Source organism: Amycolatopsis sp. NBC_01480 (assembly GCF_036227205.1).
Classification (GTDB): domain Bacteria; phylum Actinomycetota; class Actinomycetes; order Mycobacteriales; family Pseudonocardiaceae; genus Amycolatopsis.
Genome location: NZ_CP109442.1, coordinates 4,132,941 through 4,358,296 on the forward strand (window position 1 = coordinate 4,132,941; position 225,356 = coordinate 4,358,296).

Below are 225,356 nucleotides of genomic sequence, written 5' to 3' on the forward strand. Positions count from 1 at the left end.
CACGCCCACGGCGACCAGTACAAGGCCACCGACTTCAAGGTCCCCGGCCCGGGCACCGTCACCATGACGTACACGCCTGACGATGGCTCCGCGCCGATGGAGTTCGAGGTCGCGAAGTACCCCGAGGGCGGCGGCGTCGCCATGGGTATGTACAACTACCGCCAGTCGATCGAGGACTTCGCGCGCGCGTCGCTGCAGTACGGCCTCGACCGCGGCTACCCGGTGTACCTCTCCACCAAGAACACGATCCTCAAGGCCTACGACGGCATGTTCAAGGACGTGTTCCAGGAGATCTTCGAGGCCGAGTACAAGGCCGACTTCGACGCCAAGGGCCTGACCTACGAGCACCGGCTGATCGACGACATGGTCGCCGCGGCGCTCAAGTGGGAGGGCGGCTACGTCTGGGCCACCAAGAACTACGACGGTGACGTCCAGTCCGACACGGTCGCGCAGGGCTTCGGCTCGCTCGGCCTGATGACGTCGGTGCTCCGCACGCCGGACGGCAAGACCGTGGAGGCCGAGGCCGCGCACGGCACGGTGACCCGGCACTACCGCCAGCACCAGCAGGGCAAGCCGACCTCGACCAACCCGATCGCGTCGATCTACGCGTGGACCCGGGGCCTCGAGCACCGCGGCAAGCTGGACTCCAACTCGGAGCTGGTCGGCTTCGCGAACAAGCTGGAGCAGGTTGTCATCGACACCGTCGAGGGCGGCAAGATGACCAAGGACCTGGCGATGCTGATCGGCAAGGACCAGCCGTTCCAGACCACCGAGGAGTTCCTCGCGACGCTGGACGAGAACCTGGCCAAGAAGATCGCGCAGGGCTGATCTTCGGCGCTTTTCCGCAAGGGCACCTCGGAGGAGTCTTCCGAGGTGCCCTTGTTTTTTCACGCAGAGTGACGCCGCGGTGACGCGGTTGGCGCCTCCGGGTGGTCTGGGGTCCGAGCCCTGTCCGCCGTACCCACTCACTGTCTACCCTGGTCCAGCACACTTTTTCGCGACGGAGGAGCGGCCGGCATGCTGGGCTTGTCGAAGAAGACGCTGATCATCCTCGCTGCTATCGCCGCCGTGGTGATCATCTACGTGCTGAACCAGAAGGGCCAAGCCGACGCCCAGGGCTCCACGACCGGGTGCAAAGTCTCGGTGACCGCCGACGTCCTCAACGCCCGCGAAACCCCGGACGGCAACGGCAAAGTCGTCGGCAAATACCTCAACGGCGCCGAATTCGACGCGCTGCCGGTGGTACAGAACGGTTTCCGCAAGGTCGCCGAGGGCAAATGGGTGGCGGGGGACTTTGTGAAGCCGTTGGCTGGGTCGAAGTGCTGACTGTGGCTGGATTTGCTCTGCTGACAGTGGTTTGTTCCCAGCCCTGACGGTGACTGCTTCCTGGTTCTGACGCCGGCCGGGTTGGCTCTGGCGACGGTGGCTGCTCTCGTGGCCTGACGATGACCGGTTCGTGGTGCTGACGGTGGTGTTGACGGCGGTCGGTTTCAGGGCAGGCCGCGGGGCTCATGGGTGGCTGGGTTCCTGGTGTCGACTGTGGCTGGTCCCGGTCCTGGCCGTGGTCGGTTTCCCAGCGCAAGCAGGTCGGGCCGCGGGTTTGCGGGTTTTGTCGGTGCCAGGTGGTAAACCTGGTGCATCACAGAGTGAGGGTCAGTCCCTCGTCCGCCACGAGCACGTCGCCGGCGAATTCCGCGCGTGCCTCGGCCACTGACACCGCCCGGTCCGTCCCGGGCCAGAAATGCGTGAGGAGAAGTGTGCTTACTTTCGCTTCGGCCGCTGTCCGCCCGGCCTCGGCCGCCGTCATCAACTGCCGTGGTTCGTCCGCGGGAGGCGCACCCTGGAGGGTCGCCTCACAGATCAGCAGATCCGCATCCCGAGCCAGCTCGACCAGAAGCCGCGACGGTCCACAGTCGCCCGAATAGACCACATTCAGCCCCGGCGCGCTCAGCCGCACGCCGTGGTTCGGCACATGGTGGGGCAACAGAACGGAGGTGAGCCGAAACGGTCCGACGTCCCATCCCGAAGGGTGTCCTTGCGCTGCACCGAGTTCCAATGCTGCTCTGAGTCCTTGCGCTGGACCATGTTCGGGCGCTGCTCTGAGTCCTTGTGCCGCACCGTGTTCGGGCGCTGGGCTTGGTCTTTGTGCGGGATCGTGTTCGGGCGCTGCGCTGGGTTGCGCTGGATCGTGTTCTTGCTCTGGGAGCAGCTGCGGCTCCGAACGGAATTCGCGCGTCGCACCGTGCTCCACATCTGAGCCAGACCGCCCACCCGAGTCGAGGTCTCGCACGTCGAAGATCGTCGTGGGGTGGGGGCGGGGCTCTGTGGCTTCGAGTCGTCGGAGGGTTCCGGGGGTGCAGAACAGCGGCAACCGCGGTGGGTGCTCGGGGACTTGTGCACGGGGCGCGCTTTCGTCCGGACCGGGCGAGGCGGGCGGTGCCTGGACCGTGTAGTGCCAGGCGCGCCCGAGGGCGCTCAGGTCTGCCATGTGGTCGGGGTGTTCGTGGGTGATCACCACGGCGTCGACGTCCCGGGCGGTGGTGTGGGTCAGCAGTCGGCTCATGGTGCCGTAGCCGAGGTCGATGACCACATTAAAACCGTTGTGGGACAACAGGAAACCGGTGCAGGCGCGGTCTGGCTCAGGCCAGGCACCGCAGCTGCCCAGGACGGTGAGCCGGGTCATGGGGGCAGTCTTGCAGAAGGTTTCGCAGAAGGCTCCCGGACGGTTTGGCACAAGGACGCGGGGAGGGGCTGGCAGAAGGTTTCGGAGAAGTGCCGGCGGAAGGCTGCGCGCAGAACGTTTCGCAGGAGGCCTGCCGGAAGGTTGCGCGCGGAAGGTTCGCAGAAGGGCTGCCGGAAGGTTGCGCGCGGAAGGCGTGGCACACGGTTGCGCGGAAGGGCTGGCCGTAGGTCGTGCGGAAGGGCTGGCGGAAGGTTCCGCGTCGGTCGTGCGGAGGGGCTGGCAGAAGGTCTCGCGGAAGGTCTCGCCGGGGATTGTCGGACCCGGGAGGTAGCGTTCGCGGGGTGCTGACCGTCTCCACCGTGAATGTCAACGGCCTTCGAGCCGCCGTGAAGAAGGGCTTCGTCGAGTGGCTTGCCACTACGAAGGCCGACGTTGTCGCTTGTCAGGAGGTGCGGGCTGAGGCTGGGCAATTGCCGGCGTCTGTTGTGGCGCCCGAGGGGTGGTTTGCTGTGCACGCGCCCTCCTCGGTGAAGGGGCGTAGTGGCGTCGCGCTTTATAGCCGCGTTGAGCCGGAAGAGGTGCGCATCGGATTTGGCGAGGCCGAGTTCGAGGACAGCGGGCGGTACCTCGAGATGCACCTGCCCGGGGTGGTCGTCGCGAGTCTTTACCTGCCCAGCGGGGACGTCGGCACCGAGCGGCAGGACGAAAAGGAACGCTTCATGGCGGCCTTCCTGCCTTACCTCGTCGAGTTGCGCGCGAAGTCCGCCGCGGCCGGGCGCGAGGTTGTGGTGGTCGGCGACTGGAACATCGCCTACGACACCGTCGACCTCAAGAACTGGCGCGGCAACCGGAAAGCCTCCGGCTTCCTCCCCGAGGAGCGCGAGTGGCTCGGCCGCGTCTACACCGAGGCCGGCTACACGGACGTCCAACGGCGCCTCGACCCCGAAGGCCCCGGCCCGTACACCTGGTGGTCCTACCGCGGCCAGGCCTTCGACAACGACTCCGGCTGGCGCATCGACTGCCAGCTCGCCACCCCGGGGCTGGCCGAGAAGGTCACCTCGGTGGTCGTCGAGCGCGCGGCGAGCTACGACCAGCGGTGGTCCGACCACGCGCCCGTCACCGCCGTTTACGACTACCCGTTCACCCGCTGATTTCCTTGCCACACAAGTGAAAATGTCCCCTCGGCATCGCGCCGAGGGGACCTTTTCATTCAGGGTCAGCAGCTCAGGTTCGCACCCGGGTCGACGCCCAGGATGCCGGTGATCTTCGTGTAGGCGTCGATCCGGCTCTGCACCTGGGCGGGGTTGCCGCCGTTGCACTCGATGGAGCCGTTGATGCTGCGGATCGTCTCGCCGAAACCGCGCTGGTTGACCATCGCGTCGTGCGGGGTCATGGTGCCGGGGCCGGTCTGGGTGTTCCAGTACCAGAGCCCGGTCTTCCACGAGACGGCCGCGTCCTGCTCGACCAGGTACGGGTTGTTCAGCAGGTCGATGCCGAGCGCGTCGCCCGCGGCCTTGTAGTTGAAGTTCCAGCTCAGCTGGATCGGGCCGCGGCCGTAGTACGCGGCCGTGCCCGCCGGGCAGCCGTAGGACTGGCTCGTGTCGCAGTAATGCGGGTAGTTCGAAGTGTTCTGCTCGACGATGTAGACGAGCCCGCCGGTCTCGTGGCTGACGTTGGCCAGGAACGCCGCCGCCTCCTGCTTCTTCACCGTGTCGCTGCCGGTATTGGCGAAACCGGGGTACGCGTCGAGCGCGGCCGTCAGCCCACCGTAGGTATAAAAGGAATTCCGGCCCGGGAAGATCTGGTTGAACTGGTCCTCACTGACGATAAAGCTGGCGGCCGGCGAGGAAACGGTGGCGCTTCTGGTGAGTGCCGCGGTGGCCGTCGAAGCCGGGATTACCGCCGCCGCAGTGGCGACGAACGCGGCGGCCGTGATTCCGACGGCCTGCAAAATCCTTCGTAGAGACATCGTCAGCTCCCTTGGTCGGGCCCCCTGAAGTGGTCTACACCAGAGAGGTATAGACCAATAACGGTCAGGTGACCAGAGCCGGAAACCGGACATCGGAAAGAAAGCCGCGATAAGACCAGTGAACTTGGTGAAAAATTCGCGGAGGGTAACCCGGTACGGCCATGTGGGTGAAGATCCCTGGAGGCTCTCGTCGGCCGAGGGGCGGCTACCGGGTTCGTCCGGACGGTGTCGGCGGCCTTCGTGCGTTCGGCCGCGGCCTTCGTGCGCCGTCGCCGGTTGGTCACGCAGTGCTGACCACCTACAACACTCAGGCGTTGGGGGTGCTCATTCGGCAGCCACAGATGGGCGCTAGTCTCGGCGCCCGAGTTGATCAAAACCCCCAGGTCTTGACACGCTCGGTAGTTTTCTCACCAGTAGCTCATCCTTACGGGTGAGCGTTCTCGCCAGGCACAGTCACTTCGCGGGAGGCACTCCGGTGCGTTACCCAGGTCATCTCCTGATGCGGTACACCCTGCGCTCGGCCCGGACGGCGACGCTGGTCGCCCTCCCGGCGGCACTGCTCCTCGCCGGCAGCAGCGTCGCCTTCGCCGACGACGGGGTCGCCCGCGCGGAGACGAACTCCACGGGTTTCGGCATGCTCGGGCCGGTCGGCCTGGCGGCCGTGGCCCTCGGCATCGTCGGCATGACGCTCGGCGTCCTGCGCCAGCGCCGCAAGGCCCGCGCGGCCGCCGCACCGGCCCGGCCCGTCGAGGCCCGGGTGGACAGCGAGGACCCGACTCGCCCGCTTTCCCCGCTCCGCCAGCCCTGACGCCGCCGAGAGCGCCGCTTCGCGCTCTTTCAGCTCCGACGGGCCGTCCGCCCCAGGGCCACCGCGTGAGGCACGCTCCGCCGACAGGAAACCGAGCGGGCCGTTCGCTCCAGCGCCGCCGCGTGAGGCACGCTCCGCGGACAGCAAGTCCAGCAGGCCGTTCGATCGAGGGCCACTGCTGAGACGGACAGGGACCCCAGCGCGCCATTCGCGCGAGGACCGCCGCTGTGGCGGGCAGAAACCCAGCATGCCGCTCGTGCCGAGAACCAGCGCTCGCAGCGACAAAAACCAGCACACCCGACCTGACCTGCCAGTTTCCCTTGCCCAGCGCGAAATCGTGATAGCTCTCCGTGAACCGCCGCTCCGTCGAGTAGCCGGCGAGCAGTCGAAGAGCAGGCATCGAGCAGGCGAAGGGCCGCCGGGGGAGACCTCCGTGTGACCCGCCCCGGCCGGGCCTGAAAGAATCCACCCGTGTCCGACGAACAGACCGGGCGCCTGCGGGTGCTTTCCGGGATCCAGCCGACTGCCGACTCGTTCCACCTCGGCAACTACCTCGGCGCGCTGCGCCAGTGGGTGCGGCTGCAGGACACGCACGAGACGTTCTACTGCGTGGTCGACCTGCACGCGATCACCGTCGAGCAGGATCCGAAGGTGCTGCTCGAGCGGACGCGGCGGTCGGCGGCCCAGTTGCTGGCCATCGGTGTGGACCCGCAGCGGAGTGCGCTTTTCGTGCAGAGCCACGTGGCCGAACACGCACAGCTGAGCTGGGTGCTGGAGTGCCAGACCGGCTTCGGCGAGGCCAGCCGGATGACGCAGTTCAAGGACAAGTCCGCCAAACAGGGCACGGACCGCGCCAGCGTCGGGCTCTTCACGTACCCGATCCTGCAGGCCGCGGACATCCTGCTCTACCAGGCGAACGCCGTGCCCGTCGGCGAGGACCAGCGCCAGCACCTCGAGCTGACGCGCAACCTCGCGCAGCGCTTCAACAACCGGCTCGGCAAGACGTTCACCGTGCCGGAGCCCCACATCGTCAAGGACACCGCGAAGATCTTCGACCTGCAGGACCCGACGGCGAAGATGAGCAAGTCCGCGTCCGCCGCGAACGGCCTGGTCGAGCTGCTCGAAGACCCGAAGCGCTCGGCGAAGAAGATCCGCTCCGCCGTCACCGACACCGGCCGCGAGGTCCGCTTCGACGCCGAGAACAAGGCCGGCGTCTCGAACCTGCTCACCATCTACTCCGCCCTCACCGACCGCACGATCGCGGACCTCGAGGCGGCCTACGACGGCAAGGGTTACGGCGACCTCAAGAAGGACCTCGCCGACGTGCTGGTGGAGTGGGTGACGCCGCTGCAGGAGCGCGTCCAGTCCTATTTGGACGATGTCGCCGAGCTGGACAAGGTCCTGGCCGCCGGGGCGCAGCGCGCCCGTGAGGTCGCGGCCGCCACCCTCGCGACGGTGTACGAGCGCATCGGCTTCCTGCCGGCGGCCCGCTGAGCCCGCGGCTGATCGTTCTCAACGGCCCGCCCGCCGTCGGCAAGTCGACGCTGGCGGGCCGTTATGCCGACGAGCACCCGCCGGCGCTGGCCCTGGACATCGACAAGGTGCGCGCGCTGATCGGCGGCTGGCGGGAGAACCCGTCCGCGGCCGGTCTCGCCGCTCGAGAGCTGGCGATCGCCGCCGCCCGCGCGCATCTCGAGGCGGGCCTCGACGTCGTCATCCCGCAGCTGCTCGGGAGATGGGAATTCCTGGACCGGCTGGCCGCGCTGGCGCAAGAGACCGGCGCGAGCTTCCACGAGATCGTCCTGTGGGACAGCAAGGACGAGATCCTCCGCCGGTTCGCCGAGCGGACGCCGGCGCCCGAGCACCCCGACACCACGCCCGCCGAAATCGCCGCGCTCTACGACCGGCTCGCGTCACGCCTGGAGACCCGTTCCCGCGCAGACGTGGTGCCCGTGTCCGCCGGACGGGTGGACGACGCCTACCGTGCGTTCCTGTCCCGGCTCGACTGACCCACTCGTACCCGCTCGCGTTGCGGGGTGACACCCGCGTAGTTAGCGTCTACCAGTGGCGAAAGAGACCGGTGAGAAGGAAAAGCTGCTGCCCCGGCTGCGGCGGAAGTACCAGTGGCTGGATCACCTGATCCGTGCCAACGACTCTTTCAACGAGCACTACGGCAATCACTACGCCGCGGCGATCACCTATTTCAGCGTGCTGTCGGTGATCCCGATCCTGATGGTCGCGTTCGCGGTGGTGGGCAAGGTCGTCGGCGGCGACCAGGCGGTGATCGACCAGATCACCCACGGGATCAACAACTCCGTGCCCGAAGGCCTCCGAGGCCTGGTCAAGACCATCACCGACGCGGCGATCAGCTCCGGCAGCGGCATCGGGATCTTCGGCCTGCTGCTCGCGCTGTACTCCGGCATCGGCTGGATGGCGAACCTGCGCGACGCGCTGACCGCCCAGTGGGGCCAGGAAAAGAAACAACAGCCGTTGGTCACCACCACGCTCAAGGACCTGCTGTCGCTGCTCGGGCTCGCGCTCGCGCTGGTCGTTTCGTTCGCGCTCACGGCCGCGGGCAGCGGCGTCGGCCGGCTGCTGCTGCAACTGGTCGGCCTGCAAGACCAGGCCTGGGCCAGGTTCCTGCTGACGGCCGCGACGATCGTGCTGGGCCTGATCGCGAACACGCTGGTGTTCCTGTGGGTCATCGCGCGGCTGCCGCGTGAGCGCGTCGCGCTGCGCAGCGCCGTGAAGGGCGCGATCTTCGCCGCCGTGGGATTCGTGATCCTGCAACAGGTGGCGACGGTCTACCTGACCAGCGTGACAAAATCACCGTCGTTCGCGATCTTCGGACCGGTGATCGGGCTGCTGGTGTTCGCGAACCTCGTCTCGCGCTTCCTGCTGCTCGTCACCGCGTGGACGGCGACGGCGCGGGAGAACCAGCGCCGCGTGGTGAAACCACCGCCGCCGGTGCGGCTGGAGCCGCAGGTGACTGTCCAACGTGGACTGGGCCTGGGCGCGGCCGCGGGCGCCTTCAGCGCCGGTGCGCTGCTCGGCTGGCTGGGCCGGCGCCGGCCTTAAGCGCTGCGCTGCTTGCGGAGCCGGTGCCGGAGGGTGAACCCGGCCGCGATGATCACGGCGACCACCAGGGTCAGGATCCAGCCGGTGGTGCCGAACGGGTCCGGCTTCGCGGCGGGGGCCGACTTCGCCGCGGCGGGCGCGACGTTGAGCGGCGGCGCGCCGGGCGGGGCGGTGGCGACGAGCGCCTCGTACGCGATCCGCCCGACCGGCGCCGCGTGCTTGTCCTCCAGCGCGAAGCCGTAGTCGAGCAGCTTGCCCGCCTGCGCGACGACGAGGGTGGGCCGCTGCTCGGCGCGCATCATCACCACGGCCAGGCGGTGCCCGTCGCGCTCGGCGGCGCCGACGTAGGTGTGCCGGGCGTCGTCGGTGAAGCCGGTCTTGCCGCCGAGGAAACCGGGGTAGGCGCCGAGCAGCTTGTTGTCGTTGTAGACCGGGATCGCGGGCTTCCCGCCGGACGCCGGGATCGTGTACGCCTTGGTCCCGACGGCCTGCGCGAACTCCTGCTGCTTCATCGCGTAGTGGAAGATCACGCTCAGGTCGTAGGCCGAGGTCGACATGCCCGGCCCGTCGAGGCCCGACGGCGTGGCCGCGCGGGTGTCGGTGGCGCCGATGCGCGCGGCCAGCCGGTTCATCTTGCCGACGGTCACGTCCACGCCGCCGAGCGCGGTGGCGAACGCGTGCGCGACGTCGTTGCCCGAGTGCATCAGCAGGCCGTGCAGCAGCTGGTCGACGGTGTACGGCGCGCCGGCGGAGATGCCGACGCAGGTGCACTCCTGCTTGGCGTCCTCCTCGGTCGGCACCACGATCTTGTCCGGCTTCAGCTCGGTGACGACCACCAGCGCCAGCAGTGTTTTGATCAGCGACGCGGGCCGCTCGCGCGCGTGCGGGTTCTTGGCGGCGATGACGTCGCCGGTGTCGAGGTCCTGCACGACCCACGACGCGGCGGTGTCGCCGGCGGGCAGCGGCGGTGCGCCGGGCGGGAGGATCGTGGTGCAGCTGCCGAGCAGCGGGCCGCCGACCGGCTCGGCCGGGACCGGCAGCGGCGGCGGCACGGTCTGGCCGGGGGCCGGCTTCTCGGACGTGTCCACCGGGGCCGGCGGCGCGGCGGCGGTGGCGCACGACGGTGCCTGCGTGAGCGCGCCGGTCTGGGGGGCCGCGCCCGCCACCGGTGGTACGACGACGGACAGGACGCCGACGGCGAGCGACGCGACGAGGAGCCGGGGTGACCGGGAGGAGGCGCTGAACACCCACGCAATCTAGCCCGGAGGGCCCGGCGGCATACTCAGGACATGCGCATCTCCCGTGGTACCGCGTGGTTCCTGCTGGCCTTCGGCATCTGGTCCTGGATCATCTGGATCACCTTCGCGAAGAACCTGTGGGCCAGTGATCAGTCCTGGTCAGCGGACGGTTCGCCGACCGCGTACTTCATCGTGCACGCGGTGCTGACGGTCGTTTCGTTCGTGCTCGGCACGATCATCGGCGTGCTGGGGTGGCGCGCGGTCCGGTCGACCGCGAAGGACCGGGAAGCCGAGAAGACGTCGGCCACCTGATCGTGTGACGGTCCTTTGGTCGGTGGCGGGCGGCGCACCGGCTGCCTAACGTTCTCGCCACCAACCCCGGAGGTGGGAATGTCCCGTTTACGCCAATTGCTCGTGCCCACGGCGCTGGTGTCCGTCGTCGCCGGTGGGCTGGCTGCGCCGGCCTCGGCCGCAGCTACCCCGGCAGTCGCCTGTGACACCACGAGCACGCCGTTCAGCTACGTGGTGCTGTACCAGCCGGGTTCGCCGCAGTTCGTGGTCGACGCGGAGCTTCGGGCCAAGTGCGGGGCGAAGGTGGCGTACTACCCGGAGATCGGCGTCGCCGTGGCGAGTTCGCGCAATGCGGACTTCGCGCAGCGGATCGGCGTCAACCGGGCTTATTCGGGCGGGAAGGACGTGGCCTCGCAGGCGGCTCGGGTCTCGGCGCGCTCGGCCGTCCGGGAGCTGGAGGCGACGCGGCGCGTGGCCGGTGACGGGGACCTTTCGGCCCAGCAGTGGGACATGCGCGCGATCCACGCGCCCGAGGCGAACCGGGTGGACCAGGGCTCGCGGTCGGTCACCGTCGGCGTGCTGGACTCGGGCATCGACGCCAAGCACCCGGCGCTGGCGAAGGCCGTCGACGCGGGTTCGTCAGCGGGCTGCGTGACGGGCGCGCCGGACCGCACCCCGGCGTCGTGGGCCCCGACGAACTCCGACCACGGCACGCATGTCGCTGGCACCATCGCGGGCAAGGACGCGGCGCGCGGCTTCACGGGCATCGCCCCGGGCGTGCGGCTGGCGTCGGTGAAGGTCGTGAACGACGACGGCTACATCTTCCCGGAGGCCGCCGTCTGCGGCTTCGTTTGGGCGGCGCAGCACGGTTTCCGCGTGACGAACAACAGCTACTACATCGACCCGGGCATGTTCTACTGCTCGCGCGAGCCGGGTGATTCGGCCGCGTACGAGGCCGTCCGGCGCGCGGTGGTGTACTCGACCCGCCGCGGCGTGCTGAACGTGGCGGCGGCGGGCAACAGCGGCTTCGACGTCACGAAGCAGACGACGGACCCCAACCGCCCCCACCCGGTCGACTCCTCGTGCGGCATCCTCCCGAAGGCGATCGACGGCGTCGTGACGGCCTCGTCGGTCGGCTACGCGGGCACAAAGTCCTCCTTCTCGAACTTCGGTGCCATCTCGGTCACGGCCCCAGGCGGCGACTTCACGCAACTCCCGCCCACGGGCTCCGGGGAGGGCTGCCCGCTGTCGACGATCTTCGACGGCGGGTACGGCACGAAGTGCGGGACTTCGATGGCCTCGCCGCATGTGGCCGGTGTGGCGGCTTTGCTGGCTTCGCGCCATCCGTTCGCTTCGCCGCGGATCTTGACGGGGTTGTTGGAGGGACAGGCGGATCCGGTGGCTTGTGATGCGGCGGAGTGCTCGGGGCCGGCGCGGGACAACTCGTATTACGGACACGGGTTGGTCAACGCCCTCGACGCGGTCCGGTAGCCGGCAAAAGACCGTCAAGGCCTCCTTACCCGCGTGGGACGCAGGTAAGGAGGCCTTGACGGACAACGTCAGGTGGCGTCCTCGGCGCGGCGGATTAGTGGGCGAGGGCGTGCACTTGCCGCACGGTAAGCAGCGTCGAGTTCGGCGAGGATCCCTGCTGGGTCGGCGGACAGCCGATCTGGCAGCGTCTGGACCACTGTGATTCCGGCCCCCGCGTACCGAGTGTTTCGCGCGAGCGTCCGTGCGTAGTCCTGTCGTGAGAAATGAAATGCGTAGGAGTCGATTTCCCAGGCCAGCCCGACGTCGTCCCACCAGGCATCTGGACGTCCGACGTAGCGTCCAGCGGCATCGCAGAGCGCCACGTTCCAGTGACTGGGCGGGCTTGTCAGCTGCATGCTGAGCCGTCTCGCTGTGGACTCGGCGATGGACCGGATATCGGTCCACTTAGACAGGAGACGACGGGGCAACGCGGTCCCCCGCGGCGCGCCCTGGTTGAGCTCGCTCAGGAGCGATTCAGGCCGACAACGTCCTCTTTGAATTGCTTCGATCAGTAGCTCTTCGCAGGCTTTCGTCTCGCACATCCGGCGAGCCGTATCGGTTGTTGCCCGCACCAGCGGCGCGAGTGGAACCCCGTCTTGCAGGATTGGTGACGGCAGGCGGTGTGTCCGCTCGACCGTCACGAATTCCGCACTGCGCATCTTGCGATGATGGGGAATCAGGATCTGAAGATCCGCGGACGGTGGTAGAGCGGCCGCTCTCAGGCCGTACCGACGGCAGGCAGCACTGCCACTGAGCACGGTATCCGGGCCCGCGTAGAGCAAAGCCGCCGCGATGCGCTGGTCCTCGGTCGGCTCCGTGTCGTGGAGCAGGATGATGCCGGGTAACAGACGTCGCCATGGACCTCCGGGCAGGCACCTGGCATAGACGGTTTTGCTGTGCATCTCCAACGATTGAAGGTCTGCCGCCCGAGCGACACCTAGTTTGCTTCGTTCGGCGAGCAATTCCGGCTGGCTCGCCCATCGTCCTCGCTTTGCCACCTCATGATGGTCGGTGCCCGTCGCGGGAGGTGGCAGACCTCGCCCGCACTCCTGTGGACAACTGGGATGCTGTGGATAAGTCCCCGAAATGCCGTCAAGGCCTCCTTACCCGCGTGCGACGCGGGTAAGGAGGCCTTGACGGACAATGTGCCGGGAAAACCTCAGACGCGCTTGAACAGCAGTGCGCGCTTCACTTCCTGGATCGCCTTCGTGACCTGGATGCCACGCGGGCAGGCGTCGGTGCAGTTGAAGGTGGTGCGGCAGCGCCAGACGCCTTCGCCGTCGTTCAGGATGTCGAGGCGTTCTTCGGCTCCGTCGTCGCGGGAGTCGAAGATGAAGCGGTGCGCGTTGACGATCGCGGCGGGGCCGAAGTACGAGCCGTCGTTCCAGTAGACCGGGCAGGACGACGTGCAGCAGGCGCAGAGGATGCACTTGGTGGTGTCGTCGAAGCGGTCGCGGTCGGCCTGGGACTGGATGCGCTCGCGGGACGGCTCGTTGCCGTAGGTGATCAGGTACGGCTTGATCGCGCGGTAGGCCTCGAAGAACGGGTCCATGTCGACATAGAGGTCCTTCAGGGTGGTCAGGCCCTTGATCGGCGCGATCGAGATGACGGTCTTCTTGCCGTCCTTCTCGAGCAGGTCCTTCATCAGCACCTTGCAGGCCAGCCGGTTGATGCCGTTGATCTGCATGGCGTCCGAGCCGCACACGCCGTGGGCGCACGAGCGGCGGAAGGAGAACGTGCCGTCGATGTAGTCCTTGACGTAGAACAGCAGGTTCAGCAGCCGGTCCGTGCGCTGCGCCGGGACGTCGTAGGACTCCCAGTGCGGCTCCGAGTCGACCTCCGGGTTGAACCGCAGGATCTTCAGCGTGACCGTGATCGGCGTGTGCTCTTCGGAGGCCTCGGACGAGGGGGCCTCGGGGGTTGCCGTCGTCATCAGTACTTCCGCTCCATCGGTTCGTAGCGGGTGAAGGTCACCGGCTTGTAGTCGAGCCGGATGTCGGCCGAGAGGCCCTCGCCCTGCTTGTAGGCCATGGTGTGCCGCATGAAGTTCGTGTCGTCGCGGGTCGGGTAGTCCTCGCGGGCGTGGCCGCCGCGGGACTCCTTGCGGGCGATCGCGCCGACGATCAGGACCTCCGCCAGCTCCAGCAGGAAGCCCAGCTCGACGGCCTCGAGCAGGTCGGTGTTGTACCGCTTGCCCTTGTCCGACACGGTGATCCGGGTGTACCGCTCCTTGAGCGCCTGGATGTCGGTCAGCGCCTGCTTGAGCGTGTCCTCGGTGCGGTACACCGAAGCGTGCGAGTCCATCGTCTGCTGCATCGCCTTGCGGATGTCGGCGACGCGCTCGTCACCGTGCTCCGACAGCAGCAGCTCCAGCTGGTCCTCGACCAGCTTGGTCGGGATCTCCGGCAGCTCTACGTGCTCGTGGGCCACCGCGTACTCCGCCGCCGCGATGCCCGCCCGGCGGCCGAACACGTTGATGTCCAGCAGCGAGTTGGTGCCCAGGCGGTTCGAGCCGTGCACCGAGACGCACGCGACCTCGCCGGCCGCGTACAGGCCAGGGATCACGTTTTCGTTGTCCCGCAACGCTTCGCCGTGGATGTTGGTCGGGATGCCGCCCATCACGTAGTGACAGGTCGGGAACACCGGCACCGGTTCCTTCACCGGGTCGACGCCCAGGTAGGTGCGCGAGAACTCGGTGATGTCCGGGAGCTTGGTCTCCAGCACCTCGACCGGCAGGTGCGTGACGTCGAGGACCACATAGTCCTTGTTCGGCCCGCAACCGCGGCCCTGCAGCACCTCCTGGACCATCGAGCGGGCGACGATGTCGCGCGGCGCGAGGTCCTTGATGGTCGGCGCGTAACGCTCCATGAAGCGCTCGCCGTCGGCGTTGCGGAGGATGCCGCCCTCGCCGCGGACCGCCTCGGAAATAAGGATGCCGAGGCCCGCGAGGCCGGTCGGGTGGAACTGGAAGAACTCCATGTCCTCCAGCGGCAGGCCCTTGCGGAAGATGATGCCGAGGCCGTCACCGGTCAGGGTGTGCGCGTTCGACGTCGTCTTGAAGATCTTGCCCGCGCCGCCGGTGGCGAACACGATCGACTTGGCCTGGAACACGTGCAGCTCGCCGGTGGCCAGCTCGTAGGCCACGACGCCGCAGGCGACCGGGTTGCCGTTCTCGTCCTCGTTGGTCACCAGGTCGAGCACGTAGAACTCGTTGAAGAACTCGGTGCCGTACTTGACGCAGTTTTGGTACAGCGTCTGCAGGATCATGTGGCCGGTGCGGTCCGCGGCGTAACAGGCGCGGCGGACGGCGGCCTTGCCGTGGTCGCGGGTGTGCCCGCCGAACCGGCGCTGGTCGATCTTGCCCTCGGGCGTCCGGTTGAACGGCAGGCCCATCTTCTCCAGGTCGAGGACCGCGTCGATGGCCTCCTTGGCCATGATCTCGGCCGCGTCCTGGTCGACCAGGTAGTCACCGCCCTTGACGGTGTCGAAGGTGTGCCACTCCCAGTTGTCCTCTTCGACGTTCGCCAGCGCGGCGCACATGCCGCCCTGGGCCGCGCCGGTGTGGGACCGGGTCGGGTACAGCTTCGTGAGGACCGCGGTGCGGGCGCGCTGGCCGGATTCGATGGCCGCGCGCATGCCGGCGCCACCGGCGCCGACGATCACCACGTCGTACTTGTGGAACTGCATGGGAAAGACTCCGCTTGTTCTCGGATGTGCGCTGTGGTGGGTGCGCCGTCAGCTGGCGGGCATCTCGGGGTCGAACGTGAAGATCACCATGGTGCCGACGGCCAGGATCAGCGCCATCGAGACGTACAGCAGGATCTTCAGCCAGAACCGCGTCGAGTCCTTGCGGGCGTAGTCGTCGATGATCGTGCGCAGGCCGTTGCCGCCGTGGATCTCCGCGAGCCACAGCATCGCCAGGTCCCAGAACTGCCAGAACGGCGAGGCCCAGCGGCCGGCGACGAAGCCCCAGTTGATCCGGTGCACCCCGCCGTCGAGGATGTTCATGATCAGCAGGTGGCCGAGCACCAGGATGATCAGCGCGAGGCCGGAGATCCGCATGAACAGCCAGCTGTACAGCTCGAAGTTGCTGCGGCGGGCGGCCGGGCGCTTGGGCGCGCGCGGCTTCTCGATGATGAGCGAGTCGGCCATCGTCAGTTACCCCCGAAGAGCGTCTCGACCGTGCGCTTGAGCATGAAGAACGCACCGGGAATCATCACGACGACCCAGACGACGCCGATCACCCACAGCATCGTCTTCTGGAACTTCGGGCCCTTCGCCCAGAAGTCGACCAGCATGACCCGGATGCCGTTGAGCGCGTGGAAGAGCACCGCGCCGACGAGGCCGACCTCCAGCAGGTTCACCAGCGGGGTCTTGTACGTCTCGATCACCTGGTCGTACGTGTTCGGCGACACGCGCACCAGCGCGGTGTCGAGCACGTGGACGAACAGGAAGAAGAATGTCAGCACGCCGGTGATGCGGTGCAGCACCCAGGACCACATGCCCGGGTCGCCCCGGTAGAAGGATCCCTGACGGCGTGAGGCACCCGCCCGATCGCTCGCTCCCGCCTCTGTGGCAGGGCTCGCCGTGGTGGACATCGGTGAACGGCCTCCAACGTCATCTGTCGTGCCCGGGTGACCGGTGAGGTCCGCACTCGCCTCCGGGGTCGGTCCACTGGGGACAACTCCGGCAACGGTGCCGAGATCAGGGGCCATCGAGCGTGGATGAATGGATGCTAGACCCGCTATCCGGGCCCGGCTCACCTCCGGGTTCGTCTCTGTGATGGACCAGACACCGGGAGCGTCCTGCTCCACTCGGGCGTGTGGTGTGGAGCACGTGGCGGTGCCGCTTCGCCGTCGGAGGGCTTCCGTCCGGGGGCCTGGGGTGACCACAATGGACACCGAACGTGCCGGTCGGGCGGCCCGAGCCACCCCGGCGGTTCCGCTGATCAGGTGAGACCGGTCAGTCGACCCTGCGGAGGGTGTCCGACGTGATCACCGTAAGTACACGAATGGTCGCGCATCGGGCCGCTGAGTAAACGTTTGTGTTACGTAGCGTGCCTTTCCTATGGCGTCTTCCTGGCCGTTGGGTACGGTCTGGCGGTCGAACCCGGCGCCAAAGGCCGGGTCGTTCTCGGATCATCCGCTGGATCAGCGGGGAGGGAGACACACGTTGCGTCGCATGCGTGGAACCGCGCTGGCCGCCGTGACCATGGCCGGGGTGCTGACCCTGGCCGGTTGCGCGAAGGACACCGGGAACAGCAGTAACAACGCCTCGGGCTCGACCGGCAACTCCGGCTCGAGCTGCGTGACCGCGCCGAAGCCGCCCGTCGCCCCCGCGGCGGCGACGAGCAGCAGCGCCTCGGAAGGGAAGGTCGACGCGAGCAAGCTCAAGATCGGCCTGGCCTTCGACGTCGGCGGCCGTGGTGACGCCTCGTTCAACGACGCGGCCGCGGCCGGCACCGACAAGGCGAAGGCCGACCTCGGCGTGACGCAGGTCAGCGAGAGCACGGCCAGCGCCAGCGAGGCCGAATCCGCGAAGCAGCAGCGTCTCGAGCAGATGGCCGCGGACGGCCTGAACCCGATTATCGCGGTCGGGTTCGCGTACGCCCCCTCCGTCGCCGCTGTCGCGCCGAAGCACCCGGGCACCAAGTTCGCGATCGTCGACGACGACTCGATCAACCAGCCGAACGTGACCCCGCTGGTCTTCGCCGAGGAGCAGGGTTCGTTCCTGGCCGGCGTCGCCGCGGTCTACAAGAGCAAGAGCTGCCACATCGGTTTCGTCGGCGGCGTCAACACCCCGCTGATCCAGAAGTTCGAGGCCGGCTACATCCAGGGCGCGAAGGCCGTTTCGGACAAGGTCAAGATCGAGGACGAGTACCTGTCCCCGGCCGGTGACTTCTCCGGGTTCCAGGACCCGGCCAAGGGCAACGTGAAGGCCGCGGCCGAGATCGCCAAGGGCGCGGACGTCGTCTACCACGCCGCCGGCGCCTCCGGTAAGGGCGTGTTCGACGCCGCCAAGGCGGGCAACGCGCTGGCCATCGGCGTCGACTCCGACCAGTACAACCAGAAGACCGTCGCCGCGGACAAGGACATCATCATCACCTCGATGATCAAGCGCGTCGACGTCGCCGTCTTCAACTACATCCAGGCGGTCGCCAAGGGTGACCTGAGCGTGCTGCCGAAGCGTTTCGACCTGAAGGTCGACGGCGTCGGCTACGCCACCTCGGGCGGCAAGATCGACGACATCAAGGACGTGCTCGACGGGTACAAGGCCCAGATCATCGACGGCACGATCAAGGTTTCGGACAAACCGGCTAAGTAGCTCACCGACGCGCCAGGGCTCGGAAGGATCTTCCTTCCGAGCCCTCACGCGTTTCGACAGAACTGGATGCCTTCCTCCATGAGCACCGCAGAGGCCGAAGCCGTCCCGGACCGGGGCGTGGCGGCCGTCCAGCTGACCGGGATCACCAAGCGCTTCCCGGGTGTGGTCGCGAACTCCGACGTCAACCTGACCGTGGCACCGGGCGAGGTCCACGCCCTGTGCGGTGAGAACGGCGCCGGCAAGTCGACCCTGATGAAGATCCTCTACGGGATGCAGCAGCCCGACGAGGGCACCATCGCGATCAACGGCACCGAGGTGAAGCTGCGCAACCCGCAGGACGCCATCGAGGCCGGGATCGGCATGGTGCACCAGCACTTCATGCTGGCCGACAACCTCACCGTCGGCGAGAACGTGTTCCTCGGCGCCGAGTCCCTGCACGGCATCGGCCGTGCGGCCCGGGCCCGGCTGGCGAAGCTGGCCGAGCAGACCGGCCTGCACGCCAAGCCCGAGACGCTGCTGGAGGAGCTCGGCGTCGCCGACCGCCAGCGCGTCGAGATCGTGAAGGTGCTCTACCGCGGCGCGAAGATCATCATCCTCGACGAGCCGACCGCCGTGCTCGTGCCGCAGGAGGTGGACGCGCTGTTCGCCACCGTCCGCGGGATGCAGGCTGACGGCTACACCTTCCTGTTCATCTCGCACAAGCTCGACGAGGTGCGCGCGATCGCCGACACCGTCACGGTGATCCGGCGCGGCACCACGGTCGGCACGGCCGATCCGAAGACCATCACCAGCCGCCAGCTGGCGGAGATGATGGTCGGCTCGGAGCTGCCCAGCCCGGAGACCCGCGAGTCGACGGTGACCGATCGCGACATCCTGCGCCTGCGCGGACTGCGGCTCGCCGCGGAGGGCTCCGAGCGGAACCTGCTGGACGACATCTCCTTCACCGTGCACGCGGGTGAGGTGCTCGGCATCGCCGGCGTCGAGGGCAACGGCCAGACTGAGCTCGTCGAGACGATCATGGGGATGCGCAAGGCCAACGGCGGGCACATCGAGCTGGTGTCGGCCGACGGCGAGGCCCGCGACCTGGTGAAGGCCGGCACGCTGGCGCGGCGCGAGGCGGGCATCGGCTACATCGCCGAGGACCGCACGCGGCACAGCCTGCTGCTCACGCAACCGTTGTGGGTCAACCGGATCCTCGGCTACCAGACGCGCAAGCCGGTCTCGAACGGGCAGCTGCTCGACATCGCCGGCGCGCGCGCCGACACCGAGCGCATCGTGCGCGAGTACGACGTGCGCACGCCCGGCATCGACGTGCCGGCCGCCGCGCTTTCGGGCGGCAACCAGCAGAAGCTGATCGTCGGCCGGGAGCTGTCCGGCAATCCCGTGCTGCTGATCGCTTCGCACCCGACGCGCGGTGTTGACGTCGGCGCGCAGGCGATGATCTGGGAGCAGATCCGCCAGGCCCGCGCCGACGGGCTCGCGGTGCTGCTGATCTCCGCGGACCTCGACGAGCTGATCGGGCTGTCCGACACCATCCGCGTCATGCTGCGCGGCCGTCTGGTGAGCGAGGCGAACCCCGCCACCGTGACCCCGCAGGAACTCGGCTCCGCCATGACCGGCGCCGAAGAAGGTGAAGAAGAGCTATGAGTTCGTGGCGCACGCGGCTGCTGCCGCCTCTGCTGGCGATCGTCTTCGCCCTGCTGCTCTCGGCGATCGCGCTCATCATTTCCGGCGCCGACCCGCTCGAGGCGTACGGCACGATGGTCAGCCAGCTGTTCAAGGGCTCCACCGCCGTCGACACGGTCAACCTGGCCACGGTCTACTACCTGTCCGGGCTCGCGGTGGCCATCGGCTTCCAGATGAACCTGTTCAACATCGGCGTCGAGGGCCAGTACCGGTTCGCGGCGGTGGTCGCGGCGATCATCGGCGGCGCGCTGCAGCTGCCGCCGGTCATCCACACCATCGTGATCCTGCTGGTGGCCATCGTGTCCGGCGCGCTGTACGCGGCGGTGCCGGCGGTGCTGAAGGTGACCCGCGGGGTCAGCGAGGTCATCTCGACGATCATGCTGAACTCGATCGTCGCCGGGATCATCGCCTTCCTGATCAACGCCGACCAGTTCGGCGTGCAGACCGGCAACAACATCGGCACCCGCGTGATCCCGCCGTCGGGCCGGATCCCGGGCATCCCGCTCGGCTCGGGGACGCTGTTCGGCTTCGTGATCATCGCGGCGGTCATCGGCGTCGCGTACTGGTTCATGCTCAACCGGACGCGGTTCGGCTTCGAGCTCAAGGCCAGCGGCGAGTCCACGACCGCGGCGGCCGCGGGCGGCGTCAACGCGAAGAAGATGACGCTGATCGCGATGATCCTCTCCGGCGCGGTGGCCGGGCTGGTCGCCATGCCGGAGCTGCTCGGCCGGGACTACAGCTACGGCATCACGTCCACGCAGATGTACGGCTTCACGGGCATCGCGGTGGCGCTGCTCGGCCGCAACAACCCGGGCGGGATCGCGCTCGGCGCGCTGCTCTGGGCGTTCCTCGACACCTCGGCGGTTTCGCTGGAGCAGATCAACGTGTCCAAGGAGATCGCGACCATCATGCAGGGCATCATCGTGCTGTCGGTCGTCGTGGCGTACGAGGTCGTGCGGCGCGCGGACCTGGCCGCCGAGCAACGCCGGGTGGGCCGGGCGCTGGCCGGCAACGGGCGCAAGGGTTCCTCGGTCGCGGAAGGCGGTGCGGTGTGACCGCCACGACGGAGTTCTCCCGCCCCGAGCCCGAATCCGGCACCCCGATGCCGACGCGCCGCCGCATTCCCCGGATTCCCGGCTGGGCGCGGGGCGTGATCTGGGCGGTCGTCGCGATCGTGGTCATGTCGACCGCGTCGTACTCGACCGGGGTCGCGGCGCTGACGTCCAGCAACACGGCGTCGACCGCGTTGCGGCTCGCGCTGCCGATCCTGCTGTGCGCGCTGGGCGGGCTGTGGGCCGAGCGCGCGGGCGTGGTCAACATCGGTCTCGAGGGCATGATGATCCTCGGCACCTGGGGTGCGGCCTGGGGCGCGTACAACGGCGGTGTGTGGGCCGGCCTGCTCGCGGCGATCGCGTTCGGCGCGCTCGGCGGCCTGCTGCACGCGGTGGCGACGGTGACGTTCAACGTCAACCACATCGTCTCCGGCGTCGCGATCAACCTGCTCGGCCTCGGCGTCGCGAAGTACCTGGCGAACCTGATCTTCGCGCCGATCTCCGGCAACCCCCGGCAGTCGCCGCCGGTGCCGAAGTTCGACACCTACTCGGCGTCGGGCCTGTCCGACTGGCTGGGCTCACTGGAGAACGAGCAACGCGTCGGGATCTCCGACGTCGCGGGCATCCTGCGCGGCCTGGTCACCGGCGTCGCGCCGCTGACCATGATCGCGATCCTGCTGGTGCCGATCAGCTACTACCTGCTCTGGCGCACGCGGTTCGGCCTGCGGCTGCGCTCCTGCGGGGAGAACCCGGTCGCGGCCGAGTCGCTGGGCGTGAACGTCTACCGGCACAAGTACGTCGCGATGCTGATCTCGGGCGGTTTCGCCGGCATGGGCGGCGCTTCGCTGGTGCTGCTCAAGGGCGGCGCGGACTACCTGGAGAACCAGACCAACGGCCGCGGTTACATCGGCCTGGCCGCGATGATCTTCGGCAACTGGCGGCCCGGCGGGCTGCTCGGCGGCGCCGCGCTGTTCGGTTACGCCGACGGCCTGCAGCTGGCCGGTGGCGGCGAAGCGGTGCTCGCGCTGCTGTACGGCTCGGTGATCCTGCTGGGCGTCATCGTGGTGGTGCAGTTGTTCCGGCGGCGCTGGCTGGCGGCCGGGCTCGGCGTCGTCGGCGCCGGGATCCTGTACGCGATCTACTGGACGAACGACACGCTGCCCAGCGACCTGATCCCGTACACGGCGCACTTCGTGACGCTGATCGTGCTGGCCGTGGCCTCGCAACGACTACGGCCGCCGAAGGCCGACGGGCAGCCGTACCGGCGGGGTGAAGGCGACTGATGACTGTGTCTACTGTGGACTGGGACGCGCTGCGGGCCGCAGCGGTTTCCGCTGCCGGGCACGCGTACGCGCCGTACTCGGGCCTGCACGTCGGCGTCGCGGGCATCGTGGACGACGGCCGCCAGGTGACCGGCTGCAACGTCGAGAACGCCTCGTACGGTCTCGGCCTGTGCGCGGAGTGCACGATGGCGGGCCAGCTGCGGCTCTCGGGCGGCGGCCGGCTCGTGGCCGTCGCGTGCCGCAGCGGCGAGGGCGAGCTGCTGATGCCGTGCGGCCGCTGCCGGCAGATCCTGTTCGAGCTGGGCGGTTCGACGTGCCTGGTGGACACCCCGCGGGGTGTGCTGCCGATGTCGGAGGTCTTGCCGGACGCCTTCGGACCGGACGACCTGCCATGACGTTTGCGGCGGTGGACGTCATCCGCACCAAGCGTGACGGCGGGCGGCTGAGCGACGAGCAGATCGACTGGGTTGTCGACGGCTACACGCACGGGGTCGTCGCGGAGGAGCAGATGGCCGCGCTGGCCATGGCGATCTTCTTGCGCGGCATGGACTCCGGCGAGATCTCGCGCTGGACCGGCGCGATGATCGAGTCGGGCTCGCGGCTGTCGCTGGACGTCTCGCGCCCGACCGTGGACAAGCATTCGACGGGCGGGGTCGGCGACAAGATCACGCTGCCGCTGGCGCCGCTGGTCGCCGCGTGCGGGGCCGCGGTACCGCAGCTGTCCGGCCGCGGCCTCGGCCACACCGGCGGGACGCTGGACAAGCTGGAGTCGATCCCGGGCTGGCGGGCCGCGCTGTCGCTGGACGAGATCGCGGCGCAGCTCGACTCCGTCGGCGCGGTGGTCTGCGCGGCGACCGAAGGGCTCGCGCCGGCGGACAAGAAGCTGTACGCGCTGCGGGACGTGACGAGCACCGTCGAGTCCATCCCGTTGATCGCCAGCTCGATCATGAGCAAGAAGATCGCCGAGGGCGCGTCCGGGCTGGTCCTGGACGTCAAGGCGGGCTCCGGGGCGTTCATGAAGACGGTCGGCGACGCCCGGGCGCTGGCCCGGACGCTGGTGGACATCGGCACCGCGCACGGCGTCGCCACGGTCGCGCTGATCACGGACATGAACGTGCCGCTGGGCCGCGCGGTCGGCAACGCGGTCGAGGTGGCCGAGGCGGTCGAGGTGCTCAAGGGCGGCGGCCCGGCCGACGTCGTCTCGCTGACGGTTTCGCTGGCCCGCGAGATGCTCGCGCTGGCCGGGCTGTCCTCAGTGGACCCGGCGGCGGTGCTCGCCTCGGGTGCGGCGTACGAGACGTGGTGCCGGATGATCGCGGCCCAGGGCGGCGACCCGTCGGCGGCGCTGCCCGAGCCTTCGCACGTTCACGTGGTCAAGGCGCCTTCTTCAGGCGTGCTGGCCTCGCTGGACGCGTACGCGGTCGGAGTGGCGGCCTGGCGCCTCGGCGCGGGACGGGCGCGCAAGGAGGACCCGGTCCAGGCGAGCGCGGGCATCCTGTGCCTGGCCAAGCCGGGCGAGCGGGTCTCGGCCGGCGACCCGTTGCTGGAACTGCACACCGACACGCCCGACGCGGTTCCGTCCGCGCTGGCGGCGCTGGAAGGCGCGTACACGGTGGCCGACTCGGCGCCCGGTGCCGGGCCCATCGTGCTGGACACGGTTCGTCCCTGAACCACTCGTGAGTGTTCAGGACGGTTAGAACCGTCATAGCCACTCACGAGCCCTTCAACGCCGAAACGCCGTCAAGGCCTCCTTACCCGCGTAGGACGCGGGTAAGGAGGCCTTGACGGCAGTTGAGCGGGGCCGGGCTACTCCGAGGAGGAGTCCTCGCTGTCGGAGCCGTTGTTCGACTTCGCGTCGGCCGCGGCCTTGGGGGAGCGGCCGTTGCGCGAGCTGCGACGCGGCTGCCGCGGCGCGGGCGGCGGCGGGGAGATCTGCTGCACGGCCGGGCCGCCGCCGAGCATCAGCTCCGCGAAGGTGGCCATGGCCTCGTCCAGCTGACCGCCGATGCGGCGCACGGACTCGTCGTTGCTGCGGCGCACCAGAGAGTCCACCGAGTCGGTGTCCGGCTGCTTCGCCAGCGTGCCCTCGACCTTGGACAGGCCGCTCTTGAGCGCGCCGTCGAGGTCGCCGAGCTGCGAGACGAAGCCGTCCTCCACCTTGTCCAGGCGGTTGCCGAGGTCGTCGAGGCGCTGGGTGACGGTCTCGAGCCGGTTGCCCAGGTTCTCCAGCCGGTCCGAGGAGTCGATCATCTCGCCGGTCTCGGTCAGCGCGGTCTTGAGCGCCTCGGTGCCGGCGCCGATCCGCTCCTTGGTGGCGCGGTCCAGCTCGTCGACGCGCGAGCGCAGCTCGTGGTCGGCGGTGTCGATGCGCTCGCGCAGCGCGGCCTCGGCCGACTCGACGCGCTCGCGCACCGGGCCGAGCACCGACTGCGGGATCGACTCGAGCTTGGCGTCCTGCTTGTCCAGGTGCCCGCCCAGCTCGTCGATCCGGCGGTGGATGTTCTGCAGCTTGTCCTCGAGCCCGTCCATCCGGCCCGCGACGCCCTCGAACCGGGCCGCGACGCCGTCCAGGCGGCCGTCGAGCTGGGCGAACGGCTTCGCCAGCTTGTCGACGATGCTCTCCACCGCGTGCGTGATCGCCGCGATGGCGTTGTCCTGGGCCTCGAGGCGGGTCATGGCCTCGTCGAGGCGCTCGGCGAGCACGCCGACCTCGGTGCGGTCGGGCATCTCCGACAGCCGCTTGCGGACCGCGCCCAGCGAGTCGACCGGGGCGAGCCGGGCGTAGATGTCGTCCAGCGCGTCGAAGATCTGCTGCTGCTCGCTCTCACGCACTTCGGCCGCGCGCACCAGCATGTTGCGCATCCGGTCGAAGGACGGAGCGGCAATCTGGTTGTCAGTGGTCACTGCGGTGTCCTTCGTCGGCGGGGAAATGGAAGGGACGTGGGACGAAGCTTATCGATAAGAAAATTGCGCTGCGTGTGGCCCCCGTGAACGTGGGATAACACCCGCGCTACCCGGATGGCCGATTCGATCCTTGATCGACAAAGCTGAGGGTTGCCTCGGGGTGGGAAGTTAGGGCCATGTAGGGGAATGACAACGAGGTTACCGTTGAGGCATGTCAGATGTAACCCCGCTCGGCGCGGAAACCCTGCGCCGGGCCCCCAAGGTCCTGCTGCACGACCACCTGGACGGCGGCCTGCGGCCCGCCACCGTGGTCGAACTCGCCGAAGCGACCGGGTACGCCGGCCTGCCGACGACCGACGCCGGCGCGCTCGGCCGCTGGTTCCGTGAGGCGGCCGACTCGGGCTCGCTGGTGTCCTACCTGGAGACGTTCGCCCACACCTGCGGGGTGATGCAGACCGAGGACGCGCTGGTCAGGGTGGCGGCCGAGGCGGTCGAGGACCTGGCCGCCGACGGCGTGGCCTACACCGAGGTGCGGTACGCGCCGGAGCTGTTCGTCGAACGCGGCCTGTCACTCGATGCGGTGGTTGAGGCTGTGCAGGAGGGGTTCGCCGAGGGAACACGGCGCGTGGCCGCCGCGGGGGGCCGGATCGTCGTCCGGACGTTGCTCTGCGCGATGCGCCAGCACGCCCGCTCGCTCGAGATCGCCGAGCTGGCGGTGCGCTACCGCGACGCCGGCGTGGCGGGCTTCGACATCGCCGGGCCGGAGGACGGATTCCCGCCGACCCGCAATCTGGACGCATTCGAGTATTTGCGCCAGAACAATGCGCATTTCACTATTCATGCCGGCGAAGCGTTCGGCCTGCCCTCCATTTGGGAGGCGATCCAGCACTGCGGCGCGGAACGGCTCGGGCACGGCGTGCGGATCGTCGAGGACATCAAGACCGATTCGGACGGAACGGTCCACCTTGGACGGTTGGCGAGCTACGTGCGGGACCGCCGGATACCGCTGGAGATCTGCCCGACGTCGAACGTCCAGACGGGCACCGTGCCCTCGCTGCCCGAGCACCCGATCGGGCAACTGGCCCGGCTGCACTTCCGGGTCACCGTGAACACCGACAACCGGCTGATGAGCGGGTGCACGATGACCAGTGAATTCGAGGCGCTGACCTCCACGTTCGGGTTCGGCCTCGACGATCTGCGCTGGTTCACGATCAATGCGATGAAATCCGCGTTCCTCGATTTCGACTCCCGGCTCGCGCTGATCAACGACGTGATCAAGCCCGGGTACGCCGCGCTGGGCTGAGTTCTGCTGCTCCCGGACGTGATCGCCAGAACGGCGGTTGCGTCCTTTAGCATGGCCAACTAATGTTCACGATGTAGGAATTGATTCCCATATTTTGAGACGGTGACGAACATGGCGCAGGTCGCGGCAGGTGACACGGTACGAGAAAAGCCCAGTTCTCGGCGGTGGCTCATCCTCGCGCTCGGCCTCGCCGCGCAGACCGCGAGCTGCTCGTTCCTCTATGGACTGCCGTTCCTGGTGCCCGCGATGCGCGCGGCCGACGGGCTGTCGCTCGCCGAGGCGGGCACGGTCGTCGCGGCGCCGAGCATCGGGCTCCTGCTGACCCTGATCGCGTGGGGCGCGGCTGCGGACCGTTACGGAGAGCGGCTGATCATGGCACTCGGGCTGGGGGTTTCGGGATTACTCCTGGTGTACGCCGCTGTGTGGCATCACCCGGTTGGCCTACTCTTTGGGGTCTTTCTTGTAGCCGGAGCGTGCACGGCCTCGGTGAACGCGGCGAGCGGCCGGGTCGTGATGGGCTGGTTCGCGAAGTCCGAGCGCGGCGTCGCGATGGGCATCCGGCAGACGGCGCAGCCGCTCGGCGTGGGCGTGGCCGCGCTGGGGCTGCCGCCGATCGCCGCGCACTGGGGCTTCCAGGCCGCGATGCTGCTGCCGGCGGTGCTGGCGATCCTGGTCGCGCTGCTGGTCGCCGCGCTGGTGGTCGACCCGCCGCGCCCGCCGCGCGCGGCCGCGGGGGAGAAGCCGCCTTCGCCGTACCGCAAGCCTTGGCTGTGGCGGGTGCACGGGGCGAGCGCGCTGCTGGTGGTGCCGCAGTTCGCGGTGTCCGCGTTCGCGCCGGTGTACCTGGTCTCGCAACAGCATTGGAGCCCGTCGGGGGCCGGTGTTTTCCTCGCGGTGGCCCAGGTGCTGGGCGCGGCGGGACGACTGGGCTCGGGTTACTGGTCGGACCGCGTCGGCAGCCGGCTGCGGCCGATGCGCCAGCTCGCCGTCGCGAGTGTGCTGGTGATGCTGCTGGTCGCGGTCGGCGACGTGAGCTGGCTGTGGCTCGTGCTGCTCGCATTGGTCCTCGCCGCGGTGATCACGGTCGCCGACAACGGCCTCGGCTTCACCGCGTCGGCCGAGCTGGCGGGCGTCGCGTGGTCGGGCCGGGCGATGGGCACGCAGAACACCGCGCAGAACATCGCGGCCTCGCTCACCCCGCCGCTGCTGGGCCTGGTCATCGGGGACAGCCGGTACGCGCTGGCCTTCTGCGTCGCGGCGATCTTCCCGGCGGTGGCCATCGCCGTGGTCCCGGTCCGCGCGGAGTCCGAAACGGACTGACGGCTCAGCGGGCCCGGGCGGCGGAAGCCCTGAGCCCGTCGAGGAAAAACGCCAGGTGCCGGCGCCAGGCGTCCGGAGTGGTGCTGATCGATTCGTGGATCAGCTGGGACATCGCGGTGGCCAGTGCGGCCAGATCGGACGGCTCGAAGTCGAGGCGCAGCTCACCGGCGGCCTTCGCGCGGGTGAGGATGCGCTCGGCGTGCTGGAAGCCCAGACGGCAGGCATCGAGGACGGCGGGGCTGAGCGGGAGCCTCCGGGCGAGCGCGTCGTTCAGGCCGTGGTCCTTGGCCTGGGTGGAAAACAGGCCCTCGACGAACCGGACGAAGCCCACCCACGGGTCCGGCTCGGCCCAAGCCTGGGTGGCGATCGCGTCCAACGCGGCCAGCTGCGCGGGCAGGATCGCGTCGTACAGGGCCTCGCGGGTGGGGAAGTGGGCGTACAGCGTGCCGATGCTGACGCCGGCGGCGCGCGCGATCGGCTCCAGCGGCGCGTCGAGCCCGTGCTCGGCGAACGCCTGGGTCGCGGCGGCGAGCAGCTTGTCACGGTTGCGCGCGGCGTCTACCCGCAGCGGCTTGGATCCGGCGGCCATGTGGCCATCCTACAAGTCGAGGACACCCTCGGGTTTCGTGATAGCGTCGGCCGGGAAATCGAGGTGACCCTCGACTTACTGGGAAGGAATTCGCCATGGCTGAAGCGAGCCGTCCGACCGCCGTTGTCCTCGGGGCCGGTCCCGGGCTCGGGTTGTCCGTCGCCCACCGGTTCGGGCGGGCGGGTTACGACGTCGCGCTCGTCTCGCGCACTGACACCCGCCACGCCGATTACCTCGTTTCCCTGGCCGACGCCGGGATCACCGCCGAGGCCTTCACCGGCGACGTCCGGGCCGACGTGCTGACCGTCCTCGACACGATCACCGAGCGGTTCGGCACCATCGACTTCGTCTACTACGGGCCCGCGTCGACCGACCCGGACAGCTTTCCCGGGCCCATCACCGAGGCCGATTCCGCCGCCGTCGCGCGGGCGATGAGCTGGGTGTACCCGGCGGTCGACGTGGTCGGCCGGGTGCTGCCCGGCATGCGCGAGCGCGGGCGCGGCGGGCTGCTGTTCGCCGGCGGGCTCAGCTCGGTCCGGCCGATGCCCGCGCTCGGCGCCCTCGCCCTTTCGTCGGCAGCGCTGCGGAACTACGCCGTGACCCTCCACGCGGGACTCGAGGGCACCGGCGTGTACGCGGGGAGCCTGACCATCGGGGGTGTGATTGAGCGCGGTGACATCCACCGGCTGGTGGCCGCCCAGCCGGCGGAGTTCGGCGACCTCGGCGGGCGCACCCTCGATCCGGACACCATCGCGGACGCGGCGTGGCGGATGTACTCGGACGGCCGCGAAGCCGAGGTCGTTTTCAGCGTTTTCGACTGAGCAGTACCAAAAAGCCGGAGGCCGTCCCCGGGATCGGGGACGGCCTCCGGCCGGGGAAAACCTCAGGTTCAGACCACCGTGAGGCGGTTCTCGAACGACTCCACCAGCTTGCGCCAGGCGCTCTGCTCCGCGTCGAACGGCGCGCTCGGCTCGAGGCGCGTCGGGTCCGGGCGCAGCACGAAGGAGACCAGCCAGCCGAGGCTTTCGTTCGCGGCCAGCGCTTCCTCGACGGTGTCGTCGCCCGCCCAGTCGGCGGCGTCGGTGATCAGCTCGACCGCCAGCTCCAGCTGGGTCGCGTCGATCGACTCGGGGCCCTCGGCGATGTCGGCGTCGAGGCCGCCCAGCACGTACGTGTTCTCGGTGTCGACCTCGACCTCGAGCTCGCCGGCGGTGGCCTTGGCGACCACCTCGTCCCAAGTGGACACCTCGGCGATGTCGGTGTCGGCCAGGTCCGTGCCGCCCTTGATGGCCTTGAGCAGCGCCTTCTCGGAGGTGAACACGTCGATCTCGCCGTCGCTGCCCAGGAACAGCGGCTTGTCGTCGAGGTAGCAGCGCAGCGTGTAGTACTCCGTGCCGGAGGTGACGATCTTGATCGGGTCGATCCCGACCTCGCCCCAGAAGCCGACCGGCTCGTCGTCTTCCTCGTCGGAGTCGGAGTCGGGCGCGTCGACGGCCTCGAGGTCCTCGGGCTGCGCGGCTTCGGCCTCGGCCGACTCCTCGTGGAACGCGGCCAGCTCCTCGGCCGTCTGCTCCAGCACCGCGGCGTCGACGTCCGGCGTCGTGACCAGGTTGTCGATCGCGTCGAGCACGATGTCCCACTTCTCGGACACGGCCTTCGACAGGTCGTTCCAGAGCGCCTCGCCCTCACGCCCGGTGAACGGCAGCCGGCCCTGCTCCAGCAGCGAGAAGCCCTCGTACGCGTCGAGGACCTCGTGCACCTCCTCCAGCTCGCACACGTCGGCGAGCGAGCGGACGATGCCGACGATCTCGGCCAGCTCCGCGATGGTCCACGAGTCCGGCTCCTCGGCGACCAGCTCGGGCACGCCGACCAGGTCGTAGGAGTGGTCGTCGTCCGGGATCAGCTCGGGCACGTTCAGCGCCGGCACCGCGTCCCACGCCGGGTGGTCCAGCAGGTCGTGCTGCTCGGACGTCCGCACGAAGGCGGCCAGGTGGGCGGCGTCGGGGAAGGCGTACAGGTCGTCCTCGTCGCCGAGGAACGCTTCCCACTCCTCGCCGTCCTCCCGCCACCGGGGCGCCCACAGGGTGACCACGTCGCCCTGCGGCAGTCCGAGCTCGATCGGGATGATGTCCTGTGCCATTCTGCGAACCCTCCGGCAGTTCCGCCCGTGTACGCGCTCGTCCGAAAGTATCCCCCGGTCGGTGCGCGGTACCGCGAAGCCTACGGGTTTGGGCAAGCAGCCGCGATCGCCCCTCGCCAAGACCCGGCGAAGGGATGGCACGATGGGTCCCGCGATGACACTCACAGACCTCCTGCCTGCGGATCCTGATCCCGACGCCCTGTTCGAAGCCTTCTCCGCGTGGACGGCCGAGCGGGGCATCCAGCTGTACCCGGCGCAGGAGGAGGCGCTGATCGAGGTCGTCTCCGGCGCGAACGTGATCCTCTCGACGCCCACCGGCTCCGGGAAGAGCCTGGTGGCCGTCGGCGCCCACTTCACCGCGCTGGCCCACGGCCGCCGCAGCTTCTACACCGCGCCGATCAAGGCGCTGGTCTCGGAGAAGTTCTTCCAGCTCATCGAGATCTTCGGCGCGGACAGCGTCGGGATGATGACGGGCGACTCCTCGGTCAACGCCGACGCGCCGATCATCTGCTGCACGGCGGAAATCCTGGCGAACATGGCGTTAAGGCTCGGTGCCGACGCGCCCGTGGGCCAGGTCGTGGCCGACGAGTTCCACTTCTACTCCGAGCCGGACCGCGGCTGGGCCTGGCAGGTCCCGCTGATCGAACTGGACTCCGCGCAGTTCGTCCTGATGTCGGCGACCCTCGGCGATGTGTCCTTCTTCCAGAAGGACCTCACCCGCCGCACCGGCCGGACCACGGCGGTGGTCACCTCGGCGGAGCGGCCGGTGCCGCTGACCTTCCGCTACGCCCTGACCCCGGTGCACGAGACGATGTCCGAGCTGCTCCACGGCGGGCAGGCGCCGGTGTACGTGGTGCATTTCTCGCAGGCGGCGGCGATCGAGCGCGCGCAGACGCTGATGAGCATCAACGTGACCACCAAGGCGGAGAAGGACGCGATCGCCGAGCTGATCGGCGACTTCCGGTTCTCCGCGGGCTTCGGCAAGACGCTGTCGCGGCTGGTCCGCCACGGCATCGGCGTGCACCACGCCGGCATGCTGCCGAAGTACCGGCGGCTGGTCGAGACGCTGGCGCAGTCCGGGCTGCTCAAGGTGATCTGCGGGACCGACACCCTCGGCGTCGGCATCAACGTGCCGATCCGCACGGTGGTGTTCTCGGCGCTGACCAAGTACGACGGCGTGCGGCAGCGGCACCTCAAGGCGCGCGAGTTCCACCAGATCGCCGGCCGCGCGGGCCGCGCCGGGTACGACACCGACGGGTACGTGGTGGTGCAGGCGCCTGACCACGTCGTGGAGAACGCCAAAGCACTGGAGAAGGCGGGCGACGACCCGAAGAAGAAAAAGAAGATCGTCCGGAAGAAGGCGCCCGAGGGCTTCGTCAACTGGACCGAGAGCACGTTCGACCGGCTGATCGCGGCCGAGCCCGAGCCGCTCACGTCGAGCTTCCGGGTCAGCCACTCGATGCTGCTGAACGTGATCTCGCGGCCCGGCAACGCGTTCGAGCACATGCGGCACCTGCTGGAGGACAACCACTCCGACCGCCCGGCGCAGCGCAAGCTGATCCTGCGCGCCATCGCGATCTACCGCGCGCTGCTGACCGCGGGCGTGGTCGAGCGGCTGCCCGAGCCGGACTCGGACGGCCGGATCGTGCGGCTCACCGTCGACCTGCAGTTCGACTTCGCGCTGAACCAGCCGCTCTCGCCGTTCGCGCTGGCGGCGGTGGAACTGCTGGACCTGGAGTCGCCGTCGTACGCGCTGGACGTGGTGTCCGTTGTGGAATCCACTGTGGACAATCCGCGGCCGGTCCTTTCGCAGCAGCAGTTCAAGGCCCGCGGCGAGGCCGTGCAGGCGATGAAGGCCGAGGGCATCGAGTACGACGAGCGGATGGAGCTGCTCGAGAACGTCACGTACCCGAAGCCGCTGGAGGAACTGCTCACCGCCGCCTACGAGTCCTACCGCCAGGGCCACCCGTGGGTGGCGGACTACGAGCTCTCGCCGAAGTCCGTGGTCCGCGACATGTACGAGCGGGCGATGAACTTCGTCGAGTACGTGGGGTTCTACCAGCTCGCCCGGTCCGAGGGCCTGGTGCTGCGCTACCTCGCGGACACCTACGACGCGCTGCGCCACACCGTCCCGGACGAGGCGAAAACCGAGGCGCTGCAAGACCTCATCGAGTGGCTGGGCGAGCTGGTCCGCCAGGTCGACTCCAGCCTGCTCGACGAGTGGGAGGCCCTGCGACACCCGGGCGAGGAGGGCCCCGTCTCGCAGCGTCCGCCGTCCGAGCCGCCCGGGGTCACGCGCAACGAGCGCGCGTTCCGGGTGCTGGTGCGCAACGAGTTGTTCCGCCGCGTGGAGCTGGCCGCCCGCCGCAACTTCTACGCGCTCGGCGAGCTGGACGCCGAGGCCGGCTGGGACGCGGACGCGTGGGAAGACGCCATCGAGGACTACTTCGACGAGCACGAGACCCTCGGCATCGGCCCGGACGCCCGCGGCCCGGCGCTGCTGCTCATCGAGACCGAGCCCGACCTCTGGCGCGTCCGCCAGATCTTCGACGACCCGGCCGGCGACCACGACTGGGGCATCAGCGCCGAGGTCGACCTGCGGGCCTCGGACGAGGTGGGCGCCGCGGTGGTGCGGATCGTGGACGTGAACCAGCTCTAGGCGGGGGCGAGGATCGCCTGGCTCTATGGCTGCTGGGTGCAGCGGATGACGCTTTCCTGCACTGAGTGCGGTTAAGCGTCATCCGCTGCGACCGCTGAGACCGCTGATGCTGGCCAGGAACAGTGCAGCGAAAGCTCCCTTTCCTGCGCTCAGCGCGGCGGAAGCGTCATTCACCACGCCGAGTCAGCCCACCCACACCGCCTATGCGGGGACGCGGTTCTGGCGGCCCAGGCAGCCGCGGACTCGTGAGTGTTTATGACGGTTCTAACCGTCATAAACACTCACGAGACCTGAATTACCTAGGCATGGCCCGCGGCTACGTGGCCGGCGGTGCCGGGAGCGGGGTCTTCGCCACCAGGTCCAGCAGGGGCACCGCCGCCGCGGCGTCCGTGACGAGGGTGGAGACCATGCCCGAGCGCAGGACGGCGTCCACGGCGGCGGCCTTGGGCTCGCTGTAACCGATGGCGATCACCTCCGGGACGGCGCGCAGGTCTTCGGTGCTGATCGCCAGGACGTGGTGCGCCAGCCCGGTCGACACGGCGTTGCCGGAGGCGTCGAACAGCCGCGCGGCCACCTCGGCGGTCGCGCCGCGGGCGGCGATCGCGGCGCGCTCGGCTTCGTCCAGCGCGTCGTAGACGGTGGACTCGCCCGGCTGCCAGGCGCCGATGCTCACCACCGCCTTGGTCAGGTTCTTGAACTGGCCGAAGGTCTCCGCGATGCCCGGCTGACGGCGCAGCGTCTCGGCCGTCCGGCGGTCCGGCAGCACCAGCGGGCCGAAGATCGGGTACGCGTCGCCGCCGGACACCGCGGTCACGCGGCTGACCGTCTCGACCGACCGGCCCCGCATGTCCATCCCGGCCTGCACCCCGCACAGCTGCACGATCGGGCAGCGCGGCAGCGTCCGGATGGACTCGGTCATGGCGTTGACCGACCGGGCCCAGGAGAGGCCGACCACGTCCTTCGAGCTGACGATCTCTTCGAGCAGATGAGCGGCCAGCGCGCCGACCTTCTTGCGCACCAGCTCCTTGGGCTCCTTCGCCGCCGTGCGTTCGAGCACCAGCACGCGGTCCAGCCCGTACGCCAGCCGCAGCTCGTCGGACAGCTCCACGTCGACCGGCGCCGGCAGGTCGAACTCGACGCGCACCAGCCCGCTCTCCCGGGCCGTGTCCAGCATGCGGGCGACCTTGAACCGGCTGATGGCGAACTCGTCCGCGATCTCGAGCTTCGAGCGGCCCTGCACGTAGAAGCGCCGGGCCATGGTGGCCAGCTCCAGCGTCTCGGTCAGGCGGGGTTGCCCTTTCTTTCTGCTCATATGAGCACTATAACCTGAAAAACACCTGAAGAGGTTGACGTAACTCCCTAGAAACACCTCTAATGCTCTACACATGTCAGTTGAGCCATAGATCACAGTCGCTCAGATGAGCGAACAGGAAGGGGATGAGGCATGCGCGCCGCGATCGTGGACCGGCCCGGCGAAATCCGGGTCGGAGACGTTCCCGATCCGAAGCCCGGGGAGCGCCAGGTCGTCGTGAAGGTGGGTGCCTGCGGGATCTGCGGGACCGACCTGCACATCGCCGACGGGCACTTCCCGCCGACCCCGTATCCCATCGTCCCCGGGCACGAGTTCGCCGGGGAGATCGTCGAGCTCGGCGCGGACGTGCCGCCCGAGTGGAAGGTCGGCGACCGCGTGGCCGTCGACCCCTCGCTGTATTGCGGATACTGCACGCCGTGCCGCTCCGGGCACGGGAACCTCTGCGCCAACTGGAACGCGACCGGTGACACGGTGGACGGCGCGTTCGCCGAGTACGTCGCCGTGCCCGCGGACACCTGCCACCGGATGCCCGACTCGATGACCTGGGAGCAGGGCGCGATCGTCGAGCCCGTCTCCTGCGCCGTGCACGGCGTGCGGCGCATCGGCGTCGAGGCCGGCGAACGGTTCCTGGTCGTCGGCGCCGGCACGATGGGCCTGATCATGCAGCAGCTGCTGCAGCGTGCGGGCGCCGAAGTGACGGTGGTCGACCGCAACGCGGGCCGCCTGCCGCGCGCCACCGGGCTCGGCGCCACCGCCGTGGCCGAGGACGTGTCCGCGCTCGACGGCGAGCTGTACGACGCCGCCGTGGACTGCACCGGGGCCGCGCCCGCCATCGAGTCCGCCTTCGACGCGCTGCGGCGCGGCGGACGGCTGCTCGTGTTCGGCGTCGCGCCGGCCGAGGCGCGCGTGGCGCTCTCGCCGTTCCGCATCTACAACGACGAGATCACCATCGTCGGCTCGATGGCCGTGCTGAACAGCTACGCCAACGCGCTCGACCTGGTGGCCAAGGGCTATGTCGACACCGAAGCCCTGATCACCGACACCCTTCCGCTCGAGCAGTACCCGGACGCGCTGGCCAAGATGCGCAGCGGCTCCGGACTGAAGATCCAGGTCCTCCCCGGAGGTGGCCGTGCGTAAACTCCTGTGCCTCCTGGCCGCAACAGCGCTGTTCGTGACGGGATGCGCCGGAGCCGGCTCGCTCGGCAACGGTGGCCGGACACTGGTCGTCGCGATCGTGTCCAACGCCCAGATGAAGGACGCCATCTCGCTCAAGGGCGAGTTCGAGAAGAACAACCCCGGCGTGAACCTCAAGTTCGTCTCCCTGCCGGAGAACGAGGCCCGCGCGAAGATCACCGCCTCCACCGCCACCCAGGGCGGCGAGTTCGACGTGGTGATGATCAGCAACTACGAGGCCCCGCAGTGGGCGGCCAACGGCTGGCTCGAGAACCTCGAGCCGCACATGCAGGCCACCCCGGGTTACGACGAGGCCGACTTCATCCCGAGCATCCGGGAATCGCTGTCCTACCAGAACCAGATGTACGCGGTGCCGTTCTACGGGGAGTCGTCCTTTGTGGTCTACCGCAAGGACCTCTTCCAGCAGGCCGGCCTGACCATGCCCGCGCACCCCACGTGGGACCAGATCGCCTCGTACGCCGCGAAGCTCGACAACAAGCAGACCGGCGTCTCGGGCATCTGCCTGCGCGGCAAGCCGGGCTGGGGCGAGAGCCTCGCGCCCTTCACCACGGTCGCCAACACGTTCGGCGCGCAGTGGTTCGACAAGGACTGGAACGCCAAGCTGACCAGCCCCGAGTTCACCAAGGCCGCGAACTTCTACGTGAACCTGGTCCGCGACCACGGTGAGGTCGGCGCCTCCAGCGCCGGGTTCACCGAGTGCGGCACGCGGTACGCCCAAGGCAACGCCGCGATGTGGTACGACGCCACGTCGATGACCGGCACCACCGAGGACCCGTCCACCAGCCTCGTGGTCGGGAAGAACGGCTACGCCCCGGCCCCCGTCGACAAGACGCAGGCGAGCGGCTGGCTCTACACCTGGTCGCTGGCCATCCCGAAGGTGGCCAAGGACAAGGACGACGCCTGGAAGTTCATGGCGTGGATGACCGACAAGGAGTACGCGAAGAAGGTCGGCGAGACCTACGGCTGGAACCGCGTGCCGCCGGGCACCCGCAAGTCCACGTACGAGATCCCGCAGTACAAGGAAGCGGCCAAGGCGTACGCGCAGCCGACGCTGGACGGCATCGCGAACGCGAACCAGCAGAAGACCATGGTCAACCCCGTGCCCTACCCGGGCATCCAGTTCGTCGGGATCCCGGAGTTCCAGGACCTCGGCACCCGGGTGAGCCAGCAGCTCTCGGCGGCCATCGCCGGGCAGACCTCCGTGGCGGACGCGCTCGCGCAGTCGCAGAAGTACGCGGAGACGGTGGGCAAGTCCTATCAGGAGGTGGCCCGATGAGCACTCTCTCGGTCCCCGCCGGCACCGCGTCGGCAACCACGTCCGCACCGGCGAAGAAAGAGGCGAGCAAGTCCGGGAAGCGGCGGCTGCCGCTGCTGCCCGCGCTGATCTTCGTCATCGCGGTCACGCAGATCCCGTTCCTGCTCACGCTGTACTACTCGTTCCAGTCCTGGAACCTGGTGCGGCCGGGCTCGCAGCACTTCGTCGGCTTCAGCAACTACGTGGACGTCTTCACCGACACCACGTTCCTCGGCGCGCTGCTGAACACCGTGATCCTCACCGTGGTGTGCGTGCTGGTGTCGCTGCTGCTCGGGCTCGGCCTGGCGATCCTGCTCGACCGCAAGTTCGCCGGCCGCGGCTTCGTACGGACGCTGCTGATCACGCCGTTCCTGATCCTCCCGGCGGCCGGCGCGCTGCTGTGGAAGACCACGATGTTCGACCCGACGTTCGGCCTGCTGCACTTCGTGTTCCACACCGACGTCGACTGGCTCTCGCAGTTCCCGCTGGCCGCGGTGATGGCGCAGATCGTCTGGCAGTGGACGCCGTTCATGATGCTGCTGACCCTGGCCGGCCTGCAGAGCCAGTCGAAGGAGGTGCTGGAGGCCGCCTCGGTGGACGGGGCGAACCGCTGGCGCACCTTCTACTCGATCACGCTGCCGCACCTTTCGCGGTTCCTGCAGCTGGCCACGCTGCTCGGCGCGATCTACATCGTGAACAGCTTCGACGCGATCTTCCTGATGACCCAGGGCGGGCCGGGCACGGCCAGCACCAACCTGCCGTTCTACATCTACCAGCGCGCGTTCGAGGGCTTCGACATCGGCCAGTCCTCGGCGATGGGCGTGGTCGTGGTCATCCTGACCATGATCGTCGCGACCTTCGCCCTGCGGCTGATGTTCCGGGCGTTCTCCGTGGACGGAGGCACGAAGTGACCACCGCAACCGCCACCGCACCCGTCAGCACGGGCTCACAACCGCCGCAGCGCAAGCCGAAGCGCCGCGTCGGGGCGGGCTCGCTGACCGTCGTCACGTGGGTGCTGGCCATCCTGTTCGTCTTCCCGCTGCTGTGGATGATCCTCACCGCGTTCAAGCAGGAGTCCGACGCCTACAGCGATCCGCCGAAGCTGTTCTTCAAGCCCACCTTCGACCAGATCTCCGGGGTGCTGAACGGCGATTTCCTGCCCTACCTCGGGAACTCGGCGTTCGTCACGATCATCTCGACGCTGCTGGTGCTGCTGCTGGGCATCCCGGCCGCGTACGCGCTGTCGCTGGCGCCGGTGAAGGGCACGAAGAACGCGCTGAGCTTCTTCCTCTCCACGAAGATGCTGCCGATCGTCGCGGCGATCATCCCGCTGTACGTGATCTCGCAGAACACCAACCTGCTCGACACGGTGTGGGCGCTGATCATCCTGTACACCGCGATGAACCTGCCGCTGGCGATCTGGATGATGCGCTCGTTCTTCCTGGAGGTGCCGGGCGAGATGATCGAGGCGGCGCGGATCGACGGGGCGAACCTGCCGACGCTGCTGCGCAAGATCATCATGCCGGTGGTCGCGCCCGGGGTGGCCGCGACCGCGTTGATCTGCGTGATCTTCTCCTGGACGGAGTTCTTCTACGCGGTCAACCTCACCGCTGCCCGGGCCGGCACCGTGCCGGTGTTCCTGGTCAGCTTCATCACCAGCGAGGGCCTGTACTGGGCCCAGCTGTCCGCCGCCGCGCTGCTGGCCTCGCTGCCGGTGATGATCGTCGGCTGGATCGCGCAGAACCACCTGGTGCGCGGCCTGTCCATGGGCGCCGTGAAGTAAGGGAGAGACACTGTGTCCGCTGAAGTGAGTTATGAGCAGGCGTCGCGGGTCTACCCCGGCAACCCGGGCGTGCGCGCCGTCGACAAGCTGAGCCTCGACGTCCCCGACGGCGAGTTCCTGGTGCTGGTGGGCCCGTCCGGCTCGGGCAAGTCCACCGCACTGCGGATGCTGGCCGGGCTCGAGGACGTGAACGAGGGCGCCATCCGGATCGGCGACCGCGACGTCACCGACCTGCCGCCGAAGGACCGGGACATCGCCATGGTGTTCCAGTCCTACGCGCTGTACCCGCACATGACCGTGGCCGACAACATGGGGTTCGCCCTCAAGTTGCGCGGAGTGTCCAAATCGGACATCGACGCGAAAGTGGCCGAGGCCGCCGCGATGCTGGACCTGACCAAGTACCTGGAGCGCAAGCCGAAGGCGCTCTCGGGCGGGCAGCGCCAGCGCGTGGCGATGGGCCGGGCGATCGTGCGCGAGCCGAGCGTGTTCCTGATGGACGAGCCACTGTCCAACTTGGACGCGAAGCTGCGGGTGGAGACGCGCGCCAACATCGCGAAGCTCCAGCAGCGCCTCGGCACCACCACCATCTACGTGACCCACGACCAGGTCGAGGCCATGACGATGGGCGACCGGGTGGCCGTGCTCAAGGACGGCGTGCTCCAGCAGTGCGCCGCGCCGCGTGAGCTGTACGAGAACCCGACCAACGCGTTCGTCGCGGGGTTCATCGGCTCGCCGGCGATGAACCTGGCGACCCTGCCGCTGGCCGAGGGCGGGGTCAAGCTCGGCGACCTGGTGGTGCCGCTGCCGACGGCCACGCTGACCGCCGCCCGCGCGGACAACCTGACCGAGGTGATCTTCGGCGTCCGGCCGGAGTCCCTGCGCCTGGTCGGTGAAGCCGAGGGCGGCTTCGAGCTGGTGGTGGAGCTGGTCGAGGAGCTGGGCGCCGACGCCTACCTGCACGGCAAGGTCGGCGACGACCGGTTCGTGGTCCGCGTCGACGGCCGCACGCCGCCCCGGATCGGAGACAACGTGCGCGTCGCCCTGCGCGGCGAAGGCGAGACCCACGCGTTCAACCCCGGCACGTCACTGCGCCTGAACTGAGACGCCAGAAATCCGTCAAGGCCTCCTTACCCGCGTGCGACGCGGGTAAGGAGGCCTTGACGGATTCGCCGGTCCGGAAGTGCCTACTCCTGCAACGACAGGGCCTGGCTCGGGCAGACGTTGACGGCCTCGCGGGCCTTGTCCACCAGCTCGCCGTCCGGCGTCTCGTTCAGCACGATGACCGTGCCGTCGTCCTCGCTCTGGTCGAACAGGGCGGGTTCGGTGAGCACGCACTGGCCGGCGCCGACACACTTGCCGGTGTCCGCGATGATCTTCATGACTTCCTCTTCCTGGCTCGTGGTGGGAGCACTCTGATCTCTACCAGGTCACCGGCAGCCGGTACAGGCCATAGATCGACGCGTCCTGCTTGAAGGGCAGCTCTTCGATCGGCGCGGCCAGCTTCAGCCCCGGGATCCGGCGGAACAGGGTGTCGAAGACGATCTGCAGCTCGGCCCGGGCCAGGTTCTGGCCGAGGCACTGGTGCGGACCGAAACCGAAGGCGACGTGGTGGCGCGCGCCGCGCTCGATGTCGAGCTGGGCCGGCTCCTCGAAGACCCGCGGGTCCCAGTTCGCGGTGTACCCGACCAGCAGCACGCCTTCACCCGCCTTGATGGTGACCCCGCCGATCTCGACGTCCTCGGTCACGAACCGCGAGGTGGCCAGGTCGACGATGGTGAAGTAGCGCAGCAGCTCCTCGATCGCGTGCAGCGTCTTGCCGGGGTCGGCCTTGACCAGTTCGAGCTGCTCGGGGTGCTCCAGCAGCGCGACCGTGCTCAGCGAGATCATGTTCGCCGTGGTCTCGTGCCCGGCCAGCAGCAGCAGGAACGTCAGCCCCACCAGGCCGTCGCGGCTGTAGGTGCCCTCTTCCCGCAGCTTGACGATCTGCCGGCCCACCAGGTCGTCACCCGGGTCGGCCTCCTTCGAGATGACCAGGTCCCGCAGGTACGCGCGCACCCGGTCGGACGCCGCCGTCCGCTCCTCGAACGGCAGGTTCCGCTTGAGCAGCTTCGCGGTGTCCTTCTGGAACAGGTCGTGGTCCTCGTACGGCACGCCGAGCAGTTCGCAGATCACCAGCGAGGGCACCGGCAGCGAGAGCATCTCCACCAGGTCCACCGGGCCGGGGGAGGCGAGCATCTCGTCGATCAGCCCGTCGACGATCTCCTGGATCCGCGGCCGCAGCGCGTTCACGCGCTTGACGGTGAACTCCCCGAGCACCGCCTTGCGCGCCGGGCCGTGCTCCGGCGCGTCCATCGAGATCAGCGACCGCTCGGCCTGGTTGCGGCGGAAGGCGTTGCCGCCCTCGACCAGGATCGGGAACCGGTCGTCGAACCGGTCGGAGGAGAACCGCCGGTCGTTGAGGGCCGCGCGGACGTCCTCGTGCCGGGTGATCAGCCAGGCGTGCTCGCCGTTGGGGATCCGCACGCGGGTGATCGGCTGCTCCTCGCGGATCTGCGTGTACAGCTCCGGCGGTGCGAACGGGCTCGTGCGCGAGAGCGGGAACTTCACTTCTTCGATCGTTGTCATCGCTCCTCCTTCACCAGGTGACCGGCAGCCGGTACAGGCCGTAGATCAACGCGTCGTTCTTGAAGGGCAGTTCGCCGACCGGGGCCGCCAGCGCCAGCGTGGGCACGCGGCGGACCAGGGTGTCGAAAACGATCTGCAGCTCGGTGCGGGCCAGGTTCTGGCCGAGGCACTGGTGCGGGCCGAAACCGAAGGCGACGTGGTGGCGCGCGCCGCGCTCGATGTCGAACGCTTCGGAGCCGGCGAACACCCCGGGGTCCCAGTTCGCGGCGTAGGTCATCGCCACCACGCCCTCGCCGGCCTTGATGGTGACGCCGCCGATCTCGACGTCCTCCTTGGCCAGCCGCGTGGTGTTGTCGACGATGGAGAAGTACCGCAGCAGCTCCTCGACGGCGACGGGCGTCTTGCCCGGGTCCGCCTTGATCGCGGCCAGCTGCTCGGGGTGCTCCAGCAGACCCATGGTGCCGAGCGAGATCATGTTCGCCGTGGTCTCGTGCCCGGCCGCCAGCAGCAGGAATGAAAGGCTCGTCAGCGCCGTGTGGTCGTACGTGCCTTCCGCCTGGTGCTTGGCGATCTGCCGGCTGATCAGGTCGTCACCCGGCTTCGCCGCCTTCGCGGTGACCAGGTCGCCGAGGTAGCCGGTGACGTTGTCCAGGGCCGTGCGCCGGTCTTCCTGACTGGTCTTGCGGCTGATCAGCTTCTTGGTGTTCTCCTGGAAGAACTCGTGATCGGCGTACGGGACGCCGAGCATTTCGCAGATCACCAGCGAGGGCACCGGCAGCGCGAGCAGCTCGACCAGGTCGGCGGGCTTCGGGCCGGCCAGCATCTCGTCGATCAGCTCGTCGACGATCTGCTGGATCCGCGGCTTCAGCTCCGCGACCCGCTTGACGGTGAACTCGCCGAGCACCGCCTTGCGCGCCGGCCCGTGCTGCGGCGCGTCCATCGCGAGCATCGTGCGCTCGGACTCGGAGCGGCGCAGCACCTGGCCGCCCTTGACCAGAGCCGGGAAGGCGGGGTTGAACCGGTCGGCGGAGAACCGCGGGTCGTTGAGCACGGCCCGCACGTCCTCGTGCCGCGAGACCACCCAGGCCTGCTTGCCGTCCGGGATCCGCACCCGGTGGATCGGGTCCTGCTCCCGCGTCGCCGTGTACTCGTCGGGCGGCGCGAACGGGGAAGACCGGGCGATCGGGAGCTCTTCCATCGTGGTCATGGCTTTCCCCTCACCAGGTGACGGGCAGGCGGTGGATGCCGAAGATCGCGGAGTCGTGCTTGAACGCCAGCTCGGCGACCGGGGCGGCCAGCTTGAGCGTGGGGATGCGGCGGAACAGCGTGTCGAACACGATCTGCAGCTCCATCCGCGCGAGGTTCTGGCCGAGGCACTGGTGGGCGCCGAAGCCGAACGCGACGTGGTGGCGGCCGCCGCGGGTGATGTCGAGCTTGCCCGGCTCGGGGAACGCCTCGCCGTCGAAGTTCGCGGCGTGGCTCAGCCCCAGCACGCCCTGGCCCTCGCGGATGGTGACGCCGCCGATCTCGACGTCCGCCGTCGCGACGCGCGTGGTGGCGAACTCGGCGATGGTGAAGTAGCGCAGCAGTTCCTCGATGGCGTCGAGCGTCTTGCTCGGGTCGGCCTTGACCACCTCGAGCTGCCCGGGGTGCTCCAGCAGCGCGACGGTGCCGAGCGAGATCATGTTCGCCGTGGTCTCGTGCCCGGCGATGAGCAGCAGGAAGGCCATCGCGACGAGGGCTTCGCGGTCGTAGTTGCCCTCTTCGCGGCCCTTCACGATCTGGCGGCCGAGCAGGTCGTCGGTGGGGGCCGCCTCCTTCTTCTCGACCAGCTCGCCGAGGTAGTCGCGCAGCGCTTCCACGGTCGCCAGGCGCTCTTCGCCGGTCGCGTCACGGTTGAGCAGCCGGCTGCTGTGCGACTGGAAGAAGTCGTGGTCGGTGTAGGGGACGCCGAGCTGCTCGCAGATCACCAGCGAGGGCACCGGCAGCGACAGCGCCGAGACCAGGTCGGCGGGCTGGTCGCCGGCCAGCATCCCGTCGATGCACTCGTCCACGATCTCCTGGATGCGCGGCTGCAGGGCCTTCATCCGCTTGACGGTGAACTCGCCCACCACGGCCCGGCGGGCGGGACCGTGCTCCGGCGGGTCCATGTTGATCAGCGACGGCTTGAGCCGGCGCTCGCCCGGCTTCTGCTGCTGCACGTTCCGGAAGAGGTTCGGGAAGCCGGGGTTGAACCGGTCGGAGCTGAACCTGGCGTCGTTCAGCATGGCGCGGACGTCCTCGTGCTTCGTGAGCACCCAGGCCTCCTGGCCGGATTCGAGCTCGACGAGCTCGGCCCTGGCCTTCTGGAACCGCTCGTACGCCGGTGGCGGCGCGAACGGGTCGGTGCGCGTCATCGGGAAGCTGGCGACTTCGGGTTCGGCAACTTCGGTCATGTTCGAGTCCCCTTTGTGCGGTTTGAACCTGTACGGAACGTATGTGGAGGACTACATTCCGGTTCATTGGCCACGGTACCGAAGTGGAATATCTTCGTCCACTAGCAAAGGGGTGACGGGTCGTGTTCGCAGTACGTCGACCGCTGACCATGCGAGAATTCGGGCTCGTAGTGGATCCGAATGGGCTAGGCGGAAGGGCGGGGCCATGAGCGCAGACCCCCAGATTCCCTTGAGGGCGGACGCGCGGCGCAACCGTGACCAGATCATCGCGGCGGCGCGGGTGATCTTCGGGGAGTACGGCCCCGAGGTGCCGATGGAGGAGATCGCCCGCTCGGCGGGGGTCGGCGTCGGCACGCTCTACCGGCGGTTCCCCGACCGTGACGCTCTGATCCGCGCGGTCGCGGTCGACAACTTCGCCCGGGTGCTCGACGACGCGCGGGTGGCCATGGCCGAGGAGCCGACGGCCTGGCAGGCGCTGGTCCGGCTGCTCTACCAGTCCGTGGAGCTGCACCTGACGATCCAGCTGGCGATGCTGTCGAAGAAGGCGCTGGAGATCGTCAAGGACGACCCGGTGATCGCCCGGCTGCGCGACGACCTCCTGGTCGAGGTCGACACCCTGGTCCGCGGCGCGCAGCAGGAGGGCGACCTGCGCCCGGACGTCGGCGCGGGCGACGTGGCGATGCTGTTCGCCCTGCTGCTACGCCAGATGGAGTCCCGCCGCCCGGAAATCGCGGAAGTCTCCACCGCCCGCTGCATCGCGATCATGATCGACGGCCTCCAGGCCAACCCGGGCACCCCGCTGCCGGGCCGCGCGCTGGGACGGCACGACATCAACTGAGCCGGGGGACCACCCGCCGGACGAAGGCCACCGCGAAGCCGCCGTACAGGGCTAGTGCCAGCGCGGGCAGCAGCCCGGCCAGGAACAAGCCGAGCCCGACGTCGACTTTGTCGAAGTTGATGCTCAGCGCCAGCGGCAGGACGACGAAGCTGAACGCCGTCTTGGCGAACCCCGCGAGCCAGAAAACGATCGCGTTCCGCCGGGCGGCGAAGCCGGCGTTCCGGTCGAGGTACCCGGACGCGACGTGCTCGGGCAGGCTCAGCACGATCACCGCGACGATGAACGCTTCGATGACGGCTCCCGCCTGCAGCCCGACCATCGTCCCGGTCAACGGGAGCCGCGGCGTCCACCGGACCGCGACGAAGACGAGCGCCACGGTCGTGACGATGGACAGCCCCAGCAGCCCGAGCCCGACGGGCAGGGCCGAGCGCCGGATCCGCGCCACCAGGTCCGGCGGGATCGGCTGGTAGGACACCGGTTTGCGGGCGCGGGCCATCGTCGTCGTCCCCCCGGTCGTGCTTGGTCAACCCCGGCCCCGGCGCGTGCCGGGGCCAGGGCCTGCTGAACCTCAAACGCCGATCGGGTGCCAGACGGTCTTCGTCTCCAGGTACGGGCGCAGGCGCGAGAGGTCCGGCCGCACCGTCCAATCCGGTTCCGCGTCCGGAACAGTGAGGACCCGCTTCACCGTGCCCGCCGCCTCCTGGGCCAGCTTCACGCGGTCGGCGGGCGAGGCGCCGGTCGGGTCGAGGGCGTTGACGTCGCCGTGCGAGGCGAGCCAGGGGCCCAGCTCGGCGGCTTGGCCGGTGAGGATGTTCGCGACGCCGCCGGGCAGGTCGGACGTCGCCAGCACCTCCGAGAGGGTGATCGCGGGCAGCGGCCGCTCGGCGCTGGAGACGACCACGGCGGTGGAACCCGTGGCCAGCACCGGCGCGAGCACGCTCACCAGGCCCAGCAGTGAGGACTCCTGCGGCGCCAGCACACCCACCACACCCGTCGGTTCCGGGACGGAGAACGAGAAGTACGGCCCCGACACCGGGTTCGCCGAGCCGAGCACGGCCGCGATCTTGTCCGTCCAGCCCGCGTACCAGACCCAGCGGTCGATGGCAGTGTCCACAAGGGACTCGGCCTTGCGGTCGGACAGCCCCTCGGACGCGGCGACCTCGGCGGTGAACTGGCCGCGCCGGCCCTCCAGCATCTCGGCGACGCGGTAGAGGACCTGGCCCCGGTTGTACGCCGTGGCGCCGGACCAGCCGCCGAACGCCTTGCGCGCGGCCACCACCGCGTCCCGAGTGTCCTTGCGCGACGCGTGCGCCGCGTTGGCCAGGAACTTGCCCTTCGGGTCGGTGACCGGGTACACCCGGCCGGACTCCGAACGCGGGAACTTGCCGCCGATGTACAGCTTGTACGTCTTGGCAACGGAAATGCGCGACTCAGACATCGAGGTAAGCCTCCAGTCCCGCACGCCCGCCCTCGCGGCCGAACCCGGACTCCTGGTAACCGCCGAACGGCGCGGCGGGATCGAAGCGGTTGAAGGTGTTGGCCCAGACGACGCCGGCCCGCAGCTGGTTCGCCATCCACAGGATGCGCGAGCCCTTGTCGGTCCAGATCCCGGCCGAGAGCCCGTACGGGGTGTTGTTGGCCTTCGCCACGGCTTCTTGCGGCGTGCGGAACGTCAGCACCGACAGCACCGGCCCGAAGATCTCCTCGCGCGCGATCCGCATCGACTGGTGCACCTCGGAGAACACGGTGGGGGCGAAGAAGAAACCACGCTCCGGCACCGGGCAGGGGCTGGTCCAGCGCTGCGCGCCCTCGTCGTCGCCGGACTCCACCAGGCCGCGGATCTTGGCCAGCTGCTCGGCCGAGTTGATCGCGCCGATGTCGGTGTTCTTGTCCAGCGGGTCGCCCAGGCGCAGCGTGGAGACGCGGTACCGCAGCTTCTCCAGCACCTCCTCGGCCACCGACTCCTGCACCAGCAGCCGCGAGCCGGCGCAGCAGACGTGACCCTGGTTGAAGAAGATCCCGTTGACGATCCCCTCCACGGCCTGGTCCAGCGGCGCGTCGTCGAACACCACGTTCGCCGCCTTGCCGCCCAGCTCCAGGGTCAGCTTCTTGCGCGTGCCCGCGACGGTGCGCTGGATCAGCTTGCCGACCTCGGTCGAGCCGGTGAACGCGATCTTGTCGACGTCGGCGTGCTCCACAATGGACGCTCCGATGTCACCGGCGCCCGGCAGGATGTTGACCACGCCCGGCGGCAGCTCGGCCTGCTGGCAGATCTCGGCGAACACCAGCGCGGTCAGCGGCGTGGTTTCGGCCGGCTTCAGCACCACGGTGTTGCCGGTGGCCAGCGCCGGCGCGATCTTCCACGCCAGCATCAGCAGCGGGAAGTTCCACGGGATCACCTGGCCGGCCACGCCGAGCGCCTTCGGGTCCGGCCCGTAACCCGCGTAGTCGAGCTTGTCGGCCCAGCCCGCGTGGTAGAAGAAGTGCGCGGCGGCCGTCGGCACGTCGGAGTCGCGCGACTCCTTGATCGGCTTGCCGTTGTCCAGCGACTCCAGCACGGCCAGCTCGCGCGAGCGCTCCTGGATCAGCCGGGCGATGCGGAACAGGTACTTCGCCCGCTCGGTGCCCGGCATCTTCGACCAGACCGAGGTGTACGCCTTGCGCGCCGCCTTCACCGCGGTGTCCACATCGGACACCGACGCGGTGCCGACCTCCGCGAGGATCTCCTCGGTGGCCGGGTTGATCGTCTTGAGCGGCTCGCCGGAGCCGTCCACGAACTCCCCGCCGATGAACGGCCGGTAGTGGTCCTTGAGGTTGGCCAGCGCGCGCGACTCGGGCGCGGGGGCGTATTCGAAGATGCCCATGTCAGTCCACCGTCACGTAATCGGGGCCGCTGTAGTGGCCGTCCACCTGGGTGCGCCGCTGCAGCAGCAGGTCGTTGAGCAGGCTGGAGGCGCCGAACCGGAACAGGTCCGGGGTCAGCCACGCCTCGCCGGCCACCTCGTGTACCGCCACCAGGTACTTGATCGCGTCCTTGGTGGTCCGGATGCCACCCGCGGGCTTGACCCCGCGCAGCTCGCCGGTCTGCTCGTGCCAGTCGTGCACCGCCTGCAGCATCACGTGGGTGACGGGCAGTGTCGCGGCGGGGGAGACCTTGCCGGTGGAGGTCTTGATGAAGTCGCCGCCGGCCAGCAGCGCCAGCCAGGACGCGCGGCGGACGTTGTCGTACGTCGCCAGCTCGCCCGTTTCGAGGATCACCTTGAGGTGGGCCGGACCGCAGGCTGCCTTGATCGCGCGGATCTCGTCGAACACGCTCATGTAGCGGCCTTCGAGGAACGCGCCGCGGTCGATCACCATGTCGACCTCGTGCGCGCCCGCTTCCACGGCCAGGCGCGTGTCGGCCAGCTTCACCTCGCGGCTCGTGCGCCCGGCCGGGAAGCCGGTGGCGACGCTCGCCACGTGCACCCCGCTGCGGCCGAGCGCCTCGACGGCGGCTTCGACCATGTCCGGGTACACGCACACCGCGGCCACGCGCGGGCAGTCCTGCCGCTCCGGGTCCGGCCGCACGGCCTTGGCCGCGAGCCCGCGGACCTTGCCGCGGGTGTCGGCGCCCTCGAGCGTGGTCAGGTCGACCATGGAGATGGCGGTGTCGATCGCCCAGCGCTTGGCGTCCTTCTTGATGGAGCGGGTGGCCAGGCCCGCCGCGCGCTGCTCGACACCGACCTGGTCGACGCCGGGCAGCCCGTGGAGGAACCGCCGCAGGCTCGCCTCGTCGCGAGTCACGTCCGCCAGTGGCGCCGGGGTGGCCGGCGCCGCTGACGAGCTGGTGGTAGCTGTCATACCGGTGAGTGTAGGTGGGCCCCTCAGACCGCGGAGCGGAACAGCGGGGCGGGCGCCGCCGTCGCCGCCGGTGCCGAGGCCGGCGGCGGGGTGAAGGCGCAGAACTCGTTCACGAACGGGACCTGGCGCAGCAGCCTCTGGCGGGGGTTCGCGGTGATGTCCAGGGTCGCGACCGTGGTGATCTGCCGTGGTGAGGCGGCGTCCTTGAACGCCAGCGTGTTGTACCCGGCCACGTCGCCCGCGTGGCCCCACAGCGTGATCGGCGTGCCGCAGATCGGGGTGAGGTCGAAGCGCATCAGGCCGAGTCCGTAGGCGTAGCCCTGGTTGACGCCGGTGGGGGTGTCGACGGCGGGCACGGTCGTCTGCATCTCGGCCAGCTGCGCGGCCGGCAGCAGGCGGCCGCCGAGCAGGGCGGCGAGGAAGCGGTTGACGTCCGGGCCGCTGGAGACGAGCTGCCCGGCGCCGAGGTAACGCGAGTAGTTGTACGTCGTCATGTCGGTGATCGGGTGCGGCAGCGGGTACGCCTGCTCGTAGCCGTGCGCGGCGGGCCGCGGGAGGAACGGGAAGTCTCCGGGCAGGAAGGTGCTGTGCAGGCCCAGCGGGCGCGCGATCCGCTCGTCGAGCACCCGCGCCAGCGGCTTCCCGGTGACCTTCTCGACCAGCAGGCCGAGAATGTTGCTGTGCCGATAGATACCAAACCGACCGGAAGCAAGCATTTGCGGCGGCCGGTCGCCTTGCCCGGTCGGCTTACTTCCGGTCTTTTTGTTATGCGGTGTTCGAGTACGACCAGCCGGTGCCGGGCGCGAACAGCAGCGGCTGCGTGGTGCTCAGCCGCACCGACTCGGCCGGGTCGAAGTGCTCGAACCGCTCGGTGTCGAGTTCCGGCAGCGTCGCCCAGGTGTACGCGAGCGGCAGGTCGCGCGGCACGCCCGCGGTGTGCTGCAACAGCTCGTGCACGGTGATCGGCTGGGGGTAGGGCAGCAGGCCGGGCAGCCGTTGCTGCACCACGTCGTCCAGCGAAAGGCGGTGCTCGGCGACGAGCTGGAGCACCAGCGTCGCGGTGAAGGTCTTGGACACGCTGCCGACGCGGAACTGCCCCGACGGGTCCGGCTTGCCCGGCCGGTCGAGGTCGAGCCGGCCGCTGGACCCGCGCCAGTCCGGCGCCGCCGCGGCCATGCCCGGAATCCCGGCCGCGGTGGCCGCGTCCATGGCCGCCTGCCGGCGATCGACCGAGGCGTCGGCGGGCGCCGCGGTGACCAGCGCGGCGACGGTGACGGTGCTCAGCAGTGCGCGGAACAGGCGCATTTCTCATTCCCCCAGGAAGTTGAGTCAGCCCTCGAGTTGCTGGTGGTCCTGTTTGGCGGGCTTGCGGTAGACGACCACGCCGCCCCAGAAGGCGAGGCCGTTGATGGTGACGGTCGGCGCGGTCGGCGGCGCGGGCTGGGCGCCGGAGCGGTCCTCCAGGATGAAGCCGCCCATCAGGCCGATGCCGGTGACGTCCACGTTGATGTCGTCGGGCACGGTGATCTCGATGCCGCCCATGATCGCGACGGCGGTGATCGTCGAGTGCTTCTCCGAGAACCGGGCCGCGCGCAGGTCGATCTCGGTGCCGCCCCAGAACGCGACGCTGGTGTGCTGCGAGGGCAGCACCCAGCTGCCCTTGCGCTGGGCGCCGGACATCACGGCGACCGAAAGCGTCGAACCCGGGTGGCCGCCGACGCGGGTGTCCGGGAAGCCCAGCGCGCGGGTGGGGGCGGGCTGCAGCGCCGTGGACGTGCTGGAGATCGGCAGGTCGGCGGTCACCGGTTTCAGCTCGCCCATGGTCTTCGCCGCGTAGACCGAGGTCAGCCGCTCTTCGAGCTCCGCCATCGTGATGCGGCCCTCGGACAGCGCCTGGTGCAGCACCTGGGCGACCTGCTCGCGGTCGGCGTCGGACGCCCGCATCTGCTCGGGGCCGGGAATGTCTGGGTCTTGACTCACCCGGCGCAGCCTAGCCCCGGCCGGGCGCTCCCGGTGTCCGTCGAAGGATGGATAGGGGACCAGAATGGGCCGATGGCATCCGCACTGGTGGGGACTCTCGTGCTGCCGGACGGCGCCGAGCTGCGCGGCCGCGGCCTCGGCCGGCCCAAACCCGAAGGCCCGGACCCGGACTACGGCCTCTACCTCGGCTCGAACCGGCTGCGCCGCCGGCACGACGCCGGGCTCGGCTGGGACCACGACTGGATCCGCTGGCCGGACTTCCTGCTACCCCTGGACCGGTCCGACGCCCGCCGCCGGATTCTGGGGTTGCACTCCCGCGCGATGGCGGGCGAGGCCGTGGAAGTGGCGTGTCACGGCGGCGTCGGCCGGACCGGCACGGTGCTGGCCTGCCTGGCCACGGTGTCCGGCCTGGCCCCGGACGAGGCCGTCGCGTGGGTGCGGGAGAACCATCACCACCGCGCCGTGGAGACGGCCTGGCAACGGCGTTGGGTGCGCTGGTTCGCGGAGACAAGCTCGTGAGTGGCGATGACGGTTAGAACCGGCATGAACACTCACGAGTCCGGTCTGCCAGCTAAGTTGTGCGGCATGGATGTGCACGTCGTCGATCACCCGCTGGCCAAGGCCCGCCTCTCCACGATGCGCGACGCGCGCACGGACAGCGCCGCGTTCCGGGCCGCGCTGCACGAGCTGACCGTGATGCTCGTGTACGAAGCCACGCGCAACGCCCCGGTGCGCACGGAGCGGATCCACACGCCGGTCGCGCGCACGGAGGCGTTCCGGCTGGCGAGCCCGCCGCTGCTGGTTCCGGTGCTGCGCGCGGGACTCGGCATGGCCGACGAGGCGCACCGGCTGATCCCCGACGCGCAGATGGGCTTTGTCGGCCTGGCGCGCAACGAGGAGACCCTCAAGCCGACGCCGTACCTGGAGTCGCTGCCGGAGTCGCTCGCCGACCGGCCCGTGCTGGTCCTCGACCCGATGCTGGCCACCGGCGGCTCGATGGAGTACACCATCCGCCTGCTCACCGACCGCGGCGCCACAGACGTCACCGCCATCTGCGCGCTGGCCGCGCCGGAGGGCCTGGCGCACCTGGAGCAGACCGGCCTCCCGGTCCGCGTGGTCACCGCGAGCATCGACGAGCGGCTCAACGATTCGGGCTTCATCGTGCCCGGCCTCGGCGACGCGGGGGACCGGCAGTACGGCGCCGTCTGAGCTCAAGTTGTTCTGAGCCAGCCCGAGGCGTAGGCGCGCAACACCTGTTCGTACGCGCCGCTCACGCTGAACTCCTCGGGCAGGTTCCCGGACAGCTCAAGGGAGACCAGGCCGTGGACCACTCCCCACGCGCCGATCGTGATCACCGACGGCTCGACGTCCGCGAACTGGCCGGACGCCACGCCGTCGGCGGCGATCTCCTCCAGCGGCCGCAGCGTGGCGCGGGCGAAGCGGTCGGCCTCGTCGTTGGGCTCGAAGCCGGGCACGGAGCGGGTGAACATGATCGCGTACAGATGCGGGTCGGCCAGCGCGCTGACGCGGTAGGCGACGCCGAGGCGGACCAGGTCCTCCACGGCGTCGCCGGTGCGCTCGACCGCCCTCAGCCGCTCGCCGAACCGGCGGAAGCCCTCCACATACAGGGCGTTGACCAGGTCGGGCTTGCTGCCGAACAGTGAGTAGACGGCGGTGGTGGACGTGCCCGCGTCCGCCGCCAGCTTGCGCAGCGAGAGCGCCCGGGGCCCGTCGGCCGAGATCAGCTCGCCGGCCCGATCGAGCAGCTTCAGCCGGAGCGCTTCGTCGTGCGTACGGGGACGGGGCATGCGCCCACCGTAACGCGACAGTGTTACGGATGCAGCCGTCAGCAGTGCACCGGCGCCGCGTGCGCGGGGTCGAGGGCATTGCCGACCAGCCCGTACACCGTCTTCGAATAGCTGAGCCCCGCATGGTCGGCGAGGTCGGCCGGGCAGGTGTCCTGCACCCACAGGTTGTGCACGCCGGGCTCGTTGATGAACGCGGCGGTTCCGGCCGGCGTGACCACGAACTCGTTCCGCGTCTCGATCACCGTGTAGTCCACATCGGACTGGGCGATCGGGCCGTCGCCGACGGCGCGGACCACCGGGGAGCCGACGATCTGGTCGGCGCAGGCCGGGCACACGGCACCGACCAGCGCCTCGCCGCCGGGGAACGCCTTGGCCAGGTAGGCCAGTCCGACCAGGCTGGTGCCGTGGGTGGTCGGCGACAGGCCGACGAAGCTGTGCACCTTCGACGCCCCGCCGAGCAGCTTCAGGTAGTACTCGCCGATCAGCCCGCCCTGCGAGTGGCCGATGAGATCCACTTGCGCCGCCCCGGTTTCCGACCGGACCCGGTCGACGAACGAGCTGATCTGCCGCGCGGAATCCGGCACCCGACCGATCGTTTGCAGCACCGATTTCGGGTCGCCGCCGATCGGCGTGCTGTAAACGCAGTAACCGGCGTTGGCCAGCGTCGGGCCGAGGCCGGCCCAGTCGTCGGTCATGTTCCCGAACGTGCCGGTGATCAGCACGACCGGGCGGGGGTGCGCGGCGCTGGGCTCGCACGAAGGCACGTTGACGCCGGGCGGCGGCGCCGACGGATCCTTGAGTGACTGCGCGATCCCGGCGAACAGGTTCGACGTCACGGGATAAGCGGGCGCCGCGACGGCCGGGGCGGCGAACGCGGTCAGCGCGATCGCCGCGAGGATGGCGGGGGACCAGCGGCGGAAATGCTTCGAGGACATCTTCGGCCTCCAAAAGCCATTATCTGAATCACCAATGTTTCAGACTTGAGCACGGACGGTAGCCCGCTGGGCACGCGGGTGCAAGACGCGGTCGTCGGTGGATCGATCCACCGCCCGAAGCGCCCCAATGTGGCGTTGGTTGCGTTGAACGCACCGAACGCCACATTGGGTGCGCCCAGCGCACCGAACGCCACATTGGGGCGTAACCCGGCAGAGCCGCAGGACACTAGGGTGACGTCGTGACCCAGCCCGGACCCCGCGGCCGCTACGCCGGCCGCACCGCGACCGAGCGCCGCGCCGAGCGGCGGGACCGCCTGATGGCCGCGGGGCTGGAGTTGTTCGGCACGGCGGGTTACGCCACGTCCACGGTCGGGCGGGTGTGCCGGGCGGCGAACCTGTCCACCCGCCAGTACTACGAGGAGTTCGCCGGCCGCGAGGCCCTCCTGATCGCGGTGTACGACCAGGTCAACAGCGAGGCGACGGCCGCGGTGACCGACGCTCTGGCCGGGGTCGAAGGCCAGCCGCTGGCCACGCGGATCCGAGTTGCGCTGACCGCGTACGCGTTGAGCACCGCGACCGACCTACGCCGCGCGCGGGTCGCGTACGTGGAGATCATCGGAGTGAATCCCGTCGTCGAAGCGCACCGGATGGCCACGCGCGCTCGCTGGGCCGGGTTGATCCGCGATCTGTTGCGCGCGGGCGTCGCGGCTGGTGAGATCCCCGGCCGCGACTATCGGCTGGCCGCGAGTGCTTACATCGGCGCGGTCAACGGACTGTTGCAGGACTGGTGCGCTACCGAGGACCGGGCGCCGCTGGCGGATGTGGTCGACGAGCTGGCCCGGATCTCCGCCGCCCTGACCGGCTGAACCGGCTGGTAGCGGATTTGACCTGGAGCGCACTCCAGGTCGTACTGTCGAGCGCATGAGCTACTCGATAGCGGAAGCCGCACGACGTAGCGGCCTGTCGATCGACACCCTCCGGTACTACGAGCGGATCAAGCTCCTCGACCCGCCCGCCCGCGACGGCGCCGGGCGGCGCGCGTACTCGGACGACGACCTGGGCTGGCTGGGGTTCCTGACCAAGCTCCGGCTCACCGGCATGCCCATCAAGAGCATGCGCGAATACGCCTCCCTGCGCCGCCACGGCGTGGCCAGCGCCGGGCGGCGCAAGGCGATCCTGGTCGAGCAGCGCCAGTCCGTGGCCGACCGGATCGCCGAGCTCCAGGGCTGCCTGGAGATCCTCGACTACAAGATCAGCAACTACGACAAGATCGACCGCAAGGCGCTGGGCCAGCGGCCGGCCATGGAGGAGATCTCCGCGTGATCAGCAAGAGGAAGCTCGGCGAGCTGGAGGTCAGCGCGCAGGGCCTGGGCTGCATGGGCATGAGCCAGGCCTACGGCGTGCGCGACAACGACGAAGAGTCGATCGCCACCATCCACCGCGCGCTGGAGCTGGGCGTGACGCTGCTGGACACGGCCAACGTGTACGGCGCGGGCGTGAACGAGGAACTGGTCGGCCGCGCGATCGCGGACCGGCGCGACCAGGTGGTGCTCGCGACGAAGTTCGGCATCGTCTGGACCGAGGAAGGCATGTCCGCGCGCGGCGACGCGGCGTACGTGAAGCAGAGCTGCGACGAATCCCTGCAACGCCTGGGCGTCGACCACATCGACCTCTACTACCAGCACCGGGTCGATCAGAACGTGCCGGTCGAGGAGACCTGGGGCGCGCTCGCGGAACTCGTGCAGGCCGGAAAGATCCGGTACGCCGGCATTTCCGAGGCCGGCGCCGAGACGATCCGGCGCGCGCACGCCGTGCACCCGGTGACCGCGCTGCAGAGCGAGTGGTCGCTGTGGACGCGCGGGATCGAGGACGAGATCCTCGGCACCTGCCGTGAGCTGGGCATCGGCGTGGTGCCGTTCTCGCCGCTGGGCCGCGGGTTCCTGACCGGCCAGGTCACCTCGCTCAAGGACCTGCCCGAGGACGACATGCGGCGTGGCCTGCCGCGGTTCTCCGAGGAGAACTTCGACCGGAACATGGCCATTGTCGAGGCGCTGCGGGCGCTGGCAGCGGAGAAGGGCGTGACCGCCGGGCAGCTCGCGCTGGCCTGGGTCCAGGCGCAGGGCGACGACGTCGTCCCGATCCCGGGCACCAAGCGGCGCAAGTACCTGGAGGAGAACGTCGCGGCGGCCGGGCTGGCACTGTCCGAAGAGGACATCGCCGCGATCGAAAAGGCGGCCCCGAAGACCGCTTTCGCCGGGGCGCGCTACCCCGAGCGGCTCGCGCGCGCGGCGGGCAAGTAACCAGAGTTTTCACAGCGGGAGAGAAAACATGAGTGGATCGACGCTGCCCACGCGCAGGCTCGGCGAACTGGAAGTCGGCGCGCAGGGCTTGGGCTGCATGGGCATGAGCGAGTTCTACGGCGAGGGCGACGACACCGAGTCGACCGCCACCATCCACCGGGCGCTGGAGCTGGGCGTCACCCTGCTCGACACCGCGGACATGTACGGCATGGGGCGCAACGAGGAACTGGTCGGCCGGGCCATCGCGGACCGGCGTGACCAGGTGGTGCTGGCCACGAAGTTCGGCATCGTGCGCGACCCGGAGGACCCGAGCAAGCGGGGCGTGCAGGGCGACGCCGAGTACGTGCGCTCCTCGGTCGAGAAGTCGTTGCGGCGCTTGAACACCGACCGCATCGACCTGTACTACCAGCACCGGGTCGACCCGAACGTGCCCATCGAGGAAACCGTGGGCGCGATGGCCGAGCTGGTGCGCGACGGCAAGGTCCGGCACCTCGGGCTGTCGGAGGCGGGCGCGGACACCATCCGCCGCGCGCACGCCGTGCACCCGATCAGCGCCGTGCAGACGGAGTGGTCGCTCTGGTCACGGGACATCGAGGACGCCGTGGTGCCGGCCTGCCGTGAGCTGGGCATCGGCCTGGTGCCGTACTCCCCGCTCGGCCGCGGATTCCTGACCGGCCGGATCACCTCGAAGGAGGACTTCGGCAAGGGTGACTTCCGGCAGCAGACCCAGCCGCGGTTTGCCGAGGGCAACTTCGAGAAGAACGTCGCCATTGTCGAGGCTCTGCGCGCGTTGGCGACGGAGAAGGGCGTGACCGCCGGGCAGCTGGCGCTGGCCTGGGTGCAGGCACAGGGCGACGACGTCGTGCCGATCCCGGGTACCAAGCGACGCAAGTACCTGGAGGAGAACGTCGGGTCCGTGGCACTGGATCTGTCCACTGAGGACATCAAGGCGATCGAGGCAGCGTTCCCGGCCGACGCGGTGGCGGGCACCCGTTATCCCGAGGCCGCCATGCGGATGCTTTCGCGCTGACCTCCGCCCGGTGCGGCCGCTAAGGCCTCCTTACCCGCGTCACGCGCGGGTAAGGAGGCCTTGACGGCGTTCGCCCGGGTCCGTCCCGGCCATCGGGACCAGCGCGGGTCTTCTGAGCCTTTTCTGAGATCTCCGGTCCAGGCTGACGCCGATCGGGTGACCGGGATCGGACGCAGGAGGCTTTCGTGTCGGAGGACGTTCTGGACTACCTGGTGGTCGGCGCGGGGCCCGCGGGCCTGCAGCTCGGCCAGCAGCTCGACCGGGCGGGGCACAGCTACCTGGTCCTCGAAGCGGGCTCGGGGCCGGCCACGTTCTTCCGCACCTTCCCGCGGCACCGCACGCTGATCTCGGTCAACAAGAAGCACACCGGCTGGACCGACCCGGAGCTGAACCTCCGGATGGACTGGAACTCGCTGCTGGCCGAGGGCGACCCCGATCCGCTGCTGTTCACCGATTACAGCGCGGAGATGTTCCCGTCCGCCGAGGCCCTGCTGCGGTACACCGCGGACTACGCGGCGAAGCACGAGATCGCCATCCGGTACGACACCCGGGTGCGCCGGATCAGCCGCGCCGACGGGAACTTCGTGGCCACGGCCGAGGACGGCACCGCGTTCACCGCCCTGCGGCTGGTGATGGCCACGGGCGTGAGCAAAGCCCACATCCCGGACGTCCCGGGCATGGAGCTGGTCGACCAGTACGCCGACTTCGACACCGATCCGGCGCAGTTCACCAACCAGCGGGTATTGGTGCTGGGCAAGGGAAACTCGGCCTTCGAGACCGCGGACAGCCTCAACGCGTACGCCGCCGTGCTGCACGTCTCGGGCCCGCGGCCGGTGAAGCTCGCCTGGCGCACGCACTTCGTCGGCCACCTGCGCGCGTTCAACGCCGGGGTGCTGGACATGTACCAGCTCAAGCTGCAGCACGCGATCCTCGACGGCGACGTCCGCGAGATCACCAAGCGCGAAGACGGCTACCACGTGAAGTTCGCCTTCTTCCGCGCCGACGAGGTGATCAAGGAGCTGCGTTACGACCGGGTGATCGCCTGCACCGGCTTCCGGTTCGACGCCTCGATCTTCGACGAGGACTGCCGGCCGGAGCTGACCATCGACGACCGGTTCCCGGCACAGACCTCGTCCTGGGAGTCGGTGAACGTGCCCGGGCTGTACTTCGCCGGCACGATCACGCAGGTCCGCGACTTCAAGAAGGCGACCAGCGCGTTCATCCACGGCTTCCGCTACGGCGTGCGCGCGCTGTCGAAGGTCTTCGAGGAGCGCTACCACGGCCGCGAGTGGCCGCACACCGTGCTGAAGACCGACGTCGGTGACCTGGTCGAGGCGGTGATCACCCGGATCAACCGCAGTTCCGCGCTGTACCAGCAGTTCGGCTTCCTGGCCGACGTGCTGGCGCTCGAGCGCGGGCAGGCGCGGTACTACGAGGAGGTGCCGGTGGCGCGGGTCGCCGAGCGCTCACCGGACGTCGAGAACGCGTTTGTGATCACCCTCGACTACGGGCCGGACCACGACAAGGTGGACCCGTTCGATTTCACCGTGAAGCGCGCCAGCCAGGACGTCGCCAACGACAGCGGCGAGGGCCACTACCTGCACCCGATCGTCCGGCACTACCGGCACGGCGAGCTGGTCGCGACCCACCACGTCACGGAGAACCTGGAAAACGAGTGGAACCGCGAGGTGCACGTGGACGCGCTCACCGCGTTCCTCACGAAGCAGCTGGCTTGACCATGCGCACGATCGCGGAGTTCGAGGCCGCGGCACGCGAGCGGCTCGAACCGGCGCACTACGACTTCTTCGCGGGCGCGGCGGGTGACGAGCTGACCCTGCGCGCCAACGAAGCGGCGTTCAGCCGGCGCTCGCTCGTGCCGCGGGTGCTGCGTGGTAACGGAAAACGGGACCTGGCGGTCGAAATCGCCGGCTCGCCGTTGTCGATGCCGGTCTTGGTTTCGCCGACGGCGTTCCACCGGCTGGCGCACCCGGACGGCGAGCGGGCCACGGCCGAGGCGGTGGCCGCCGCCGGCACCGTCATGGTGGTCAGTATGGCCGCGACGACGGCGATCGAGGACGTCGCGGCCGCTGCCCAGGCCGTCGTGGCCGACCCGGCGCTGTGGTTCCAGCTGTACCTGCAGCCCGACCTCGAGTTCACCGAATCCGTGGTACGCCGGGCCGAGCGCGCGGGGGTGCGGGCGCTGGTGGTGACCGTCGACTCGCCGGTGTTCGGCCGGCGCGAGCGCGACCAGCGCCACGGCTTCCACGACCTGCCGCCGGAGCTGGCCGTGGAGAACATGAGGGACGCCTCGGGTCGGGTGCGCGACATCGAGATGTCGGCCGAGCTGTCCTGGGAGCACATCGCCTGGCTGCGTGGGACGACCTCGCTTCCCGTGCTGCTCAAGGGAATCCTGCATCCCGACGACGCGCGGCTGGCCGTCGCCGCCGGGGTCGACGGGATCGTCGTCTCGAACCACGGCGGCCGTCAACTGGACACGGCGGTGTCCACTTTGGACACGTTACCCGAGCTGGCCGCGGCCGTCGGCGGCGCGATGCCCTTGGTGTTGGACGGCGGTGTGCGGCGGGGCACGGACGTGGTGAAGGCGCTGGCGCTCGGCGCGAACGCCGTCGGGATCGGCCGTCCGGTGCTGTGGGGCCTCGCCGCGGCGGGCCGGGAAGGAGTGGCGGAAGTGCTGGAACGACTGCGCGAAGAGCTGGACCACACGCTCGCACTGTGCGGGGCGGGAACCCCGGCCGAGCTGACCGCGGACCTCGTCCGATGACCCGGCTCCTGGTGCGAGTGCTGCTCGCCGGCCTGCTCGTGACGCTGCCCCGCTGGCTGCCGGGCCGGGTGGTGGCGCTGCGGATGAAGATCTTCGCCCTGGTCAACGGCGACGAAGGGCTGCCGATCCCCGGCGAGCGCGTCGACGTCGAGGACTTCCGGCGGGTGTACGCCGACCCGGCGGCCGGCGGGCGGAGCAAGGGCGCCGCGCTTTCGGACCTGTTCTGGTACTGGCTCGCGCCCGGTCCGCAGGTGCACCAGGAGCACCTGGAGGCCGGGCCGCGCTACGACGAGGTCGCCAAGACCACCCGCCACATCCTGGTGAAAACCAAGGCGGAGTCCGAAGAGCTGACTCGCCGCTGCGCCGCGCATGTACTGGACGGGCTGGAGATCGGCGACGGCCGGACGATCCGGCTGCGCGACGAGATGATGCCCGTCTGGGCCGAGCTGTACTACGAGCTGGTGTTCGGCGAGCCGTGCCCGGCGCAGGCGCGGGACCTGATCGTCGGACACGCGGACGACGTGGTGTCGGCGCTCAAGTGCGTGCGGCCGCGGAACATGCGACGCCGCGCGCGGCTGACCGCGTACCTGCGCCGCCGCCTGGCCGACGTGCCGCACCCCATGCCGGCCCGGCTCACCCCCGAGGAGCAGGTGTTCTACCTGCAGGGCACCTTCTTCAACACCGCCGTGGTGCAGATGTCCGAGGCGATGGCACACCTGCTGATGATCATCGCGCAGCATCCGGACGTGCAGGCGCGGCTGGTCGCGAACCCGGACGATGACGAGTACCTGGACCGCGTGATCGACGAGGGCCTGCGCACGTACCCGCTGTTCGGCATCGCCCACCGCATCGCCACCGACGACATCGAGTTGGCCCACACGAAGATCGACGCGGGCACCGTGCTGCTGTTCAGCTACCCCGACTTCCACCACGCCGGCTTCGAGCGGCCGGACGAGTTCGACCCCGAGCGCTGGAACCCGGCGAGCTTCCCGGCCCGCACCACGATCGCGCCGGTGCCGGCGAAGAAGGACGTCAACTTCCTGCCGTTCGGCGTCGCGCAGAACCGCGCGTGCCCGGCCCGCGGCCTGGCGCCGGTGACGATGCGGGTGGTGACACGCGAGGTCCTGCGCCGGTTCTCGCTGGCGTCGAGCGCCGCGCACACCCGCTCGATCCCCAACCGCGGCCCGGTGATCCTCACCCCGCGCGGCTCGCGTCCCCCTTCGGCCAAAGCGCTGGCGGCCCTCGCCGCCCGTGACCGCTGGGAAGACGTCTGGCGCAGCCTGGCCCAGCTCGTCTTCGGCACCTACATGGTGCTCGACGCGCGGCACAAACGCCTGTGCGCCAAGTACTTCGAGACCCAGAGCAGCGAAAGCCCCGGAGGCGAGTGATGACCCCGACCCAGGCGGCGCCCGCGTTTTTCCTGGCGGTGGTCGTGATCCTCGTGGTGTGCCGGCTGGTCGGTATGCTAGCGGTGAAGATCGGCCAGCCGCCCGTGGTCGGCGAGATGGTCTCCGGCGTGCTGCTCGGGCCGTCGCTGCTCGGGCTCGTGCTGCCCGGCGTGCAGGCCGCGCTGTTCCCCGACACAGTGCGGATGCTGCTGTACCTGGGCGGCCAGATCGGGCTCGTGATCTACATGTTCGGCGCGGGGTACGAGTTCCGCGTCGGCGCGATCAAGGGCTCGGTGAAGTCCGTGGTCTCGGTTTCCGCGGCCGGCACGGTGGTCCCGCTCGTGCTGGGTATCGGGGTGAGCGTGCTGGGCGCGAACTGGGTCGGCATCCTCAAGCCCGGGGTTTCGCCCGCGGTCTCGGCCGTGTTCGTCGGGGTGGCGATCGCCATCACGGCGTTCCCGATGCTCGCCCGGATCATCACCGAGCGCGGCCTCGGCGGCACCCGGTTCGGCTCGCTGGCGCTGGCCTGCGGCGCGCTCGACGACGTGCTCGCGTGGGTCCTGCTGGCCGTGGTGCTCGGCATGCACGCGGGCTCGACCGGGCCGGTCGTGACGGCCGTCGGCGGCGGGGTCCTGTTCGCGCTGCTGGTGTGGCTGGTGGTGCGCCGGGTGCTGGCGAAGACCATGGCCGGCCCGCGGGTGAACACCGACCAGCGGATGCTCGTCACGGCGGTGTTCCTGTTCGGCGCCGCCTGGTTCACCGACGTGATCGGGCTGTACGCGGTGTTCGGCGCGTTTGTCCTCGGCATCGCGTTCCCGCGGGGCGAGGCTTCCGACGCCGTGCTCGCGAAGTTCATGCCGATCGGGCGGATCGTGTTCCTGCCGCTGTTCTTCACCTATTCCGGCCTGAACACCCGGTTCGCGTTGCTGGCGGACCCGAAGCTGCTGGCGTACGCGGTGATCGTCGTCGTGGTCGCGGTGGTCGGGAAGCTGGGCGCTTCGTGGGCCGCCGCCCGATTGGCGGGGGAGTCGCAGCCGATCGCGTTGCGCGTGGGCGTGCTCGTGAACGCGCGCGGGCTGATGCAGCTGATCGCGCTGAACGTCGGCATGCAGGCCGGGATCGTGTCGCCTTCGCTGTTCACGGTGCTGGTCCTGGTCGCCCTGGTCACCACGATCATGACCGCGCCGCTGCTGAGCTGGCTCGACCGCCGCGACGGGCGCCGGTACGCGGGCCAGGAGCTGCCGGAGTTCCTCCGTTCGGCGCAACCGGCCCGATCATGACCGATTCCCGACGAAAGTTGAGGGTTCAAGCTAGAGATTCACTGCCAGTATGGGTGTGTGTACGAAGCGGTGGAAACTCAGGCTCCGGCCCGGGTGCTCCTGATCGAGGACGACCGTGAACTGGCCGGGATGCTCGCCGGCCTGCTCCGCGAAGAGGGCTACGAAACCGACCAGGCGCACGACGGCCAGCGCGGCGTGCACCTCGGGCTCACCGGGCGCTACGACGTGATCGTCCTCGACCGCCGGCTGCCGGTGATGGACGGGCTGGCCGTGCTCGCCGGGCTGCGGCGCAAGGCCGTCACGGCGCGCGTGCTGGTGCTCTCGGCGCTGGGCGAGCTGTCCGACCGCGTGAACGGCCTCGACGCGGGCGCCGACGATTACCTGGTGAAGCCGTTCGAGGCCGACGAGCTGCTGGCGCGCCTGCGGGCGCTCTGCCGTCGTGACCTCGACGGCGCCGAGTCGATCCCGCTCGGCACGGCGGCGCTGGACCTGCTGCGCCACGAGGTGGTGCTGGCGCGCGGCGAGCGCGTGACGCTGTCCGGGCGCGAGTTCGAGCTGCTGCGCACGCTGGCGCAGCGGCCGAAGTCGATCCACCCGCGCGCCGCGCTGCGCACCAACGTGTTCGCCGATTCGACCGGTGAGTCCATTGTGGATACCTATGTCTACTACCTGCGGCGCAAGCTGGGCCGGGACGTGGTGAAGACCGTGCACGGCCTCGGTTACCAGATCGGGGCCATGTGACGGCGGTGCGGACGTGACGGCGGTGTTGAATTGACAGCGGTGGTCGATCCGGAGACGCGGGTGCTGCGGCGCACGCGGCGGCGGATCGCGGGCCAGATCGCCGTGGTGATCACGCTGGTGGTGCTGGCGGCCGGCGGGATCTCGTACTGGGTGCTGCTGCGCGGGCAGGACGACGAGGTCGACCGCACGCTGAACACCACCCTGGCCCGCGGCCTGTCGGCGACGCCGCCGGGCTGCGTCTACCTGATCACGCCCGCGGGCCACGCGCCGTCCGGGCCGCTGCCGTTCGCCGTGCCGCCGCCCGCGCCGGTGCCGCACGCCGGCGACGTGGTCACGCAAGAGGTTTCGCTCGGCGGCGGCACCTACACGATGCGCACGGTGAACCGCGGCGGGCAGGTCTCACAGGTGTTCATGGACGAGTACTACCTGATCTCGGACCGCGAGCAGCTGGTGCTGGGGCTGGCCGTGGCCGAGCTGGTGGTGCTGCTGGTGGCCGTGCTCAGCGGTTACCTGCTGGCCGGCCGCGCGATCCGCCCGCTGGGCGAGGCGCTGCGGCGGCAGCGGACGTTCGTGGCGGACGCGTCGCACGAGCTGCGCGCGCCGTTGACGCGCCTGCACACGCGCACGCAGCTGATGGCGCGCCGGGCGCGGGGTTCCGCGTCTTCCCCGGTGTCGCCGGAGGACCTGGACATGCTGGTCGACGGCACCCGTGAGCTGGGCGAGGTGGTCGACGACCTGCTGCTGTCCGCGCAGGCGGGGTGCGAGCGCCCGTCGCTGGAGCCGGTGGAGCTGGGCCTGCTGGCGGACCAGGCGGTGGCCGCCGAGGCCGTCCGCGCGGGCGATCGCCGGGTCCGGATCTGCGTGCGCCGTTCCCCGGGCTTGGCCGACGTCGTGCCCGGCGTCCCCACGGCGTTGCGCCGCGTGCTCTCCGCGCTGCTCGACAACGCCATCGGCCACACCCCGCCGGGCGGCTCGATCGAGGTGAGCCTGGCCAACCCGGACGACCGGCACGTGGAGCTGCGCGTGCAGGACACCGGAACGGGTTTCGCCCAGCGTGACGCGGAGCGGCTCTTCGAGCGTTTTTCCCACGGCACCAACGGGGAGGGCCGCCGGTTCGGCCTGGGCCTCGCCCTGGTCCACGAGGTGGTCACCGGCCACGGCGGCACCATCGCGGCGGCCGGTTCTCCTGGCGTGGGCGCGACTTTCACCCTGCGGTTCACTCGCGCCGCGCAGTAGCGGTTCCGGCTGGTGTGGGTCGGGTCTCCGGCCGCGCCGGGTGCAGTGCCTGGTCGATGGCTTTCGTGAGCTCGCTTGCCGAGGCAGACCCGGTGGACCGCCAGGCGATGTAGCCATCGGGGCGGATGAGCACGGCACCGCGCCCGTAGCGTTCCGGCCAGCCATCGGCGTTTTCGGCGCGGTGGGCGCGTACCGGCACCGTTCGAGCCGCTTCCATCCACTCGGTGCTGTCGCAGAGCAGGACGAAATCGCCGACGCACAGGTCGTGCAGGGCGGTGTCGCCGAGCCAGAGGTGTGGTGCCCTCCAGCCGACGCGTGCCTGCCGGCCAGGCCCGGAGCCGAACACGGGACCGGGACCGTAGCCGGCGCCGAAGGCCTGGGTGCGCCCGTCCATTCCTTCCGGTTCGGCCGCGCCACTGATCCTGGCCTGCTGATGGGCCACGATCAGGGGTGCCAGGGTTTCGGCCAGCGGCCGGCGTTCGGCATCGTAAGTGTCCAGGAGGTCGTCGCCGGCCTGGTCCTTGAGCACGGCGGCGAGCTTCCACGCGAGGTTGTGCGCGTCCTGCACGCCGGTGTTCGCGCCGAGCGCACCCGCGGGCGGCCACACGTGGGCGCTGTCCCCGGCCAGGAACACCCGCCCGTCGCGGTATCTCTCCGCGACGCCGACGCCTTGCTCCCAGGCGGCGACCCCTTCGATGCCGACGTCGATGTCCTTGCCGACGGCCGCGTGGACGAGCCGTACACACCGCTCCCGCGTGAAGTCGGCACTGGACTCGGTGGCGGGGTCGTAGCCGACGGACAGCTGCCAGCGATCCGGGTCGGCGGTGCTGACCAGGCCACCGAAGAACCCGTCCGGGTTGGCGATCATCCAGAAAAGGGCCCGGCGAGGAAGAAATTCGGCCAGGTTCGCGCGGAACACGATGTTCATGGAGTGCTGGAACGTCATCTCGCCGGTACGGGCGATGCTCAGCCGCTGCCGAATCGGGCTCCGGTTGCCGTCGGCGGCCACCAGGTAGCCGGCCCGCACGATCTGCCGGTGACCGGTGCTGCGGTCTTCGACCGTGGCCAGCACCCCCTCGCCGTCGGTGTCGAAGTCGAGCAGCTCGGTGTTGAACAGGTGCTCGGCCCCGGCCGTCCGGGCGGCATCGATCAGGATCGGCTCGACCGTGTTCTGGTCGGCCATGCAGAACACGCCGGCGGTCAGCTCGGGCCAGGCCCGTGGCTCCTCGGCGTCGAAGAGCCATTCCCATTCGGCGGCGAGCGAGGTGCAGCGGGCGACCCCCGATTCGGCGTTGAACGGCGCACCGGCCCGCTCGATCGCGTCGGCGACCCCGTAGGCGCGGTAGATCTCCATCGTCCGCTGGTTGATCCCGCGCGCCCGGCCGTGGATCGACACACCCGCGTGCCGGTCCACCAGTAACGACGGGATGCCTTGTCTGGCAAGGAAGAGCGAAGTGGTGAGGCCGGCGAGGCCACCACCGGCGATCAGGACGGGTGTGGTTTTCATGATTGTCCTTCCTCCTGTCGGGCGTCGAACTCCGCGGCCGCTTGCCGCAGGGATTCCTCGGACCAGGTGAGCGATCCGGTGTGCAGATCGGCGATGAGGGCGCGGAGCCAGCGCTGCTCGGTGACCAGCAGCGCGTGCCGGTATTCCTCCTCCACCAAGAAGAGCCGGGCCAGGCCGGCCGAACCGTCGAGCACGGACGAGATCTCGGCGAGCCGCGCGTCAACCGCGGCCAGCCGGGTCTGGAGCTGCTCCGCCGCTTCCTGCGGGGTCAGCATCATCAGGAAGGACAGGCCGACCGGAAACTCCGGGAACTCGTTCCCGGTCGTGGCGAGCATGTCCTTGATCCACGCCTTGGCGGTCGTCAGCCCGGCGTCGGTGAGGCCGTAGACCGTGCGCTCCGGGTGCCCCTCGACCCGGTCGACCCTGATCAGCTCCAGCTTCAGCAACCGCTCGATCGTCTGGTACACGCTCGCGCGCTGCCGGACGTTGACGACCCGGTCCTTGCCGTAGTCCTTGATCAGCTTCTGGATCCGGTAGGCGTGCATCGGCTCACCCGCGAGGAGGCCGAGCACTGTCAGCCCCAGTGCCGAGCGCTTGTCCATCGTACTCATAGTCATGACATTACTAGTTATGTCATGACTATGCAACGAAAGTTTCCGTGACAGTGTTTTAAAACGGTGTTATGGTTGCCGTCGGTCCTACTGGAGCAGGCGAAGGAGATCACCATGCACGGTCCCGTCCAGTTGTTCACCGTGATCGCCCTGGTCTCCCTGCCGACCGTGATGTACGGCGGGTACGCGCTGATGGGCGTGCTCCGCCGCGGAGACCTCACCGACGCCCAGCGCGGGATGTTCCGCGCGGGCCACGCGCACGCCGGAGTCCTGCTGGTGCTGGTGCTCGCCGTGTTGCAAGTGCTGGACCGCAGCGGGCTCGCCGACTCCACGCGCTGGGTGGTCTGCCTGCTGCTGTTGTTCGGCGTGCTGGCGCAGTCCGGCGGGTTCTTCCTGGCCATGCTGAAGACCCGCGTCGGAATGCGGGTGACCACCGCCGGCGCGGTGTTGCTCGGCGCCTCGATGCTGATCACCGCGTACGGCGTCGCGTTCCCCTAGAGAATGCGTTCGCGGCCGGTCGTTAAGCTTGGTGACGTGCCTGAATACCTGTCGACCGCGCCTGTCAAGGGGACCCGAGACTTCCTCCCCCCCGAAATGTCCGTCCGCACGCAGGTGTTCGGCCATCTCTACGAGGTGCTGGAGAGCTACGGCTTCCTCCGCTACGACGGCCCGATCCTGGAGCAGGCCGAGGTCTACGAGCGGAAGTCCGGCCAGGAGATCGCCGACCAGCAGCTGTACACGCTGACCACGCGGGGCGGCGAGCGGCTGGCGCTGCGCCCGGAGATGACGCCGTCGGTGGCGCGGATGATCGCGGGCAACGCGAAGTCGCTCTCGTTCCCGGTGCGCTGGTACAGCCACCCGAACTGCCACCGCTACGAGCGCCCGCAGCGCGGCCGCGTGCGTGAGCACTGGCAGATCAACGCGGACATCTTCGGCTCGGACAGCGCGAACTGCGAGATCGAGATGTTCGAGCTGATCCACGACCTGATGGGCGCGCTCGGCGCGACGCCGGACATGTTCGCGGTGCGCGTGAACGACCGGAACCTGCTCTCCTCGGCGCTCACCGACGTGGTCGGCGTCAGCGCCGAGCAGCTGCCGCAAGTGTTCGCGCTGGTGGACCGCTGGGAGAAGACGGCGGCGGACGACCTGGCCGCGAGCGCGGCGGAGATCGGGCTGGCGGACAAGCAGTTCGAGAAGCTGACCGAGACGCTCGCCGCGGGCCCGGCGCTGCTCGACGAGCTGCCCGCCGAGGTCAAGGAGAACTCGAACCTGGTGCGCGTGCTGTCCAGCAGCGCCGCGAGCCTGGTGCGGTTCGAGCCGATGATCGTGCGCGGGCTGGCCTACTACACGTCCACCGTGTTCGAGGTCTTCGACACCTCGCCGCAGAACCGCCGCGCCTTGTTCGGCGGCGGCCGGTACAGCGACCTCGCGTCGCTGTTCACCAAGGAGCAGATCCCCGGCATCGGCTTCGGCATGGGCGACGTGACGCTGATGGACTTCCTCAGCACGCACGGCCTCACGCCGTCACCGCGCAGCGAGGTCGACGTCGTGGTGATCCCGGTCGACGAGCAGCTGGCCGACGCGGCGCGTGAGGTCGCGACGTCGCTGCGCCGCGCGGGCCTGCGCACGTCGACCCCGCTCGAACAGCGCAAGCTCGGCAAGGAGCTGACCCGTGCCGACAAGGCCGGGGCGGCGGCCGTGGTCATCGTCGGCCAGGAGGACTGGGCGGCGGGCAACGTGACCGTCCGGGGCCTGGCCACGCGCGAGCAGCAGCAGGTCGCGCTGGCCGAGGTGCCGGGCGTGGTGGTCGCGTTGCTCAACCACTAGGTGAAATGCTCGTGAGTGGCTATGCCGGTTCTAACCGTCGTAGCCACTCACGAGCATTTTCCTGAGCAACAACGCGACTTCGGCCGGCCGGGTGCTCGCCACGGAGTGGCCCGCATCCGCGACCACCTCCACCTGCGCACCGACCGTCGCGTAACGGGCCGCGGTTTTCGCGCAGTCGTACAAGCGGTCGCGGGCACCGAGGATCACCAGCGCGGGCAGACCCAGCTCGCGCAGCTGGACGTCCAGCGGCCGGGCCGCGAGCACCCGCCGCCGGTCGACCAGGATGGCGCGGTCCATGGCGGGACTGGTCGCGGCGAACTCGGCGCCGAACCGCCGCACCAACGGGACGGACGCGAGTAACCGCAGCGGGCCGCCGACCCACGGCAGCAAGCCGTGGCCCGGTGGGAAAGTCGCATAGCTGTAGTCCGGCGCCTGCCCGATCACCACGACCCGCTCGACCAGGCCGGTCTGCTCGGCCAGCGCGAGAACCACGTCCGCGCCGAAGGAATGCCCGACGGCCGTGACCGCCGAACAACCGAGGTCCTTCAGCACCCGCGCCACCGCTGAGGCCTGCGAGGACGCGTCGAGGTCGGTGTGCCCGCCCGTCGCGCCGTGCCCGCGCAGATCGACGCGCACCACGCGGTAGTCCTCGGCGAGCAGCGGGACGAGCCGGTCGTACGAGCGCACCGAGCCGCAGAACCCGTGCACCAGCAACACAACCGGCGCGTCCGGCGGCCCGTCCTCGCGGACGTGCAGGGCCGCCGTCATCCCACGGCCCGGGCCATCGCGCGGCCCGCGGCGCGGCCGGAGAAGATGCAGCCGCCGAGGAACGTGCCCTCCAGCGCGTTGTACCCATGGACGCCTCCGCCGCCGAAGCCCGCGACCTCACCCGCGGCGTACAGGCCGGGGAACGGCGAGCCGTCGGCGCGGACCGCCTGGGAGTCCAAAGTGGTCTGGACGCCGCCGAGGGTCTTGCGGGTCAGGATGTTCAGCCGGACGGCGATCAACGGCCCGTGCGCGGGGTCGAGGAAACGGTGCGGCTTGACCACGCGCGCCAGCCGGTCGCCGATGAACCGGCGCGCGTTCGCGACGGCCATCAGCTGCAGGTCCTTCGAGTACGGGTTGCCGACCTCCAAGTCACGGGCGACGATCTGGCGTTCCAGCTCCGCGGCGTCGATCCGCGGTCCGCGCGAGAGCTTGTTCATCCCCTCGACGAGCGCGGGAACGTCTTGTGCGACAACGAAGTCCACCCCGTGCTGCTTGAACGCGTCGACCGGGCCCGGCGCGCCCTTGGCCGCGCGCGAGGCCAGCGTCCGCTTGAGGTCCTTGCCGGTGATGTCCGGGTTCTGCTCCGAGCCCGAGAGCATGAACTCCTTCTCCAGGATCGTCTGCGTCAGCACGAACCACGAGTAGTCGTGGCCGGTGGCGAGGATCGCCTTGAGCGAGCCGTTGGTGTCGAAGCCGGGGAAGTTCGGCGCGGGCAGGCGCTGTCCGGTCGCGTCGAACCACAGGGAGGACGGGCCGGGGATGATCCGGATCGCGTGGTCCGGCCAGATCGGGTCCCAGTTGTGGATGCCCTCGGTGTAGTGCCACATCCGGTCGCGGTTCACCACGTTCGCACCCGCCGTCTCGGTGATCGCGATCATGCGACCGTCCACATGGGCCGGTACGCCGGGGATCATCGTGGCAGGCACCGGGCCCAGCCGCTCGACCGGCCAGTTGCGCCGGACCAGCTCGTGGTTGTGGCCGATGCCGCCGGAGCTGACCAGCACCGCCTTCGCCCGCAGCTCGAACTCGCCCGCCTTCTCGCGTGACGACTTGTGGCCGCGCTCTTCGTCGGAGGGCACCAGCACCGTGCCGCGGACGCCGACCACCTCGCCGTCCTCGACGACCAGCTCGTCCACCTGGTGCCGGAACGCGAACTGGACCAGCCCGCGCCGCTCGCCGTCGAGCACCGGCTCGGCGAACACCCGCACCACCTCGGGGCCGGTGCCCCAGGTGAGGTGGAACCGCGGCACGGAGTTGCCGTGCCCGCCCGCCGCGCCGCCGCCGCGCTCGGCCCAGCCGACCATCGGCGTCACGCGCAGGCCCAGGTCACGCAGGTACTGGCGCTTCTCGGTGGTGGCGAAGCGGACGTACGCCTCGGCCCACTTCCGCGCCCAGTGGTCCTCGTCCTCGCGGTCGAAGCCCGCGGAATCGAGCCAGTCCCGCAACGCCAGTTCGTAGGAGTCCTTGACGCCGAGCCGGCGCTGCTCGGGGCTGTCGACGAACATCAGCCCGCCCAGCGACCAGAACGCCTGGCCGCCGAGGTTGGCGCGGTTCTCCTGGTCCAGCACGAGCACCCGGCGGCCCGCCTTGACCAGCTCGTGCGTCGCGACGAGCCCGGCGAGGCCCGCCCCGACCACGATGACGTCCGGTTCGAAGGTCACTTCACGCTCCTTGGCTTTCGGTGCTGTAGGCCGTCACGACGTGCACGGCGAGGTCGGTGCGGCGCTGCCACACCACCGGGTCTTCGGGCTCCATCAGGCATTGCACGGCGGTGCCGTCGTGCACCGCGATCAGGGCCTGGCCCAGCGCGGCGCGATCGGGCACGGTGCGCCCGATCCGGGTGAGCAGGTCTTCGAGGAACGGCATCAGCGCCTCGGCGATCGAGTCCTCACGCGCCGTCATGCTCCGGCGCAGGCCCGGGGTGCGCAGGGCGTGCGCGGTGAACTCGGCGCTGACGCGGTACCAGGCGTCGTCCACGGGGATCGCCGGCAGCAGCAGCTCGACCGCGGAGCGCACGTCGGTGACCTCACCCGCGCCCGCCTCGTCGAACGCCGCGCGCAGGCCGTCGATCATCGTCGCGGACCGCTGCTCCCACATGGCCAGGAAGAGCTCGTCCAGGGAAGCGAAGTTCGAGTAGAACGCCCCGCGGGTGTAACCCGCGCGCTCGCAGACTTGCTCCACAGTGGACCGTCCGAAGCCCGCTTCGGCGAACACTTCGAGGGCGGCGTCCAACAGCCGTCGCCGGGTCTCGGTCCGGCGCCGGGGCACGCGAGTGGTCATGGGTGAACCCCTTTCGATACGCCAACGTACTCAATACACGGACGTATCGAAAGGGCTTGTGAGTGTTTATGACGGTTAGAACCGTCATAAACACTCACAAGGGGTCAGCTGGTGCGGCCCCCGGCCATGACCAGCAGCGGGTGCCGCAGCGCGTCGAGGTCGGCCAGGGGATCGCCGTCCACGACCAGCACGTCCGCGGCCAGCCCCGGCTCCAGGCGGCCGGTGACGTCGGCCAGGCCGAGGCCCTTGGCGCTGTCCTCGGTCGAGATCTCCAGGATGCGGCGGCGCGAGAAGCCGAGCCATTCGTACAGCTCCAGCGCGCCGACCGGGTCGTCGAAGACCGAGCCGGGCAAGCCCGCGTCGGTGCCCGCGATCAGGCGGACGCCGTGCTCCTCGAGCCAGGGCAGCCGGCCGTAGACGCGCCGGGCCAGCTCCTCGCCCATCCGCTCGGCCATCATCCGCCAGTTCCGGCTGCTGGTGGAGCAGGCGGAGATGCCCGCCGCGGCCATCCGCCGGGCGACGTCCGGGCGCAGGTCGGTCTGCCCCGGCCCGGTCATGAAGGTGCAGTGCTCGATCGTCGCGACGCCCGCGTTCGCGCAGTCCTCGATCGCGTCCGCGCCGTGGGCGTGCGTGGCCACCGGCAGGCCGTGCCGCGCCGCCTGCTCGACGATCACCCGCAAGGCGGCGGCGTCGAACTGCGATTCCCACATGTCCGCGCCGCCCTCGGTGATCTGGCCGCCGCTGGCCATCACCTTGATCACGTCGGCGCCGGCCGCGGCGTTGGCGTCGACCAGCGCGCGGATCTCCTGGTCGCCGGACACCGTGCCGCCGAAGAAGTGGCAGTGGCCTTCCGGCACGGTCAACGGCGGGCCGGACGCCAGCAGCCGAGGGCCGACACCGGGCTTCGAAACGGTGCGGCCGCCCAGGTCCCGGACCGTCGTGACCCCGCTGCGGACGAGTTGCTCCAGGCGGTCCCGCGCGCCGTCCGCCAGGGTCTGCTCGTCCGCGGCCAGGAAGTTCGGCAGCATCTCGCGGCTCGCGTCGAACGACAGGTGCACGTGGACGTTGAACAGCCCGGCGAGCACCGTGCCGCCGGGGAAGTCGCGGGTCACCGGGTCGAGCGCCAGCGGCGCCACCTCGTCGCGGCGGCCCACGGCGACGATTTCGCCGTCCCGGACCAGCACCGCGCCGTGCTCCAGCGGGGTGTTCGGCCGGGGCAGCACGCGGTCCGCGGTGATCAGGGTGTCCACAGGGTCAATCGTCCTTTCCGGAGACGGCCGCCGAAAGCGCCAGCAGCGGCCGGACGTCCGACTCCAGGTCGCTCGCCCCGCCGGGCAGGACCAGTTTCGCGCGGCCGTCGTTCTCTTCGCCGGCCGCATGCCGGTCGAGCGCCCGCCGCAGCGCTTTCGCCGCCGCAGCCGGGTCTTCGGCCGTCAGCGCGGCGAAGTCGGTGTCGAGGTACGGGCTGAGCTGAACGAGGCCGTCGCGGATCTCGATCACGCGCCGGTAGTAGCGGCGGTGGACGGCGAGCCGGTCGCGCATCCCGCCCGGCGGCGTCCGCAGCACGATGGTCGGGTAGGCCGCGGCCAGCAGTGTCCACAGTGGAGTGAGCCGCTCGAGGTCGTCACGGCGGCGACGGCGGCGGCCCAGCGCCGAGAACCGCGCGCGGACGCCGGGGTAGCTGATCCCGGCCAGGAACAGGACCACGCCGAGGATCACGAACGGCACGCCGAGCAACAGCAGCACGGGCACCGCCGGCCCGAACGCCCAGGCGACCACGATGTACAGCGCGCGGAACACGCTGCCGATCGACGCCGAGGCCAGGCCCGCCGCGGCCAGCCGCAGGCCGGTGCGCAGGTGCCGGTCCGCCGTGCGCTGGTACCGGGTGATCCACCAGACGCACGCGGTGATCGCGTAGATCAGGTACAGCCCGGCGCCGAGGTAGAACAGCGCGATGCCGGAAACGTGCACGTCGGCCGGGCTCAGCGCGGCGCCCCGCAGCGGCACCGGCGTCAGGCCCGTCGCGACGAACATCAGCACGACGGCGGCCGCGAGCGGCACCAGCTCCAGCAGGACCCGGCGCACGTGGCCGGCCCCGAGCGCGGAGCCGTGGAAGAAGACCAGCAGCGCGCAGGCGGCGCACGCCAGCAGCACGTTGTTCGCCATCCGCGAGCCGCCGGGGGCGGTCAGCCCGTCGAACCAGTCCGAGATTCCCTTCTGCTGGAACAGGAACGCCGCGGTGAACGCGGCGATGGTGGCCGTGACGGCCCAGTTCGGCAGCCGCGGCGAGCGCACCAGCTGGTACACCCGCCAGCCGAGCGCGAGGAGGAAGAGCAGGAGGGCGAGCAGGGACGCGGAGTTCACAGCCAGCCTTGGTGGTCGCCGAGCACGCCCTGGATCCGGCGCAGGTCGTGGTCCGCCGCGCGGCGCGGGATCGTGTAGTTCAGCACCGAGGCCCACTCCAGGATGATCGTGGCGACCGTCTCGGCCTCCCACTCGTGGACCTCGTCGTAGGAGGTGCGGCGCAGGGCGCGGTGCACGGCGTCGTCCTCGAGGCCGGTGGCCGGGCCGCGCAGGAAGTCGGCGGGCTCGGCGTCGCCGCCCGGCTCGTGCTCGGCCAGCAGGTGGCCCAGCTCGTGCAGGATGATGTGGTCCTGGTGGGCTTTGGTGGTCTCCTGCTGGAAGAAGATGTAGTCCGCGGAGCCGGTGGCGATCCAGCAGCCGAACGGGCCGGGCACCTCCAGCGGGTACGCCATCAGCCGGATCGGCCGGGACCGGCTCGCGCCGAGCCGCTCGCACAGCTGCCCGACATCCAGCGGCGGGCTGATGTCGAGGTCGTTGAGCAGCCGCCGGCAGCGCCTGCGCAGTTCGCGTTCTTTCACGTGGCCCCCGGGCTTTCCCGATCCGCCTTCTCGTAGCGCTCCACCAGGTCCAGCAAGGCCATCACCTGACGGCGGCCCTGCGGCGAAAGCTCCTGCGCGCGCATGGCCATCAGCTTCGCTTCGACGTCGGCGCCGCCGGTGCCGGTTCCCTGCTCGGCTTCGTCTTCGAAGAAGTAGGTCACCGGTACGGCGAACAGCTTCGCGAGCGCCTCGACGTAGTGGATTTTCGGGTTGACCCGCTTGCCCGTGGCCAGTTGCTGCAGGTATGCCGGCGACATCGCGGGACCACCGGCCCGTTCGATCGCCGCCGACATTTCCCGGTAGCTGTGCGGCGCGTGGCCATCGGCGCGGGCGGAGTCGATCAAAGTGCTCAGTTTCTCCGCGAAGGTGCGCTGCGCTGGCATGCCCGCCCCCTTCTCCCTCGGTGCCCGGATAATAGCTCCGCAACCACTGTACGCACCTGTTGACAGCCCTTGTATGCAGTGGTTTACAGTGGCCGCGTCCCGCTCCGGAGGTCTGCACTCTGGGGGTGTCCGGAACCCGGAGCGGGATCTTGTCCTGCCGCCTGGCTCGTCATGATCGCCCTCTCTGTAGTACGCTTGGGTCGTCAAGGTCGATCGCCTCGTTGCGAACCCTTGATTTGGCCTGTTGCCGGAGGTCGACCCCCAGGGCTTCCGGTGACAGGCCCCTTACTTTTTCCGGGCCTATTCCGCCGGTCGGCATTGTTTTCGCTCAAATGAGCATTTACCGCGGTTCAGGACATCAGCGTCGCGGCCACTGTGCCGCCCAATTCCTGTAGTGCCGCCAATTCCGCTTTGCCGGGTTCGCCCGTCACGAGCACCGGCTCCGCCACCCGTTCCCAGCCCAGTCCGGTGGTGATGGCGTCGAGCTGGCGGACGGTGCCCGAGGTGTCGTTGTTGCCGTGCACGTACGCGCCGAACGGCCGCCCGCGCGTGGCGTCGAGGCAGGGGTAGTAGACGGTGTCGAAGAAGTGCTTCAGCGCACCGCTCATGCTGCCGAGGTTCGCGGGCGTGCCGAGCAGGTAACCGTCGGCGGCGAGCACGTCGGCGACGGTCGCGCCGAGCGCGGGGCGCCGCACGACGTCGACCCCTTCGATGTCCGGGTGCTTCGCGCCGGCGAGCACGGCCTCGAACATCGCCTGCATCGAAGGCGAAGGCGTGTGGTGCACGATCAACAGCGTGGCCATGGCCAGAGCCTGCCACTTGTGCGGGCGCCCGCGCGCGGGCAAGCTGCGCAGATGATGGGGGAGATCCGCCGCCGGCGGCTTGAAGTCGTCGTGCTTGTCCTGCTCGGGGTCGCCGGCTTGGCGGCCACGCTGGTGCTGATCGTCGACGGGTTCCTGTCCGTGCTCTTCCAGCCCGCGTACGGCTGGGCCGCGCAGCTGCGTGAGCTGTGGCCGTGGCTGCTGCCGGCCGTACTCGGGCTGGTCGGCGCGGTCGCTTTGCGGCGTCGCGAGTTCCTCGCCGCCTTCGCGGTGCTGCTGGTGATCGACGTGGCCGGCCTGTTCGGGCCGGACCTGGTGGACAGGGGCGTCCCGTCCCTGCCCTCGGCGCCGGTCAGCTCAACAGTTCGCTGATGTCCGCCCGTACCGCGGCGAGGCGGGCGGTCGCGGTCTCCCGCGCGGCGTCGAGGCTTTCGGCCACCGGCTGCACCGACTGGAGGTAGGCCTTCAGCTTCGGCTCGGTGCCCGACGGCCGGATCACCACTCGCAGTCCCTCGCCGCGCAGGCGGAGCACGTCGGCGTCCGGCAACAGGTCCTCGAGCGTCACCGGGACGCCGCCGAGTGCCGACGGCGGCTGCGCGCGCAGGCCGGCCATCAGCTTGCCGCGCACGGCGAGATCGGTGACCCGCAAGGAAACCTGGTCGGTGAGGTGCACGCCGTGGCGGACGGCGATCTCGTCGAGCACGTCCAGCGGGCTCCGACCCTCGGCCTTGAGCGAGGCGGCCAGCCCGGCGGCGACCACCGCGGCGGCGATGCCGTCCTTGTCCCGCACGAAACCGGGGTTCACGCAGAGGCCGAGCGCCTCCTCGTAAGCGAAGACCAGGCCTTCGCCCGCGCGCACCAGCCACTTGAAGCCGGTCAGCGTCTCGGCGTAACGGGCGCCAGCGGCCTTGGCCAGCTCGCCGAGCAGCGAGGACGACACGATGGTGGTGGCCACCAGCGGGTCCGTGCTGTCCGTTGTGGACAGAAGGTGGGAGCCGAGCAGTACGCCCGTCTCGTCGCCGCGGAGCATGCGCCAGCCGCCGTCGCGGTCGCGGACGCCCAGGGCGCAGCGGTCCGCGTCCGGGTCCAGGGCCACCGCGAGGTCAGCGTCCACTTCGGACGCCAGCGCCAGCAGCAGGTCGGTCGCGCCGGGCTCCTCCGGGTTGGGGAAGGAGACGGTGGGGAAGTCCGCGTCGGGCTCGGACTGGGCGGTGACCAGGTGGACGTCGGTGAAGCCGGCCGCGGCCAGCGCCGCGCGGACCGTCTCCGCGCCGACGCCGTGCAGCGCCGTGGCGGCGATCCGGATGTCCCGCGCCGAGCCGTGCGGCAGGGCGGCGACCTCCGCGAGGTACGCGGCGCGAGGGTCGACCACTTCGGCGCCAGACTGACGCGGCACGCTGACCGCGGCCGGCACGGCGTGGATCGCGCGCTCGATCTCCCCGTCCGACGGCGGCACGATCTGGCCGCCGGTGCCGTCGTAGAGCTTGTACCCGTTGTCCGCGGGCGGGTTGTGCGAAGCGGTGATCTGGATGCCCGCCACCGCGCCGTAGTGCTTCACGGAGTACGCGAGCAGCGGCGTCGGCAACGGTTCCGGCAGCACCTTCACGGCGAAGCCGGCGGCGGTGAGCACCTCGGCGGCGGCCGTGGCGAAGGCCTCCGAGCCGTGCCGCGCGTCGCGGCCGACCACTACGACGCCGCCCGCGTGGCCGTGCGCGACCAGCCAGTCGGCGACGCCCGCGGTGGTGCGCGTGACCACCGCGACGTTCATGCCGTTCGGCCCCGCGCGCACCGGCCCGCGCAGGCCGGCGGTGCCGAACTCCAGCGGGCCGGCCATCCGGTCGGCGAGTTCTTCGGCCGCGCCGGGCTCCTGGCCGAGCGCGCGGGCGAGGATCCGCTGCAGCTCGTCGCTCGTCGCGTGGTCGGGGTCGTCGGCGATCCAGCGGTAGGTGGCGTCGCGCAGCTCGGTGGTCAGGTTCTTCGGCACCGCGCCAGCCTACGACCCCTTCGCGGCGGACGTCCGGTTGATCCGGGACCGGGGTGGGTTAATACCGGGCCACGGCGGGCCGGGTGCCGCTACTGTCGGGACAGTGCGACTGCTCTTCACTGCCCTCGGGGCCCACGGCCATCTGTTCCCGCTGATGCCGCTCGCGGCCGCCGCGCGCGAAGCCGGGCATCACGTCGTCTTCGCGACGGCCAATGATTTCCGTCCCACGCTTGAGAAAGCGGGCCTCGAACCGGCCACGGCGGGCCTGACCATCGGGGAGGCCTTCGCCGCCCAGTTCCCCGGTTTCGAGCCTGGCCTGGCCCGTCGCGAGCTGCCGCCGGAGGAACTGGCCGCGACGATCGGCAGGGTCTTCGGCCGGGTGATGCCGGAGCGGTTCGCCACGGACCTCCGTGGGCTGTTCGAGCAGCACCGGCCGGACCTCGTCGTCTACGAAGTCGGCAACCCCGGCGGGCTGTTCGCGGCGAAGACCGCTGGGATTCCGGCGATCGGCCACGGATTCGGCCGGGTTTCGTCCGACGGCCTGATGGCGGATATCGACCGTTCGATGCGGGAGTACGCCGACGAGCTGGGCATCACCGAAGAAGGCCCCGCGTGGGGCACCCCGTTCGTCGACATCTGCCCGCCTTCGGTGCAGGCGCCCGAATTCCTCGCGAGCGCCCACCGCGTGCCGCTGCGCCCGGTCGGCTGGAGCGACTCGGGTGAGCTGCCGGACGGCGTCGCGGACCATTCGCGTCCGCTGGTCTACCTCACGCTGGGCACCACCCCGATGAGCAAGCAGGGCGTGCTCGCCTCGGCGATCGCCGGCCTGTCCGGCCTGGACGCCGACGTGCTGGTGGCGACCGGCCCGTCCCTGGACCCCGCGTCACTGGGCGAGGTCCCGCCGAACGTCCGGCTGGCGGCCTGGGTGCCGCAGTCGGCGCTCCTGCCGCACGTCGACCTGGTCGTCCACCACGGCGGTAGCGGCACCACGCTGGGCGCCTTCGCCGCCGGTGCACCGCAACTCGTGCTCCCGCAAGGCGCGGACCAGTTCGCGAACGCCGAAATGGTCCTGTCGGCCGGCGTCGGCACCCGCCTCCTCGGCGACGAGGTAACCGCCGAGTCCGTGCACTCGGACGCCGCCCGCCTCCTGAGCGATTCAGCCGTGGCGGACGCGGTGCGCGGGCTGGCTGACGAGGTCGCGGGCATGCCGTCACCGGCTGAGGTGGCGGCGCAACTTCCGCAGTACACCTGAGGTCTCGTGAGTGTTTATGCCGGTTAGAACCGGCATAAACACTCACGAGCGGTTCAGGCGCGGTTGACGAGTTCCCGCAGCAACGACCCCATCCGGGTGGCGGCATTGCGGCCCGCCTCCAGGACCTCTTCGTGGTTCAGCGGCTCACCAGTCATGCCGGCGGCAAGGTTGGTCACCAGGGAGAGGCCGAACACCTCGACGCCGGCGGCGCGGGCCGCGATGGCTTCCAGGACGGTCGACATGCCGACCAGGTCCGCGCCCATCGTGCGGAGCATGCGGATCTCGGCCGGGGTTTCGAAGTGCGGGCCCACCAGACCCGCGTAAACGCCCTCCTCCAGTGAGCCGTCGATCTCCTTCGCCAGGCCGCGCAGCCGGGCGGAGTAGAGGTCGGTCAGGTCGACGAAGTTCGCGCCGGCGATGGGGGAGCGCGCGGTGAGGTTGAGGTGGTCGGAGATCAGCACGGGCTGGCCGACGCGGAAGCCCTCGCGCAGGCCGCCGGCCGCGTTGGTGAGCAGGACCGTGCGGGCGCCCGCCGCGGCGGCCGTGCGCACGTTGTGCACCACCGGGTCGATGCCCTTGCCCTCGTAGAAGTGCGTGCGCCCCAGCAGCACCAGCGCGCGCTTCTCGCCGACCTTCAGCGAGCGCACCGTGCCGCCGTGCCCGACGGCCCCGGGAGTGGTGAAACCAGGCAGCTCGCCGAACGGGATCTCCGCCTCGGCCGGGCCGATCACGTCCGCGGCCGGGCGCCAGCCCGAGCCCAGCACCACGGCGATGTCGTGCTTCTCGACGCCGGTGCGCTCGGCGATGACGGCGGCAGCCGCCTCCTCGTGGTTACTCATGCCGCCGAGCGTATCCGGGCACTCCGGACGGCCAGGAACACGACCAGCCCGAACGGGGACAGGAAGATCGTCAGCACCAGCACCGGGCTCAGCACCCACCACGGGACGCCGTGCTCGCGCGCCTCGAAGAACATCCACCGGCCGAGGAACAGGTCGAACGCGATCAGCTGCGCCCACAGCAGCGCGGCCCCGTACGAAGAGCCCGCAAACGCTTGCAGCACCCCGAGATCCGGCCGGCTGACCGCGGTCCACAGCTCGCCGAAGTGGGGCAGCGCGAGCACGAAGTAACAGGCCAACGGCAGCAGCGGCACCCACGGCGACGCCAGCACCCGCCGCGTCCAGCGCCAGCCCGGCAGGAAGATCATCAGCGCCCAGAACGGCACGGCGATCGGGAACGTCCAGGTGAAGACCGTCAGATCCGTCATCGGGCCAGCTCCCGAGCCGGCCGGTACACCGCGACCAGGCCGCCGAGCGCCACCGCGCCGACCAGCAGCGCCAGCGCCGTGAGCGTCGCGCCGCCCGGGTGGACCAGCGATTCGCCGCGCTCGGCCTGCCAGGCGACCAGCGCGACCAGCCCCGCGTAACCCGCCGAACCAACCCACACCAGCCGCGTGCGGACGGCGCTCTCCCGAAGCCGCGGCAGGCGCGTCGCGAGCAGACCGAGGCCGAGGGCGAGCAGCGGCAACGCCTGCAGCGCGTGCATCCCGATGAAGTGCGGGATCCGCAGGTCACCGCCGGTGGTGCTCCAGCCCAGCAGCGGCAGCCCCGGCCCGCCGTCGGTGACGCCGACGCTGTGCGCCCCGACCAGGTCGGACATCCCGGTGGCCTTCAGCGACGCGCTCTGCTGCGGCGTCGGGCCCACCATCAGCGCGCCGAGCCCGGCCCCGATCAGCGACACCACCGCGCCGGTCCGCACGGCCCAGTAGGTCGCGCGGTCGGCGATCCGGCTGAACATCAGCAGGACGGTGAGCACCAGCGTGGCCACCCAGAGCGCGGCGACCATCACCCCCATGACCTGGAACAGGGCGGCGTCGAACGGCGTCGCGTTGTTGAAGTGGCTCGCCCGGCCGCGGACCGCCTGGAACACGATCAGCACGTACTCGCCGCCGAACAGCACCAGGGCGACGTCGGTGGCGATCCCGGCGCCGCGGCGGAAGCGCGGCAGCAGCGAGACGAGCCAGCTCCAGGTGAAGAAGTACAGGGAGCCGGAGATGGCGAACTTGAACGGCTTGGCCCAGATCGGGGCGCCCAGCAGCGTCCGCTGGTCGAGCAGCAGCAGCGCGATGCAGCCGACGGCCGCGACGGCCAGCACACCCGCGAAGTAGGCCGATGGCCGGTGCCACGTGCTCGTCCGGTCTCGGAGATCGGTCAGGATGGTCATGGTGGATCCTCCCAGAATGGATAGTGAAGCTCTCCGTTATGGGAAGTTAAACTATCTATCCTGAGAAGTCTTCAGGGTTGCCCCTGAGATCGGAGTCGTGTCACGTGCGGATGGCGGAACTGAGTGCGGCGTCGGGCATGCCGGTGGCCACGGTGAAGTACTACCTGCGCGAAGGCCTGTTGCAGCCCGGCGAGCGGACCAGCCCCAACCAGGCCCGGTACGGCGAGGACCACGTCCAGCGGCTCAAGCTGATCCGGGCCTTGCTGGACGTCGGCGGGCTCTCGGTGGCCACGGTCGGCGAGGTTCTCGCCGCGGTCGATTCGCAGGCCCCGACCCACGAGGTGCTGGGCCTGGCGCAGCGCGCCCTGGTCGGCCCGGCAAAAGAGGTCGACGAGGAGTCCCGGGCCTGGGCCCTCGACGTGGTGACGGACCTGGCCGCCCGCCACGGCTGGAAGGCCGAGCCGGAGAGCCCGTCGGTCGCCGCCCTGGTCCTCACCCTCTGCACCATCCGCGACCTGGCCCAGGCCCACGACGGCCTGCTCGCCCGCCTGGACGACTACGCCACCCTCGCCGACCGCACCGCCGAGGTGGACCTGGACACAGTGACTTCGCTGCGTTCGCTGGACCGCATCGTCGAAGCCACCGTGATCGGCACCGTCCTGGGCGACCGGCTCTTCTCCGCCCTGCGGCGCCTGGCCCAGAGCGCCGAATCAGGCCGCCGCTTCCCGCAGGACTGACCCCGGCTCAGGGGGAGGAAAGCACCAGCGTCGGCGCGATCTGCTGGAACGTCGTGATCGCCGTGTCTTCCTGCTCCGCGGGCACGGTCAGCGACAGCACCCACAGGTTGTCCCCGTCCTGCCGCAACGCCGCGAACGTCGCGCGGGTGACCGGTGTCGGCTCCTGCTGCCGGCTGGGCGTGGCGTGCTCGACGTTGCGGTAGGTCAGCTCCGTGCCCGCGGGCGTGCCGGTGGGCTCCTTGGCGATGGTGAACGAGTCCGGGCCGTACGTCAGCGACAGGTTCTTGACGTAGTCGTTGATCTCGTGCGATGCGAAGTAACCGGGGAATCGCTCCAGCCGCAGCGACTGACGGCCGTCCGGCGAGACGTACTGGACGACGGTCGAGGGCCCCAGCTGGCTGGTGCGCCCGGCGACGAACCGCTTCCAGCCGTCCGGGACCGACACCGTGTACTCGCTGTCCGGCGTCGGGTTCGCGGTGTCGCTCGCGTCGCCCTTCTGCGGCACCAGCTTCAGCGGCTCCTGCGGCACCGTGGTCGCCGGGGGGCCGAGGCTGCCCGACGGGGTGCCCTCGGGCGGCAGCAGATCCTGCCCGCTGACCACCCGGGCCAGTGCGAACCCGCCGCCGCCGGCGACCAGGAACAGCAGCACCGCGGCCAGCACCAGCACCACGGACGCGGCGGCCCCGCGACGGGCGGGCGCGGACACCGGCGCCGGGACGGCGGCCGGGGGCTGGGCCGCGGTGCCGGAAGTTCCCGGGCCGTACGCCCCACCGCCGGGGCCGTACACCCCGGAGCCGGACGATCCCGTGCCCGCGGTTCCGAGATTGGACAGCGCCGCGCCGAGCGAGGCCATGCCGGACGTCCCGGAACCGGCTCCGGATACCCCAGCCCCGGATACCCCAGCCCCGGACACCCCGGCGCCGGATGCCCCAGGGCCGAAAGACCCGGAGGCACCGGACGATCCGCGCAGGAACGGCAGCGGCCCGGGGTCGGCGGCCAGCTCGGTGCTGGCCGCGGCCTTCGGCTCGGCTTCGCCGTCCGGCGTGACGGTCTTGATCACCTGCGTGTCGGTGGCGTCGAGGTGCGCCGACGTCTTCTTCCCGTCCGGCGTGCGGAACAGCTCCGGCCCGAACAGGTCCAGCGCCGTCTTGCCCTGCAACGGGTACAGCCGGTGGCGCACCTCGCGCAGCGAGATCCGCTTCTCCGGCTCCTTTTTCATCAGCGCGCTGATGACGGCGGCCAGCGGCCCGGGGTTCGGCTTGGGCACCTTGCCGTTGACGACCTTGCCGACCGTCTCCAGCGGGTCGCCGTCCGCGTCGTACGGCGGGGCGCCCTGCGCGGCGGCGAACAGCGTGGCGCCGAGGCCCCACAGGTCCGCGTTGGGCGTGACCGCACCGCCGGACGCGACCTCGGGCGCGATGTACGCGGGGGAGCCGAGCATGATCCCGGTGCGCGTCATCGTCGCCTCGGAGACGTTGCGCGCGATGCCGAAGTCGGTGAGCTTGATCCGCCCGTCGCCGGCCACCAGCACGTTGCCCGGCTTGACGTCGCGGTGCGTGATGCCCGCCGCGTGCGCCGCCTCCAGCGCCGCGGCGACCGCGATGCCGACGGCGGCCGCCTGCTCCACGTTCAGCGGGCCGTGGTCGCGCAGGATGTGCGCCAGGCTGCGCGAGGGCAGCAGCTCCATGACCACGAACGGCTCGTTGTTGTCGCGGGCCACGTCGTGCAGGATGATCACGTTCGGGTGAGAGAGCACGGCGATGGCGCGCGCCTCGCGCAGCGTCCGCTCGCGCAGCTCGTCGGCCTGGGCCGCGGGCACGCCCGGCGGCAGCTTCATCTCCTTGACCGCGACCGGCCGGTGCAGGAACTCGTCGTACGCGGACCAGACGGTGCCCATGGAGCCGGCCCCGAGCACCGACCGCAGGCGGTACCGGCCGGCGACCACTCGCGAGGTCTCGCGGGAAGAGGATTCGCTCGAGGACGACACCCCCTGATTGTGTCGTAAGGCACCGACAGTCTTCGACTCAGTGGGGGTGTCCAGCCCTTCCGGCCCAAATCGGGGGTACCCCTGGATACTTCCGGCAGGCGACTAGAGTCACAGGTGCCGGGACTGGCGTGCCTCTACCATCACTGGGTATGACGAACGTGGCTGGCCCGGAGTCAGTGCCGAGCCCCGAGCTTTCCCTCGCCGCCGAGTTCCCGGCGCCCGAGCGGGAACAGTGGCAGGAGCTGGTGGCCGGCGTCCTGCGCAAGAGCGGGCGCCTGCCGGAGGACTTCGACGGCGCCCCCGAGAGCAAGCTCGTCACCCGCACGTACGACGGCATCGAGATCCAGCCGCTCTACACCCGTGACGACACCGCCGGAGACCTCGGTTTCCCCGGACTGCCACCGTTCGTCCGCGGCGCGAAGCCCGAAGGCGTCGTCAGCACCGGCTGGGACGTGCGCGTCCGCCATGCCGGCTCCGATCCGAAGGTCGTCAACGCCGCCGTGCTCGCCGATCTCGAGGGCGGCGCCTCCTCCGTGTGGCTGCGGCTCGGCGAGGGCGCGCTGCCGGTGACCGCGCTGGCCGAGGCGCTGAACGAGGTCTACGTCGACCTCGCGCCCGTGGTGCTGGACGCCGGCACCGAGTACGAGGCCGCGGCGCAGGCGCTGCTGGACGTGTTCGCCGAGCGGGAGATCCCGGCCAGCGCGGCGGTCGGCACGCTGGGCGCGGACCCGATCGGCGTGACGGCGCGGACCGGCGAGGCCCAGCCCGTCGCCCCGGCGGCCGAGCTGGCCGCGCGCGTGGCCGCGAAGTACCCGAAGCTGCGCACGCTCGTCGCGAACGGCCTGCCGTTCCACGAAGCGGGCGGGTCCGACGCGCAGGAGCTGGGCGCCACCATCGCCGTCGGCGTCGCGTACCTGCGCGCGCTCACCGAAGCGGGCCTGGACGTCGACACCGCCGCGGCGCAGCTGGAGTTCCGGCTGGCCGCGACCGCCGACCAGTTCCTCACCATCGCCAAGTTCCGCGCGGCCCGGCGCCTGTGGGACCGCGTGCTCGAGGTCTCCGGGGCCAAGCCGGCCGCGCGCGGCATGCACCAGCACGCCGTCACCTCGCCCGCGATGCTGACCCAGCGTGACCCGTGGGTGAACATGCTGCGCACCACCGTCGCGTGCTTCGGCGCGGGAATCGGCGGTGCGGACGCCGTCACGGTGCTGCCGTTCGACTCCGCGATCGGCCGGCCGGACGCGTTCTCCTCGCGGATCGCCCGCAACACCAACGCCGTGCTGCTGGAGGAGTCCCGGCTCGGCGGCGTGATCGACCCGGCGGGCGGCTCCTGGTACGTCGAGAAGCTGACCGACGAGCTGGCGAACGCCGCGTGGGCCGAGTTCACCGCGATCGAGGCCGCCGGCGGGGCCGAGGCCGAGCTGGCCTCCGGCGCGCTGGCCGGACGGCTCGCCGCGACCTGGGAGAAGCGCGCGCAGCGCCTGGCCACCCGCCGCGACCCGATCACCGGCGTCAGCGAATTTCCCAACCTGACCGAGAAACCCGTGCAACGTGAGGCTTCTCATCTGTCTACTGAGGACGGTGGACTGCCACGCCACCGTTACGCAGAACGGTTCGAGAAGCTCCGTGACGGGTCCGACGCGTACCTGGCGGCGAAAGGCGAGCGGCCGAAGGTCTTCCTCGCCACGCTCGGCCCGGTCGCCGCGCACACCACGCGCGCCGGGTTCGCCGCGAACCTGTTCGCCGCGGGCGGGATCGAGGTGGTCAACCCGGGCGCGACCGACGACCTGCCCGGCGCGTTCGCCAAGAGCGGCGCGACGATCGCCTGCATCTGCGGCACGGACGCCGCGTACGAGGAGCAGGCCGCCGACGTCGCCGCGTCACTCGGCGCCGAATCCGTGCTGCTGGCCGGAAAAGGCCGCTACGACGGCGTGAGCGGCAACATCTTCGCCGGCTGCGACGCGCTCGAAATCCTGACCGGCATCCACGCACAGCTGGGAGTGTCCGCATGACTGTCCCGAATTTCGCCGACGTCCCGCTCGGCACGCCCGAGCCGGCCGGCCGCGCCGCGTGGGCGCAGGCCGTGCAGGACGCCACCGGCAAGGGGCCGGACGCGCTGGCCTGGGAGACGCCCGAGGGCATCGGCGTGAAGCCGGTGTACACCTCCGACGATCTGTCCGATGTGGACTTCCTGGGCACGTACCCGGGCATCGCGCCCTACCTGCGCGGGCCGTACCCGACGATGTACGTGAACCAGCCGTGGACGATCCGCCAGTACGCCGGGTTCTCCACCGCCGAGGAGTCCAACGCCTTCTACCGCCGCAACCTCGCGGCCGGGCAGAAGGGTTTGTCGGTCGCCTTCGACCTGGCCACCCACCGCGGTTACGACTCGGACCACCCGCGCGTGTCCGGCGACGTCGGCATGGCCGGCGTGGCGATCGACTCGATCTACGACATGCGCCAGCTCTTCGACGGCATCCCGCTGGACAAGATGTCCGTGTCGATGACCATGAACGGCGCCGTGCTGCCGGTGCTCGCGCTGTACGTCGTCGCGGCCGAGGAGCAGGGGGTGAAGCCGGAGCAGCTCGCGGGGACCATCCAGAACGACATCCTCAAGGAGTTCATGGTCCGCAACACCTACATCTACCCGCCCCAGCCGTCCATGCGGATCATCTCCGACATCTTCGGCTACACCTCGCTGCACATGCCGAAGTACAACTCCATCTCGATCTCCGGCTACCACATGCAGGAGGCCGGGGCGACCGCCGACCTGGAGCTGGCGTACACGCTCGCGGACGGCGTCGAGTACATCCGCGCGGGGGTCGACGCCGGGCTGGACGTGGACAAGTTCGCGCCGCGGCTGTCGTTCTTCTGGGCGATCGGGATGAACTTCTTCATGGAGGTCGCGAAACTGCGCGCGGCCCGGCTGTTGTGGGCGAAGCTGGTCAAGCAGTTCGACCCGAAGTCGCAGAAGTCCTTGTCACTGCGGACGCACTCGCAGACTTCGGGCTGGTCGCTGACCGCGCAGGACGTCTACAACAACGTCACCCGCACCTGCGTCGAGGCGATGGCCGCGACCCAGGGGCACACACAGTCGTTGCACACCAACGCTCTTGACGAGGCGCTGGCCCTGCCCACCGACTTCTCCGCGCGCATCGCCCGCAACACACAGCTGTTGCTGCAGCAGGAATCCGGCACCACCCGCGTGATCGACCCGTGGGGCGGCAGCGCTTTCGTCGAGAAGCTGACCTACGACCTGGCGCGCAAGGCGTGGGGCCACATCACCGAGGTCGAGGGCGCGGGCGGCATGGCGCGCGCGATCGACGAGGGCATTCCCAAGCTGCGCATCGAGGAGGCGGCCGCGCGCACCCAGGCGCGGATCGACTCCGGCCGTCAGCCCGTGATCGGCGTGAACAAGTACCAGGTCACCGGGGACGAAGAGCAGATCGACGTGCTCAAGGTCGACAACGCGGGCGTGCGCGCGCAGCAGCTGGAGAAGCTGCGGCGGCTGCGCGAGGAGCGCGACCCCCAGGCCACTGAGGACGCGTTGCGCCGGCTGACCGAGGGCGCGCAGAACGGCGGCAACCTGTTCGCGCTGGCCATCGACGCGGCCAGGGCCAAGGCCACCGTCGGCGAGATCTCCGACTCGCTGGAGAAGATCTGGGGCCGCCACTCCGGCCAGATCCGCACGATCTCCGGGGTGTACCGGGAAGAGGTGGGGAAGTCGGACAACGTCGAGAAGGCCCGTGAGCTGGTCGCGAAATTCGCCGAGGACGAGGGCCGCCGCCCGCGCATCCTGGTCGCGAAGATGGGCCAGGACGGGCACGACCGCGGCCAGAAGGTGATCGCCACCGGCTTCGCCGACATCGGCTTCGACGTCGACGTCGGCCCGCTGTTCTCCACCCCGGAAGAGGTCGCGCGGCAGGCCTCGGAGGCCGACGTGCACGTGATCGGTGTGTCCTCGCTGGCCGCCGGGCACCTTTCGCTGGTGCCCGCGCTGCGCCACGAGCTGGCCGAGCTGGGCCGCGAGGACATCATGGTCGTGGTCGGCGGCGTCATCCCGCCGCAGGACTACGACGAGCTGCGCGCCGCCGGCGCCGCGGCCATCTTCGGGCCGGGCACGGTGATCGCGGACGCCGCGATCGGCCTGCTCGAGCAGCTGGCCAAGCAGGAGTCCTGAGCCTTGCCGCGCAAGATCGACGTCGCCGCGTACGCGAAGGGCGTCCTCGCCGGTGACCGCGGCACGCTGTCCAAAGCGATCACGCTGGTCGAGTCCCAGCGCGCCGACCACCGGGCGCGGGCGCAGGAGCTGCTGGTCGAGCTGCTGCCGCACGCCGGGGGCGCGCAGCGGGTCGGCATCACCGGCGTGCCCGGGGTCGGCAAGTCGACTTTCATCGACCAGCTGGGCACGGACCTGACCGGGGCCGGGCACCAGGTCGCGGTGCTGGCCGTCGACCCGTCGTCCACCCGCACCGGCGGCTCGATCCTCGGCGACAAGACCCGTATGGCGCGGCTCGCGGTGGACGACCGCGCGTTCATCCGCCCGTCGCCGACGTCCGGCACGCTCGGCGGCGTCGCCCGGGCCACGCGCGAGACGATCGTGCTGATGGAGGCCGCGGGCTTCGACGTGGTGCTGGTGGAGACCGTCGGCGTAGGACAGTCCGAAGTGGCCGTGGCCAACATGGTCGACTGCTTCCTGTTCCTCACCCTGGCGCGCACCGGCGACCAGCTGCAGGGCATCAAGAAGGGCGTGCTGGAGCTGGCCGACGTCATCGCCGTCAACAAGGCCGACGGGTCGCACGAGAAAGACGCGAAACGGGCGGCGCGGGAGCTTTCGGGCGCATTGCGGATGATCTACGGCCGGGACGCGCCGTGGACGCCGCCGGTGCTGACCTGCAGCGCGCTCGAAGCGACCGGCCTCGACCAGGTGTGGGCCGAGATCGGCCGGCACCGCGACCAGCTCACCGAGTCCGGCGAGCTGGCGGCCCGGCGCCGTCAGCAGCAGGTCGACTGGACCTGGTCGATGGTCCGCGAGCAGCTGCTCGACCGCCTGACCTCGCACCCCGGCGTCAAATCGCTGGTCAGCGAGCTGGAACGCGCGGTGCGCGCGGGCGAGCTGACGCCCACGCTGGCCGCCGGCCGGATCCTGGACGCCTTTGCCACGCCGACCGGGGATTGAACCGCTCCGCCGGACGGTGGACGGCGAACGACCGTCCGGCGGCGCCCGGCGGTCGGCGACGGGGGCCGAGCGGGGAGTCTCCACCGCGTGGCGGCTGACGCGGCGGCCGTTCGGCGGGCACAATGCCCTGCAGTGCCGTAGAAGGGAAGTCATGGCGAAGGTGCGGGGTCTGCTGCTGGTGGGGCTGCTGGGCGTGCTGTTGCTTTGTGCGCCGCCCGCGCAGGCGGTTGTGGTCGTGCCCGCCGAGGCCGTGACAGTGCCGGCGAGGGCCGCCGTGAGCGCGGAATCGCTGCTCATCGCGCCGCGGCAGGTGCAGCCGGGGCCGGTGATCGACCCGGCGCAGACCGACGCCGCGAACGCCGCCAAGACCAGGAACAAGCTGATCGCGGGCGGGGTCGCCGTGGTGCTGCTGGCGATCGTCTTCTTCGGACGGCGGTCCCGCGCCAAGAAGCGCAAGAAGAGCAAGGACCAGGCCGCGGGCAAGTAGCGCTTTCCGTTCGCCCTGACCGAATTCCGGCAAGCCGTTCAACGCAGATCCGGTACCGGCCGTCTCGGACGGCCGCCGGCGGCGCGACTGTTGCCACCTGCATGGTGCACGATCGTCTGCAGATGCGTAAGACTGCAACGATCGGCACGCTGCGTGACCCCTGGGCCACCCGTGTTGCGGGAGGAGGCGCGGCGTGACTGTGCTTGATTCACGACCGGACGTTCCAGGCGACCCCCAGGGTCCTATTGCCAACCCGAACGAGGTGCCCGCCGCGCTGATCACCGAAGCCGGGGTCAGCATGGCACCCGTGGAGGATTTCGGCGCGGGTCGCGGACCGTTCTGGCTGGACGACTGGCTGCGGGCCAACGCCACCGACGTGCTGGCCTGGCGCCGCCACATCCACGCCCACCCGGAGCTGTCGCGGCACGAGTTCGCGACCACCGAGCTGGTCGTCTCGCTGCTGCGCACGGTCGGCCTGAAGCCGTGGGTGCTGCCCGGCGGCACCGGCGTGGTGTGCGACATCGGCAGGGGCGAGCGCTGTGTGGCCCTGCGCGCGGACATGGACGCGCTGCCGCTCACCGAGGACACCGGCCTGCCGTTCGCCTCGACCACCGAGGGCGCCGCGCACATGTGCGGCCACGACGCGCACACCGCGATCCTGCTGGGCGCGGCCCGCGCGCTGGCCGGCGCCCCGGAGCTGCCCGGCCGTGTGCGGCTGATCTTCCAGGCCGCCGAGGAGGTCATGCCCGGCGGCGCGCTGGACATGGTCGCGGCCGGCGCCCTCGACGGCGTCGAGCGGATCTACGGCCTGCACTGCGACCCGCGGCTGGAGGTCGGCAAGGTCGGCACCCGGGTGGGCCCGCTGACGTCCGCGGCCGACCTGATCGAGCTGCGCCTCACCTCGCCCGGCGGGCACACCTCGCGCCCGCACCTGACCGCCGACCTGGTGTACGCGCTCGGCACGGTGATCACCTCGCTGCCCTCGGTGCTCTCACGCCGGGTCGACCCGCGCTCGGGCACCGTGCTGGTGTGGGGCGCCGTGCACGCCGGCCAGGCCGCGAACGCCGTGCCGCAGGACGGTGTCCTGCGGGGCACGCTGCGCACCGCCGACCACGAGGTGTGGAAGCAGCTGGAACCGCTGGTCGCGGCCTCGGTGGAATCGCTCCTGGCGCCCACCGGCGTCGGCTTCTCGCTGGACTACCGCCGCGGCGTCCCCCCGGTCGTCTCCGACCAGGAGTCGACCACGCTGATGCGCGCCGGCGTCGAGGCCGCCATCGGCGAGCAGGGCCTGGCCGGTACCGAGCAGTCCTCGGGCGGCGAGGACTTCGGCTGGTACCTGGAACACGTCCAGGGCGCCTTCGCCCGCCTCGGCGTCTGGCCCGGCCCCCCGGCCCTCCAGTCCGACATCCACCGCCCGACGTTCATCCTCGACGAGCGCGCTTTGCTGGTCGGAGTTCGGACACTGGTGCATACGGCATTGGCCACGCTGGCCTGACCCTTCCGGCCGCGGCCACTGTGCCGCGCCGAGTCCGTCAAGGACTCCTTACCTGCGTTGGACGCGGGTAAGGAGTCCTTGACGGCGATTCCGGCACGCAGGGTGGAGCACCCCGCCGATCGGTGACGGTTGATGGCAACCAGAGCGTGTCTGAGAAAGCTGGTCTCGCGGCTGCCGAGGTGTACGTCTCGCGGCTGCCCGAGGTGTAGCGGATGACGCTTCCGCTGCGCTGAGCGCCGTGAAAGCGTCATTCACTACACCGAGCGCTGGGACCGGCGCGCGGCGGGGTTGCGAGCGGGCCCCGGAGCCGGGCCTCCGGCGAGGCCTCAAGCCGTGGTTGAGCACTGTCCGCGACCTGCGTCGCCCCGCGGTTATCCACACACCTGTCCACAGCCTGCCCGGCCATCCCGGCCCAGGTTGTCCACAGGTGACCCTCGCCTGTGGACAACTCCGGTGGGTGATTTCCGCCTCTATCCCCAGTCTTGTGGGCGGCCATTTCACCCGGTCTCGTGACGCATGATCACGACCGTGGATGATCTATTCACCCCGGGTGATTTCCCGCCCCCGCAAGACCCCTCGAAGACGAGCCAAACACGGCCGATTTCCCTTGCACCCCAACGAATCCCACAGCCACGAGCGCAAGGGAACAAGATCCGCGGAAGCCCCGACCCAACACTCGCGACAAAACCGGGCCCGAACCTTGTGTCCGACCCAATCCCGTTAATGGTGAACGCTGTTCATGATGCCCTGGTCGGCGGCCTGCGCCACCGAGTTATCCACAGGCTGGGTCAGCCGGTGATCCCGGAGCACGGCCGGGTGCGCAGGTCATCCACATAGTCGGCCGGGGCGCCGGCGGCCTCGGCGGCGTCGGCCAGCACGCCGAGGTAACGGGCCGACGGGAGGCCGCCCTCGTAGGCGTCCAGGACGTACAGCCAGGGCAGTACCGAGCCGTCCATGGTCTGCACCCGGAGCCGGAGCTTGGTGTGCATGCCCAGCTCGCCGCCCTCCCACCGGTCGAGGCGTTCCTCGTCCAGCGGGGTGACGTCGTAGATCACCACGAACACGCGTGAGCCGGCGTCTTCGACGATGGTGGCCAGCGCGCCTTCCCAGCCCAGGTCCTCACCGCCGAAGGTCAGCCGCCAGCCTTCCAGCCAGCCGGTGGTGGCCATCGGCGAGTGCGGGGCGCGCTCCAGCATCTGGGCGGGCTCCATGTTGGATCCGTAAGCGGCATACAACGGCACGGGCGACAGCCTAGCGACCCACCCGCCACCCGAGCGGAAGCACGTGCCGTGTCCGGCCACTCAGTATTACCGGCGCCCCTCCGCGTACGGTTAGAGCACCGCAAGCTCGGCCGCTAGGAGGACTTCAGGTGACCAGGATCGTGATCATGGGCGGGGGCCCGGCAGGTTACGAGGCCGCTTTGGTCGCCGCGCAACACGGCGCGGACGTGACGATCGTCGAGCGGGACGGGCTCGGCGGCGCGTGTGTCCTCTACGACTGCGTGCCCTCGAAGACGTTCATCGCCTCCTCCGGCGCGCTGGCCAAGATGCACGACCTCGGCGAGCTGGGCATCAACACCGACATGGCAGACACGAGCGTCGACCTGCCGACCGTGCACGGCCGGGTGAAGGGGCTCGCGCTCGCGCAGTCCGCGGACATCCGGGCGCGGGTGCAGCGCGAGGGCGTGCGCGTGGTCATCGGCGAAGCGCGCTTCTGCGACGACGAGCCGGGCCTGGCCACGCACAAGGTCGCGGTCACGCACACGGACGGCACCACGGAGGCGCTGAACGCCGACGTCGTGCTGATCGCCACCGGCGCCACCCCGCGGGTGCTGCCCGGCGCCGTGCCCGACGGCGAGCGGATCCTCGACTGGCGCCAGCTCTACGACCTGAGCGAGCTGCCCGAGCACCTCGCCGTGATCGGCTCCGGCGTGACCGGCGCCGAGTTCGCCTCGGCGTACACCGAGATGGGTGTCAAGGTCACCGTGATCTCCAGCCGCGACCGCGTGCTGCCGCACGAGGATGCCGACGCGGCCGCCGTGCTGGAGGAGGTCTTTTCCCAGCGGGGCACCACCGTCGCGAAGCACGCCCGCGCGGAGCGGGTGGAGCGCACGGACAAGGGCGTCGCCGTCCACCTCGCCGACGGCCGCGTGATCGAGGCCAGCCACGCGCTGATGACCGTGGGCTCGATCCCCAACACGGCCGACGTCGGCCTCGACCGGGTCGGCATCGAGCCCGGCCCCGGCGGGTTCATCACCGTGGACCGCGTCTCGCGCACGAGCGTGCCCGGCATCTACGCCGCGGGCGACTGCACCGGCCTGCTGATGCTCGCGTCGGTGGCCAGCATGCAGGGCCGCATCGCGATGTGGCACGCGCTGGGCGAAGGCGTCGCGCCGATCAAGCTCAAGACCGTGGCCGCGAACGTGTTCACGCACCCGGAGATCGCGACCGTCGGCATCAGCCAGCACGCGATCGACTCCGGCGAGGTGCCCGCGCGCACGATCATGCTGCCGCTGGCGACCAACGCCCGGGCCAAGATGGAAGGCCTGCGCCGCGGTTTCGTGAAGCTCTTCTGCCGCCCCGCCACCGGGGTGGTGGTCGGCGGCGTCGTGGTGGCGCCGTCGGCGAGCGAGCTGATTCTGCCGATCGCGCTCGCGGTGCAGAACCAGCTGACCGTGGACCACCTGGCGCTGACCTTCTCGGTGTACCCGTCGCTGTCCGGGTCGATCACCGAGGCGGGCCGCCAGCTCATGCGCCACGACGATCTGGACTGAATCTCCCGGCGCGGGCAACCCAGTCCAGGAGCCCCGCGTCTTGCTCGGTGACAGGTGCGATGGCTGGACTGCGGGACAAGGGGCACGAGGGTGCGCAAGAGGGCGGTTTTCGTTGCGGTGGCGGCAATCGGGGCGGCCGCGGTGGCCGGTCCGGCGACGGCGGCGACCGGCGGGGCGGCTCCGGCCCAGCCCGCTGCGGCGGTGTCGGTCCAGCTGAACCAGGACACGGCGGGCCAGCAGACGCTGAACAAGTTCCAGCGCGGTGACGACAACGTCGCGCTCGCCCAGTGCCCCGGCGCGAAGGCGGGCGCCACCTCGTTCAGCTCGCCGGTGCTGACGTTCGCGAACTACTACTTCGGCCCGTTCATCGGGGTGGAGGCCACGGTGAGCGCCAACGCGCGGTTGGTGCCGGGCACGCCCGCGGGCAGCTACCAGCTCACGGTGAACTGCGGCGGGAAGCCGTACAGCGCGAAGTTCACCGTCCCGGACGCGCAGGTCGCCAAGGTGCCCGCGGGTGCCGCGAAAGCGGGCGACGGAAGCCTCGCCGAATAGCCGCGCCGAACGAGCAAGAGCCGCCGGGAATCCGTTCCCGGCGGCTCTTTCGTTTTTCTCCGGACCGGCTGGCAACCCCGGTACCAGCCGAGACGTCTTGAGGGTATCGGAGGAAAAAGCATCCGGACGGCAGGGGGAACTGCGCGGCGGGGTGCGGGGATCTCCGTGTCGGGATATCGGGAAGAATTCATTCATCGGGGTAAATCATGAAGCGTATTGTTGTTTTTTCGTCCGTACTGGCCGCGGGCATGCTCATCGCGGCACCGGCGTTCGCCGCCGGCAGCACCAGCACCCCCACCGCGCCGCCGACCTCGTCGACGGGCACGCCCACCACTTCCCCGACGGGCACGCCGACCAGTGCCCCGACGGACGACAACAACGCGGGCGTCCCGAAGGCGTTCCTGCGGCTGCTGCCGGCGGCGGGCCGTCCCGGCGCGCACGTCGCGGTTCGCGTGGGCTGCGAGGCGGGCTACATCGAGAAGCTGAGCTCACCCGTGCTGGACTTCGGGAAGCTGACCGCCGGCCCGCAGGACAACCCGGCGGTCGCGCCGGTCTCGACGGGCACGGCGACGGTGAAGAAGAACGCGAAGCCGGGCACGTACACCGCGTCCTACGAATGCGGTGGCGCGAAGATCACGTCGAAGTTCACCGTGCTGCCCGCGAAGCAGGTCGTGAAGGTCCCCGCGGGCGCTCCGCAGACCGGCGGCAGCGACGGCTACGTCGTCGATTGAAGAGCGGGGAGCCAGGCCACGGCTTCGGCTCCGCACAGCGCTGACGAGTTCCCAGCGGCGGCCGCCATGGGCGTGCTGGCCCTCGGCAGTGCCGGAATCGCGTTGCTGCGCAACAAGATCCGTCGTTGACGGGTGAACTGCCGCCCGGTCGCGGGCCTGGCGCCGGAGGGGTGCGCCGGGCCCGCGACCGGGACGGTGCCGCGTGGCCCGCGCGGCAGCAGGCAAGCCGGGGCTGGTTGGCTGGGGCCGTTCCACTCGGCTTCGGAGCTGGAGGGGGAGACATGATCAGGAAGTCGTTCGCCGCGGTGGCGCTCGGGGCGGCCCTGCTGCTCGGCGGGTGCGGCGCGGGGCCGGGGACCGCGCAGGCGCCGCCGGCCACGCCGGTGCAGGCCGCGGCCCCGTCGACGGCCGCGGCGGAGCTGCCCAAGTCGGACCCGGTTTCGCTGGACATCCCGAGCATCGGGGCGCATTCGTCGCTGGTGCCGCTCGGGCTGAACGCCGACAACACCGTCCAGGTGCCGCCGGTCAGCACCCCGCTGCAGGCCGGCTGGTACAAGTTCGGGCCGACGCCGGGGGAGACCGGCCCGGCCGTGGTGCTGGGCCACGTCGACGGCAACAAGCACAAGGGCATCTTCTACCGGCTCAAGGAAATGAAGCCCGGCGACGAGGTCGCGATCGCGCGCCAGGACGGCACCACCGCGCACTTCAAGGTGACCAAGGTGGACGAGGTCCCCAAGGACGTCTTCCCGAGCGACGCGGTCTACGGCGACACCGCCGGCCCGGAACTGCGCCTGATCACCTGTGGTGGCGTGTTCGACCACTCCTCGCACAACTACGTGGACAACATCATCGTCTACGCGGCACTGGTCGCCGACGGTCACTGATCGCACCACGTACGTGGTAGTTCGGCTCGAAGCCGCGTTTTGTCGGTGCCCGGTGCGAGACTGTGGTCACCGACACAATCGACGGGCAGGAGAGGCGAATGTTGTTCCGAGACGAGCGCTGGGCGGACGGCACGCCGTGCTGGGTGGACTTGATGGTGCCCGACCGGGCGAAGGCCGTGGAGTTCTACCAGGGCCTGCTGGGCTGGCAGGTCGAGGTCGGCGGGGCCGACACGGGGTTCTACGGCATGGCGGCGGTGGCCGGGCGCCCGGTCGCGGGCGTGGGGGAGATACCGCCGGGCCAGGAGGGCATGCCACCCGCGTGGACGACGTACCTCGCTGTGTCCGATGTGGACAAGGCCGTGGCGGCCGTCACCGAGGCCGGTGGCACCGTGCTGGCGCCGCCGATGGACGTGATGAGCGCGGGCCGGATGGCGATCGCGCAGGACCCGGCCGGTGCCGTCTTCGGGCTGTGGCAGGCGGGTGACCATTACGGCACGCAGGTGCTCGACGCCCCCGGCGCGACGGCCTGGAACGAGTGCATGAGCCGGGACTTCGCCGCCGCGAAATCCTTCTACGGCGACGTTTTCGGCTACGGATTCGGTGACATGTCCGGCGGTGGCTTCGTTTACGCGACGCTGGACCTCTCCGGCCGTCCGGTGGGCGGGCTGGGACAGCTGCCCGCGGAGGCGCCGGCGGACGTCCCGTCGAGCTGGGTGACGTACTTCTGGGTGGCCGATGCGGACGCCTCCGCCGCGCGGATCACCGAGCTGGGCGGTCAGGTCGTGGAGCCGCCGGTCGACACGCCGCACGGCCGCATGGTGGCGGCAGTGGACAACCAGGGCGTGTCGTTCCGGCTGATGATGCCGAACGAGCAGTCCGGCAAGCCCGCGGGCTGGGAGGGCTGACGGGCCGGGCCGGCTGACGGTGAACGGCTGAGGCGGGAGCAGGGTGCGCCGGACTGTCCGGCGCACCCGGTCCCATTCAGCTGTGGGAAAGCGAGAGCGAATAGAAATGCACTAGCGCGCCCACCGAAGAACTGCTTCCGCTGGTCTGGTCGTAGTCACCCGCTTTGAAATACATCGGGTAGCTCTTGAACGAAGACGGCAGCGGCCAGGTCGTGTTCTTGCCGTTCACGGTGAGCCCGAGTGTGTTGCCGCCGGTGAGGCTGATCGTGTAGGACCATTGGGTGCCGAGCGGCACGTTCCCGACCTTGTGCTGGTCCTGGCCGCCGTCCGGGCCGCGCTCGACGCCCATCTTGATGTCGCCGTTCTGGTAGTAGTACAGCTCCACCACCGGCTTGGTCGAGCCGCTGCCCTCGGCGAGGTGGATCTGGCCGACGCACACGTGGTCGGGCACCTCGCTGACCTTCACGGTGGCGTTGAGCTTGTGCGTGCCGGGCACGCTCCAGCTCGCCGCGCCGCCCGAGGACGTCATCTCGCGCAGCTCGGAGCGCGAGTAGTTCGAATTCGGTGTGGTGACGCCGTTTTCCGGGTCCCAGAAGGTCATGGAGCCGTCGCCGGAGTCGGTGTAGAAGTACTTGTCCTGGAAGCCGCCCTTCAATTTCGAGGGCGAGATGGTGTCGGGGCTGCCCGGCGAGCCGGTGGGCTCCTGCAGCTCCCAGAGGGACAGGTTGAAGTTGCTGCCCGGAGGGGAGCCCGGATCGAGCGAGGCCGCCGAAGCGGGGACGCCCTGAACGGCCAGCGCACCGACGACCACGGCCGTGGAGCACGCGAGCACCCGGGCCACGCGAATGGTGGACATAATTCTCCTGTGGGGGAGGGAGAGTGAGCGGTTTCTGCCGTGTTCCGGATCACGTTGCCGACCAGTGTGTGTGGTCTGAACCAAAAAGGTCAAGGGATGGACGCTGATTTTCCGGCCCGGAAATGGGAGCTGTCACATAGGTGAACTGTCATTCATCGGACTGAATAAAAATCGGGTGTTTCGGGCGAAATCCCGGCGGCCCGGGGAAAAGCAAAAGGCCCCGCGCTCACCCGGTCGGGGGTGTGCGCGGGGCCCTGCCTTCAGCTTGTGCGGGGCTCAGTCCTCGACCCAGTCGAAGGTCTTGGTCACGGCCTTCTTCCAGTTGCGGTACTCGGACTCGCGCCGGGCCTCGTCCATCGACGGGTCCCACTGCTTGTCCTGCGCCCAGTTGGTGCGGATGTCGTCCTCCGACTCCCAGAAGCCGACGGCCAGCCCGGCGGCGTACGCGGCGCCCAGTGCGGTCGTCTCGGCGACCACCGGCCGGATGACCGGCACGCCGAGGATGTCGGCCTGGAACTGCATCAGCAGTTCGTTCACGACCATGCCGCCGTCGACCTTCAGTGATTTGAGCGGCACGCCGGAGTCGGCGTTCATCGCGTCGATCACCTCACGCGACTGGAACGCCGTGGCCTCCAGCACCGCGCGCGCCAGGTGGCCCTTGTTGACGAACCGGGTGAGCCCGACGATCGCGCCGCGCGCGTCGGAGCGCCAGTACGGCGCGAACAGGCCGGAGAACGCCGGCACGAAGTACGCGCCGCCGTTGTCCTCCACCGTGCGGGCGTACTCCTCGACCTGCGCCGCGTTCGTGAGCAGGCCCAGGTTGTCGCGCAGCCACTGCACCAGCGAACCGGTGACCGCGATGGAGCCCTCCAGCGCGTACACCGTGTCGTTGGAGCCGATCTTGTAACAGACGGTGGTGAGCAGGCCGTTGTCCGACATGACCTTCTCGGTGCCGGTGTTGAGCAGCACGAAGTTGCCGGTGCCGTAGGTGTTCTTGGCCTCGCCGGGGGAGAGGCAGGCCTGGCCGAACGTCGCCGCCTGCTGGTCGCCGAGGATGCCCGCGATCGGCACGCCGGCGAGCGCGCCCCGCTCGCGGACCTTGCCGTACTCCTCCGAAGAAGACCGGATCTCCGGCAGCATCGACAGCGGGATGCCCATCTCGGCGGCGATGCCCTCGTCCCACTGGAGCGTGTCGAGGTCCATCAGCAGGGTGCGCGAGGCGTTGGTCGGGTCGGTGACGTGGATGCCGCCGTCGACCCCGCCGGTCATGTTCCACAGCACCCAGGTGTCCATGTTGCCGAAGATCAGGTCACCGGCTTCGGCCTTCGCGCGGGCGCCTTCGACGTTGTCGAGGATCCACTTGACCTTCGGGCCGGAGAAGTAGGTCGCCAGCGGCAGCCCGACCTTCTGGCGGTACCGCTCCTGGCCGCCGCCGAGTGCGCCCAGCTCGGCGACGATCTTGTCGGTGCGGGTGTCCTGCCAGACGATCGCGTTGTACACCGGCTTGCCGGTGTGGCGGTCCCACACCAGCGCCGTCTCGCGCTGGTTGGTGATGCCGACGGCGGCGATGTCGCTCGGCTTCAGATCGGCCTTCGCCAGCGCGCCCGCGGCGACGGCGCGCGTGTTCTCCCAGATCTCTTCGGCGTTGTGCTCGACCCAGCCCGCCTTGGGGAAGATCTGCTCGTGCTCACGCTGGTCGACGGCGACCACCCGGCCGGAGTGGTCGAAGATCATGCAGCGGGTCGACGTGGTGCCCTGGTCGATCGCGGCTACGTACGAGGTCATAGGTTTCGCTCCGGAAGGCTCGGCGGTCGGGGTCAGGTCAGGTTGTGCACGGCGAGGTACAGCAGCGCGGCCAGCGCGCCGCCGACCAGCGGGCCGAGGACGGGGATCCACGAGTAGCCCCAGTTCCCGTCGCGCTTGTTCTTGATCGGCAGGATGAAGGCGTAGGCGATGCGCGGCCCGAGGTCACGCGCCGGGTTGATGGCGTAGCCGGTCGGCCCGCCGAGCGAGATGCCGATGACCAAGACCACAAAGGACACACCCGCGTAGCCGAGCGCGGAGTTGCCGAAGTTCGGCGTGCCGCCGCTCGTGGCGTACACCGGGCTCAGCAGGATCCACGCGACCAGCACGAAGGTGCCGATGATCTCGGTCACCAGGTTCCACACCTTGTTCGGGATCTGCGGGGCGGTGGAGAAGATGCCCAGCGTCTCGGCGGGCTCGGGGTGGTCGTCGAACTGCAGCTTGTACACCGCCCAGCACAGCACCGCGCCGAGGATGGCGCCGACCATCTGGCCGAGGATGTAATACGGCACGTCGGCCCACGGCGTCTTGCCCGATATGGCGAGCCCGAGGGTGACGGCGGGGTTCAGGTGCGCGCCGCTCGGCGCGGCGATGCTGGCGCCCGCGAACACACCGAAGGCCCAGCCGAAAGTGATGAACAGCGTCCCGGCGCCATGGCCGTTGTTCTTTCGCAGCACGTGGTTGGCCACGACGCCGTTACCCAAGAGGATCAGCACTGCCGTACCCAGCAGCTCCCAGATGAAAATCGCTCCGGCACTCAAGCTCGTTACCTCCACACTGGACACTCTGCGCAGGGTCGATCACTCGGTGCCACGGCATCGTCGCCGACCCAGATCGGCTGGACGCTACCCGTGCGTACAAGATCATTCCAGGCGCCGAGTGCATCAATGTCACCAAGATCTTGGAGGGTTACGCCACACGTGTCACACCGAGGGGAGCGCGCCGTCACCGGGCCGTGCGATGCTGGACTCCGGTAGCACGAGGAGGAGTGACTGGTGACGAGTTCTCAGCACGAAGCCGATCAAACCGCGGCCCGGCTGGGCCCGCTCCGCCGGGAAGAGACCTGGGCTCGCCTCGGCAAGGAGACCTTCGACCTGGTGGTCATAGGCGGCGGCGTGGTCGGTGCCGGAACCGCGCTCGACGCGGCCACCCGCGGCCTGCGAGTGGCGCTGGTCGAGGCCCGCGATCTCGCTTCCGGCACGTCCAGCCGGTCGAGCAAGCTCTTCCACGGCGGGCTGCGGTACCTGGAGCAGCTCGAGTTCGGGCTGGTCCGCGAGGCGCTGCACGAGCGCGAGCTGATGCTGACGAAGCTGGCGCCGCACCTGGTGAAGCCGGTGAGCTTCCTGTACCCGCTGACCCACCGCGTGTGGGAGCGGCCGTACACCGCGGCCGGGCTGCTGATGTACGACACGATGGGCGGCGCCCGGTCGGTGCCCGGGCAGAAGCACCTCACCCGCGCGGGTGCCCTTCGGATGGTTCCGGCGCTGAAGCGCTCGTCGCTGATCGGCGGCATCCGGTACTACGATGCGCAATCCGACGACGCCCGCCACACCATGACCGTCGCCCGCACCGCCGCGCACTACGGCGCCGTCGTGCGCACGTCGACGCAGGTGGTCGGGTTCCTGCACGAGGCCGACCGGATCTCCGGGGTGCGCGTGCGCGACGTCGAGGACGGGCGGGAGACGGAGATCCAGGCCGGCGCGGTGATCAACTGCACCGGTGTGTGGACCGACGAGCTGCAGCGCCTTTCCGGCGGCCGCGGCCGGTTCCGCGTCCGCGCGAGCAAGGGCGTGCACATCGTCGTGCCGCGCGACCGGATCGTCTCGGAGTCGGGGCTGATCCTGCGCACGGAGAAGTCGGTGCTGTTCGTGATCCCGTGGCGCAACCACTGGATCGTCGGCACCACGGACACCGACTGGAACCTCGACCTGGCGCACCCCGCGGCCACGAAGCACGACATCGACTACATCCTCGAGCACGTCAACACGGTGCTGGCCACCCCGCTTTCGCACGACGACATCGAGGGTGTGTACGCCGGGCTCCGGCCGCTGCTGGCGGGGGAGAGCGAGGAGACCTCGAAGCTCTCGCGCGAGCACGCCGTCGCGCGGGTGGCGCCGGGCCTGGTCGCGATCGCGGGCGGCAAGTACACGACGTACCGGGTGATGGCGGCCGACGCCGTCGACGCCGCCGTGGTGGACCTGCCCGGCCGCCCGCCGTCGTCCATCACGGACAAGGTGCCGCTGATCGGCGCCGACGGCTACCACGCGCTGGTCAACCAGGCCGACCACCTGGCCTCCGAGCACGGGCTGCACCCGTACCGCGTGCGGCACCTGCTCGACCGCTACGGCTCGCTGGTGCACGAGGTGCTGGCCCTGGCCGACGGACGGCCGGAGCTGCTCAAGCCGATCGAGTCGGCGCCGGACTACCTCGGCGTCGAGGTCGTGTACGCGGCCACCCACGAGGGCGCGCTGCACCTCGAGGACGTGCTCGCCCGCCGCACGCGCATCTCCATCGAGTACGCCCACCGCGGCGTCGACTGCGCGAAGCAGGTCGCGCAGCTGGTCGGCGAGGTGCTCGGCTGGTCGGCGGAGACGGTCGAGCGCGAGGTCGAGGTCTACACCGCGCGCGTGCAGGCCGAGAAGGAGTCGCAGTCGCAGGCCACGGACGATCTGGCGGACGCCCTGCGCGCCGCCGCGCCCGAGGCCCGGGCGGGCATCATCGAGCCCGTCAGTTAGCCGGCCCGGCCCCCAGAGCTGATGCAGCGGATGACGCTTTCCCCGCGCTGAGCGAGGCCGAAGCGTCATCCGCTGCGTTCGTCCGAGCCGGGCGGAGCGGTGCGGGCGGAGCCGGGCGGAGCGGCGTCAGGCCTTGCGGATCCAGCGGATCAGGGGCTCGCCGGACGGCGACGGGTCGCGTTCCGGCCCGACGAGCGTGAAGCCGCACCGGGCCGCGATGGCCGCGGAGGCGACGTTGCTCTCCTCGTACCGGTAGCTGATCTCCTGGAGGCCGAGCCCGCCGAAGCCGTAACGCAGGGCCGCGGCGAGCGCCGTCGCCGCGATGCCCTTGCCTCGCTCGTCAGGGTGAGTCCAGACGGACGCTTCGGCGGTGTCGAAGGTGAGGTCCAGCTCGCGCAGCCCGACCTCGCCGAGCAGCCGCCCGGTCGTCGGCTCCGCGACGGCCCAAGAACAGCGCTCGTCGCACGCCCACTGCGCGGCGCGCAGCGCGATGTACTCGGTGGCTTCGTCGAGCGTCCGCAGCCGGTAGTTCAGCACGTACCGCCGGTGCGCCGGGTCGGCGAAGGCCTCCATCAACGCGGTCCGGTCGTCGAGGTGCCGGTCCGCCCGCAGCTGGCGCAGGTAGTACGCGCCCGCGTTGATCTCCACGGGTTCCACGCCACCAGCGTAACCGCGCGCGAGCGGTCAGAGGAGATCCCGCCGGTAGGCCTCGGCCACCGCGGCGGCGCGGTCGTTCACGCCGAGCTTCGCGTACGCGTGCAGCAGATGGGTTTTCACGCTCGCCTCGCTGACGAACAGCCGGCGCGCGGCCGCCGCGTTGGTCGAGCCCTCCGCGACCAGGCGCAGGACTTCCAGCTCCCGCGGCGTCAGGTCTTTCGCCGGGGTCCGGCGCAGCGGGGCCATCAGCCGGGCCGCGACGCTCGGCGCGAGCACGGACTCGCCGCGGGCGGCCGCGCGGACGGCCCGCAGCAGGTCCGCCACCGGCGCGTCCTTCAGCAGGTAACCGGTCGCGCCGGCCTCGATGGCGGGCAGCACGTCGGAATCGGAGTCGTACGTCGTGAGCACCAGCACCCGCACCGCCGGATGCTCGACCGCCAGCCGCCGGATCGCGCCGACGCCGTCGAGCTCCGGCATCCGCAGGTCCATCAGGACCACGTCGGGATGGTGGCGCGCGACGAAGGCCAGCGCCTCGGCGCCGGTGGCGGCCTCGCCGGCCACCTCGATGTCGGGCTCGCCCTGGAGCGCGCCGCGCAGGCCGTCGCGGACTACCGGGTGGTCGTCGGTGAGCAGGACGCGGATCACGGGTCTTTCACCAGGGGGATCGCCGGGACCTGCACGTTCACCGCGGTGCCCTCGCCGGGCGCGGACTCGATCGCCAGCGTGCCCGCGACCCGCTGCACGCGCTGGCGCATCGCCTGGAGGCCGAAGCCCGTGCCGTCGCCGCGGGCGGGTTCGCCGGGGGTGAAGCCGGTGCCGTCGTCGCGGACGTCGAGCAGCACCACGTCGTCGGCGTAGGTCAGCGTGACGCCGATCCGCGACGCCCGCGCGTGTTTTTCCGCATTTGCCAAGGCTTCCTGCGCGACGCGGTACAGCGTCACTTCAAGCTCCGGCAGCAGCGGGCGCGCTTCGCCGGAGGTTTCCGCCGCTACAGCAACACCGGAGGTATCCGTGACGCGCCGCGCCAGGTCCGCCAGCGCCTCCGGCAGCCGCGAGTCCGCGAGGGGTTCGGGCCGCAGGGCCTGCACGGCGCGGCGCGCCTCGGTGAGACTGTCCTTCGCCAGCGTGTGGACCTGGGTCAGATGCCGTTCCCGCGAGGCTTCGGAGGGGGCTCGGCCGGCAGCCTGAAGCTGGGTGACGATGCCGGTGAGGCCCTGCGCCAGGGTGTCGTGGATTTCGCGCGCCATCCGCTGGCGCTCGTCGAGCACGCCGGCCTCGCGCGCTTGGGTCAGCAGCTGGGCGTGGAGACCGGCGTTCTCCTCCAGCGCGGTTTCCAGCCGGGCGTTGGACTTGGCCAGTTCGGCGTTGGCGCGCTTGCGTTTGTCGTTCTCCACGCCCACGAACCAGGCGACGAAGAGCATCGGGCCGATCACCGACACCACGACCACCCAGGCCGGTGTGCTGGCGTCCGGGCCCCAGCCGCCGCGGGCCATCATCGGGACCATCGCCGTGGCGGTGACCGCGAAGATGCTCCACCGGGCGGTGAAGATCGAGAAGGCGATCGGGTAGCCGACGGACGCGAAGGCGGTGAACGTCTCCACCCGCGAGCCCAGCACCCAGGCCCCGGCGAGCAGGCCGAGGAAGAACAGCGCAGGGAGCCACGGCCGCCGATACCGGCGGGGGAACAGCGGGACGATGCCGAGGATCCACACGGCGTTGACCGCGACGAAAACCAGGGTGAGCCGCCACTGGGCGGGGTCGCCGTGCGGCAGCGCGGCGGCGATGATCGTGCAGATGCCGAGCCCGGTCAGGCCCACCCCGGCGAGGATCCGCCCGCCGAGCCGTTCGGCCCGCGGGTCTACCTCGCCCGGCCGGAGACCCATCATGAACCGATTCTCGCAGGCTCGGGCGCGCACGGGAGTCCGTCGATCGTCCGCGGCATCCACCGATCGGTGGATCAGCGCCGTCGCCAGCCGGTGATGAGCAGAATGGCCAGCGGCAGCGCGAAAACCAGGATCAGCCGGCCGCGCGAGAGCACGAAGACCGCGATGGCCAGCACCACGGCGATCGGCACCGCGCTGCGCAGCGCCCACCGCGTCAGCGCGCTCTCACCCACGGGGCGGCCCGGCGCCGGCGCGACGCTGTCCCGCGTCGTGGTCAGCAGCGCGCTCGGCCGCGGCGACGGCAGGTCGTCGAACAGGGGCAGCAGGTCGCTGACTCGTTTCGCAGCCGTCACCTTCGCCGAGCGGGTGCCGTACTCGTCGAAGTCGAGCCGCCCGGTGCGGACGTGCTCGCTGAGGACGTCGAGCGCGTCCTGCCGCTCGTCGTCGCTCAGCCGCATGTCGGTCACGGTGGTCCTCAGCGGTCGAACCGGCGCTGGCGACGGAACTCGTCGCGCATCTCACGACGCCGGTCGCGGTGGTCGAGCCGGTGCTCGCGGTGGTCCATCCGGCGGTCGTCACGGTCCCGGTGGTCGTGGTCCGAGCCGTGGCCCCACAGCGCCCGGCCGAAGATGGTGAACGCGATCGGCAGGGCGATCATCGGCCAGGGGGCGACCACGCCGGTCGAGATGAGCACGATGGCCACCAGCCAGGCCAGCGGCACGATCGAGGCGGCCAGCCGCTGACCGCCGGACCAGCCCCGCGGCGCGGCCACGGCGGTCGACGGCTCCGGCCGGGGAGCCGGGGCCGGGTCCGCCGGTGGCGCCGCGGCGGCCGCGGCCGCGCCGTACGCCGGGTGCGGCTGGGGCAGGTCGGCGAACAGCTCGCCCAGCTCGCCCCGGGTCTTCGCCGCGGTGATCCGGGCCGAGCGCTCGCCGTACTCGTCGATGTCGATCCGCCCGGCGGTCATGTGATCGCCGAGCGCGCTCAGTGCGGATTCCCGCTCCTGGTCGCTGATCCGCAGCTGCGGAGACGGAACCTCTGTCACGTCATCGATGGTAGGCCGCCGAAGGCCCGCGGACCCACGACATTCGGCACAACTTCAGTCCTTGAGCTCCAGCAGTGACGTTCCCTGGGTCACGGCGGCGCCGACCTCGACCGAAAGCCCGGTGACGGTGCCCGCTTTGTGTGCGGTGACCGGGTTTTCCATCTTCATCGCCTCGAGCACCACGATCAGCTCGCCGGCCTCGACCCGCTGGCCCTCTTCGACGGCGATCTTGACGATCGTGCCCTGCATCGGCGCCGTCACCGCGTCACCACTCACGGTCGCCTTCGCGCCGCCCGCACGCTTGCGCGGCTTGGCCTTCGTCGCCGTGGCCGCGCCGCCTTCGAGGGCGAAGCCGCCCGGCAGCGAGACTTCCAGCCGCCGTCCGCCGACCTCGACGACGACGTTCTGCCGCGGCGCCTCTTCTTCGGCGTCGGCCTCGGGCGCGGTGAACGGCTCGATCCGGTTGTCGAACTCGGTCTCGATCCAGTCGGTGTAGACGCCGAAGCCGTTCTCGTCGCCGATGAACGCCGGGTGGTCCACGATCACGCGGTCGAACGGCAGCACGGTCGCCATTCCCTCGACGACCATCTCGGCCAGCGCCCGGCGGCTGCGCTCCAGCGCGTTGGCCCGGTCGGAGCCGGTGACGATCAGCTTGGCCAGCATCGAGTCGAACTGGCCGCCGATCACGCTGCCGGACTCCACCCCGGAGTCGACGCGCACGCCGGGTCCGCTCGGCGTGACGAACTTCGTCACGGTGCCCGGCGCGGGCAGGAAGCCGCGCCCGGCGTCTTCGCCGTTGATCCGGAACTCGATGGAATGGCCGCGCGGCGTGGGGTCTTCGGTGATCCGCAGCTTCTCGCCGCGCGCGATGCGGAACATCTCGCGCACCAGGTCCAGCCCGGTCGTCTCCTCCGAGACGGGGTGCTCCACCTGCAGCCGGGTGTTCACCTCGAGGAACGAGATGGTGCCGTCGGTGGCCACCAGGTACTCGACCGTGCCGGCGCCGTAGTAGCCGGCCTCCTGGCAGATCGCCTTGGCCGAGGAGTGGATCCGGGCCCGCTGCTCGTCGGTCAGGTACGGCGCGGGCGCCTCCTCGACCAGCTTCTGGTGGCGGCGCTGCAACGAGCAGTCGCGCGTGCCGACCACGATGGCGTTGCCGTGCTGGTCGGCCAGCACCTGCGCCTCGACGTGCCGCGGCTTGTCCAGGTAGCGCTCCACAAAGCACTCACCACGCCCGAACGCGGCGACCGCCTCACGCGTGGCGGACTCGAACAGCTCGGGGATCTCTTCGCGCGTGCGCGCCACCTTGAGGCCGCGCCCGCCGCCGCCGAACGCGGCCTTGATCGCCACGGGCAGGCCGTGCTCGTCGGCGAACGCGAGGATCTCGCCGGCGTCCTTCACCGGCTCCTTGGTGCCGGGCACCAGCGGGGCGCCGGCGCGCATCGCGATGTGCCGCGCCGTCACCTTGTCGCCGAGGTCGCGAATGGACTGCGGGCTCGGCCCGATCCAGGTGAGGCCCGCGTCGAGCACCGCCTGGGCGAATTCGGCGTTCTCGGAAAGGAAGCCGTATCCCGGGTGGACGGAGTCCGCGCCGGCGCGCTTCGCCACGTCGAGCAGCTTGTCGATGGACAGGTAGCTCTCCGCGGCCGTGGTGCCGCCGAGCGCGAAGGCTTCGTCGGCCAGGCGCACATGCGGGGCGTCACGGTCCGGGTCGGCGTACACGGCGACACTCGTCAGCCCCGCGTCCTTCGCCGCCCGGATCACGCGGACCGCGATCTCACCCCGGTTGGCGACCAGGACCCTGGTCACCGGACCGCCCGTGCTCGCGACGTCCTGCTCGCTCACCCCGTACCTCCCCGTGTGTCACGTCAGCTCCGCTGCTGGTAATCCGGGAGTCTACGGACCGCCGCATCCGCCGGGATGAGAGCTGGACCACCTCCTTCCGGTTATACCCGCGCCCGGTGGCGCAGCTCGACCGGGAGCTCGGAGTCGAGCACGATCACGTCGTAGGGGTTGACCTGGTGGATCCGCGGCAGGTGCTCGGTGTTGACCATGATCCACGGCTGGTGCTCGCCGCAGCAGTCGACCAGCCGGTCGAGCGCGGTGAAGGCGACCAGCGCCACCCGTCCGTCCGGGGTTCGGCGCAGCTCGACGTTGGCGCCGGTGCCGCCGTCGGTGGTGGCCGACACCGGGCCGGTCGGGAGGTACAGGGCCGGGGGCAGGTTGGGGTTCGTCACGGGGACAACATAGACGGCCACTCAGCGCAAGGTCGCCTACAGTCTCGGATATGGGGACTTCGCTCAAGCGGGCACCACGATCGGCGCTGCTCACCGCGCTGCTCGCGGCCTTGGTGACAGCGGCGGCGCTCGTCGCCGTTGTCGTCTTGCGCTCGCCGCCTTCGCAGGACGGGGCTCCGGGCACAGCGCCGGTCGCCGCTCCGGGGACGGACCAGCCGACGGCCACGACCTGTGGCTCGGGGCCGTGCCGTGAGCTGGCAGCGATGACCGTCGGCGGCACCCCGGTCTCGTTGCTGGCCGACGCCACCGGCGGCTGGGGCCACGTGCGCGTCGGAGCGAAGCCGGACACCGAGTTCGAGCTGGCGATCTCCGGGATGGGCGCGAAGCTCGCGGCGAACTCGCTCCAGTGCATCGCCGGGACCACGTCCGCCTGCCTCGTGCGCGGCACCGTCAGCGGCGGCGCTTTCGGCGAGCTGCTGATCGAGTCGAACGGCGTCTGGCGCGACTTCGGCCAGCCCTACTTCGCCGACGCCGGCACGCTTTCCCTCGACGACGTCGACCAGGACGGCCGCCCGGACCTGGTCCTCGTCCGCCACGAGTGCCCCGGCTCGACCCCGGGCACGCCGACCTGCCAGGCCGCGCCCGTGCTCGCCGAGGTCTACCAGCTGAGCGGCGACATCCTCGGCTGCACGCGGAAGGTGACGTCGCCTTCGCAGCTGCGCGGCTGGCCCGAGGTCCAGGTGCGGCGCAGCGAGCTTTCCACCTGCCCCTCCTCGTGAGTGGCTATGCCGGTTCTAACCGGCATAGCCACTCACGAGCCTTTTAGGCCGGGGCAGGGACTTTCGCTTCCGGCTGGGAGGCCTGGGGACGTTCGGCCGGGGCGTTGAGCACCTCGTCGTCCAGCAGGCCCTCGCTGCGCGCCACCACCGTCGGGACCACGATCTGGCCCGCGACGTTCGTGGCTGTGCGCATCATGTCCATGATCGGGTTCACCGAGTAGATCAGCGCGATGCCGAGCGCGACCTGCTTGGCGTCCAGGCCGATGAACGCGGTGGTCAGGGTGAGCGCGGTCAGCCAGCCGGTGGTGCCGGCCGTGGCCAGCGCGCCGAGGACCGCGACCGCGACGATGCCCGCGTACTGCCCGAAGCTCAGCTGCACCCCGGCCAGGTTCGCGATGAAAATGGCGCCGATGGCCGGGAAAACGGCCGCGCAACCGTCCATTTTGGTCGCACTGCCGAGCGGGGTGGCGAACGCCGCGTAGGCCGGGTCGACCCCGAGGCTCACCGCGGACTGGCGGGTCAGCGGCAGCGTCGCGGACGAGGACTGCGAGGCGAACGCGAACTGGATCGCCGTGCCCGCCTTGGCGAAGAACTTCACCGGGCTGACCTTCGCGACGAACCGCAGCAGGATCGGGTAGACGACGAACAGGACCACCAGGCAGCCCGCGTAGACCGCGAGCGTGGCCGAGAGCAGCGGGCGGAACAGCGCGTCGCCGTAGTTCGACACCGCCGCGCCGATCAGGCCGAGGATGCCGAGCGGGGCGAGCCGGACGATCCAGCCGAGGTAGCGCTGGACGATTTCGAAGACGCTGGTGGTGAAGTCCACGAACGGCTTCGCGCGGTCACCCAGGCTGTACGCCGCGGCGCCGATCAGCACGGCGAGGAAGAGCACCTGCAGCGTGTTGCCGTCGGCGAAGGCGGAGAAGAAGTTCTTCGGCAGCAGGCCGTTCACGAACGCGTCCCACGAACCCCAGCTGCTCACGCTCTTCGTGGCCTTGTCGGCGTTTTGCGCCGTGGCGGCGACCCCGGCGCCCAGCCCGCCCGAGCCCGGGTCGAACAGCCGTCCGGCGGCGATGCCGATGAGCGAGGCGATCAGCGACGTGATGGCGAACCACAGCACCGTCTTGCCGCCGAGCCGGGCGGCCGTCCGTCCGCCGCCGAGTTTGCGCAGGCTGGTGATGCCGACGACGATCGCGGTGAAGACCAGCGGGATCACCGCGATCTGCAGCAGCGTGGTGAAGATCGTGCCGATCTGGTCCAGCAGGTCGGTCAGCCAGCCGGCGCCCGTCGTCCGCGCGAGGATGCCGACAGCGGCTCCGACGACAAGCGAGCCGAGTACCGCAGCCGCGAAGACACGCGGTCGCGTGTAGGTCCGGACGAAGGACACGAGGCCACCCCCAGGGGTCGAAAGTTCCCGTTGGGCCCGGTTTGGGCCCTCGTGAACTCTTCCTGGTCACTCGTTCGGGTGACAGTGCTCTCAGAATGTGGACGTCCGCCAGAGATCCACGACACTCACGCCGACCTCGCCCAGTAACCGGCGCACCAGCGGCAGGCTGAGGCCGATCACGCTCGACGGGTCGCCCTCGATGCCCTCGACGAACCAGCCGCCCAGTGCGTCGAGGGTGAAGGCGCCCGCGACCTGCAGTGGCTCGCCGGTGGCGATGTAGGCCTCGATCTCCTCTTCGGTCGGGCGTCCGAAGTGGACGGTCGTGCGCCGGGTGCCGGCGGCCTCCTTGACGCGCCGGCCGCCGTCGATGCGGATCAGGGCGTGCCCGGTGAGCAGCTCGCCGGACCGTCCGGCCATGTCCGCCCAGCGTCGCCGGGCGACCTCGGGCGTACCGGGCTTGCCGACCATCTCGCCGCCGATCGACAGCATCGAGTCACAGGCGACGATCACCGAGTCGGCATGGGTGCCGGCGACGGTTTCGTAGACGGCCTCGGCCTTCGCTTTGGCCAGCGCCGTGACCAGTTCGTCGGGCGCGGGATCGGTGAGCGCGGCGGCCACCGCGTCCTCGTCGACACCGGACACGACAACGCTCGGGTCGAGACCGGCGCTGCGCAGCAGCATGAGGCGGGCGGGGGACTGGGAAGCGAGAACGAGGCGCACGGCAGGAAAGTTACCGCCCACCCCCGCTGATACCGAATTGTGACCCGCGACACTCGATCGTGGAGTTAGTTTGTTGTTGCTCGCAACATATCTGTTTGAGGGCTCCCGGAGGGAAAACGATGCCACACCTCCGCACCAGACGCGTACGACCATCTTCGACGGCGTCACCGCTGACGCCGGGAAGGGCACGACGGTGACCTATGACAGTGCGGGTGACGGAATCGGCTCGTCCCACCAGGTCGCGGTCGCTGTGGTGGGCAAAGCTCCGCACACCGAAGGGCGGCGTGCCCGACCCAGCGGTGGCTGCCTCGGCGCCGAAGACTTCAGCACCTTCACGAAGCTGACGGCTGGTTGGGCTCGCTCTGGCGCTGGCGGGCTTGGCAACGCTCGGTCTCGCTTCGCTGCTCGCTCCATGGCTCTCTCCACGGCTGACGGACCTGGCTTCACGTGGTCCACGGTCGACCGGCCCGGCCGCGCCTGGCGTCGCGGCGCGGTGTTGAGGCCCGGTCGCGCTTGGCTGGGTGGCGCGGCCCAGAGACCCGGCAGCGCTCGTTCGGCTCGGGTGGTTGCGGCGTTGTGCAGTCGCTATTGACCTTTCTCCCGCGGTAAAGCGTGACGGCCCCCGGCTCTGGCTCCCGCACCAGGGTCCGGGGCCGTCACGTGTTTTGCGGGGCGAGCTGGTGGGGGCGGGTCAGGCCGCCGCGGGGGCTTCGGAACCCGTGGGGGCGGGGGATTGGGGACGGGGAGGTGTGGCGCGGCGCATGACTGCTGCCGCGGCGACGCCCAGGATTAGGACGGCGATCGGCAGGATCAGGGTCGTGCGGGCGGCGTCGGTGAGTCCATTGTGGACGGCCTCGGTGGCGAGGCGGCCGGCTTGGGCGGCGAGGTCCGCGGGCAGGCCCGGGATCGGCGCGGGGCCCGAGGACGAGCCGAACTCGCCGGTGGACGCCGCGGCGTGCGCGATGCCCTCGGCGAAAGGCGCGCGGTACGGCTCCGGGAGCTGGGCCGCGGCGGTGGTCGCCTCGTCGGCGATCGACGCGCTGATCCGGGCCTGAAGCAGCACGCCGATGGCCGCGCTGCCCAGCACGCCGCCGACCTGGCGGGCGGTGTTGAAGATGCCCGAGGCCGTGCCCGCGAGCCGGGGCTCGACCGCGCTCATCGTCAGGTTGCTCATCGGCGAGAAGATGCAGCCGATGCCGAGGCCGCACACCAGCAGCGCCGGGATCAGCGCCCACGGGCTCGTGTCCGGCCGGGCCTGCAGCGCGATGATGCCGATGCCCAGCGCGAGCAGCGAAAGCCCCGCCATCACCAGGTACTTGCCGTTGACCTTGTCCGACGCGCGTCCCACGAACGGCGCCAAGATCCCCGAAACCAGCGACATCGGCGCGGTCAGCGCGCCGGCCAGCGTCGGGCTCAGGCCGAGCACCGTCTGGATGTAGATGATCAGCGGCAGGAACATGCCGGTCATCGTGAAGCCGACGGTGGTCGCGGTCAGGGTGCCCGCGGAGAAGTTCCGGTTCGCGAACACGTTCAGCGGCACCAGCGGTTCCTTGCGGTTGAACCGTTGCCACAGCACGAACGCGATCAGCAGCAGCACCCCCGCGCCGATGATCTCGAACACGGTGATGCCCCCGAACGCGGTGCCCCAGTCGTACTGCTGGCCGTTCTGCACGCCGAAGACGACGAGGAACAGCCCGGCCGCCGAGAGCAGGATCCCGAGCACGTCGAACGAGTGCGAGTGCTTCGGCTGCCAGTCCGGCACCAGCACCAGGACCAGCACGATCGCGATGACGCCGATCGGCACGTTGACGTAGAAGATCCACTCCCAGCCGAAGTGGTCCACCAGCACGCCGCCCAGCAGCGGGCCGGCGATCGTGGCCAGGCCGGCGACGCCGCCCCACATGCCCATGGCCGGGCCGCGCTTGGCCGGCGGGAACAGGTGCGTGATGAACGCCAGGGTCTGCGGCGTCATCAGCGCCGCGCCGAGGCCCTGCACCGCGCGGGCGGTGATCAGCATTTCGACGTTGCCGGACATGGCGCACCACAGCGAGGCGCCGGTGAACACCACGAGCCCGGCGAGGAAAACCCGCTTCGGCCCGAAGCGGTCGCCGAGCCGGCTGGTGAACAGCATCGGCACCGCGTAGGTGAGCAGGTAGACGCTGATCACCCAGACGACCGCGTTCAGCCCCGAGTTGAGCTCCCGCAACATGTTGGGGATCGCGATGGACACGATGGTGGTGTCCAGCAGGATCATGAAGAAGCCGAGGCACAGTGCGCTGAGCGCGGCCCAGGGATTAGCTTGTCTTGCGTTCATGACTTTCCTTGGTGACGAGGCTGAGCGGGGTTTCGGTGTCCTGGAACCGGATGCGGCCCGAGGAGAGGTCGGCGAGCAGCTGCTCGGCCCACTCGAGCTCGAAGGCCCGCTGGGCGGCGAGGTAGCGGAAGTCGAGCCAGTAGATCTCCGGTGTGCCGTCGGTCGAGAGGCGCTTGAGGATCACCTGGTCGGCGGCGACGCCGGCCCGCAGCTTGTTGAGGCGGTGCTCCAGCTCCACCAGCGCGATGTCCGGGCCAAGGTCGTCGATCACCGCCAGCCCGCTGAGGAACTGCGGGTACTCCTGCACGACGTCGCCGAGCATCTCGCGGGCCCGCTGCTGGAAGGCGTCCTTGCCCTCGGCGGTCATCGCATACACCGTCCGCTCCGGGCGTCGCCCGTCGCGCTGGGTGTTGACGACCTCGACGAATCCGTTCTGCTGCAGGCGTTCCACGGTGTGGTAGAGCGAGCCGGCCTTGAGCTTGACCCGGTTGTCGACGTACCGCTCGCGCATCAGCTGCGCCATCTCGTACGGGTGCATCGGATTTTCGTGCAGCAGCTCCAGCACAGCGACGCCCAGCGGGGTCAGTTTCGCTGCGGCCATGCTCAGTGATCCTTTCGGGTGATCCTTGTCGGTTATTCCGTGTGGACTATACGGCTTCGGGTAACGGGGGTCCAGGGGGGTCTGCCCTGGTGAGCGCCCTGTCGCTGTCCGTGAGGCCAGCCGGTGATGATGGGATTGAGGGTACGAGGGGGGACCGACAAAAACGGATCGCCGACTAAGTGGGGCCGGGGGAGCTTCGCGGTGATCAAGGGCCGGTGTCGGTCGGGGTGGCGCAGAAAACCCCGCCGCGGCCCAGGCGGCGACGGCGGGGTTTCCCTGAACCAGCCCGGGAATCACCCCGGAACCAGCTCGTGAGGACAGTCAGTCGACGGAGCTGGTGGCCTCCGCGACCTGCCGGGTCCGGCGTCCGCGCAGGGAGTACCAGCCCGCGATGCCCGTGCCGAGCGTCAGGGCGGCGGCGCTCAGGCCCAGTGACCAATGCACGCCCACCGCTGCGCCGAGCAGGCCGACGGTGAAGCCACTGCCCGCGCGCAGGCCGTTCGCGGAGACGTTGTAGACGCCGATGACCCGGCCGCGGTCGGCGGGTTTCGCGAGCAGCTGCACGACGGTCTGGCCGATGGACATCGACGCCAGGTTGGCCACGCCGCCGATGACCAGCAGGGCCAGCGCGATCGGATAGCTGGCCGTCATCGCGAAGAACAGGCTCGAGACGCCGTAGATCGCGGTGCTCACCACGGCCGCGCGCACGCTCGGTTTGATCTTGCCGGTCGCTTCGAGCAGGATTCCGCCGATCACGCCGCCGGCGCCGTTCGCGAAGAGCAGGACGCCGTAGGCCGTGCCCGCGCTGCCCGCGCCGAGGTCCTGGGCGAAGATCGGCATCGAGCTCTGCAGCGAGGCGCCGACGAAAAACGCGCCGAGGCCCGCGAGCACGATCATGCCGATCATGGTCGGGTCGGCCCGGACCTCCCGCAGCACCCGGATCGAGTCGAGCAGGCCGACGCGCTGGCGCGGCTTGATGCCGCCGTCGCGGGTGTGCCCGGTGAACTTGGTGCGGAACAAGAAGATCGTCAGCGGCAGGTAGAACGCGACGTTCGCGAAGATCCCGGCCACCGGCCCCAATCCGAGCAGCAGCGCCGAGCCGACCACGGGGCCGAACAGGATGCCGAGGCTGCGGAAGGTGGCGTTGAGCCGGACCGCGCTCGGCAGTTCCTCCGGGCCGACGAAGTCGTGCAGCATCAGCTGTTCGCCCGGGCCCCAGACCGCGCCCGCGCAGCCGTGCAGCACCAGCAGCACGCAGGCTTCCCACACTTGGAGCGAGTCGGTCAGGAACAGCACGCCCCAGGTGACCGAGACGGCCATGAACAGCACCTGCGCCGCCTGGATGATCCGGCGGCAGTCGTGCCGGTCGGCCAGCGAGCCGAAGTACACCGAGAACAGCAGGAACGGCACCCAGTGGCTGATCACCTCGAACCCGGCGAGCGCGGGCGAGTGGAACTTCTCCCACAGCACCCAATAAGTGATGACGTGCTCGATGTTGTCGGCCATCATCGCCAGCGCGGTGCCGAACAGGTACGGGCGGCAGTCCTTGTTGTAGAGCGCGGCGAATTTACGCGGCCGCGGTCCCGGCGCCGTTGCTGCCTCAACGGCCTCGGGCACGTGTCCGGGCACGCCGCAGGCGACACACACAGTTACCCCCTTTGCCGGCGCTGGACGCCGGATTGTCTTTCCCCGGGGAAACGCTAGACGCAACGTTGCGTCTTGTCTAGAAGTCGCTAGACTTCCGCGGCGTGGGAGAGATCACGGTGGCGGACGACCAGGCGCGCCGGCATCACGGCAACCGGCACGGGCGCAGCGAGCAGGCCCGTGAGGCGGTGCTCAACGCGGCCGACGACCTGCTGGTGGAGCACGGGTTCGCGGGCCTGACCATGGAGAAGATCGCGGTACGGGCCGGGGTCGCGAAACAGACCATCTACCGCTGGTGGCCGTCCAAAGTGGACGTCCTGTTGGACGCGCTCGGCGACGACCTGGCGCAGGAGCTGACCCCGCCGGACCACGGAGACCTCCGCCGCGACCTGCGGGAGCACCTCGCCGCCGTCGCGGAGTTCCTGACCACGGCGCACGCGGGGGCGGTGCTGCGGGCCCTGCTCGGCCAGGCCCAGCACGATCCGGAGCTGGCCACCCGGCTGCGCGCCGGGCATCTGCTCGACCAGCGGGCGCGCGACCGGCTGCCCTTCGAACGCGCGGTGGCGCGCGGCGAGCTGGCCGCCGGAACCGATCTGGACGACGCGGTGGAACGGCTGGTCGGGCCGGTCCACTACCGCGTGCTGGTGACTGGGGATGCGGTGCCGCGGTCGTTTACCGATGCACTGGTGGACCGGGTGACTCGTGAGTGTTTGTGACGGTTAGAACCGGCATGAACACTCACGAGTCAGCGTGGCGGCGGCGGTCAGCGGGGCAGCGCCGAAGCGCGCCAAGCCCCTTCCCCAGGGTGAAGCGGGGCGCGAAGCTGCGCAGCCCGGTCACCCCACCACGACGTCCGCCGAGCCGGGCCAGGTGAAGCGGCCGCGGACGAGGCAGCCGCAGCCGCCACGACGGCCGTGAGCGCCGCGAGTTCCGCGTCGTCCGGGTGGCCGCGGACGACGCGCAGCAGCGGGCGGGCGTCGGTCATCGGGGGCTCCTCACAGGGGGATGTTGCCGTGCTTCTTCGGCGGCAGGGTCTCGCGCTTGTTCCGCAGCAGCGAGAGCGCCTTCGCCACATGGCCGCGGGTGTGCGCGGGCACGATGACCGAGTCGACGTAACCGCGTTCGGCCGCGGCGTACGGGTTCAGGAGCGTGTCCTCGTACTCCTGGATCAGCTCGGCGCGGAGAGCGTCGACATCGCGCCCCTCGGCCGCGGCGTTCGCCAGGGTCTTGCGGTGCACGATGTTCGCCGCTCCCTGCGCGCCCATCACGGCGACCTGCGCGGTCGGCCAGGCCAGGTTGACGTCGGCGCCGAGGTGCTTCGAGCCCATCACGTCGTACGCGCCGCCGTACGCCTTGCGCGTGATGACGGTGATCAGCGGGACCGTCGCCTCCGCGTACGCGTAGATCAGCTTCGCGCCGCGGCGGATGATGCCGTTCCACTCCTGGTCGGTGCCGGGCAGGAAGCCGGGCACGTCGACGAAGGTGAGCACCGGGATGTTGAACGCGTCGCAGGTCCGCACGAACCGCGCCGCCTTCTCCGACGCCGCGATGTCCAGGCAGCCCGCGAACTGCGTGGGCTGGTTCGCGACCACGCCGACGCTGCGGCCGTCCACCCGGCCGAAGCCGACCAGGATGTTGGGCGCGAACAGCTCGTGGACCTCGAGGAACTCGCCGTCGTCCAGCACGCGCGTGACGACCTCGTGCATGTCGTACGGGGTGTTCGGCGAGTCCGGGATGATCGTGTCCAGCTCGCGGTCGGCGTCGGTCACGTTGTCGAAGAACCCGGCCGGCGCGTCGCCCGGCTCGAAGACCGGCGCCTCGGACAGGTTGTTCTGCGGCAGGTACGAGAGCAGCTCCTTGACGTACGCGATCGCGTCCTCGTCGTCGGAGCCCAGGTAGTGCGCGACGCCGGACTTGGTGTTGTGCGTGCGCCCGCCGCCCAGCTCCTCGAAGGTCACGTCCTCGCCGGTCACGGTCTTGACCACGTCCGGGCCGGTGATGAACATCTGCGAGGTCTCGTCCACCATCACGACGAAGTCGGTCAGCGCGGGGGAGTAGACGTGCCCGCCCGCGTTCGCGCCCATGATCAGCGAGATCTGCGGGATCACGCCCGAGGCCAGGGTGTTGCGGCGGAAGATCTCGCCGTAGAGACCGAGCGAGACGACGCCCTCCTGGATGCGCGCGCCGCCGCCCTCGTTGATGCCGATGATCGGCTGGCCGGTCTTGATCGCCAGGTCCATCACCTTGACGATCTTCTCGCCGTAGACCTCGCCGAGCGCGCCGCCGAAGACGGTGACGTCCTGGGAGAACACGCACACACCACGGCCGTCGACGGTGCCGTAGCCGGTCACCACGCCGTCGCCGTACGGGCGGTTCTTCTCCAGCCCGAAGTTCGTCGAACGGTGTCGCGCCAGCTCGTCGAGTTCGACGAACGAGCCCTCGTCGAGCAGCAGGTCGATCCGCTCGCGCGCCGTTTTCTTGCCCTTGGCGTGCTGCTTCTCGATCGCGCGCTCGGATCCGGCGTGGACCGCTTCGTCGTACCGGCGATAGAGGTCCGCGAGCTTGCCGGCCGTCGTGTGGATGTCCGGTTCTTCCTCGGGCGGGGTCCCGAGCGGCTGCGTCGCACTGCTCATGGATCCGCAGCCTAGCTACTGCCGGGTCGCCACGCGTGTGGCGTAGGCCTCGTCCCGGCCTAAGCTGGCGGCGTGCCGTTCGCCGTTCGCCCGATCGGGCCCGCCGACCTGTCCGCCTGCCTCGACCTGGCCGCCGCCCGCGGCTGGCCGCGCGATTCGCGCAAGTGGTCCGTGGTGCTCGACGTCGGCCGCGGGTTCGGCGTCGACGCCCCGGACGGAGGCCTGGCCGCCACGGTCGTGCTCACCAAGACCGGTCCGCTCGCGTCGATCTCGATGATGGTGGTCGCGTCCCGCTTCGAACGCCAGGGCCTCGGCCGGCGGCTGATGACCGACGCGCTGGCCGAGTCCGGCGAAGCGGTCGTGACCCTGCACGCCACGGAGGCCGGCCGTCCGCTGTACGAGTCCATGGGCTTCATCGCCGACGGCGGCTGCCGGGGTCACGTCGGGTCCCTCGCCGACGACGGTGGCCCGGCGTCCCGGCCGATCGCGCCGCCCGACCTGACCCGCGTGTACGAGCTGGACGCCGAGGCCATGGGCTTCGACCGCCGCGCGCTGCTCGAACGGCTGTTGTTCGACGCCGAGCACGTCCACGTCACCGAATCCAGCTACGCGCTGGGCACGGAGTCCGAGGGCCGCACCGTGATCGGCCCGATCGTCGCGGCCGACGAGGAGCAGGCCCGCGCCCTGGTCCGCGGGATCGCCCGGGCCGCGGGCGGCGAGGTCCGCGTCGACGCCGATCTCGGGCAGCCCGGCCTCGGCGAGTGGCTGGTCGCCCGCGGTCTGACCCCGCATGATCCGGCGCCGCGGTTGGTGCTGGGTGGCAAGCCTCTGCCCGGCGACGCCGCCCGCCGGTTCGCGGCGTACAACCGCGCGCTCGGCTGAGGGGCTATTCCTTAGCCAGCAAGGAATAGTGCTTCGTGACCGCTTCCACCCGGTCGGCGGGCCACGGCTCCGGCTCGACGCCGAAGGTGCGGGCGAACAGCGCCGCCAACTGTTCGTGCCGGGCGGCCAGCAGCTCCGGGAGCAGTGCGGACAGCTCTTCCGGAACGGTCTGAGTGAACGACGCGCGGACGCCGTCGAGCGGGTCGAGCAGCAGCTCCCAGCGCACGCGTCCGGCCGGTTTTCCGTTGTGCAGCCAGGTGTATTCGAGCACCTCCGGCTCCACGGACTCGGTCACCTCGCCGTCGCCCGGGCCCGGCAGCAGCGACCAGACGTCGGCCAACGGCTTCCAGACCAGGTCGTGGCGGAAGCGGATCAGCGTGCCGCCGTTGAGGACTTCACCCTCGTCGACGCCGAATTCCTCGGTGTACGAGGACATCCGCTCGTGCCAGCCGTCCGGCGGGGTCGGCTCGCGGCCGTCGAGGCGGGCGCCGAGCGTGTCGAGGCAGGTGTCCCAGCCGGCGGCGGTGCGGCCGGCGGCGAGCCGGGCGATCGCGGACTCGCCGCGGTTGAACGTGTGGGTGAACTCGAGCAGGCAGCCGTCGCCGTCGGGCGTGAGCTCGATGCGCAGGACGTCGGAGTTCCAGGAGAATTCGAACACCCGCGGCGGGTCGAAGGTGAGCACCTGGCCCTCGCTGGACTCGGTCGCGCCCTCGAAGGTGAACTCGATCGTGGCCCCCGGCTCGAACTCGCCGCTCATCGCCGCGGGGAACCAGTGCTTCAGCTCGGCCGGATCGCTGACCATCGGCCAGACCCGCTCAGGGCTGTGCCGCAGCCGGCGCTCCAGGCGGAGCACCGGCCGGTCGCCGACGGTCTCGAGCTGTGCGCGTGCGGGCACGACGTCCTCCTCGGGTAGCCAGTGCCCGTACATAACCATCAAGGCATATACGTGTCAAGCCGGTCGGATGGCGGCCACGGCCTCGGCCAGCGTGGGGTCCGCGGCGGCCTGGTCGAGTGCCGCGGCGAGGATTTCGCGGTAGGTCGGCTCGGTTTCGGCGTGGCGGGCGAGGCCGGCGTCGGTGATCACGGAGTAGACGCCGCGGCGGTCGTCCTCGCAGATGTCCCGGAAGGTCAGCCCGCCGTCCTCCAGTCGCGCGACCATGCGGCTGACGGAGCTCTGGTTCAGCCCGACCGCCTCGGCCAGCTCCTGCATGCGCAGCCCGCGCTTCTCGGCCGCGGCCAGCTTGCCGAGCGCGCGGTATTCCGAGAGGCCGAGCCCGTGCCTGCGGTGCAACGCCTTCGTCAGCTCCTGCTCGATGCGCGCGTGCAGGGCCAGCATCCGTCCCCAGGCCTCTTCGTCGGTGCGCATGTGTCCTCCTCGCTTGACTCGAGAGTATATGCAATGACAACATCTGTATGCACATGCATATATTTCACCCGAGGAGGGATCGCATGACGGATCGAAGCTTCCTGTTCCTGGTGGCGGCGGCGCGGGCCGGCGGCAACACCGAGATGCTCGCGCGGCGGGCCGCGGCGGAGATTCCGCGCGGGACGGCGCAGACCTGGCTCCGGCTGCCGGAGCTGCCGCTGCCCGCGTTCGAGGACCGGCGGCACGGCGGCGGCGACCACCCGGTGCCCGAAGGCAACGAGAAACTGTTGATGGACAACACTTTCGCGGCCACCGACCTGGTGATCGCCTCGCCCGTCTACTGGTACTCGGTGGCGGCGAGCGTGAAGCTGTACCTCGACTACTGGTCCGGCTGGATGCGCCGCCCGGAGGCGGAGTTCAAGGCCCGGATGAAGGGCAAGACGCTGTGGGGCGTCAGCGTGCTGAGCGAGGGGCCGGAGCAGGCGGACCCGCTCGTGGGCACCCTGGAGAAGACCGCGGACTACCTGGGGATGCGATGGGGCGGTGTGTTGCTGGGCAACGGAAGCCGTCCCGGTGACGTGCTCCGCGACGAGGTCGCGATGAAGGCCGCGGGCACGTTCTTCACCGGCTAGCGCTCGTGAGTGTTCATGACGGTTCTAACCGTCCTGAACACTCACGAGTCTTCAGTGCTGGGGAGCCGGTTCGACGCCCCGTCGTCCGGCGATGTGCCGCATGTTGCTCTCGCCCCAATCACCCAGCGGCAACAGCGCGGTGTTGAGCGCCTGGCCGCGTTCGGTCAGCGAATACTCGACGCGCAGCGGGATTTCCGCGTGCGCCTCGCGGTGCACGATCTCGTCGTGCTCGAGTTCTCGCAGCGACTGGATGAGCATTTTCTCGCTGATCCCGCGGACACTGCGCTTCAGCTCGCCGAACCGCAGCGGCTCCTCGTGCAGCGCCCAGAGGACCAGCGACTTCCAGCGGCCGCCGATCACGTCGATGGCCGCGTCCAGGCCGCAGTTGTAGCTGCGTGGCTGCATGCTCGATCCTTACGTTCTGGTGGGCACCCCACCTATTAGTCGGTACTTGTCCCCAGTAAAGCGGGGCAGCAGCATCGGTGCCATGGAAAAGATTCCGAAGCCGGTGAGTGTGCTGGGGCTGGGCCGGATGGGCTCGGCGCTCGCCGGGGCCCTGCTGGGGGCCGGGCACGAGGTGACGGTGTGGAACCGGTCGCCGGGCAAGGCCGCCGCGCTCGCCGGGCGCGGGGCGAAGGTGGCGGGAAGTGTCGCCGAAGTCACCGGCCTCGTGCTCACTTGTCTGTCCACATACGACGATCAACAGGAGGTGCTCGACCGGATTTCGCCGGGAACGGTTCTGGTGAACCTCACATCCGGAACGCCCGAACAGGCGAGGACGGCCGCCAAATGGGCCGCCTCGCGCGACATCGCGTACGTCGACGGGGTGATCATGGCCGTGCCGCAGGGCATCGGCGGCCCGTCGGCGAACATCCTTTACGGCGGCGCGGAAGCGGTGCTCGCCGAGGTTCGGCCGGTGCTGGAATCCCTTGGCGCCGTTACGTATCTCGGCGAGGACGTCGGCCTGCCCGCGCTGTACGACCTCGCGTTGCTGGGCATCATGTGGTCGACGATGAGCGGATACCTGCACGCGCTCGCGCTCGTCGGGACCGAGGGGGTCACGGCCGAACGGTTCACTCCGCTCGCGCTCGGCTGGCTCGACGCGGTCAAGAGCTTCCTGCCGCCCATGGGCGAGGAGACCGCCACCGGCGCTTACGAAACTGAAGTGTCCGCTTTGGACATCAACGCCGCAGGACTGGCCCTCCTCGTCGAGGCCAGCCGGGCGCAGGGCATCAGCACTGCGGTGCCGCGGCCGATCCGCGAGTTGTTCGACCGGGCGGTGGCGCAAGGCCATGGCGCGCACGGGATTTCCAGCGTTTTCGAGGTGATCAAGCAGTCATGAGGTTCCTGGGGAAGAAGGCCGTGGTCACGGGCGGCACGCACGGGATGGGGCTCGCCGTCGTGCGTGCCCTGTTGGACGGCGGCGCCGAGGTGCTGCTGACCGGCCGCGACGAGAAGAACCTGGCCGGCGCCAGGGCCGAGCTGTCCGGGAAGGTGCACGTCGTCGGCTCGGACGCGGCCGATATCAGCGAGGTGGCGAAGCTCGGCGAGACTGTGCGGCAGACGCTCGGCGAGGTGGACCTGGTGTTCGTCAACGTCGGCTTCTCGTCGCTCCTGCCGCTGCCGGACGTGACGGCCGAGGGGTACGACCACACGTTCGCCGTCAACACCCGTGGTGCCTACTTCACCGCGCAGCACCTGGCGCCGCTCGTCCGGCGCGGCGGCTCGTTCGTCTTCACGACGTCGGTCGCCACCGGCTCGGGATTCCCGGGCATGAGCGTCTACGCCGGTGCGAAGGCCGCCGTACGCGCCTTCGCCCGCGGCTTTGCGGCGGAGCTGGCGCCAAGCGGCGTACGCGTGAACGTGGTCAGCCCCGGGTTCATCAACACCCCGTCGATGGGCGTCACCGGGCTGCCGGCCGAAGTGATGCAGGCGTTCAAGGAGCAGGGTGACGCCGTGACGCCGTTGAAGCGCCACGGCACGGTCGACGAGGTCGCCGCCGCGGTGCTGTTCCTGGCCTTCGAGGCGACGTTCACCACCGGGTCCGAGCTGGCCGTCGACGGCGGTCTCGGGGAGCGCCTCACGGTGTGAGGCACTGGTGCACAGCCATCCCGGTGCGGCCGGGGGCCAGTTCCGGGCGCAGGACGAAATCGCGGTCGTAGTCACCGCCGTTCTGCGTCCGGAACGGCAGCGGGGCCGTGGTCGGCAGGGCCCGCAAACGCTTGCGCAGCAGCTCGGCGGCCTCGGTGAAGCCGTCCTGAGAGAGCCGGTCGGCGCCGTAGACTGCCAGCGGCGGCAGCACGGACATCCCGGCGTAGAAGAGGGTGCCGTGCTGAAGCCCGAACAGCAGCTCGTCGAGCGGGCCGTTCACGCCACGCGGCCCGAGGCTCGGCTCTCGACCGCCGGCCGTGACGACAACGAGCGCGCGCTTTCCGGCCAGCACGCCTTCGCCGTAGCGCAACGTGCGGCCATCTTCGCCGCGTACGTCATAGGCGTAGCCCTTCACGAAGACGCGGTCGAACCAGCCCTTCAAGATCGCGGGCGTGCCGTACCACCAGAGCGGGAACTGGACGATCACCGTGCCGGCCCAGGCCAGCTTGTCCTGCTCGGCGCGGACGTCGGCCGGGGTGGTGCCGACCTGCTCGACCACCGGGTTCCAGCCCATGGCGTACAGATCGGACTCGCGCACGTCGTGGCCGAGCGAGCGCAGCGTGGCCAGGCCCTCGTCACGCAGCGCGCCGCCGAGGGACCGGGGTTCGGGGTGGGCGAAGATCCACAACACGTTCATGCCGCCAGGTTCTCTCCGCGGCCGGCCTCGAACCAGTGGCCCGATGGACAACCTGTGCAAGAATCGGGCCATGTCCGTCTTCCGCCATCCTGACCGGCACCACGTCGCCGTGCTGGTCCGGCCCGGCCTGCTCGTGATGGAGCTGGGCATCGTCCACCGGCTCTTCGGCCAGGCGCGCTCGGCCGAGGGCGAGCCGCTGTACGAGGTGGTCACCTGCACTCCCGAGCCCGGAGAGCTGCGCACCGACTCCGACGTGCGGATCCCGGTCCCGATCGGGCCGGAGGCGGTGGCCGAGGCCGACACGGTGATCATCCCGGCGTCCTCGATCGAGTACGAGCCGAACGCCCGCCGGATCACGCCGCCGGTGCGCGCGGCGATGGACCTGATCCGGCCCGGCACGCGGATCGCGTCGATCTGCACCGGCGCGTTTGTGCTCGCCGCCATGGGTTTGCTCGACGGCCGGAGCGCGACCACCCACTGGAAGTCCGCGTGCGACTTCCAGCTGGAGTACCCGCGGGTGCGGCTGAACCCGGACGTGCTCTACACCGAGGACGGCAACGTCTTCACCTCCGCCGGCGTCGCCTCCGGCATCGACCTCTGCCTGCACCTGATCCGGCGTGACTTCGGTGCGGCGGTGGCCAACGAGGTCGCGCGCGGCACCGTCGTGTCACCGCACCGCGAGGGCGGGCAGGCGCAGTTCATCCGACGGCCGGTGCCGGAGCCGCAGTCCTCTTCGACCAACGCTGCGCGGGCGTGGGCGCTGGAGCACCTGCATCGGCCGTTGACCCTGCGCGAGCTGGCGGCGCGGGAGTCGATGAGCACCCGGACGTTCACCCGCCGCTTCCGCGACGAGGTCGGGATTTCCGCCCTGCAATGGCTCACCCAGCAACGTGTGGAACGGGCGCGTCGGCTGCTGGAGGAGACGGAGCTGCCGATCGACCGCATCGCGGCGGAGTGCGGGTTCGGCACCGCGGCCTCGCTGCGCCAGCACCTGCAGAGCGCGCTCGGGGTCTCGCCCAGCGCGTACCGGAGCACGTTCCGCCGCTCGGCCTGAAGCCGGCGGTCCGTGGTGGCGCCTCACGGGGAGCCGCCACCACGGACCGACCCCCAGAGAAGGCGGAAGACGGGGGACGGTCGTCTTCTGCGCGCCAAGCCACTGCCCATCCTGGTGCGGGCGGGCGGGTGTTCGGTACCGGTCTGACAGAATCTGACAGCGTCAGGGAACGACCGTGACCAGCACGTACACCGGACGGCGCGTGGTGAAGAACTCCCGGCCCGCCGCGTCGACCATCTTCCAGCCGATCCAGCAGCGGCCCGGTTTTTCGGCGGCGGTCAGCGGCACGCTGATCATCACGTGGTCGCCGGGCGGGGTGTCGCCGATCAGCACCCGGTCCGGCGTGCGGCAGGCGCCGGGCGCCGGCGGCAGGTCCATCCGCTGCAGGTAACGCTCGTGCCACGGGATCGAGCCGGTGTTCTGGATCTCCCACACCTTCAGCACGGTCGTGCCGGCGCGCACGGCGGTGCCGTCGGGCACCGTCACGTCGCCGACGAACTTCGTGTTGTCACCCTTGATCCGGGCGCCGAGGTCGACGGCCGGGGCCACGCTGTCGAGCCGGCCGGTCAGCGCCAGCGTGGCGACCGCGGCGAGCACCAGGACCACGGCACCGGCGACGATCAGCGCGGTCTTTCGCTTCGGCCGCCGCCGCTTTGCTGGTGGCGCGAGCCGGATGTCCCCGGTTTCCGCGACGTCCGGGCTCGGCGCGTCGAGCACGGTCGCGTGCCCGACCGCCTCGCCGCTCGTCTGGACGGTGGTGGTCGCCGGGGTGAGGCCCTTCAGCTCCTCCCACCGCCGCCGCCACGGCGCCTCGTCCGCGCCGCAGGCCTTCACGAACTCGCGGGTCGTCTCCCAGGACGGGAAGCGGATGCCCTTGACGGCCTCGTGCAGGGTGGTGTGGGAGATGCAGCCGGAGCGCTCGGCCATCTTGCGGAACGACGGGTCCCCGGCGCTCGCCCGCAGCGCGGCCAGCTCGGTGGCCAGCACCTCGGCCTTGGCGGGCCGTCCGGACGTCGGGCCGTCGTCGCCCATGGCCGCTCCCGGGTGTCAGATCCGCTGAATCTGACAATTCTGACACCTCGTCCGAGCCGCCCGGCACCGCCTCACCCAGCCGTCCCGCCTCAGCCGGCGAGGCGCTGGAAGTCCATGGTCCAGTTGGTCTCCCAGGCCTGGCCGCCGTCGGCGGAGAACGCCTGCTCCCACCGTGCGGTCGTCGCGGAGATGTTGGACCAGCGGAAGCGGCAGCGCACTTCGGCCCCGTCGTGGAAGTCGTCGCCCTCGAACGCGCCGGTCCCGTCCGGGCCGAAGCGGCCGACCACGGGCGGGGTGAGACGGCCGTCTCGGCTGCTGGCCCAGTTGAGCGACCACTCGTCGCGCTCGGGGTCGTAGAGGCGCAGGGTCAGGCCGCGGAAGCCCTTGGTGGGGAAGACGATCTCGTCGAAGTGCGCGCCGCCGTCGAAGATCCGGCCGGTGCTCACCGAAACCCCGGGGAAGGTGTCCCATTCGGTGCCGCCGGTCAGCGGCGCGAGCAGCCGCCGGTTGGTCACCTCCCAGGTGCCGATGAGGAAGTCGAAATCGCCGTAGCCGGTGGTTTTCGTGGTCATGCCGGGACGCTAACCGGGCTCCACTGACAGGGAGCGTCAGTGGAGCCCGGGGCGGTTTCAGCGCAGCGGCAGGCTTTCCAGCGTGAACACCGGGCTGGTCAGCGGCGCCCCGTAGAGGAACGTGTCGAACTGGGAGTTGGTCACCAGCAGCCGGTCCCCGCTCGCCGCGATGCCGGTGGGGGTGTCGGCCCCGGGGTAGGTGCGTTCGGACAAGACGGTGGCCCGGGTGTAATCGGGGGAGAGGCGCACGGTGGCGATTTCGGTGTCCACCGAGCGGGCGACGTACAGGGTGTTCCCGCGCAGCACCATGCCGTCGGCGCTGGTCAGGGCGGGAGCGTCGATCTTGCGGACCTCGCCGGTGGCCAGGGTGAGCCGGTAGAGCGCGCCGCTGTTCCAGTAGCCCACGATCAGGGACCGGCCGTCCGGGGTGGCGACGATGCCGTTGCCGTTGGACGTGCCGGCCACGTAGTCGGGCAGGTGGTAGGCCACTTGCAGGGGCCGGTGGGCGCCGGCGGCGGGGGCGTGCACCTCGGCCGCCGGGATCCGGTAGACCACGGCGCGGAACGAGTCGGTGACGTAGACGTCCCCGTCGGCGGCGACGGCCGCGTCGTTGACCAGGGTCTTGTCCGCGCCGGCGACGGTGTAGTCGGAGACGAGCTGCCCGGCGCTGGTGTAGACGAAGAAGTGCCCGGTGAACCCGCCCGCGAGCAGCAGGCGGTCGCCGTCGAGCTTGACCCCGGTGACCTGGGTGCGGCCGTTCTGCCCGGCCGGCAGGAAGGGGTCGAGCGTCTTCGCGCCGACGCGTCCTCTGTAGACGGTGCCGTCCGCCATGCTCGCGGTGTAGACGTAACGGTGGTCGGCCGCGACGCTCTCGGGGAAGACCTGGCTGCCGTTGACCGTGATCGTGCGGTCGCCGTTTTCGTGGGCCTGGGCGGCGGTGGCGGGAATCGTGAGGGCGGCCAGTCCGGCGGACGCCGCGGTGAGGGCGTACAGCGCGCGGCGCCAGGTGGTGCGGGTGGACATCGTGAGGGACCTTTCCGGTTGACGGGCTCACGCGTTACCAATCCGACCGGAAGTAGGCGGATACGGGCTGCAGCCGATCTGCTCGCCGGAACCTGTTTCCGCCGTGGCTGTAGTCGGATTGGTAACGAACTACGCTGTACGCTAAAACCTCACATCCATGTGAGAGACAAGTCCGTATGGCGCAGGTCACGCGGGCGGTGGCCCGGCGAGGAAGTGGCGGACATGCGCATCGGGGAACTCGCGCAACGCAGCGGCGTCAGCATCAGGTCCCTTCGTTATTACGAGGAACAAAGGCTGCTGGTGAGCGAGCGCAGCCCGCGTGGGCAACGCCATTTCCGCGAGGAAGCCGTCGACCGGGTCCTGTTCGTGCAGCGCCTCTACGCCGCCGGGCTGTCCAGCCGCACCATCCTGGAACTGCTGCCCTGCGTGGACTCGCCGAGCTTCGACAACTCCACGGCCGCGCTGGAGCGGATGGCCCAGGAGCGCGAAAGACTCTCCGCCCACATCGTCGAACTCCTCGAAACGCGGGACGCGCTCGACGAGACGATGGCCCGGGCCCGCCGCCTCCAGCCGTCCGGATAGGACGGTCAGCGGTCCAGTAGTCCCCGCAGCGCCTTGACCACCTCGGCCGGCGCCTCCTCGGCCATGAAGTGCCCGCAGGTCACCGTCCGGTGGACGAGGTCGGGCGCCCATGGCCGCCACAGCGCGGTGGCGTCGTAGCCCAGTGCCGCGCCCCAGTCCTGCTGCATCACGGTGACGGGCATGCGCAGGTGATTGCCGGCGTCGCGGTCGGCGGTGTCGTGCTCGACGTCGATGGTCGCCGAAGCCCGGTAGTCGGCGACGATCGAGGGGACGGCGTTTCGCGAGGCTTCGAGGTACGCGGCGCGGACGTCGGCCGGGATCGCCGCCGGGTCGTTGGCCCAGAGATCCAGGAAGTAGCCGAAAAACGCGTCGGGCGCGGCGCCGATCAGCTGCTCGGGCAGGCCCGTCGGCTGCGCCATCAGGTAAAGGTGGAACGCGACGGCGGCGCTGGTGCCGTGCAGGACGTTCCACATGTCCAGAGTCGGCAGCACGTCGAGGATGGCGAGGTGGCTGACCGCTTCGGGGTGGTCGAGGCCGGCGCGGATCGCGACCAGCGCGCCCCGGTCGTGCCCGGCCAGCGCGAAGCGCTCGTGTCCGAAAGCGCGCGCGAGGGCGACGATGTCGGCGGCCATCGTGCGCTTGGAGTAGGCCTTCCCGTCGGTGTCGGCGGGCTTGTCGCTGTCGCCGTAACCGCGGAGGTCGGGGCACAGGACGGTGTGGTCGGCGGCGAGGTCGGCCGCGACGTGCCGCCACATCAGGTGCGTCTGCGGGAAGCCGTGCAACAGTACGACGGGAGATCCACTGCCCGCGACGGCGACGTTCAGTGACACGTGGTCGGCGACGGGCACCCGTTGGAGATCGAAGTTCATGGCCCCAGCCTGCGCCCGGCCAATCAGCGTTCGATCAGCGCGGACTCAGTGGTTACAGTGCGAAACCGATGGACGTGTCGTTCGGGGTGCTCGGCCCGCTGGTGGCCGGGAACGGGCGGGGCCCGCTGGCGCTGCCCGGGCCCCGGCACCGTGCTGTGCTGGCCCGGCTGCTGGTCGCGCGCGGCCGCGTTGTCCCGGTGGACGCGCTGGTCGACGCGTTGTGGCCGGAGCCGCGGCCCGGCGCGGTGGGCGCGCTCCAGACGTTCGTCGCCACGTTGCGCCGGGTCCTGGAGCCGGATCGCGCGCCGCGCACGCCCGCGCGCCTGCTCGTGACGGAGGCTCCTGGCTACGCGCTGCGCCTGCCCCCGGATGGCGTTGACGCCTGGCGGTTCGAGGCCGCCGTCCGGTCCGGCGAGGGGATCGAGGAGGCGCTGCGCTGGTGGCGGGGCCCGGCCTACGCGGAGTTCGCCGACGAGCCGTGGGCCCGTCCCGAGGCCGCGCGGCTGGAGGAACTGCGGCTGGTGGCCGTGGAACGGCGGGCGTCGGGCTGGCTCGCCGAGGGCCGCGCCGCCGAGGCCGCCGCGGATCTGGAGTCCCATGTGGACGCTCACCCGTGGCGTGAGGAGGCCTGGCGGCTGCTCGCGCTGGCCCTTTACCGCGCCGGTCGTCAGGGTGACGCGCTCGGCGCGTTACGGCGGGCGCGGGCGGCGCTGGCCGCGGACCTGGGCGTGGACCCGGGGCCGGAGTTGCGGGCGCTGGAGAAGGACATCCTGGACCAGGCTCCGCAGCTGACCCTCGTGAGTGTTGATGACGGTTCTAACCGGCATGAACACTCACGAGTCCTAGTCGGGAGGGAAGCGGAACTGGCCCGTCTCGCGGAGGCCGCCGCCGCCGTCGAGGCCAGGGGACGGCTCGGGCTGGTCCTGATCTCCGGCGACGCGGGCGCGGGCAAGACCGCGCTGGCCGAGGCGTTCACCGAAGACCTCGCGGCACGGGGCTGGACGACGGCCTGGGGCACCAGCCCGGACCGTTCGGGGGTGCCCGCCGCCTGGCCGTGGACGCGGATTTTGGCTTCACTGGGCGGATCCGTGCCCGAGCCGGAGCCCGCGGACGATCCGGCGGTGGCGCGGTTTCACTGGCACCGCGCCGTCGCCCGGCGCCTCGGGGACGGGCCGGGGCGGCTGCTGCTGGTTCTCGACGACCTGCACTGGGCCGGGGAGGAGACGCTCGCCCTGCTCGCCGCAGTGGTTGCCGACCCGGTGGCCCGGCCGGTGCTCGTGGTCGCGACCTACCGGACCACCGACATTTCCCCGGAGCTGACGGAACTGCTCGGCCGGGTCGCGCGCGCCGAGCCCGTCCGGGTGTACCTCGGCGGGCTGACGGTCGAGGACGTCGCGCAGCTGGTCGGGCCGGACGCCGCCGAAGTGATCCACCGGCGGACCGGCGGGAACCCGTTTTTCGTCCGCGAGCTGGGCCGGGTCCTCGACGCCGAGGGCGGTCTGCCCGAGGGCGTGCGCGATGTCGTGCGCTACCGCGTCGCGCAGCTTCCGGAAGACGTCCGGGCCGTGCTGCGCCGCGCCGCCGTGATCGGCACGGACGTGGACCTCGACCTGCTCGGCGACGGCAACACCACGCTTGACGCCGTGGAAACCGCTGCCGCACGGGGATTTCTGACCGAACGCGGGCCGCGTGCCTTCCGGTTCGCGCACGCGCTGGTCCGCGACGCCGTCTACGAAGACCTCTCCCGCTCCCGTCGCGCGCGGCTGCACGCCGACGTCGCGGAAGCCGTCGAACTGCTGCGGCCGGACGACGTCGAAGCGCTGGCTCACCACTTCCTTCTGGCCGGTTCGCGTCGTGGCGTTCCGTACGCGCGCGCGGCTGCCGAACGGGCCGAGCGACGTTTCGCGCCGCACGAGGCCGCGCGTCTGTGGCGGGCCGCGCTCGACCTCGAGGGTGACGACGCCGGGCTCCACATGGGACTCGCGCGGTCGCTCGCTTTCGCCGGCGCCCTCGCCGAAGCCCGCCGTCATCGTGCCGAGGCGTTGACGTTGGCGGGCAACGATCGTGAGATGACTCTTCGCGTGCTCACGGCGTTTGACGTCCCCGGGGTCTGGACCGAGAACGACGACCCGGAGTTGGCACGTCGCGTCGCGGACGCCGTCGAGCGGGTCCTGCCGGGCACGGACCGGGCCACGCGGTGCCGGTTGCTGGCCACGCTCGCGTTGGAGCTGCGCAACGTCGGCGGTGAACGCGCCCGCGCCGCCGCCCACGAGGCCGAGGCGCTCGCGCGTGAGCTGGCGGATCCGGCGCTGCTGGCGTTCGCCCTGAACGCGCGGTGGATGCAGGCGTTCGACCGCGCCGGGCTGGCCCCAGAGCGCGCCACCCTCGGCGCCGAGCTGGTGGAGCTGTCCGCGCGGCATGGGCTGGTCACGTTCGAGGTGCTGGGGCATCTGATCCTGGTGCAGGCCCGTTCGGCCCTCGCCGACTTCGCCGCGGCCGACGTCCACGCCGCCGCGGCCGACCGGCTCGGCGAGGCCTACGACATCCCGCTCATCGGCGTGTTCACGCAGTGGTACCGCGCGTTGCGCACGGCCGTCACGGGCCCGCCCGCCGAAGCGGAAGCTGCGTACCGGTCCGCCGCGGCGCGCCTGTCCGGCACCGGGATGTCCGGTGTGGACAACGGAATTCTCGCGCTGGCACTGCTCTGCCTCCGTCGTCTCCACGGTGATGAGTCCGAAGTGGACGACGACTTCGGCGCGTACGCCCCGTGGTGCCGCCCGTCCGGCGAGATCCCGGACTCACCGCGTGACCTGCTTTTCGAGGCCCGCACCTGCCTGCACGCCGTCGCCGCCATCACGGCGGGGGACCGGGCGACCATGACCCGGCTGTACGACGCCCTGTTGCCCGCGGCCGGTGAACTCGCGGGCGCGGGCAGCGGCCTGGTCACCCTCGGCCCGGTCGCCGGCTGCCTGGCCGCGCTGGCCGAGGCGCTCGGCCGAGACGCTGCCGTCCACCGCCGCGAGGCCGCGGAAGTCGAGGCCCGCGCCCGGTCGTGAAGGGGCTCGCTACGGCGCGACCACCCGCTGGACGCACTCGCGGAGCAGGGCCCGGCGCGTCTCGTGCACCTCGGGCGGCTCCTGATCGGTGGCGGCGTAAACGTTGCTGACCGGCGACCACGCCATGGACATCGCGATCACCACGGCCATCAGGTCGAACGGGTCCCCGGCCCGGACCGTCCCCGCGGCCTGCGCGTCGGCGATGGCGCCCAGCTTGGCCCCGTCGAGGCGGTCGGTGTCCTCGACGAGGTGCCCGGACGGGCGCCGCTCCAGGCGCACCCAGGTGGCCAGCCGGATCAGGTCGGGCCGGCGGAGGTACTCGTCGTACAGCCGGACGGCCCAGTCCGCGAGGTCGCCGGCGTCGATCGGGACGACGTTCGTGATCCGTTCCAGCGAGCCGTGGAAGATCGTGTCGAACAGCGCTTCCTTGCTGCCGAAATAGCCGTACAGCTGGGCTTTGTTGGTCCGGGCGGCAGCCACGATCCGCTCGACGCGCGCCCCGGCCAGCCCGTGCTCGGCGAACTCCTGCGTCGCCACGTCGACGATGCGCTGCCGGGTCGCGGCGCCGCGTGAGGTCAAGGGTCTGTCGGCCATGCCGGTCACGATAACAACAGACCAGTCTGTTTGCTGTTACTCTTGAATAGACCGAACAGTCTGTTTGCTGGAGGAGTGGGGCATGAGGACAACCGTGGGCTGGCGGGCCGACGCCGGGGACGCGCTGCGGCGGGTGCCGATCGAGCGCCGTGAGCTGCGGGCGGACGACGTCGCCGTGCGCGTGGACTACTGCGGGGTCTGCCACACCGACCTGCACGCCCTGCACAGCCGCGCCGGCCGTCCGCTGGTGCCGGGCCACGAGTTCACCGGTGTAGTGACCGAGGTGGGGACCGCCGTCACGCGATTCGACACGGGGGACGCCGTGGCCGTCGGCAACATCGTGGACTCGTGCGGGGTGTGCCGGATGTGCTTGCTGGGTCAGGAGAATTTCTGTTACGAGTTCCCGACGCTGACCTACGACGGCACCGATCGGCACGACGGATCGACCACGTTGGGCGGCTACTCACGCGAGTACGTGGTCCGGGAGGGGTTCACCTACCCGCTGCCGTCCGGGCTCGACCCCGCGGCCGCGGCTCCGTTGCTGTGCGCGGGAATCACTGTCTGGGAACCGTTGCGGGCATTGAACGTCGGGCCCGGTACCCGTGTGGCGGTGGCCGGGCTCGGCGGGCTCGGGCACCTCGCGGTCAAGTTCGCCGTCGCGCTCGGGGCCGAGACCACGGTGATCAGCCGGACGCCGGACAAGGCCGAAGACGCCCGCCGGCTCGGCGCTCACGACCTGCTCGTGTCCACCGACGAGGGGCAGCTGGCGGCCGCCCGCGACCGGTTCGACGTGCTGATCGACACCATCGCCGTCGAGCACGACCTCGGCCCGTACCTGAGCCTGGTCGCGATGGACGGCACCCTCAGCCAGGTCGGGTACCTCGGCCCGGTCACCGTGGCGACGATGTCCCTGCTGGCCGGGCGCAAGAAACTCAGCTCCGCGGGCAGCGGCGGGCGCCCGGGGACCGCCGCGATGCTGGAGTTCTGCGCCGAGCACGGCGTCACCGCGGACATCGAGCTGGTCCCGTCCTCGAAGGTCAACGAAGCCCTGGAACGCTTGGCCCGCAACGATGTCCGCTATCGGTTCGTGCTCGACCTGTCCGACCTGTCCTGAGCCGCAAATGCGTTCGCCCGGCCGTCGTCGCTCGATTACCTTGCTGGTATGCGCACCAATTTGAGGCGCGCGCTCACGACGGCCATGAAGGCCCGAGACCGCGCCGCCACCGCTGCACTCCGCTCGTCTCTGGCGGCCATCGACAACGCCGAGGCGGTTGACGTCGAGCACCTTTCCTCGAGCGTGACCGGGAACGAACACGTCGCGGGCGCGGCGGTCGGGTTGGGCGCGGCGGAGGTGGAACGCCGTCAGCTGACCGAGACCGACGTGCGGTCGATCGTCGAAAAGGAGACGCGCGACCGGGTGGCTGCCGCCGACGAGTACGAGCGGCTGGGCCGGCTCGACCTCGCCGGGGACCTCCGGGCCGGGGCCGCGGTGCTCGAACGGCAGCTGAACCCGGAATCCTGAGCCAGGCCAAGGACTTTGTGCCCTGAATTGCCGTCGTCCGGGATCGCCGCGCCGCGATCCCGGGCGCCTGCCAGGCTGAGGCCCATGGCGCACTTGCAGCTCACCGCGATCATCGTCGAGGACTACGACGCCGCGATCGACTTCTTCGTCCGGGCCCTGGGCTTCGAGCTGGCCGAAGACTCGCCGTCCCGCACCAACGACGGCCGGCCCAAGCGCTGGGTGGTCGTCCGCCCGCCGGGCGCGGAGACCAGCATCCTCCTGGCCCGCGCGGACGGCGAACACCAGCTCGCGGCGGTCGGCAACCAGCACGCCGGCCGCGTCGGCTTCTTCCTCCGGGTGGACGACTTCGACGCGGGCTACCAGCGAATGCGCGACGCCGGCGTCGAGTTCCTCACCGAGCCCGAACCGAGCCGTACGGCCGGGTTGTCGTCTTCCGTGACATCGTCGGCAACCGCTGGGACCTGCTCGGCCCCGCCGCCTGAGGGGTCAGAGCGCGCCGAGGCCGGCCACGGTTACGGCAGTCAGCCGGGTCAGATAGGCCTCGCCCACCTCGCCGGTGGCGAACAGCAGGCGCATCACCAACGGTGAGATCAGGAGGTCGAGGCCGAGCTCACGATCGAGGCCGGCGGGCAGCTCGCCACGGTCGATCGCCCGGGACAGCACCGCGGCCGCGGCGGTCCGGCGCGGCTCGGCCACCACGTCGTTCAGCGCGGTGCCCAGCTCGGGGGTGCGCGTGGTCTCGACCAGCACATCCAGCGCGATCCGCCGGGTCCGCGGATCGCCGATCTGCGCGACGATCACGTCCAGGAATCCGCGCACGTCGCCGGCCAGCGAACCGGCGTTCGGCACCTCCGGCAGGTTGTCGCGCAGCACCGCCCCGACCCGGTCGACCAGCATGGCCTGCTTCGACGGCCAGCGGCGGTACACGGCCGCCTTGCCGACTCCGGCCTGGCGCGCCACGGCGTCCATCGTCATGCGCGCGTAGCCGATCTCGGCGAGCTGGTCGAACATCGCGGCGGTGATGGCCGCGGTGACGGACTCCTGGAACGCGGCCGCCCCCGCCGGTTTTCGCTCGGTCGACATGCCCGGAGTTTACACGCGACGGAACAGTTGCGTTCCATCGCTGTGCTGGCTACCGTTTCGGTGGACGACGGAACAGTTCCGTTCCGTCGAGGACGGGAGAGCGCCATGAAGATCCACCCGCTGCGCATCGGCCGCACCAAGGTGCCGTTCGGCCAGTTCTACGGCGGCCTGCGCGGCTTTTCGATCAGCGAGTTCGCCGCGGACAAGGACCACTTCATCTGGGTGCCGATCCGCGCGTACCTGCTGGAGCACCCGACCGCCGGGCCGGTGCTGGTCGACGCGGGCATCAGCCCCGAGCAGACCGCGCACGTCGACTACTACCGCGGTTCGATCATGGAGCACGTGATGGACGTCGACGAGTACGACCTGCCGTCCGGGCAGACCCTGCCGGCCCAGCTGGCGCGGCTGGGCTACCGGCCGCAGGACGTGACCGCGGTGATCATCACCCACCTGCACGAGGACCACGTCGGCGCGCTGAACCTGTTCGCGCACGCCCCGGTGTACCTGGGCGCGGCCGAGTACGCGGCGCGGGAGGAGAAGGTGTTCGGCCTGATTCCGCTGGCCTACCCACCATCGGTCGCGGCGATCACCGACTGGCGGCCGATCGAGTTCAGCGGCCCGGCCGTCGGCGGGTTCGCCGCCTCGGCCGACCTGTTCGGCGACGGGAGCATCGTCGCGCTACCCACGCCGGGACACAGCCCGGGCAGCACGAGTGTGCTGGTGGATCACCGATTCCTGCTGACCGGCGACGCCCTCTACACCGTCCGGCACCTGGCTGTGGACCAGGTCCGCGCCATCCAGGCCGGCGACGAGGCCCAGTACGTGGACTCGGTGCGGCGGATCCAGTGGCTCCGCCGCGAACTCCCCGAGTTGCTCATCCTCACCGCCCACGACCACACCGAATACGGCGAGCGGCTGATCGCCGGATTGGCCAGCGGCGAACTGTCCGATGTGGACCTTGCCTGGGCCAAGTCCTACGAGCGGGCCACCTTCGACGAGCTGGCCAACCTCAACCCGGCCCGGCTGCCCCGCTTCGTACCCGGCGAGGACGGCGGACCGGTCGGCCGCGCGGCCTGACCGGCTCGTGAGTGGCCAGGACGGTTCTAACCGTCATGAACACTCACGAGCTCTGGATTAGGCGGCAGGCCGCCCGGCCCCGGCGTAATCGTCGCCCGGGGTGTGGAAGGTGTGGATCTGGATGGCCTGGCCCTCGGTCGGCGCGTTGATCATCAGGCCGTTGCCCAGGTACAGCCCGACGTGGTGGATGTTGGTGGCCGGGTTGCCGTAGAAGACCAGGTCGCCCAGCTGCGGTTCCTCGGCGGCCGGGACTCGGGCGATGGCGCGGAACTGGCTATCCGCCGTGCGCGGCAGACCGACGCCCGCGCTGTCGTACGACGCCTTGGTCAGGCCGGAGCAGTCGAAGCCCGCCGCGCCCGCGTCCGGGCCGTTGCCGCCCCAGACGTACGGGAGGCCGAGCTGGCCGAGGGCGAACCGGGTGGCGTGGACGGCCGGGCTGTTCGCCTTCGCGGGGTCGAGCGAGAGCGTGGCGTACAGCTGCGCGTTGCCGAGCACCTGCTGACGGAACAGCTCCGCGTCCTTGCCGCCCTTGTACGCCGCCACCGACTTCCACCAGCCGGTGCCGCCGGTGAGATCGGTGCCGCCTGCGCAGAGGGCACGGCCCGCGGCGACCGAAGCCGAGTCCGGGTCGGTGAGCGCGGGCTTGGCGACGCCGGTGATCTTCGCGCCGTACTTCGACCACTGCGCCGACGACAGCCCCATCGGGTTGGCGCCCTGGCGCCCGTGGTCCGAGCTGGCCTCGCCGACGCCCGCGAGCGTCACCCAGGACAGGTGGCAGCCCGGGTCTTCCGAACGCAGCGTCAGCTCACCGTTCGCGTAGCCGATCAGCGCCGCCGCGGGAATGCCGAGCGGGCCGCTGAGGTTGCCGGCCCACTGCTGCAACGGGGATTTGCCGCCACCGCCGGACCCGCCCTGCCCGAGTGCCTGCGCCTGCACAGGCGCGCTGACCTCGAGCACCGACGGACCGGACACCGCGGGCGCAGTGTCGGCCGAAGCCGCGACGGGAGTTTTCGGGGCCGGTTCGTTGCCGTCCGCGACGAGCCAGCCCGCCGTCACCAGCCCGGCGACGAGCGGCAGCGCGACGAGGCCGCGGTGCAGCGCGCCACGGGCCCAGGAGTGCTTCGGGTCCTTGCCGGTGGCGGGCACGGCGTCGGGTTCGGGCGGCGGGGTCACGCTGCCCAATCTAGAAGAGCGCACCTCTGCGTAACGAGCGAGTGGCTTGCACGTTAGGGGGACTCTCATATTGTGGGCGCATGCCTGGAATGGATGCAGTACGGCTGCGTGAGGGACTGGCCGGCCGCTACGCGCGGGTCGACGTCGTCGAGACCACCGGCTCCACCAACGCCGACCTGCGGGAAGCCGTCGGCGCGGGGGCCGCGGACCGCACCGTGCTGATCGCCGAGCAGCAGACCGCCGGGGTCGGCCGACGGGCCCGCGCGTGGAGTTCGCCGAAGGGCGCCGGGCTGTACCTGAGCGTCGCGCTGCGGCCAGGGGTGCCGTTCGCCGCCCTGGGCTCACTGTCCGTGGTGGCCGGGCTCGCAGTGCGTGCCGTCGCGTCGGAGCTGGGGGTGGACGCCGTGCTGAAGTGGCCGAACGACGTGCTCGCCGGGCCGGACCGGGCCAAGTGCGCGGGCATCCTCGCCGAAGCCGTCGCCGGCCCGGAGCCTTCCGTGGTGCTCGGCATCGGGCTGAACGTGCTGCCGCTCGGCGAGGACGTGCCGGCCGGGCCCGGTGGCCTGCCCGCGACCTCGCTGGCCGAGCAGGGCGCGGAGAACCCCGACCGGACCGACGTCGCGCTCGCCCTGCTCACCCGGCTCGACGACCTCGAACGCCGCTGGCGCCAGGCCGGCGGCGACCTCACCGGGGCCGGCCTGCTCGCCGATTATCGCGCGCGCTGCGCCACGCTCGGCCAGGACGTCCGGGTGGAGCTGCCCGACGGCGCCTCGCTCACCGGCCGCGCCGCCGACATCGACCCGGCCGGCCAGCTGCTGGTGGACGTCGAGGACGGGCGCCGCCTGACCGTCTTCGCCGGCGACGTGGTGCACGTCCGCCCGGCTTGAGCGGATTCACGGTGTCCTGGCGTCCGTGCGACCTTCGCGCCGGTACGGTGAGTGCACCAGGACCAGCACACACCAGGGGAGCGTCCGCCGTGGCCTATCCGGACGATTTGCTCAGCCAGCACGAGGAAGTCGTGGTGCACAGCCACCCGCACTTCAAGATGCTGATCTTCCCGTTCGTGGCGTTCGTGATCACGGTCGCCGCCGCGATCTGGCTGCTCACACTGGCGCCGAACGCGCCCTCGCCGTGGAACAACGTGGCCATGATCGCCATCGGGGTGGTCGGGGTCGTGCTGGTCGTGTGGCTGTTCCTGGCGCCGCTGGTGCGCTGGCGGACCACGCACTTCATCGTCACCACCGACCGGCTGATCGCGCGCGAGGGCGTGCTGAAGCGCACCGGCATCGACATCCCGATGTCGCGCATCAACAGCGTGCAGTTCGAGCACGGCCTGCTGGACCGGGTGTTCGGCTGCGGCACGCTGATCATCGAGTCGGCGTCCGACGAGCCGCTGCGCTTCGACGACATCCCGCGGGTCGAGCGCGTGCACACGGTGATCTACCGCGAGGTCAACGACAACCCGTACGACGACTACCGCGGCGAGCCCGGCCCGCAGCAGACCGAGCCGCTGCCGCCGCAGGGCCGCCAGCCTCGCGGCCGGAGGCGCTGACGTGGGCGCGCTGGAAGTCGGCCTGCCGGAGCGGGTGCCGGCGCCCGGCCTGCCCGCACGCGTGGAGATCTGGGAGGTCGGCCCGCGCGACGGCCTGCAGAATGAGGACTCGGTCGTCCCGGTCGAGGTGAAGGTCGAGTTCCTGGACCGGCTGGCGGGCGCGGGCCTGACCACGCTGGAGGCGACCAGCTTCGTGCATCCGAAGTGGGTGCCGCAGCTCGCGGACGCGGAGCAGCTCCTCGCCGGCCTGGACCGCCGCGAGGGCGTCCGGTACCCGGTGCTGGTGCCGAACGAACGGGGCCTGAACCGCGCGCTGGACGCGGGCGTGGACCACATCGCGATCTTCGCCAGCGCCACCGAGACCTTCGCCAAGCGCAACCTGAACTCGACGCTGGACGAGCAGTTCACCATGTTCGAACCGGTGGTGACCCGCGCCCGCGCCGAGGGCCTGGAGGTGCGCGGCTACCTGTCGATGTGCTTCGGCGACCCGTGGGAGGGCGTGGTGCCCGCGGCGCAGGTCGTCCGCGCGGGCCGCCGGCTGCTGGACTTCGGCTGCTCGCAGCTTTCCCTGGGCGACACCATCGGCGTCGCGACGACGGGCCAGGTCACGAACCTGCTCGCCTCGTTTGCCGAGGCGGGCGTCGACGTGGGCTCGCTGGCCGTGCACTTCCACGACACGTACGGCCAGGCGCTGGCGAACACCGAGGCCGCGCTCCGCTCGGGTGTGTCCACTGTGGACTCATCGGCGGGCGGCCTCGGCGGCTGCCCGTACGCGGAGTCGGCCACCGGTAACCTCGCGACCGAGGACCTGGTCTGGCTGCTGCAGGGCCTCGGCATCGAGCACGGCGTCGACTTGGCCAAGCTGGTGGAGACGAGCGTCTGGATGGCCGGGCAGCTGGGGCGGCCCTCGCCGTCACGCGTGGTGAACGCTCTGGCGGGCTAGCCCGTCGGGCCGGACGGGCACGGCGCGGGCGCGTACGTGCGTTGGTGCGGCGCCTTATCGGCCGCGGCCGATAAGGTGGAATTGCCACCGCGCGCGCGGAATTCGCCCTATCGGGGAATTGTGCGCGCGGGACGGCAACCGGGTGGCCGGGGAAACGTCCTTCCCCGAGCCGGCGGAACCGACGGAGGGTGCCCGTGACCGAGCAGGCCGAACCGGCCGACACCGACGTCTCCACCGGGCCGATCCGCCTTCCGGCCCAGTACAGCGGCCTGCTGGACGCCGGCGGCTTCGAGGACGTCCCGACGCCGCCGTCCGGCACCCACCTGTCGCCGACGCCGCCGTCCGGCACCCGCCTCCCGCCGGTTCCGCATCGCGGCGCACCTCGGTCGCCGGTGCCGGCGCCGTATCAGCCGGGGCTGTCCGCTCCGCGGCAAGCACACCAGCCGCAGGCGTATCGGCAACAGCAGTACCAGCGGCCGTACCCGCAACAACCACAGCCGCCCAGGCAAAAGCCGCCGATGGGCGCGCCGCGGACCGAGCGTGAAAGCGTGCTCGCGCTGTTCCTCGTGCACATGTTCCCCATCGGCCACCTGCCCGTCGCCGCCGCGCGGCCGGCCGAGCAACTGCCCATCCCTGCCGAAACGGACGCCGTCGGGCGCGCCCCGTTCGACCACCCGGATTCCGCGCTGCTCGACGACAGCGACGCGCTTTATTACGTCACCCGGGGCCTGCGCCGCACTCCGACGCCGCCCGCCGCCGTCGAACCGCCGGCCGAGTTGCTCACCGGGTACGAGCCCGAAGCCGAGCCGGCGAGCCCGGCCGGGCCGCCCGCCGCGCAGTTCCCCGAAGGTGGTCTGGACCACACGGAACCCGTTGTGCTGCCGAAGGACACGCTGCTCGACCGCTTCGGCGGGGAGCACGGCCGCGTCTTCGCCGCCGACGGCACGCCGTTCGCGAAGCGTTCGCTGCCACCGTCCGCCGTGGACGAGGGCTATCGGCGTTACCGCGTGGTGAAGCCGGTGCCGATGTGGCGCTCGACGTCCGCGGAGTGGTTCGGCCAGCCCGGCGGCGGGATCCGGTACCGTGCGGTGCTGGCCGCCGACGAGCTGGTGACGCTGGGGTTCCTGGCGGAGGTCACGGGGGAGAAGCGATGAACACCCAGTCGATCCGCCGCTGGCTCGACGTGCTCGGCGTGCCCGCGGAAGTGGTTTCGGTGGGCGCCGAGGCCGACAACGCGTGGTGCCTGATGCCCGTCGAGGACAACGGCTGGGAAGTCTTCTGGCGCGAGCAGGGCAACCGGTACGACTGGGCCCGCTTCAGCTCCGAGCAGGTCGCCTGCCACTACCTCTTCGGCCGCCTCGCGTGGTCGCAGGTGGCGCGCGGCGCGGTCGGGGTCCTGCCCGGAGCCAACTGACCTCGTGAGTGTTTATGACGGTTAGAACCGTCATAAACACTCACGAGCCTTTCAGCGCTTGAGGACAGCCAGCGCGGCGTCGTGCAGCAGCCCGTTGCTGGACAGCGCCGAGCCGCCCTCGTAGGTCTCCGCGCCGGACAGGTCGCTGAACCGCCCGCCCGCCTCGGTGACGAGCACCTGCGCGGCCGCGACGTCCCACGGGTTCACGATGCACTCCGCGGCCAGGTCCAGCGCGCCCTCCGCGACGAGGCAGTGGTGCCAGAAGTCGCCGAACGCGCGGCTTTCCCAGCAGGCTTCGGTGAGCGCCAGGTACTTCTCGCGCGAGTGGTACTCGGTCCAGGAGTTGAGGTCCGTCGTGGACAGATACGCGTCCTCCAGCGACGCCACCGAGGACACCGCGAGACGCCTCGTCCCGGCTGCGTCGCGCAGGAAGGCGCCGTCGCCGCGGGACGCCCACCAGCGTCGTCCCAGCAGCGGCGCGGAGATCATCCCGACCACCGGGGTGCCGTCCTCGACCAGCGCGATCAGCGTGGCCCAGACCGGCACCCCGCGCAGGAAGTTCTTGGTCCCGTCGATCGGGTCGAGCACCCACGCGCGGCCCTTCGAGCCCGCCGTGCCGCCGCGTTCCTCGCCCGCCACGGCGTCGCCGGGACGGTCGGTGGCGAGGATCGCGCGGATCGCGTCCTCGACCGCGGTGTCGGCGTCGGTCACCGGCGTCCGGTCGGGTTTGCGGGAGACCGACAGGTCGAGCGCGCGAAACCGCGACGTGGTGATCGTGTCGGCGGCATCAGCCAGGCGGGTGGCAAGCGTCAGATCATCCTCATAACCAGGCACGATCACGATGGTTTCACGCCGGTTCACCGTAAGGTTGGCGAGGTGAGCATGGTCCTACTTGCCGAAGACGATCCGGCTATCGCCGAGCCGCTGTCCCGCGCCCTGCAACGGGAGGGCTACGAGATCGAGGTCGTCACCGACGGTCCCTCGGTACTGGACGCGACGGCCGCCCATCGGGTCGACCTGCTCGTGCTCGACCTCGGCCTGCCCGGCATGGACGGGCTGGAGGTGTGCCGGCGCCTGCGCGCGAGCGGCACCGAGCTGCCGGTGCTGATGCTCACGGCGCGCACCGACGAGGTCGACTTCGTGGTCGGGCTCGACGCGGGCGCCGACGATTACGTGGCCAAGCCGTTCCGGCTCGCCGAGCTGCTCGCCCGGATCCGCGCGCTGCTGCGCCGCCGGGTGCCGGAGGTGCTGGAGGCCGGCGGGGTCCGGATGGACCTCGGCGCGCGGCTGGTCACCGTCGACCAGCACGAGGTGCAGCTGGCGAACAAGGAGTTCGAGCTGCTGCGGGTGCTGATGACCAGGGCGGGCCAGGTGGTCAGCCGCGACGAGATCCTCGCCGAGGTGTGGAACGACCTGGAGTCGAAGACCTCCAAGACGCTCGACATGCACATGTCGTGGCTGCGCCGGAAGCTGGCGATCGCGGCCGACGAGGCGGCGGGCCGCCCGGCGAAGTCGACCCACTCCGACGGCGAGCGGCGGATCGCGACCGTGCGTGGCGTCGGCTTCCGCTTCAACGTCGAATAGCGTCCGGTCCCATGAGCATGCGCCGCCGGATCCTGCTGGCGATCCTGCTCGCCGTGCTGGTCACGGCGGCGGTGCTGGGCATCCCGCTGGGCGTCACCGCGTGGCGGCTGGTGGAGAACCTGAACCGCGAGAGCCTCGCCGAGCGGGCGCGGAACATCGCGGCGACCGTGGACACGCAGGTGGCGAACGGCCAGGACATCGACATCGGGCAGTTCCGCGTCGGCGTCCCGCAGGGCGGTCTGCTCACGGTGCGCGGCGACGGGCTGATCGAGAAGCACCTCGGCCTCGACCCGGGCCCGGACCCGGTGGTCGAATCGGTGCCGACGGCCCGGCACGGCGCGGTCATCCTGGCTATCCCGAGCGGCCCGGTCCGCACCAAGCAGACGCAGGTGACGCTGCTCGTGGTGCTGCTGGTCGTGCTGTCGGTCGGCACCGGCGCGGTGGTCGCGACCGTGACCGCGCGAAGGCTCGCGAAGCCGCTTCGGCACGTCGCGGACCGCGCGTCCCGCCTCGGCGGCGGTGACTTCCGGCCCGACCCGAGCCGCTACAGCGTCGCCGAGCTGGACATGGTCGCCGAGGCACTGGACACGTCGGGTTCGGCGCTGGCGCAGCTCGTGCAGCGGGAGCGCCAGCTCGTCGGCGACGTCTCGCACCAGCTGCGCAGCCGGCTCACAGCGTTGCAGCTGCGCCTCGAACCACTCACCGTGCACGAGGACCCCGACGTCGTCGAGGAGTCGCGCGCGGCGCAAGAGCAGGCCGACCGGCTGGCCGACGCGCTCGACGAGCTGCTCGCCGCCGCCCGCGCCGCCCGCGAGGTGGACGCCGAGCCCATGGACCTGCCCGCGACGCTGCCCGAGGTCGCGGAGGAGTGGCGGCAACTGCTGCGGGTCGAGGGCCGCAACCTGCGGCTGAAGGTCGCCGACGGCCTGATGGCGCGCGCCACGCCCGGCCGGCTGCGCGAGGTCATCGGCGTGCTGCTGGACAACGCACTGCGTCACGGCGCCGGCACGGTCACGTTGACCGCCCGGCGCGGTGACGCCGACGGCACGGTGGTGATCGAGGTCGGGGACACCGGCTCCGGTGTCCCCGACGAACTCACCCCGCACATCTTCGAACGCGGCTTCTCCGGCGGCGGCTCCACCGGCGTCGGCCTGGCGCTGGCCCGCGCGCTGGTGGAGGCCGACGGCGGCCGGCTCGAGCTGTCCAACAAACGGCCGGCGATCTTCAGCCTGTTCCTCAAGGTCCCGCGCCCGGACGACGTCGGCCAGGTGCGCTGGCCCGCCGAGCGCGTGCCCCGCTGAGCTCGGCTCAAAGTCCGTCAAGGCCTCCTTACCCGCGTCCGACGCAGGTAAGGAGGCCTTGACGGCGAGGTCAGGCGCGCTGCTCGCGAGCCCAGTCGGCGAACGTCAGCGGCGGACGGCCGAGTAATCGTTCGACGGTGTCGAACACGATGTCCTCGTAACCAGCCGACTGCCGCTTCAGCTCGAAGGAACCGTCGACGGCCGCGGCCGGCCAGCCTTGGGCGATCATGCGGGCGCGCGCCGCTTCGTGCGGCTCCTCGATGTAGCGGACCGGACGGCCGAGCGCCTCGCCGAGGATCGCGACCTGCCGCTCGGTCGTGAGGGCTTCGCCGCCGGTCAGCTCGTACGTCGCGCCTTCGTGGCCGGACGTGGTGAGCACCAGCGTGGCGACGGCGGCGATGTCGCGGCCGTGCACCAACGCGGACGCCGGGTCGCCTTCGGGCCCGTACACCGCGCCGGTGGCCCGGATCGAGGGCAGCCAGCCGCGCCGGTTGTCCATGAACGCGCCGGGCCGCAGGATCGTCCACGCCGGACCGGCGGCGCGGATCGCCCGCTCGGCGCGGGCGTGGCCGGTGCTGATCGGATCCGTCTGTCCGAAGTGGACACCCGTGGTGGACAGCTTGACCAGGTGCCGTACCCCGGCTTTTGCCGCCGCGGCAGCCAAGGCGGCCTCCTGGGCCGGGCCGTCGGAGCCGTGGCCGGAGGTGAGCACGAAAACGCGCTCGACGCCGTCGAGTAGAACGGGCAGCGAAGCGGTGTCGTCGAGGTCGCCGCGGACCACCTGGGCCCGCGGGTCGATCCGGGCCCGGGACGGGTCACGGGTCAGCGCGCGGACTTCGGCGCCGGCTTCGAGCAGGGCGGGAACGAGGGAGCGGCCGACTTTGCCGGTCGCGCCGAGAACGAGAATCATGGAAAACTCCTTGTGCAGGAACGAAAACGCACGCAGGGCGTGCGGGGGCCACGAGGGTGAAAAGGTTCCAACCGTCGCCCGGCTACGGGGCGCGGTCCTCTTCGCGCTCGGGAACCACCTCGAATCGTCCCGCCGGTCCCGGTCGAACCCGGGCGGCGTCGCTGTCACAAAGGAGCAAGTACGGCGGCGACCCTAAGCCGGGTCACCGCTCGCGGGCAAACCCATTTCTAACGGGGCAAGCGCGTGACCTGTTCGCGCCGGCGCTCGCCGAGGTCGTCCGGGAAGACCCACTTCTTGAAGCCCCAGAACCGGAACACCATCGCGAGCAGCATGCCGATGATCGAGCCGCTGGCGAAGTCCGCGACCTCCTGCACCAGCCTGCTCACGTGCGGCACCTCGAGGTGCAGCGCGTACCGCGACAGGTACAGCGGGATCAGGTTGACCACCACGGCGATGCCGCTGATCACGAAGAACAGCGTCGCCTCGTGAGTGCGCTCGCGCCCGCCGCGGGTGCGGAACGACCATTCGCGGTTCAGCACGTACGAGACGATCGTGGCCACGATGATCGCGATGGCCTTCGCGGTGGTCGGCTTCGACTCCAGCACGCTGAGCTTGAGCAGGTACCAGACACCGTTGTCGACGACGAAGGTGGTGGCGCCGACCAGCGCGAACTTCAGCATCTCCCGGTGCTTGATCAGCACCGCGCGCAGCGGCTCCGGCGTGCGGTTCAGCACGGTTTCGACAACGGTCACACCAGGCAGTCTAGAGAATCCGGGGCCACCGCCGGGCTCAGGCGGCCTTCCTGCCGGTAATGTCCGGATCCCCCGTTTGGCTGCCGGAAACCGTCTTCAGCCGCGCGCCCTCGGTCGGGAAGACCCACTTCTTGAACGCCCACCAGCGGAACAGCGTGCCCAGCAGCGTCCCCAGGATCATGCCGCTGACGAAGTCGGCGACCTCCTGGCCCAGCAGGGTCAGGTGCGGCTCCTGCAGGTCCAGCACGTAGCGCGAGACCCATTGGGGCAGCGCGTTCAGGCCCAGCGCGACGCCGCTGATGAGGAAGAACAGCGCGGCCTCGTGCGCCCGCTCGCGCCCGCCGCGGGTGCGGAAGGACCATTCGCGGTTCGCGACGTAGGAGAAGATGGTCGCGACCAGGACCCCGACGATCAGCGCGGTCACGGGGTGTGTCCGGAGCACGGTGAACTTCAGCACGTACGTGATGGCCGTGGTGATCAGGAAACTGATGCCGCCGACCACGGCGAACCGCAGCAGCTCACGGTGCTTCGTCAGTAACTCGCGCAGGATCCGCACCTGCGCGACGCTACCCCCTCAGCCAGTCGAAAAAGCCGCGGGGCTCGATCGTCGGCGGGGTCTGGCCCGGTTTGCCGGAGTTGCCCGGACCGGGGTTCGGCGGCGCACTCGTGCTGGTCGCGGGCGTGCTGGGCGCGGTGGTCGTCTCCGGGTCGGCCGGCGGCGCGGGCGGGGCGCTGCTCGGGCTCGGGTGCTTTTTCGGCTTCGACGGGCTGGTGCTGGTGTCCGGCGAGGTCGTCGGTTTCTCCGACGGCTCCGGGCTCCCGGTGGTCGGGTACGGGACCTCGCAGATGCCCAGCCAGCAGCCGAAGAACAGCTGTACGGGCTTGGCGTTGGCCTTGCCCAGGGTGGCACTCACGGTGACCGGGGTGTCGCGGGAGGGCCGTCCGTCCAGCCGCACCCACAGGTTCACGTGCTGGTCCGGCGCGAGGGAGCCGCGGGTGGTGCAGGTGGCGCCGGAGCCCGTTGGCTCACAGGGGAATCCGCTGAGGCTCCACGACTGGTAGATCGCGTGGTCGAAGGTGACGGTGACGGGCTTCGTCGTCTTGCCGGTGTTGCGCACGCGGACGTAGACGAGCGGGTTGCGCGTCCACGGGAACGCCGAAAGCCCGTCGGTGTCCGCCTGCAGCAGCAGGTCGTCCTGCGGCGGGGCCTTCACCGTGACCTTCACGCTCACCGTGACCTGCATCGTCGCGCCCGAGGTGACGGAGCCGGTGACAGTGCCGCCCTTCGCGCTGTCGTCGGCGAGGAGCCGGAAGGTGAGCACGGCCGACTGGCCGGGCTGCAGGCCTGAGCCGGTTTTACAGGTCACGGTGCCGGTGCCGCCTGGGCAGTTGACGGCCAGCGGGGCTGGGGTTTGGGCGGCGGGGCTGTCTTCCCGGAAGGAGCTCACCGCGCCACCGCCGCCCACCGGGACCGCGGAGACGCCTTGCGGCAGGTTCAGCGCGACCTGCACGGGGTCGGACAGGCTGCCGCCGTCATTGCGGACGGTGATGGGCAGGGTGACCGGGCCCGCGCCCGGCTGCAGTTCGAGGTCGCCGGACGGCGCGGTCGCGGACATCTTCGCCGGCGCGGGCGAGGCCGGGGGCGGTGCTGCCGGAGGTGCGGCCGGCGGCGCGACGGGCGGCGGCGCGGGCTGGGCCGGCGGAGGCGCCTGCGGGGCGGGCACCGCGGGCGCGGCCGGGGGAGCGGGTTTCGGCGGCGGGGGCGCGGGCGCCGCGGCGGGCGGCGGGACCTGGGCCGCCACCGGGATCTCCTGTGATCCGCTCGAAGCCAGCGCGATGGCGACGGCGGCCACGATGGCCGCGCCCGAAACCGCGACCCCGGCGAACTGGCGGGGCGCGGAGGCCGCGGCGGCGGCACCCGCTTTCGCGCCACCGGCGGCGGCCGCACCGGAAGCGGCGGCCGCGGCCCCGGCCGTTGCCGCGGTGGCGGCGCCCGCCTTGGCCGCGCCGATCGTCGCGAGGTAGCCCAGCGCGGCACCGCCCAGCACGATCGGGGCGATGATCGCGCGCAGACCGCCGTTGACGTCGGCCAGCTCCGCGGCCAGCGCCCGGCAGGCCTCGCACTCGTCGAGGTGGTTCTCCACTTGGGAGCGCTCGCGTTTGGACAGTCCGTCCCGGGTCCACGCGCCCAGCCGGTCGGCGGCCGCGCGGCACCGGTCGGCGTTGTTCTCCTGCAGGTGGACCTGGAGGTATGCCTGCCGCAGGCCCTCACGGGCGCGGTAGGCGAGCGCGGACACGCCGTTCGCGGTCAGCCCCAGCAGCGGCGCGACCTCGGCCGGGCTCTGCTGCTCGATCTCGGTGTGCCACAGCACGGCCTGCCAGCGTTCGGGCAGCCGCGCGAACGCCTTCGCCGCCATCGTGCGCTCGAGGCCGGCCACGGCGGTGTCGGAGAACGGCACGGTGAGCGCTTCGCCGATGGCCCCGCCGGCGTCGCTCATGTCCTCGTTCAGGTCGACGCGGCGGTCGCGGCGGGTCTTGTCGTACGCGGTGTGCCGCAGCGCGGTGAGCAGGTAGGCGCGAAAGGCGGTGTCCGGGCCCTTGCCGCCACGCAGCGTGTCGAGGACCTTGGCGAACGCCTCGGAGACGAGGTCGTCGGCTTCGGCGCTGGAGCGGGCGAGCTGCCGGGCCAGGTTGTACGCGGCTCCACTGTGACGCTCGAACAGCGTCCCGTAGGAGGCGATCTCCCCAGCGCGCACCTCGGCGATCAGCTCGGCGTCACTCTTACCGGACAGGTCGGCGGGAACGGTGGACACGGGGCTCCTTCTTCTGCGCGCACGCGGCCGGACCAGCCACGACCTACCTCTCTAACGCGTCCACAAGTGTGACGGACGCGGCGACACTCGTCACGTCGTGGTCCGGGTATCGCCACCGACGGCCCAATGAGTTCACCCGGGACCTGGCAATCGACCCGGAAAAAGGCTCCGGAACGTCGTCACGCGGACGGGGCGGCGGAGTCCCTCTGGTGTAGCGGGACAAGATCGACAAGATCCGGACGAAAGGAGCGGTGGCCAGTGGACGTACCGGCGACCGGAGCCCGGTCCGGAGCCGCAGAGGGCCAGGAGGCACCGACCCGCTTCGACCGGGACGGGACCCTGCGCGCGCTGCGGGCGCGCTGGCGCACCGCCAGCCTCGCCGCGGGCTGGCGTTTCCCCAGCGACTGGGCCCTGCCCGAGGTCGACGCGGTGTGTGCCGCCGTCGTCCGGCACGGCGCCCTCGGGGCCGAGACGGCGCTGGCCGGATTGGGCCGGGCCCGGGCCGCCGCCGGCGCCGGGCTGGCCGAGACGCTGTCGGACCTGGCCGCCCTGCACGCCGTGCTCGTGGACCCCGAAGCCGTCGACGGCTTCGTGTCCCCGGACGTGGACGCGACGCCGTCGCGGATACTCAGGGTGACGGCGTTGGCGTGGGCGGACGTCGCGACCGACCAGCTCGTGCACACCGAGGTCACCGACCCGCTCACCGGTCTGCCGTCCTCGGCCTACCTGCGCACCCGCCTCGCCGAGCTGTACCGCGGCGGCGGCTGGGAGGAGAAGGTGCTGCTGGTGGTCTCCCTGGACCTCTCGGCCGTCTCCGGCTGGCCGCGGCTGACCGGCATGATCCTGGCCGCGGACGCCGTCCGCTCGGTCTTCGACTCGGGCGAGAGCTACGCGGCGCTCGGCCCGTCCACCGTCGCCGTTTTGGCCCATCGTGACGACCGGCTCGCTTCCCACGGCGTGGCGCTGCGGCGGGCGCTCAACGACCGGCTGTCGGTGGACGATCAGCTGTGCGAGGTCAGCCGTCCGCGGGTTTCGGCGTTGCGGCTGCCGCCGACGCACGAGCGGGCCTGCGGTCTGCTCGCGGAGCTGTCCCGGTCATAGCCGGACAAGTCCGGCGCCGGCGCCTAATCCTTCCCACCCTTCTGGACCAGCTCGGCGCCGGTCATGATTTCCTGATGGGGTGACCAGGACCGTACCCTCTGCCGCCGAAGCCCAAGCTCCGGCGAGAGCCGGCTTACCCCGCCTGGCCCTGCGCCGGTCGCTGGCCCGGCTCTCCGTCCGCCCGCGGTCGATCCTGATTCTCTCGGTGATCCCGCTGCTCGCGATCGGGTTCGGCATCTGGGGCTGGACGCACGACTGGGTACTGGGGGTCGACAGCGCGGTTTATCGCGCCGGCGCGCTCACCCTGCTGCACGGGCAGTCGCTCTACGACGCGAACACGCTCGACCCGGAGCCGGGGTGGGCGCTGCTGCCGTTCACCTACCCGCCGACGGCCGCGCTGCTGTTCGTCCCGCTCGCCGTGGTGCCGACGCAGGTCGCGTGGGGTTTCCTGACCGCCGTTTCGCTCGGCGCGATGGCGCTTTCCATCCGCATCGCGATCGGCGCCCTGCCGAGCCCGGCCTCCGACGGCCCGCGCTGGTGGGCCTCGCCGGCCCGTTCGACGATCGTGTTCTTCCTGGTCTTCCTCGGCCTGGAACCGGTGTGGCGCACCATTTTCCTCGGCCAGATCAACCTGATCCTGATGGCCATGATCCTGCTGGACATGCTGGTGCTCGGCGCGCGCGGCAGCCGGTGGGGCGGCGTGCTGGTGGGCGTCGCGGCGGCGATCAAGCTGACGCCGATCGTGTTCCTGGGCCACCTGTTCATCACCGGCCGCCGCAAGGACGCGCTGCGCGGGCTGGCGACGTTCGTCCTCATGCAGGGGCTGATGTTCCTGGTCAACCCGCACGACGCGTGGCGTTACTGGACCTCGACGCTGCCCGACACCGGCCGCATCGGCCCGGTGCACTGGGCGGGCAACCAGTCGCTGAACGCGCTGATGAACCGGGCCACCGACCTCGCGCCGTGGGCGTCGAAGGCCGCGATGGGGATCGGCCTGCTGCTCGCGATCCCGGCGCTGTGGCTGCTGATCCGGTTCCACCGCCGCGGGCAGGCGCTCGCCGCGCTGCTCGTCACGGCGTTCTGGACGCTGCTCATCTCGCCGATCTCCTGGACCCACCACTGGGTGTGGGTCGTGCCGCTGATCGTGCTGCTGGTTTCGCGCCTGCCGAAGACCACCCCGGCGACCGCGTGGAAACGCTGGGTCGGGACAGGCTTGGTGGCGTTCGTGTTCGTCAGCTGCGTCCTGCTGATCCTGCCGAACGGCCGCAACGTGGAGCTGCACTGGAAGGTGTGGCAGAACGTCCTCGGCGACGCCTACATCCTGATGCCGGTGGTGCTCGGCCTCGCGCTGATCTTCCGGTGGGGCCTGCAGCGCCGCGCGCGCAGCCGCCGCGCGCCGGAGGAGGCCACGCAGTATGCCGACGCCACACCAGGCGACTGAGGCTTTTCCGCCTGCTGTCTCGGGGCGTTCGCGGTTGCGTTCGTGGTTGTCAGGGTTGCGGCAGTCACGCTCGCGGGGTCCTTCGTCGCTGTCACGGCTGCGTCGTTTCTGGCGCCCGCGCTCGTGGCTCCCGTCCTGGTGGCTCCCGCCTTCCCGCCTCGCCCGTCTGCTGACTGCTGTTCTGCTACTGGCGACCGCGGTACTCGGCGTCGTGGTGTGGCTGACCGGCTGGCACGTGGGCGCGGACAGCGCGGTCTACCGAGCCGGCGGCCTGACCCTGCTGAAGGGCGAACCGCTCTACACCTCATCGGACCTGACGACCCTCCCGGACTGGGTCCGCCTGCCGTTCACCTACACCCCGGCCGCGGCGGCGCTGTTCGTGCCGCTGGTGCTGGTGCCGTCGGGCCTGGTCTGGGGCGTGATCGCGGTTTTGTCGGTGGTGTCGCTTACTGTCGTGATCGCGGTGGTGGCGCGGCCGTCCGGGGTTTGGTTGCCGGCGGGCACGGCCATCGTTCTGGTGCTGGAACCGGTGTGGAAGACACTGTTCCTGGGCCAGATCAACTTGATACTGATGGCTTTGGTGGTCTTCGACGTACTGGTGCTGTCGAGCCGTGGTGCGAGCTTGGGGCGCTTGGCCGGTTCGAGGGTTAGGGCTTCGGCCTCGGCTGGTTCGGTCGGCGCTGGTGGCTCGGTGAGCGCTGCTGGGGAACGTGCGCGGACGGGCAGCCGGTGGGCCGGTGTGCTGATCGGTGTGGCGGCGGCGGTGAAGCTGACCCCGTTGATCTTCGTCCCGCATCTGTTCTTCACCGGCCGGTGGAAGGACGGGCTGCGCGCCCTGGGCACCTTCGTGGGCCTGGAGGCGGTGATGTTCGCGGTCATCCCGGGTGACTCGTGGCGCTTCTGGACCGAGTCGGTCTCCGATCCCAGCCGGGTGGGCTCGGTGCACTGGATCTTCAACCAGTCGCTGAACGGCCTGGTCAGCCGCGCGTCCTCGCTCGCGCCGTGGTCGATGGCGGTGGCCGTCGGGGTGGCTGCGGTGCTGGCCGTGCCCGCGGTGTGGCTGGTCGTCCTCTGGCATCGCCGGGGTGAGCAGGCGGCCGCGTTGCTCGTGACGGCGTTCTACGCCCTGCTGGTGTCGCCGGTGTCGTGGTCGCACCACTGGGTGTGGGCGGTGCCGCTGGTGTGCCTGCTGCTGGTCAAGGGCCGACGGTGGTGGGCACTCCTGGTGGCGGTGCTGTTCGCCTCGCAGATCGTGATGCTGGTCCCGAACGGCGGCGACACCGAGTTCACCTGGGGCATCGGCTGGTCCGTACTCGGCAACGCCTACGTCCTCGCCGCCGCAGCAGCCATCCTCGCCCTGTCCATCCGCGAACTCCGGCTGCGCTCCCGCACGACCGCACCCACAGTGCAGCCGGAACCGGCCGAATAACCGGATTCCGCGGCCCTGCCCGCAGACGCCTGCCGGGGATGCGTGCCGTGGTCGAGGTGGCCGAGCAGGAACTGCGGCAGCCAAGTACCGCCGTATCCCCGCAGACAGGTCCACACCGGCCCCGACGCCACGGCAATCCGGCGCCCTCGGCCACCAGCCGAAGACCCCGCCGGGAAGACCAACGCGCCCCACAAGCCAGGTGAGCTGCGTCAACACCGCCAGGTACCCGCAGCCAGGCCGGAAGCAGCCCAGTAACCTGGGCGGCGTTATGGACAAACGTACCGGTCTTCCCGTCGTCGGGATGGTGGGCGGCGGACAGCTCGCCCGGATGACGCACCAGGCGGCGATCTCGCTCGGGCAGTCGCTGCGGATTCTCGCGGCGGGTAAGGGCGATTCCGCCGCGCTGGTGGCCAGTGACGTGGTGCTCGGGCACCACACGGACCTCGACGCGTTGCGCTCGTTCGCCAGCGGGGTCGACGTGCTCACCTTCGATCACGAGCACGTGCCCGGCGAGCACCTGCTGACGCTCGCCATGGAGGGCTTTGTCATCCGGCCCGCGCCTTCGGCGCTCGGGTTCGCGCAGAACAAGCTCGTGATGCGCGAGATGATGGCCGGGCTCGGCGTGCCGGGGCCGGCGTTCGCCGAAGTGTCCACTGTGGACGACGTGCTGAAGTTCGGCGACGAGCACGGCTGGCCGGTGGTCCTCAAGGCCGCGCGTGGCGGGTACGACGGCCGCGGCGTCTGGATGCTCGACACCGCCCGCCATGCGCGCGAGACGGTGCCGGAGCTGCTCGAGGCGGGCACCTCGCTCCTGGTCGAGGAGAAGGTGGCCATGAAACGCGAGCTGGCCGCGCTGGTCGCGCGCTCGCCGTTCGGGCAGGGCGCGGCGTACCCCGTGGTCGAGACCGTGCAGACCGGCGGCATCAACACCGAGGTGCTCGCGCCGGCGCCGGGGCTGAGCGAGTCGCGGGTGCACGAGGCGCAGGACCTCGCGCTGCGGATCGCGGCGACGCTCGACGTCACCGGGCTGCTGGCCGTCGAGCTGTTCGAGACCGACACCGGCCTGCTGGTCAACGAGCTCGCCATGCGCCCGCACAACTCGGGCCACTGGACGATGGACGGCTCCCGCACGTCGCAGTTCGAGCAGCACCTGCGCGGCGTGCTCGACTACCCGCTGGGCCGCACGGACCTGATCGAGCCCGCGTGCGTGATGGCGAACGTGCTCGGCGCCGACGCCACCCCGCAGATGAGCACCGACGAGCGCGTCCACCACCTCTTCGCGCGCTACCCCGAGGTGAAGATCCACCTCTACGGCAAGGAAGACCGGCCCGGCCGCAAGCTCGGGCACGTCAACTTCGCCGGGGAGCGCATGGAGGACCTGCGCAACCGCGCGCTGCTGTCCGCGCACTGGCTGTCCCACGCCGTCTGGCTCGACGGCTACGAGATCCACTGAACCGGACAGCGACGATCCATTGAAAGGGAGCACTATGGCGCCGCAAGTGGGCGTGATCATGGGCAGCGACTCGGACTGGCCGGTGCTCGAAGCCGCCGGGCAGGCGCTCGGCGAGTTCGGCGTGGAGTACGAGGTCGGCGTCTACTCGGCGCACCGGACCCCGCAGCGCATGCTGGACTACGCCACCTCCGCGGCCTCGCGCGGCCTGCGCGTGATCATCGCGGGCGCGGGCGGCGCCGCGCACCTGCCGGGCATGGTCGCGTCGGCCACGGTGCTGCCGGTGATCGGCGTCCCGGTCCCGCTGAAGTACCTCGACGGCCTCGACTCGCTCCTGTCGATCGTCCAGATGCCGGCCGGCATCCCGGTGGCGACGGTGTCCGTCGGGGGCGCGCGCAACGCCGGCCTCCTCGCGGTCCGCATCCTCGCCGCCGCGGACCCCGAGCTGCAGGCCCGCATCACCCAGTTCCAGGCCGACCTGGAGCAACTGGTGCTGGACAAGGACGCCGCCCTCCGCGAGAAGGCCGGCAAGTGACCCGGGTCAGCTGAACTCGGGCAGCTGCTTGCGCAATTCCCGCTTCAGCACCTTCCCGGCCGCGGACACCGGGATCTCGTCCACGAAGTGCAGCTCGCGCAAACGCTTGTAGGGCACCACTTTCTCGTTCACCATCGCGATGAGACGGTCGGCGTCGGGCGTTTCGGACGGCTTGCGGACGACAAAGGCGACGGGGAGCTCGCCGACGTCGGCGCGGGGGCGGCCGATCACCGCCGCCGCGCGGACGCCGGGCAGGGCGATCAGCAGCTCCTCCAGCTCGCGCGGGAACACGTTGTACCCCTTGTACAGCAGCATGTCCTTCTTGCGATCCACAATGGACAGGTAGCCGTCCTCGTCGATCACGCCGATGTCGCCGGTGTGCAGCCAGCCGTCGACGAGGGCGGCAGCGTTGTCCTCCGGGCGGTTGCGGTAGCCGCGCATCATCTGCGGGCCGCGCAGGCACACCTCGCCCTCCTGCCCCGTCGGCAACGGCTCTTCGCTGTCCGGGCCGACGACCTTCAGCTCGGTGTCGAAGACCGGCCCGCCGACCGAGCCCACCTTGCGCAGGCCCGAGCGGTACGACGGGGCGATGACCGCGCCCATCGTCATCTCGGTCAGTCCGTAGCCCTCGGCGATGATCACGCCGGGGAAGCGTTTTTGCAGCGCGCGGATCATCTCGTGGTTCATCGGCGCCGCGCCGGAGCCGATGCCGCGCACGGACGACAGGTCGGCGGTGTGGAACGACGGCGTCGCCAGCAGCGCGGCGAACAGCGCGGGCGCGCCCCCGAGGGACGTGACCTGCAGGCGTTCGGCGTCGGCGACGTAGGCCACGGGGTCGAAGCGCGAGTGCAGCACGATCGTCGAACCGCTGAGCAGCGCGGAGTTCAGCCCGGCGATCACGCCCATCGCGTGGAACCAGGGGGTCAGGTTGATCGCGACGCCGGTGCCGAGCCGTGCCGGGAACTCGTCCTCGCTGCCGATCTGGTCGAGCACGACGTCGCCGTTCGCGTCGAGCACCGGCACCGAGCCGCTGCTCCAGCAGGCGCTCTGGAGGCTGTTGGCCACGATGTTGCGGTGCGTGAGCTGCACGCCCTTCGACCGGCCGGTGGTGCCGCCGGTGTACGCGAGGTGCGCCAGGTCCGCGTGCGCGTCGATGGCCACGTCCGGCCTGGTGCCGGGCTGATCGGCCAGGAAGTCCTGAAACTCGACGGTGTCGGGTCCAAGGTCGCCGTCGGGGGCCACGACGACCGTCAGCCGCGACGGGATCCGGTCGGCGACGGCGGCGAGCGTCCCGGCCACCGGCCCGAACGTGACGACGGCGGCCGCCTCGCAGTCGGTGAGCTGGAAGGCCAGATCGTCGGGCGGGAGCAGCGGGTTCGTCGGGCTGAAGGTGGCCCCGGCCAGCAGGGTGCCGTGGTAGGCGATGGGGTAGGCGAGGCAGTTCGGCAGGTGGATGGCGACCACGTCGCCGTGGCCGATGCCGCGGGCGCGCAACGCGTTGGCGAAGCGGCAGGCGGCGGAGTACGTCTCGGCGAAGGTGAGGCTGTCGTCGCCCAGTGCGAAGGCCGTGCGGTCGCCGTATCGGGCGGCGGCGCCGGCGAGTATCGAACCCGCCGGCACCTCGGGGTAGTCGAGCGAACGGGGCAATCCGGGCGGCGGCGTCGACGCGGTGATGGCCATCACCCGACCTTACGAATTCTGCGGCCAAAGACACAAGGACGAAGCCGACGACCGGCGTGAACGAGCGCTAACATCGACGGAACTCTCCCAACGCTGCAGAAGAGGTGACGGAAGTGGCCGATGGCCTGTACCAGCTTGCCGAGGAGCACGAGGAGCTGCGGGCGGCTGTCCGGGCTCTGGCCGAGAAGGAGATCGCGCCCTACGCCGCGGAGGTCGACGAGCAGGAGCGCTACCCGATCGAGGCGTACAACGCGATGGTGAAGTCCGGCTTCAACGCCGTGCACATCGGCGAGGCCTACGACGGCCAGGGCGCGGACGCGGTGGGCGCGTGCATCGTGATCGAGGAGGTCGCGCGCGTGGACGCGTCGGCGTCGCTGATCCCGGCGGTGAACAAGCTGGGCACGCAGCCGATCATCCTGTCCGCCTCTGAGGAGCTGAAGAAGCAGGTGCTGCCCGCGATCGCGTCGGGCGAGGCTTCGGCTTCGTACGCGCTGTCCGAGCGCGAGGCCGGTTCGGACACCGCGTCGATGCGCACGCGCGCGCGGCTGGACGGCGACCACTGGGTGCTCAACGGCACCAAGTGCTGGATCACCAACGCCGGCGAATCGTCGTGGTACACGGTGATGGCGGTGACGGACCCGGAGGCGGAGAAGAAGGCCAACGGGATCTCGGCGTTCGCGGTGCACAAGGACGACCCGGGCTTCTCGGTGGGCCCGAAGGAGCGCAAGCTCGGCATCAAGGGCTCCCCGACGCGGGAGATCTACTTCGAGAACTGCACCATCCCCGCGGACCGGATCATCGGCGAGCCGGGCAGCGGCCTGAAGACCGCGCTGCGGACGCTGGACCACACCCGTCCCACGATCGGTGCGCAGGCGCTCGGCATCGCGCAGGGCGCGCTGGACGCGGCAGTGGCGTACGTGAAGGACCGCCGCCAGTTCGGCAAGTCGATCGCGGAGTTCCAGGGCGTGCAGTTCATGCTCGCGGAAATGGGCACGAAGATCGAGGCCGCCCGCCACCTCGTCTACGCCTCCGCCGCCGCCTCCGAACGCGGCGACAAGCGCGCGGGCTTCATGGCCTCCGCCGCGAAGACCTTCGCCTCCGACACGGCCATGGAGGTAACCACCGACGCCGTCCAGCTCTTCGGCGGCGCTGGCTACACCCGCGACTTCCCGGTCGAGCGCATGATGCGCGATGCGAAGATCACGCAGATTTACGAAGGTACGAACCAGATCCAGAAGGTCGTCATGGCCCGGGCCCTGCTCAAGGGCTGACCGCCACCCGACCGGACAATCCCCGGCTACCAGCACCGGTGGCCGGGGATTGTTGCTGTCACAGGAAAACTAACTGTCCAAAGTAGCCGGCTCAGCCCAGCTGCCCAGCAACCGCAGCCGTTCCGCCGATGGCGACCCCGGCTCAACAGTCCAAATGCCAAGCGTCTGTTCCGGATCGTCCGCAGGCGCGAAAGCCTCATAACCCAAAACAAGCTCGCCGACAACCGGATGGCGGAAGTGCTTCACGCCATGGGTCCGTTCGAAGACGTCGTGGTCGGCCCACCAGCGCCTGAAGTCCTGGTCTCGTACCGAGAGTTCGCCGACCAGGTCGGCCAGGGCCGGGTCGTGGGGGTTGCGGCCGGCGTAGAGGTGCAGGGACGCGACGATGCCGCGGGCGGCGCCTTCCCAGTTCGCGTACACCGAGCGCACGGTGTCGTCCAGGAAGATCAGGCGGGCCAGGTTGCGGGAGCGGGCGGGGAGGGCGTCGAAGTCCGTGTACAGGGCTCGGGCCAGGCGGTTGCTGGCCAGGACGTCCATCCGGCGGCCGATGACCAGCGCCGGGACCTCCGTGAGGCTCTCCAGGACCAGCCGCAGGCCGGGGCGCACGCGTTGCGGCGGCAGGGGGCGCGGGCGGCCGCGGCGGGGCTTCGCGAGGGTGAACAGGTGTGAGCGCTCCAAGTCGTTCAGCTGCAGGGCCCGCGCGACGGCGTCCAGCACCGACTCCGAAACGTTCAGGTTCCGGCCGCGCTCCAGACGCACGTAATAGTCGACGCTGACGCCCGCGAGCTGGGCGACCTCCTCCCGCCGCAGGCCCGGGACGCGCCGCGCGCCGGGGTACGGCGGCAGGCCCGCCGCCTCGGGCGTGACCTTCGCCCGGCGCGAGCGCAGGAACTCCCGCAGGTCCGCGTTCGGCTCGCTCATGAAACCAGCGTAGAGCGAGATCACGCCCGGTCGTAACCACGAAAGGGGGTTTGCTGGACCCCCGGTGCCAACGACTCTCCCAGCCCACCGCCCACCGGTGCTTGGCTGAAACCCATGAAACGCAGGATTCTCGGCGGCACCGGCATTTCCGTCAGCGAGTACGCGCTCGGCACGATGATGTTCGGCGCCATGGGCAACACCGACCACGACGAGTCGGTCCGGATGATCCACACGGCACTGGACGGCGGCATCAACTTCGTCGACACCGCCGACGTCTACTCGGGCGGCGAGTCCGAGGTGATCGTCGGCAAGGCGCTCAAGGGACGCCGCGACGACGTCGTGCTCGCCACCAAGTTCGGGCTCCCCATGGGCGAGGACGCCAACCACCACGGCGGCTCGCCGCGCTGGGTCAAGCGCGCGGCCGAGGACAGCCTGCGCCGCCTCGGCACCGACTACATCGACCTCTACCAGATGCACCGCCCGGACCACGACACCCCGATCGACGAGACGCTGGGCGCGCTTTCGGACCTCGTGCGCGAGGGCAAGGTGCGCGCGATCGGCAGTTCGTTCTTCTCGCCGGAGGAGACCGTCGAGGCGCAGTGGACGGCCGAGCGGCGCGGCCACCACCGGTTCCGCACCGAGCAGCCGCCGTACTCGATCCTGACCCGCGGCATCGAGAACCGCGTGCTGCCGACGGCCCAGCGGTACGGCCTGGGCGTGCTGACGTTCGGCCCGCTCAACTCCGGCTGGCTCTCCGGCCGTGCCGACCCGACCGCCGGGCACCGCAACGCGGGCATCGGCGCGCAGATGTTCGACCTCTCGCTGCCGGGCGTCCAGGCGAAGGCCGAAGCCGTCGAGAAGCTGACCAAGGTGGCCGCCGACGCGGGTCTGCCGCTTTCGCGCCTGGCCATCGCGTTCGTGCGCGCGCACCCGGCGGTGACGTCGGTGCTGATCGGCCCGCGCCGTCCCGAGCACCTGGCCGACCTGCTGGCCGGCGCCGACGTCGAGCTGGACGGCGATGTACTGGACCGGATCGACGAGATCGTCCCCCCGGGCGTCGACGTCCACTCGGGTGATTTCTACATCAGCCCGACCCCGGCGATCCTGGACAAGCGCCTGCGCCGGCGGTAGCCACCGGCCCCCGCTTGCCAAAGCGCGAGCCCCGTGAGAGAAGGTTTCCACCTGTCTCAACACGGAGGTATCGATGGCGACGGTGACCGTGAACGGTGGGCAGCAGGTCCACTTCGTCGACTACGGCGGTGACGGGCCGGCGGTCGTGCTGCTGCACAGCTTCCTGATGGACATCGACATGTGGGAGCCGCAGGTCGAGGCGTTCGGCGCGGAGTACCGGCTGATCGCGGTCGACGAGCGCGGCCAGGGCGGCACGCCCGCCGACGCGGACTTCGACTACTGGGACGTGGCCCGCGACGTCCTCGGCGTCATGGACCACCTCGGCCTCGACCGGGCGGCTGTCGTCGGCACCAGCCAGGGCGGGTTCATCGGGCTGCGGATGGCGCTGCTCGCGCCGGAGCGGGTCACCTCGCTCGCTGTGCTGGGCACCTCCGCCGAGCCGGAAGCCGAGGGGACCGCCGCGGTCTACCGGCAGCTCATCGGCGCCTGGCTGCAGACCGGGCCGGAGCCGCTGGTCGACGGCGTGGCCACGTTCTGCCTCGGCGACTACGAAGCGTCCTCATGGAAGGCGAAGTGGCGTGGGGTGACGGGTGAGCAGTTCCAGCGGATCATGACCACGCTGATCAGCCGGGAGAGCGTGCTCGAGCGCGCCGGCGAGATCCAGGCGCCCGTGCTCGTGCTGCACGGCACCGCCGACAGCGAGTACCCGATCGCGCGGGCCGAGTCGCTCGTGGCCGCGCTGCCCAACGCCGAACCGCTGGTCACAGTCGTGAACGGCGCGCACTTCCTCAGCCTCTCGCACGCCGATGAGGTCAACCCGCACCTGAAGGCGTTCCTCGCCGAGCACGCGGCCGGAAAGTAACCCACCCGGGAGCGTTTCCCTTCACCTACTTGCGCGTTAAGTGATCGGGTGACACTGGTCACCATCGGCTCACAGAGAGGTGAAGCGGATGGGCGTGCGCGCGTTCGGGCGTCGAGTGGTGGTTCTGCTGGCCGTGGCCGGGGCGTTCGCCCTGAGTACCGGCACCGCGGACGCGGCGGTGAAGGAGCCGACCGGGCCGGTGCAGCCCAACATCATCTCGGCGGCGGTGTACTCGGTGCTGCAGCCGACGATCGCTCCGCCGGGCGCGAACGACTGGAACTGCAAGCCCAGCGCCGAGCACCCGGACCCGGTCCTGCTGTCCAACGGCACCACGGCGAACGCCTACGAGAACTGGGCGAACCTCTCGCAGGTGCTCGCCGACGCCGGCTACTGCGTGTTCACCGGCAACTTCGGCGGCGCGCCGGGCAGCTTCCTGCAGACCGTCGGCCCGGTCGCGGACACCACGGCGCAGCTCGCGGCCTTCGGGGACAAGGTCCTGGCGGCCACGGGCGCGGCGAAGCTGGACATCGTCGGCCACTCGCAGGGCGGCATGAACCCGCGCTACTGGATCAAGTACCTCGGCGGCGCCTCGAAGATCGGCAAGCTGATCGGCCTCTCGCCGTCGAACTACGGCACCAGCCTGTTCGGCCTCCTCACCGCGGTGCAGGCGATCCCGCCGGTGCGCGACCTGGTCGGCTTCGCCTGCGCCTCGTGCAACGAGCAGTCCACCGGCTCCGCGTTCCTGACCGCGCTGAACGCCGGCGGCGACACCGTGGCGGGCATCGACTACACCGTGATCCAGACCAAGTACGACGACGTGGTCACGCCCTACACCAACGCGTTCCTGAAGCCCGCGCCGAACGTCAAGAACATCGTGCTGCAGGACGTCTGCGCGCAGGACTTCACCGATCACCTCGGCATCCCCTACGACCCGATCGCGGAGCGCGAGGTGCTGAACGCGCTGGACCCGGCGAACGCCAAGACCCCGCAGTGCGTTTTCGTGCCGCCGGTGATCAGCTGAGGAACTGGTGCATCACGTGCAGTCCCACGTAACCGTGGGCCGGGTGGTGGAACGCCCCGGGCACCGTGCCGATCACGGTGAACCCCAGTGACTTCCACAGGGCGACCGCGCGGGTGTTGGTCTCGACGACGGCGTTGAACTGCATCGCGCGGTAGCCCTCGGCGCGGGCCCACTCCAGCACGTGCTCGCCGAGGGCCCGGCCGACGCCCCGGCCGGCCTGACCTGGGTCGACCATGAAGCTCGCGCTCGCGACGTGCGCCCCGGGGCCTTCGCGGTTGGGGTTCATCTTCGCCGAGCCGAGCACGGTCCCGGACTCGTCGGCGGCGACCACCGTGCGGCCCGGCGGGGTGAGCAGCCACATCTCCTTCGCGGCCGGTTCGCCCAGGTCAGGGGGCAGGGCGTAGGTCTCGCCCGCGGCGACGATGTCGTGCAGGAACGGCCAGATGGCGGGCCAGTCGGCCGCCTTCGCGTCACGGATGATCACCGTCGCGAGTATTGCCGAGACCGGGGCCTGGCAGCCAGGGCAAGGGGACAGGGAAGCCGGGGTAAAAACGCGAACATTTTCGGGTCGGGCGGGTGGTTCTGGTTGTGCTTCCCGAGCCTCTGATGTCACAGTCGACCCCATGTTATGGCCGGTCCCGGACACCTGGAAGCCGAGTGACGACGCCGAGCTGGTCGCCGGCTGGCGGCTCTGGCTCGAGCTGAGCGACTGCGCGTGGCCGAGCGCGGCCTGGGACGGCACGCCCGCCCACGCCGTCAACCAGCTGCGTGAGCTGCTCGACGCGTGTGACGACATCGAGACCGGCTACCGCGCCGCGACCACCGAGCCGTCGGAGGAGTTCGTCCGGCTGCTCCAGGCCCTCGTGCTGTGCGCGAGCGCGGTGATCGGGCTGTGGTGGGACGACCACGCCCCGCTGGACTTCGAGCGGGCCCGCACCCTGCACGACGACCTGCGGCGGTTCGCGAACCACGCCGAGCAGGTCCTCACGCTGCTGGCCCGGCACGGCGGCTGGGCCGAACTCGACTCGGCCCGCCGCCGCCCGGTCTGAGCCGGTTCAGCGCGGCCGGTACCCGCCGAACTCGCTGAAGAACACCCCCTCGCCCTGCGTCAGCGCGGGCAACGCCTGCTCCAGCTCGTGCACCGACGCGGCCGGGATCGTACCGTCCACAGTGCACACTTCGCCGCGGACGACCGGCTCGCCCGGCACCGCGCGCAGCTCGATGAGCTTGCGCAGAACGGCGCTCACCGCGGCCGTCGGGACCTCGGCTTCGAAGGTGTGCACGGGTTCGTGGACACGGGTCCCGGCTCGGCCCACCGCCTCCCGCAGCACGAGTTCCGTCATTCCGCGGAAGTCGCCCGCGGTGCTGAGCGGCGGGTAGAACCTGGTGTGCGTCAGCGTGACGAGGCAGTCGATCACGCTCCGGCCGCGCAGCGTTTCGCGCACGGTCTCCTCGATTGCCCGGTGGAACGCCAGCGGCAGCGAACCCAGCTCCACGCCCAGCGCGTAGCCGACGCCGGAGCCGGGTGCCGCGGGCTCGACGCGCAGGCCGACCGTCGCCCAGAAGTAGACCCGTTCGTCCGGCGCCGGGCTCTGCACAAAAGCGCCGGTTCCGGAAAGCCGCTCGACGTACAGCGTCCGTGACTCTTCGAACCGGACTTCCACGCCGAACTCCTCCGCGAGCGTCGAGCGAACGACCTCCTTCTGCACCTCGCCGTAGAGCCGCACGGAAACCTCGTGCCCACGCCGCCGGATGGTGATGAACGGGTCCTGTTCGGACAGTCGTTCCAACGCCGCGTACAGCGCCACGCCCTGGTCCGGGTCCACCGGGTGGACCACCGTCTCCAGGCTGGGCGGAGCGAAGAACCCTTGGGCGGGCAGGTGCTCGGGTGAGCCGAGCCGGTCGCCGATGCGGACGTCCTTCAGGCCCCACACCCGCGCGACGTCGCCGGCCAGCGCCGCGCCTTCCACCGGGGTCGCGCCGTGTTCGTAAACGCGCACGGCCGACGCCCGTCCGGTCAGCTCGACCACGGTTCCGTCGTTTTGCCTGCGGTAGAAGGGAAATGGTCGCCTCGGTGCCAGCATGCCGCTGAGCACCCGGGTGTACGCGATCTTCTCGCCGGCGCGGCCGCGTTCGATCTTGAACACCGTGGCGTCCAACGGCCCGGCGCCGTCGCGGCTACGGGCCGGGAACAGCTCGCGCACGGCCGTGACGAGTTCGCCGACGCCGGCGCCCGTGATCGCCGAGCCGAACAGCACCGGGTGGACGGCGCCGAGGCCGACCTGCCGGACGAGCGCGTCACGATAGTCCTCTTCGGACACTCCGCCGGACACGTACGTGGTGAGGAAACGATCGTCGTCCGACAGTGCTTCGGCCAGTTCTTCGCCGAACGGCAGCGGTGACGGTTTCGCCTGCGCGGTGCCCAGCCCGGTCACGGTGCTGAGCGCGACGCAACGCGGTGAGACTTTCGTGCGCAGGGCGTCGAGCAGCGGGCCCTCCTGCGCGCCCGTCCGGTCGATTTTGTTCACGAACACCAGCACCGGCAGGCCGAGCCGGGTCAGCGTGCGCATCAGGACTCGGGTCTGCGCCTGGATTCCTTCGACCGCCGAGACGACGAGCACGGCGCCGTCGAGCACCCGCAGCGAGCGCTCGACCTCCGCGATGAAGTCCGAGTGGCCGGGGGTGTCGACGAGCGTGACGCGCCGCCCGCCCGTGCTGAACGCCACGACGGCGGACTTGATGGTGATGCCACGGCGGCGTTCCAGCTCCAGCGAATCGGTCTGGGTGTCGCCGCCGTCGACGCTGCCGAGGTGGCCGATCACGCCCGCTTCGAAGAGCAGGCGCTCGGTCAGGCTGGTCTTACCGGCGTCGACATGCGCGAGAATTCCGATGGTCAGGGTCTGCATGGGTGACGAGGTCCTCGAGGGATGCGGGGGACAGGCCGAACTGGGGTCGGTCGGACTGTCGGCGCATCGAAGGCTCCTCGCTGTGGTGTTGACCAGGCGTCGGGCACGGTATCGCGCGACGCCAGGCGTGTACAGCGAGTTCTGTGTTGATAGATGCCAAACCGGCAAGCTCATTGGCATTGGCGGTGCCTGTCGGTTTCCTGTCGATCACTCGCCGAAGCCCGGTGATCGCCGACAGGTGCCCTACCGTGGATTCAGTACGTTGAACATTCACCCATCGGGGAGCTGGAGACTTTATGTTCGCTCGAGTCAAGGACGTCGCGCTGCTGCTCGGCCGGATCGGCGTCGCCGTGGTGTTCTTCGCCCATGGCTTGCAGAAGTGGGACAGCGGGGTGAGCGCCACCGCGACCATGTTCGACCACGTGGGCATCCCGCTGCCGACCGTCGCCGCGGTGTTCGTGATCGTGCTGGAGCTGCTCGGGTCCGTCGCGTTCGTCGCGGGCTTCCTGCTGCCGCTGATCGCGGTCGGCTACGCGGTGGACATGGCCGGCGCGCTGATTTCCGTGCACGCGCAGAACGGCCTGACCGGCAACGGCGGTTACGAGCTCGTGCTGGTGCTCGGCCTGGCCGCGCTCGCGCTGGGCTTCAACGGCGGGCGGCTTTCGCTGGACCACGTGCTGTTCTGGCGCAAGCGTGAGGCGCGGATCTCGACGGGCGAACTCGAGACCGTCTGAGACACGGCATGCAATGGCCCCCTCCCGCCGGGATTTCCGTGGGAGGGGGCCATTTCCGGGTTCAGGAGAGGTCGGCCGTGGTGCGCTCGGCCTCGCGGCGGGCACCGAGTTTCGCCGGGTCCGCGTTCGTCACCTGGACCAGGTGGGCACTCGCGGCCAGCGGCACGAGCAGCCCGTCGAGCACGCCCTCGGGCACCGTCCAGTCCAGTGTGGACAGGACGCGGTCGGCTCCGGTGAGCCCGAGCTTCCCGGCACGGGTACGGGCTTCGGCCAGTACCTCGTCCACTGTGGACTCGCCGAGCGCCGGGGTGTCGCCTGGGATGGGGGACAGCGGGCTGAACTGGTCGCCGGACAGCCGGGCCTCGCTGAGGTAGTCGAGCGCGGAGCCGCCGGGCGGGCGGCCGAGGCCGCGGCCCATCGGGTCGAGCGAGACGACGGCCACCGCGGGCGCGTCCACCTCCTCGTCCGGGCCGACGAACACCACCCGCGCCCCGGCAGGCTCGGCGACCACGCGGGCGCCGCACCACCACGCGCCCAGCAGCACGCCGGCGGTCTGCCAGTGCGCGGGCAGGCGCACCGCGACGTCGTCGCCCGGCTCGACGTCGAACTCGTCGACCAGCCAGTTCGCCGTTTTCGCGGCCCAGTTCACCGTGGTCGCCACGGACAGCTCGACGCGGCTGCCGAGCCGGTCGTCGTAATGCGTGATCAGCGGTTTCGCCGGCGACGCCAGGAGCGGGCGCAGCAGCTGCTCGGTGAGGCTCATGCGTCCAGGCTAGCCAGCGCCGGCCGCAGCCAGGGCTCGTGAGTGTTCATGACGGTTAGAACCGGCATGAACACTCACGAGTCAGTCCACGCAGGGCACGCCCGGGATGCCGGAGTCCATCGTGAGTGCGGGGGCACCGGCCGCCGCGCCGCCGCCGCCGGCCGGGGCGCCGCGGCCGACCAGCCCGGCCACGAAGGACTGCACCGCCGCCGGGTCGATCTGCACGATGCTCTGGCCGTCCGGGCTGCGGCCGTTGGACGTGACCACCGGGATGGTGCTGAAGTTCAGGTCGCCGGACGCGATGCCCTTCACCTGCTGCGCGAAGGTCAGCACGTCGAGGCCGTCGTCGACCACGATGGAGCGGTGGACGGCGTCCATCAGGCTGTTCATCGTCGACGGGCTGGTCAGCGTGCCCGCGGAGAGCACCTGGTGCAGCGCGGAGGACAGGAACGCCTGCTGCCGCACGATCCGGTCCAGGTCGCCGTTCGGCAGGTTCTTGCGCTGGCGCACGAAGGACAGCGCCTCACCACCCGAGACGGTCTGGACGCCGCGGGGGAAGTTCGCGCCCGAGTCCTTGTCCGTGGTCGCGTGGTTCAGGCAGACCTTGACCCCGCCGAGCGCCTCGGTGAGCAGGTAGAAGCCCAGCAGGTTGACCTCGGCGTAGTGGTCGATCCGGACCTTGGTCAGGTCCTGCACGGTCTGGACCAGCACGCGGCGGCCTTCGCCGTCGGAGTCGCGCTCGATCTTCGCCTGGTCCTTCTCGCCCTTCGCGCGCTCGTCGGCGGCGAACGCGGCCTTCGCGACGCCGTACGCCGAGTTGATCTTCGACTGGCCACGGCCGGGAATGTCGACCCAGCTGTCCCGCGGAATGGAGATGCCCGAGGCCTTGCCGCCGCCCTTCGGAATCCGTAGCAGGATGATCGTGTCGGTGTTGATTCCGGGGGTCCCCTCGGTGCGCAGCGACTTCAGCATGCTCGCCGGCAGTTGGTTGCCCTGCGCGTCGGTGCGCGCGTCGCTGCCCACCAGGAGGATGTCCGTGCCGCCGTCGTCCGCGGGCGGCGCGGGCGGCTCACCCGCGCGCGGCGTCAGCACGTCGGTGGTGGGCACGTTGTTCTGCACCTGGGTCGTGGTGACGTACGCGTAGCCGGTGGCGCCCAGCGCCAGCACCGACACCAGCCCGATCGCGATCCGCCCAGTCAGCCAGCCCGCGCGGCCCACCCGGCGGCGGCGCGTGACCACCGCGGGTGCGGGACTGGGCGTACGGGGGTAAGGCGACGGCTTCCAGACCGGCTCTTCGTCACTTTCCGTGTCCGCGTCCGGCCGTTTGGTCGGCTGCGGCAGGTCGATCACCGGCTTCGGCGCACTCTCGGCCGACTCCGTCACACCTTCGGCCGAAGCGGCCTGCACGTCGGCAGGTTCCGACGTCGGCTCGGCTTCGTCCGCGCTGTCGGACTTGCCCTCGTTCTCGTGCACCCCATGCACCTCCCCGGTCCCCACCTTAAAGGCGCGCGGACGGACCACCCCCGGCCGCCACGCTCAGTGCCCGACTTTAGTTGACGCAGGGCACCCCGCCCGCCGTAATCGGCGGAGCGGTCGGTGTGACGGGCGCGACCGGCGTCTTCGGCGCGGTCGAGGTGGAAGGACCAGACGATGCGTCCGGCGTCAGCTTTCCGCGCAGGTCCTTGCCGAGCAGCACGCGCACGTGCCCGGCGGTGACGTCGGCGTCCGGCTCGGCCTCGACCTCGGTGCCGAGCGCCTCGCGGACCAGCGCGAGCGCGGACTCGTCCGCCGGGTTGTAGCGGATCACACTGGTGGAGCGGGTGGACAGCTTGGTGTCGCCCGCGAGCTTGAATCCCTTGCCCTGCAACAGGGTGTGCGCCTGGGTCGCGGTGCCGGCGCCGGTGCCGTCGAACAGCTCCACGGTGACCGCGTCCGCGCCAGGCAGCGTGGCCGAGGCGGGCTGGTCCTGCGGCGCGCCGCCGTCGGACGTCAGCCGGCCGACCTCGGCCTGCACCTGGGCCGGGTCGACGCGCAGCACGTCGGCGCCGCCGATCGTCGCGTTGCCCTGCGTGGGGATGGTGTGGAACTCGACGTTGCCGCCGGTCAGCCCGCGCATCTGCTCGGCGAACTCGGTGAGGTCCCAGCCCGCCGAGAGCACCACGGACTTCTTCACCGCGTCGATCAGCTGCGCGATCTTCACCGGGTTGGCCAGCACGTCCGAGGACAGGACCTTGTTGGCCAGCCCGGACAGGAACGCCTGCTGGCGGCCGATCCGGTCGAGGTCGCCGTTGGGCAGCCCGTAGCGCTGCCGGACGAACGCCAGCGCCTGCACACCCTCGATGCTCTGCTGCCCGGCCGGCAGGTCGACGCCGGACTTGTTCTCCTTCACGGCGTTGTTGAGGCACACCTCGACGCCGCCGATGGCGTTGGTGATCTCGTAGAAGCTGGCCAGGTTCACCTCGGCGTACCGGTCGATCATGCCCGGCTTGCCCATGAACTTCTCCAGCGTGGCGACCAGGTTCTTGCGGCCGGCGACCTTCGACTTCTCGTCCACGTCCTTCAGGTCGGCGTCCCCGTGCGCCTGAAGTGTCTTGAACGTGTCGTTGTAGGCGTACACGTACGCGCTGTTGAGTTTGTGCTTGCCGAACCCGCCGGTGATGTCGACGTACGAGTCGCGCGGGAACGAGATGGCGATGGCGTGCTGCCCGTTCTGCGGGATGTGCACGAGGATCATCGTGTCGGTCTGGCGCTCGCCGTCGGCGACGCCGGCGTGCAGCATGTCCAGCACCTCGCGCGGCAGCGGGTTGCCCTGCGCGTCGGTGCGGCTGTCCTGGCCGACCAGGAGGATGTCGATCGCGCCGTCGAGCGGCTTGGCGTGCGACTGCGCCTGGTCGAAGATCTCGGTGGTGGTGAACCCGGTCTGCGGGTCGCCGATGAACTGCCAGCCGTACCAGGTCAGCGCCAGGATGACGATCGACAGCACGGACAGCACGACCTTGCCGCCGCGCCGGAACCCGGTGACCACCCCTCGACCGCGGTGTGCCGGCAGCGCCGGCCCAGGCCACTCGGTCACGTGTTCCTCCCCCAAGGCGAACCCCGCCACCATCGTGGCATCAGGCAACCCTACCGAGTCTCCGGCGCGGTATCCGTAGGCTGGTGCTTTCATTGCCCGGTCGGGCAGAGCGGACGGGCAGGAAGGGTGCAGACATGCGGGTGTTGGTCACCGGCGGTGCCGGCTTCATCGGATCGCACTACGTGCGGCAGGCGCTGACGGGTGCCTACCCGACGCTGGGTGACGCCGAAGTGGTCGTGCTGGACAAGCTCACCTACGCGGGCAACCGGGCGAACCTCGACCCGGTGGCCGCTGACCAGCGGCTTCGCTTCGTGCAGGGCGACATCTGCGACGCCGAGCTGGTCGCCGGGCTGATGCGCGGGGTCGACCTGGTGGTGCACTTCGCCGCGGAGTCCCATGTGGACCGTTCGATCCTCGGCTCGGCCGACTTCGTGCTGACCAACGTGCTCGGCACCCAGACCCTGTTGCAGGCGGCGCTGGAGGCCGGTGTCGGCAAGTTCGTGCACGTGTCCACGGATGAGGTGTACGGGTCCATCGCGGACGGTTCGTGGTCGGAAGAACACGTACTGGAGCCGAATTCGCCGTACTCGGCGTCGAAGGCGTCCTCGGACCTGATCGCGCGCTCGTTCTTCCGCACGCACGGGCTGCCGGTGTGTGTCACGCGGTGCTCGAACAACTACGGCCCGTACCAGTTCCCGGAGAAGGTGATCCCGCTCTTCGTCACGAACCTGCTCGACGGCCGGAAAGTGCCGCTGTACGGCGACGGTCTCAACGTCCGCGACTGGCTGCACGTGGACGACCACTGCCACGGCATCCAGCTCGTCGCCGACGGCGGCCGGGCGGGCGAGATCTACAACATCGGCGGCGGCACGGAGCTGACCAACCGCGAGCTGACCGAACGGCTGCTGGATGCGGTCGGCGTGGGCTGGGACATGGTCGAGCCGGTGGCCGACCGCAAGGGCCACGATCGGCGGTACTCCGTGGACATCACCAAGATCAGCGGTGAACTCGGTTACGCTCCGCGGGTGTCCTTCGAGGACGGTCTGGCGGGTACGGTGCGCTGGTACGCGGACAACCGCGCGTGGTGGGAGCCGCTGAAGGCCCGGGCCGCGCTCGGCGCGTCCTGATTCTCGCGTTTGCTTTGGGAGGTAAGCGGTGCGGCTAGCTCTGCTCGTGCCCGGCGGGTCCGGCCAGCTCGGCCGGGACCTGGCCGCGTCGGCCGGTCCGGACGTCGAGGTGCTCGCGCCGTCCTCGGCCGAGCTGAACCTGACGTCGGTGGGCGATGTGCTGTCCGCGGTGGGCGCTTTGGCCACGCGGGCGGCGGCCTCGGGCGCGTTCCCGGTAGTGCTGAACGCCGCGGCCTACACCGCGGTCGACGCCGCCGAGACGGACGAGAAGCGCGCGTTCGCGCTGAACGTCGACGGTCCGCGGGTGCTGGCGGCGGCGTGCGCGTCCCGCCGGGTGCCGCTGGTGCACGTGTCGACGGACTACGTGTTCGCCGGCGACGCCTCCCGCCCGTATGAAGTGACGGACGCGCTGGGACCGCACACGGCGTACGGCCGCACGAAGGCGGCGGGAGAGGACGCGGTGCTGGGCTCCGGCGCGCGGTCCTGGGTGGTGCGCACGAGCTGGGTGTACGGCAAGTCCGGCAAGAACTTCGTGAAGACCATGGCGCGGCTGGAGCAGGAGAAGGACACACTGTCCGTTGTGGATGATCAGATCGGTTCGCCCACCTGGTCGGCCGATCTGGCGACCGGGCTGGTCGAGCTGGCCGGGTTCCTGGCGGAGGACCGCGCGCCGGCTTCGCCGGTCCTGCACTGCACTGGTGCGGGCGAGGTTTCCTGGTGCGGCTTCGCGAAGGCGATCTTCACCGAGCTGGGCGCCGATCCGGAACGGGTCAAGCCTTGTACGACGGCGGAGTACCCGAGCCCGACGCCGCGGCCGGCCTATTCGGTGCTGTCGAACGCTTCCTGGCGTGAGGCGGGCTTGACCCCGTTGCGCCGCTGGGATGACGCGTTGAGGGCTTACTTCGCCACGCCGTAAAAACTCAGCGCTCCATGGCTTTTTTGTAAGCGCCGACGGTGAGGTCCGCGCACTTGCGCCAGGTGAAGTTCGCGGCGTGGGTCCGCCGGGCGGTCGACGTCGCGGTGGCGTGGGGATCGGTGACGGCGGTGCGCAGCGCGTCGGCCAGCGCGTCCACGTCGTCGTACGGGACCAGGGTGGCGCAATCGCCCGCGACTTCGCGCAGGGCCGGGATGTCGGTGCAGACCACGGGGACGTCGGACGCCATGGCTTCCAGCACGGGCAGGCCGAAACCCTCGTCGCGGGAAGGCAAAACCAGCGCAGCGGCGCCGGCGACGACCGTGCGCAGGTCCACATCGGACAGATAGCCGGTCTGGCCGGAGCGGGGCAGCCGTTCGAACGGGCCCGGTCCCGCGAAGACCAGCGGCGGCAGGTCGGGCGCCGAGGCGTGGGCGCGGGCCAGCCAGTCCAGGCCCTTGCGCGGGCCGGCCGCACCGGCGAACAGCAGGTACTTCTCCGGCAGGCGGAGCTTCGCGCGACGGCCGTCGTCCGGGGGACGGGCGGTGAACCACGCCGGGTTGACGCCCAGCGGCGTCACCACGATCTTGTCGCGGTCCACGTCGAGGCGGGTCGCCACGGCGTCGGCGACAGCGGCCGTCGGAGTGCAGATCACGTTCGCGCGGGCGACGCCGCGGCGGACCAGCTCCGGCAGATCGCGGTCGGACGGCGCCAGCTCCTGCGGCGCGTCCAGGAACGCCAGGTCGTGGATCGTCAGCACGCCCGCGGCCCGCAGCCGGCCGGGCAGCACGAAATTGGTCCCGTGCACCACGTCCGTCGAGCCCGCGAACAGCTCCACCGGCGGCAGCTCGGAGCGCAGCCAGGTCTGGCGCAGCAGCCGCGCGGACACCGGCATGCCGCGCGCCTGCACGCCGTGGGGCAGCACGTGACGCAGCTTTCGCCAGCCGCGCAAGGTGAACGCCACCGCGCGAAGGTCCACATCGGACATCGAGGCCAGCTCCTCGCTCAGCGCGGCGGTGTACCGGCCGATGCCGGTCCGCGAGCCGAGCAGGGGAGTGCCGTCGAGCAGCACCCGCAAGGGGCGGTCAGCCACGGCGCAGCCGTTGGCGTGCGACCTTCACGACCCGCCCGCCGACGCGTCGCGCCAGCTCCGACGGCCCGCCCGCGGTCAGGTACTCCCGGATCAGGTCGACGTCGCGCCGCACCATCTGACGGCCGCGCACCGGCGGCGTCGTGGTGAGGTCGGCGGAGCCGGGCAGCCGGTCGGCCGCCGGGTGCGGATCGCGGCAGAAGTCCACCAGCGGCTTCAGCGCCTCCGGCCACGCGTACCGCCGCGCGACCTCGGTGATGCGCGAGACGCAGCCGGCCGCGAATTCCTCGTCGTACAGCGTCTTTTCCAGCGCCGCCGCCAGCGCGACGGCGTCCTCCGCCGGTACCACGACGCCGAGCCCTTCGGCCCGCACCAGGTCGGCGAACGCGTCGCCGTCCGTGGTGACGATCGGCAGGCCCGCCCACAGGTAGTCCAGCACCCGCGTGCGGAACGCGAAGGTGGTCTCCACGTGCTCGTAATGCGTGGTGACGCCGGTGTTCGCGTCCAGCAGCCAGTTCTGCCGGTCGGAGTAGGGCACCCAGTGCTCGTTGAAGAACACGTGCTTGTCGGTGAGCCCCAGCGAATCGGCCAGCCGCACGGTCCGCGCGCCGATGTCCATCTCGGCGACCTCGGGGTTCGGGTGCTTCATGCCGAGGAAGACCAGCCGGGCGTCGTCGCGGCGCTCGCGCAGCAGGTCGAACGCGCGGATCAGGGTCAGCGGGTCGAACCAGCTGTACACCCCGCCGGCCCACAGCACCACGCGGTCGGACTCGCCGATGCCGAGCGACGCGCGCAGACCCGGCCCGGTCCGCACCGGCGCCTGCGGCGAAAGCCCGAACGGGACCACCGCGAGCAGCGACTGCGTGGTCGGGTCCGCGTCGTAGAGCCGCGGCGAGAGCCGGCCCAGCGCGGCCAGGTGGCCCAGCCAGAAGTGCCGCTGCCGCTCGGAGGCGCACAGGAAGAAGTCCGCGCGCTCCAGCTGCGCGTCCAGCACCTTCGTGACCCCGGCCAGGTCCAGCGCGCGCTGGTCGTCGGCCACGCCCTTGCCCTGCTCCAGCAGCTCGAGGTGCATCGGGTCGTAGACGTCGGCGACCACGATCTTGTGCTCGTGCTGCTTCTTCAGCGACGGCGCCAGCTCCAGCACGTGGCCCTGCAGGATCACCACGTCGGCCCACTCGATCGGCCCGTCCAGCTCACGGTGCTTGCCGGAGCTGACGCGGAACACCGAGGGCGGCGGCGAGACCAGCGGGTTCGTGGTCATCAGGTGCACTTCGTGCTCGGCGGCCAGCGTCGAGGCGATGTTCCAGGCCCGGATCGCCGGCCCGGCCATCCGCTCGGTGATCGAGTCGCCGGTCAGCACCAGGATCTTGCGCCGCTGCCCGAAGACGGCCTCGATGCCGAACGCCTCGATCAGGATCTCGTGCGCGCGCAGGTAGTCCGGCAGCGGGTACGCGGGCTCCAAAGCCTTGCGCAGCAACGGAAGCAGGTCCGCGTCGGTGCGCACCCGCGCGGCCTGTTCGACCGCGCGGGACTCGGCCAGCGAAGGCAGCAGCTCCACGAACCGGTCGACGGCCAGCACCCCGGCCAGCGTCGTCCGCGGCACCGCGATGTCGCCCGTTTCGACCGGGCCGACGCCCTTTTCCAGGTCCAGCTGGTCCGGGTCCAGGCCGCCGCGGGCGGTCGCGCGCCGCACGGCCAGCGCCAGCGCGGCGGGCAGCGCGCGGGCCAGCGACTCGTCGGACAGGTTCTTGTACAGCGCGGCCAGCGCGTTGCGCTCCAGCAGGAACGTCTCGCGGCCGGTCTCCGGCGCGTCGACGGCCGCCATCGTGCCGTGGTGCCGGTGATACGTCAGCGATTCCGGCAGGTACCGCACCCGCCAGCCGCGCAGGTTCAGCCGCCAGCCGAGGTCGACGTCCTCGTAGAACATGAAGAACCGCTCGTCGAACCCGCCCAGCTCGGCGAACACCGCGGCGCGCACGAACATCGCCGAGCCGGTGCCGAAGAGCACGTCCTTGGCCAGCTCGTGCTCGGCCTCGGGGACCTCGGCCAGCGGGGTGCCCGCGTGCCGCTTGTAGCCCATGCCGAACCAGGTCAGGCCCGCGTCGACGAAGTCGGTGCCAGTGCCCTCCCAATCGACGACCTTGCTGGCCACGGCGGCCACCGTCGGCTGCGCCCGCAGCTCGGCGACGGCGGCGGAGACCCAGCGCGGCGCCGGGCGGGCGTCGTTGTTCAGGAAGCCGAGCACGGTGCCCTTGGCGTGTTTCGCGCCGAGGTTGCAGCCGCCGGCGAACCCGGTGTTGACCGGCGATTCGATGAGCTGCACGGCCGGGACCGCGGCCCGGATGCGGGCCGCGTCGTCACCGCCCGAGGCGTTGTCGACGCAGATCAGCTCGACGTTCTCGTAGTCCAGCTCGGTGCCGAGTGCCCGCAGACAGGTGATCGTGTCGTCAGCGCCGCGGTAGTTCACCACGATCACCGAGACAAGCGGTTGCGGGTCCCCCTGCGTCAAGACGAGCTCCTGTCCGTGATGTCGGGCCTGGCTCAGCTTAAAGGCCAGCCCATGCCTCCCAGATCGCGCCTCGGCCGAGCGCGGCGATCCGGGTGATGCGACGGCGTGCCAGCAGCGCCGACGGGAGTCTCGCGGCGACCTCGGCGAGCACCCGTGCCCGTAGCCGCGGGTCGAAGTTGGCCGCAGCCGGTCGCTTTCGGCGAAGCGGCAGCACGGCCGTCAGCGCGGCGAACCGGGCCAGCTCCCGCGCGGCGACCCCCGCCGGGGCACAGCGCAGCAGCATGAGCAACCGGTTCCGCTCGTTCCAGCGGTGGAACAGCGGCGAGCCGGGGTTGGTGCTCGCGCCGTGCAGATGCCGGACGCGGGCCTGCTCGGCCGCGACGACGTGCCAGCCCGCGAGCCGCAGCCGCCACGCCGTGTCGGTGTCCTCGTAATAACAGAAAAAAGCCGCCGGGACCCCGCCTGCCTCGCGCACCGCGTCCGCGCGCAGCAGGGCGGCGCCGCCGCAGAAGCCGAAGACCTCGTCGGTGTGTTCGGTGAGGTCCGCGCCGTGGCCGTCGGCGGTCAGGCGGACGCCGGTGGACTGCGTGGTGCCGTCGGCCAGCTCCAGCCGCGACGTGACGGCGGCGGCCAGCGGCTGCTCGTCGAGGGTGTCCTCCAGCGTGGCGAGCCAGCCGGTATCGGGGGCCGCGTCGTCGTTCAGCCAGGCCACGAGCGGGGTGCCGACGTGCTTCAGCGCCGTGGCCATCGCGCCCGCGTAACCGGTGTTGTGGCGCAGCCGGAGGACCCGCGGCCGGGACGGGTGGGCGGCGAGCAGGCCGGCCGTGCCGTCGTCGGAGGCGTTGTCCACCACCAGCGTCCGATGTGGACGGGTCTGGGCGGCGAGGGCGTCGAGGCAGGCCGTGACGTGGGCCGCGCCCCGCCAGGTGACCACGACGACGGTGGTGCTGGGCTCCGCGCTGGTCACCTGGGTGAGAATAGCGGCGTGCCCGAACTGGTAGTGCTCGCCGAGCAGCTGCTCGCCCCCGTCCCGGGTGGTACGGGCCGGTACACCGCCGAACTGCTCCCCGCGCTGGCGCGCACCGCGCCGCCGGGGTGGACGGTGTCGAGCGTGGTCGCGCGCCACGCGGATGTCACGGCCGCCCAGGTCGAGGGCATCGAAGGACCGCGCGTGCTGAAACTCCCGCCCCGCGGGCTGATCGGGCTCTGGCAGCTCGGCGTGCCGTGGTGGCCGGGCGGCGACGCGGTGCACGCGCCCACGCCGTTCGCCCCGCCGCGCGCGCCCGCCGGACGGACACTCACCGTGACCGTGCACGACACCGTGCCGTGGACGCACCCGGAGACGCTCACCGCGCGCGGCGTCAGCTGGCACCGGTCGATGATCGCGCGGGCGGCGCGGCGCTCGTCCGGGCTGATCGTGCCGACCCGGGCCGTCGCCGACGAGCTGGCGGTGCTGGTGGACGTGACCGTGCCGGTGCGCGTGGTGCCCCACGGCGTGACCGTGGCCAAGGGGTCGGCGCCGCTGGACCTGCCGGAGCGGTACGTGCTGGCCGTCGGCACGATCGAGCCGCGCAAGGGCATGGACGTGCTGGTGGACGCCGTCGCGCAGCTCGGCGACGTCGCGCTGGTGATCGCCGGGCAGCCCGGCTGGGGCGCGATCGACCCGGTGCGCATGGCGGCCGAGCGGGGCCTGTCCGACGTGCGGGTGCTGGGAAAGGTGACCGACGCCGAGCTGGCCACCGCCCTGCGCGGCGCGAGTGTGCTGGCCGTGCCGAGCCTCGCCGAGGGCTTCGGTCTCCCGCTGCTGGAAGCGATGGCCGCGGGGGTTCCGGTGGTGCACACCGACGTCCCGGCGCTGGTCGAGGTCGCGGGTGGCGCGGGGGTGGTGGTGCCGCGCGGCGACGTCCCGGCGCTGGCCGCCGGGCTGCGTTCGGTGCTGGCGTCCCCGGACCGGGCGGCGGAACTGGCGCGGCTCGGCCGTGAGCGGGCCCGCGCGTTCACCTGGCGTGCCGCCGCGGAAGCCGTGTGGGCCGCGCACCGGCGGCGCTCCTCGTGAGTGTTCATGACGGTTAGAACCGTCCGGAACACTCACGAGCATTCCCAGGCGGGGAGCAGTTTGTCGGTTCCTCACCATCGCCCGCTGTCACGGTCGTACTCTGCTCACGTGACCGGTGATCCCCGAGTGCTGATCGACGCGACCGCGGTGCCCGCGGACCGGGGTGGCGTCGGCCGGTACGTGGACTCGCTCGTCGCGGCGCTCGACCAGGACGGAGCGCGGCTCACGGTCGTCTGCCAGCCGCGTGACCTGCCGCTGTACGACCGGCTCGCGCCGAGTGCGCGGGTGGTGCCCGCGTCGCCGTCGACCTCGACCCGCACGGCCCGGCTGACCTGGGAGCAGGCGACGCTGCCGAGGCTGGTGCGCAAGCTCGCCGCGGACGTCGTCCACTCGCCGCACTACACGATGCCGCTGGCCAGCGGGGCCGCTTCGGTGGTGACGCTGCACGACGCGACGTTCTTCACCGACGCCGTGCTGCACTCGTCCGTGAAGGCCCGGTTCTTCCGCGCGTGGACCTCGGCCGCCCTGCGCCGCGCGACGATGTGCGTCGTCCCGAGCCAGGCCACGGCCGACGAGCTGGCGCGCGTGAGCCCGGTGCGGCGCGCGGAGCTGGAAATCATCCACCACGGCGTGGACACGGAACGCTTCCACCCGCCGTCCCCGCAGGAGATCGCGGCGGCCCGCGCGGCGATGGGCATCGGGCGGACGCCGTACATCGCGTTCCTGGGTGCGCTGGAGCCGCGCAAGAACGTGCCGGCGCTGATCCGCGGCTACGCCCGCGCCGTCTCCGGCCGCGCCGACGCGCCCGCCCTGGTGCTCGCCGGCCAGCCCGGCTGGGACACACAGGTGGAGCGCGCCCTCGACGGCGTGCCGCACCGCCTGCGCGTGATCCGCGCGGGCTACCTCCCGTTCGGCACTTTGGCCGGCTTCCTCGGCGGTGCGGAACTGGTGGCCTACCCGAGTCTGGGCGAGGGCTTCGGCCTCCCGGTTCTGGAGGCGATGGCCTGCGGCGCCGCCGTGTTGACCACCCGCCGCCTCTCGTTGCCGGAAGTCGGCGGCGACGCGGTGGCCTACTGCGGCGTCGGCGCGGGCGACGTGGCCGCTGCGATTACGGAGCTGCTCGCTGACTCCTCCCGCCGGGCTGAGCTTGCTGCGGCTGCGCAGCAGCGGGCCAAGGAGTTCTCATGGGCTACGACCGCGGAGCGGCATCGTGAGGCTTATGGCAAGGCTTGGGCGCGGCACTTGCAGAACCGCTGAGGGGCCGTTGCTGGAGGTGCTAACTTCCTAAGTGCGAGGCCTCGGTGGGGCCGAGTATGTGAGCCTGCGATGCGTCCGGACGGTCGTCTCGCAGGCTTTTCGCTTTTGCCGGACCGAGTGCGGGAACGACGGGTATTGCCCGCCGAGGACGGAGTCGACGAACGCGTACACAGTCACCCTCGGTGTGCGGGTTGGTCCGTCGCAGTTGCAGTCGGTGACCGGGGGACAATGGCCCGGTGACAGAGCACCCCAGCTACGGCGACGGGCTCGCCGTCGTGACCGTGACGTACTTTCCCGGCGAGACTCTCGAGAAGTTCCTCGACACGCTCGAGAAGGCGACTGACCGGGAGGTCAAGGTCGTCGTCGCCGACAACGCGTCCACGGATGGCGCGCCGGAGCAGGCGGCGGAGCGCGAGAACGTGCAGCTGGTCAGCATCGGCGAGAACGTCGGTTACGGCACGGCCGCCAATCGCGGCGTCGCGGCGCTCGACGACAGTTACGGCTGGATCGTCGTGGTGAACCCGGATCTCGAGTGGGAGCCCGGATCGCTCGACGCGTTGCTGGAGGTCGCGCAGCGGTGGCCGCGCGGGGGCGCGTTCGGGCCGCTCATCCATGACCTCGACGGCACCGTGTACCCGTCCGCGCGGCTGCTGCCGTCGTTCGGCCGCGGGATCGGGCACGCCGTGTTCGCGAAGATCTGGCCGGGCAATCCCTGGACGCGCCAGTACCGCCAGGAGACCGGCACCCCCGTCGAGCGCACGTCCGGCTGGCTGTCCGGCTCGTGCCAGCTGTTCCGGCGCGAGGCGTTCGACTCCGTCGGCGGCTTCGACACTCGCTACTTCATGTACTTCGAGGACGTCGACCTCGGCGACCGGCTCACGAAGGCCGGCTGGCTGAACGTCTACGCGCCGTCGTCCAGCGTGATGCACATCGGTGGCCACTCGACGGCGCGCGCGTCCGCGAAGATGCTTCGCGCGCACCACGCCAGCGCCTATCGCTACCTCGCCGACCGGCACCAGGGCCTGCGCTGGAAGCCGGTGCTGGCCGCGGTGAAGCTGGGCCTGGCCCTGCGCGTCAAGCTGGAGACCCGAAAGGGCTGACCCGGTCAAGAAAATCAGGCGGCCCGGAGATCACCGGGCCGCCTGATTTTCTTACGCGAATGGGCTCACAGCCCGTCGAGGCGGCGGGACAGGTTCGAGCGGCCGTTGTTCTGCTGGACCGTCGGGACGAGCCCGGTCAGCTCTTCCTCGGTCGGCTCGCGCAGCGGGCTGGGCACGGGCTTCGCCTGCGGCCGCGGCACCAGGGGAGTGGTGACCTGCTGCGCCGCAACCGGCTTGGTGGCCTGCTCGGACGAGCCGCCCGGCATTTCCAGCGGTGTGGTCGGGTTGTAGCCGGCCAGCGGGTGATCGTTCTCCTCGATCAGCGACGCCGGCAGCTGCGTCGTCGTGTCGGGGTCCTGCTGGTCCAGCCCGGCGACCACGGCTCTGGCGATCTGCTGGGTATTGGAGGCGTCCATCGGTGACGTCATGTTGTCCGGCGTCACCACGAAGGCGCCGCGGGAACGAGCACGTGCGAGCAAGGCGTCCGCGCGATCGCGGGGGTCCATCCCCTCGGCCTCCCGACTGACCCGGGGCCCTCTGGGGAAAGGCCCACCTGTTTCCTGTCTAGGGTAGGCCCTCGGAGCCCGCGCCGTCAGGGTTTCCCACGGCTTGTCGCTGAGCGGCGCGTGATAAAAGAGGAGTTTTTCTGTGACGACCGAGCTCGAAGTCGACGCCGTCGTGCTGGTCGGGGGCAAAGGCACCCGCCTGCGGCCGCTCACCCTGTCCGCGCCGAAGCCGATGCTGCCGACGGCCGGGACCCCTTACCTGAGTCACCTGTTCTCGCGCATCCGCGCGGCCGGGATCCGCCACGTCGTGCTCGGCACCTCGTACCGCGCCGAGGTGTTCGAGGAGTACTTCGGCGACGGGTCCGCGCACGGCCTGGAGCTGGAGTACGTGGTCGAGGACGAGCCGCTGGACACCGGCGGCGCGATCCGCAACGTCTACGACCGGCTCCGCGCCGAGCACGCGATCATCTTCAACGGCGACATCCTCTCCGGCGCCGATCTGCGCGAGCAGCTTCAGACCCATGTGGACTCCGGCGCCGACGTCACCCTGCACCTGCAGCGCGTGCCCGACCCCAGCCGGTTCGGCTCGGTGCCCACCGACGCCGACGGCCGCGTCCAGGCCTTCCTCGAGAAGACCCCGAACCCGCCGACGGACCAGATCAACGCCGGCTGCTACGTCTTCCGCCGCTCAGTGGTCGAGACCATTCCGGCCGGACGGCGCGTGTCCGTGGAGCGCGAGACGTTCCCGGGCCTGCTCGAGGCCGGCGCCCACCTGCACGGCTTCGTGGACTCGTCGTACTGGCTCGACGTCGGCACGCCCGAGGCGTTCGTGCGGGGCAGCGCCGACCTGGTGCGCGGCATCGCGCCGACGTCCGCGCTGGCCGGCCCGACCGGCGAATCGCTGGTGCTGGACGGCGCGCGGGTCGCCGACACGGCCGTCGTTTCGGGCGGCTCGACGATCGGCGCGAAGGCCGAGGTGGCCTCCGGCGCGACGGTGACCGGCTCGGTGCTGTTCGACGACGCCGTCGTCGCGGAAGGGGCCACTGTGGAGCGTTCGGTGCTGGGCCGCGGTGCGCGCGTCGGCGCGGGTGCCGTGCTGCGTGGCGTGGTGGTCGGCGATGGCGCGACGGTCGGCGCAGGCTGCGAACTGCTCGACGGCGCCCGTGTCTGGCCCGGCATCACGTTGCCCGACGGCGGCATCCGCTTCTCGAGCGACGCGTAACGATGCGCAACCACGCTGTGGCGTTGTGGCGGCCGCCGTTCACGCTCGACCCGGGCTCGGTGCTCGGGCCGCTCAGCCGTGGGCGCGGTTCGCTGAACTTCCAGCGTCACCGCGGTGTCTGGTGGCTGGCGGCGAACACGCCCGCCGGCCCGGGCACGCTCGCGCTGCTGCACCGCCCGGACGGCGACATCGAGGCCGAGGCCTGGGGCGATGGCGCGGGCTTCCTGCTCGACGGCGTCCCGGCCCTGCTCGGGGCCGACGATGACGACACGGGTTTCGTCGCCCACCACGACGTGATCGCCGAGGCCCGCCGTCGCTTCCCGGGCCTGCGCCTCGGCGCGACCGGCCGGGTGTGGGACTCGCTGGTGCTCGCGGTGCTGGAGCAGAAGGTGGCGAGCCCGGAGGCGCTGCGCTCGTGGTCCGAGCTGTGCCGGTGGTTCGGCACCCGCGCGCCGGGCCCCGGGCCGGACCGCCTGCGCGTGCCGCCGGACCCGCTCGCGATCCGGTCCATTGTGGACTGGAACTGGCACCGCATCGGCGTCGACCTGAAACGCCGGACGGCGCTGATCAACGCCGCGCGCGTGGCACCCCGGCTCGAGGAGGCGGTGGCACTGCGGGGCGTCGCCGGGCGGGCGCTGCTGCGGAAGGTCCCGGGCATCGGCGTCTGGACCGCGTCGGAAATCGCCCAACGCGCCTGGGGCGACCCGGACGCAGTCAGCTTCGGCGACTACAACATCCCGTCGATCGTCGGACACACCCTGCTCGGCCGCAAAATCGACGACGAGGGCATGGCGGACGTGCTGGCGCCTTATGCGCCGCAACGCCAGCGGGCCATCCGTTACCTGGAGGTCGCCGGGGCGCGTAAGCCTCGGTTCGGGCCGCGTATCGAGCTGCGTGACTATCGCGCGATGTGAGGCCTCGCTCGGGTTGAGTCAGTGGGGTTGCTGGGGGTTCTGCTGCCCGCCGGGGGCTTGGCCGTACTGCGGCGGCTGACCGGGTTGCCCGTACTGCGGCGGCTGCTGCGGATACTGCTGCTGTGGCGGGTACTGCTGGTACTGCTGCTGCGGATTTTGCTGCTGCGGCGGATAACCGGGCTGCTGCTGCGGCGGGTACGGCGGCTGCGGAGTCGACTTGTTCGCCCTGACGATCCGCAACACCACGATGATCGCCAGCGCGATCACCGCCAACGCCGGAACGACAACAACCACGAGATGACTCAAGGCCACACTCCTCTTTCTGATTCCTGAAAACGAACGGCGACCGCAGCGGGTCGCTCCTGGTCAAAGCTGCTCGGGCGGCTGCTGATTCGGCGGTTGGTCCGCTGCCTGCTGGTCCGATGGCTGCTGCGGCGGAGTTCCTTGCTGTGGCGGCGGAAATCCTTGCGGTGGAGGAAACCCCTGCGGTGGCGGACCAAACCCCGGTCCAGGCGGCGGATAGCCCTGCCCGGCCTGCGCCGGGTAGCCCTGGCCGCCATGGGGCGGATACCCCGGATACCCCGGATACCCGGGCCCAGCCTGCGGCGGATACCCCGGCCCAGGCGGATACCCAGGCCCACCCTGCCACGGTGGGCCCTGCTGCTTCTTGTGCCCCGACCCCCGTACCCCCAACACGATCGCGGTCACGACCCCGGCCAAAGCCAGGAAGATCAGCAGGATCAGCACATGCCACGGCTGGATCGCGTTCACGGAATGAGCACCCCTCTCGCCGAGACGCCCATCGTAGGGGTCTCAGCCCAGTGCCGCCTTCGCGATGGCCAGGGCTTCGGCCGGGGCGAGGCCCAGGCTGCGGGTCACGGCGGCGTATTCCTGGGCTGCTTCGCGGGCTCGGGAGCGGCTTTCGTCGCCCGTTGAGCCGACGAAACTGCCTGCGCGGCCGCGGGTTTCGATCAGACCGGCCTCTTCCAGCTCGCGGTAGGCGCGGGCGACGGTGTTGGGCGCGACGCCCAGGTCGGCCGCCAGACCGCGGACCGTGGGGAGCTTGGTGCCGACCGGCAGGGTCCGGTCGTTGATCTGCGCGGCGAGCGACGAGCGCACCTGCTCGTACGGCGGCACCGGCGAAGCGCTGTCGAAGCTGACGGTCACCCCGCCCACCCTAGCGGCGCCGCTGCTTGCGCAGCCGGATCACGATCGCGACGATCAGCGCCAGGAAGGCCAGCCCGAACCCGGCCAGCACCACCCACAGGCCGATGTAACCGCCGTCGCCGGTGTGGATGTGCGGGCGGGCCAGGAAAAGGTCCATGCCAATCAGTCTAACCGGACGAAACGGCCGCCCTGATCAATTCGCCCAGGTCCGCCGAATCCGCCGGGAGGGCGTCGACCGGCCACCAGCGCAGGTCGTCCGACTCGTCGCTGCGGACGGGTTCCGCGCCGGCCGGGGCGCGCACCACGTAGCGGACGTCGAAGTGCCGCGTCGGCAGGCCGAGCGAGCAGGTGACCGGGTGGACGTCCAGGTGCACCGGCTCCGCGCCGATGCGCAGGCCCGTCATGCCGGACTCCTCCGTGGCCTCCCGCAACGCCGCCCCGGCCAGCGAAGCATCCGACGGCTCGCAGTGCCCGCCCAGCTGCAGCCACCGTCCGACGCGCGGGTGCAGCGTCAGCAGCACTCGCGTCCCGGTCGAGTCCAGGACCACGGCCGACGCCGTCAGGTGCCCCGCTTCGCACGAACGGCGGCAGGTGTCGTCGCGCGAGGCGAGGAAGCCGAGGAACGCTTGCCGCAACGCCTCCTGCGAGGTCGACGACGGCGTCCAGGAAGTCAGTGTCGCCACGGCATCCGAGTGCACTGCGTCGGTGAGCGCGCCACCCGACAAAGCTTCTGCGTCCACGGCGCCGACCGGCCCGCTCACAGCTCGACCAGCCCGTCACCGGCCGGCCGCGGCTCCCGCGCCGGCGGCGGCCCGCCAGCCGGGTGTCCGATCGCGACGGCGCCGAGCGGCTCCCACCGCGAGTCCAGCCCCAAGGTCGACCGCACCAGATCCGCCGCGAAGATCGTCGAACCGATCCAGCACGAGCCCAGCTCCTCGGCCGCCAGCGCGACCAGCAGGCCCTGCACCGCGGCGCCCGCGGCGACCGTGAACATCGTGTGCTCACAGTCGTTCCGGCGCTGGTCGCGGTAGGTGTGCGCGCCGTCGGGCACGAGGAACGGGATGACCACCTCGGGCGCGTTGTACAGGATGTCGCCGCGGGAGAGCCGGCGCGCGATCTGCTCCTCGGTGAACTCGTCGCCGTCCAGGTCGCCGCGCCAGGAGTCGCGCATCGCGTCGAGGAGTTTCTTGCGCAGCCCGGCATCGCGCAGCCAGACGAACCGCACCGGGTGCGTGTGGTGCGGCGCGGGCGCGGTCAGCGCGGACGCGACGGCGCCGCGCAGCACCTCGGGGTCCACCGGCTCGTCGCTGAACGAGCGCACCGATCGCCGGTGCGGCACGGCCTCGCGCCGGCCCTGCGCCAGCGCTTCGTTCGTGCCCATGCGGAAGAGGTCTTCGTCGACGGGCCGGATCAGGTTCCGCGCGGTGGAGCCGTCGTCGGTGAGGGTCAGCCCGCGCACCACGGCCACCGGCAGGCTGCCGAGCTTGCCCTTCACCAGGTCCGCCGCCGCGGCCAGCTCGTCCGCCACGGCGATCTCCGTGACGGCCAGTTCGTTGCCCTGCGAGTCGATCTGGCCGGCGTACGCGTGCAGCACGCGCAGCCCGGACGAACCGATCGCCGCATCCGTCTGCCCGACGCGCCAGGCCCGGCCCATCGTGTCCGTGATGACCACGGCCACCTCGACGCCGAGCCGTTCGCGCAGGCCGTTTCGCAGCGCCAGCGCGGACGCGTCCGGCGCGGCCGGCAGCAGCGCGACCTCGTCGCCCCGCACGTTCGACGCGTCGATTCCCGACGCCGCCTGCACGATGCCCAGTGGGTTCTCGGTGATCAGCGTGCGCGCCACCCGCGCGACGACCCGCACGGACTCCTGCTCGATCAGCGCGCGGCGCGCGGCGTCACGGGCTTCGGGATCGGTCGGCACCCGCACGAGGCGGCCTTCGATCTTCGACACGACCTTCGAGGTGACGACCACGACGTCGCCCGAGCGCAGCCACGGCGCCGCCGCGACGATCGCGCCGGTGAGGTCGTCGCCGGGCCGGAACTCGGGCAGCCCGGCCACGGGCAGGATCTCGATCTTCGCCGAGGCGTGGTCGGCGAACTCGGGCTCAGTCAAGGGAAACTCCCGCAACGTCGAAGGCCGCGCGCGCCATCGCCGCGGTCGCGTCCACATCGGACATCAGCAGCGGCACCGCGCGGACGGTCACGCCCGGCACGGTCACGTCGTGGTCCTCTTCGGCGACGAGCCAGCCGTCGAGCACGCCGCCGTCCTTGCGCGCGCCGTAGTGCCGGCCCACCGCCTCGGCCGAGGTCTCGACGCCGATCGCGGTCAGGCACGCGTCGGCCATGCCGCGCAACGCCTTGCCGCCGATGATCGGGGAGACGCCCACGACCTTGGCCCGCGACTTCACCAGCGCCTCGCGCACCCCCGGCACGCCCAGCGTCGTGCCCACCGAAACCACCGGGTTCGACGGCGCGAACAGCACCAGGTCCGCGTCGCCGATCGCTTCCAGCACACCCGGCCCCGGCTTCGCCTCGTCGTTGCCGACCGAGACGATCGAGTGCGCCGGCGGCCCGGCCTTGTAGCGCACCCACCATTCCTGGAAGTGCACGGCCTTCTGCTGGTCCGGCTGCTCCGGGTCGTCGATCACGACGTGGGTCTCGACCCGGTCGTCCGACATCGGCAGCAGCCGCACGCCGGGCTGCCAGCGGTCGCACAGCGCTTCGGTGACGGCCGAGAGCGGGTAGCCCGCGCGCAGCATCCGCGACCGGATCAGGTGCGTGGCGATGTCCTTGTCGCCCAGCCCGAACCAGGTCGGCTCGGCGCCGTACGCGGCCAGCTCCTCCTTCACCACCCAGGTCTCGCCCGAGTGGCCCCAGCCGCGCTCGGCGTCGATGCCGCCGCCGAGGGTGTACATGCAGGTGTCGAGGTCCGGGCAGATGCGCAGCCCGTGCATCCACACGTCGTCACCCGTGTTCACCAGCGCGGTCACCTCGTGCGGCGACTCGGCGGGGCCGATCGCGGGCATTCCCAGTGCGGCCTTCACCCCGAGCAGGAACCGGGCGCCGCCCACCCCGCCCACCAATACGACGATCTTCACGACTGCGGATCCTCGCACGCGCCGGGGCCCGGGCCCCAATACCGGTACCTGTGGTGCTCCGTACAGCCCAGCCCGGAATACAACGCGAGTGCGCCGGCGTTGTCCAGCGCCACTTGCAGGACCCACTGCCCGGCCCCGTGCTCGCGGCCCCAGGCGGCCAGCGCGTGCATCAGCGCCGACGCCAGCCCGCGGCGGCGGAACTCCGGCCGTACCGCCAGCCGGGACACGTGCAGCCAGTCGTCCACCACGGCGCCGCGCACGGCCCCGGCGGTGACGCCGTCGACCTCCACCACGCCGTAACCCACCTTCCCGGTGGTCAGCACGTGCCGCTCGGCGTCGCCCGGCTCCTGGCCGCCGGCGGTCAGCTCCCACCACGCCGGCGTCGGCTCGTCGAGCACCTCGCCGTCCGGCGCGGGCCCGTCCGGCAGCGGCCCGGTGAGCACCGAGACCCGGTGGCCCGCGGCGTGCTCGGTCCACTCGACCCAGCCCGCTCCGGCCACCGCGCGCTCGATCGCGCCGTCCTCGATCACCTGGACGACCGCCGGGATCGCCTGATCGTGGGCGAAGTCACACACGGCTTTCAGCGCCTCGGAGATCGCGATCCCGGGGTCCCCGACGGCGAGTGCGCTGTTCGCGCGGCCGGTGAAGCCGTCGGCCCAGCGCAGCCGCCACTGCCCGAGCGGGCGCTCGAGGACCGGCGGCCAAGCCCGCGCGCAGACGATTTCAAGCTTTTCCGAGTCGTTCACGGTTAGATTGTGACTGAGACTCCGGCCCGAATCACCGCAGGAGAACCGATGAGCTTGGCGCGCAAGGACGACCGGCACAACGAGGACCTGGTCGAAGAGATCGCCGACGGCTTCAAGCGAACGCTGAAGGAGCCCGAAGGCGAGGGGAAGCCGAAGAGCCCCGGCTTCGTCATCACCGGTGACGCCCGGTCCGCGCCGAAACCCCGGCGCCGGGACCGCTGACCGGGCCGTCTCCGGGCCATACCAGGGGTATGGATAAGGGTTGCCTAATCACCACCAGGGGTGCGGGAAGCGCGTAATGTCCGCAGCGACTGGCTAAGCAGAGAAAAGCAGGAGTACGCAGTGACCTACGTGATCGCCGAGCCCTGCGTCGACGTGCTCGACAAGGCGTGTATCGACGAATGCCCCGTGGACTGCATCTACGAGGGCGACCGGATGCTGTACATCCACCCGGACGAGTGTGTCGACTGCGGTGCCTGCGAACCGGTCTGCCCGGTCGAGGCCATCTACTACGAGGACGACGTGCCCGACAACTGGTCGGACTACACCAAGGCGAACGTCGACTTCTTCAACGAGCTCGGCTCGCCCGGCGGCGCTTCGAAGGTGGGCAAGACCAGCAACGACCCCGCCTTCATCAAGGCGCTGCCCCCGCAGGGCGAATGACCGCGGCGAAACTGCCCGACTTCCCCTGGGACTCGCTGGCCGGCTTCAAGGCCCGCGCGCAGGAACACCCCGGGGGGATCGTCGACCTCTCCGTCGGCACGCCGGTGGACCCGGTGCCGGCCGGGATCCGTGACGCGCTGGCGTCGGTGTCGGACATCCCGGGCTACCCGGCCACGCACGGCACTCCCGCGCTGCGCTCCGCGGCCATCGCGGCACTCGGCCGCCGCCACGGCATCGAGGGCATCGAGCCCGACGCTGTGCTGCCGACGATCGGTTCGAAGGAAGCCGTGGCCTGGCTGCCGCGGCTGCTCGGCTTCGGGCCGGGCGACCTGGTCGTGATCCCGGAGCTGGCGTACCCGACGTACGAGGTCGGCGCGCTGCTCGCCGGCGCCGAGGTGGCCCGCGCCGACGGCCTCACCCAGCTCGGCCCGCGGCGCCCCGCGATGATCTGGCTGAACTCGCCGTCCAACCCCACCGGCCGGGTGCTCGGCGCCGACCACCTGCGCAAGGTCGTGGAGTGGGCGCGCGAGCGCGACGTCATCGTGGTGTCGGACGAGTGTTACCTCTCGCTCGGCTGGGAGGCCGAGCCCGTGTCGGTGCTGCACCCGTCTGTCCACGGTGGACGGCTCGACGGGCTGCTCGCCGTGCACTCGCTGTCGAAGTCGGCGAACCTCGCGAGCTACCGCGCGGGCTTCGTCACCGGCGACCCGAAGCTGGTCAAGAACCTGCTGGAGATCCGCAAGCACGCCGGCATGATCGTGCCACGCCCGGTCCAGGAGGCCATGGTCGCCGCCCTGACCGACGACGAGGCGCTGGCCGCCCAGCGGGAGCGGTACCTCCGCCGCCGGGTCGTGCTGCGCAAAGCGTTGCAGGACAACGGTTTCGAGATCTCGCACTCCGAAGCGGGCCTGTACCTGTGGTCCACCCGCGGCGAAGACTCGCTGACCACCGTCGGCTGGCTCGCCGACCGCGGCATCCTGGTGGCGCCGGGCACCTTCTACGGCCCGACGGGCGGCAAGCACGTCCGCGTCGCGTTGACCGCCACTGACGAACGCATCGACGCGGCTGCCGAGCGTCTCGCTTCCTGAACCGCGTCGCTATTCCGCCCGCTGAACCGGGGTCGCCAAGGACAGCAGAGACCTTCGGTTCCGCGGCGTGAGCCGTTGGCGGGCGCGGCAAAATACGGTGGGGCAGGCGCGGCCGGGACGGTGTGTGGGCGGCGTGGTGAGTGTCCGGGTTTCCGAGGCCGCGCCGGTTGAGTCCGAAGCTCGTCTCTGGCTGAGCTGCTGCAGCGAGCCGCGACGGTCAGCGGCTACGGACGGGCCGTAGCCGCCGGATCAGGGTGTTCTCGGCGATCGGCCTCCCGGCAATGCCGGGCATCGCTTGATGACCGCAGCCGGTCTCGGGCGCAGCGTCGGTCTCCTGAACCGCGTCGCTCAGTAGTCGCGGCCGGTGAAGCCGCGGTAGACGAAGCGGGTGAGGGCTTCGATGGCCTCGTCGTCGGTGGGGGCGGTCCAGCCCTGGGGTTCTGGAGCGAGCAGCCACATCTGCGCGAAACCGTCGATCAGCTGGTACATCATCGCGACGCTGGTCTGGGTCGTCGCGGGCAGCCGGTGGCCGGCGGCGGTGACCTGGTCGAGGTGGTCCGTGATGTCGGCGGCCTGGGCGACGCCGAAGCTGGCGAACGTCCGCGCGAAACCCTCGTTGACCATCGACGCCTGGCGCAGGGCCTGCATGGTGACCGCGTTGGCGCGGTAGAAGTTCCAGTACTGGCGCACGTGCCAGCGGACGGCCGCCGGGTCGGTGAAGTCGGACAGGTGGCCCGTGTCGGCCGCCTGCTCGTCGCTCGACGCGGCCAGGTCGGCCAGCAGCGCTTCGAGTAGCTCTTCCTTGCCCGCGAAGTGGTTGTAGAACGAGCCCGCGGCGCGGCCGGCCTCGGTCGTGATGTCCGTGATCTTGGTGTTCAGGTAGCCCTTGCGCGCGAACACGCGCTTGGCCGCCTCCTTCAGCGCGGTCTCGGTCTCGGCGGCCTTTTCCTTGCGGCTCGTCGCCGTCATGCGGCACCTCCCTTGACAGGAACGCTAGCAGCGCGCATCCTGAATGCAGATTCACTGAATCATAATTCACTGGAGGGGAACATGGACACCACGGTGCTGATCGCGGGGGCGGGCCCGACCGGGCTGACGCTGGCCATCGAGCTGGCGCGGCGCGACGTCGACGTCCGGCTGATCGACAAGGCCGACACCTACTTCGCCGGCTCGCGCGGGGACGGGCTGCAACCGCGCACGCTGGAGGTCTTCGAAGACCTCGGCGTGCTGGACGCGGTGCTCGCGGCCGGTTCACCGCAGTACCCGACGAAGGTCTACCTGGACGGCGAGTACGTCACCGAGCGGTGGATGAGCGAGCACGTCGAGCCGACGCCCGCCCTGCCGTACCCGAACATCTGGTTCCTGGGCCAGTCGCAGACCGAGGGCATCCTGCGGGCGCGGCTGGCGGAGCTCGGCGTGCGGGTCGAGCTGGGGACGGCGCTGACCGGCTTCACGCAGGACGAACTCGGCGTGACGGCGGTGCTTTCGCGCGGCGGCGGCGTCGAGGAGACGGTGCGAGCGGCTTATCTGGTCGGGGCGGACGGTGGGAAGAGCGTCGTGCGCAAGACTTTGGGGATCGCGTTCGAGGGGACCACGGACGAGTCGATCCGGATGCTGCTCGGGGACGTGCAGGCCGAAGGTCTGGACCACACGGCGGCGTACTGGTTCGCGCCCGCGGCGAAGCTCATGGAAGGCGTCATGTTCACGCCGCTGGCCGGCACGCCGCACTTCCAGTTCGGCGCGCCGCTGGGCGACGGCGACCTGGCGGCCGAGACGTCGCTGACCGCGTTGCAGGCCCGGCTCGACTCGGTTTCGGGCGGCGGGATCCGGCTGCACGACCTGGCCTGGTCCACGGTGTGGCGGCCGAACATCCGGCTGGCCGAGTCGTTCCGGCGCGGGCGCGTTTTCCTCGCGGGCGACGCCGCGCACGTCCACCCGCCGACCGGCGGCCAGGGGCTGAACACCGGCGTGCAGGACGCGTACAACCTGGGCTGGAAGCTCGCCGACGGCTCACCCGAGCTCCTGGACAGCTACGAGCCCGAGCGCCGGACGGTCGCCGCCCGCGTGCTCGGGGTGTCCACGGAGCTGATGGAAAAGTACGCCGACGGCGACGAGGAAGCCCACCGCCGCGGCCCCGAAACCCAGCAGCTGGACATCACCTACCGCGGCGGCCCGCTGGCCGAGCTCGCCACCGGCGAACTGCGCCCCGGCGACCGCGCCCCGGACGCCCCGCTCACCGACGCGAACGGCAAACAACTGCGGCTGTTCGAGCTGTTCCGCGGCCCGCACGCGACCGAACTGGTCTTCGGCGACGGCCCGGTGGACGCCGGTTTCCCGGGCTACCGCATCCTGCCCGCCGGCTCCACGGCAACGGGCACGGACCTCGTCGACGCGGGCGCGCACGCGTACGCCGCGTACGAAGCCACGCCTGGTCGTCGCGTGGTGGTGCGGCCGGACGGGTACGTCCGGTCGATCGCCTGAAATTCGCCGCCGTGCCCGCCGAAGCGCCCCAATGTGGCGTTGGTTGCGCTCAACGCACCGAACGCCACATTGGGGCGGTCGAAGTGACCGCGCCGGGTCAGCCGGGGGTGTGCGTGGCGAGTGCGGTTTCCCGGATCCGCGCCCAGACGGCCGGCCAGGCGGCGCGGGCCTCGGTGCGCTTGCGGAGTTCGTGTTCGGCGATGCGGCCCGCGACGAAGCCGAGTTCGGCGTCCGCGGCGGGCAGGAGGGCGCGGACGCGGTCGGTGGCCACGACGGCGTCCTGGTGGTCACCGAGCACGGTCTGGAGTTTGCGGGTCGCCTTCACCAGCGCGGCGAGCTTCGCGGCCTGCTTCTTCTTCGCCGACGAGCGGGCCAGCTCGGCGTTGTAGCGGAGTTTCTTGCCGTGGATGCGCAGGGCGTGCAGGTCGTCGTCCGGCGGGTCGGCGGGGAGGGCGCGCACGGCTTTCGCCAGGCGGCGGTACGGCTTGCGGACGTCGGCGATCAGGTCGCGATCGGCGGTCGGGGTCTCGTCGATCTCGTGGTCCGGGGCGCGGGTGAGCTGGGCGACGCTCTGCAGCAGGCTCGCGTAACGGGCGCTGGACAGGGCGCGCGTGAGCCGCTTGCGGGCGGCGGAGCGCTCAGTGACGAAGGCCGACACCAGACGGCGGCCGGCGGGCTGGTCGCGGACCTCGAACGTCGCGATCACCTCGCGCAGGTGGCCGATCAGCACGTCGTAGTCCCGGACCTCGCCGAGCGACTGGCCCAGCCAGCCGAGTTCGGCGCGCGCCCGCTCGGCACCCGGGCCGACCAGCGCGCCGGACGTCTTCAGCACGCTTCGCATACGCCGCAACGCGACGCGCATCTGGTGCAGGTCTTCCGGGTCGGCGCCGGCGCGGGTGCCCGGCTCGCGGGCCAGCAGCTCGCGCAGCTCGTGGTCGAGCTTCGCGCGGATGTGCGTGGCCGCCGGGTCACGCGGCCCGGCCTTCGCGGGTTCGTCGGGCAGGCCCAGCTCGGCCGGGGTCGTCGGCTTCGGGGCACGGCGGCGGACGGACGTCGCGGGGGCTGCTTCGGCGGTCATCACCTGAATGGTAGGTGAACAAGCTGCTCGTCGGAACGGCGAAGGCCGTGCTCCCGTAAGCGAATGCGCTCCTCAGACGGGCTGGGGCAGGTGAATGACACGTGAACATCAACGACGAAGGGCGCGCTCCCCGCCGGGGGAGCGCGCCCTTCGAAGAGGCCGGGTTCAGTTCGCGTGCAGGGCCGCGTTCAGCTCGATGCCCACGCCGGTGCGGGCCACGACCTCGACGGCGCCGGTGGCCGAGTTGCGGCGGAACACCGCGCCCGAGATGCCGGAGATCTCCCGCGCCTTGACGGTCTTGCCCTCGACGACGACCTTGGTGCCCGCCGTCACGTACAGGCCGGCCTCGACGACCGAGTCGTCGCCGAGCGAGATGCCGACGCCGCCGTTCGCGCCGATCAGGCAGCGCTCGCCGATCGAGATCACCTCGGTGCCGCCGCCGGACAGCGTGCCCATGATGGACGCGCCGCCGCCGACGTCACTGCCGTCGCCCACGACCACACCGGCCGAGATGCGGCCCTCGACCATCGACGCGCCGAGCGTGCCGGCGTTGTAGTTGACGAAACCCTCGTGCATGACGGTGGTGCCGGACGCGAGGTGGGCGCCGAGGCGCGCGCGGTCCGCGTCGGCGATGCGCACGCCGGTGGGCAGCACGTAGTCGACCATCCGCGGGAACTTGTCCACGCCGTACACGGTCACGGCGCCGCGCGAGCGCAGCCGCAGCCGGGTCTGCTCGAAGGCCTCGACCGGGCAGGGGCCGTGGTTGGTCCACACGACGTTCGCCAGCAGGCCGAAGATGCCGTCGAGGCTCTGGCCGCGCGGCTGGACCAGCCGGTGCGACAGCAGGTGCAGCCGCAGGTAGACGTCGTGGGCGTCGGTGGGGGCGTCGGCCAGGCGGCCGACCGTCACGCGCACCGCGACGACCTCGACACCGCGGTCGGTGTCCGGGCCCAGCAGCGTGGCGGCGGCGTCGCCGAGCAGCTCGGCGGTCTCGGCGGCGGAGAGCCGCTCGGTGCCGCTCGTGCCGGCGTCGGTCAGCTTCGGGTGCGGGTACCAGGTGTCCAGCACCGTCCCGTCGGCGGTGACGGTGGCCAGCCCGACGCCGACGGCGCCGGTCGTTTCGGGGTCAGGAGTCTGCTCGCTCACGCTGGTCACGGTAGCCGAGCGACGCGCCTCAACCCGTGGTGGCCTGCTGGTTCACGAGTTTCTTGATCGAATCCAGGGCCGCGGCGATGTCCGTGAGCGCCTTCGTGCAGGTGCCGCCGGGGGTCGGCACGGTGGTGCAGCCCGCCGACCGGAACGAGTTGACCGCCTGGTCCAGGCCACTGGCCTCGCCGTCGAGCGGCCGGTCGACGGTTTTGCCCGCCTGCGCGCGCTGGTGCACGGCGCCGGCGGTGCCGCCGACCTCCGTGACGTATTTCTCGCAGCCCTTCGGCAGCTGGGTCTCCGGGCTGCCGTAGCAGGCGTCGGCGGACAGCGCGTCGAGCTTGATCGGCAGCGCGTCCGGGCCGACGGGGCCGGGGTTCGGGCCGGGGGTGGGGCCTGCCTCGTGACCGCAGCCGGCGAGAGCCAAGGCCAGGATGCCGCTCAGGGCGACCAGGGAGCTTCGCGTGCGCACGTCCCTCACGGTAGCCCTCGCGCCCGCTCGGTACGGTGCCGGTATGACCTCGCTCGAGCTGCGCGCCGATCCTGCCGACCTGACTGCCGCCCTCGTGGACGTGTTCAGCGTGTCCGGGCACGAGGCCGAGCTGGCGGACTCGGTGGAGGCCGCGTTGCGGGAGCAGGCGCCGCACCTGGAAGTGGTTCGCAACGGCGACGCCGTGCTCGCGCGTACGAACCTCGGCCGCCCGTCGCGGATCGTGCTCGCCGGGCACCTGGACACGGTGCCGCTGAACGACAATCTGCCGTCCCGCCGCTCGGGCGCTGGCGACGAGGAGACGGTGCACGGCCTCGGCTCGGTCGACATGAAGGGCGGCGACGCCGTCTTCCTGCACCTCGCCGCGACGCTGGTCGAGCCGCGGCACGACGTCACGTTTGTCTTCTACGACAACGAGGAGGTCGAGGCCGTGAAGAACGGCCTCGGGCGCATCGAGCGCGAGCTGCCGGAGTGGCTGGCGGGCGACCTGGCGATCGTCGGGGAGCCGTCGAACGGCGTGATCGAGGCCGGCTGCCAGGGCACCCTGCGGGTCGAGGTCCGCAAGAGTGGCACACGGGCGCACACCGCGCGGGCGTGGATGGGGGAGAACGCGATCCACGCGCTTGCCGAGCCCCTGCGCCGGCTCGCGGAGTACAGCCCCCGCGTGGTCGACATCGACGGCCTGACCTACCGCGAGGGCCTCCAGGCCACCGCCATCTCCGGCGGGGTGGCCGGCAACGTCGTCCCGGACGCCGCCGTGCTGACCGTCAACCACCGCTTCGCGCCCGACCGCAGCGCGGCACAGGCCGAGGCCCACGTGCGCGAGGTGTTCGACGGGCACGATGTGTCCCTTGTGGACATGTCGCAGGGCGCGCTGCCCGGCCTGTCCGCGCCCGCCGCCGCCGAGCTGGTGGCCGCCGCGGGCGGCCGCGCCGCCGCCAAACTGGGCTGGACGGACGTCGCGCGGTTCGCCGCCCGGGGCATGGCCGCGGTCAACTTCGGCCCCGGTAACCCGACTTTGGCGCACACCCAGCAGGAGAACGTCCGGCTCGCGGAGATCCGTCAGGTCACCGACGTGCTGCGCAAGTTCCTGGGCTAGCACCAAGGGCTCGTGAGTGTTTATGACGGTTCTAACCGGCACAAACACTCACGAGTCCTGGGATCAGCGGCCTTCGAGGGACTTGACGTTGTTGCCGAAGGTCCAGCCCTTCGAACCGTCCCAGTTCAGCGACCAGGTCATCAGGCCCTTGATGCCGGAGACCGAGCCGTACGCCTGCGAGACGAGGTCCGGGGTCATGTAGCCGCCGCCGGCGCCGGACTGGGCGGGCAGGCCGGGGACCTGCTTGTCGTACGGGACCTTGACGGTGGTGCCCTGCACGGTGAGGCCGTTGTCGAGGCACTGGGTCTGCTTGGTGAAGCCGGTGACGGTGCCGGCCTCGTAGCTGTCGCCGGAGCAGCCGTACATGCTTCCGTTGTAGTACTGCATGTTCAGCCACCACAGGCGGCCGTTGTCGGCGTACTTCTTGATGATCGGCAGGTAGGAGCCCCAGATCGAGCCGTAGGTGACGCTGCCGCCGGTGACGTACGCGGTTTCCGGCGCCATCGTGAGGCCGAAGTTCGACGGCATCTGCGCCAGCACGCCGTCGATGATCCGGATCAGGTTCGACTGCGACGCGGACAGCGTGTTGATGTTGCCGCTGCCGGTGAGGCCGGTCTCGATGTCGATGTCGATCCCGTCGAAGTTGTACTGCTTGAGGATCGGCACGATGGTGCTGACGAACTTGTCCGCCACCGTCGACGAGCTGAGGTCAATGCCGGCCGTCGCGCCGCCGATCGACATCAGGATCGTGGCGCCGGCCGCCTTCGCGGCGCACATCTCGGCCGGGGTCGCGACCTTCACGCCGGTGTCCATGCCGTCCTGCCACAGCACGGTGCCGTCGGACTGGATCACCGGGAACGCGGCGTTCAGCACGTTGTAGCCGTGGCCCGCGATGTCGGGGTTGGTGATCGGCGTCCAGCCGAGGCCGGGGTGGACGCCGTTCGCGGCACCGTCCCAGTTCTCCCAGTACCCCTGGAGAACCTTGCCCGACGGCCGCGATTTCACCGCGCAGGTATCGGCTTGAGCGGACGCTCCGGCGGGCGCGGCCCACATCATCGGGACGGCGAGCAGCGCAGTTAGCGCGGCCCCGAACACACGTGACTTCCGAGTGAACATACCGGCTCCCGTCTCGAGAACAGCCCGTCGGCGTTGTCGAAGAACGGTAGGCGCCCCACTCGGCGGTTGACTACCTACGAACGGGTGGTCTAGACAACTAAGGCGGGTCTGGCCGGGCGCAGGGGGCTGGGCCGGGCTGCCCGGATCCGCGGGCCGGGCGGGAGTGGCGAACGCCGCGCCGTCACCCCATCCGGCTGAGGGCCGGGCGAGGTGACGGCGGGCGCGCACTCACGTGGTCGCGAGTTTCCAGACCGCGTAGCCGACCGCGTCGCTGTTGTGTTCCAGCGGGGCGTCCGGGATGTTCGAAACGGTGTCGCACGAGCGGTGGTAGCAGTTGTCGAACGCGGCGCCCGCGGTGCCGCCCCACTTCTGTTGCTGGGCGGTGGTCTTCACGTCACCGGCGCCGGTCGCCAGGCCTCCGACCGGGATGCCCGCGCTCTTGAACGACGCGTGGTCCGAGCGGCCGTCGCCTTCGCTGTCGCCCTCGGTCTGGATGCCGATGGACGTGAAGTACTCGTCGAAGACCGCCTTCACCGAGGCCACGTCGTCGTAGACGAAGTAGCCCCAGTTCTTCGAGCCGATCATGTCGAAGTTCAAGTAGGTCTTGATCTTCGCGCGGTCGGCCGAGGACAGGCTGCTGACGTAGAACCGCGAGCCGCGCATGCCCGACTCCTCGTCGGCCCACCACGCGAAACGCACGCGCTTGGCCATGGCGGGGTCCGTGCGCGCCAGGGTCAGCGCGACTTCGAGGATCGACGCGCTGCCCGAGCCGTTGTCGTTGATGCCCGGGCCGGCGCTCACGCTGTCGAGGTGCGCGCCCAGCATGAGCACCTGGTTCGCGTCGCCCTTCGGCCATTCCGCGATCAGGTTCTGCGTGCGGCCCGCGCAGCTGGTGCAGGTCTGCCGCGTGACGGTGTAGCCGGCGGCCTGCAGTTTCTGCTCCACATAGGACACTGACGCCGCGTAACCACCGCTGGCCGAGCGGTTCCCGCCGTTCTGCTGGGCGATGGCCTGCAACTGGTTCAGGTGCGTTTTGATGTTCGCGAGCGAGATGTCCGGGGCCGGCGCGGCGACGGCGGAGTGGGCGACCGCGGGCGTCAGCACGCCGAGGGCCAGCGTCAACCCGGTCAGGCCCGCGACGGCCTTCCTCTTCCATTCCATGGGTTTTCCCTTCCCGCTCAGTTAACGGTGCGCGCGGTGCAGCCGGCCGGCTCACCGCTGGCGGCGGTCACGCTGACGGCGCTCCAAGCGGCCTTCACGGCGTTGAATTCCGTGCAGCTGCCCGGGTACAGCGCCAGCGCGGCCTCGAGCGTCGCCTTGCGGGCGGCCTTGTGGTTCCACGAGGAGGTCTTCTTCAACAGGCCGTTGTAGAAGATCTTGCCCGCCTTCTGGATGCCGATCCCGGTGACGGTGCTGTTGTTGCAGGTCGGGCTGGCGGGCTTGCCCGCGGCCGCGGAACCCTCGGCGAGCAGGTAGAACCAGTGGTTCTGCGGGCCCGCGGCGGCGTGCACCTCGGTGCTCGGGATCGAGGAGGAGTAGCAGTTCGGGTCGCCGACCAGCGAGGGGTTGTACATGTAGCGGATCGGGCCCTGGCCGACCAGGTTCACGCCCTCGCCGACCTGGTAGTCCGGGGTGTCCTTGGCGTTGTTGGCGTACGCCTCGGTGAGCGCGCCGAAGATGTCGCCGGTGGACTCGTTCATCCCGCCGTTCTCGTTGCCGCCGCCGGCGCCGCCCGGGGTGGTCTGGAAGATGCCGTGGCCGAACTCGTGCCCGACGACGTCCATCGACGTGGCCTGGCGCCGGTTGTCCTGCGAGTGGCCGAAGTGCGTGGACGAGCCGTTCCAGTACGCGTTCACGTCGTTGAGGCCGACCGACGCGGGGTAACCGCCGCCGGAGCCGTTGATGCCGTTGCGGCCCAGCCAGTCGCGCAGCATGTTCCACTCGGTCTGGACGCTGAACAGGGTGTCGACGCAGGCCGTCTCGAGGTCGGTGCCGCTGCCGCTGCCCCAGGCGTTGTCGGTGCCGGTGAACACCGAGCCGCCCTCACGGCCGCAGCTGAGGCCGGTGCGGCCCGGGTCGCGCATCGAGAACGAGCTGCCGGAGCCGGTGGTGTCGATGCTGACGTTGCCCACGTAGTAGCTGTTGCCGGTGCCGGCGACAGCAGTGCTCGCAGTGCTGGCAGTGCTTTCACTGGCGTCGGCCTTCACGTCGTCACGCTGGTCGAGGACGGCGCCGGTGGCCGCGTCGACGAACACGTGCAGGTTGCTGGGCGCCTTCGCGGTGCGGCCCGCGACGACGACCTCGTACGCCAGCTTCGGCGCCGAGCCCGCCAGCACGACCAGCTCCGGCGCGCTCACACTGTCCACAGTGGGCAGTTGAGTGCGGGCGACGGAGGCGGCGCGGGCGGCGTCGAAGGCCGCCTTGGTCTCCACGCCGATCGGGGCCGTTTCGGCGGCCGCGGTGTCGCGGACGCGTCCGGCGCCGTCGGCGACGACCACCGCGTCACCGCCCACGACCTTCAGGCCGCGGTAGGTGCGCTCGTAGGAGCTGTAGAACAGCCCGGCGTCGCCCGGGGTGGTGCCGAGGCGGCGGAACGCCTCGTCCGCGCCCTTGCGCAGGTGGTCCAGACCCGCGGCGGCGGCCTGGTCGGAGGCCGTGGCCGCGAGGGCCTGGGGGTCGGCGGCGGGCTGGGCCGGGGCCGCGCCGGCCGGGGTCACCGGCAGGGCGAGCAGGGAGAGCGCCAAACCGGCGGCGGTGGCCACGGCGGCGGTGCGCACTTTTCTGACGGTCATCGGGGTCCTCTCGGAATGCCTGACCGCAGCCCGAACACACCGGCGGTGGGGAGGGGGAGACGACTGCCGGGTCACGGGTTCACGGTGAGCGGGACGGGTGAAGTTGGCTTCGAGCTGGGAAGATGCTGATCGAATCCGCGGACACCGTGAGTAAACGAGCGGTCACCAGGACGGTCAATGCGCCGAATGGCCCAGCGGTCCATTACCTGAGCCTGAACCAATCGGGAAAAACCCTTGAACATCAGGGCTTTCGCGCCGGGCGGCCGGGCGTCCCGACTTTCGTAGGGATTTGTCCGTTACACCCCGTTCGTAGGGGCGGGCCGGTGATCCGCGCCGGGGGTGTTAACGGGGGCGTCATCCGGGGGTCACCGCCGGGGCGACGCTGGGGTTCTCCCGGGTGGCGCTGGCCGTAGGCTCAGGGGGGTGAGCGAAGAGTCTGAGTTTCCCGACGGCCAGTACCCGGAGCGCCCGGTGGAGCGCCACAAGGGACCGGTGGTGCTGCGGCGCGACCGTCGTGACCAGGGCAGCACCACCGATCAGCGGCTGCTGGACGCCCGCGGCCCGAGCGACTGGGTGCACACCGACCCGTGGCGGGTGCTCCGCATCCAAGCCGAGTTCGTGGAGGGCTTCGGCGCGCTGGCGGAGGTGCCGCGCGCGGTGACCGTGTTCGGCTCCGCGCGGACCAAGCGCGACCACCCCGAGTACGAGCTGGGCCGCCGGATCGGCGGCGCGCTGGCCGCGGCCGGCTTCGCGGTGATGACCGGCGGCGGGCCGGGCGCGATGGAGGCGGTGAACCGCGGCGCGGCCGAGGCCGGCGGGTTCTCGGTGGGCCTGGGCATCGAGCTGCCGTTCGAGCAGGGCCTGAACCCGTGGGTCGACCTCGGCGTGAACTTCCGCTACTTCTTCGCGCGCAAGACGATGTTCGTCAAGTACTCGCAGGCGTTCATCTGCCTGCCGGGCGGCTTCGGCACGCTGGACGAGCTGTTCGAGGCGCTGACGCTGGTCCAGACCAAGAAGGTGACCAAGTTCCCGGTGGTGCTGTTCGGCACCGAGTACTGGGGCGGGCTGTACGACTGGATCGCCAAGTCCGTGCTGGAGGGTGGGAAGATCGGCGAGAAGGATCTCAAACTGCTGCACCTGACCGACGACATCGACGACGCTGTGCGGGTGGTGCAGGAGTCGTACCAGGCCTGGGAGGATACGCACTGATGCGGGTTTGTGTGTTCTGCGGCTCTTCGATGGGCCTTTCGCCGGTGTACGCGGAGGCGGCGACCGCGCTGGGCAAAGAGCTGGCGCAGCGCGGGATCGGGCTGGTCTACGGCGGCGCGAGCGTCGGCACCATGGGCGCGGTGGCCGACGCGGCGCTGGCCGCGGGCGGCGAGGTGATCGGCGTGATCCCGGAGGCGCTGTCCCAGGTGGAGATCGCGCACGCCGGGCTGACCGAGCTGCACGTCGTCCCGGACATGCACCAGCGCAAGGCGAAGATGGCCGCGCTGTCCGACGCGTTCCTCGCGCTGCCGGGCGGGGCGGGCACGCTGGAGGAGCTGTTCGAGGTCTGGACCTGGGCCCAGCTCGGCCTGCACGCCAAGCCGATCGGGCTGGTCGACGTCGCCGGGTACTACGCGCCGCTGATGTCGTTCGCCGAGCACATGGTGACGGAAGGCTTCCTCGGCACCGGCTACCGCGACCTCCTCACGATCGACGCCGACGCCACGAAGCTGCTCGACCGTTTTGGGATGACTGCCTGACTTCGTCCGCTGACCCGGGTTTTCGGCTCCCGGCGTACCAGGGCCGCCGGGCCGGGTGCGTGAGTGACCGGCCGCACCACCGGTACGATACGAAAATACTTCGAGTTCCAGCCGGACCGAAGGTGGGGACACCTTCACCCGCCTCGCTGTGACCAGTCGAGTTCGGTGGGTAAAGCCAGGTCAACCGCGGCAGACCTTGCCGTGGTCGGATCGGCTCCGGTCGTCAAGGTCGGGCTGTCCCGCCGACAGAGCGCACGGAATGAGGTTCGACGGTGGCGGTCCTGCTGGTGTTGCTCGCCGCCGCCGTCAGCGGGCTGGGCCTGGTGCTGCTGCGCAAGGCGAACCAGTCCGAGCCGGAGCGGCCCGGGTTCTCGTGGGCGCAGCTGTGGCTGATGATCCGGCACCGCCCGCTCTGGCTGGCCGGGATCGCCACCATGCTGGCCGAGTTCGGGCTGCACGCGCTCGCCCTGTCGCAGAGCACGGTCACCACGGTGCAGCTGCTGGTGGTCATGGAGCTGCCGTTCACGCTCATCCTGTCCCAGCTGATCCTCGGCGGACGCCTGCGTTACCGGGAATGGGCGGCGATCGCGTCGATGACGCTCGGCCTCGTCGTGCTGCTGCTGGCCCTTTCGCCGCACGGCGGCCACGCGGACGAGGTCCCGCTGGGCACCTGGCTGATCGGGCTCGGCGTCACGGTCGCGGCGGTCGCCGGGATCCTGCTGGCCTCGCGGTGGGCCGGGCGGGTGGCCCGCACGGCGCTGGCCGGGATCGCCGCCGGCATGGGCGCCGGGCTGATCGCCGTGGTGGTCAAACCGGTCACGGCGGCGGTGGGGCACGGCGTGGGGGCGCTGGTCACCACCTGGCAGACCTGGGCGCTGATCCTGGTCAGCGCGGCGGCGTTCGTCTTGCTGCAGAACGCTTTGCAGGCCGGGCGGCTGGTCGCCTCGCAGCCGGGCATCACCCTCGCCAACCCCGTGGTGGCGGTCCTCTGGGGCGTGCTCGTGTTCCACGAACAGGTGCGGGGCGGGTGGTGGCTGCTCGGCGCGGCGCTGGGGGCGGTGCTGCTCGCGGTCGGCGCGGCGCTGCTGTCCGGTTCCCCGCTGCTCGACGGCTACCACGAAGCACCCGAAGACGAGGAACTGCGGACGTTGGCCCCGGTGCTGGCCATCGCCGAAGAGGACCCGGACGAGTCGGACGTTTCACGAAGCTACGCATGAAGGCGGGCCGCTCCGGCGCGCGTTGACTCACGGTGAAGAGGAATCCTTGATGTCGCAGGCGATCGGCTGGAACAACTTCGTCGACACCGAAGCGGAGGCGGAGCGCCGGCGGCTGCTCCTGCTGGAGCGGATCTTCGACCCGTTCAGCCTCCGGCAGCTCGACGACCTCGGGGTCCAGCCAGGCTGGCAGTGCCTGGAAGTCGGCGCCGGCGCGGGTTCGGTGGCCCGGCGGATGGCCGAGCTGGCCGGGCCCGAGAACGTGGTGGCGACGGACCTGAGCCTCAAGTTCCTCGGCCCGCTGGCCGATCTCGGCGTGACGGTGCTGCACCACGACGTCACCACCGATGACGCGCCCGGCGAGTTCGACCTCATCCACACCCGCTTCGTGCTCGACCACCTGCCCTCGCGGGAAGCGGTGATCAAGCGGATGGCGTCGTGGCTCAAGCCCGGCGGGTGGCTGCTGCTCGAGATCGGCACGACGATGCCCGAACTGGCCTCGCACCCGGCGACCCGCCGGTCCATGGCGGTGCTGACGCAGGTCATGACCGAGCGCGTCGGGACGGCCGCGGACTGGGCCCGCACGCTGCCGATCCCGCTGGAGGCGGCCGGGCTGGCCGACTGCTCGGCGGAGGGGTCGATCGTGCCGGCCCGCGGCGGCCAGGATCTGGCGCACTGGCTGATGAACACCACCAAACTGGTCGAGCAGCACGCGCTGGACACCGGCCTGATCACCCGCGAGGAACTCGACGAGGCGTTCGCGATGTACCAGACGCCGTCCTTTGTGGACTACACCTGGATGACCGTGGCGGCCCGCGGGCGCCGGGACTGAGCCGGGTCCGACGCCGTCAAGGACTCTTTACCGGCGTCGGACGCGGGCAAGGACTCCTTGACGGTCACCGCGCCGGGGTCAGGCGCACCGGCAGATGCCGGACGCCCCAGGTGAAGTTCGACGCGGTGTAATCCGGTTCCCCGGTCTGCTCGATCGAGTCGACCCCGGCGACGAGTTCCTCGAGGAAGACCGAAAGCTCCAGCCGCGCGAGGCGGGCGCCGAGGCACTGGTGCCGTCCGCCGCCGAACGAGAGGTGCTTGTTCGGGGTGCGGGCCAGGTCGAACCGTTCCGGGTCGGTGAAGACGGCCTCGTCGCGGTTGGCCGAGACGTTCCAGACCGTCACGCGGTCGCCTTCGGCGATGTCGGTGCCGGCGATCCGGGCGGGCCGGGTGGCGGTGCGCAGGACGTGCACGCCCGGCGTGGTCCACCGGAGCACCTCCTCGATCGCGGTCGGCAGGATCGAGCGGCCCTCGGTGCGTAGTTTTTCCCACTGGGACGGGTTTTCCAGCAGCGCGAGCACCGCGCCGCCGGCGGAGTAGCGGGTGGTCTCGTTGCCGCCGGCGAGCACGCCGTTGCAGTTGACGACGATCTCCTCGTCCGAGAGCAGCCGCGTCTCACCCGGCACCGAAGTGGCCCGCCGGTCGTGCGCGATGCGGCTGACGAAGTCGTCGCCCGGGGACGCGCGCCGCTCGGTCACCAGTTCCGAGAAATACAGGAAGATCTCGGCGTGCGCGGCCAGCCGGCTCTGCTCGTCCTCGCCCTCGAAGGCGGCGTTCATCGTGCCGCCCAGCCAGTCCCACTCCTCGCGCGGGACGCCCATCAGCGCGCAGACGACCCGGGTCGGGACCCGTCGCGCCAGGTCGACGATGTCGATTTCCCGGTCCCGCAGCGCCTCGGCCAGCAGCTCCCGCACCACCCGCCGGATCAGGTCCTCGGCGTGCGGGATCTCGGCCGGCGAGAAACCCTTGGCCAGCACGCGTTTGAGCTGCGAGTGGTCCGGCGGGTCCGAGACGATCAGCATCCGCTGGGTCACCGCGGCCACCGCCGCCGGGTTGGTCTCCAGGCGCATCCCGTTGCGGGAGCTGAAGGTCTCCCAGTCGTGGTAGACGCCGAGCGCGTCCTCGTACCGGGTCACCGCCCAGAAGCCCGGGCCGTCGAGCTCGGGGTGCCAGTGCACCGGGTCGTTTTCGCGCAGCCAGGCCAGGTCCTGCCAGAAGCCGGTGCCGGAAAACGCCTTCTGGTCGGTGAGGTCGATCAGCACGAGGCACCCCCGGCGGTCAGCAGCTTCGCCAGCAGCGGCAGGGTCGTGCCGGCCAGCTCGGTGCCGAACATGTGGCCGCCGTCGAACTGCCGGCGGTGGAATTCCTTGGCGGTGTAAGAACTCCACTCGTCCAGTGACGCCGACGTGACCAGCTTGTCGGTGTCGCCGCCCCACACGTGGACGGCCGAGTCCAGCCGGGTTTCGGCGGGCAGGACGAAGGTCGAGGCCAGCGCACCGTCCTTGCGCATGATGCCGAGGGTGTACTCCCGGGCGTCCTCGTCCAGCGCCTTGACTTCCGCGGGGCTGTTGTCCAGCAGCTTCTGGATGACGGCGTCGCTGCCGTACCGGTCGCTGTTGCCGGCCCAGGTGTGCGGCGGGTCGCTGGCCGCGATCACCAGCGCGGCCGGTGGCCGTCCGCGTTCGCCCAGCCGGCGCGCGACCTCGTAGCCCAGCAGGCCGCCGAAGCTCTCCCCGAACACGATCAGCGGGGCCGTGGGCGAGACCAGCCCGGCGACCTCGGCCGCCACGGCTTCGGCCGCTTCGGCCATTGTGGACGGATGCTCCTCGCGCCAGCGGTTCTCCCGCCCGGGAAGCTGGACGCCGACCACGGAAACTTCGTCGCCGAGCCGGTCCTGCCAGGAGCGGTAACGGCCGCAGCCGGCACCGCCGTGAGCCAGACACAGCAGCGTCGGACGCTGGGCGGGCTCGGGGTGCCAGGCAACCAGCCACGACGCCGGGCGCACGCTCTCGGTCTTCGGCTCTGTTCGCCGGTCCAGTTCGCGCGCGAGCATGGCTGGGGTCGGGTTGGCCAGCAGGACGGTGATGGAGAACCGGACGCCGGGGGACCGGCGCAGCGCCGCCACGGCTCTCGCCGCGAGCAGGGAATGGCCACCCAGCTCGAAAAAGTCGGCGTCGACGTCGGTGACCGGGCGCTCCAGCAGCTCGCTCCAGGCCGCGCACACCTCCATTTCCCTGGGGGTACTCGGCGCTCGTCCGGTCGACGCGTGCGCTTCGGCGGACGCCCGGCTCAGCGCAGCCCGGTCCACCTTGCCGTTGGCCGTGGCGGGCAGCGTGGACACGAAGTCGACCACGGCGGGGACCAGGTGCTCGGGCAGCTTGGCGCGGCAGTGTTCCCGGACCATCGCGGCGCCGGCGGTGAGGTCGTGCCCGGCCGCCACGACGGCGGCGAGGCCCAGCGCCGCACCGGATTCCAGGACGAACGCGGCCGCCGTGGTGATCGCGGGCAGCTCCTCGACGACCTTCTCCAGCTCCGCCGGCTCGATCCGGAAACCACGCACCTTCACCTGGTCGTCGGTGCGGCCGAGGTAGTCGAGCTGGCCGTCCGGCCGGGCCGAGACCAGGTCGCCGGTCCGGTAGAGCCGGTCGGCGATCCCCGGCACAGCCACAAAACGCTCGGCGGTCAGCGCCGGCTGGTCGTGGTAGCCCCGGGCGAGGGCGTCGCCGCCGATATACAGCTCACCCGGCGTCCCCTCCGGAACGGGCCGCCAGTCCTCGTCGAGCACAAAGGTCCGGTATCCGGCCGGTGCGCGGCCGATCGTCGACACGTCGTCGCCGCGGGCGGTGTCGGCCCAGGTCGCGGCCATGGTGGCTTCGGTCGGGCCGTACACGTTGAGCACGCGGTGGTTCGCCGCCAGCAGCTCGGCCAGGCCGCGGGGACAGCGTTCCCCGGCGACGACCACCACTTCCGCGGTCGACAAAGCGTCCGTGCAGGCGGCCATCAGCGACGGGGTCAGCACCACCGTGCGCGGGCCGATCGCGGCGATGCGCTGGGCCAGGTCGACCTCGTCGGTGCGCTCGTCGGTGAGGTCGATGATCGCGGTGCCCTGCCCGTGCAGCAGGTGCAGCAGGGTGCACCACAGCCAGCCGTCGAACGCGGGGGACAGCGCGTTGACGCCCATCCCGCCCGGCGTGAGGCCGATTTCCGCCAGCGCCGCAAGGAAAACGCCCAGGCCGCCGTAAGTGATCTCGACGCCCTTGGGCCGTCCGGTGGTACCGGAGGTGTAGACGATGTACGCGACTTCGCCGGGTTCGGCGGACACAGCCTCTGGTGCGGCGGCGGTTTCCGGCGCGGTTTCGGGATCGACCCTGCGCCGGTCACCGGCAACCGGCGCAGCCTCGTGGGCCAGCAGCACCTCGACGCCGGCGTCGTCGAGGACGAAGGCGAGCCGTTCGGCCGGGTGGCGGTCGTCGAGCAGCACGGCGGTCGCGCCGAGCCGCCAGACGGCGAGCAGGCCGGCCGCGGCGAGCCGGGAGCGGCCGATGGCCACCCCGACCACGGTGCCCGCCCCGGTTCCGGCTTCAGCCAGCGCCGAGGCGATCGACGCCGTGTGCCGGGCCAGCCCGCGGAAGTCGAGCGTCCCGTCGGGCGCGGCGAAGGCGGTCCCGGCGGGGGTGCGCTCGGCCCACCTGTCCACCGCGTCGAACAACCGTGCCAGGTCGTCGTGGACTGCTGAGGCGCTGACGGGCATGCGGGTTCCCATCCGTGGAAGGGCGAAGGCGGCGACAGCCGGCACCGCGAATTCCCGGAACCGCAAGGGAGTCGTGAACCGGAACGAATGCCGGTGACGGCGGGTGAGAGGTTACTGACGCAGTGCGCGGGTGGCAATACCGATTAGCGATATTCGCCTTCTTGTCCCGCTGTCTTTCCGCCTGAGTAGTCGGTCCTTACTGGACTGGACCATCTGGCGTAACCGGAGAAAGTAGTGTTTTCCGGTGAATGCGCCTGTGGCACCCGCGGTCCGGCTGTCACGGTCCCGACCAGCGGTGCTACTGGTGAGTATGACCGAACTCCGACCGGTGCGCCAGGGCTGGAAAACCGATCCCGCGTTATCGGCCGTGAACCTATTGTCCGGTCTGTCACGGTCGTGTTGTTTCCCGCGGGGCCATTTCCGTTCGGCCAGGTCACGGCACAACCGCGCCGATATTTACCCGGGTAATGGCCGGAAGAGGTCAGGCGGCACCTTCGTCGGGGCGTTTGTGATAACGGTCCACGTACTCCTGGCCGGACAGCTCCAGGATCATGTACATGATTTCGTCGGTGACCGAGCGGCGAATGGCCGAAGACGAGTCCTGGCCCTCGTAGCGGGAGAAGTCCAGCGGCTCGCCGAAGACGACCTTGATCTTGGCCGGCCGGGGGATCTTCGCGCCGCCGGGCTGGATGCCCTCGGTGCCGAACAGGGCGACCGGGACGACCTTGGCACCGGTCGAGAGGGCCAGTGCGGCCACGCCGGTGTGGCCGCGGTGCAGCCGGCCGTCCAGCGAGCGGGTGCCCTCGGGGTAGATGGCGAAGACGCCGCCCGCCTCCAGCACCTTGCGGCCCGCCTCCAGGGCGGCGAGGCCGGCCTGGGCGTTGCCGCGCTCGACCGGGACGTAGCCCAGCGCGTCGAGCGACTTGGCGATGAACCGTCCTTTGAGGCCCTTGCCGGTGAAGTACTCCGCCTTGCCCAGGAACCGGACCTGGCGCGGGGTGGTGAAGGTGATCACACCGGTGTCGAGCGCCGCCCGGTGGTTGGAGGCCAGCAGCACCGGGCCTTCGGCCGGGATGTTCGCCAGGCCCTCGACCCGCGGGCGGTAGAGCACGCGGACCAGCGGGCCGACGACGAAACGGAGGAGCAGGGGCAGCAAGGGGTCTCCCTCCAGTGGGGCCGGGCGGCTTCCCCAGCATGGCACGATCGGCCGCATGACCTGGTTCGAACGTCGCACCTGGCAGGAGCCGCGGTGGGCGCCCGCCGACATCCTCGCGGCGAAGCGTGGCCGGACGGTGTCCGTCGTGCTGCCTGCGCTCGACGAGGAGCGGACGGTCGGTGGCGTCGTCGCGTCCGTGCGGCCGCTGCTCGGCACCGTCGTGGACGAGCTGGTGGTGATGGACTCCGGCTCGGCCGACGCGACGGCCGCGCGCGCCGAAGCCGCCGGCGCGCGGGTGGTGCGGCGCGAGGACGTGCTGCCCGGCCTCGCGCCCCGGCCCGGCAAGGGCGAGGTGCTCTGGCGGTCGCTGGCGGCGACCACCGGCGACCTCGTGGTGTTCCTCGACTCCGATCTGGTCGACCCGGACCCGGCGTTTGTGCCCTCGCTGCTCGGGCCGCTGCTCACCGAGTCCGGCGTGCACCTGGTCAAGGGCTTCTACCGCCGTCCGCTGCGGCTCGAGAGCACCGGCGGCGGCCGCGTGACCGAGCTGCTGGCCCGGCCCGTGCTCTCGGCGCTGCGGCCGGCGCTGTCGGACCTCGTGCAGCCGCTCGGCGGCGAGTACGCGGGCACCCGCGAGTTCTTCGAGTCGGTGCCGTTCGCGGGCGGCTACGGCGTGGAGATCGGGCTGCTGCTCGACGCCGAGGCCCGCCACGGCCTCGACGCCCTGGCACAGGTCAACCTCGGCGTGCGCAAGCACCGCAACCGCTCGCTGCTGCAACTGGGTGTGATGGCCCGCCAGATCCTCGGCACGGCACTTTCCCGCTGCGGCGTGCCCACCGACTCCGCCGCGCAGCTGACGCAGTTCGTGCAGGTCTCCGGGGAATGGCTGCCCGACGTCACCGAGATCCCGGTCCTGGACCGGCCGCCGATGCGCGAGGCACGGGCCGGCCGGCTGCCCGGGTGAGCGTCGTCCACATCGGACACAAACCGGGGGCAACCGGTGGTCGGCGCCGTCGAGCCGGGCCAGCCGGGGACGCCTTCAAGGCCGCTCCCCGGCGTGGCTCGTCGTGCTCGCGCGACGGTCCCGGGGCCGGTGTGCCACGATCGTGACGTGACGACCGCGCTGATCTACCTCGTAGTCATGCTGCTGGTGGCCGCCGTGGTGTTCCTGCTCGCCGCGGTGGTGTTCGGCCGGGGCGAGGAGCTGGCCCCGCTGCCGCCGGGCAGCTCGCCCACGCGCCTGCCCGCCGAGGACATCACCGGCGAGGACGTGCAGCAGGTGCACTACCAGCTGGTGCTGCGCGGCTACAAGATGTCCGAAGTGGACTGGGTGATGCGGCGCCTCGGCGTGGAGCTGGACGGGCTGCGGGCCCGCGTCGCCGAGCTGGAGGCCCGCGAGACGCACGAGGTGCACGAGGCGGGCGCGCAGCCGTGGGCCACTGGTGAGTGACCTGGTGCTGTCCGTCGACGTCGCGGCGCCGGCGGGGACCACCTGGCTGGCGCTGACCGACTGGACGCGCCAGGGCGAGTGGATGCTCGGCACCTCGGTGCGGGTGGTCGAAGGCAACGGCCGCAGCGTGGGCTCCAAGATCGCCGCGTTCACCGGCGTCGCCGGGATCGGCTTCACGGACACGATGGAGATCACCGCCTGGGAGCCGCCGCTGCGGTGCACTGTGCGCCACCTCGGCAGCGTGGTGCAGGGCACGGGCGTGTTCCAGGTGGTGGCCAAGGGTGCGGTGCGCTGCACGTTCGTCTGGGCGGAGCACCTGAAGCTGCCGTTCGGCGTGGCCGGGCAGCTGGCCTGGCCGGTGCTGCGGCCGGCGTTCGAGCTGGGGGTGCGGCAGTCGTTGCGGCAGTTCGCGCGCTTCGCGGAGAACTATTCGATGGGGGGACGATGACGGGAATGACCGGATTGCTCGGCGAAGACGGCGTGACCCGGTGCTCGTGGGGCAACTCGGCGCCGGACTACGCGGCCTACCACGACCAGGAGTGGGGCACCCCGCTCCACGGCGAGGCCGAGCTGTACGAGCGGCTCTGTCTCGAGTCGTTCCAGTCCGGGCTGTCGTGGATCACCATCCTGCGCAAGCGTGAGAACTTCCGGAAGGCGTTCAAGAAGTTCCAGCCGGCGAAGGTCGCGCGCTTCGGCGACGCGGACGTCGAGCGGCTCATGCAGGACGCGTCGATCGTGCGGAACCGGGCGAAGATCCTCGCCGCGATCACCAACGCGCGTGCCATCGCCGCGCTGGACACACCGCTCGACGAGCTGCTGTGGTCCTTCGCCCCGGCCAAGCACCGGCGGCCGAAGACGATGGCCGACGTGCCGGCGATCACCGACGAGTCCAAGGCGATGGCCAAGGACCTGAAGAAACGCGGCTTCGCCTTCCTCGGCCCGACCACCTGTTACGCGCTGATGCAGGCGACCGGAATGGTCGACGACCACGTGGCCGGCTGCTTCCGGGCCAAGCGCTCGTGACCGAAGTCCGCTAAGGCCTCCTTACCCGCGTGGGACGCGGGTAAGGAGGCCTTGACGGAGTCCGGTCCGGGACCTGGCGAGTCCTATTTGCCCTGGAAGTTCGGCCGGCGCTTGCCGACGAACGCCTCGACGGCCTCGGTGTGGTCGGCGGTGGCGCCCAGCGCGGTCTGCGCCGCGTCCTCCGCGGCGAGCGCGTCGTCCAGAGAGGACTGAGCCGCGACGGACAGCACGTGCTTGATCTTCGCGTACGCGACGGTCGGCCCGGCGGCCAGCTTCGCGGCCACGGACTGGGCGCGCGCGGCCAGCTCCTCGTCCGGCACGACCTCGCCGACCAGCCCGATCCGCAGCGCCTCGGCCGAGTCCACGGTGCGGGCCATCAGCATCAGCTCCGCGGCGCGGCCGAGGCCGATCAGCCGCTGGAGCGTCCACGACGCACCGGAGTCCGGGCCGAGGCCGACGTTCGCGAACGCCATCAGGAAGCTCGACGAACTCGCGGCGATCCGCAGGTCGCTGGCGTAGGCGAAGGCCGCGCCCGCGCCCGCGGCGGTGCCGTTCACCGCCGCGATCACCGGCTTCGGCAGGTCCATGATCGCGTGGACGATCGGGTTGTAGTGATCGCTCACCGTGTGCAGCGGCGCGGGGTCGTTGGCCTGCAGCAGTCCCACGTGCTCCTTCAGGTCCTGCCCGGCGCAGAACGCGCGGCCCGAGCCGGTGAGCACGACCGCGCGCACGTCCGCGTCTTCGGCGGCCGCGCGCAGTTCGGCGAGCAGCCGCTCCTTGAGTTCGACTGTCAGCGAGTTGTACGCCTGCGGCCGGTTCAGGGTCAGGGTGCGCACGCCGTCGGCGTCGGCGGTCAGCAGGACGTCGGATGTGGTCACTGGTGCTCCTCTTGGCGAAATCCCGGTTCTCCGCACCGAGTGTTTCAGCCCGGCGGGCGGCATACCAGCACCGATGCCGGGGCAAATGATCGGTCCGCGTTCGCGCCCGGCCGCTGATGAGGGACAATGGGGGCCGAGACCCGGCTGGTTTGGGAGTGCGCGACCCGGGCGCGCCGGTTGAGACGGAGGGAGCACGCTATGGCGGCCATGAAGCCCCGGACCGGAGATGGTCCCCTCGAAGTGACTAAGGAGGGGCGGGGCCTTGTGATGCGGGTGCCACTGGAGGGTGGTGGCCGGCTCGTCGTCGAGCTCTCCGCGGAAGAAGCGAAGGATCTCGGCGTGGCACTTCAGGAGGTCACCGGCTGATCCCGGCGCCCCCTCCCGTCCACTTCCCGCACCCCGGTCTCCCGTCGGAGACCGGGGTCGCGGCTCGTCTGCGCCCAAAGGTTGCCCACTGTGCGTAACTCACTACCGCCCGTCCCGACGAAGCTGCCCGAGGTAGAGGTCTCCGTCACTTATCGGCGCGGCGCCCCGCTCGCGCATCTCGCGACGGCGCCGGATCCGGCGGGGGAGTCTCATGTGGAGCACGGCGCGAGCGGCAAGGCCGGCGACGTCCACGAGGTGCCCGGCGAAGGCTCCCCCCGCTGGGTGGTCGGGCTCGGCGCGGGTGAGCCGCGGGACTACCGCAAGGCGGGCGCGGCGTTCGCCCGCACGGCCCGCGCCGCGGCGGAGGACGGCTCGGCCAAGGCCGTCCAGATCGCGCTGCCCGAGGACGTCACCGCGGAGCAGGCCGGCGAGCTGGCCATGGGCCTGCTGCTCGGCGGCTACCGGTTCAAGGTGACCACGCAGGAGCCGAAGCCCGCGCTGACGGCCGTCCGGCTGGTGGCGGCGAGCGAGGCCGCGGTGCCGGAGTACGCGGCGGAGGTGGCGCGGGTGCGGGAGCTGGCCGCGGCCGCCGCGCTGACCCGGGACCTCGCGAACACCCCGTCGAACATCAAGAATCCCGCCTGGCTGGCCAACACCGCGTCAAAGGTGGTGGGCGCGGCCGAGGGCGTGACCGTGACCGTGCGGGACGAGAAGTGGCTCGCGGACAACGGTTTCGGCGGGGTGCTGGCCGTCGGCGGCGGCTCGGCCTCGCCGCCTCGGCTGATCGAACTGGAGTACCGCCCGCGCGGCGCCTCCTCGCACGTACTGCTGGTGGGCAAGGGCATCACGTTCGACACCGGCGGCCTGTCGATCAAGCCGGCCGACGGCATGCACCTGATGCGCACCGACATGGCGGGCGGCGCGGCCGTGATCGCCGCGGTGCGCGCGATCGCCGCGCTGAAGCTGCCGGTGCGGGTGAGTGCGCTGGTGCCGGCGGCGGAGAACCACGTGTCCGGCTCGGCCTACCGCCCCGGCGACGTCGTGCGCCACTACGGCGGCCGCACCACCGAGGTCGGCAACACCGACGCCGAGGGCCGGATGGTGATGGCCGACGCGCTGGCGTACGGCATCGAGAAGTACAAGCCGGACGTGGTGGTCGACACCGCCACACTGACCGGCGCGATGAAGGTCTCGCTCGGCCTGCGTACCGGCGGCCTCTTCGCGACCGACGACGAGCTGGCCGCGCGAGTGGTCGCCGCCGGCGCCCGCGCCGGCGAGGCGTGGTGGCGGATGCCGCTGGTGGAGGACTACGCCGCGTCGATCCAGGGTGAGCTCGGCGACGTCCGCCAGGCCCCGGGCGGCCCCGGCGGCATCATGGCCGCGTTGTTCCTCCGCGAGTTCACGGCCGGACTGCCGTGGGCCCACCTGGACATCGCCGGACCGGGCCGCGCGGACAAGACCTACGACGACGTGGTGCCCGGCGCGTCCGGCTTCGCCAGCCGGACCCTGGTGGAGTTCGCGGCCTCCTACGCTTCCTGACTCGTGAGTGTTCATGCCGGTTAGAACCGTCATGAACACTCACGAGCTTTTACGTGGTCACGGAACGCGCGCACGGCGGGTGAAACCGGCTCGCCCGCGCGCCAGGCCAGCCCGATCGTCCGGCCGACCGGGGGCAGCAGCGGGACTTCCGAGACCCCGGCCGGCGCGCCCGGCTCGAAGTGGGGGAGCAGGGCGACGCCCAGCCCGGCCGCGACCAGGCCGCGCACGGTGTCCGATTCCTGGCCCTCGAACGCGATCTTCGGGCTGAACCCGGCCGCCGCGCAGAGGTCGTCGGTGATCCGGCGGAGGCCGTAACCCGGCTCCAGCATCACGAACTCCTCATCGGCCAGCTCTGCCATGCCGACGCCTTCGTGCCCGGCCAGCCGGTGTCCCGCCGGGACGGACAGCAGGATCGGCTGCTCGTCCAGCACGGCCGTCTCCAGCGCCGGGTCGTCCGGCACCGGGGCGAGCAGGGCCAGGTCCAGCTCGCCGCTGGAGAGCCGGTCGAGCATCTCCTGGCGTGACCCCTGCACGAGCGTGAATCGCGCGGCGGGGGCCTGGGCGCGGTAGTCGCGCAGCAGCGTCGGCACCAGCGAGCGGCCGAGCAGGTGCAGGAAGCCCAGCACGACGCGGCCGCTGCCCGGCTCGATCTCCTCCCGCGCCAGCCGCGCGCCCGCGTCGACCGGGCCCAGCGCGCGTTCCGCCGCCTCGGCCAGCAGCTCGGCTGCACGGGTGAGCCGGATGCCGCGGCCGTCGGGGACCGTCAGCGGGCTGCCCAGCGCCTCGCCGAGCGCGGCCAGCCGGCGGCTGATCGTCGGCTGCGGAACGGCGAGCAGTTCGGCCGCGCGTGTGACGTTCCTCGTCTTCCGCAGGGTCGCGAGCAGCAGCAGATGGGGCGCGAGCTGCGCAGTCAGGCTTTCATGCGACATGGTATCGATTATCGCCGATGGCCGTATTGGACGTATTGTTTAGCGCTGCTTACTTTCAGAGTCGTGACCATCACCGCTCCTGCCCGACGGGTCAAGGTCGCTGTCGCCGCCGCCGGATTCACCTCCTTCGCCCTGCTCTACGCCCCGCAACCGGTGCTGCCGCAGCTGGCCGCGCAGTACCACCTCGACCCCGCCGGCGCCTCGCTCGCGGTCAGCGTCGCCACCGGCGCGCTCGCCATCTCCGTGCTGCCGATCGCGGCACTGTCCGAAGTGGTCGGCCGACGGCCGGTGATCCTGGCGTCGGTGGTGCTTTCCACGCTGCTGGGCCTGCTGCTGCCGCTGATGCCGTCGTACCCGCTATTGCTGGTGCTGCGCGCGGTGCAGGGCGTCGCGATCGCGGGCTTCCCCGGCGTCGCCACGGCGTACCTCGTGGAGCGGCTCGGGAAGAAGGGCGTGGCCGCGGCCGTCGGGGCGATGATCGCGGGCAACTCCATCGGCGGCATGACCGGACGGCTCGCGACGGGCTTCACCGCGGGCCCGCTCGGCTGGCGCGGGGCGTTGTACGTAGTGGCCGGGATTTCCTTGGTGTGCGCGGTGATCACGGTGGTCACGCTGCCACCGTCGACCCCTCAGGCGGACGCCCGGCGCCAGACCCTCCGCGACGTCGGCGCCGGACTCCTCGCGGCCGTGCGGAAACCGGTGCTGCTCGCGCAGTACGGCGTGGCGCTGCTCGCGATGGGCTCGTTCGTCGCGCTCTACAACGCGGCGGGCTTCCGCCTCACTGGCTCGCCGTTGAACCTGTCACCCGCCATCGCGTCGCTGGTGTTCCTGGCGTACGCGCTGGGCTCGGTCTCGTCGGCGACGGCGGGCCGCTTCGCCGCGCGGATCGGGCGCCGCCGCGCCTTGAGCGCCGCGCTGATCCTGATGGCGGCGGGCGCCGCGCTGACCATCCCGGACTCGCTGCCCATGGTCGTGCTCGGCTTCGCGGTGCTGACCTGCGCGTTCTTCGCCGCCCACTCGATCGCCAACAGCTGGGCCGCCGCCGAGGCGCCGGAAAACGCCCGCGGCCAGGTCGGTGGCACGTACACGCTCATGTACTACCTGGGCAGCAGCGTCGTCGGCTCGATCGGCAGCGCGGTCTACGGGCAGGCGGGCTGGGCCTGGCTGATCGGCGCCGTCGCCGGGTGCCTGCTGCTGGCCGTCGCCGCGGTCTGGGCGGGCACGGCCGTCCGCTCGCCCGCGCCGGCCCGTCGTGAGCTGGCGCCGCGCTGAGTCAGCAGGCGGCGGCGACCAGCAGGCCGCCGCCCACCGGGAGCAGGGCCGGGACCAGGCGTTCGTCCTCGCGCATGGCGCGGGCGACCTCACGCAGGGCGAGCGTCTCCGGGTCGCGCCGGGACGGGTCGGCGACGCGGCCGCCGGCCAGCACGTTGTGGAACGCGATGATCCCGCCGCGGCGCAGCAGGGCCACGCCCTTCTCGTAGTAGCTGGGGAACTCGATCCGCGCCGCGTCGATGAACACCAGGTCGTAGCCGCCGGGGGTGAGCCGCGGCAGCACGTCCAGCGCGCGCCCGACGATCAGCCGCGTCCGGCCCGGCGGGTAGCCCGCCTCCAGGAACGCCTTGCGCGCGGCGCGCTGGTACTCCGGCTCGAGGTCGATCGAGGTCAGGATGCCGTCCGCGGCCATGCCGCGCAGCAGGTGCAGGCCGCTGACGCCGGTGCCGGTGCCGACCTCCACGACCGCCCGCGCGGCCACCGTCGCGGCCAGGAAACGCAAGGTCGCGCCCGCCCCCGAGGCCAGCGGGGAGCAGCCGAGATCGGCCGCGCGCGCCCGCGCCGCGGCCAGTACGTCGTCGTCGGGAAGGTACCCGTCGACGTACTCGGCGCCGACCGGATCGGCTGCCGAGGCCGCATGCGTCCCGGAACTCACGCGCGAAGGTTAGCGTTGGTTGTCGATAAATACGCGAAGGCTCCCTGGTAAGCCCGCCGAAATAACTTCTCAGGCTGTTCTCAGTCCTGTCTCACTAGAACCATAGGGAGACCCGCGAGACTCGGGATCCAAGCGCACGGGAACTCCGTGCACCCGGAGCACGTTGGCTGAGCAGAAGAGGAGACACGCAGATGGAGGTGCCTGCTCCCCTGATGCAGAACGCCGATATGCCCGAAGCCGAGCCGGTCGCCGTGGACGGCGGCGGCGAGGCGGCCTGGACGCCGCCCTCGTGGGACGAGATCGTGCGCGAGCACGCCGACCGGGTGTACCGGCTGGCGTACCGCCTGACCGGTAACGCCCACGACGCCGAGGACCTGACCCAGGAGACGTTCATCCGCGTCTTCCGCTCGCTGGCGTCCTACAAGCCCGGCACCTTCGAGGGCTGGCTGCACCGGATCACCACGAACCTGTTCCTCGACATGGCGCGCCGCCGGTCCCGGGTGCGCATGGAGGGGCTGCCGGACGACACGGACCGGATCGTCGGCGACGACCCGAGCCCGGAGCAGGTCTACACCGACACGCACCTGGACCCGGACCTGCAGGCGGCGCTCGACGAGCTGCCCCCGGAGTTCCGCGCGGCCGTGGTGCTGTGCGACGTCGAAGGCCTCTCGTACGAAGAGATCGGCGCGACGCTCGGCGTCAAGCTGGGCACTGTCCGCAGCCGGATCCACCGTGGCCGCCAGGCGCTGCGCGCCTCGCTCGAGCGCCGTCGCGCGCAGCGGGACGAGTCTGCGAAGGTGTCGGTATGACCGCACCGCGAGGCTGGGGACTCCCCGAGTCGCACCTGCTACCGGACGTAGTCGTCGCGTTCGTCGACGGCGAGCTTTCCCTGGGCCCGCAGGACCGGGCCGCTTCGCACATCGCGCGCTGCCCCGGCTGTGCGGCCGAGGTGGCCGCCCAGCGGCAGGCCGTCGCGGCGGTCAAGCGCGCCGTCGACCCGGCCATGTCGGCCGGGTTCCTGGCCAGCCTCCGGTCCATCCCGGAGCACACCGACCTGCCCAGCTCACCGGACAACCTGGCGGTGACGGCCGACGGCCAGCTGGTCGCCATCCAGCGCCCGGACCGGGTCGCGGGCTTGAAGGACAGCGGCGTGTTCGGCGGCACCCCGTTGGGCTCGACCGCGCCGCTCGGGCACTCGTCCACCGTGCTCGGCGGCGGCCGGTTCGGCTTCAGCCGCAAGAAGGCGGCGCAGGGCGCGGGCGTGGTCGTCTCGGGCCTGGTGCTGAGCGCGCTGGCCCTGGTGGGGACGTCGGCGGACAGCGGTGAGGGCTCGACCGACCCGAGCCCCCAGCCGCCGCCGAACGCGAACCTGCTGCCCGCCCAGATGGGGGTGCAGCCGCTGCTGTCGCCCACCTCGACCACGGTCCGGCCGGTGAGCGACACCACCAGCACCGCCGCGGTCCCGGCCCGCTGAAGACTTTCGTTCCATTACTGAGGGCTCGCCTGGTCGCAGGCGGGCCCTCAGTGCTTTCTTGAACGCTTTCGCCCGGCCGCGAGTCCTGTTTGTCCTTTTGGCTGATCAGACAACAGCCATTTCACCGTCGTCTGGGCAGACTCGGTGGTCTGGGCTTGGGTATCGTCGACGCCCAGCCACCTGATCTCAGCCCCGGGGAAAAATGACCGAGCAGCCTGACGCGAACCCAGCCCAGCCGGGCTCCACCGGTGACGACCGGCTGGGCCCCCGTCCGCTGGACCGGCCCGCCGTGGATCCGGCCCAGTCGGCGGTGTTCGGCCGGCCGCGCGGAGTGGATGGCGCGTTCGACAAGCTCTACACCCCGTCGTCCAACGGCAGCCAGAACCTGAGCCTCGCGCCGCCCGCGCCCGAATCGCTGGCGGAGGCGTTCCGGCGCCCGCCGGGTTCCGAAGGCGTGGTGCTGGAGCGTCCGCGTGAGGCCACCGGTGAAGCGTCCGCCGCGGAGCCTCCCCTGTGGACGGACGACAAGGACCCGTGGCGCGACCCCGCCGCGGGCGCCGTGCTCGCCGGTCCCGCCGTGCCGGCCGAGGACGAGCCGAAGCCCGGCAAGCGCCCGCCCGGTGCGTTGCTGAGCCTGCCCGAGGTGCTGTTCGGCCGCCGGGTGCAGACGAAGGCACTGGTGCTGCTCGGCGTGGTCGCGCTGCTCGTCGGCGCGGTCGGCGGGCTGGTCGGCTGGTGGGTGGCCGACACCGGGTCCGCGCTGACCGGCAGCGCCACGATCTCCGAGGCCGACGCGGCCAAGGAGCGCCCGCCGGGCTCGGTCGCCGACATCGCCAAGCGCGTCTCGCCCGCCGTCGTCTCGCTCGAGGTCTTCAAGCCCGGCGCGGACTCCGGCGAGCAGGGGTCCGGGGTGATGATCGACCCGCAGGGCTACATCCTGACCAACGAGCACGTGGTCACCACCGCGGTGGCCGACCCGACCGTGAAGGTCACCGCGATCTTCAACGACGGCACGCGCACCGAGGCGAAGATCGTCGGCTCGGACCAGAAGAGCGACCTCGCCGTGGTGAAGGTGAACGTCACCAATCCCGTGGTGCTGCAGATCGGCAAGTCCTCCGGGCTGCAGGTGGGCGACGCGGTGATCGCCGTCGGCTCGCCGCTGGCGCTGCAGAACACCGTGACCTCCGGCATCGTCAGCGCGCTGGACCGGCCGATCACCGCGGGCGGCGACAACGGCACGCCCCCGGTGACCTACGAGGCGATCCAGACCGACGCGGCGATCAACCACGGCAACTCCGGCGGCGCGCTCGTCGACTCCACCGGCGCGCTGGTGGGCATCAACTCCTCGATCCGCTCTTCCAGCGCGGACGGCGGCAGCATCGGCATCGGCTTCGCCATCCCGAGCGACTACGCGATCAAGATCGCCAAGGCGCTGATCAAGGACGGCAAGGTCACGCACGCGGACATCGGCATCAACGCCTCGTCCACGGTCACCGGCTCGGCCACGATGGGCGCGCAGGTGAAGAACGTCGCGCCGAACGGCCCGGCCGCGGCCGCGGGGATCAAGGAGGGCGACGTGATCACGAAGATCGGCGACCGCCCGGTCCGCGACTCCGCCGAGCTGACCGTGGCGGTGCGCAACCACGACGTCGGCGAGGTGGTCCCGGTGCAGCTCGCACGCGACGGCGCGGTGCTGGTGGTCGACGTGACCCTCGGGTCGGACTGACCGGTCGACAGGTTGGCCTTCGGGCTGCCGGAACGCGGGGCGGCCCGGGTAGGCTGAGCCGGTAAGGCGCGAGCGGAGGTTCACGGGTGTTCGACAGTGTCGGCTGGGGCGAGATCCTCGTGCTCATCGTCGCCGGGCTCTTCATCCTCGGGCCGGAGCGGCTGCCGGAAGCGGCGTCGTGGATGGCCAAGAGCGTGCGCAAGGTCCGCGAGTTCGCCACCGGCGCCAAGGAGCAACTGCGCGAAGAGATGGGCCCGGAGTTCGACCAGCTCCGCAAGCCGCTCGAAGACCTGCGCGGGCTGCGCAACTTCGACCCCAAGCGCGTGGTCACCCAGCACCTGTTCGACGGTGACTCGGACCCGCTCGGGCTCGGCGCGTTCAACGGGTCGAACGGATCCAACGGCACGAACGGGTCCAACGGTTCCAATGGCGCCAACGGTTCCGGCGTCAAACCGCAGAGCATCGCCCCGCAGGCCGAGCCGCTGAAGCCGGGCGAGCGCCCGCCGGTGGACCCGGACGCCACCTGACCCCTTCCGGCGATTGTCGATCTTCCTGGGTAGCCTCTGGGCAAACCGTCCGGAACCGCCAGGAGGTCTTGAGATGTCGCTTCGCACGGGAGTACTGGCCGGGACGGTTGTGGCCGCCGCGCTGGCGCTCGCCGGCTGCACCGCCGACGACGAGCCCAGCACCGCACCGCCGGCCACCACCACTCCGGTCGTGACGCCCGCCGTCCCCAGTTCTTCGAGCTCGCCCGCGGGCAACGCCACGGGAGCCCAGCCGAACGTGAAGCGCGGCGCCGACACCGGTGAGGCCGGCGTCGACGTGCTGATCACCGTCGCCTACGCAAACGGCCAGGTCACCCCGCCCGCCGGCATCGTCGACGTGCAGGTCGGCGACAAGGTGAAGCTCCGCCTGACCTCGGACAAACAGCAGAACATCGACGTGCAGGGCCAGCCCGACCGCAGCGCCAACGTGGGCCCGGGCCAGCCCGCGGACGTGAACTGGACCGTGCTGAAGGCCGGCGACACCCAGGTTTCCCTGCGCGAGGCGAACACCGTGCTGGTCACCGTGCACGCCGGCTGACCCCGGCCCGGAAAACCGTCAAGGCCTCCTTACCTGCGTTGGACGCGGGTAAGGAGGCCTTGACGGCTTCGACGGGTCAGCGACCGGCGGGGCTGACGTTCAGCATCATCCCGGCCAGGCCGCGGGCCCGGACGGTGAGCTTCTTCGCCGCTTCCTTCAACACCAGCGACGCGGGCGCGTCCGGCTCGGCGAGCACGATCGGCGTGCCCTCGTCGCCCTGCTCGCGCAGCCGCGGGTCGAGCGGCACCTGGCCGAGCAGCGGCACCGGCGAGCCGATGGACTTGGACAGCGAGTCCGCGACCGACTGGCCGCCGCCCGAGCCGAAGATCTCCATCCGCTCGCCCGAGGGCGTTTCGAGCCAGGACATGTTCTCGATCACCCCGGCCACGCGCTGGCGGGTCTGCATCGCGATCGCGCCCGCGCGCTCGGCCACCTCGGCGGCGGCCTGCTGCGGCGTGGTGACCACGAGGATCTCGGCGTTCGGGATCAGCTGCGCCACCGAGATCGCGATGTCGCCGGTGCCCGGCGGCAGGTCCAGCAGCAGGATGTCCAGATCGCCCCAGAACACGTCGGCCAGGAACTGCTGCAGCGCGCGGTGCAGCATCGGGCCGCGCCACACCACCGGCGCGTTGCCCGGGGTGAACATGCCGATCGAGATCACCTTCACGCCGTGGGACTGCGGCGGCATGATCATCGTGTCGACCTTGGTCGGCTTCTCGCGCGCGCCCAGCATGCGCGGGATCGAGTGGCCGTAGATGTCCGCGTCCACCACGCCGACGGACAGGCCGCGCTCGGCCATCGCGACGGCCAGGTTCACCGTCACCGAGGATTTGCCCACGCCGCCCTTGCCGGACGCCACGCAGTACACCCGGGTCATGGAACCGGGCTGGGCGAACGGGATCACCGGCTCGGCGGCGTCCCCGCGCAGGGACTTGCGCAGCTCGCTGCGCTGCTCGTCGTTCATCACGTCCAGCTCGACCCGCACGTCGGCGACGCCGGGGAGCTTTTTGACGGCCTCGGTGGTGTCCGAGGTCAGCGTCGCCTTGAGCGGGCAGCCGGCCACGGTCAGGTAGATGCCGACGGTGACCACGCCGTCTTCGCCGACCACCACGTCCTTCACCATGCCGAGGTCGGTGATCGGCTTTTTGATTTCGGGGTCGTACACGTCCTTCAGCGCGGTGCGGACGTCTTCGACGCTGGGGAGCTGCTGTGTACTCGTCACCCAGCCCATGTTACGTATCGGTAGTGCGGAGGTGTTTTCACGCCTGCTTCGTGCGCCTCGGCTTCGGCTCGACGGCGAGGTCTTCGCGCAGCCGTTCCAGCTCGCTGCGCAGGTAATCGCGGGTCGCGACCTCGCCGACCGCGAGCCGCAGCGACGCCAGCTCGCGCGCCAGGTACTCGGTGTCGGCCTTGGTCTGGGCGGAGCGCTTGCGGTCCTCGTCGAGCGCGACGCGGTCGCGGTCGTCCTGCCGGTTCTGCGCCAGCAGGATCAGCGGCGCGGCGTACGCGGCCTGCGTCGAGAAGGCCAGGTTGAGCAGGATGAACGGGTACGGATCCCAGCGCGCCGAGACCGCCACCAGGTTCAGCACGATCCAGACGACCACGATCAGCGTCTGCCAGAACAGGTACTTGCCGGTGCCGAGGAAACGCGCGAGGCGCTCGGTCAGCCGGCCGAAGGTGTCCGGGTCGATGTTCAGCCGCAGCCGGGCCTGGCCGCGCGGCTGGTCGAGCCGGCGGCCCGAGGTGAGTTCAGGCACGTTCGGCCCCTTGGGTTTCGGCGGTCTCGGACTCGGAAGCCCCGGTGGTTTGAGCGGTTTCTGTGGTCTCAGTGGTTTCCACGCCGTCCGCGACGTCGCGCAGGCCGGTCTCGCGCCAGCCGTCGGGCAGCAGGTGGTCGAGGACGTCGTCGACGGTGACCGCGCCCAGCAGGTGGTCCTCGGCGTCGACCACCGGGCCGCACGCGAGGTTGTACGCCGCGAAGTACCGCGTCACTTCGGGCAGCGACGCCGTCGGGCGCAACGCGGTGAGGTCGGTGTCGACGGCGCTCGCGATCAGCTCGGCCGGCGGCTCGCGCAGCAGCCGCTGGAAGTGCACCACGCCGACGAACCGCCCGGTCGGCGTCGCCGAGGGCGGCCGGCAGACGAACACCATGGTGGCCAGCGCGGCGGGCAGGTCGGCGTTGCGGATGTGGGCGAGCGCCTCGGCGATCGTCGCGTCGGGGGTGAGGACCACCGGCTCCGGCGTCATCAGGCCGCCCGCGCTGTCGGGGGTGTAGGCCAGCAGCCGCCGGACCGGCGCCGACTCCTCCGGCTCCATCAGCTCCAGCAGCCGCCGCTGCTCGGCCGGGGCCAGCTCGGACAGCAGGTCCGCCGCGTCGTCGGGGTTCATCGCCTCGAGGATGTCGGCGGCGCGCTCCTCGGGCAGGTAGCCGAGCAGCTCCTTCTGGTCGTCGTCGGGCAGCTCCTCGATGACGTCGGCGAGGCGCTCGTCGTCCATCGCGTCGGCCACCTCGTGACGGCGCTTGAGCGGCAGGTCTCGCACGGTCGCGGCGACGTCGACCGCGCGCATCGTGTCGAACAGCATCAGCAGCTGGCCCGCGCCCTGCGGCTGCCCGGCCAGGTCGGTCAGGCCCAGCCCGGCGACCTCGCTCCACGGCACCACGTGCATCGCCGCGCGGCGTCGGCCCAGCGCGAGGCGCGCGGAGCGTTCGCGGATCGCCAGCTTGGCCAGCACCCAGTCCCGCGTGCGGGTGGGCTCGAGCGCGGCGTCGACGACGGTGACCCGGGTATCGGTGCCGACGAGCGTCGAATGCGCGTCGAGCAGTTGCCCGCACACCAGGACTTCGTTGGGGCGCTGGGTGAAGTGCCGCATGTTCACCGAGCCGGTGGCGAGCGTCACGGCGTTCGGCTCGATCGACGTCACGCGCAGCATGGGCACGAAGACGCGCCGCCGCGTCGCCAGCTCGACCACCAGGCCGAGCACCCGCGGCGGCTGCTGGTCGAGCCGCAGGCCCGCGACGACGTCACGGACCTTCCCGATCGACTCCCCGTCGGGTCCGAATACCGGCAGACCCGCCAGCTGAGCTGCGAAAACCCTGTTCACGGCGGACATGCACCAGACACTATCGGCTGCCGCTCCGCCGCGCCCGCGCCGAGCACGCCGGTGTTCTCCGTGTCCTCTCAGTCAGGACAGCGCCCACGAAACGAGGCACGGGAGCGACTCGTACGCGGGCCCTTCGTCGCCGAGGTCCCCGGTGTCACGCAGGTCTTCGGTGAACCACAGCTGGTTCTCGACGGCGCGGACCAGCGTCCAGGCCTTCACCCGCTCGGCGTCCAGCCCGGTGACGGTGAGCTTATCGTCCAATGTGGACTCTTCGAACCGGTTCCACAGCAAGGGGAACACGCAGTATTCGAGGTCGCCGGCGAGCGGCTTGGGGTCGATCACCAGCCACGGCTCACGCTGCCCGGCGAGCACGTTCTGGTAGTGCAGGTCCTCGTTCACCAGCGCGTGGCCGGCGTACGGGCCGAGGTCGCGGCACACCTCGAGCGCGGCGTCGAGCTGCTTGCGGGGGAACGGCTCGCCCAGCTCTTGCCAGGCCTTCGGCAGGTATTCGAGCAGCCGTTCGGCTTCGCCGCGCAACGTCCGGGCCAGCTCAGTCGGCGCGGGCACGGCGAGGCGCCGCGCCAGCCCGCTCATCACGTCGACGGCTTCGAACAGCGGCTCGTCGTCCAACGTCCGGGTGTGGTCGAGGCGTTCGAGCAGCATCACCCCTTCGTCTGGTGCGGATTCCAGCAGCAGCACCGAGCCGCGACCGGCCCATGTGGACAGTGCGAGTGGCTCGTACCGCGATTCCGCTTCCACCCAGCCGAGTTTGAGCGCGACCGCGGTGCCGTCTTCGCGACGCGCGGGCTGGACGACACCGACGAAGCCGTGCATCGCCTCGCCTTCCGGCGTCAGGCCCCACAGCCGGGCGTACTTCTCGGCCAGGTCCGGCAGGGCCGCGAGCCAGGGCCGGCTCTCCGGCCCGAGCACCCGGGGTGCGCGGGCGGCGAAGGCGGGCGGGATCCGTAACGGGGTCACCGGTTCAGCCTGTCAGTGGTGTCGAGTCCATTTCCCCGCCCGCGCCGCGCGCGTAGAGTGGGGAGACCAGGGGCGAGGTGACCCGGGAGCTGCCATGATCGTCGAAATTCTGAGCGCGGTCGTAGTCGTGGGCGGAGTCTGGCTCGGGGCCACCGTCCGGGTGGTGAAGCAGTACGAACGCGGCCTGGTGTTCCGGTTCGGCCGCGTCCTGACCAAGCAGCGCGGGCCGGGGCTGACCCTGCTGATGCCGGTGGCCGACCGGCTGCAGAAGGTGAACATGCAGATCGTCACCATGCCGGTGCCCGCGCAGGACGGCATCACCCGCGACAACGTCACGGTGCGCGTGGACGCGGTGGTGTACTTCAAGGTGGTCGACCCGGTGCTGGCCACGGTGAACGTGCAGGACTACCGCGCGGCCGTCGGGCAGGTCGCGCAGACCTCGCTGCGCTCGATCATCGGCAAGAGCGACCTCGACGACCTGCTGTCCAACCGCGAACGGCTCAACCAGGGCCTGGAGCTGATGATCGACAGCCCGGCGCTGGACTGGGGCATCCACATCGACCGCGTCGAGATCAAGGACGTCGCCCTGCCGGAGACGATGAAGCGCTCGATGTCCCGCCAGGCCGAGGCCGAACGGGAGCGCCGCGCCCGGGTGATCTCCGCGGACGGCGAGCTGCAGGCGTCGTACAAGCTGTCCCAGGCGGCGGCCACCATGGCCGACACCCCGGCCGCCCTGCAACTGCGGCTGCTGGAGACCGTGGTGCAGGTGTCGGCGGAGAAGAACTCGACCCTGGTGCTGCCGTTCCCGGTGGAACTGCTGCGGTTCCTCGACGCGGCCACCCCGCGACCGGCCGCGGCGGCTGCGGCCGCGGCACCGGCTGCCGCGGCTGAGCCTGTTGTGCCGGAGCCTGCTGCGCCTGAGCTTGCCGCGCCTGAGGACACAGAACCTGCGCTGCCGGAGGGCGCCCAGCCGGAGACGAACGGCCGGACCGCCCCGTCACCCCGCCGGCCGGGCGACGCCCTGACCGAGTCCGAGTGAAGCGCGGCTAGTTGTCGAGGTAGCCGTTCACGCCCAGGATGATGATCGTGACGATGAAACCGATGTACAGCGCCACGATCACGTAGCCGATCACCACGGCGGCCAGCGCGATGCCGCGGCCGCCGGACTCGCCGCGGTTGGCCTTGCTCAGCGCGATGTGGCCCATGATGATGCCCGGGACGGCGATCAGGCAGGTGAACAGGCCGAGCACCGAGCACACCAGCGCGCCGATCGCGAGCCCGCTGTCCTGCGACTGCGGTGAGCCCATCGGGCCGTACGGCGAGTACGGCTGACCGTACGGCGGATAGGGCTGGCCGTACGGCTGCTGCGGCGGCGGGCCGTACGGCGACTGCGCTTGTGGCTGGCCTTGGGGTGCTGCGGCCGGGTAGCCCGCCGTCGCGCCGGGGTAGGGCTGGCCCGGATACGCGGGCGGCGCGTAGGCACCGGCCGGGGGCGCGGCGGACGGGTCCGTGCCGGGCGCGACGAACGGGTTCGACGCCGGGCTCGCCGTCGTCGCGGAGTCCGAAGTGGACGGTGCGCTGAACGGGTTCGGCTCGGCCGTCGAGGAAGAGCTGTACGAGGCCGTCGCGGCGAGCGGGTCGGACAGGGTCGCATCCGTGCCCGACGGTGCCGAGTAGGCCGTGGTGTCGCCCGCGGTCGGGTCGCTCAACCGGTCCTGCGGAGCGACCAGCTCCGGCTGGCCGGGCGCCTGCCACTGGTCAGACGACGCGGACGGCGCGGACTGCTCCGGCGAGGCAGGCTGCTCCGACGGCTGGGCCGGGGCCGGTGGTTCGTTCGGGTCGGTCGGGTTGGTCATCGGGTGCCCCCTCGGATCGTGCGGATCTCCACCGTAGCGGGGGCGCCCCGGCCGAAGACGTCGTACTTGACGCTTCAGCCGAAGGAGCGCTCAGCCGAAGGCGCCGTACTTGATCAGCTCGTGGATGACAAACGGGATCATGACCCCCCACACCACCACGCCGACGTAGCCGATCACGAATCCGGCCACGGCGACCGCGCCGCCGGTGGCCGTGCCGCGGCGCGAGCGGGCGTACGCGATGTGCCCCATCACGATTCCCGCGATCGCCGCCGGGGCGCACAGGATCAGCCCGGCGATCGAGCACACCAGCGAGCCGATCGCGAGCCCCGCGCCGGGCGGCGGTCCCTGCGGCGGGTAGGGCTGCCGCGGCAAGGGCTGGTGCTCGAACGACGGGTGCTCGTAACCCTCACTCATCAGGTGTCCCTCTAGGTCGCTTTCGACGACGGATCCGCACCTTACTGTGCCGTACGTTACTGATCCGACTACAGTCACGGCGGACAAGGTTCCTGCAGGCAGATCGGCTGCGGCCCGTGTCCG

The 225,356-nt window shown here is 70.8% G+C and carries 223 protein-coding genes and 1 pseudogene (1 of these 224 only partly in view); 113 read left to right on the top strand and 111 right to left on the bottom strand.

Annotation, left to right across the window (positions count from 1 at the left end; all coding sequences use genetic code 11):
• Both OG371_RS19860 and OG371_RS19865 read left to right on the top strand, forming a co-directional pair.
• Window positions 1–828, top strand: the 3' portion of a protein-coding gene (locus OG371_RS19860) for an NADP-dependent isocitrate dehydrogenase (RefSeq protein WP_329071314.1). The gene continues 396 nt to the left of window position 1, outside the view; the window shows 828 of its 1,224 coding nt (coding positions 397–1,224); the start codon falls outside the window, past its left edge; its stop codon occupies window positions 826–828.
• Window positions 829–1,026: 198 nt separating this feature from the next.
• Window positions 1,027–1,326, top strand: a complete 300-nt coding sequence (locus tag OG371_RS19865) for an SH3 domain-containing protein (RefSeq protein ID WP_442876171.1) — start codon at window positions 1,027–1,029, stop codon at window positions 1,324–1,326.
• Between the two features lie 952 nt (window positions 1,327–2,278).
• On the opposite strand, the pseudogene OG371_RS47435 reads toward OG371_RS19865, so the two are convergent.
• Window positions 2,279–2,683: pseudogene (locus OG371_RS47435) on the bottom strand (MBL fold metallo-hydrolase); the annotation flags it as partial.
• 341 nt (window positions 2,684–3,024) lie between these two features.
• Here OG371_RS47435 and OG371_RS19875 point away from each other — a divergent pair.
• The gene (locus tag OG371_RS19875) at window positions 3,025–3,834 is read left to right on the top strand and encodes an exodeoxyribonuclease III (protein WP_329071321.1); all 810 of its coding nucleotides are present in this window, start codon (window positions 3,025–3,027) and stop codon (window positions 3,832–3,834) included.
• Window positions 3,835–3,899: 65 nt separating this feature from the next.
• On the opposite strand, the gene OG371_RS19880 is transcribed toward OG371_RS19875, so the two are convergent.
• Window positions 3,900–4,652: a chitinase gene (locus tag OG371_RS19880; protein ID WP_329071323.1), complete on the bottom strand. Its 753-nt coding sequence runs from the start codon at window positions 4,650–4,652 to the stop codon at window positions 3,900–3,902.
• A gap of 499 nt (window positions 4,653–5,151) precedes the next feature.
• Between OG371_RS19880 and OG371_RS19885 the strand changes: the two genes are divergently transcribed.
• The 4 genes from OG371_RS19885 to yhjD all read left to right on the top strand — a co-directional run bounded on the left by OG371_RS19885 (window position 5,152) and on the right by yhjD (window position 8,538).
• Window positions 5,152–5,460: a hypothetical protein gene (locus OG371_RS19885; protein WP_329071326.1), complete on the top strand. Its 309-nt coding sequence runs from the start codon at window positions 5,152–5,154 to the stop codon at window positions 5,458–5,460.
• 471 nt (window positions 5,461–5,931) lie between these two features.
• Window positions 5,932–6,954, top strand: coding sequence for a tryptophan--tRNA ligase (trpS, locus tag OG371_RS19890; RefSeq protein WP_329071327.1), 1,023 nt, complete (start codon window positions 5,932–5,934; stop codon window positions 6,952–6,954).
• Window positions 6,955–6,965: 11 nt separating this feature from the next.
• Complete coding sequence (locus tag OG371_RS19895) at window positions 6,966–7,469, top strand: AAA family ATPase (protein ID WP_329073183.1); 504 nt, start codon at window positions 6,966–6,968, stop codon at window positions 7,467–7,469.
• Between the two features lie 55 nt (window positions 7,470–7,524).
• Window positions 7,525–8,538 carry an inner membrane protein YhjD gene (gene yhjD / locus OG371_RS19900; protein WP_329071329.1) on the top strand — a complete coding sequence of 338 codons (1,014 nt, stop codon included), beginning with the start codon at window positions 7,525–7,527 and terminating at the stop codon, window positions 8,536–8,538.
• Here yhjD and OG371_RS19905 read toward each other — a convergent pair.
• Entirely contained in the window at window positions 8,535–9,785 is a 1,251-nt protein-coding gene (locus OG371_RS19905) for a D-alanyl-D-alanine carboxypeptidase family protein (protein WP_329071331.1), read from the bottom strand. The two genes, yhjD and OG371_RS19905, sit on opposite strands and share 4 nt — an antisense overlap.
• A gap of 42 nt (window positions 9,786–9,827) precedes the next feature.
• Between OG371_RS19905 and OG371_RS19910 the strand changes: the two genes are divergently transcribed.
• Both OG371_RS19910 and OG371_RS19915 read left to right on the top strand, forming a co-directional pair.
• The gene (locus OG371_RS19910) at window positions 9,828–10,088 is read left to right on the top strand and encodes an SCO4848 family membrane protein (RefSeq protein ID WP_329071333.1); all 261 of its coding nucleotides are present in this window, start codon (window positions 9,828–9,830) and stop codon (window positions 10,086–10,088) included.
• A 78-nt stretch (window positions 10,089–10,166) separates the two neighbouring features.
• Entirely contained in the window at window positions 10,167–11,558 is a 1,392-nt protein-coding gene (locus tag OG371_RS19915) for a S8 family peptidase (RefSeq protein ID WP_329071335.1), read from the top strand.
• A 68-nt stretch (window positions 11,559–11,626) separates the two neighbouring features.
• On the opposite strand, the gene OG371_RS19920 is transcribed toward OG371_RS19915, so the two are convergent.
• The 5 genes from OG371_RS19920 to sdhC form a co-directional block, all read right to left on the bottom strand.
• The gene (locus OG371_RS19920; RefSeq protein WP_329071337.1) at window positions 11,627–12,595 is read right to left on the bottom strand and encodes a hypothetical protein; all 969 of its coding nucleotides are present in this window, start codon (window positions 12,593–12,595) and stop codon (window positions 11,627–11,629) included.
• Between the two features lie 161 nt (window positions 12,596–12,756).
• Entirely contained in the window at window positions 12,757–13,530 is a 774-nt protein-coding gene (locus OG371_RS19925; RefSeq protein WP_329071339.1) for a succinate dehydrogenase iron-sulfur subunit, read from the bottom strand.
• Window positions 13,530–15,284, bottom strand: a complete 1,755-nt coding sequence (sdhA, locus tag OG371_RS19930) for a succinate dehydrogenase flavoprotein subunit (protein WP_329071340.1) — start codon at window positions 15,282–15,284, stop codon at window positions 13,530–13,532. The genes OG371_RS19925 and sdhA overlap by 1 nt, the downstream gene beginning before the upstream one ends.
• Window positions 15,285–15,332: 48 nt before the next feature.
• Complete coding sequence (locus OG371_RS19935; RefSeq protein ID WP_091624059.1) at window positions 15,333–15,749, bottom strand: succinate dehydrogenase hydrophobic membrane anchor subunit; 417 nt, start codon at window positions 15,747–15,749, stop codon at window positions 15,333–15,335.
• Window positions 15,750–15,751: 2 nt separating this feature from the next.
• A complete protein-coding gene (sdhC, locus tag OG371_RS19940) occupies window positions 15,752–16,195 on the bottom strand; it encodes a succinate dehydrogenase, cytochrome b556 subunit (RefSeq protein ID WP_329071343.1) in 444 nt (147 codons plus the stop codon).
• Window positions 16,196–16,778: 583 nt separating this feature from the next.
• On the opposite strand from sdhC, the gene OG371_RS19945 reads away from it, so the two are divergent.
• From OG371_RS19945 to OG371_RS19970, 6 genes are all read left to right on the top strand, one after another.
• The gene (locus tag OG371_RS19945) at window positions 16,779–17,921 is read left to right on the top strand and encodes a BMP family lipoprotein (protein ID WP_329071345.1); all 1,143 of its coding nucleotides are present in this window, start codon (window positions 16,779–16,781) and stop codon (window positions 17,919–17,921) included.
• 78 nt (window positions 17,922–17,999) lie between these two features.
• Window positions 18,000–19,568, top strand: a complete 1,569-nt coding sequence (locus tag OG371_RS19950) for an ABC transporter ATP-binding protein (RefSeq protein WP_329071347.1) — start codon at window positions 18,000–18,002, stop codon at window positions 19,566–19,568.
• Window positions 19,565–20,662 (top strand): ABC transporter permease, encoded by a 1,098-nt coding sequence (locus OG371_RS19955; RefSeq protein WP_329071349.1) that lies wholly within the window; start codon window positions 19,565–19,567, stop codon window positions 20,660–20,662. The genes OG371_RS19950 and OG371_RS19955 overlap by 4 nt, the downstream gene beginning before the upstream one ends.
• A gap of 47 nt (window positions 20,663–20,709) precedes the next feature.
• Window positions 20,710–21,942, top strand: a complete 1,233-nt coding sequence (locus OG371_RS19960; RefSeq protein WP_329073185.1) for an ABC transporter permease — start codon at window positions 20,710–20,712, stop codon at window positions 21,940–21,942.
• Entirely contained in the window at window positions 21,942–22,337 is a 396-nt protein-coding gene (locus tag OG371_RS19965; protein WP_442876123.1) for a cytidine deaminase, read from the top strand. The genes OG371_RS19960 and OG371_RS19965 overlap by 1 nt, the downstream gene beginning before the upstream one ends.
• Complete coding sequence (locus tag OG371_RS19970) at window positions 22,334–23,611, top strand: thymidine phosphorylase (protein ID WP_329071351.1); 1,278 nt, start codon at window positions 22,334–22,336, stop codon at window positions 23,609–23,611. Before OG371_RS19965 ends, OG371_RS19970 begins: the two co-directional genes overlap by 4 nt.
• Before the next feature lie 137 nt (window positions 23,612–23,748).
• On the opposite strand, the gene OG371_RS19975 is transcribed toward OG371_RS19970, so the two are convergent.
• The gene (locus OG371_RS19975) at window positions 23,749–24,846 is read right to left on the bottom strand and encodes a PA containing protein (RefSeq protein WP_329071353.1); all 1,098 of its coding nucleotides are present in this window, start codon (window positions 24,844–24,846) and stop codon (window positions 23,749–23,751) included.
• Window positions 24,847–25,057: 211 nt separating this feature from the next.
• On the opposite strand from OG371_RS19975, the gene OG371_RS19980 reads away from it, so the two are divergent.
• Together OG371_RS19980 and OG371_RS19985 are read left to right on the top strand one after the other, a co-directional pair.
• Window positions 25,058–26,149, top strand: coding sequence for an adenosine deaminase (locus OG371_RS19980; RefSeq protein ID WP_329071355.1), 1,092 nt, complete (start codon window positions 25,058–25,060; stop codon window positions 26,147–26,149).
• Between the two features lie 111 nt (window positions 26,150–26,260).
• The gene (locus OG371_RS19985) at window positions 26,261–27,469 is read left to right on the top strand and encodes an MFS transporter (RefSeq protein ID WP_329073189.1); all 1,209 of its coding nucleotides are present in this window, start codon (window positions 26,261–26,263) and stop codon (window positions 27,467–27,469) included.
• Window positions 27,470–27,473: 4 nt separating this feature from the next.
• On the opposite strand, the gene OG371_RS19990 is transcribed toward OG371_RS19985, so the two are convergent.
• Entirely contained in the window at window positions 27,474–28,058 is a 585-nt protein-coding gene (locus OG371_RS19990) for a TetR/AcrR family transcriptional regulator (protein WP_329071357.1), read from the bottom strand.
• Window positions 28,059–28,153: 95 nt separating this feature from the next.
• Here OG371_RS19990 and OG371_RS19995 point away from each other — a divergent pair, with 95 nt between their 5' ends.
• Window positions 28,154–28,879: an SDR family NAD(P)-dependent oxidoreductase gene (locus OG371_RS19995; RefSeq protein WP_329071359.1), complete on the top strand. Its 726-nt coding sequence runs from the start codon at window positions 28,154–28,156 to the stop codon at window positions 28,877–28,879.
• Between the two features lie 68 nt (window positions 28,880–28,947).
• Here the strand turns inward: OG371_RS19995 and OG371_RS20000 are convergent, their stop codons facing one another.
• Window positions 28,948–30,198 carry a primosomal protein gene (locus OG371_RS20000; protein ID WP_329071361.1) on the bottom strand — a complete coding sequence of 417 codons (1,251 nt, stop codon included), beginning with the start codon at window positions 30,196–30,198 and terminating at the stop codon, window positions 28,948–28,950.
• Window positions 30,199–30,352: 154 nt separating this feature from the next.
• Between OG371_RS20000 and OG371_RS20005 the strand changes: the two genes are divergently transcribed.
• Window positions 30,353–32,857, top strand: coding sequence for a DEAD/DEAH box helicase (locus OG371_RS20005; protein WP_329071363.1), 2,505 nt, complete (start codon window positions 30,353–30,355; stop codon window positions 32,855–32,857).
• Between the two features lie 316 nt (window positions 32,858–33,173).
• On the opposite strand, the gene OG371_RS20010 is transcribed toward OG371_RS20005, so the two are convergent.
• The gene (locus OG371_RS20010; RefSeq protein ID WP_329071365.1) at window positions 33,174–34,169 is read right to left on the bottom strand and encodes a sugar-binding transcriptional regulator; all 996 of its coding nucleotides are present in this window, start codon (window positions 34,167–34,169) and stop codon (window positions 33,174–33,176) included.
• A gap of 132 nt (window positions 34,170–34,301) precedes the next feature.
• Between OG371_RS20010 and OG371_RS20015 the strand changes: the two genes are divergently transcribed.
• The 5 genes from OG371_RS20015 (at window position 34,302) to OG371_RS20035 (ending at window position 39,541) form a co-directional block, all read left to right on the top strand.
• A complete protein-coding gene (locus OG371_RS20015; protein ID WP_329071368.1) occupies window positions 34,302–35,306 on the top strand; it encodes a zinc-dependent alcohol dehydrogenase family protein in 1,005 nt (334 codons plus the stop codon).
• Window positions 35,299–36,639, top strand: a complete 1,341-nt coding sequence (locus tag OG371_RS20020; RefSeq protein WP_329071370.1) for an ABC transporter substrate-binding protein — start codon at window positions 35,299–35,301, stop codon at window positions 36,637–36,639. The genes OG371_RS20015 and OG371_RS20020 overlap by 8 nt, the downstream gene beginning before the upstream one ends.
• Window positions 36,636–37,568: a carbohydrate ABC transporter permease gene (locus tag OG371_RS20025; protein WP_329071372.1), complete on the top strand. Its 933-nt coding sequence runs from the start codon at window positions 36,636–36,638 to the stop codon at window positions 37,566–37,568. Before OG371_RS20020 ends, OG371_RS20025 begins: the two co-directional genes overlap by 4 nt.
• Window positions 37,569–37,651: 83 nt before the next feature.
• A complete protein-coding gene (locus tag OG371_RS20030) occupies window positions 37,652–38,440 on the top strand; it encodes a carbohydrate ABC transporter permease (protein WP_091624348.1) in 789 nt (262 codons plus the stop codon).
• Between the two features lie 12 nt (window positions 38,441–38,452).
• Entirely contained in the window at window positions 38,453–39,541 is a 1,089-nt protein-coding gene (locus OG371_RS20035) for an ABC transporter ATP-binding protein (protein ID WP_329071374.1), read from the top strand.
• Between the two features lie 83 nt (window positions 39,542–39,624).
• On the opposite strand, the gene OG371_RS20040 is transcribed toward OG371_RS20035, so the two are convergent.
• The 4 genes from OG371_RS20040 to OG371_RS20055 are packed head-to-tail and all read right to left on the bottom strand — an operon-like array spanning window position 39,625 to window position 43,500.
• On the bottom strand, window positions 39,625–39,819 hold the full coding sequence (locus OG371_RS20040) for a ferredoxin (RefSeq protein ID WP_091624110.1): 195 nt from the start codon (window positions 39,817–39,819) through the stop codon (window positions 39,625–39,627).
• 40 nt (window positions 39,820–39,859) lie between these two features.
• The gene (locus OG371_RS20045) at window positions 39,860–41,065 is read right to left on the bottom strand and encodes a cytochrome P450 (protein ID WP_329071376.1); all 1,206 of its coding nucleotides are present in this window, start codon (window positions 41,063–41,065) and stop codon (window positions 39,860–39,862) included.
• A 10-nt stretch (window positions 41,066–41,075) separates the two neighbouring features.
• Window positions 41,076–42,272, bottom strand: coding sequence for a cytochrome P450 (locus tag OG371_RS20050; RefSeq protein ID WP_329071378.1), 1,197 nt, complete (start codon window positions 42,270–42,272; stop codon window positions 41,076–41,078).
• Window positions 42,273–42,282: 10 nt separating this feature from the next.
• Window positions 42,283–43,500 (bottom strand): cytochrome P450, encoded by a 1,218-nt coding sequence (locus OG371_RS20055; RefSeq protein ID WP_329071380.1) that lies wholly within the window; start codon window positions 43,498–43,500, stop codon window positions 42,283–42,285.
• 205 nt (window positions 43,501–43,705) lie between these two features.
• Here OG371_RS20055 and OG371_RS20060 point away from each other — a divergent pair, with 205 nt between their 5' ends.
• Entirely contained in the window at window positions 43,706–44,338 is a 633-nt protein-coding gene (locus OG371_RS20060; RefSeq protein ID WP_329071383.1) for a TetR/AcrR family transcriptional regulator, read from the top strand.
• On the opposite strand, the gene OG371_RS20065 is transcribed toward OG371_RS20060, so the two are convergent.
• From OG371_RS20065 to OG371_RS20095, 7 genes are all read right to left on the bottom strand, one after another.
• Window positions 44,331–44,834, bottom strand: coding sequence for a hypothetical protein (locus OG371_RS20065; RefSeq protein WP_329071385.1), 504 nt, complete (start codon window positions 44,832–44,834; stop codon window positions 44,331–44,333). The genes OG371_RS20060 and OG371_RS20065 overlap by 8 nt on opposite strands.
• Before the next feature lie 72 nt (window positions 44,835–44,906).
• A complete protein-coding gene (locus tag OG371_RS20070) occupies window positions 44,907–45,776 on the bottom strand; it encodes an aldehyde dehydrogenase family protein (protein ID WP_329071387.1) in 870 nt (289 codons plus the stop codon).
• Window positions 45,769–47,202 (bottom strand): aldehyde dehydrogenase family protein, encoded by a 1,434-nt coding sequence (locus OG371_RS20075; RefSeq protein WP_329071390.1) that lies wholly within the window; start codon window positions 47,200–47,202, stop codon window positions 45,769–45,771. Before OG371_RS20075 ends, OG371_RS20070 begins: the two co-directional genes overlap by 8 nt.
• A 1-nt stretch (window position 47,203) precedes the next feature.
• Complete coding sequence (gene deoC, locus OG371_RS20080; RefSeq protein WP_329071392.1) at window positions 47,204–48,178, bottom strand: deoxyribose-phosphate aldolase; 975 nt, start codon at window positions 48,176–48,178, stop codon at window positions 47,204–47,206.
• Window positions 48,179–48,201: 23 nt separating this feature from the next.
• Complete coding sequence (locus tag OG371_RS20085; RefSeq protein WP_329071394.1) at window positions 48,202–48,894, bottom strand: serine hydrolase domain-containing protein; 693 nt, start codon at window positions 48,892–48,894, stop codon at window positions 48,202–48,204.
• A gap of 49 nt (window positions 48,895–48,943) precedes the next feature.
• Window positions 48,944–49,483: a serine hydrolase domain-containing protein gene (locus OG371_RS20090; protein ID WP_329071396.1), complete on the bottom strand. Its 540-nt coding sequence runs from the start codon at window positions 49,481–49,483 to the stop codon at window positions 48,944–48,946.
• 24 nt (window positions 49,484–49,507) lie between these two features.
• Entirely contained in the window at window positions 49,508–50,122 is a 615-nt protein-coding gene (locus OG371_RS20095) for a DUF1707 SHOCT-like domain-containing protein (protein WP_329073199.1), read from the bottom strand.
• 108 nt (window positions 50,123–50,230) lie between these two features.
• Here OG371_RS20095 and OG371_RS20100 point away from each other — a divergent pair, with 108 nt between their 5' ends.
• Both OG371_RS20100 and upp read left to right on the top strand, forming a co-directional pair.
• Window positions 50,231–50,677 (top strand): protein-tyrosine phosphatase family protein, encoded by a 447-nt coding sequence (locus OG371_RS20100; RefSeq protein WP_329071398.1) that lies wholly within the window; start codon window positions 50,231–50,233, stop codon window positions 50,675–50,677.
• A gap of 66 nt (window positions 50,678–50,743) precedes the next feature.
• A complete protein-coding gene (upp, locus tag OG371_RS20105) occupies window positions 50,744–51,367 on the top strand; it encodes a uracil phosphoribosyltransferase (RefSeq protein ID WP_329071400.1) in 624 nt (207 codons plus the stop codon).
• A 2-nt stretch (window positions 51,368–51,369) separates the two neighbouring features.
• Here the strand turns inward: upp and OG371_RS20110 are convergent, their stop codons facing one another.
• Both OG371_RS20110 and OG371_RS20115 read right to left on the bottom strand, forming a co-directional pair.
• A complete protein-coding gene (locus OG371_RS20110; RefSeq protein ID WP_329071402.1) occupies window positions 51,370–51,966 on the bottom strand; it encodes a TetR/AcrR family transcriptional regulator in 597 nt (198 codons plus the stop codon).
• A 38-nt stretch (window positions 51,967–52,004) separates the two neighbouring features.
• Window positions 52,005–52,901, bottom strand: coding sequence for an esterase/lipase family protein (locus OG371_RS20115; RefSeq protein WP_329071404.1), 897 nt, complete (start codon window positions 52,899–52,901; stop codon window positions 52,005–52,007).
• A 239-nt stretch (window positions 52,902–53,140) separates the two neighbouring features.
• Here OG371_RS20115 and OG371_RS20120 point away from each other — a divergent pair, with 239 nt between their 5' ends.
• The 10 genes from OG371_RS20120 (at window position 53,141) to OG371_RS20165 (ending at window position 63,658) form a co-directional block, all read left to right on the top strand.
• Entirely contained in the window at window positions 53,141–53,767 is a 627-nt protein-coding gene (locus OG371_RS20120; RefSeq protein WP_329071406.1) for a TetR/AcrR family transcriptional regulator, read from the top strand.
• 55 nt (window positions 53,768–53,822) lie between these two features.
• Complete coding sequence (locus OG371_RS20125) at window positions 53,823–54,224, top strand: MerR family transcriptional regulator (protein WP_329071409.1); 402 nt, start codon at window positions 53,823–53,825, stop codon at window positions 54,222–54,224.
• Window positions 54,221–55,201, top strand: coding sequence for an aldo/keto reductase (locus OG371_RS20130; RefSeq protein ID WP_329071411.1), 981 nt, complete (start codon window positions 54,221–54,223; stop codon window positions 55,199–55,201). Before OG371_RS20125 ends, OG371_RS20130 begins: the two co-directional genes overlap by 4 nt.
• A gap of 28 nt (window positions 55,202–55,229) precedes the next feature.
• Window positions 55,230–56,231, top strand: coding sequence for an aldo/keto reductase (locus tag OG371_RS20135; RefSeq protein ID WP_329071413.1), 1,002 nt, complete (start codon window positions 55,230–55,232; stop codon window positions 56,229–56,231).
• Between the two features lie 185 nt (window positions 56,232–56,416).
• Complete coding sequence (locus OG371_RS20140; RefSeq protein ID WP_329071415.1) at window positions 56,417–57,967, top strand: NAD(P)-binding domain-containing protein; 1,551 nt, start codon at window positions 56,417–56,419, stop codon at window positions 57,965–57,967.
• A gap of 2 nt (window positions 57,968–57,969) precedes the next feature.
• Window positions 57,970–59,013, top strand: a complete 1,044-nt coding sequence (locus OG371_RS20145) for an alpha-hydroxy acid oxidase (protein WP_329073201.1) — start codon at window positions 57,970–57,972, stop codon at window positions 59,011–59,013.
• Entirely contained in the window at window positions 59,010–60,401 is a 1,392-nt protein-coding gene (locus tag OG371_RS20150; protein ID WP_329071417.1) for a cytochrome P450, read from the top strand. The genes OG371_RS20145 and OG371_RS20150 overlap by 4 nt, the downstream gene beginning before the upstream one ends.
• Window positions 60,401–61,681 (top strand): cation:proton antiporter, encoded by a 1,281-nt coding sequence (locus OG371_RS20155; protein ID WP_329071419.1) that lies wholly within the window; start codon window positions 60,401–60,403, stop codon window positions 61,679–61,681. Before OG371_RS20150 ends, OG371_RS20155 begins: the two co-directional genes overlap by 1 nt.
• A gap of 93 nt (window positions 61,682–61,774) precedes the next feature.
• The gene (locus OG371_RS20160) at window positions 61,775–62,422 is read left to right on the top strand and encodes a response regulator transcription factor (RefSeq protein ID WP_329073203.1); all 648 of its coding nucleotides are present in this window, start codon (window positions 61,775–61,777) and stop codon (window positions 62,420–62,422) included.
• A 39-nt stretch (window positions 62,423–62,461) separates the two neighbouring features.
• Window positions 62,462–63,658 (top strand): sensor histidine kinase, encoded by a 1,197-nt coding sequence (locus OG371_RS20165; protein ID WP_329073205.1) that lies wholly within the window; start codon window positions 62,462–62,464, stop codon window positions 63,656–63,658.
• On the opposite strand, the gene OG371_RS20170 is transcribed toward OG371_RS20165, so the two are convergent.
• Both OG371_RS20170 and OG371_RS20175 read right to left on the bottom strand, forming a co-directional pair.
• Window positions 63,639–65,165, bottom strand: coding sequence for an FAD-dependent monooxygenase (locus tag OG371_RS20170; RefSeq protein ID WP_329071421.1), 1,527 nt, complete (start codon window positions 65,163–65,165; stop codon window positions 63,639–63,641). The genes OG371_RS20165 and OG371_RS20170 overlap by 20 nt on opposite strands.
• On the bottom strand, window positions 65,162–65,776 hold the full coding sequence (locus tag OG371_RS20175) for a PadR family transcriptional regulator (protein WP_329071423.1): 615 nt from the start codon (window positions 65,774–65,776) through the stop codon (window positions 65,162–65,164). The genes OG371_RS20170 and OG371_RS20175 overlap by 4 nt, the downstream gene beginning before the upstream one ends.
• A 114-nt stretch (window positions 65,777–65,890) precedes the next feature.
• Between OG371_RS20175 and OG371_RS20180 the strand changes: the two genes are divergently transcribed.
• Together OG371_RS20180 and hisS are read left to right on the top strand one after the other, a co-directional pair.
• Window positions 65,891–66,274 (top strand): hypothetical protein, encoded by a 384-nt coding sequence (locus tag OG371_RS20180; RefSeq protein ID WP_329071425.1) that lies wholly within the window; start codon window positions 65,891–65,893, stop codon window positions 66,272–66,274.
• Between the two features lie 36 nt (window positions 66,275–66,310).
• Window positions 66,311–67,603: a histidine--tRNA ligase gene (hisS, locus tag OG371_RS20185; protein WP_329071427.1), complete on the top strand. Its 1,293-nt coding sequence runs from the start codon at window positions 66,311–66,313 to the stop codon at window positions 67,601–67,603.
• A gap of 30 nt (window positions 67,604–67,633) precedes the next feature.
• On the opposite strand, the gene OG371_RS20190 is transcribed toward hisS, so the two are convergent.
• The 8 genes from OG371_RS20190 to OG371_RS20225 form a co-directional block, all read right to left on the bottom strand.
• Window positions 67,634–68,371 (bottom strand): alpha/beta fold hydrolase, encoded by a 738-nt coding sequence (locus OG371_RS20190; RefSeq protein WP_329071428.1) that lies wholly within the window; start codon window positions 68,369–68,371, stop codon window positions 67,634–67,636.
• Window positions 68,368–70,032 (bottom strand): FAD-binding dehydrogenase, encoded by a 1,665-nt coding sequence (locus OG371_RS20195; protein ID WP_329071431.1) that lies wholly within the window; start codon window positions 70,030–70,032, stop codon window positions 68,368–68,370. The genes OG371_RS20190 and OG371_RS20195 overlap by 4 nt, the downstream gene beginning before the upstream one ends.
• A gap of 1 nt (window position 70,033) precedes the next feature.
• Window positions 70,034–70,651, bottom strand: a complete 618-nt coding sequence (locus tag OG371_RS20200) for a TetR/AcrR family transcriptional regulator (RefSeq protein WP_329071433.1) — start codon at window positions 70,649–70,651, stop codon at window positions 70,034–70,036.
• A 104-nt stretch (window positions 70,652–70,755) separates the two neighbouring features.
• Window positions 70,756–71,901 carry an amidohydrolase family protein gene (locus OG371_RS20205; RefSeq protein WP_329071435.1) on the bottom strand — a complete coding sequence of 382 codons (1,146 nt, stop codon included), beginning with the start codon at window positions 71,899–71,901 and terminating at the stop codon, window positions 70,756–70,758.
• 4 nt (window positions 71,902–71,905) lie between these two features.
• Window positions 71,906–73,015, bottom strand: coding sequence for an MAB_1171c family putative transporter (locus OG371_RS20210; protein ID WP_329071437.1), 1,110 nt, complete (start codon window positions 73,013–73,015; stop codon window positions 71,906–71,908).
• A complete protein-coding gene (locus tag OG371_RS20215) occupies window positions 73,012–73,533 on the bottom strand; it encodes a hypothetical protein (RefSeq protein WP_329071439.1) in 522 nt (173 codons plus the stop codon). The genes OG371_RS20210 and OG371_RS20215 overlap by 4 nt, the downstream gene beginning before the upstream one ends.
• Window positions 73,530–73,937 carry an XRE family transcriptional regulator gene (locus OG371_RS20220; protein ID WP_329071441.1) on the bottom strand — a complete coding sequence of 136 codons (408 nt, stop codon included), beginning with the start codon at window positions 73,935–73,937 and terminating at the stop codon, window positions 73,530–73,532. The genes OG371_RS20215 and OG371_RS20220 overlap by 4 nt, the downstream gene beginning before the upstream one ends.
• A gap of 350 nt (window positions 73,938–74,287) precedes the next feature.
• A complete protein-coding gene (locus tag OG371_RS20225; protein WP_329071443.1) occupies window positions 74,288–74,740 on the bottom strand; it encodes a flavodoxin family protein in 453 nt (150 codons plus the stop codon).
• Window positions 74,741–74,791: 51 nt separating this feature from the next.
• Here OG371_RS20225 and OG371_RS20230 point away from each other — a divergent pair, with 51 nt between their 5' ends.
• On the top strand, window positions 74,792–75,130 hold the full coding sequence (locus OG371_RS20230; RefSeq protein WP_329071445.1) for a hypothetical protein: 339 nt from the start codon (window positions 74,792–74,794) through the stop codon (window positions 75,128–75,130).
• Here the strand turns inward: OG371_RS20230 and OG371_RS20235 are convergent.
• Entirely contained in the window at window positions 75,111–76,742 is a 1,632-nt protein-coding gene (locus tag OG371_RS20235) for a phospho-sugar mutase (protein WP_329071446.1), read from the bottom strand. The two genes, OG371_RS20230 and OG371_RS20235, sit on opposite strands and share 20 nt — an antisense overlap.
• A 103-nt stretch (window positions 76,743–76,845) precedes the next feature.
• Here OG371_RS20235 and OG371_RS20240 point away from each other — a divergent pair, with 103 nt between their 5' ends.
• A complete protein-coding gene (locus OG371_RS20240; protein WP_329071448.1) occupies window positions 76,846–77,994 on the top strand; it encodes a glycosyltransferase in 1,149 nt (382 codons plus the stop codon).
• 53 nt (window positions 77,995–78,047) lie between these two features.
• On the opposite strand, the gene OG371_RS20245 is transcribed toward OG371_RS20240, so the two are convergent.
• From OG371_RS20245 to OG371_RS20255, 3 genes are read right to left on the bottom strand one after another with little or no spacing between them, the layout of a single operon-like run.
• A complete protein-coding gene (locus tag OG371_RS20245) occupies window positions 78,048–78,833 on the bottom strand; it encodes a purine-nucleoside phosphorylase (protein WP_329071449.1) in 786 nt (261 codons plus the stop codon).
• A complete protein-coding gene (locus OG371_RS20250; RefSeq protein ID WP_329071451.1) occupies window positions 78,830–79,258 on the bottom strand; it encodes an ABA4-like family protein in 429 nt (142 codons plus the stop codon). The genes OG371_RS20245 and OG371_RS20250 overlap by 4 nt, the downstream gene beginning before the upstream one ends.
• Window positions 79,255–80,214 (bottom strand): hypothetical protein, encoded by a 960-nt coding sequence (locus OG371_RS20255; RefSeq protein WP_329071453.1) that lies wholly within the window; start codon window positions 80,212–80,214, stop codon window positions 79,255–79,257. The genes OG371_RS20250 and OG371_RS20255 overlap by 4 nt, the downstream gene beginning before the upstream one ends.
• A 110-nt stretch (window positions 80,215–80,324) precedes the next feature.
• Here OG371_RS20255 and OG371_RS20260 point away from each other — a divergent pair, with 110 nt between their 5' ends.
• Window positions 80,325–80,951: a MerR family transcriptional regulator gene (locus OG371_RS20260; RefSeq protein WP_329071455.1), complete on the top strand. Its 627-nt coding sequence runs from the start codon at window positions 80,325–80,327 to the stop codon at window positions 80,949–80,951.
• A gap of 7 nt (window positions 80,952–80,958) precedes the next feature.
• Here OG371_RS20260 and OG371_RS20265 read toward each other — a convergent pair whose 3' ends face one another.
• Entirely contained in the window at window positions 80,959–82,896 is a 1,938-nt protein-coding gene (locus OG371_RS20265) for a serine/threonine-protein kinase (protein ID WP_442876172.1), read from the bottom strand.
• Between the two features lie 191 nt (window positions 82,897–83,087).
• Here OG371_RS20265 and OG371_RS20270 point away from each other — a divergent pair, with 191 nt between their 5' ends.
• From OG371_RS20270 to OG371_RS20290, 5 genes are all read left to right on the top strand, one after another.
• A complete protein-coding gene (locus OG371_RS20270) occupies window positions 83,088–84,950 on the top strand; it encodes a methylmalonyl-CoA mutase family protein (RefSeq protein ID WP_329071458.1) in 1,863 nt (620 codons plus the stop codon).
• On the top strand, window positions 84,947–87,118 hold the full coding sequence (gene scpA / locus OG371_RS20275) for a methylmalonyl-CoA mutase (protein ID WP_329071459.1): 2,172 nt from the start codon (window positions 84,947–84,949) through the stop codon (window positions 87,116–87,118). The genes OG371_RS20270 and scpA overlap by 4 nt, the downstream gene beginning before the upstream one ends.
• 3 nt (window positions 87,119–87,121) lie before the next feature.
• Complete coding sequence (gene meaB / locus OG371_RS20280) at window positions 87,122–88,117, top strand: methylmalonyl Co-A mutase-associated GTPase MeaB (RefSeq protein WP_329071461.1); 996 nt, start codon at window positions 87,122–87,124, stop codon at window positions 88,115–88,117.
• A gap of 151 nt (window positions 88,118–88,268) precedes the next feature.
• Window positions 88,269–88,604, top strand: a complete 336-nt coding sequence (locus OG371_RS20285; protein ID WP_329071463.1) for a hypothetical protein — start codon at window positions 88,269–88,271, stop codon at window positions 88,602–88,604.
• A gap of 193 nt (window positions 88,605–88,797) precedes the next feature.
• Window positions 88,798–90,099, top strand: a complete 1,302-nt coding sequence (locus OG371_RS20290) for an amidohydrolase (protein WP_329071465.1) — start codon at window positions 88,798–88,800, stop codon at window positions 90,097–90,099.
• 788 nt (window positions 90,100–90,887) lie between these two features.
• On the opposite strand, the gene OG371_RS20295 is transcribed toward OG371_RS20290, so the two are convergent.
• Entirely contained in the window at window positions 90,888–91,340 is a 453-nt protein-coding gene (locus OG371_RS20295) for a gamma-glutamylcyclotransferase (protein ID WP_218156927.1), read from the bottom strand.
• A gap of 128 nt (window positions 91,341–91,468) precedes the next feature.
• On the opposite strand from OG371_RS20295, the gene OG371_RS20300 reads away from it, so the two are divergent.
• The 5 genes from OG371_RS20300 to OG371_RS20320 all read left to right on the top strand — a co-directional run bounded on the left by OG371_RS20300 (window position 91,469) and on the right by OG371_RS20320 (window position 95,944).
• Window positions 91,469–92,872, top strand: a complete 1,404-nt coding sequence (locus tag OG371_RS20300) for an NAD(P)H-quinone dehydrogenase (protein WP_091624231.1) — start codon at window positions 91,469–91,471, stop codon at window positions 92,870–92,872.
• A gap of 90 nt (window positions 92,873–92,962) precedes the next feature.
• Complete coding sequence (locus OG371_RS20305; RefSeq protein WP_329071468.1) at window positions 92,963–93,424, top strand: hypothetical protein; 462 nt, start codon at window positions 92,963–92,965, stop codon at window positions 93,422–93,424.
• Window positions 93,425–93,630: 206 nt separating this feature from the next.
• Window positions 93,631–94,155 carry a hypothetical protein gene (locus tag OG371_RS20310; protein WP_329071471.1) on the top strand — a complete coding sequence of 175 codons (525 nt, stop codon included), beginning with the start codon at window positions 93,631–93,633 and terminating at the stop codon, window positions 94,153–94,155.
• Between the two features lie 281 nt (window positions 94,156–94,436).
• On the top strand, window positions 94,437–95,039 hold the full coding sequence (locus OG371_RS20315) for a class F sortase (protein WP_329071473.1): 603 nt from the start codon (window positions 94,437–94,439) through the stop codon (window positions 95,037–95,039).
• A 98-nt stretch (window positions 95,040–95,137) separates the two neighbouring features.
• Complete coding sequence (locus OG371_RS20320) at window positions 95,138–95,944, top strand: VOC family protein (RefSeq protein ID WP_329071475.1); 807 nt, start codon at window positions 95,138–95,140, stop codon at window positions 95,942–95,944.
• 76 nt (window positions 95,945–96,020) lie between these two features.
• Here OG371_RS20320 and OG371_RS20325 read toward each other — a convergent pair whose 3' ends face one another.
• The 3 genes from OG371_RS20325 to OG371_RS20335 all read right to left on the bottom strand — a co-directional run bounded on the left by OG371_RS20325 (window position 96,021) and on the right by OG371_RS20335 (window position 99,364).
• The gene (locus OG371_RS20325; RefSeq protein ID WP_329071477.1) at window positions 96,021–96,800 is read right to left on the bottom strand and encodes a polysaccharide lyase family 7 protein; all 780 of its coding nucleotides are present in this window, start codon (window positions 96,798–96,800) and stop codon (window positions 96,021–96,023) included.
• 276 nt (window positions 96,801–97,076) lie between these two features.
• Window positions 97,077–98,585, bottom strand: a complete 1,509-nt coding sequence (gene glpK / locus OG371_RS20330) for a glycerol kinase GlpK (RefSeq protein ID WP_329071480.1) — start codon at window positions 98,583–98,585, stop codon at window positions 97,077–97,079.
• Window positions 98,586–98,617: 32 nt separating this feature from the next.
• Window positions 98,618–99,364: an MIP/aquaporin family protein gene (locus tag OG371_RS20335; protein ID WP_329071482.1), complete on the bottom strand. Its 747-nt coding sequence runs from the start codon at window positions 99,362–99,364 to the stop codon at window positions 98,618–98,620.
• A gap of 234 nt (window positions 99,365–99,598) precedes the next feature.
• On the opposite strand from OG371_RS20335, the gene OG371_RS20340 reads away from it, so the two are divergent.
• Entirely contained in the window at window positions 99,599–101,338 is a 1,740-nt protein-coding gene (locus OG371_RS20340; protein WP_329071484.1) for a glycerol-3-phosphate dehydrogenase/oxidase, read from the top strand.
• Between the two features lie 126 nt (window positions 101,339–101,464).
• Here the strand turns inward: OG371_RS20340 and OG371_RS20345 are convergent, their stop codons facing one another.
• The 7 genes from OG371_RS20345 to OG371_RS20375 form a co-directional block, all read right to left on the bottom strand.
• Complete coding sequence (locus OG371_RS20345; protein ID WP_329071486.1) at window positions 101,465–101,995, bottom strand: GNAT family N-acetyltransferase; 531 nt, start codon at window positions 101,993–101,995, stop codon at window positions 101,465–101,467.
• A gap of 27 nt (window positions 101,996–102,022) precedes the next feature.
• Entirely contained in the window at window positions 102,023–102,640 is a 618-nt protein-coding gene (locus tag OG371_RS20350) for a response regulator transcription factor (protein ID WP_329071488.1), read from the bottom strand.
• Window positions 102,637–103,881 carry a sensor histidine kinase gene (locus OG371_RS20355; protein ID WP_329071490.1) on the bottom strand — a complete coding sequence of 415 codons (1,245 nt, stop codon included), beginning with the start codon at window positions 103,879–103,881 and terminating at the stop codon, window positions 102,637–102,639. Before OG371_RS20355 ends, OG371_RS20350 begins: the two co-directional genes overlap by 4 nt.
• Window positions 103,882–103,952: 71 nt before the next feature.
• A complete protein-coding gene (locus OG371_RS20360) occupies window positions 103,953–104,336 on the bottom strand; it encodes a DUF1707 SHOCT-like domain-containing protein (protein WP_329073209.1) in 384 nt (127 codons plus the stop codon).
• 17 nt (window positions 104,337–104,353) lie between these two features.
• Window positions 104,354–104,923, bottom strand: a complete 570-nt coding sequence (locus tag OG371_RS20365; RefSeq protein WP_329071492.1) for a DUF1707 SHOCT-like domain-containing protein — start codon at window positions 104,921–104,923, stop codon at window positions 104,354–104,356.
• A 54-nt stretch (window positions 104,924–104,977) separates the two neighbouring features.
• Complete coding sequence (locus OG371_RS20370; protein ID WP_329071494.1) at window positions 104,978–106,768, bottom strand: acetyl/propionyl/methylcrotonyl-CoA carboxylase subunit alpha; 1,791 nt, start codon at window positions 106,766–106,768, stop codon at window positions 104,978–104,980.
• Window positions 106,769–106,869: 101 nt separating this feature from the next.
• Window positions 106,870–107,160: an SAV_915 family protein gene (locus OG371_RS20375; protein WP_329071496.1), complete on the bottom strand. Its 291-nt coding sequence runs from the start codon at window positions 107,158–107,160 to the stop codon at window positions 106,870–106,872.
• Between the two features lie 50 nt (window positions 107,161–107,210).
• On the opposite strand from OG371_RS20375, the gene OG371_RS20380 reads away from it, so the two are divergent.
• Window positions 107,211–107,939: a hypothetical protein gene (locus OG371_RS20380; RefSeq protein ID WP_329071498.1), complete on the top strand. Its 729-nt coding sequence runs from the start codon at window positions 107,211–107,213 to the stop codon at window positions 107,937–107,939.
• Between the two features lie 43 nt (window positions 107,940–107,982).
• On the opposite strand, the gene OG371_RS20385 is transcribed toward OG371_RS20380, so the two are convergent.
• From OG371_RS20385 to OG371_RS20405, 5 genes are all read right to left on the bottom strand, one after another.
• The gene (locus OG371_RS20385; RefSeq protein ID WP_329071500.1) at window positions 107,983–109,326 is read right to left on the bottom strand and encodes a dicarboxylate/amino acid:cation symporter; all 1,344 of its coding nucleotides are present in this window, start codon (window positions 109,324–109,326) and stop codon (window positions 107,983–107,985) included.
• Window positions 109,327–109,416: 90 nt separating this feature from the next.
• A complete protein-coding gene (locus tag OG371_RS20390; protein WP_329071502.1) occupies window positions 109,417–110,046 on the bottom strand; it encodes a Maf family protein in 630 nt (209 codons plus the stop codon).
• A 691-nt stretch (window positions 110,047–110,737) separates the two neighbouring features.
• Window positions 110,738–112,360 (bottom strand): DHA2 family efflux MFS transporter permease subunit, encoded by a 1,623-nt coding sequence (locus OG371_RS20395; protein WP_329071503.1) that lies wholly within the window; start codon window positions 112,358–112,360, stop codon window positions 110,738–110,740.
• On the bottom strand, window positions 112,341–112,961 hold the full coding sequence (locus OG371_RS20400) for a PadR family transcriptional regulator (RefSeq protein ID WP_329071505.1): 621 nt from the start codon (window positions 112,959–112,961) through the stop codon (window positions 112,341–112,343). Before OG371_RS20400 ends, OG371_RS20395 begins: the two co-directional genes overlap by 20 nt.
• 321 nt (window positions 112,962–113,282) lie before the next feature.
• Window positions 113,283–114,578 (bottom strand): MFS transporter, encoded by a 1,296-nt coding sequence (locus OG371_RS20405; protein WP_329071507.1) that lies wholly within the window; start codon window positions 114,576–114,578, stop codon window positions 113,283–113,285.
• 131 nt (window positions 114,579–114,709) lie between these two features.
• Here OG371_RS20405 and OG371_RS20410 point away from each other — a divergent pair, with 131 nt between their 5' ends.
• A complete protein-coding gene (locus OG371_RS20410; RefSeq protein ID WP_329071509.1) occupies window positions 114,710–115,321 on the top strand; it encodes a TetR/AcrR family transcriptional regulator in 612 nt (203 codons plus the stop codon).
• Window positions 115,322–115,368: 47 nt separating this feature from the next.
• Here OG371_RS20410 and OG371_RS20415 read toward each other — a convergent pair whose 3' ends face one another.
• Window positions 115,369–115,590 carry an acyl-CoA carboxylase subunit epsilon gene (locus tag OG371_RS20415; RefSeq protein WP_329071511.1) on the bottom strand — a complete coding sequence of 74 codons (222 nt, stop codon included), beginning with the start codon at window positions 115,588–115,590 and terminating at the stop codon, window positions 115,369–115,371.
• 10 nt (window positions 115,591–115,600) lie between these two features.
• The gene (locus OG371_RS20420; protein WP_329071513.1) at window positions 115,601–117,238 is read right to left on the bottom strand and encodes an acyl-CoA carboxylase subunit beta; all 1,638 of its coding nucleotides are present in this window, start codon (window positions 117,236–117,238) and stop codon (window positions 115,601–115,603) included.
• A gap of 72 nt (window positions 117,239–117,310) precedes the next feature.
• Between OG371_RS20420 and OG371_RS20425 the strand changes: the two genes are divergently transcribed.
• Entirely contained in the window at window positions 117,311–118,120 is an 810-nt protein-coding gene (locus tag OG371_RS20425; protein ID WP_329071515.1) for a GNAT family N-acetyltransferase, read from the top strand.
• Between the two features lie 4 nt (window positions 118,121–118,124).
• On the opposite strand, the gene OG371_RS20430 is transcribed toward OG371_RS20425, so the two are convergent.
• Window positions 118,125–119,015 (bottom strand): SRPBCC family protein, encoded by an 891-nt coding sequence (locus tag OG371_RS20430; RefSeq protein WP_329071517.1) that lies wholly within the window; start codon window positions 119,013–119,015, stop codon window positions 118,125–118,127.
• 54 nt (window positions 119,016–119,069) lie between these two features.
• Window positions 119,070–119,486 carry a MarR family winged helix-turn-helix transcriptional regulator gene (locus OG371_RS20435; protein WP_329071519.1) on the bottom strand — a complete coding sequence of 139 codons (417 nt, stop codon included), beginning with the start codon at window positions 119,484–119,486 and terminating at the stop codon, window positions 119,070–119,072.
• Between the two features lie 83 nt (window positions 119,487–119,569).
• On the opposite strand from OG371_RS20435, the gene OG371_RS20440 reads away from it, so the two are divergent.
• On the top strand, window positions 119,570–120,118 hold the full coding sequence (locus OG371_RS20440) for a flavodoxin family protein (protein ID WP_329071521.1): 549 nt from the start codon (window positions 119,570–119,572) through the stop codon (window positions 120,116–120,118).
• Between the two features lie 51 nt (window positions 120,119–120,169).
• Here the strand turns inward: OG371_RS20440 and OG371_RS20445 are convergent, their stop codons facing one another.
• On the bottom strand, window positions 120,170–120,523 hold the full coding sequence (locus OG371_RS20445) for a winged helix-turn-helix transcriptional regulator (RefSeq protein WP_329071523.1): 354 nt from the start codon (window positions 120,521–120,523) through the stop codon (window positions 120,170–120,172).
• On the opposite strand from OG371_RS20445, the gene OG371_RS20450 reads away from it, so the two are divergent.
• Window positions 120,522–121,460, top strand: coding sequence for an NAD(P)-dependent oxidoreductase (locus OG371_RS20450; protein WP_329071525.1), 939 nt, complete (start codon window positions 120,522–120,524; stop codon window positions 121,458–121,460). The genes OG371_RS20445 and OG371_RS20450 overlap by 2 nt on opposite strands.
• Window positions 121,457–122,209 (top strand): SDR family oxidoreductase, encoded by a 753-nt coding sequence (locus OG371_RS20455; protein WP_329071527.1) that lies wholly within the window; start codon window positions 121,457–121,459, stop codon window positions 122,207–122,209. Before OG371_RS20450 ends, OG371_RS20455 begins: the two co-directional genes overlap by 4 nt.
• Here OG371_RS20455 and OG371_RS20460 read toward each other — a convergent pair.
• Window positions 122,199–122,906 (bottom strand): NAD(P)H-dependent oxidoreductase, encoded by a 708-nt coding sequence (locus tag OG371_RS20460; RefSeq protein ID WP_329071529.1) that lies wholly within the window; start codon window positions 122,904–122,906, stop codon window positions 122,199–122,201. The genes OG371_RS20455 and OG371_RS20460 overlap by 11 nt on opposite strands.
• Before the next feature lie 70 nt (window positions 122,907–122,976).
• Here OG371_RS20460 and OG371_RS20465 point away from each other — a divergent pair, with 70 nt between their 5' ends.
• Window positions 122,977–123,960, top strand: coding sequence for a GlxA family transcriptional regulator (locus OG371_RS20465; protein WP_329071531.1), 984 nt, complete (start codon window positions 122,977–122,979; stop codon window positions 123,958–123,960).
• A gap of 162 nt (window positions 123,961–124,122) precedes the next feature.
• Here OG371_RS20465 and OG371_RS20470 read toward each other — a convergent pair whose 3' ends face one another.
• The 3 genes from OG371_RS20470 to OG371_RS20480 all read right to left on the bottom strand — a co-directional run bounded on the left by OG371_RS20470 (window position 124,123) and on the right by OG371_RS20480 (window position 126,587).
• On the bottom strand, window positions 124,123–124,992 hold the full coding sequence (locus OG371_RS20470) for an NBR1-Ig-like domain-containing protein (protein WP_329071533.1): 870 nt from the start codon (window positions 124,990–124,992) through the stop codon (window positions 124,123–124,125).
• Window positions 124,993–125,081: 89 nt separating this feature from the next.
• Window positions 125,082–125,564 (bottom strand): hypothetical protein, encoded by a 483-nt coding sequence (locus OG371_RS20475; protein ID WP_329071534.1) that lies wholly within the window; start codon window positions 125,562–125,564, stop codon window positions 125,082–125,084.
• Between the two features lie 57 nt (window positions 125,565–125,621).
• Window positions 125,622–126,587, bottom strand: a complete 966-nt coding sequence (locus tag OG371_RS20480; protein WP_329071536.1) for an SMP-30/gluconolactonase/LRE family protein — start codon at window positions 126,585–126,587, stop codon at window positions 125,622–125,624.
• 222 nt (window positions 126,588–126,809) lie between these two features.
• On the opposite strand from OG371_RS20480, the gene OG371_RS20485 reads away from it, so the two are divergent.
• The gene (locus OG371_RS20485; RefSeq protein WP_329071539.1) at window positions 126,810–127,169 is read left to right on the top strand and encodes a MerR family transcriptional regulator; all 360 of its coding nucleotides are present in this window, start codon (window positions 126,810–126,812) and stop codon (window positions 127,167–127,169) included.
• A gap of 5 nt (window positions 127,170–127,174) precedes the next feature.
• Here the strand turns inward: OG371_RS20485 and OG371_RS20490 are convergent, their stop codons facing one another.
• On the bottom strand, window positions 127,175–128,038 hold the full coding sequence (locus OG371_RS20490) for an alpha/beta fold hydrolase (RefSeq protein WP_329071541.1): 864 nt from the start codon (window positions 128,036–128,038) through the stop codon (window positions 127,175–127,177).
• Between the two features lie 68 nt (window positions 128,039–128,106).
• On the opposite strand from OG371_RS20490, the gene OG371_RS20495 reads away from it, so the two are divergent.
• The gene (locus tag OG371_RS20495; protein WP_329071542.1) at window positions 128,107–131,094 is read left to right on the top strand and encodes a BTAD domain-containing putative transcriptional regulator; all 2,988 of its coding nucleotides are present in this window, start codon (window positions 128,107–128,109) and stop codon (window positions 131,092–131,094) included.
• Between the two features lie 9 nt (window positions 131,095–131,103).
• Here the strand turns inward: OG371_RS20495 and OG371_RS20500 are convergent, their stop codons facing one another.
• Window positions 131,104–131,688, bottom strand: coding sequence for a TetR family transcriptional regulator (locus OG371_RS20500; RefSeq protein WP_329071543.1), 585 nt, complete (start codon window positions 131,686–131,688; stop codon window positions 131,104–131,106).
• Window positions 131,689–131,770: 82 nt separating this feature from the next.
• Here OG371_RS20500 and OG371_RS20505 point away from each other — a divergent pair, with 82 nt between their 5' ends.
• The 3 genes from OG371_RS20505 to OG371_RS20515 all read left to right on the top strand — a co-directional run bounded on the left by OG371_RS20505 (window position 131,771) and on the right by OG371_RS20515 (window position 133,798).
• The gene (locus tag OG371_RS20505) at window positions 131,771–132,802 is read left to right on the top strand and encodes an NAD(P)-dependent alcohol dehydrogenase (RefSeq protein WP_329071544.1); all 1,032 of its coding nucleotides are present in this window, start codon (window positions 131,771–131,773) and stop codon (window positions 132,800–132,802) included.
• 48 nt (window positions 132,803–132,850) lie between these two features.
• Window positions 132,851–133,210 (top strand): hypothetical protein, encoded by a 360-nt coding sequence (locus OG371_RS20510; protein ID WP_329071545.1) that lies wholly within the window; start codon window positions 132,851–132,853, stop codon window positions 133,208–133,210.
• A gap of 84 nt (window positions 133,211–133,294) precedes the next feature.
• A complete protein-coding gene (locus OG371_RS20515; protein WP_329071546.1) occupies window positions 133,295–133,798 on the top strand; it encodes a VOC family protein in 504 nt (167 codons plus the stop codon).
• On the opposite strand, the gene OG371_RS20520 is transcribed toward OG371_RS20515, so the two are convergent.
• A complete protein-coding gene (locus tag OG371_RS20520) occupies window positions 133,697–134,293 on the bottom strand; it encodes a TetR/AcrR family transcriptional regulator (RefSeq protein WP_329071547.1) in 597 nt (198 codons plus the stop codon). The genes OG371_RS20515 and OG371_RS20520 overlap by 102 nt on opposite strands.
• Before the next feature lie 105 nt (window positions 134,294–134,398).
• Here OG371_RS20520 and OG371_RS20525 point away from each other — a divergent pair, with 105 nt between their 5' ends.
• On the top strand, window positions 134,399–135,370 hold the full coding sequence (locus OG371_RS20525) for an N-acyl homoserine lactonase family protein (protein WP_329071548.1): 972 nt from the start codon (window positions 134,399–134,401) through the stop codon (window positions 135,368–135,370).
• 57 nt (window positions 135,371–135,427) lie between these two features.
• Here OG371_RS20525 and OG371_RS20530 read toward each other — a convergent pair whose 3' ends face one another.
• Window positions 135,428–136,543: a C40 family peptidase gene (locus OG371_RS20530; RefSeq protein ID WP_329071549.1), complete on the bottom strand. Its 1,116-nt coding sequence runs from the start codon at window positions 136,541–136,543 to the stop codon at window positions 135,428–135,430.
• 80 nt (window positions 136,544–136,623) lie between these two features.
• On the opposite strand from OG371_RS20530, the gene OG371_RS20535 reads away from it, so the two are divergent.
• The 5 genes from OG371_RS20535 to OG371_RS20555 all read left to right on the top strand — a co-directional run bounded on the left by OG371_RS20535 (window position 136,624) and on the right by OG371_RS20555 (window position 140,452).
• Complete coding sequence (locus OG371_RS20535; protein WP_329071550.1) at window positions 136,624–137,430, top strand: biotin--[acetyl-CoA-carboxylase] ligase; 807 nt, start codon at window positions 136,624–136,626, stop codon at window positions 137,428–137,430.
• 89 nt (window positions 137,431–137,519) lie between these two features.
• Window positions 137,520–138,095, top strand: coding sequence for a PH domain-containing protein (locus tag OG371_RS20540; protein ID WP_329071551.1), 576 nt, complete (start codon window positions 137,520–137,522; stop codon window positions 138,093–138,095).
• Window position 138,096: 1 nt separating this feature from the next.
• Window positions 138,097–139,038 carry a hydroxymethylglutaryl-CoA lyase gene (locus OG371_RS20545; RefSeq protein ID WP_329071552.1) on the top strand — a complete coding sequence of 314 codons (942 nt, stop codon included), beginning with the start codon at window positions 138,097–138,099 and terminating at the stop codon, window positions 139,036–139,038.
• Between the two features lie 194 nt (window positions 139,039–139,232).
• Window positions 139,233–140,192, top strand: a complete 960-nt coding sequence (locus OG371_RS20550; protein WP_329071553.1) for a TNT domain-containing protein — start codon at window positions 139,233–139,235, stop codon at window positions 140,190–140,192.
• Window positions 140,189–140,452, top strand: coding sequence for a hypothetical protein (locus OG371_RS20555; RefSeq protein ID WP_329071554.1), 264 nt, complete (start codon window positions 140,189–140,191; stop codon window positions 140,450–140,452). The genes OG371_RS20550 and OG371_RS20555 overlap by 4 nt, the downstream gene beginning before the upstream one ends.
• 51 nt (window positions 140,453–140,503) lie before the next feature.
• Here OG371_RS20555 and hisN read toward each other — a convergent pair whose 3' ends face one another.
• Window positions 140,504–141,292, bottom strand: a complete 789-nt coding sequence (hisN, locus tag OG371_RS20560) for a histidinol-phosphatase (RefSeq protein WP_329073211.1) — start codon at window positions 141,290–141,292, stop codon at window positions 140,504–140,506.
• Window positions 141,293–141,334: 42 nt separating this feature from the next.
• Between hisN and OG371_RS20565 the strand changes: the two genes are divergently transcribed.
• A complete protein-coding gene (locus OG371_RS20565; protein WP_329073213.1) occupies window positions 141,335–142,036 on the top strand; it encodes a response regulator transcription factor in 702 nt (233 codons plus the stop codon).
• Window positions 142,037–142,053: 17 nt separating this feature from the next.
• On the top strand, window positions 142,054–143,337 hold the full coding sequence (locus OG371_RS20570) for an ATP-binding protein (protein WP_329073215.1): 1,284 nt from the start codon (window positions 142,054–142,056) through the stop codon (window positions 143,335–143,337).
• Between the two features lie 70 nt (window positions 143,338–143,407).
• On the opposite strand, the gene OG371_RS20575 is transcribed toward OG371_RS20570, so the two are convergent.
• From OG371_RS20575 to OG371_RS20590, 4 genes are all read right to left on the bottom strand, one after another.
• A complete protein-coding gene (locus OG371_RS20575) occupies window positions 143,408–144,247 on the bottom strand; it encodes an NAD(P)H-binding protein (protein ID WP_329071555.1) in 840 nt (279 codons plus the stop codon).
• A 227-nt stretch (window positions 144,248–144,474) separates the two neighbouring features.
• A complete protein-coding gene (locus tag OG371_RS20580) occupies window positions 144,475–144,999 on the bottom strand; it encodes a GtrA family protein (protein WP_329071557.1) in 525 nt (174 codons plus the stop codon).
• A gap of 37 nt (window positions 145,000–145,036) precedes the next feature.
• Window positions 145,037–145,546 carry a GtrA family protein gene (locus tag OG371_RS20585; RefSeq protein WP_329073217.1) on the bottom strand — a complete coding sequence of 170 codons (510 nt, stop codon included), beginning with the start codon at window positions 145,544–145,546 and terminating at the stop codon, window positions 145,037–145,039.
• A gap of 19 nt (window positions 145,547–145,565) precedes the next feature.
• The gene (locus tag OG371_RS20590) at window positions 145,566–147,812 is read right to left on the bottom strand and encodes a sigma-70 family RNA polymerase sigma factor (RefSeq protein ID WP_329071559.1); all 2,247 of its coding nucleotides are present in this window, start codon (window positions 147,810–147,812) and stop codon (window positions 145,566–145,568) included.
• A gap of 258 nt (window positions 147,813–148,070) precedes the next feature.
• Here OG371_RS20590 and OG371_RS20595 point away from each other — a divergent pair, with 258 nt between their 5' ends.
• The 5 genes from OG371_RS20595 (at window position 148,071) to purE (ending at window position 153,768) form a co-directional block, all read left to right on the top strand.
• Window positions 148,071–148,913 carry a GGDEF domain-containing protein gene (locus OG371_RS20595; protein WP_329071561.1) on the top strand — a complete coding sequence of 281 codons (843 nt, stop codon included), beginning with the start codon at window positions 148,071–148,073 and terminating at the stop codon, window positions 148,911–148,913.
• 79 nt (window positions 148,914–148,992) lie between these two features.
• Window positions 148,993–150,354: a glycosyltransferase 87 family protein gene (locus OG371_RS20600; protein ID WP_329071563.1), complete on the top strand. Its 1,362-nt coding sequence runs from the start codon at window positions 148,993–148,995 to the stop codon at window positions 150,352–150,354.
• Window positions 150,355–150,535: 181 nt separating this feature from the next.
• A complete protein-coding gene (locus tag OG371_RS20605; RefSeq protein WP_442876173.1) occupies window positions 150,536–151,783 on the top strand; it encodes a glycosyltransferase 87 family protein in 1,248 nt (415 codons plus the stop codon).
• A 268-nt stretch (window positions 151,784–152,051) separates the two neighbouring features.
• Window positions 152,052–153,236: a 5-(carboxyamino)imidazole ribonucleotide synthase gene (locus tag OG371_RS20610; RefSeq protein WP_329071565.1), complete on the top strand. Its 1,185-nt coding sequence runs from the start codon at window positions 152,052–152,054 to the stop codon at window positions 153,234–153,236.
• Between the two features lie 34 nt (window positions 153,237–153,270).
• The gene (gene purE, locus OG371_RS20615; RefSeq protein WP_329071567.1) at window positions 153,271–153,768 is read left to right on the top strand and encodes a 5-(carboxyamino)imidazole ribonucleotide mutase; all 498 of its coding nucleotides are present in this window, start codon (window positions 153,271–153,273) and stop codon (window positions 153,766–153,768) included.
• A gap of 6 nt (window positions 153,769–153,774) precedes the next feature.
• Here the strand turns inward: purE and OG371_RS20620 are convergent, their stop codons facing one another.
• A complete protein-coding gene (locus OG371_RS20620; protein ID WP_329071569.1) occupies window positions 153,775–155,448 on the bottom strand; it encodes a class I adenylate-forming enzyme family protein in 1,674 nt (557 codons plus the stop codon).
• Between the two features lie 113 nt (window positions 155,449–155,561).
• On the opposite strand from OG371_RS20620, the gene OG371_RS20625 reads away from it, so the two are divergent.
• On the top strand, window positions 155,562–156,719 hold the full coding sequence (locus OG371_RS20625; protein ID WP_442876124.1) for an acyl-CoA dehydrogenase family protein: 1,158 nt from the start codon (window positions 155,562–155,564) through the stop codon (window positions 156,717–156,719).
• A gap of 69 nt (window positions 156,720–156,788) precedes the next feature.
• Here OG371_RS20625 and OG371_RS20630 read toward each other — a convergent pair whose 3' ends face one another.
• Window positions 156,789–157,640 (bottom strand): helix-turn-helix domain-containing protein, encoded by an 852-nt coding sequence (locus OG371_RS20630; RefSeq protein ID WP_329071572.1) that lies wholly within the window; start codon window positions 157,638–157,640, stop codon window positions 156,789–156,791.
• Between the two features lie 114 nt (window positions 157,641–157,754).
• Here OG371_RS20630 and OG371_RS20635 point away from each other — a divergent pair, with 114 nt between their 5' ends.
• The 3 genes from OG371_RS20635 to OG371_RS20645 all read left to right on the top strand — a co-directional run bounded on the left by OG371_RS20635 (window position 157,755) and on the right by OG371_RS20645 (window position 160,654).
• Window positions 157,755–158,771, top strand: coding sequence for an aldo/keto reductase (locus tag OG371_RS20635; protein WP_329071576.1), 1,017 nt, complete (start codon window positions 157,755–157,757; stop codon window positions 158,769–158,771).
• A gap of 73 nt (window positions 158,772–158,844) precedes the next feature.
• Window positions 158,845–159,633, top strand: a complete 789-nt coding sequence (locus tag OG371_RS20640; protein WP_329071578.1) for an alpha/beta fold hydrolase — start codon at window positions 158,845–158,847, stop codon at window positions 159,631–159,633.
• Window positions 159,634–159,721: 88 nt separating this feature from the next.
• Window positions 159,722–160,654, top strand: coding sequence for an esterase/lipase family protein (locus OG371_RS20645; RefSeq protein WP_329071580.1), 933 nt, complete (start codon window positions 159,722–159,724; stop codon window positions 160,652–160,654).
• Here the strand turns inward: OG371_RS20645 and OG371_RS20650 are convergent.
• Window positions 160,647–161,138, bottom strand: coding sequence for a GNAT family N-acetyltransferase (locus OG371_RS20650; RefSeq protein WP_329071582.1), 492 nt, complete (start codon window positions 161,136–161,138; stop codon window positions 160,647–160,649). The two genes, OG371_RS20645 and OG371_RS20650, sit on opposite strands and share 8 nt — an antisense overlap.
• Before the next feature lie 139 nt (window positions 161,139–161,277).
• Here OG371_RS20650 and OG371_RS20655 point away from each other — a divergent pair, with 139 nt between their 5' ends.
• Window positions 161,278–161,703 carry a hypothetical protein gene (locus tag OG371_RS20655; RefSeq protein WP_329071586.1) on the top strand — a complete coding sequence of 142 codons (426 nt, stop codon included), beginning with the start codon at window positions 161,278–161,280 and terminating at the stop codon, window positions 161,701–161,703.
• A 6-nt stretch (window positions 161,704–161,709) separates the two neighbouring features.
• Here OG371_RS20655 and OG371_RS20660 read toward each other — a convergent pair whose 3' ends face one another.
• Window positions 161,710–163,560 carry a translation factor GTPase family protein gene (locus tag OG371_RS20660; protein ID WP_329071588.1) on the bottom strand — a complete coding sequence of 617 codons (1,851 nt, stop codon included), beginning with the start codon at window positions 163,558–163,560 and terminating at the stop codon, window positions 161,710–161,712.
• A 296-nt stretch (window positions 163,561–163,856) separates the two neighbouring features.
• Here OG371_RS20660 and OG371_RS20665 point away from each other — a divergent pair, with 296 nt between their 5' ends.
• Window positions 163,857–164,294 (top strand): DoxX family protein, encoded by a 438-nt coding sequence (locus OG371_RS20665; protein WP_329071590.1) that lies wholly within the window; start codon window positions 163,857–163,859, stop codon window positions 164,292–164,294.
• Window positions 164,295–164,355: 61 nt separating this feature from the next.
• Here OG371_RS20665 and OG371_RS20670 read toward each other — a convergent pair whose 3' ends face one another.
• The 3 genes from OG371_RS20670 to OG371_RS20680 form a co-directional block, all read right to left on the bottom strand.
• The gene (locus OG371_RS20670) at window positions 164,356–165,057 is read right to left on the bottom strand and encodes a TIGR03089 family protein (protein WP_329071592.1); all 702 of its coding nucleotides are present in this window, start codon (window positions 165,055–165,057) and stop codon (window positions 164,356–164,358) included.
• An 81-nt stretch (window positions 165,058–165,138) separates the two neighbouring features.
• Window positions 165,139–166,464, bottom strand: coding sequence for an LCP family protein (locus OG371_RS20675; RefSeq protein ID WP_442876174.1), 1,326 nt, complete (start codon window positions 166,462–166,464; stop codon window positions 165,139–165,141).
• A 142-nt stretch (window positions 166,465–166,606) separates the two neighbouring features.
• Window positions 166,607–168,130 carry an LCP family protein gene (locus tag OG371_RS20680; RefSeq protein ID WP_329071596.1) on the bottom strand — a complete coding sequence of 508 codons (1,524 nt, stop codon included), beginning with the start codon at window positions 168,128–168,130 and terminating at the stop codon, window positions 166,607–166,609.
• Window positions 168,131–168,264: 134 nt separating this feature from the next.
• Between OG371_RS20680 and rfbB the strand changes: the two genes are divergently transcribed.
• Together rfbB and rfbD are read left to right on the top strand one after the other, a co-directional pair.
• On the top strand, window positions 168,265–169,257 hold the full coding sequence (rfbB, locus tag OG371_RS20685; protein WP_329071598.1) for a dTDP-glucose 4,6-dehydratase: 993 nt from the start codon (window positions 168,265–168,267) through the stop codon (window positions 169,255–169,257).
• Window positions 169,258–169,285: 28 nt separating this feature from the next.
• Complete coding sequence (gene rfbD / locus OG371_RS20690) at window positions 169,286–170,173, top strand: dTDP-4-dehydrorhamnose reductase (RefSeq protein WP_329071600.1); 888 nt, start codon at window positions 169,286–169,288, stop codon at window positions 170,171–170,173.
• A 4-nt stretch (window positions 170,174–170,177) separates the two neighbouring features.
• Here rfbD and OG371_RS20695 read toward each other — a convergent pair whose 3' ends face one another.
• Genes OG371_RS20695 through OG371_RS20705 form a run of 3 tightly spaced genes read right to left on the bottom strand, consistent with a single transcriptional unit; the run spans window position 170,178 to window position 174,736 of the window.
• On the bottom strand, window positions 170,178–171,263 hold the full coding sequence (locus tag OG371_RS20695) for a glycosyltransferase family 4 protein (protein ID WP_329071602.1): 1,086 nt from the start codon (window positions 171,261–171,263) through the stop codon (window positions 170,178–170,180).
• Entirely contained in the window at window positions 171,256–173,769 is a 2,514-nt protein-coding gene (locus tag OG371_RS20700) for a glycosyltransferase (protein WP_329071605.1), read from the bottom strand. Before OG371_RS20700 ends, OG371_RS20695 begins: the two co-directional genes overlap by 8 nt.
• Before the next feature lie 37 nt (window positions 173,770–173,806).
• The gene (locus OG371_RS20705; RefSeq protein WP_329071606.1) at window positions 173,807–174,736 is read right to left on the bottom strand and encodes a glycosyltransferase family 2 protein; all 930 of its coding nucleotides are present in this window, start codon (window positions 174,734–174,736) and stop codon (window positions 173,807–173,809) included.
• An 18-nt stretch (window positions 174,737–174,754) separates the two neighbouring features.
• Here OG371_RS20705 and OG371_RS20710 point away from each other — a divergent pair, with 18 nt between their 5' ends.
• From OG371_RS20710 to OG371_RS20720, 3 genes are all read left to right on the top strand, one after another.
• The gene (locus tag OG371_RS20710) at window positions 174,755–175,825 is read left to right on the top strand and encodes a glycosyltransferase family 4 protein (protein WP_329071609.1); all 1,071 of its coding nucleotides are present in this window, start codon (window positions 174,755–174,757) and stop codon (window positions 175,823–175,825) included.
• 126 nt (window positions 175,826–175,951) lie between these two features.
• Complete coding sequence (locus tag OG371_RS20715) at window positions 175,952–177,082, top strand: glycosyltransferase family 4 protein (RefSeq protein WP_329073223.1); 1,131 nt, start codon at window positions 175,952–175,954, stop codon at window positions 177,080–177,082.
• A gap of 236 nt (window positions 177,083–177,318) precedes the next feature.
• On the top strand, window positions 177,319–178,182 hold the full coding sequence (locus tag OG371_RS20720) for a glycosyltransferase family 2 protein (protein WP_329071611.1): 864 nt from the start codon (window positions 177,319–177,321) through the stop codon (window positions 178,180–178,182).
• Window positions 178,183–178,247: 65 nt separating this feature from the next.
• Here the strand turns inward: OG371_RS20720 and OG371_RS20725 are convergent, their stop codons facing one another.
• Entirely contained in the window at window positions 178,248–178,688 is a 441-nt protein-coding gene (locus OG371_RS20725; protein ID WP_329071613.1) for a hypothetical protein, read from the bottom strand.
• 142 nt (window positions 178,689–178,830) lie between these two features.
• Here OG371_RS20725 and OG371_RS20730 point away from each other — a divergent pair, with 142 nt between their 5' ends.
• Together OG371_RS20730 and OG371_RS20735 are read left to right on the top strand one after the other, a co-directional pair.
• Window positions 178,831–179,910 (top strand): NDP-sugar synthase, encoded by a 1,080-nt coding sequence (locus tag OG371_RS20730; RefSeq protein WP_329071615.1) that lies wholly within the window; start codon window positions 178,831–178,833, stop codon window positions 179,908–179,910.
• Window positions 179,911–179,912: 2 nt separating this feature from the next.
• Window positions 179,913–180,824: a DNA-3-methyladenine glycosylase family protein gene (locus tag OG371_RS20735; protein ID WP_329071617.1), complete on the top strand. Its 912-nt coding sequence runs from the start codon at window positions 179,913–179,915 to the stop codon at window positions 180,822–180,824.
• An 18-nt stretch (window positions 180,825–180,842) separates the two neighbouring features.
• Here the strand turns inward: OG371_RS20735 and OG371_RS20740 are convergent, their stop codons facing one another.
• The 7 genes from OG371_RS20740 to OG371_RS20770 form a co-directional block, all read right to left on the bottom strand.
• Window positions 180,843–181,130, bottom strand: a complete 288-nt coding sequence (locus OG371_RS20740; RefSeq protein WP_329071619.1) for a hypothetical protein — start codon at window positions 181,128–181,130, stop codon at window positions 180,843–180,845.
• A 507-nt stretch (window positions 181,131–181,637) separates the two neighbouring features.
• Window positions 181,638–181,991: a GntR family transcriptional regulator gene (locus OG371_RS20745; protein WP_329071621.1), complete on the bottom strand. Its 354-nt coding sequence runs from the start codon at window positions 181,989–181,991 to the stop codon at window positions 181,638–181,640.
• A 10-nt stretch (window positions 181,992–182,001) separates the two neighbouring features.
• Window positions 182,002–182,148, bottom strand: coding sequence for a hypothetical protein (locus tag OG371_RS20750; RefSeq protein WP_329071622.1), 147 nt, complete (start codon window positions 182,146–182,148; stop codon window positions 182,002–182,004).
• A 10-nt stretch (window positions 182,149–182,158) separates the two neighbouring features.
• Window positions 182,159–182,674, bottom strand: a complete 516-nt coding sequence (locus OG371_RS20755) for an NUDIX hydrolase (RefSeq protein WP_329071624.1) — start codon at window positions 182,672–182,674, stop codon at window positions 182,159–182,161.
• A 74-nt stretch (window positions 182,675–182,748) separates the two neighbouring features.
• On the bottom strand, window positions 182,749–184,161 hold the full coding sequence (locus tag OG371_RS20760) for a coenzyme F420-0:L-glutamate ligase (protein ID WP_329071626.1): 1,413 nt from the start codon (window positions 184,159–184,161) through the stop codon (window positions 182,749–182,751).
• Window positions 184,097–185,089: a 2-phospho-L-lactate transferase gene (gene cofD, locus OG371_RS20765; RefSeq protein WP_329071627.1), complete on the bottom strand. Its 993-nt coding sequence runs from the start codon at window positions 185,087–185,089 to the stop codon at window positions 184,097–184,099. The genes OG371_RS20760 and cofD overlap by 65 nt, the downstream gene beginning before the upstream one ends.
• Window positions 185,086–185,835 (bottom strand): GNAT family N-acetyltransferase, encoded by a 750-nt coding sequence (locus tag OG371_RS20770; RefSeq protein WP_329071629.1) that lies wholly within the window; start codon window positions 185,833–185,835, stop codon window positions 185,086–185,088. The genes cofD and OG371_RS20770 overlap by 4 nt, the downstream gene beginning before the upstream one ends.
• A gap of 48 nt (window positions 185,836–185,883) precedes the next feature.
• On the opposite strand from OG371_RS20770, the gene OG371_RS20775 reads away from it, so the two are divergent.
• From OG371_RS20775 to dapC, 3 genes are all read left to right on the top strand, one after another.
• Window positions 185,884–186,057 carry a hypothetical protein gene (locus OG371_RS20775; RefSeq protein WP_329071631.1) on the top strand — a complete coding sequence of 58 codons (174 nt, stop codon included), beginning with the start codon at window positions 185,884–185,886 and terminating at the stop codon, window positions 186,055–186,057.
• Between the two features lie 120 nt (window positions 186,058–186,177).
• The gene (gene fdxA, locus OG371_RS20780; protein ID WP_329071633.1) at window positions 186,178–186,498 is read left to right on the top strand and encodes a ferredoxin; all 321 of its coding nucleotides are present in this window, start codon (window positions 186,178–186,180) and stop codon (window positions 186,496–186,498) included.
• Window positions 186,495–187,586, top strand: coding sequence for a succinyldiaminopimelate transaminase (gene dapC / locus OG371_RS20785; protein ID WP_329071635.1), 1,092 nt, complete (start codon window positions 186,495–186,497; stop codon window positions 187,584–187,586). The genes fdxA and dapC overlap by 4 nt, the downstream gene beginning before the upstream one ends.
• A 348-nt stretch (window positions 187,587–187,934) precedes the next feature.
• On the opposite strand, the gene OG371_RS20790 is transcribed toward dapC, so the two are convergent.
• A complete protein-coding gene (locus OG371_RS20790) occupies window positions 187,935–188,555 on the bottom strand; it encodes a TetR/AcrR family transcriptional regulator (protein WP_329071637.1) in 621 nt (206 codons plus the stop codon).
• 81 nt (window positions 188,556–188,636) lie between these two features.
• Between OG371_RS20790 and OG371_RS20795 the strand changes: the two genes are divergently transcribed.
• Window positions 188,637–190,067 (top strand): FAD-dependent monooxygenase, encoded by a 1,431-nt coding sequence (locus OG371_RS20795; protein WP_329071639.1) that lies wholly within the window; start codon window positions 188,637–188,639, stop codon window positions 190,065–190,067.
• Between the two features lie 97 nt (window positions 190,068–190,164).
• Here OG371_RS20795 and OG371_RS20800 read toward each other — a convergent pair whose 3' ends face one another.
• The 3 genes from OG371_RS20800 to OG371_RS20810 form a co-directional block, all read right to left on the bottom strand.
• On the bottom strand, window positions 190,165–191,145 hold the full coding sequence (locus tag OG371_RS20800; protein ID WP_329071641.1) for a CHAD domain-containing protein: 981 nt from the start codon (window positions 191,143–191,145) through the stop codon (window positions 190,165–190,167).
• 165 nt (window positions 191,146–191,310) lie between these two features.
• A complete protein-coding gene (dapD, locus tag OG371_RS20805; protein ID WP_329071642.1) occupies window positions 191,311–192,291 on the bottom strand; it encodes a 2,3,4,5-tetrahydropyridine-2,6-dicarboxylate N-succinyltransferase in 981 nt (326 codons plus the stop codon).
• A 28-nt stretch (window positions 192,292–192,319) separates the two neighbouring features.
• Entirely contained in the window at window positions 192,320–192,763 is a 444-nt protein-coding gene (locus OG371_RS20810) for a hypothetical protein (protein WP_329071645.1), read from the bottom strand.
• A 43-nt stretch (window positions 192,764–192,806) separates the two neighbouring features.
• Here OG371_RS20810 and dapE point away from each other — a divergent pair, with 43 nt between their 5' ends.
• On the top strand, window positions 192,807–193,880 hold the full coding sequence (dapE, locus tag OG371_RS20815; protein WP_329071647.1) for a succinyl-diaminopimelate desuccinylase: 1,074 nt from the start codon (window positions 192,807–192,809) through the stop codon (window positions 193,878–193,880).
• Between the two features lie 63 nt (window positions 193,881–193,943).
• Here dapE and OG371_RS20820 read toward each other — a convergent pair whose 3' ends face one another.
• The 3 genes from OG371_RS20820 to OG371_RS20830 all read right to left on the bottom strand — a co-directional run bounded on the left by OG371_RS20820 (window position 193,944) and on the right by OG371_RS20830 (window position 197,788).
• On the bottom strand, window positions 193,944–194,996 hold the full coding sequence (locus OG371_RS20820; protein WP_329071649.1) for a chitinase: 1,053 nt from the start codon (window positions 194,994–194,996) through the stop codon (window positions 193,944–193,946).
• Between the two features lie 228 nt (window positions 194,997–195,224).
• Complete coding sequence (locus OG371_RS20825; protein WP_329071651.1) at window positions 195,225–196,157, bottom strand: M28 family metallopeptidase; 933 nt, start codon at window positions 196,155–196,157, stop codon at window positions 195,225–195,227.
• A 17-nt stretch (window positions 196,158–196,174) separates the two neighbouring features.
• The gene (locus OG371_RS20830; RefSeq protein ID WP_442876125.1) at window positions 196,175–197,788 is read right to left on the bottom strand and encodes a M4 family metallopeptidase; all 1,614 of its coding nucleotides are present in this window, start codon (window positions 197,786–197,788) and stop codon (window positions 196,175–196,177) included.
• Window positions 197,789–198,211: 423 nt separating this feature from the next.
• Here OG371_RS20830 and OG371_RS20835 point away from each other — a divergent pair, with 423 nt between their 5' ends.
• From OG371_RS20835 to OG371_RS20850, 4 genes are all read left to right on the top strand, one after another.
• Window positions 198,212–198,997, top strand: coding sequence for a TIGR00730 family Rossman fold protein (locus OG371_RS20835; protein ID WP_329071653.1), 786 nt, complete (start codon window positions 198,212–198,214; stop codon window positions 198,995–198,997).
• Window positions 198,997–199,536, top strand: a complete 540-nt coding sequence (locus OG371_RS20840) for a TIGR00730 family Rossman fold protein (protein WP_329071655.1) — start codon at window positions 198,997–198,999, stop codon at window positions 199,534–199,536. The genes OG371_RS20835 and OG371_RS20840 overlap by 1 nt, the downstream gene beginning before the upstream one ends.
• A gap of 272 nt (window positions 199,537–199,808) precedes the next feature.
• Window positions 199,809–200,753 carry a DMT family transporter gene (locus tag OG371_RS20845; protein WP_329071657.1) on the top strand — a complete coding sequence of 315 codons (945 nt, stop codon included), beginning with the start codon at window positions 199,809–199,811 and terminating at the stop codon, window positions 200,751–200,753.
• Between the two features lie 49 nt (window positions 200,754–200,802).
• Entirely contained in the window at window positions 200,803–201,582 is a 780-nt protein-coding gene (locus OG371_RS20850; RefSeq protein ID WP_329071660.1) for a class I SAM-dependent methyltransferase, read from the top strand.
• Window positions 201,583–201,646: 64 nt separating this feature from the next.
• Here OG371_RS20850 and OG371_RS20855 read toward each other — a convergent pair whose 3' ends face one another.
• From OG371_RS20855 to OG371_RS20865, 3 genes are all read right to left on the bottom strand, one after another.
• The gene (locus OG371_RS20855; RefSeq protein ID WP_329071662.1) at window positions 201,647–202,843 is read right to left on the bottom strand and encodes a cytochrome P450; all 1,197 of its coding nucleotides are present in this window, start codon (window positions 202,841–202,843) and stop codon (window positions 201,647–201,649) included.
• Entirely contained in the window at window positions 202,837–205,332 is a 2,496-nt protein-coding gene (locus OG371_RS20860; RefSeq protein ID WP_329071664.1) for an amino acid adenylation domain-containing protein, read from the bottom strand. Before OG371_RS20860 ends, OG371_RS20855 begins: the two co-directional genes overlap by 7 nt.
• Before the next feature lie 481 nt (window positions 205,333–205,813).
• Entirely contained in the window at window positions 205,814–206,488 is a 675-nt protein-coding gene (locus tag OG371_RS20865; protein WP_329071666.1) for a lysophospholipid acyltransferase family protein, read from the bottom strand.
• Window positions 206,489–206,543: 55 nt separating this feature from the next.
• Between OG371_RS20865 and OG371_RS20870 the strand changes: the two genes are divergently transcribed.
• From OG371_RS20870 to OG371_RS20885, 4 genes are all read left to right on the top strand, one after another.
• The gene (locus OG371_RS20870) at window positions 206,544–207,452 is read left to right on the top strand and encodes a glucosyl-3-phosphoglycerate synthase (RefSeq protein ID WP_329071668.1); all 909 of its coding nucleotides are present in this window, start codon (window positions 206,544–206,546) and stop codon (window positions 207,450–207,452) included.
• Between the two features lie 147 nt (window positions 207,453–207,599).
• Window positions 207,600–207,938 (top strand): DivIVA domain-containing protein, encoded by a 339-nt coding sequence (locus OG371_RS20875; protein ID WP_329071670.1) that lies wholly within the window; start codon window positions 207,600–207,602, stop codon window positions 207,936–207,938.
• Window positions 207,931–208,386 carry an SRPBCC family protein gene (locus OG371_RS20880; RefSeq protein WP_329071673.1) on the top strand — a complete coding sequence of 152 codons (456 nt, stop codon included), beginning with the start codon at window positions 207,931–207,933 and terminating at the stop codon, window positions 208,384–208,386. The genes OG371_RS20875 and OG371_RS20880 overlap by 8 nt, the downstream gene beginning before the upstream one ends.
• A gap of 5 nt (window positions 208,387–208,391) precedes the next feature.
• Window positions 208,392–208,961, top strand: coding sequence for a DNA-3-methyladenine glycosylase I (locus OG371_RS20885; protein WP_329071676.1), 570 nt, complete (start codon window positions 208,392–208,394; stop codon window positions 208,959–208,961).
• Between the two features lie 83 nt (window positions 208,962–209,044).
• Here the strand turns inward: OG371_RS20885 and OG371_RS20890 are convergent, their stop codons facing one another.
• Window positions 209,045–209,839: an enoyl-CoA hydratase-related protein gene (locus tag OG371_RS20890; RefSeq protein ID WP_091626245.1), complete on the bottom strand. Its 795-nt coding sequence runs from the start codon at window positions 209,837–209,839 to the stop codon at window positions 209,045–209,047.
• Window positions 209,840–210,037: 198 nt separating this feature from the next.
• Here OG371_RS20890 and OG371_RS20895 point away from each other — a divergent pair, with 198 nt between their 5' ends.
• A complete protein-coding gene (locus OG371_RS20895; RefSeq protein ID WP_091294302.1) occupies window positions 210,038–210,205 on the top strand; it encodes a DUF3117 domain-containing protein in 168 nt (55 codons plus the stop codon).
• 90 nt (window positions 210,206–210,295) lie between these two features.
• Window positions 210,296–211,744 (top strand): leucyl aminopeptidase family protein, encoded by a 1,449-nt coding sequence (locus tag OG371_RS20900; RefSeq protein ID WP_329071686.1) that lies wholly within the window; start codon window positions 210,296–210,298, stop codon window positions 211,742–211,744.
• A gap of 29 nt (window positions 211,745–211,773) precedes the next feature.
• On the opposite strand, the gene OG371_RS20905 is transcribed toward OG371_RS20900, so the two are convergent.
• The gene (locus OG371_RS20905; protein ID WP_329071688.1) at window positions 211,774–212,673 is read right to left on the bottom strand and encodes a LysR family transcriptional regulator; all 900 of its coding nucleotides are present in this window, start codon (window positions 212,671–212,673) and stop codon (window positions 211,774–211,776) included.
• Window positions 212,674–212,736: 63 nt separating this feature from the next.
• Here OG371_RS20905 and OG371_RS20910 point away from each other — a divergent pair, with 63 nt between their 5' ends.
• Window positions 212,737–213,945, top strand: a complete 1,209-nt coding sequence (locus OG371_RS20910; RefSeq protein ID WP_442876126.1) for an MFS transporter — start codon at window positions 212,737–212,739, stop codon at window positions 213,943–213,945.
• Between the two features lies 1 nt (window position 213,946).
• Here the strand turns inward: OG371_RS20910 and OG371_RS20915 are convergent, their stop codons facing one another.
• A complete protein-coding gene (locus OG371_RS20915) occupies window positions 213,947–214,600 on the bottom strand; it encodes an O-methyltransferase (protein ID WP_091626235.1) in 654 nt (217 codons plus the stop codon).
• A gap of 191 nt (window positions 214,601–214,791) precedes the next feature.
• On the opposite strand from OG371_RS20915, the gene sigE reads away from it, so the two are divergent.
• From sigE to OG371_RS20940, 5 genes are all read left to right on the top strand, one after another.
• A complete protein-coding gene (sigE, locus tag OG371_RS20920; protein WP_329071692.1) occupies window positions 214,792–215,409 on the top strand; it encodes an RNA polymerase sigma factor SigE in 618 nt (205 codons plus the stop codon).
• The gene (locus OG371_RS20925) at window positions 215,406–216,074 is read left to right on the top strand and encodes a zf-HC2 domain-containing protein (RefSeq protein WP_329071694.1); all 669 of its coding nucleotides are present in this window, start codon (window positions 215,406–215,408) and stop codon (window positions 216,072–216,074) included. The genes sigE and OG371_RS20925 overlap by 4 nt, the downstream gene beginning before the upstream one ends.
• 202 nt (window positions 216,075–216,276) lie before the next feature.
• Window positions 216,277–217,800: a S1C family serine protease gene (locus OG371_RS20930; protein WP_329071696.1), complete on the top strand. Its 1,524-nt coding sequence runs from the start codon at window positions 216,277–216,279 to the stop codon at window positions 217,798–217,800.
• Window positions 217,801–217,886: 86 nt separating this feature from the next.
• The gene (tatB, locus tag OG371_RS20935) at window positions 217,887–218,327 is read left to right on the top strand and encodes a Sec-independent protein translocase protein TatB (protein ID WP_329071698.1); all 441 of its coding nucleotides are present in this window, start codon (window positions 217,887–217,889) and stop codon (window positions 218,325–218,327) included.
• Window positions 218,328–218,400: 73 nt separating this feature from the next.
• Window positions 218,401–218,883 carry a hypothetical protein gene (locus OG371_RS20940; protein WP_329071700.1) on the top strand — a complete coding sequence of 161 codons (483 nt, stop codon included), beginning with the start codon at window positions 218,401–218,403 and terminating at the stop codon, window positions 218,881–218,883.
• Between the two features lie 76 nt (window positions 218,884–218,959).
• Here OG371_RS20940 and OG371_RS20945 read toward each other — a convergent pair whose 3' ends face one another.
• The 4 genes from OG371_RS20945 to OG371_RS20960 all read right to left on the bottom strand — a co-directional run bounded on the left by OG371_RS20945 (window position 218,960) and on the right by OG371_RS20960 (window position 222,963).
• Entirely contained in the window at window positions 218,960–220,105 is a 1,146-nt protein-coding gene (locus OG371_RS20945; RefSeq protein WP_329071702.1) for an Mrp/NBP35 family ATP-binding protein, read from the bottom strand.
• A gap of 37 nt (window positions 220,106–220,142) precedes the next feature.
• Window positions 220,143–220,640 carry a DUF1003 domain-containing protein gene (locus OG371_RS20950; protein WP_329071704.1) on the bottom strand — a complete coding sequence of 166 codons (498 nt, stop codon included), beginning with the start codon at window positions 220,638–220,640 and terminating at the stop codon, window positions 220,143–220,145.
• Entirely contained in the window at window positions 220,633–221,994 is a 1,362-nt protein-coding gene (locus OG371_RS20955) for a magnesium transporter MgtE N-terminal domain-containing protein (RefSeq protein ID WP_329071706.1), read from the bottom strand. Before OG371_RS20955 ends, OG371_RS20950 begins: the two co-directional genes overlap by 8 nt.
• A 72-nt stretch (window positions 221,995–222,066) precedes the next feature.
• Window positions 222,067–222,963, bottom strand: a complete 897-nt coding sequence (locus tag OG371_RS20960) for an aminoglycoside phosphotransferase family protein (RefSeq protein ID WP_329071708.1) — start codon at window positions 222,961–222,963, stop codon at window positions 222,067–222,069.
• 94 nt (window positions 222,964–223,057) lie between these two features.
• Between OG371_RS20960 and OG371_RS20965 the strand changes: the two genes are divergently transcribed.
• Window positions 223,058–224,002, top strand: a complete 945-nt coding sequence (locus OG371_RS20965) for a slipin family protein (protein ID WP_329071710.1) — start codon at window positions 223,058–223,060, stop codon at window positions 224,000–224,002.
• A 7-nt stretch (window positions 224,003–224,009) separates the two neighbouring features.
• Here OG371_RS20965 and OG371_RS20970 read toward each other — a convergent pair whose 3' ends face one another.
• Window positions 224,010–224,819 (bottom strand): DUF4190 domain-containing protein, encoded by an 810-nt coding sequence (locus tag OG371_RS20970; RefSeq protein ID WP_329071714.1) that lies wholly within the window; start codon window positions 224,817–224,819, stop codon window positions 224,010–224,012.
• 90 nt (window positions 224,820–224,909) lie between these two features.
• Window positions 224,910–225,233: a DUF4190 domain-containing protein gene (locus tag OG371_RS20975; protein WP_329071716.1), complete on the bottom strand. Its 324-nt coding sequence runs from the start codon at window positions 225,231–225,233 to the stop codon at window positions 224,910–224,912.
• Between the last annotated feature and the right edge of the window lie 123 nt (window positions 225,234–225,356).

Bases quoted from the DNA above. Each gene is read 5' to 3' on its own strand.
- OG371_RS20470 (WP_329071533.1), bottom strand. From the start codon at position 124,992: ATGGGCGACGACGGCCCGACGTCCGGACGGCCCGCCAAGGCCGAGGTG.
- OG371_RS20000 (WP_329071361.1), bottom strand. From the start codon at position 30,198: ATGGCACAGGACATCATCCCGATCGAGCTCGGACTGCCGCAGGGCGAC.
- OG371_RS20380 (WP_329071498.1), top strand. From the start codon at position 107,211: ATGGGGACTTCGCTCAAGCGGGCACCACGATCGGCGCTGCTCACCGCG.
- OG371_RS20640 (WP_329071578.1), top strand. From the start codon at position 158,845: ATGGCGACGGTGACCGTGAACGGTGGGCAGCAGGTCCACTTCGTCGAC.
- OG371_RS20070 (WP_329071387.1), bottom strand. From the start codon at position 45,776: ATGTCTGAGTCGCGCATTTCCGTTGCCAAGACGTACAAGCTGTACATC.
- OG371_RS20060 (WP_329071383.1), top strand. From the start codon at position 43,706: ATGAGCGCAGACCCCCAGATTCCCTTGAGGGCGGACGCGCGGCGCAAC.
- OG371_RS20320 (WP_329071475.1), top strand. From the start codon at position 95,138: ATGTTGTTCCGAGACGAGCGCTGGGCGGACGGCACGCCGTGCTGGGTG.
- OG371_RS20415 (WP_329071511.1), bottom strand. From the start codon at position 115,590: ATGACCGACGCCCGCCCGCTGCTGCGCGTCGTCCGCGGCCACCCGGAC.
- OG371_RS19915 (WP_329071335.1), top strand. From the start codon at position 10,167: ATGTCCCGTTTACGCCAATTGCTCGTGCCCACGGCGCTGGTGTCCGTC.
- OG371_RS20620 (WP_329071569.1), bottom strand. From the start codon at position 155,448: ATGGCCATCACCGCGTCGACGCCGCCGCCCGGATTGCCCCGTTCGCTC.
- OG371_RS20565 (WP_329073213.1), top strand. From the start codon at position 141,335: ATGGTCCTACTTGCCGAAGACGATCCGGCTATCGCCGAGCCGCTGTCC.
- OG371_RS20480 (WP_329071536.1), bottom strand. From the start codon at position 126,587: ATGTCCACCCGCACCACCTGGCGCCGCGCGCTGTACGCCCTCACCGCG.
- OG371_RS20260 (WP_329071455.1), top strand. From the start codon at position 80,325: ATGGCGGAACTGAGTGCGGCGTCGGGCATGCCGGTGGCCACGGTGAAG.
- OG371_RS20110 (WP_329071402.1), bottom strand. From the start codon at position 51,966: ATGCCCCGTCCCCGTACGCACGACGAAGCGCTCCGGCTGAAGCTGCTC.
- OG371_RS20955 (WP_329071706.1), bottom strand. From the start codon at position 221,994: ATGTCCGCCGTGAACAGGGTTTTCGCAGCTCAGCTGGCGGGTCTGCCG.
- OG371_RS20830 (WP_442876125.1), bottom strand. From the start codon at position 197,788: ATGACCGTCAGAAAAGTGCGCACCGCCGCCGTGGCCACCGCCGCCGGT.
- OG371_RS20250 (WP_329071451.1), bottom strand. From the start codon at position 79,258: ATGACGGATCTGACGGTCTTCACCTGGACGTTCCCGATCGCCGTGCCG.
- OG371_RS20500 (WP_329071543.1), bottom strand. From the start codon at position 131,688: ATGGCCGACAGACCCTTGACCTCACGCGGCGCCGCGACCCGGCAGCGC.
- OG371_RS20485 (WP_329071539.1), top strand. From the start codon at position 126,810: ATGCGCATCGGGGAACTCGCGCAACGCAGCGGCGTCAGCATCAGGTCC.
- OG371_RS20555 (WP_329071554.1), top strand. From the start codon at position 140,189: ATGAACACCCAGTCGATCCGCCGCTGGCTCGACGTGCTCGGCGTGCCC.
- OG371_RS20450 (WP_329071525.1), top strand. From the start codon at position 120,522: ATGCTCGATCCTTACGTTCTGGTGGGCACCCCACCTATTAGTCGGTAC.
- OG371_RS20895 (WP_091294302.1), top strand. From the start codon at position 210,038: ATGGCGGCCATGAAGCCCCGGACCGGAGATGGTCCCCTCGAAGTGACT.
- OG371_RS20175 (WP_329071423.1), bottom strand. From the start codon at position 65,776: ATGAGTACGATGGACAAGCGCTCGGCACTGGGGCTGACAGTGCTCGGC.
- OG371_RS20040 (WP_091624110.1), bottom strand. From the start codon at position 39,819: ATGAAGATCATCGCGGACACCGGCAAGTGTGTCGGCGCCGGCCAGTGC.
- OG371_RS20840 (WP_329071655.1), top strand. From the start codon at position 198,997: ATGCGGGTTTGTGTGTTCTGCGGCTCTTCGATGGGCCTTTCGCCGGTG.
- OG371_RS20570 (WP_329073215.1), top strand. From the start codon at position 142,054: ATGCGCCGCCGGATCCTGCTGGCGATCCTGCTCGCCGTGCTGGTCACG.
- OG371_RS19990 (WP_329071357.1), bottom strand. From the start codon at position 28,058: ATGGCCGCCGGATCCAAGCCGCTGCGGGTAGACGCCGCGCGCAACCGT.
- OG371_RS20125 (WP_329071409.1), top strand. From the start codon at position 53,823: ATGAGCTACTCGATAGCGGAAGCCGCACGACGTAGCGGCCTGTCGATC.
- OG371_RS20885 (WP_329071676.1), top strand. From the start codon at position 208,392: ATGACCGGATTGCTCGGCGAAGACGGCGTGACCCGGTGCTCGTGGGGC.
- OG371_RS20525 (WP_329071548.1), top strand. From the start codon at position 134,399: ATGAAGATCCACCCGCTGCGCATCGGCCGCACCAAGGTGCCGTTCGGC.
- OG371_RS19950 (WP_329071347.1), top strand. From the start codon at position 18,000: ATGAGCACCGCAGAGGCCGAAGCCGTCCCGGACCGGGGCGTGGCGGCC.
- OG371_RS20825 (WP_329071651.1), bottom strand. From the start codon at position 196,157: ATGGAATGGAAGAGGAAGGCCGTCGCGGGCCTGACCGGGTTGACGCTG.
- OG371_RS19980 (WP_329071355.1), top strand. From the start codon at position 25,058: ATGTCAGATGTAACCCCGCTCGGCGCGGAAACCCTGCGCCGGGCCCCC.
- OG371_RS20515 (WP_329071546.1), top strand. From the start codon at position 133,295: ATGGCGCACTTGCAGCTCACCGCGATCATCGTCGAGGACTACGACGCC.
- OG371_RS20155 (WP_329071419.1), top strand. From the start codon at position 60,401: ATGACCCCGACCCAGGCGGCGCCCGCGTTTTTCCTGGCGGTGGTCGTG.
- OG371_RS20315 (WP_329071473.1), top strand. From the start codon at position 94,437: ATGATCAGGAAGTCGTTCGCCGCGGTGGCGCTCGGGGCGGCCCTGCTG.
- OG371_RS20270 (WP_329071458.1), top strand. From the start codon at position 83,088: ATGACGAACGTGGCTGGCCCGGAGTCAGTGCCGAGCCCCGAGCTTTCC.
- OG371_RS20495 (WP_329071542.1), top strand. From the start codon at position 128,107: ATGGACGTGTCGTTCGGGGTGCTCGGCCCGCTGGTGGCCGGGAACGGG.
- OG371_RS20445 (WP_329071523.1), bottom strand. From the start codon at position 120,523: ATGCAGCCACGCAGCTACAACTGCGGCCTGGACGCGGCCATCGACGTG.
- OG371_RS20925 (WP_329071694.1), top strand. From the start codon at position 215,406: ATGACCGCACCGCGAGGCTGGGGACTCCCCGAGTCGCACCTGCTACCG.
- OG371_RS20355 (WP_329071490.1), bottom strand. From the start codon at position 103,881: ATGATGGGTCTCCGGCCGGGCGAGGTAGACCCGCGGGCCGAACGGCTC.
- OG371_RS20760 (WP_329071626.1), bottom strand. From the start codon at position 184,161: ATGTGGACGCGACCGCGGCGATGGCGCGCGCGGCCTTCGACGTTGCGG.
- OG371_RS20360 (WP_329073209.1), bottom strand. From the start codon at position 104,336: ATGCGGCTGAGCGACGACGAGCGGCAGGACGCGCTCGACGTCCTCAGC.
- OG371_RS19960 (WP_329073185.1), top strand. From the start codon at position 20,710: ATGCCGACGCGCCGCCGCATTCCCCGGATTCCCGGCTGGGCGCGGGGC.
- OG371_RS20395 (WP_329071503.1), bottom strand. From the start codon at position 112,360: ATGAACGCAAGACAAGCTAATCCCTGGGCCGCGCTCAGCGCACTGTGC.
- OG371_RS20325 (WP_329071477.1), bottom strand. From the start codon at position 96,800: ATGTCCACCATTCGCGTGGCCCGGGTGCTCGCGTGCTCCACGGCCGTG.
- OG371_RS20970 (WP_329071714.1), bottom strand. From the start codon at position 224,819: ATGACCAACCCGACCGACCCGAACGAACCACCGGCCCCGGCCCAGCCG.
- OG371_RS20940 (WP_329071700.1), top strand. From the start codon at position 218,401: ATGTCGCTTCGCACGGGAGTACTGGCCGGGACGGTTGTGGCCGCCGCG.
- OG371_RS20490 (WP_329071541.1), bottom strand. From the start codon at position 128,038: ATGAACTTCGATCTCCAACGGGTGCCCGTCGCCGACCACGTGTCACTG.
- dapC (WP_329071635.1), top strand. From the start codon at position 186,495: ATGACCGCGGCGAAACTGCCCGACTTCCCCTGGGACTCGCTGGCCGGC.
- OG371_RS20610 (WP_329071565.1), top strand. From the start codon at position 152,052: ATGGACAAACGTACCGGTCTTCCCGTCGTCGGGATGGTGGGCGGCGGA.
- OG371_RS20180 (WP_329071425.1), top strand. From the start codon at position 65,891: ATGCACGGTCCCGTCCAGTTGTTCACCGTGATCGCCCTGGTCTCCCTG.
- OG371_RS19885 (WP_329071326.1), top strand. From the start codon at position 5,152: ATGCGGTACACCCTGCGCTCGGCCCGGACGGCGACGCTGGTCGCCCTC.
- OG371_RS20285 (WP_329071463.1), top strand. From the start codon at position 88,269: ATGGCGAAGGTGCGGGGTCTGCTGCTGGTGGGGCTGCTGGGCGTGCTG.
- OG371_RS20630 (WP_329071572.1), bottom strand. From the start codon at position 157,640: ATGAGCGAGCCGAACGCGGACCTGCGGGAGTTCCTGCGCTCGCGCCGG.
- OG371_RS20045 (WP_329071376.1), bottom strand. From the start codon at position 41,065: ATGACAACGATCGAAGAAGTGAAGTTCCCGCTCTCGCGCACGAGCCCG.
- OG371_RS20905 (WP_329071688.1), bottom strand. From the start codon at position 212,673: ATGTCGCATGAAAGCCTGACTGCGCAGCTCGCGCCCCATCTGCTGCTG.
- scpA (WP_329071459.1), top strand. From the start codon at position 84,947: ATGACTGTCCCGAATTTCGCCGACGTCCCGCTCGGCACGCCCGAGCCG.
- rfbB (WP_329071598.1), top strand. From the start codon at position 168,265: ATGCGGGTGTTGGTCACCGGCGGTGCCGGCTTCATCGGATCGCACTAC.
- OG371_RS20085 (WP_329071394.1), bottom strand. From the start codon at position 48,894: ATGCTTGCTTCCGGTCGGTTTGGTATCTATCGGCACAGCAACATTCTC.
- OG371_RS20930 (WP_329071696.1), top strand. From the start codon at position 216,277: ATGACCGAGCAGCCTGACGCGAACCCAGCCCAGCCGGGCTCCACCGGT.
- OG371_RS20245 (WP_329071449.1), bottom strand. From the start codon at position 78,833: ATGAGTAACCACGAGGAGGCGGCTGCCGCCGTCATCGCCGAGCGCACC.
- OG371_RS20725 (WP_329071613.1), bottom strand. From the start codon at position 178,688: ATGGACCCCCGCGATCGCGCGGACGCCTTGCTCGCACGTGCTCGTTCC.
- OG371_RS20670 (WP_329071592.1), bottom strand. From the start codon at position 165,057: ATGAGCCTCACCGAGCAGCTGCTGCGCCCGCTCCTGGCGTCGCCGGCG.
- glpK (WP_329071480.1), bottom strand. From the start codon at position 98,585: ATGACCTCGTACGTAGCCGCGATCGACCAGGGCACCACGTCGACCCGC.
- upp (WP_329071400.1), top strand. From the start codon at position 50,744: ATGGATGTGCACGTCGTCGATCACCCGCTGGCCAAGGCCCGCCTCTCC.
- OG371_RS20965 (WP_329071710.1), top strand. From the start codon at position 223,058: ATGATCGTCGAAATTCTGAGCGCGGTCGTAGTCGTGGGCGGAGTCTGG.
- OG371_RS20775 (WP_329071631.1), top strand. From the start codon at position 185,884: ATGAGCTTGGCGCGCAAGGACGACCGGCACAACGAGGACCTGGTCGAA.
- OG371_RS20435 (WP_329071519.1), bottom strand. From the start codon at position 119,486: ATGCGCACCGACGAAGAGGCCTGGGGACGGATGCTGGCCCTGCACGCG.
- OG371_RS19945 (WP_329071345.1), top strand. From the start codon at position 16,779: ATGCGTGGAACCGCGCTGGCCGCCGTGACCATGGCCGGGGTGCTGACC.
- OG371_RS20115 (WP_329071404.1), bottom strand. From the start codon at position 52,901: ATGTCCTCGAAGCATTTCCGCCGCTGGTCCCCCGCCATCCTCGCGGCG.
- OG371_RS20795 (WP_329071639.1), top strand. From the start codon at position 188,637: ATGGACACCACGGTGCTGATCGCGGGGGCGGGCCCGACCGGGCTGACG.
- OG371_RS20660 (WP_329071588.1), bottom strand. From the start codon at position 163,560: ATGCAGACCCTGACCATCGGAATTCTCGCGCATGTCGACGCCGGTAAG.
- OG371_RS20440 (WP_329071521.1), top strand. From the start codon at position 119,570: ATGACGGATCGAAGCTTCCTGTTCCTGGTGGCGGCGGCGCGGGCCGGC.
- OG371_RS20230 (WP_329071445.1), top strand. From the start codon at position 74,792: ATGATGGGGGAGATCCGCCGCCGGCGGCTTGAAGTCGTCGTGCTTGTC.
- OG371_RS19955 (WP_329071349.1), top strand. From the start codon at position 19,565: ATGAGTTCGTGGCGCACGCGGCTGCTGCCGCCTCTGCTGGCGATCGTC.
- OG371_RS20645 (WP_329071580.1), top strand. From the start codon at position 159,722: ATGGGCGTGCGCGCGTTCGGGCGTCGAGTGGTGGTTCTGCTGGCCGTG.
- OG371_RS20860 (WP_329071664.1), bottom strand. From the start codon at position 205,332: ATGCCCGTCAGCGCCTCAGCAGTCCACGACGACCTGGCACGGTTGTTC.
- OG371_RS20850 (WP_329071660.1), top strand. From the start codon at position 200,803: ATGTCGCAGGCGATCGGCTGGAACAACTTCGTCGACACCGAAGCGGAG.
- OG371_RS20055 (WP_329071380.1), bottom strand. From the start codon at position 43,500: ATGACCGAAGTTGCCGAACCCGAAGTCGCCAGCTTCCCGATGACGCGC.
- OG371_RS20095 (WP_329073199.1), bottom strand. From the start codon at position 50,122: ATGCGGGCGTCCGACGCCGACCGCGAGCAGGTCGCCCAGGTGCTGCAC.
- sdhC (WP_329071343.1), bottom strand. From the start codon at position 16,195: ATGTCCACCACGGCGAGCCCTGCCACAGAGGCGGGAGCGAGCGATCGG.
- OG371_RS20005 (WP_329071363.1), top strand. From the start codon at position 30,353: ATGACACTCACAGACCTCCTGCCTGCGGATCCTGATCCCGACGCCCTG.
- OG371_RS20150 (WP_329071417.1), top strand. From the start codon at position 59,010: ATGACCCGGCTCCTGGTGCGAGTGCTGCTCGCCGGCCTGCTCGTGACG.
- OG371_RS20465 (WP_329071531.1), top strand. From the start codon at position 122,977: ATGTCCGTCTTCCGCCATCCTGACCGGCACCACGTCGCCGTGCTGGTC.
- OG371_RS20420 (WP_329071513.1), bottom strand. From the start codon at position 117,238: ATGAGCAGTGCGACGCAGCCGCTCGGGACCCCGCCCGAGGAAGAACCG.
- OG371_RS19935 (WP_091624059.1), bottom strand. From the start codon at position 15,749: ATGGCCGACTCGCTCATCATCGAGAAGCCGCGCGCGCCCAAGCGCCCG.
- OG371_RS20735 (WP_329071617.1), top strand. From the start codon at position 179,913: ATGCGCAACCACGCTGTGGCGTTGTGGCGGCCGCCGTTCACGCTCGAC.
- OG371_RS20460 (WP_329071529.1), bottom strand. From the start codon at position 122,906: ATGAACGTGTTGTGGATCTTCGCCCACCCCGAACCCCGGTCCCTCGGC.
- OG371_RS19985 (WP_329073189.1), top strand. From the start codon at position 26,261: ATGGCGCAGGTCGCGGCAGGTGACACGGTACGAGAAAAGCCCAGTTCT.
- OG371_RS20015 (WP_329071368.1), top strand. From the start codon at position 34,302: ATGCGCGCCGCGATCGTGGACCGGCCCGGCGAAATCCGGGTCGGAGAC.
- OG371_RS20220 (WP_329071441.1), bottom strand. From the start codon at position 73,937: ATGCCAGCGCAGCGCACCTTCGCGGAGAAACTGAGCACTTTGATCGAC.
- OG371_RS20800 (WP_329071641.1), bottom strand. From the start codon at position 191,145: ATGACCGCCGAAGCAGCCCCCGCGACGTCCGTCCGCCGCCGTGCCCCG.
- OG371_RS20400 (WP_329071505.1), bottom strand. From the start codon at position 112,961: ATGGCCGCAGCGAAACTGACCCCGCTGGGCGTCGCTGTGCTGGAGCTG.
- OG371_RS20100 (WP_329071398.1), top strand. From the start codon at position 50,231: ATGGCATCCGCACTGGTGGGGACTCTCGTGCTGCCGGACGGCGCCGAG.
- OG371_RS20535 (WP_329071550.1), top strand. From the start codon at position 136,624: ATGCCTGGAATGGATGCAGTACGGCTGCGTGAGGGACTGGCCGGCCGC.
- OG371_RS20010 (WP_329071365.1), bottom strand. From the start codon at position 34,169: ATGAGCAGAAAGAAAGGGCAACCCCGCCTGACCGAGACGCTGGAGCTG.
- OG371_RS19970 (WP_329071351.1), top strand. From the start codon at position 22,334: ATGACGTTTGCGGCGGTGGACGTCATCCGCACCAAGCGTGACGGCGGG.
- OG371_RS20050 (WP_329071378.1), bottom strand. From the start codon at position 42,272: ATGACCACGATGGAAGAGCTCCCGATCGCCCGGTCTTCCCCGTTCGCG.
- OG371_RS20510 (WP_329071545.1), top strand. From the start codon at position 132,851: ATGCGCACCAATTTGAGGCGCGCGCTCACGACGGCCATGAAGGCCCGA.
- OG371_RS20975 (WP_329071716.1), bottom strand. From the start codon at position 225,233: ATGAGTGAGGGTTACGAGCACCCGTCGTTCGAGCACCAGCCCTTGCCG.
- OG371_RS20655 (WP_329071586.1), top strand. From the start codon at position 161,278: ATGTTATGGCCGGTCCCGGACACCTGGAAGCCGAGTGACGACGCCGAG.
- deoC (WP_329071392.1), bottom strand. From the start codon at position 48,178: ATGACAGCTACCACCAGCTCGTCAGCGGCGCCGGCCACCCCGGCGCCA.
- OG371_RS20475 (WP_329071534.1), bottom strand. From the start codon at position 125,564: ATGACCACGAAAACCACCGGCTACGGCGATTTCGACTTCCTCATCGGC.
- OG371_RS19910 (WP_329071333.1), top strand. From the start codon at position 9,828: ATGCGCATCTCCCGTGGTACCGCGTGGTTCCTGCTGGCCTTCGGCATC.
- OG371_RS20025 (WP_329071372.1), top strand. From the start codon at position 36,636: ATGAGCACTCTCTCGGTCCCCGCCGGCACCGCGTCGGCAACCACGTCC.
- OG371_RS20870 (WP_329071668.1), top strand. From the start codon at position 206,544: ATGACCTGGTTCGAACGTCGCACCTGGCAGGAGCCGCGGTGGGCGCCC.
- OG371_RS20310 (WP_329071471.1), top strand. From the start codon at position 93,631: ATGAAGCGTATTGTTGTTTTTTCGTCCGTACTGGCCGCGGGCATGCTC.
- OG371_RS19925 (WP_329071339.1), bottom strand. From the start codon at position 13,530: ATGACGACGGCAACCCCCGAGGCCCCCTCGTCCGAGGCCTCCGAAGAG.
- OG371_RS20075 (WP_329071390.1), bottom strand. From the start codon at position 47,202: ATGGGCATCTTCGAATACGCCCCCGCGCCCGAGTCGCGCGCGCTGGCC.
- OG371_RS20145 (WP_329073201.1), top strand. From the start codon at position 57,970: ATGCGCACGATCGCGGAGTTCGAGGCCGCGGCACGCGAGCGGCTCGAA.
- OG371_RS19965 (WP_442876123.1), top strand. From the start codon at position 21,942: ATGACTGTGTCTACTGTGGACTGGGACGCGCTGCGGGCCGCAGCGGTT.
- OG371_RS20090 (WP_329071396.1), bottom strand. From the start codon at position 49,483: ATGCGCCTGTTCCGCGCACTGCTGAGCACCGTCACCGTCGCCGCGCTG.
- OG371_RS20135 (WP_329071413.1), top strand. From the start codon at position 55,230: ATGAGTGGATCGACGCTGCCCACGCGCAGGCTCGGCGAACTGGAAGTC.
- OG371_RS20255 (WP_329071453.1), bottom strand. From the start codon at position 80,214: ATGACCATCCTGACCGATCTCCGAGACCGGACGAGCACGTGGCACCGG.
- OG371_RS20820 (WP_329071649.1), bottom strand. From the start codon at position 194,996: ATGTTCACTCGGAAGTCACGTGTGTTCGGGGCCGCGCTAACTGCGCTG.
- sdhA (WP_329071340.1), bottom strand. From the start codon at position 15,284: ATGCAGTTCCACAAGTACGACGTGGTGATCGTCGGCGCCGGTGGCGCC.
- OG371_RS20635 (WP_329071576.1), top strand. From the start codon at position 157,755: ATGAAACGCAGGATTCTCGGCGGCACCGGCATTTCCGTCAGCGAGTAC.
- OG371_RS20790 (WP_329071637.1), bottom strand. From the start codon at position 188,555: ATGACGGCGACGAGCCGCAAGGAAAAGGCCGCCGAGACCGAGACCGCG.
- OG371_RS20505 (WP_329071544.1), top strand. From the start codon at position 131,771: ATGAGGACAACCGTGGGCTGGCGGGCCGACGCCGGGGACGCGCTGCGG.
- dapE (WP_329071647.1), top strand. From the start codon at position 192,807: ATGACCTCGCTCGAGCTGCGCGCCGATCCTGCCGACCTGACTGCCGCC.
- OG371_RS20665 (WP_329071590.1), top strand. From the start codon at position 163,857: ATGTTCGCTCGAGTCAAGGACGTCGCGCTGCTGCTCGGCCGGATCGGC.
- purE (WP_329071567.1), top strand. From the start codon at position 153,271: ATGGCGCCGCAAGTGGGCGTGATCATGGGCAGCGACTCGGACTGGCCG.
- OG371_RS20225 (WP_329071443.1), bottom strand. From the start codon at position 74,740: ATGGCCACGCTGTTGATCGTGCACCACACGCCTTCGCCTTCGATGCAG.
- OG371_RS20190 (WP_329071428.1), bottom strand. From the start codon at position 68,371: ATGACGGCGGCCCTGCACGTCCGCGAGGACGGGCCGCCGGACGCGCCG.
- OG371_RS19880 (WP_329071323.1), bottom strand. From the start codon at position 4,652: ATGTCTCTACGAAGGATTTTGCAGGCCGTCGGAATCACGGCCGCCGCG.
- sigE (WP_329071692.1), top strand. From the start codon at position 214,792: ATGGAGGTGCCTGCTCCCCTGATGCAGAACGCCGATATGCCCGAAGCC.
- OG371_RS20750 (WP_329071622.1), bottom strand. From the start codon at position 182,148: ATGGACCTTTTCCTGGCCCGCCCGCACATCCACACCGGCGACGGCGGT.
- OG371_RS20520 (WP_329071547.1), bottom strand. From the start codon at position 134,293: ATGTCGACCGAGCGAAAACCGGCGGGGGCGGCCGCGTTCCAGGAGTCC.
- OG371_RS20575 (WP_329071555.1), bottom strand. From the start codon at position 144,247: ATGATTCTCGTTCTCGGCGCGACCGGCAAAGTCGGCCGCTCCCTCGTT.
- OG371_RS20200 (WP_329071433.1), bottom strand. From the start codon at position 70,651: ATGACCACTCGCGTGCCCCGGCGCCGGACCGAGACCCGGCGACGGCTG.
- OG371_RS20065 (WP_329071385.1), bottom strand. From the start codon at position 44,834: ATGGCCCGCGCCCGCAAACCGGTGTCCTACCAGCCGATCCCGCCGGAC.
- OG371_RS19995 (WP_329071359.1), top strand. From the start codon at position 28,154: ATGGCTGAAGCGAGCCGTCCGACCGCCGTTGTCCTCGGGGCCGGTCCC.
- OG371_RS20455 (WP_329071527.1), top strand. From the start codon at position 121,457: ATGAGGTTCCTGGGGAAGAAGGCCGTGGTCACGGGCGGCACGCACGGG.
- OG371_RS20170 (WP_329071421.1), bottom strand. From the start codon at position 65,165: ATGAAAACCACACCCGTCCTGATCGCCGGTGGTGGCCTCGCCGGCCTC.